Source organism: Paenibacillus sp. J2R1T-4, from assembly GCF_059692235.1.
The window spans coordinates 1-170,924 of sequence record NZ_JCAUBA010000016.1 but is presented as its reverse complement, the minus strand read 5'-3'; the positions used below and the strand labels follow the sequence as shown (position 1 = coordinate 170,924).

121 protein-coding genes and 2 riboswitches are annotated in these 170,924 nt (G+C 48.7%); of the genes, 88 read left to right on the top strand and 33 right to left on the bottom strand.

Features of this window, described 5'->3' with window-relative positions:
- The coding region (locus AC58QD_RS23705; RefSeq protein ID WP_497337486.1) for a hypothetical protein at positions 1–221 on the bottom strand (221 nt) is incomplete at its 3' end.
- A gap of 272 nt (positions 222–493) precedes the next feature.
- Here AC58QD_RS23705 and AC58QD_RS23700 point away from each other — a divergent pair.
- From AC58QD_RS23700 to AC58QD_RS23675, 6 genes are all read left to right on the top strand, one after another.
- Positions 494–1,423, top strand: a complete 930-nt coding sequence (locus AC58QD_RS23700) for a carbohydrate ABC transporter permease (protein WP_497337485.1) — start codon at positions 494–496, stop codon at positions 1,421–1,423.
- 17 nt (positions 1,424–1,440) lie between these two features.
- Positions 1,441–2,274 (top strand): carbohydrate ABC transporter permease, encoded by an 834-nt coding sequence (locus tag AC58QD_RS23695; RefSeq protein ID WP_497337484.1) that lies wholly within the window; start codon positions 1,441–1,443, stop codon positions 2,272–2,274.
- 204 nt (positions 2,275–2,478) lie between these two features.
- Positions 2,479–3,849, top strand: coding sequence for an ABC transporter substrate-binding protein (locus AC58QD_RS23690; RefSeq protein WP_497337483.1), 1,371 nt, complete (start codon positions 2,479–2,481; stop codon positions 3,847–3,849).
- A gap of 412 nt (positions 3,850–4,261) precedes the next feature.
- Entirely contained in the window at positions 4,262–6,067 is a 1,806-nt protein-coding gene (locus tag AC58QD_RS23685) for a cache domain-containing sensor histidine kinase (protein WP_497337482.1), read from the top strand.
- Positions 6,060–7,670 (top strand): helix-turn-helix domain-containing protein, encoded by a 1,611-nt coding sequence (locus AC58QD_RS23680; RefSeq protein WP_497337481.1) that lies wholly within the window; start codon positions 6,060–6,062, stop codon positions 7,668–7,670. Before AC58QD_RS23685 ends, AC58QD_RS23680 begins: the two co-directional genes overlap by 8 nt.
- Before the next feature lie 32 nt (positions 7,671–7,702).
- Positions 7,703–8,002, top strand: a complete 300-nt coding sequence (locus tag AC58QD_RS23675) for a hypothetical protein (protein ID WP_497337480.1) — start codon at positions 7,703–7,705, stop codon at positions 8,000–8,002.
- Positions 8,003–8,077: 75 nt separating this feature from the next.
- Here the strand turns inward: AC58QD_RS23675 and AC58QD_RS23670 are convergent, their stop codons facing one another.
- A complete protein-coding gene (locus AC58QD_RS23670) occupies positions 8,078–8,323 on the bottom strand; it encodes a hypothetical protein (protein WP_497337479.1) in 246 nt (81 codons plus the stop codon).
- 461 nt (positions 8,324–8,784) lie between these two features.
- Here AC58QD_RS23670 and AC58QD_RS23665 point away from each other — a divergent pair, with 461 nt between their 5' ends.
- Genes AC58QD_RS23665 through AC58QD_RS23655 form a run of 3 tightly spaced genes read left to right on the top strand, consistent with a single transcriptional unit; the run spans position 8,785 to position 12,831 of the window.
- Positions 8,785–11,112, top strand: coding sequence for an ATP-binding protein (locus AC58QD_RS23665; RefSeq protein WP_497337478.1), 2,328 nt, complete (start codon positions 8,785–8,787; stop codon positions 11,110–11,112).
- Positions 11,109–11,735, top strand: a complete 627-nt coding sequence (locus AC58QD_RS23660) for a response regulator transcription factor (protein WP_497337477.1) — start codon at positions 11,109–11,111, stop codon at positions 11,733–11,735. The genes AC58QD_RS23665 and AC58QD_RS23660 overlap by 4 nt, the downstream gene beginning before the upstream one ends.
- Positions 11,736–11,769: 34 nt before the next feature.
- A complete protein-coding gene (locus tag AC58QD_RS23655) occupies positions 11,770–12,831 on the top strand; it encodes a zinc-binding metallopeptidase family protein (protein WP_497337476.1) in 1,062 nt (353 codons plus the stop codon).
- Between the two features lie 76 nt (positions 12,832–12,907).
- On the opposite strand, the gene AC58QD_RS23650 is transcribed toward AC58QD_RS23655, so the two are convergent.
- Complete coding sequence (locus tag AC58QD_RS23650; protein WP_497337475.1) at positions 12,908–13,603, bottom strand: C40 family peptidase; 696 nt, start codon at positions 13,601–13,603, stop codon at positions 12,908–12,910.
- Between the two features lie 235 nt (positions 13,604–13,838).
- On the opposite strand from AC58QD_RS23650, the gene AC58QD_RS23645 reads away from it, so the two are divergent.
- The 9 genes from AC58QD_RS23645 to AC58QD_RS23605 all read left to right on the top strand — a co-directional run bounded on the left by AC58QD_RS23645 (position 13,839) and on the right by AC58QD_RS23605 (position 23,078).
- Entirely contained in the window at positions 13,839–15,038 is a 1,200-nt protein-coding gene (locus AC58QD_RS23645; protein ID WP_497337474.1) for a serine hydrolase domain-containing protein, read from the top strand.
- 77 nt (positions 15,039–15,115) lie between these two features.
- Entirely contained in the window at positions 15,116–16,132 is a 1,017-nt protein-coding gene (locus tag AC58QD_RS23640) for an NAD-dependent epimerase/dehydratase family protein (RefSeq protein WP_497337473.1), read from the top strand.
- 3 nt (positions 16,133–16,135) lie between these two features.
- Entirely contained in the window at positions 16,136–17,200 is a 1,065-nt protein-coding gene (locus tag AC58QD_RS23635; protein ID WP_497337472.1) for a dihydrodipicolinate synthase family protein, read from the top strand.
- A 115-nt stretch (positions 17,201–17,315) separates the two neighbouring features.
- Positions 17,316–17,996 carry an L-serine ammonia-lyase, iron-sulfur-dependent subunit beta gene (gene sdaAB, locus AC58QD_RS23630; protein WP_497337471.1) on the top strand — a complete coding sequence of 227 codons (681 nt, stop codon included), beginning with the start codon at positions 17,316–17,318 and terminating at the stop codon, positions 17,994–17,996.
- On the top strand, positions 17,993–18,913 hold the full coding sequence (gene sdaAA / locus AC58QD_RS23625; protein ID WP_497337470.1) for an L-serine ammonia-lyase, iron-sulfur-dependent, subunit alpha: 921 nt from the start codon (positions 17,993–17,995) through the stop codon (positions 18,911–18,913). The genes sdaAB and sdaAA overlap by 4 nt, the downstream gene beginning before the upstream one ends.
- Before the next feature lie 42 nt (positions 18,914–18,955).
- Positions 18,956–20,158: a M20 metallopeptidase family protein gene (locus AC58QD_RS23620; protein WP_497337469.1), complete on the top strand. Its 1,203-nt coding sequence runs from the start codon at positions 18,956–18,958 to the stop codon at positions 20,156–20,158.
- 36 nt (positions 20,159–20,194) lie between these two features.
- The gene (locus AC58QD_RS23615) at positions 20,195–21,544 is read left to right on the top strand and encodes a hypothetical protein (protein WP_497337468.1); all 1,350 of its coding nucleotides are present in this window, start codon (positions 20,195–20,197) and stop codon (positions 21,542–21,544) included.
- An 18-nt stretch (positions 21,545–21,562) separates the two neighbouring features.
- Positions 21,563–22,468 carry a Gfo/Idh/MocA family protein gene (locus AC58QD_RS23610; protein WP_497337467.1) on the top strand — a complete coding sequence of 302 codons (906 nt, stop codon included), beginning with the start codon at positions 21,563–21,565 and terminating at the stop codon, positions 22,466–22,468.
- 64 nt (positions 22,469–22,532) lie between these two features.
- Positions 22,533–23,078, top strand: a complete 546-nt coding sequence (locus tag AC58QD_RS23605) for a GNAT family N-acetyltransferase (protein WP_497337466.1) — start codon at positions 22,533–22,535, stop codon at positions 23,076–23,078.
- Positions 23,079–23,159: 81 nt separating this feature from the next.
- On the opposite strand, the gene AC58QD_RS23600 is transcribed toward AC58QD_RS23605, so the two are convergent.
- Positions 23,160–24,260, bottom strand: a complete 1,101-nt coding sequence (locus AC58QD_RS23600; protein WP_497337465.1) for a PRK06851 family protein — start codon at positions 24,258–24,260, stop codon at positions 23,160–23,162.
- Between the two features lie 146 nt (positions 24,261–24,406).
- Positions 24,407–25,744, bottom strand: coding sequence for an ABC transporter substrate-binding protein (locus AC58QD_RS23595; RefSeq protein WP_497337464.1), 1,338 nt, complete (start codon positions 25,742–25,744; stop codon positions 24,407–24,409).
- 326 nt (positions 25,745–26,070) lie between these two features.
- Between AC58QD_RS23595 and AC58QD_RS23590 the strand changes: the two genes are divergently transcribed.
- From AC58QD_RS23590 to AC58QD_RS23580, 3 genes are all read left to right on the top strand, one after another.
- Positions 26,071–27,165, top strand: coding sequence for a sugar ABC transporter substrate-binding protein (locus AC58QD_RS23590; protein WP_497337463.1), 1,095 nt, complete (start codon positions 26,071–26,073; stop codon positions 27,163–27,165).
- An 80-nt stretch (positions 27,166–27,245) separates the two neighbouring features.
- The gene (locus AC58QD_RS23585) at positions 27,246–28,751 is read left to right on the top strand and encodes a sugar ABC transporter ATP-binding protein (protein ID WP_497337462.1); all 1,506 of its coding nucleotides are present in this window, start codon (positions 27,246–27,248) and stop codon (positions 28,749–28,751) included.
- Positions 28,752–28,756: 5 nt separating this feature from the next.
- Entirely contained in the window at positions 28,757–29,743 is a 987-nt protein-coding gene (locus tag AC58QD_RS23580; protein ID WP_497337461.1) for an ABC transporter permease, read from the top strand.
- 73 nt (positions 29,744–29,816) lie between these two features.
- Here AC58QD_RS23580 and acsA read toward each other — a convergent pair whose 3' ends face one another.
- Positions 29,817–31,541: an acetate--CoA ligase gene (acsA, locus tag AC58QD_RS23575; protein ID WP_497337460.1), complete on the bottom strand. Its 1,725-nt coding sequence runs from the start codon at positions 31,539–31,541 to the stop codon at positions 29,817–29,819.
- Positions 31,542–31,809: 268 nt separating this feature from the next.
- Here acsA and AC58QD_RS23570 point away from each other — a divergent pair, with 268 nt between their 5' ends.
- The 5 genes from AC58QD_RS23570 to AC58QD_RS23550 all read left to right on the top strand — a co-directional run bounded on the left by AC58QD_RS23570 (position 31,810) and on the right by AC58QD_RS23550 (position 38,489).
- Entirely contained in the window at positions 31,810–32,874 is a 1,065-nt protein-coding gene (locus AC58QD_RS23570; RefSeq protein WP_497337459.1) for an SIS domain-containing protein, read from the top strand.
- A 54-nt stretch (positions 32,875–32,928) separates the two neighbouring features.
- Complete coding sequence (locus tag AC58QD_RS23565; RefSeq protein ID WP_497337458.1) at positions 32,929–33,714, top strand: DeoR/GlpR family DNA-binding transcription regulator; 786 nt, start codon at positions 32,929–32,931, stop codon at positions 33,712–33,714.
- A gap of 648 nt (positions 33,715–34,362) precedes the next feature.
- Positions 34,363–35,352 (top strand): ROK family protein, encoded by a 990-nt coding sequence (locus AC58QD_RS23560; RefSeq protein WP_497337457.1) that lies wholly within the window; start codon positions 34,363–34,365, stop codon positions 35,350–35,352.
- Positions 35,353–35,708: 356 nt separating this feature from the next.
- The gene (locus AC58QD_RS23555) at positions 35,709–36,908 is read left to right on the top strand and encodes a DegT/DnrJ/EryC1/StrS family aminotransferase (protein ID WP_497337456.1); all 1,200 of its coding nucleotides are present in this window, start codon (positions 35,709–35,711) and stop codon (positions 36,906–36,908) included.
- 159 nt (positions 36,909–37,067) lie between these two features.
- A complete protein-coding gene (locus tag AC58QD_RS23550) occupies positions 37,068–38,489 on the top strand; it encodes an extracellular solute-binding protein (RefSeq protein WP_497337455.1) in 1,422 nt (473 codons plus the stop codon).
- 68 nt (positions 38,490–38,557) lie between these two features.
- Here the strand turns inward: AC58QD_RS23550 and AC58QD_RS23545 are convergent, their stop codons facing one another.
- Positions 38,558–40,234: an FAD-dependent oxidoreductase gene (locus tag AC58QD_RS23545; protein ID WP_497337454.1), complete on the bottom strand. Its 1,677-nt coding sequence runs from the start codon at positions 40,232–40,234 to the stop codon at positions 38,558–38,560.
- A gap of 209 nt (positions 40,235–40,443) precedes the next feature.
- Here AC58QD_RS23545 and AC58QD_RS23540 point away from each other — a divergent pair, with 209 nt between their 5' ends.
- A complete protein-coding gene (locus tag AC58QD_RS23540) occupies positions 40,444–41,748 on the top strand; it encodes an S-layer homology domain-containing protein (protein ID WP_497337453.1) in 1,305 nt (434 codons plus the stop codon).
- A gap of 96 nt (positions 41,749–41,844) precedes the next feature.
- On the opposite strand, the gene AC58QD_RS23535 is transcribed toward AC58QD_RS23540, so the two are convergent.
- Together AC58QD_RS23535 and AC58QD_RS23530 are read right to left on the bottom strand one after the other, a co-directional pair.
- Entirely contained in the window at positions 41,845–42,609 is a 765-nt protein-coding gene (locus AC58QD_RS23535; RefSeq protein WP_497337452.1) for a DUF6081 family protein, read from the bottom strand.
- A gap of 25 nt (positions 42,610–42,634) precedes the next feature.
- On the bottom strand, positions 42,635–43,552 hold the full coding sequence (locus AC58QD_RS23530; RefSeq protein ID WP_497337451.1) for a prenyltransferase: 918 nt from the start codon (positions 43,550–43,552) through the stop codon (positions 42,635–42,637).
- Positions 43,553–43,792: 240 nt separating this feature from the next.
- On the opposite strand from AC58QD_RS23530, the gene AC58QD_RS23525 reads away from it, so the two are divergent.
- On the top strand, positions 43,793–46,879 hold the full coding sequence (locus tag AC58QD_RS23525; protein WP_497337450.1) for a phospholipid carrier-dependent glycosyltransferase: 3,087 nt from the start codon (positions 43,793–43,795) through the stop codon (positions 46,877–46,879).
- 107 nt (positions 46,880–46,986) lie between these two features.
- Here the strand turns inward: AC58QD_RS23525 and AC58QD_RS23520 are convergent, their stop codons facing one another.
- Positions 46,987–48,297 carry an aminotransferase class I/II-fold pyridoxal phosphate-dependent enzyme gene (locus AC58QD_RS23520; RefSeq protein ID WP_497337449.1) on the bottom strand — a complete coding sequence of 437 codons (1,311 nt, stop codon included), beginning with the start codon at positions 48,295–48,297 and terminating at the stop codon, positions 46,987–46,989.
- A gap of 244 nt (positions 48,298–48,541) precedes the next feature.
- Between AC58QD_RS23520 and AC58QD_RS23515 the strand changes: the two genes are divergently transcribed.
- On the top strand, positions 48,542–49,021 hold the full coding sequence (locus AC58QD_RS23515) for an NUDIX hydrolase (RefSeq protein ID WP_497337448.1): 480 nt from the start codon (positions 48,542–48,544) through the stop codon (positions 49,019–49,021).
- Positions 49,022–49,092: 71 nt separating this feature from the next.
- Here AC58QD_RS23515 and AC58QD_RS23510 read toward each other — a convergent pair whose 3' ends face one another.
- The 3 genes from AC58QD_RS23510 to AC58QD_RS23500 form a co-directional block, all read right to left on the bottom strand.
- Positions 49,093–50,415 (bottom strand): mannosyltransferase family protein, encoded by a 1,323-nt coding sequence (locus tag AC58QD_RS23510; protein WP_497337447.1) that lies wholly within the window; start codon positions 50,413–50,415, stop codon positions 49,093–49,095.
- 167 nt (positions 50,416–50,582) lie between these two features.
- Positions 50,583–51,371 (bottom strand): archaetidylserine decarboxylase, encoded by a 789-nt coding sequence (gene asd, locus AC58QD_RS23505; protein WP_497337446.1) that lies wholly within the window; start codon positions 51,369–51,371, stop codon positions 50,583–50,585.
- Between the two features lie 123 nt (positions 51,372–51,494).
- The gene (locus AC58QD_RS23500; RefSeq protein WP_497337444.1) at positions 51,495–51,743 is read right to left on the bottom strand and encodes a hypothetical protein; all 249 of its coding nucleotides are present in this window, start codon (positions 51,741–51,743) and stop codon (positions 51,495–51,497) included.
- Between the two features lie 67 nt (positions 51,744–51,810).
- Positions 51,811–51,918: riboswitch (cyclic di-GMP riboswitch) on the bottom strand.
- A gap of 115 nt (positions 51,919–52,033) precedes the next feature.
- A riboswitch (TPP riboswitch) is annotated at positions 52,034–52,140 on the top strand.
- A gap of 94 nt (positions 52,141–52,234) precedes the next feature.
- Here AC58QD_RS23500 and AC58QD_RS23495 point away from each other — a divergent pair.
- From AC58QD_RS23495 to AC58QD_RS23475, 5 genes are read left to right on the top strand one after another with little or no spacing between them, the layout of a single operon-like run.
- Positions 52,235–52,819 carry an ECF transporter S component gene (locus tag AC58QD_RS23495; RefSeq protein ID WP_497337443.1) on the top strand — a complete coding sequence of 195 codons (585 nt, stop codon included), beginning with the start codon at positions 52,235–52,237 and terminating at the stop codon, positions 52,817–52,819.
- Between the two features lie 53 nt (positions 52,820–52,872).
- Positions 52,873–54,318 (top strand): ABC transporter ATP-binding protein, encoded by a 1,446-nt coding sequence (locus AC58QD_RS23490; protein ID WP_497337442.1) that lies wholly within the window; start codon positions 52,873–52,875, stop codon positions 54,316–54,318.
- Complete coding sequence (locus AC58QD_RS23485; RefSeq protein ID WP_497337441.1) at positions 54,309–55,112, top strand: energy-coupling factor transporter transmembrane component T family protein; 804 nt, start codon at positions 54,309–54,311, stop codon at positions 55,110–55,112. The genes AC58QD_RS23490 and AC58QD_RS23485 overlap by 10 nt, the downstream gene beginning before the upstream one ends.
- 29 nt (positions 55,113–55,141) lie before the next feature.
- Positions 55,142–55,804 (top strand): thiaminase II, encoded by a 663-nt coding sequence (gene tenA, locus AC58QD_RS23480; protein ID WP_497337440.1) that lies wholly within the window; start codon positions 55,142–55,144, stop codon positions 55,802–55,804.
- A 54-nt stretch (positions 55,805–55,858) separates the two neighbouring features.
- Positions 55,859–56,158: a hypothetical protein gene (locus AC58QD_RS23475; RefSeq protein ID WP_497337439.1), complete on the top strand. Its 300-nt coding sequence runs from the start codon at positions 55,859–55,861 to the stop codon at positions 56,156–56,158.
- A 66-nt stretch (positions 56,159–56,224) separates the two neighbouring features.
- Here the strand turns inward: AC58QD_RS23475 and AC58QD_RS23470 are convergent, their stop codons facing one another.
- Together AC58QD_RS23470 and AC58QD_RS23465 are read right to left on the bottom strand one after the other, a co-directional pair.
- A complete protein-coding gene (locus AC58QD_RS23470) occupies positions 56,225–56,884 on the bottom strand; it encodes a hypothetical protein (protein WP_497337438.1) in 660 nt (219 codons plus the stop codon).
- A gap of 32 nt (positions 56,885–56,916) precedes the next feature.
- Complete coding sequence (locus AC58QD_RS23465) at positions 56,917–57,078, bottom strand: hypothetical protein (RefSeq protein ID WP_497337437.1); 162 nt, start codon at positions 57,076–57,078, stop codon at positions 56,917–56,919.
- A gap of 150 nt (positions 57,079–57,228) precedes the next feature.
- Here AC58QD_RS23465 and AC58QD_RS23460 point away from each other — a divergent pair, with 150 nt between their 5' ends.
- A complete protein-coding gene (locus tag AC58QD_RS23460) occupies positions 57,229–57,597 on the top strand; it encodes a helix-turn-helix domain-containing protein (protein WP_497337436.1) in 369 nt (122 codons plus the stop codon).
- Positions 57,598–57,750: 153 nt separating this feature from the next.
- Here AC58QD_RS23460 and AC58QD_RS23455 read toward each other — a convergent pair whose 3' ends face one another.
- Together AC58QD_RS23455 and AC58QD_RS23450 are read right to left on the bottom strand one after the other, a co-directional pair.
- A complete protein-coding gene (locus AC58QD_RS23455; RefSeq protein ID WP_497337435.1) occupies positions 57,751–58,968 on the bottom strand; it encodes a Gfo/Idh/MocA family protein in 1,218 nt (405 codons plus the stop codon).
- Between the two features lie 416 nt (positions 58,969–59,384).
- Complete coding sequence (locus AC58QD_RS23450; RefSeq protein WP_497337434.1) at positions 59,385–59,639, bottom strand: ribbon-helix-helix domain-containing protein; 255 nt, start codon at positions 59,637–59,639, stop codon at positions 59,385–59,387.
- A gap of 175 nt (positions 59,640–59,814) precedes the next feature.
- Between AC58QD_RS23450 and AC58QD_RS23445 the strand changes: the two genes are divergently transcribed.
- Positions 59,815–60,522 (top strand): DNA alkylation repair protein, encoded by a 708-nt coding sequence (locus AC58QD_RS23445; protein WP_497337433.1) that lies wholly within the window; start codon positions 59,815–59,817, stop codon positions 60,520–60,522.
- Positions 60,523–60,569: 47 nt separating this feature from the next.
- Here AC58QD_RS23445 and AC58QD_RS23440 read toward each other — a convergent pair whose 3' ends face one another.
- Positions 60,570–60,785, bottom strand: coding sequence for a hypothetical protein (locus tag AC58QD_RS23440; RefSeq protein ID WP_497337432.1), 216 nt, complete (start codon positions 60,783–60,785; stop codon positions 60,570–60,572).
- A gap of 140 nt (positions 60,786–60,925) precedes the next feature.
- Between AC58QD_RS23440 and AC58QD_RS23435 the strand changes: the two genes are divergently transcribed.
- Positions 60,926–62,425 carry a UDP-N-acetylmuramoyl-L-alanyl-D-glutamate--2,6-diaminopimelate ligase gene (locus AC58QD_RS23435; protein ID WP_497337431.1) on the top strand — a complete coding sequence of 500 codons (1,500 nt, stop codon included), beginning with the start codon at positions 60,926–60,928 and terminating at the stop codon, positions 62,423–62,425.
- A gap of 55 nt (positions 62,426–62,480) precedes the next feature.
- Here AC58QD_RS23435 and AC58QD_RS23430 read toward each other — a convergent pair whose 3' ends face one another.
- On the bottom strand, positions 62,481–63,218 hold the full coding sequence (locus AC58QD_RS23430) for an NAD-dependent protein deacylase (protein ID WP_497337430.1): 738 nt from the start codon (positions 63,216–63,218) through the stop codon (positions 62,481–62,483).
- Positions 63,219–63,295: 77 nt separating this feature from the next.
- Between AC58QD_RS23430 and AC58QD_RS23425 the strand changes: the two genes are divergently transcribed.
- Positions 63,296–64,513, top strand: a complete 1,218-nt coding sequence (locus AC58QD_RS23425) for an MFS transporter (protein WP_497337429.1) — start codon at positions 63,296–63,298, stop codon at positions 64,511–64,513.
- On the opposite strand, the gene AC58QD_RS23420 is transcribed toward AC58QD_RS23425, so the two are convergent.
- Positions 64,498–64,941 carry a hypothetical protein gene (locus tag AC58QD_RS23420; protein WP_497337428.1) on the bottom strand — a complete coding sequence of 148 codons (444 nt, stop codon included), beginning with the start codon at positions 64,939–64,941 and terminating at the stop codon, positions 64,498–64,500. The two genes, AC58QD_RS23425 and AC58QD_RS23420, sit on opposite strands and share 16 nt — an antisense overlap.
- Between AC58QD_RS23420 and AC58QD_RS23415 the strand changes: the two genes are divergently transcribed.
- The 3 genes from AC58QD_RS23415 to AC58QD_RS23405 all read left to right on the top strand — a co-directional run bounded on the left by AC58QD_RS23415 (position 64,940) and on the right by AC58QD_RS23405 (position 66,939).
- A complete protein-coding gene (locus tag AC58QD_RS23415; protein ID WP_497337427.1) occupies positions 64,940–65,305 on the top strand; it encodes a hypothetical protein in 366 nt (121 codons plus the stop codon). The two genes, AC58QD_RS23420 and AC58QD_RS23415, sit on opposite strands and share 2 nt — an antisense overlap.
- A 167-nt stretch (positions 65,306–65,472) precedes the next feature.
- On the top strand, positions 65,473–66,006 hold the full coding sequence (locus tag AC58QD_RS23410) for a YceI family protein (RefSeq protein WP_497337426.1): 534 nt from the start codon (positions 65,473–65,475) through the stop codon (positions 66,004–66,006).
- Between the two features lie 75 nt (positions 66,007–66,081).
- Complete coding sequence (locus AC58QD_RS23405; protein ID WP_497337425.1) at positions 66,082–66,939, top strand: pirin family protein; 858 nt, start codon at positions 66,082–66,084, stop codon at positions 66,937–66,939.
- A gap of 175 nt (positions 66,940–67,114) precedes the next feature.
- On the opposite strand, the gene murA is transcribed toward AC58QD_RS23405, so the two are convergent.
- A complete protein-coding gene (gene murA, locus AC58QD_RS23400; protein ID WP_497337424.1) occupies positions 67,115–68,407 on the bottom strand; it encodes a UDP-N-acetylglucosamine 1-carboxyvinyltransferase in 1,293 nt (430 codons plus the stop codon).
- Between the two features lie 161 nt (positions 68,408–68,568).
- Here murA and AC58QD_RS23395 point away from each other — a divergent pair, with 161 nt between their 5' ends.
- The 3 genes from AC58QD_RS23395 to AC58QD_RS23385 all read left to right on the top strand — a co-directional run bounded on the left by AC58QD_RS23395 (position 68,569) and on the right by AC58QD_RS23385 (position 71,322).
- Positions 68,569–69,360, top strand: a complete 792-nt coding sequence (locus AC58QD_RS23395; RefSeq protein WP_497337423.1) for a helix-turn-helix domain-containing protein — start codon at positions 68,569–68,571, stop codon at positions 69,358–69,360.
- Positions 69,361–69,478: 118 nt separating this feature from the next.
- Positions 69,479–70,444: a Gfo/Idh/MocA family protein gene (locus AC58QD_RS23390; protein WP_497337422.1), complete on the top strand. Its 966-nt coding sequence runs from the start codon at positions 69,479–69,481 to the stop codon at positions 70,442–70,444.
- Between the two features lie 44 nt (positions 70,445–70,488).
- Entirely contained in the window at positions 70,489–71,322 is an 834-nt protein-coding gene (locus AC58QD_RS23385; protein ID WP_497337421.1) for a sugar phosphate isomerase/epimerase family protein, read from the top strand.
- A gap of 86 nt (positions 71,323–71,408) precedes the next feature.
- Here the strand turns inward: AC58QD_RS23385 and AC58QD_RS23380 are convergent, their stop codons facing one another.
- Positions 71,409–71,795 carry an ankyrin repeat domain-containing protein gene (locus tag AC58QD_RS23380; RefSeq protein ID WP_497337420.1) on the bottom strand — a complete coding sequence of 129 codons (387 nt, stop codon included), beginning with the start codon at positions 71,793–71,795 and terminating at the stop codon, positions 71,409–71,411.
- 18 nt (positions 71,796–71,813) lie between these two features.
- A complete protein-coding gene (locus AC58QD_RS23375) occupies positions 71,814–72,671 on the bottom strand; it encodes an ankyrin repeat domain-containing protein (protein WP_497337419.1) in 858 nt (285 codons plus the stop codon).
- Positions 72,672–72,831: 160 nt separating this feature from the next.
- On the opposite strand from AC58QD_RS23375, the gene AC58QD_RS23370 reads away from it, so the two are divergent.
- The 7 genes from AC58QD_RS23370 (at position 72,832) to hisC (ending at position 107,158) form a co-directional block, all read left to right on the top strand.
- On the top strand, positions 72,832–75,951 hold the full coding sequence (locus AC58QD_RS23370; RefSeq protein ID WP_497337418.1) for a hybrid sensor histidine kinase/response regulator: 3,120 nt from the start codon (positions 72,832–72,834) through the stop codon (positions 75,949–75,951).
- The gene (locus AC58QD_RS23365) at positions 75,944–77,056 is read left to right on the top strand and encodes a response regulator (RefSeq protein WP_497337417.1); all 1,113 of its coding nucleotides are present in this window, start codon (positions 75,944–75,946) and stop codon (positions 77,054–77,056) included. The genes AC58QD_RS23370 and AC58QD_RS23365 overlap by 8 nt, the downstream gene beginning before the upstream one ends.
- Before the next feature lie 175 nt (positions 77,057–77,231).
- Entirely contained in the window at positions 77,232–77,918 is a 687-nt protein-coding gene (locus tag AC58QD_RS23360; RefSeq protein WP_497337416.1) for a S1 family peptidase, read from the top strand.
- 47 nt (positions 77,919–77,965) lie between these two features.
- On the top strand, positions 77,966–83,371 hold the full coding sequence (locus AC58QD_RS23355; protein ID WP_497337415.1) for an Ig-like domain repeat protein: 5,406 nt from the start codon (positions 77,966–77,968) through the stop codon (positions 83,369–83,371).
- A 91-nt stretch (positions 83,372–83,462) separates the two neighbouring features.
- Entirely contained in the window at positions 83,463–92,504 is a 9,042-nt protein-coding gene (locus AC58QD_RS23350) for an S-layer homology domain-containing protein (RefSeq protein WP_497337414.1), read from the top strand.
- A 36-nt stretch (positions 92,505–92,540) separates the two neighbouring features.
- Entirely contained in the window at positions 92,541–105,818 is a 13,278-nt protein-coding gene (locus AC58QD_RS23345; RefSeq protein WP_497337413.1) for an S-layer homology domain-containing protein, read from the top strand.
- A 218-nt stretch (positions 105,819–106,036) separates the two neighbouring features.
- The gene (hisC, locus tag AC58QD_RS23340) at positions 106,037–107,158 is read left to right on the top strand and encodes a histidinol-phosphate transaminase (protein ID WP_497337412.1); all 1,122 of its coding nucleotides are present in this window, start codon (positions 106,037–106,039) and stop codon (positions 107,156–107,158) included.
- 296 nt (positions 107,159–107,454) lie between these two features.
- Here hisC and dgoD read toward each other — a convergent pair whose 3' ends face one another.
- From dgoD to AC58QD_RS23310, 6 genes are all read right to left on the bottom strand, one after another.
- Positions 107,455–108,603: a galactonate dehydratase gene (gene dgoD / locus AC58QD_RS23335; RefSeq protein WP_497337411.1), complete on the bottom strand. Its 1,149-nt coding sequence runs from the start codon at positions 108,601–108,603 to the stop codon at positions 107,455–107,457.
- Between the two features lie 89 nt (positions 108,604–108,692).
- Positions 108,693–110,309 carry a response regulator gene (locus tag AC58QD_RS23330; protein ID WP_497337410.1) on the bottom strand — a complete coding sequence of 539 codons (1,617 nt, stop codon included), beginning with the start codon at positions 110,307–110,309 and terminating at the stop codon, positions 108,693–108,695.
- Entirely contained in the window at positions 110,306–112,069 is a 1,764-nt protein-coding gene (locus AC58QD_RS23325; protein ID WP_497337409.1) for a sensor histidine kinase, read from the bottom strand. The genes AC58QD_RS23330 and AC58QD_RS23325 overlap by 4 nt, the downstream gene beginning before the upstream one ends.
- Positions 112,070–112,105: 36 nt before the next feature.
- Positions 112,106–112,918: a carbohydrate ABC transporter permease gene (locus AC58QD_RS23320; protein WP_497337408.1), complete on the bottom strand. Its 813-nt coding sequence runs from the start codon at positions 112,916–112,918 to the stop codon at positions 112,106–112,108.
- 3 nt (positions 112,919–112,921) lie between these two features.
- Positions 112,922–113,800, bottom strand: coding sequence for a carbohydrate ABC transporter permease (locus tag AC58QD_RS23315; protein WP_497337407.1), 879 nt, complete (start codon positions 113,798–113,800; stop codon positions 112,922–112,924).
- A 109-nt stretch (positions 113,801–113,909) separates the two neighbouring features.
- Entirely contained in the window at positions 113,910–115,244 is a 1,335-nt protein-coding gene (locus AC58QD_RS23310; RefSeq protein WP_497337406.1) for an ABC transporter substrate-binding protein, read from the bottom strand.
- A 264-nt stretch (positions 115,245–115,508) separates the two neighbouring features.
- Between AC58QD_RS23310 and AC58QD_RS23305 the strand changes: the two genes are divergently transcribed.
- The 27 genes from AC58QD_RS23305 (at position 115,509) to AC58QD_RS23175 (ending at position 144,880) form a co-directional block, all read left to right on the top strand.
- Positions 115,509–116,516 carry a hydroxyacid dehydrogenase gene (locus AC58QD_RS23305; RefSeq protein ID WP_497337405.1) on the top strand — a complete coding sequence of 336 codons (1,008 nt, stop codon included), beginning with the start codon at positions 115,509–115,511 and terminating at the stop codon, positions 116,514–116,516.
- Positions 116,517–116,526: 10 nt separating this feature from the next.
- Positions 116,527–116,799 carry a DUF1294 domain-containing protein gene (locus AC58QD_RS23300; RefSeq protein WP_497337404.1) on the top strand — a complete coding sequence of 91 codons (273 nt, stop codon included), beginning with the start codon at positions 116,527–116,529 and terminating at the stop codon, positions 116,797–116,799.
- Positions 116,800–116,911: 112 nt separating this feature from the next.
- Positions 116,912–118,855, top strand: coding sequence for an ATP-dependent DNA helicase (locus AC58QD_RS23295; RefSeq protein ID WP_497337403.1), 1,944 nt, complete (start codon positions 116,912–116,914; stop codon positions 118,853–118,855).
- 195 nt (positions 118,856–119,050) lie between these two features.
- Positions 119,051–119,626 (top strand): bifunctional transcriptional activator/DNA repair enzyme AdaA, encoded by a 576-nt coding sequence (locus tag AC58QD_RS23290; RefSeq protein WP_497337402.1) that lies wholly within the window; start codon positions 119,051–119,053, stop codon positions 119,624–119,626.
- 34 nt (positions 119,627–119,660) lie between these two features.
- Positions 119,661–120,197: a methylated-DNA--[protein]-cysteine S-methyltransferase gene (locus AC58QD_RS23285; protein ID WP_497337401.1), complete on the top strand. Its 537-nt coding sequence runs from the start codon at positions 119,661–119,663 to the stop codon at positions 120,195–120,197.
- Between the two features lie 98 nt (positions 120,198–120,295).
- Positions 120,296–120,943 carry a DapH/DapD/GlmU-related protein gene (locus AC58QD_RS23280; RefSeq protein ID WP_497337400.1) on the top strand — a complete coding sequence of 216 codons (648 nt, stop codon included), beginning with the start codon at positions 120,296–120,298 and terminating at the stop codon, positions 120,941–120,943.
- Positions 120,944–121,098: 155 nt separating this feature from the next.
- A complete protein-coding gene (locus AC58QD_RS23275; protein ID WP_497337399.1) occupies positions 121,099–121,836 on the top strand; it encodes a GntR family transcriptional regulator in 738 nt (245 codons plus the stop codon).
- A gap of 22 nt (positions 121,837–121,858) precedes the next feature.
- Positions 121,859–122,842, top strand: coding sequence for a phosphate/phosphite/phosphonate ABC transporter substrate-binding protein (gene phnD, locus AC58QD_RS23270; protein ID WP_497337398.1), 984 nt, complete (start codon positions 121,859–121,861; stop codon positions 122,840–122,842).
- Positions 122,843–122,867: 25 nt separating this feature from the next.
- Positions 122,868–123,611, top strand: coding sequence for a phosphonate ABC transporter ATP-binding protein (gene phnC, locus AC58QD_RS23265; protein WP_497337397.1), 744 nt, complete (start codon positions 122,868–122,870; stop codon positions 123,609–123,611).
- A 23-nt stretch (positions 123,612–123,634) separates the two neighbouring features.
- Complete coding sequence (gene phnE, locus AC58QD_RS23260) at positions 123,635–124,423, top strand: phosphonate ABC transporter, permease protein PhnE (protein WP_497337396.1); 789 nt, start codon at positions 123,635–123,637, stop codon at positions 124,421–124,423.
- Positions 124,420–125,259 (top strand): phosphonate ABC transporter, permease protein PhnE, encoded by an 840-nt coding sequence (phnE, locus tag AC58QD_RS23255; protein WP_497337395.1) that lies wholly within the window; start codon positions 124,420–124,422, stop codon positions 125,257–125,259. Before phnE (AC58QD_RS23260) ends, phnE (AC58QD_RS23255) begins: the two co-directional genes overlap by 4 nt.
- Position 125,260: 1 nt before the next feature.
- Positions 125,261–125,713, top strand: coding sequence for a phosphonate C-P lyase system protein PhnG (gene phnG, locus AC58QD_RS23250; RefSeq protein ID WP_497337394.1), 453 nt, complete (start codon positions 125,261–125,263; stop codon positions 125,711–125,713).
- A complete protein-coding gene (gene phnH / locus AC58QD_RS23245; RefSeq protein ID WP_497337393.1) occupies positions 125,700–126,326 on the top strand; it encodes a phosphonate C-P lyase system protein PhnH in 627 nt (208 codons plus the stop codon). Before phnG ends, phnH begins: the two co-directional genes overlap by 14 nt.
- A gap of 1 nt (position 126,327) precedes the next feature.
- On the top strand, positions 126,328–127,521 hold the full coding sequence (locus AC58QD_RS23240; RefSeq protein ID WP_497337392.1) for a carbon-phosphorus lyase complex subunit PhnI: 1,194 nt from the start codon (positions 126,328–126,330) through the stop codon (positions 127,519–127,521).
- Positions 127,466–128,344, top strand: coding sequence for an alpha-D-ribose 1-methylphosphonate 5-phosphate C-P-lyase PhnJ (locus AC58QD_RS23235; protein ID WP_497337488.1), 879 nt, complete (start codon positions 127,466–127,468; stop codon positions 128,342–128,344). Before AC58QD_RS23240 ends, AC58QD_RS23235 begins: the two co-directional genes overlap by 56 nt.
- A 9-nt stretch (positions 128,345–128,353) precedes the next feature.
- The gene (locus AC58QD_RS23230; protein ID WP_497337487.1) at positions 128,354–129,244 is read left to right on the top strand and encodes an ATP-binding cassette domain-containing protein; all 891 of its coding nucleotides are present in this window, start codon (positions 128,354–128,356) and stop codon (positions 129,242–129,244) included.
- A 17-nt stretch (positions 129,245–129,261) separates the two neighbouring features.
- Positions 129,262–129,981 (top strand): phosphonate C-P lyase system protein PhnL, encoded by a 720-nt coding sequence (gene phnL, locus AC58QD_RS23225; protein ID WP_497337391.1) that lies wholly within the window; start codon positions 129,262–129,264, stop codon positions 129,979–129,981.
- 22 nt (positions 129,982–130,003) lie between these two features.
- Positions 130,004–131,218 carry a phosphonate metabolism protein PhnM gene (gene phnM, locus AC58QD_RS23220; RefSeq protein WP_497337390.1) on the top strand — a complete coding sequence of 405 codons (1,215 nt, stop codon included), beginning with the start codon at positions 130,004–130,006 and terminating at the stop codon, positions 131,216–131,218.
- Complete coding sequence (locus tag AC58QD_RS23215) at positions 131,208–132,158, top strand: sugar phosphate isomerase/epimerase family protein (RefSeq protein WP_497337389.1); 951 nt, start codon at positions 131,208–131,210, stop codon at positions 132,156–132,158. The genes phnM and AC58QD_RS23215 overlap by 11 nt, the downstream gene beginning before the upstream one ends.
- On the top strand, positions 132,158–133,024 hold the full coding sequence (locus tag AC58QD_RS23210) for a PHP domain-containing protein (RefSeq protein WP_497337388.1): 867 nt from the start codon (positions 132,158–132,160) through the stop codon (positions 133,022–133,024). The genes AC58QD_RS23215 and AC58QD_RS23210 overlap by 1 nt, the downstream gene beginning before the upstream one ends.
- 221 nt (positions 133,025–133,245) lie before the next feature.
- Positions 133,246–134,844, top strand: a complete 1,599-nt coding sequence (locus AC58QD_RS23205) for a stalk domain-containing protein (protein WP_497337387.1) — start codon at positions 133,246–133,248, stop codon at positions 134,842–134,844.
- 30 nt (positions 134,845–134,874) lie between these two features.
- The gene (locus tag AC58QD_RS23200; protein WP_497337386.1) at positions 134,875–136,482 is read left to right on the top strand and encodes a stalk domain-containing protein; all 1,608 of its coding nucleotides are present in this window, start codon (positions 134,875–134,877) and stop codon (positions 136,480–136,482) included.
- 300 nt (positions 136,483–136,782) lie between these two features.
- A complete protein-coding gene (locus AC58QD_RS23195) occupies positions 136,783–140,037 on the top strand; it encodes a CheR family methyltransferase (protein WP_497337385.1) in 3,255 nt (1,084 codons plus the stop codon).
- Positions 140,038–140,194: 157 nt separating this feature from the next.
- Complete coding sequence (locus AC58QD_RS23190) at positions 140,195–141,172, top strand: aldo/keto reductase (protein ID WP_497337384.1); 978 nt, start codon at positions 140,195–140,197, stop codon at positions 141,170–141,172.
- Positions 141,173–141,391: 219 nt separating this feature from the next.
- Positions 141,392–141,850 (top strand): NUDIX hydrolase, encoded by a 459-nt coding sequence (locus tag AC58QD_RS23185; RefSeq protein ID WP_497337383.1) that lies wholly within the window; start codon positions 141,392–141,394, stop codon positions 141,848–141,850.
- Positions 141,828–142,268, top strand: a complete 441-nt coding sequence (locus AC58QD_RS23180; RefSeq protein WP_497337382.1) for an NUDIX hydrolase — start codon at positions 141,828–141,830, stop codon at positions 142,266–142,268. Before AC58QD_RS23185 ends, AC58QD_RS23180 begins: the two co-directional genes overlap by 23 nt.
- A gap of 278 nt (positions 142,269–142,546) precedes the next feature.
- A complete protein-coding gene (locus AC58QD_RS23175) occupies positions 142,547–144,880 on the top strand; it encodes a hypothetical protein (RefSeq protein ID WP_497337381.1) in 2,334 nt (777 codons plus the stop codon).
- 90 nt (positions 144,881–144,970) lie between these two features.
- On the opposite strand, the gene AC58QD_RS23170 is transcribed toward AC58QD_RS23175, so the two are convergent.
- Positions 144,971–146,056, bottom strand: a complete 1,086-nt coding sequence (locus tag AC58QD_RS23170; RefSeq protein WP_497337380.1) for a YheC/YheD family endospore coat-associated protein — start codon at positions 146,054–146,056, stop codon at positions 144,971–144,973.
- A gap of 284 nt (positions 146,057–146,340) precedes the next feature.
- Between AC58QD_RS23170 and AC58QD_RS23165 the strand changes: the two genes are divergently transcribed.
- From AC58QD_RS23165 to AC58QD_RS23140, 6 genes are all read left to right on the top strand, one after another.
- The gene (locus AC58QD_RS23165; protein ID WP_497337379.1) at positions 146,341–146,679 is read left to right on the top strand and encodes a L,D-transpeptidase; all 339 of its coding nucleotides are present in this window, start codon (positions 146,341–146,343) and stop codon (positions 146,677–146,679) included.
- Positions 146,672–147,844: a glycosyltransferase family 4 protein gene (locus AC58QD_RS23160; RefSeq protein WP_497337378.1), complete on the top strand. Its 1,173-nt coding sequence runs from the start codon at positions 146,672–146,674 to the stop codon at positions 147,842–147,844. Before AC58QD_RS23165 ends, AC58QD_RS23160 begins: the two co-directional genes overlap by 8 nt.
- Positions 147,845–147,917: 73 nt before the next feature.
- The gene (locus AC58QD_RS23155) at positions 147,918–154,967 is read left to right on the top strand and encodes a WIAG-tail domain (RefSeq protein WP_497337377.1); all 7,050 of its coding nucleotides are present in this window, start codon (positions 147,918–147,920) and stop codon (positions 154,965–154,967) included.
- A 175-nt stretch (positions 154,968–155,142) separates the two neighbouring features.
- Positions 155,143–156,528, top strand: coding sequence for an ABC transporter substrate-binding protein (locus AC58QD_RS23150; RefSeq protein ID WP_497337376.1), 1,386 nt, complete (start codon positions 155,143–155,145; stop codon positions 156,526–156,528).
- Between the two features lie 478 nt (positions 156,529–157,006).
- Positions 157,007–158,008 carry a zinc-dependent alcohol dehydrogenase gene (locus tag AC58QD_RS23145; RefSeq protein WP_497337375.1) on the top strand — a complete coding sequence of 334 codons (1,002 nt, stop codon included), beginning with the start codon at positions 157,007–157,009 and terminating at the stop codon, positions 158,006–158,008.
- 214 nt (positions 158,009–158,222) lie between these two features.
- Positions 158,223–159,839 (top strand): type 2 periplasmic-binding domain-containing protein, encoded by a 1,617-nt coding sequence (locus tag AC58QD_RS23140; protein WP_497337374.1) that lies wholly within the window; start codon positions 158,223–158,225, stop codon positions 159,837–159,839.
- Positions 159,840–160,590: 751 nt separating this feature from the next.
- Here the strand turns inward: AC58QD_RS23140 and AC58QD_RS23135 are convergent.
- Positions 160,591–161,409, bottom strand: coding sequence for an AraC family transcriptional regulator (locus AC58QD_RS23135; protein ID WP_497337373.1), 819 nt, complete (start codon positions 161,407–161,409; stop codon positions 160,591–160,593).
- Between the two features lie 613 nt (positions 161,410–162,022).
- On the opposite strand from AC58QD_RS23135, the gene AC58QD_RS23130 reads away from it, so the two are divergent.
- Entirely contained in the window at positions 162,023–164,032 is a 2,010-nt protein-coding gene (locus AC58QD_RS23130) for a putative phage tail protein (protein ID WP_497337372.1), read from the top strand.
- 56 nt (positions 164,033–164,088) lie between these two features.
- Entirely contained in the window at positions 164,089–166,485 is a 2,397-nt protein-coding gene (locus AC58QD_RS23125) for a DUF4838 domain-containing protein (protein ID WP_497337371.1), read from the top strand.
- Positions 166,486–166,558: 73 nt separating this feature from the next.
- On the opposite strand, the gene AC58QD_RS23120 is transcribed toward AC58QD_RS23125, so the two are convergent.
- Positions 166,559–166,681: a hypothetical protein gene (locus AC58QD_RS23120; RefSeq protein WP_497337370.1), complete on the bottom strand. Its 123-nt coding sequence runs from the start codon at positions 166,679–166,681 to the stop codon at positions 166,559–166,561.
- A gap of 57 nt (positions 166,682–166,738) precedes the next feature.
- A complete protein-coding gene (locus tag AC58QD_RS23115; protein ID WP_497337369.1) occupies positions 166,739–167,533 on the bottom strand; it encodes a helix-turn-helix domain-containing protein in 795 nt (264 codons plus the stop codon).
- Between the two features lie 545 nt (positions 167,534–168,078).
- Between AC58QD_RS23115 and AC58QD_RS23110 the strand changes: the two genes are divergently transcribed.
- Both AC58QD_RS23110 and AC58QD_RS23105 read left to right on the top strand, forming a co-directional pair.
- Positions 168,079–169,896 carry an FAD-dependent oxidoreductase gene (locus AC58QD_RS23110; protein ID WP_497337368.1) on the top strand — a complete coding sequence of 606 codons (1,818 nt, stop codon included), beginning with the start codon at positions 168,079–168,081 and terminating at the stop codon, positions 169,894–169,896.
- A 44-nt stretch (positions 169,897–169,940) separates the two neighbouring features.
- A complete protein-coding gene (locus tag AC58QD_RS23105; RefSeq protein ID WP_497337367.1) occupies positions 169,941–170,858 on the top strand; it encodes an ABC transporter permease in 918 nt (305 codons plus the stop codon).
- Positions 170,859–170,924 lie beyond the last annotated feature (66 nt).

Here is a 170,924-nt window from a genome sequence, read left to right as displayed (position 1 = left end):
CCTCGTTCCTCCTCGTTCCTCCTCGTTCCTCCTCGTTCCTCCTCGTTCCTCCTCGTTCCTCCTCGTTCCTCCTCGTTCCTCCTCGTTCCTCCTCGTTCCTCCTCGTTCCTCCTCGTTCCTCTCGTTCCTCTCGTTCCTCCTCGTTCCTCTCGTTCCTCTCGTTCCTCCTCGTTCCTCCTCGTTCCTCCTCGTTCCTCCTCGTTCCTCCGTTTACTTCGCACGCTAACCTACCTCCTTGCCCTCAACAATGACCACTTATGTCCACATTGGCTGGATTTGAGTGGTCATTCAGTATTTACGACTTGATTACTGCCAAATCCCAACAAAATGCACATTCTCCCTGTAACTCCTCCCGCTAATCCCCCACATCCATTTTGCACAATGAAAAGTCAAGATTGTTATGTAATTGGGCAATATACCGTTAAAGAATCTCGACCACTGTCCTCTATAATGAAGAAAGTTAATTCATTATCGTGAAAAAGAGGTGGTCACAATGGATAAGAACACGGCTATTCCGTCCGTTACCAAGCGCCGCAAGTTCAGCTCCATTCAATCCCGCGAAACCTTGGCCGGTTTTTTGTTCGTAAGCCCCATGCTGATCGGGGTAACTATACTTACGCTATTGCCTATTTTGGCTACGATTGCTCTTTCGTTCGGAGATTGGAACTTTGTTGCTGGCCTGAATGGTTTCAAATGGGTCGGAATGAAAAACTTCGCCAGACTTTTCGATGACGACACGTTCATCCGTTCCTTGCGCAATAACGCTATTTTCCTGCTCGTGGTACCGATCTACCTGGCAATCTCTATGTTTCTCGCCATTGTGATTGATAAATTCGTTTACTTCAAAAGCTTTTTCAAGGTAGCTTACTTCATGCCTTACATCTCCAGTGTTGTTGCGGTTGCAGTTGTGTGGCAGGTGTTGTTCCACCCTTCATTCGGTCCGATTAACCAATTCCTTATGGCCCTCGGCATCGAGAATCCACCCAAGTGGATTGCCGATCCATCCTTTGCCTTGGCATCGGTTATGACGATCTCCATCTGGGTGTCCATTGGCTTTAACATGATTGTCTATATTGCTGGCTTGCAAGCGATTCCTAAGGATTTGTACGAAGCAGCAGAAATTGATGGGGCGAACAAATGGGTCCAGTTCAAAAGCATTACGTTCCCGATGCTATCCTCTACTTCCTTCTTCTTATTAATTACAGGTATCATATCCAGCTTCAAAGTGTTCGACCTCATTGCTGTTTTGACACAGGGAGGGCCAGCAGGATCAACTTCGATGATTGTGTGGTACTTATATGAAACGGCATTCGTCAACTTGAAAATTGGGTATGCATCCTCCATGGCGATCGTGCTCTTCCTATGCGTTTTCATCATTACAATCCTGCAATGGATCGGGCAGAAGAAATGGGTTAATTATTAAGAAGGGAGTGAGCCATCATGCGACAGGGCATTGATATAAAGAAAACGGTTGTAACCATCCTGATGTTAGCCGGGAGTTTATTGTTCCTGCTTCCTTTCTTCTGGATGTTATCGGCATCCTTCAAGCTGGAAGGCGAAGTGTTCAGCTATCCGATTCAATGGATTCCTAGACACTGGAACGGTTACGAGAATTATAAGGAAGTATGGTTCGGGCAGTTTCCTTTTTACAAATATTATTGGAACTCGATCAAGGTCAGTGTAGGCACAACGGTGATCTCAGCACTAGTGAGCGCAATGGCAGCCTACGGATTTTCCAAAATCCAATTTAACGCCAGCAAATATTTATTCATCATCGTCCTTGCGACTTATATGATTCCATCTCAGGCCATCCTGATTCCTCAGTTCATCTTGTACCGTTACATTGGATTGTTTGACAATCATATAGGCCTTATCCTTCTAAGCAGCTTTAGTGTATTGGGCACTTTTATGCTTCGACAGTTCTTCATGGGGGTTCATAACGAATTCATTGAATCCGCCAAAATCGATGGAGCCGGTCACTGGAAGATATTCACCAGAATCTGTTTGCCGCTTGTTAAACCAGCCATCGCTACCTATGCAATCCTGAGATTCATCTGGACTTGGAACGACTACCAGAACCCGTTAATTTTCTTGCGGACCGATAAGCTGTATACGATTCAGCTAGCGATGCAGAAGTTCACATCTATTAACGGTTCGTTCTATTCCTTGATTATGACAGCTGCTGTCTCAGCTATTGTCCCGCTCCTGATCGTATTCATTATCGGACAAAAGAGCGTGATTGAAGGAATTGCAACGGGAGGTGTCAAGGGGTAACGCAATAAGAAGTAGTGTCAAAAAAGTGATATAACAAGTCAAGATTGATGCATCGCACGAACGTTTTGGGTTGATACAATGAAGATGTTCCTGATGAAAGCGTTTATTAAAATATCAGACGTATAAGCTTTAATCCTTTTCTGATATTTTCTGCGTCAAAACAAAACAGAACAGTAGCTTTACACTTAGGGAGGGGTTCCTGATATGAGCAAATGGAAATGGACTAAAGTTGCAAGCACGGCAGCAATCGTAAGTATGATAACCGCAGCATGCGGTACGGCATCGGATTCGAATAACGCAGCTGGTGACACGGGCTCCAAAGACCCGGTTACACTGAAGCTGTATACGTTCGGTAATGAAGTTGGTTATAACTGGACTGGTACAATCCCGGCATTCGAACAAGCGAATCCTGGCATCAAAGTAGATGTAGTGATCTTGAGTGAAAAAGGAGATACTCAGGAATCCTTGAAAAAGCTCGATCTTGCAGCTGCTTCCGGTGACGCAATGGACGTCTTGATGTTCAGTGACCCTGCCTCTTACGCTCAGCGTGTATCCCTTGGTATGGCAGAACCGCTTGACAGCTTCATCGCCAAAGAAGGCTATAAAGTAACCGACGAATATAAAGTAGATACGTCCTTGAATGGCAAAGTATATGCACTCCCAGGTAAATTCAACCCTTGGTATGTTTTGCTCAATAAGAATAAATTAGACGAAGCTGGCCTTACGGTTCCAAAAGATTGGACTTGGGACGAGTTCATGACCTACTCTAAGAAATTGACCAAAGGCGACGGTCCTACCAAGCAATACGGAGTATACTTCCATGGTCCTCAAAGCGGCGGTTGGATGGAATTCATGAAGCTGGCTATGGGCAATCAACCGGATAATACAGAATTCCTTAAAGCAGATGGAACTTCCAATTTGGATAACCCGCTGTTCAAGAAAACATTAGAAATGCGCGTGAAGATGGAAAAAGAAGACAAGTCCTCTACTCCGTACACGGATATTATTTCGCAAAAGCTTGCGTACCGGGCGCAATTCTTCAATCAGAATGCCGCCATGCTTTTAATCGGCAGCTGGATGAATACGGAGATCGGCGGAACAGAACAGTTCCCGTTGAACTTCAATGTAGCCGTCGCTCCATATCCGAAAAACGCACCTAGCGATCCAAGCGGTCTGACTCCAGTTACTACCGACTATGTTTCGGTTGCAGCAAGCTCGAAGAACAAGGAAGCTGCCTACAAGTTCGTTCGTTGGTATACGACAGAAGGTCAGCTAGTACAAGGCAAAAATATTCCTTCCTGGAGCAAAGTGAAGTCCGAAGATATGAGCAAAATTATCGATACGATTCTAGCTAAGACGAAGAATCCGGAGAAGGTTGACAAAGCTTCCTTGAACTCTGTGTTAGCGATGTCCAAGGCTTCGAAGATCATTCCTCCTGCTGCTTATCAATCCGAAGTTTTCAAAGTGGTTAACGAGGAATATGAGCTCCTGATCTTAGGTAAGCAAGATATCGATACTTCGATTAAAAAAATGAAAGAACGTACACAAAAAATAGTTGACAGCAACAAAAAGTAAGCCTGCTCAGAGTTAGATTGGAAAAAATGGTATACTAGAAGGGTGCCGGATGTTAATCCGCACCCTTCTTTTTGAAATCTCAGCAAGCCAAATCAGAATTTAGAGAAATAGCATTATTGGATATAAGTTGGACAGAAAAGGGCAGGAAGATGGAGTGGAAAAGCGTCAGCGGTCGCATTTGAACATCGTATTCTCACAACTGAAAATAAATTCAAAGAATACGATTTCAAGAGCGATTGGAGTCCATCTTTTTGCCCTCCCACGCGCCTAACTGAACTCAATCAACAAGGACATCTGGAGTAACCTGCTCCAGAGGTTTTTCTTACCATTCAAAGCGATGTCTCCATAATGGCTCCAGAAGGAGCTGTTTTTTTCAATAAGTTTATTTGCAGCACGACTGGAGTGATTTCGTATGAAACGTCTATTCTCGTTCTCCTCATTACGCTCCAAGATTATGCTTGCATCCGTTCTATGCATTCTGTTGCCTGTCTATATATCTTTGATTGTCTATAACTCCATGACCCGAGTGGCCGTGCAGGAGCAAGCCATGTCCAACGCTCAGGAGTCACTCCGGTTAGTAGAGGGATATGTCAGTAAGTCCCTCAAGTCGATGCTTGACGCTGCGAACTTCATTCAATTGGATTCGGAGATGAATGTGCTGCTTAAGGAAGCGGCATCGGAAGAGGGCATGGGCAGTAGAAGTGAATACGAGCAGTTCGATATATGGAATCGAATCTCGACCCGCATGGACAGCCTGTCTGTTGTAGGCGGGGACAAGCTGTTTATCTCCATCGTTCTTACGAATGGGGAAGCGTTCGCGAATTATCCAACTTACGAGTATGATCCCAAGAAGCTGTACGAGGAATCCTGGTCTCCCGAATGGAGTCAACTGATCGGATATCAATCATATTGGATCAGAGCTACCCCTACCGTCTTCTTCACAGAAAAAGCGCGCAATCCTTATCAAATCTCAGTTGCCAGAACGCTGAGGACCGGCTCGGGCGGGGTTTACGGGTATGCAATCGTGACCTTACTGGAGAATCAGATCAATCCGTTGTTCGAGAAGATGGCGGCTGGACAAGAAATAATGATTCTGGACAAGGATCGCAGAATAATTTCACATGCGAACAGCAATAAGATAGGCACTTTGTTTGAATATGCCCAACCCGCACAGGCCGAGCCATCCTCCAATATCGTGAATATGGAGGATCGGGATTATTTGGTCACCTCCATTCCTTTGCCTTTCGCAGGATGGGATCTGGTCTCGCTAAGGCCTTACGCGGAAGCGGCACACAAAATTAATTCGATTTTTAGCCAAGTATTTACGTTTCAACTATTGTTTATTGCCTTGTTCCTGATTCTACTCTTGTCTTTGCTTGGCAAATTCACCAGCCCGCTCGTTCGTTTGGGTCAAGTTGTGAAAAAGGTGGAGATGGGGAACCTGGAAATCCGTTCGAATATCCGAGGGGTCGACGAAGTAGGACGTCTGGGTCGTTCCTTCGATCAGATGCTGGAGAGAATAAAAGAAATGATCGCAGAAATATCGATTACCCAGAATCGCAAGCGGGAAGCGGAGATGGCCATGCTGCAGGCACAGATCAACCCGCATTTTCTGTTCAATGTGCTGAATTCGATTCGGATGAAAATATTGCGTAACGGAGACAAGCAGAGCGCAGCTATGCTCACCTCATTATCACGATTGCTCCGAATAACCATAGACCCTAAGAAAGAGAATATCTCGTTCTTTGATGAAGTAGAGATTGTAACGGATTACGTGCAATTAATGAACATGAGACAAAGAGAACGGGCCGAACTGGATTTTGAACTGGAAGGGCCGCCGTTCAAAGCGGTCGTTCCTCGATTCTTTCTGCAGCCTATCATTGAGAATGCAATGATTCATGGTCTCAATCAACGTTCTGGGTTGATCCGCATCAGAGCGGTGAGGAAAGGCAGCTTCTACGTTGTGAGTGTGTCAGACGATGGCGTAGGAATGGAGAAGGAACAGCTGCAGGAGCTTCGACAGAAGCTGATTAGCGGCGGAAACTCCTCTCACGGCAAGGCCAATGGATTTTCCAGCATAGGGTTGACTAACGTAAATGAGCGGATGAAGATGCAGTTCGGTCGAGATTTTGATATGCAAATCCAGAGCGAGCTTGGGGAAGGGACCGTGGTCACGATGTACATTCCTTACCGTGAGGAGGAACAACCCAATGTATGAGGTCATGATGGTGGACGATGATTATCCGGTGCTCGAGCTGCTGTCCGAGACGATCCCATGGGAACAGCTCGGTCTGCGATTGAACGGCTTGTACGACAATGGCGCTAACGCTTATGAGGGCGCGCTTCAAGCGATGCCAGATATTCTTATTACCGATATCGGCATGCCCAAGATGGATGGACTTGAGTTGATTAAGCGCTTGAAGGAGTTGAAGCCTGATCTTCGAGTTGTCATCTTATCGTGCCACAGCGAGTTTCATTTTGCGCAGCAAGCGATCAAGCTGAATGTGCAGGATTATGTAGTGAAAGAGACGCTCGATCCGCAAATGCTCACTTCGTTGCTCGGCCAATTCAGGGACAGCATGGAGCAAGAGCTGCGTGTGAGTCATAAGCAAAGTCAATTAGAGCTCAGAGTGAACCGCAGCCTCGAAGCGGTGAAGGAGAAGTTCATTCGCAGCACGATCCATCAGCCTATTCTGGACTCTGTTCAATGGCGCAGAGAAGCGGAGAACGTCGGTCTTCGACTGGATGAGAAGTCGTGTATGACGATGATGGCTTATATCGAAAGATACCGCCAAGTGAAAAAGCGCTTTGTATCCGATGAGACGCTGCGATTCGCTGTGTCCAATGTTATAGGAGAGGTAGCGGCTGCTCATTCGCCTGATGCGATCCACTTCACCTACAGCTCTAAGGAATCGTTTCTATTAATGCCGCACAAGTCAAGCTTGAAGCTTAATCCTTTTCAAGAAGCGACGGAGTTGGCACAAGCCATCCAGAATTCTGTCCGCAGAACGTTAAAGATCAGCATGTCCTTTGTATTGGGACGAATCGGACAAACTCCAGAGGAGATTAAGTCTGAATTGAATCGTCTTCTGGATTTCAAGAGACAACGGTTTTATTTGCCCTACGAGACGATCACGAAGCAGGAGCAGCTATCATTCAGCGCAGAGGATATTTTTTCCAAATACGAACAAATGAATGAGAGCTTCAGGACAATCCTCCTCGGGAAACAAATCGATCGTCTGGAGCCAGCTGTTCAAGAGCTCACGGGGTTCTTGAGAGACAAGAGGTTCCCGCCTGAACAAGTTCGAGACTGGATTCTGAAGCTGCTGCTCGATCTGAGAATTAAGCTGCAGTCCTTGCAATATTTTCGCCCTGCTTACACGGTTGATATTCTGCACGACGAGATTCTTGAGATGGATTCGCTGGATGAACTGCAGGAATGGTTGATCCATTATTTGCAGTCTGCCATGACGTCTACCGATGAATGGAGCGGGAATGTCCGCCGAAGTGAGGTGGTCGAGGCAATGGAATATGTTTCTCTTCATTTGGATAAGCGAATCGGGCTGGAGGAGATGGCCGAGCATCTGCATCTGAACAATAGCTATTTCAGCAGATTGTTCAAGAAAGAGACCGGACGCACCTTTATTGACTATGTGACGCATATGAAGCTGACGAGGGCAAAGGAGCTGTTGGATCAGACGAATCATTCCGTAGGCAAAATATCGGAAGCGCTCGGCTATGATAATCAGAGCTATTTTATCAAGCTGTTCAAAGCGAATACGGGAGTTACACCAGTCGAATATAGGGGACATAAAGGGTAATATCAACACCAACAAGAAAGAGGTGTTTAGACTTGGCGATGGTGATGAGCCGGGGCGAAATATTAGCTGCTCTGGCGAATGGCAGTCAGGGGGAGCAGACCCGGCAATATTTGTTCACGGGAAAGACTGCAGAAGAGAAGCGCAAGGAGATTAATGAACAGGACACTTACGCGACGCTTGTCCGAGAAATTCGTGAGAATGTGGGTGAGCTGCTGCGCAAGCCTATTCCGGACTTAACCTATTCATTATTTCGATTGTTCGAAGAGACCGGGACGAGATTAGAGTATGAGCAGCCCTCGATGAAGGCGGGCTTTGAGTTTACATTCGTGTAGGGAATCGGTAATAACAATAGAGGCTGACTCCTAAGGTCTGATTGGACCTGAGAGACAGCCTCGTTCGCTTCATCTTTACTCATCGCTTTGCAACATTTCCTCCGTCAGGATAACGTTGTTCGATATTTCCTTCATATTCTGCATTCTATAAGTTATCTTCTCAGAAATTTCCTTGACGAAATCATGATTGTTGTTGAAATCCATAAGCAGATGGATCCGATTGTGATTCAGCTGCAATTCGGTTCGAATAGCGATCGAGAGTATATTCTCGTCCTCAAGCTTAGACAAATCTATCTTTTTCGTATGGCTTGAAGGCAGCATTCCGACTCCCCGCTTTCCGATCCTATTCTCAACAGTCCTTAACCAAGAACATATCTTTAATCATCATAGTATGGATTAGCGCCGCTTGCAACATATTGCATGTATTTAATGCAAAAAAAAAGAAACCGGTATATAAGGAGTGACCAATCCCTAATATACAATCTCTTTTTTTGTTGATAAAATATTAGGCATACTAGTTCCAGGGAATTTCAGGTTCACCTGGATCATTCATGGATTTGCGGAGGAGTATGGATTGGACGGCTTGCTGCTCGATGGGGGACAATAAAGAAATATCGGTTTCGTTTAGGTTACCATTTTCAGACCCGCTTGGAAGGACTAAGCTTCGCACAATCTTTTGTAAGTGTGGGGACCATGTTACTGCAGCGACCATATAGTATCACCTCTTTTCTATTTGATTTAATTTTATAGCAATCTAGCAATGAAAGGAAGAGTTGAAAAGTGTGAATAGTAAAAATATTATGAAAATTGTAATCGCTGCCTTTGTTGTAATCCAAATTTGGTTTATACATATTTTGTTCAGCTACCCGTCCATGGGTATTCATGTCATGAACAATGGAGTGAAGGAATGGAGAATTACTCATTTTGAATCAAGGAACATTGCTGCGGAGATTGGGATTCAGATTGGAGACCGGGTACTGAAGGTCGATGGCAAAGCCCCAAGCGATTATTCTACTATTCGCAAATGGAGAATGATCGAACAGGCGGATACAATCTTGATATCACGCGATGGACAAGAGCAGCTATTATCCACGAGTGCTGTTAAGCATTATTCACTCTACGATATTGCGTCCTTGATCGGGGAGATTTTAAGTTTTGTACTGGCTTTTATTCTTTACCGAAAGATGAAGCGTTCCAAGTCTGCTGTTTACCTGGCGTTCTTTTTCTCCATAATCGGAGCCATCTTCATGTCTCTTGTCGCCTCACTCCGCGGGGATGAGCTGGGCAAATTTATGATCGGGACATTACTGGTTTTATTGCCTGTGATGTTCATGAGCTTCCTGGTCAATTTCTTGCAAGAGAAGAGCAAAATTCGTCTCTATACGAAATCGATCAAATATATGTACAGCTTCGTTGTGATGTGGATGTTGGCTAGTGCCACCTATTTCATCCCGTTTCCTTATATCTACGAGATCAATTACTACGGAACGCTGTTGATTGTGACGTTTTTTATCGTAGGGCTGCTGCTTAATTTCTTCCTGTTGCTTCGATTGTTCTTGAAATACCGCAAGGAGAAGTCATTTGCCTCAACCATAATCAAAACGATCTGGGCATCCATCTTTATTTCCTTTGCCCCTGTTGTATGTTTCTCCCTTCTTCCTCTTGTTTTATTCCAAACGATGTGGGCAGACCCCTTATATATGGGGGCTTTTATTCTGATTTTTCCACTAACCTTCGCTTATTTAATTATTTCTCGTAAGCTGTATGATATCGATTTGATCCTGCGAAGACTGGTGTTCACAATACTTATATCATTACTGCCCAGTGCGGGTATGGTGCTTCTGACCAAGATGCTTGCCCCGAATGATCTGACAGCCGGGAAGATGGTTGTAGAATTCATCCTGTTTGTTCTTATTCTCAGTCTTATCTTGTATTCACTTGAATATTTCACAACCATGCTAGAGTCTACGATATTCCCGCGCAAGCATCAGCTTCAAGTCGCCTTGAGAAAAATAGCCAAGAATCTAGGCAGTATATCCAGCTTCAGGCAGCTGAAAGAAATCTTTTTAATGGATATTGTCAATTCGCTTCAGGTTGTAGGCGGAGCAATCGTATTCAAGTACAAAGATACTACAGAGTTCATAAGTGAAGGACGCATAGATCAGCGGGAAGTGGAGCAAATCATTGATAGCGGCCAGTTGGAGCACAATGAATATACCTTGTTTGAGATCAATCGACATGAGGAGTTCACAAGTTATTTGATCATGACCCGTAAAAAGACGAATACTATGCTAGGCTTGGAAGAGACGCAATGGCTGCAGCTGATCATTACTTATTTGTCCGTGTGCTTGGAGAACATTCACCTGGTGCGTAAGTTGACTAAGAAATTGCAGCATTTGGCTGCCCAAATTCCGAACGAACAAGCGTCTAATGATTTCATGTGGTTCCGTAAGCTGACGTTTGAATTGCAGGAGAGGGAACGGGTTCGTATCGCTACTGATCTCCATGACACCACTATGCAGGATTTGTTCTTCCTTAAGGATCGGTTACATACGTTGCTCGAGAAATATGCGTTCAGGGAAGAAGATCAATTGCAAATGAAGAGTATGGTTGACTATATTGATGTTATCAATTCGAACTTAAGGCAAAGCTGCTTCGAGCTTCACCCTTATTTACTCAAAGAAATTGGGCTCATTCCTACAATGGAGAAGCTTGTACGTTTTGAGAAGGCGATCAGTGACTTTAACATTGAATTTTACTCCGTCCAGGCGCCGATTATTGAGAAAACGGATCTGGAAACAAAACGCCATCTTTTCCGCATAGCACAAGAGTTAATTAATAACGCCAAGAAGCATTCTCATGCCAAGACGGTCCGCCTTTACCTAAAAGCTAGTCATACTCATATTGTCTTCGACTACGAGGATGATGGAATTGGTTATGAGAAGAGGGAGGGAGCCGTGTCGGGTGAAATTGGCTCTCCTGGAATAGGGGTGGAGCAGATGAAGAGCCGTGTTTTATCCTTGAGCGGCCATTTCGAACTGGAAACCAGCCCCGGGAACGGATATAAATTCAGGGCGACATTTCCTTTGAAAGAAGGGCTGACAGCATGAGTAAGACGATAACTGTTATTGTCGTTGATGACCACCCGCTGATGGCAGAAGCTACGAAATCCGTGTTAGAGCAAATTGAGAATATACAAGTATTAGACATTGCGCCTAATGGCCAGAAATGCATGGAGCTGATGGAGTCTCACAAACCGGATATGGTATTCCTCGATTATCAATTGCCGGATCAGGTTGGTACGGATATTGCCAAGAAGATCAAGAGTACTTACCCGGACACCCATGTCGTCATATTCACGGGGGTGGATGTTACCGACATGATTAATAATTTCCTGGAGCTTCAAGTTAGCGCCATTATTTCAAAGGGAACGACACGCGGGGCCATTAAGAATATGATTGGCTGTGTACTGGAGAATCATATTGTTATCCCCCGCTCGGCATTGCATAAGTTAAGGCTGACAGCGATGAACGAAGACCCCATGTTAACGGAAGATGAAGTAACCATTTTGAGTATGATCATAAAAGGGGCAACCCTGGAGCAAATTAGTGAACGAATCCATATCAGCAAACGGTCGATCGATAATTATCAACGTAGAATCTATGACAAGCTCGGAGTAGAAACACGGTCGGAAGCGATTGAAAAGTTTATCAAAAGTCCGTACTACAAATAAAGCTGACACTGCAATTAGAAAGGAACTTATTCATATGGACACACAAGCCAAGCAATTTCTTCTTGAGCTGCTGAGCACCCCGTCACCATCGGGTCAGGAGTGGATGCTGCAACGAAAATGGATGGAATATGTCAAGCCGCACGCCGACGAAGTTCGAACGGATCTGGCAGGTAATGCGATCGGAATTATTAATCCCGATGCTCCTTTCAAGGTGCTGCTTGCTGGCCATTGCGATGAGATTGGACTCATTGTGAGCCGAATCGATGACAAAGGCTTCGTGTATGTGGAAGCGTTGGGCGGGATTAGTCAGAAGCTGGCAGTTGGGATGAAGGTAAATATACTCGGGTACGGCGGGGACATCACGGGAGTAATCGGTGCAAATGCTCAGCACCATGGAGGTCTGAAAGAGAACTTCGAGTTCTCAGACATCTTCATTGACTGCGGAGCCAAGAGCAAGGAAGAGCTCACTAGCCTCGTGCAAGTAGGCGACCTCGCTGTATACAAGCGAGAGCCTGAGCAGCTGCTTAATGATCGTATCAGCGGGCGTGGACTCGACAATCGGACAGGTGCATTCATTGCGGCGGAGACATTGCGGCGGGTGGCACAGAGAGGGGCCAATGTCGGACTATACGCGGTGAGCACGGTGAACGAAGAGACGAATATGGGTGGAGCCTATTTCGCCGCCGCCGGATTATCCCCTAATATGGCTATTGCCATTGATGTAACGTTCGCAACCGATTATCCGGGAGCTTCCACCAAGAACGAAATCGTCCGGTTAGACGGAGGGCCAGTTCTTGCGAAAGGGGCTCCGATCAACAGGAAAATTAATCAATTACTTGAGATTAGTGCGAAACGGGTCAACATTCCTCTTCAGTATGAGCTCACCCCGCGCCATACGGGAACCGATGCGGATAAGATGCGCACAACAGGTCAAGGTGTGCCCATATCGCTCGTGTCGCTGCCGCTTCGTTATATGCACGCGCCGGTGGAAACAGCCAGCTTGCGCGATATAGAGCTGGAGATTGAGCTGCTGACTGACATGATCGTTCACCTGTCCGGGAATGAGAATTTGAACCCGATCGATGATGAGTTATAGTCATAGTTAACATATAGGCATTGCTTTGACAGAAAGAATAACCTCTCGAGAAATTCTCGAGAGGTTATATTCTGTTTTACAACACTCTTCTGGCTTTGAGATAATGGTCTTTCCAGTAGCCTGTTTCCAGTGAATTGATCGCTACACCATTACTGGATGGCTTGTTATGTATAAATTGCCCATTCCCGATATAGATACCTACATGATTGACAGTGCCGCTGCTCGTTGTGGTGAAGAAGACAAGATCTCCTTTGCGAAGGTTGCTCTTACTCACCGCGACGCCTTCATGCTGCTGCTGGCTTGTCCCCCATTTCAAGCTGACTCCCTGTTGTTCAAACACATACTCTGTGAAAGAGGAGCAGTCGAAAATTAATCGGGATGGATTTCGCGTTCCGAAATCGTAGGTTACTTTACCCATAAGGCTCTTGGCGTGGTTAATAATGCGATCTGCAACTGGGTTTGAGGGGCCTGAGCCGCTGTCCGCTCCGCCGCTAGAGCCGCCTGAGCTTCCTTTAAAGTCCGTATATTTGGAATCGGCTGAAATGAAACCTTCCGTACCGTCCTGAACCTTGATTTTTAACCAGTAGCTGTTGACCTTCTCAATGACATGGATGTCTTCGCCTTTTGGAATCATTCTGAATATGTATGCGTTGGTGCTCGGAGCGGATCGGAAGTTCACACCTCTCTCAATCTCCGTCTCATAAGTGGCGGCTTGTACGGCTGTTGGCGCAAATAAGGATATCGCCAGTCCCAATAGTAATGCTTTCTTCAAAAGTTAATTCCTCCTTTGATGTAAGTATAAATATGAAGACTATCTATATAGTAACCAATGGAGTAAGGGGTCGTCATTGACAAAAAGTTACCATTTTTCGGCCGCTGATGATATATATACCAAGAATGGCCCAAGTTATCATGGAGCGGATAAATATGCTAGATTAGGAGTGACAAAGTATGGCGTTACAATCTACCATTACAGGTATGGATCCCTCAATGATAGGAGAAAAAATATGAACTCAAATGGTATAACACATGGCCTGGAAAATGCAGAGCAAATGGGACTAAATCCGCACAAACTGTTGAAGGCTTTCCAAATCATTGACAGAGAGGTGGACGCACAGGTCATTCCAGGAGGGGTAGCTGTCATCGGTCGCCAGGGACAAGAGATTATATATGCTGTAGGCAATGCAGCGGCATCAGATGCCCCTCACCGCTCCGTGCAATCAGACACCGTCTACGATTGTGCATCTCTTACCAAAGTGGTTGTTACTTTGCCGCTTGTGTTGAAGCTGCTCGAGGACGGACGAGTGAGGTTGGATGATCCAATCGCGCTGTACATACCCGAGTTTGAATCAGAGACCAAGTCCTCCATAACGATCCGTCAACTGCTTACGCACACAGCCGGGCTTAAGCCTTTTGCGAAGCTGCATTCGCAAGGCTGGACGCGCGAAGAGATCGTCGCGCACGTATTCGCTCTGCCGCTCCAGCACGAGCCAGGGACCCAAGTCGTCTATAGCGACTTGGGCTTCATCGTGCTGGGCGAGCTTGCAGCGAGGCTGCTCGCCGAGCCGCTCGAGCAGGCTGCCCGCACGCATGTGCTGCAGCCGCTCGGCATGCTCGGCAGCGGCTATCGCCCGCTGCCGCAGGCTGCCGCTGCCCCCGAGTCGCCGGGCAGCGCAGCAATCGCGCCCACCGAGTGGGACGAGGCAGGGCAAGCCTATCGCATCGGCACCGTGCACGATGAGAATGCATCCGCCATGGGCGGCGTGAGCGGCCATGCCGGCTTGTTCTCGACGGCGCGGGACTTGTCCCGCTATGCGTCGATGTGGTTGAACGAGGGCGTCACCGCTGAAGGGACACGATTCCTGTCCATTCCAACGGTGCGCGCCGCCCTCCGCAGTCATACAGGAGCCTTGTCCACGGGTCATCGCGGTCTTGGTTGGGTGTTGAAGGGGGATTCTTTCGACGCATCGGGTGATTTGTTGTCGGAGCGGAGTTACGGCCATACCGGATTTACGGGAACCAGTCTATATGTGGATCCTGAGTACGGGCTAACCATTACATTACTTACGAACCGAGTCCATTACGGACGTTCCAAGTCCGTTGCAAGCTTACGTGCACGCTTTCACAATGCAATTGCGGCCAGTTTATGCGGCAAGCATTTAAAGACTTTTTATAGACTTTTATCCCTATATATTTGGACCATTTAAAGACTTGTCTCTAAATTAAGCTATCGTTTAAGATAGGATTAGGAATAAGAAAATCTCACGTTTTGAAAGGAGCATTTATGAAAACGATTAGCGAACTGGAAGCCAAACTGGCGGAGCCCTCAGAGGCGCTCGTACGTGACATTGCTGCAATTGACGGCGACATTATGTTGCTCGGAATTGGCGGTAAGATGGGGCCGAGCTTGGCGCGTCTTGCACAAAATGCATTAAAGCAAGCGGGGGTAAGCAAAAAGATTTACGGTGCATCCCGCTTTTCTGATAAAGAATTGAAGGCAGAATTGGAAGCCGACGGAATTGAGACGATCTCGGTTGATTTGCTTAATGACAACCAGCTTCAACAGCTTCCGGATGTTAAGAATGTAATCTACATGGCCGGTAACAAATTCGGAACTACTGGTAACGAGCACTTCACTTGGGCTATGAATTCCTACTTGCCAGGCCGTGTTGCTGAGAAATATCGGAATTCCCGCATCGTCGTATTCTCTACTGGTAATGTTTACCCTTTAACTCCGGTTTATTCAGGCGGTGCAACAGAAAAAACGCCTCCAGGTGCAAATGGAGAATACGGGATGTCGTGTCTCGGCCGTGAACGCGTATTCGAAAGCTTTTCTCATAAATACGATATTCCAATGGCGATTTACCGCTTGAACTATGCGATCGACTTGCGTTATGGCGTCCTTCTGGAGATGGCCAAATCGGTTAAGGCCGGTGAGCCGATTGATGTAACGATGGGCCATGCGAATGTAGTATGGCAAGGTGATGCTAACGAGTGGGCGATTCGTTGCTTGAACGTGTGCAGCACACCTCCAGCGGTATTCAATATGTCAGGTCCAGAGACCGTATCCTTGCGTTGGGTAGCTCAAGAGTTCGCCAAGCGTCTGGGTGTACAGCCTAACATCGTTGGACAAGAAGCAGATACAGCTCTTCTGAGCAACAGCTCAAAAGCACATGCGACCTTCGGTTATCCGCGTGTTAGTTTATTGCAAATGATCGACTGGATTGCGGAATGGGTATTGGCAGACGGTAAAACTTGGAACAAGCCAACTCACTTCCAAGAAAGAGAGGGGAAATACTAAGCCATGGCACGTAAACCGTTAAGTACCGAGCAAGTCAAGGCGCTGCACGACGGTCTCGTCATTCCGGCTCAACCGTTAGCGATAACGGAAGACCGCAAGCTGGACGAAAAGCACCAACGTGCGCTTACACGTTATTATATAGCTGCTGGAGCAGGCGGAGTTGCTGTAGGCGTTCACTCCACACAGTTCGAAATCCGCGAGCCTCAATGGAACTTGTACGAGCCTGTATTGAAGCTTGCTGCTGAAGAAGTGGACAATGCTAACTTGGATCGTCCTTTTATCAAGGTTGCAGGCGTCTGCGGTCCAACCGCGCAAGCTCTTAATGAAGCTTCTATTGCGGTGAGACTCGGCTATGATGCTGCGCTTGTAAGCATGGGCGGTCTTAAAGACTGGAGCGAGGAAGAGCATCTGGAGCGTCTTCGCGCCGTAGCTGAGATCATTCCTGTTATCGGGTTCTACTTGCAGCCTTCTGTTGGCGGCCGTATATTCAGCTTCAACTTCTGGCGGCAGCTAGCCGACATTGAAGGGGTAGTAGCGATCAAGATGGCTCCTTTTAACCGTTATCAGACTATCGACGTTGTGCGCGCGGTTTGTTATTCCAATCGCCGTGATGAAATTGCCCTTTACACAGGAAATGACGACAACATCGTTACGGATTTGCTAACTACTTATCGTTTCAATGTGGATGGACAAACAGTTGAGAAGAAGATCGTCGGAGGTCTGCTTGGACACTGGTGCGTCTGGACTAAAAAAGCGGTAGAGTTGTTAGAAGAAGTGAAACAAGTTCGCAACGATGCAACCTTGTCTGCGGATTGGCTGACTCGTAATATCGATGTAACGGAAACGAATGCAGCGTTCTTCGATCCTGCTAACAATTTTGCAGGCTGCATTCCGGGGATTCATGAGGTGCTTCGCCGTCAAGGATTGTTGCAAGGAGTTTGGTGCTTGAACCCGCATGAAGTATTGTCCCCTGGGCAATCGGAAGAGATCGATCGGATGTATCGCGATTACCCGCATCTGAACGATGATGATTTTGTAAAAGCAAATTTAAGCGACTGGCTGAAGTAGTCGGACATTGGACGGACAGTCATAGTACTGTCCGTTTTTATCCATTCATGCACAATCCGCATAGAATAGGATAAGAATAAGCTTAATGTGTGAAATAGAGATGAGGGGATTGCGGATGCGATTTAAAGATGTGTTTTCGATTATAGGCCCAGCCATGGTGGGTCCATCCAGTTCTCATACAGCAGGCGCTGTGCGCATCGGGCGAGTAGCGCGCCATGTATTGGGAGAGCTTCCTGAGCAAGCTGAAATTATTTTTTACGGTTCTTTTGCCGATACGTATCAAGGACATGGGACAGATCTGGCTATTGTTGGCGGTTTATTAGATTTTGACACAGATGATTATCGCATCCCAACTTCAATTTCTATTGCAGAGCAATTAGGCGTCACGATACAATTTCGTCCCGGCAATGGGCACTTTCCCCATCCGAATACAGCTAAGCTGGTTGTTCGCGCAGGAGAGCGGGAAGTTACGGTTGTAGGTGCATCCATTGGCGGCGGTAATATTGAAATGCTTAGCATTAACGATTTTGATGTCAAATTTACCGCTATGTATCCAACTCTTGTAGTCTTTCATGAAGATCGGCCTGGGATGATTGCTGAGGTGACTCGTCTGCTGAGCCGCGACAACGTGAACATCGGCCATATGTCCGTGGATCGAAGAGGCAGAAGCGGGGAAGCTATAACAGTAATCGATGTCGATGGTGCTATATCAGACGAATTAATAAGAGAGATTGAGCAGCTTTCTACCGTACGGGAAGTGAAAAAAGTTGATCTCACGGAAAGGAGCCAACCATGAGATTCCGCACCTTGAAGCAACTGGTACAGCTATGTGAGCAAGAAGGCAAATCTATTGGACAATTAATGCTCGAAGAGCAAGCTTTGGAATCGGGCCGATCGGCAGAGCATGAATATAGCAAGATGGCCGCTTATTATCAGATTATGAAAGAAGCGGTTCGCAAAGGCTTAACAGAGGACACAACCTCACGCAGCGGATTGACGGGTCGTGATGCACAACGTGTCATGCAGTACATGGATGCAGGGGATGCCTGTGTCGGAGATATTGCTTGTGAAGCTATGGCTAACGCGCTTGCGGTCTCGGAAGTGAATGCATCCATGGGCCGCATCATCGCAACGCCAACAGCCGGCTCATGCGGTATCATTCCAGGTGTATTTGTCAGCAGCCAGAAACGATTCGGATGGGATGACGATCGACTTGTGATGGGATTGTTCGCTGCCGGTGCTATCGGCTACGTAATCGCTAACAATTCCTTTGTATCGGGTGCCGAAGGCGGCTGTCAAGCTGAAGTCGGTTCTGCTATCGGGATGGCGGCCGGTGCAATGGTTGAATTGCGTGAGGGTACACCAGGACAAGCCGCTCATGCTGTCGGTCTCGCGCTTAAGAACACATTAGGGCTCATCTGCGATCCGGTTGGCGGACTTGTAGAAATTCCGTGTATCGTGCGCAACGGATTTGGCGCCGTTAATGCGCTTGCTGCTGCCGATATGGCATTAGCAGGTGTGCGAAGTGTAATTCCTTCGGATGAAGTGATTCAAGTTATGCTTGAGGTAGGGAGCGCCATGCCGGAAGCCCATCGTGAAACCGCTAAGGGCGGACTGGCGCAGACCCCTACCGGCAAAGAAATCATGAATCAGCTGTATCGCAAAGGAAAAACAAAAACAAAAGAGGGGCAGGAACAGGAGCCCTCCAGTTAGAATTTATTAGTGAAGAAGAACGAGATAGGTAGGTGAATCACAGTGTCAGCAGCAAGTTCATCAGACGTGCTAGAGCAATTGCTTGGAGCTGGTAAGCAGCTAGAGGAAGGGCTTGTGGAGTTTCGCCGCGATCTGCATCGCAATCCGGAGCTTAGCTTGCAAGAATCGGATACTGCCGCGAAAGTAGCAGCAGAGCTTAGAATGTTGGGCTACGAGATTCGGACAGGCGTTGGTGCACATGGAATTATCGCCGATCTGCAGGGAGCCTACCCAGGTCCTACCGTAGCGCTTCGCGCTGATATGGATGCGCTGCCGATTCAAGAGGAGACAGATCTGCCGTTCGCTTCGGAGCGCAGTGGAGTCATGCATGCCTGCGGCCACGATGCGCATACGACGATGCTGTTAGGAGCAGCGCGTCTGTTAATGCAGCAGCGGGACAAGCTGCATGGGCGTGTCCGTTTCCTTTTCCAATCGGCCGAAGAGATTAATCAGGGTGCAAGACTGATGGTGGAGCAAGGTGCATTAGAAGGAGTAGACGAAATCTACGGCTTGCACAACCTTCCTACACTTGCTGCTGGGAAAGTAGCTACACGGTACGGATCATTAATGGGATCTGTAGATCGCCTCGAGATTTCCTTGCAAGGTAAGGGCGGCCATGGCGCTATCCCTGATCAGAGCATCGATCCGGTTGTAGCGGGTTCAGCAATCGTGATGGGTCTTCAGACTGCAGTGAGTCGTGAGATATCCCCGTTTGCTCCGGTTGTGGTGACGGTAGGGAAGCTTCATGCAGGGGATTCCTACAATGTTATTCCCCATCGAGCAGAGATGACCGGGACGATTCGAACGTTCTCGGCAGAGGTTCAGAGCACAATGAAGGAAAGAATTGAACGGATCACGGGATCCATAGCGGAAGCCTATCGCTGTAAAGCAACCGTTAATTATGTGGATTTGACTCCTGTTCTAGTCAGTACCGATTCTTGTGTAGCGCATGTGGAGCAAGTGACGGACGCCTTAATCGGCAGAGAGAACCGAGTTGAAGCAGCACCAACGCTTGCGGGTGAGGACTTCTCGATCTATTTGCAGCATGTGCCAGGCTGCTTTTTCTGGCTAGGGTCCGGACCGCAAGAAGGTGCTGAGCAAGCGTATGGTCTGCACCATCCGAAGTTTACTTTACATGAGGAATGTTTGCCGCTTGGCGCGTCTCTGCTCGCAGCGGTGGCGTTAAATCGGTTAAGCGCAACATAAGAAGAAAGGCGTCACACTATTTACTGGAGGCTTACCATGCCGGAATCAAGCAACGAAGAAACGAAAGGGATTGCGATAGGAATCATAGGTCCCGAGGTTTTAGTGGAAAAAATGAATCATTGCCTCAAGGGATTCCCATCTTTTGATGCGGTTTCGAGAGTATATCGACACGAAGAAGAAGCTCCTGAGCTTGCCAGGGAGCTAGTTGAACAGGGGCAAGTAGAAGTGCTCCTCTTCTCAGGTCCGCTACCTTACCGACTCGCGATCGAGAATGTGAATTTCAAGATTCCGGTTCATTATGTACCACTTACCGGTTCAGGGTTGTTCCGGGCGCTTTTCCGTATGGAGAAGAGGTATGGTCTTCAAAATATTTCGGTTGACACCTTAAGCAGACAAGTCGTGGAACGAGCTTATAAAGAGTTAGGCGAAACTCCGGGAATATTGGAATATTCCAACGGAGCAGAGTTTGTCAGCAAGGAAGCGGTTGTCTCCTTCCATGTAGAGCAATTCCGAAGCGGACGAGCCCAAGCGGTGTTAACCGGTATAGGCTCCGTAGCAGATGAATTGACGGAGCTAGGGATACCGAATGAGTGGATGCAGCCAACCGAGCAGGACATCATCGTCAACTTGGAGCGTTCCTTATTATCGACCGAAACACGCCGGAGCAAAGAATCACAGATTGTAGTAGGCTTTATCCATGTGGATGATTTTGAGCGGATCGCCAATAAACGGTCATCTGAGCACGAAGTGCAGCGCTTGAAGCTGGATATTCACAGGATGCTGCTTGGTTATGTAGAGTCACTAGACGGTCATTTGACACATATGGGCGGCAATGAATATTTGTTTATTACGACCCGTGGTATTTTTGAACGTGAAACCTATGGGTACAAATCGATTCCACTCGCTCGTATTGCCGAGAAGTATTATGGCTTGAGCCTGAGCATCGGGATCGGATTCGGCCGCTCCGCCAACGAAGCAGGCACGCATGCCCGGCTAGCGCTGCGCAATTCGAAGGAAACTGGCGGAGATATTTGCTTCATCGTTCGCGAAGACAAGAGTGTGATCGGGCCTCTTGAGATGACCCATCCGCATGAGTATGATTTGTCTCTGATTGATGCTAATCTGCTGAAACGAGCGGAGGAGGCAGGACTTACATCGGGTTATATGAGTAAACTTGTTGCCCATGTGACGCGATTCGGCAAAACAGACTATACAGCGCAGGATTTAGCCTCAGTGCTTGGGGTTACAGTACGCAGTACGCACCGATTTCTATTGGCGTGGCTGGATTGCGGACTCATTGAGATTATTGGCGAAGAAAAAGGGAAGTCCAAGGGCAGACCTAAGCAGATTTACAGATTGTCTTTCTTGAATGAATTGGTTCGATAATCAGAGGAGGAATGTAAAATGTCAGCACCCTTAAAAATCGGAATTATTGGATTGGATACATCCCACGTTACTGCCTTTACTCAACTGTTGAATGATTCTAGTCATGCTTATCATGTGCCGGGAGGTAAAGTAGTCGCTGCTTTCCCGGGCGGTTCTCCTGATTTTGAACTCAGTATCTCACGGGTACAAGGCTTCACGGATACTCTTCGTGACACGTACGGCCTTCAGATCGTAGATTCCGTCGAGGCGCTCGCTGAGCTATCCGATGCGATTCTCCTGGAATCCGTAGATGGTCGTGTGCATTTGGAGCAGTTCAGTAAAATCGCACCACTTGGCAAGCCGGTTTATATCGACAAGCCGCTGGCCGTTACTTCAGAAGATGCTAAGCAAATTGCTGCTCTGGCCAAACAGTACAACATCCCTGTGATGAGTACATCCGCCCTGCGCTATGCCGAAGGATTCGTGGAGACCCTTAAGGATACAGACAATGGCGCGATTATTGGTGTCGACACATTTGGTCCGATGGCGATCCAACCGACTCAGCCTGGTTTTTATTGGTACGGCATTCATTCGGTCGAAATGCTCTATGCGGCATTCGGCACAGGATGCGAGAGTGTAACGGTTACTACTAATGATGATCATGATATCATTGTAGGACGTTGGTCTGACGGCAGAGTGGGAACTGTTCGCGGGAACCGCAAAGGCAACAATAAATTCGGCGCTACTATTCATAGAGAGAAAACCTCTCAATTCGTAGATATTTACTCCAATCCAAAGCCTTATTATGCTAGCTTGCTAGAGCAGATCATGCCGATGTTCCAGGGCAATGCTCCAGCGATTGATTTCACTGAAACCTTGGAAGTGATTCGTTTCATCGAAGCGGCGAATGAGAGCCGTGAAAGCGGATTGACCGTTAAGCTCTAGATCCGATGCGATATGTTAGAGGCTGTTAGGTGACTGCTTGTGATCAAGAGGAGGCCTGATTAGCATGAAATATGTGGAACTGTTCATGGCTCTGGAACATCTGAATGAAATTCCTCAAGCAGCATTGCCGGAAGGGTATTCATTAAGATTGTTCCAGGAAGGGGACGAGCTGGTGTGGGCTGAGATCGAGACGCTTGCCGGAGAGTTTCCTCATGTAGAAGCTGCTCTAGCTCGGTTCGAACGAGAGTTCAGGCCGCATTTTGATGAGATGAAGCTGCGCTGCTGGTTCCTCGTCAATTCCGAGGGTCGATTAGTAGGAACTACGAATGCTTGGCGTGGCGATACACTAGGGCAGCTGCAAGGACGCATCCATTGGGTGGCCGTCATCCCTGAGGAACAGGGCAAGAAGCTGGCTAAACCGCTGTTATCCCGAGCACTGCTAACGTTAGTTGAATTAGGCCATCAAAGCGCCTACTTAACTACCCAGACAACCAGCTGGACTGCGGTCAATATGTATTTGAAGGCTGGCTTCCAGCCCGTGATGCACACCGAGAAGTGTGCAGAAGGGTGGGCATTGATCGAGCAGCAGCTTGGCCGGAACGTTATTTAGATCTTGTGGGACGAATTAGGGACGATCCAAAGGCCGTGAGGTTCACTTTGGATCGTCCCTTTTTTTTGCGGAGGCACGTTCTCAAACGCTGTTAGCAGCCTGGCTGGTGAGAGCCTGCTGAATCTTATCCTTGACCTGATCGACATATTGAGAGTCCATAGCCTGAATGTAGATTTGAGCTAGTTGGTCATTAAGAGATTTGACGATGGACAGGTGCTGGATCGATTCTTTCATTTTGGCAGAGTAACGTTCCTTGATCTCGCTAATCGAACTCGCGTGCGCTTCATCCGTACCCGGATTAATGCAGTGCTCATACATATCCACGATCTCATCGGAGGAACGGTCAGGGAAATATTCATGCGGGGCGGTGCTGTCAAAAATCGCGAATCCCAACTCCCGTACTATGACCATATCCAAACTGTTCGGGTCAAAGCCGCAGTGGTAAATCTCAACATCGAAGCCTAGTTCGACTCCAGCGGCAGCGATTTTCTTCAACATTGTGGATTTTCCGGATCCCGCGCGACCTTTCACTAGATACCGTTTTAAGCCCTCGGTCAGATTCGGCACATGATCCACCGCGCCCCTTGGTGTGGCGGCTCCCAGGAACCGGTGGTCCACTCTGCTCTGCTTCTCACACTTTTGATCCCCGTACAGGATTTGGTGGATATAACGGTTGGTCAGTTCATCAGCAGCCAGAAAATTCATATTTGCAATGTAAATCGTTTCCCATTCGTCATGTATGCGAAGCGCTTCGGCGAATCCGGAATAAGCGCGTTCATATGCTTGAGCGATATCGATATTCAAGCTGTCGATAGTAGATTGCTGATCAACCAGTTGACCCGGATCCAATGCAGCATCCAAATGGATGTACTGCACTTTTTCTGCGGATAGCTGGTGATTAATCTCACGAGGGGCTGTTCCATCGATAACCCCTGCCTTCAGATCGGGAACAATCACTCCATCCAACTCGCCATTGTCCGAGGCACAGTGAATTAACCAGATATCATAGCCGATGCGGGCCATATGATCGCTAATTGCTCGAATGATATTTGTCTTTCCTGTTCCAGGCCCCCCATTTAGAATATACAGCCGCTCAAGTCCTTGTACAGACGAATCGAACTGGTTGGCAAAGCCGCGAGCTGTATTACCGCTTGCATAAAAATTTATGATGCTCCCAGTCATAACCGCCACACCTTTCTAGACTAGTGTCATGATGCATAATTCATCGTATTAATTCAAAAAAGAAATGGTGAGTCTAAACAATAAAAAAACCACGCATCCGCATTTCGGATAACGTGGAATTCGGCATGACTGCGATTCAACCAAAGCTAAGGATTTGTGATCTGACGATCATGCTCCGTTCTCGAGCGCTGCAGCTCTTTATCCAGCTTTAGAGCAAGCTGATGCAGCTTTTCAGGGATATCTGCATGATCGGTCATCAGCAGGCTTTGAAATTCAGTGAGCAGGTCTCTATTCCATGCAAGGGTTAAGAACGGATTATGGTACTCCAACGGTTTTACAGCATAGTCTATTTCTTTTACAAAAATGCTCTTAACTGGATCCGTATCTTGATGAAACACTTCAGACATGGACTTGCTTGTAGTCAAGTAGTGATCAGCGAATTCGACTGCCTTCTCATTCTCAGTCAGGGTAAGATATTCGAGAAATTTCCATGCAGCCTGAGGATGCTTGCTATGGCGGGCAATCCCGAATCCTCCAAACGCAATTGCATTGACACGTTTCCCGTTTTCGAATCGGGGCAAAGGGGCAACACCCAAATGATCCCCCAATCTAGTTTTATAAAATTTATAACCATTCAGATCGCTGATAATCATCCCGGTCCGAGAATTGTTAAATTGGATACCCGCATCTGTAAAGCTCATGGGGTTTGTCTTAGTTAAATCATCCCGATAATAGTCATTGAGCCAACGCAGTGTTCGGACGGCCTCCGGGCTATCCAGATATCCGACCGATGTATCGCCGCTCGGCGACAGCAATCTGGTCCCGCTGCTTGCAAGAAGGCTGTCAAAAATGAAAGGCATGTAAGGCAACACAGAGCCATTGATTGGTGTAAGAGCATTGGCGGGTGTTATTTTTCTTGAAATATCTCTGAATTGTTCCCATGTCCAGTTGCTTTGCGGATAGGGTACTTGATTCTTATCAAAAAACTGCTTATTATATAGTACTGCATAGGGGTATATGGAGTTAGGCAGCGCAAGCATCTCACCATTAATGGTGACGGAATCCAGAATTACTTTATCGATATCGATTTCCTTGGTCCCCGCAGCACGATGCAAAGCCCGCAGATCCAACAATGCTCCTTGTTCAGAGACAAGCTTGAGTGCACTGATATCAAGCGGCATAATGTCAGGAGCAACGTTACTTGTGAGTCGCTTTATTGTCTCTTCGGTAGTAAATTGCGTCGCGGGAATGCGATCAATGGTCACTTTGATGTTGGGATTTAATTTGTGAAAGCTCTCGGCCGTATCGGAGTATAATTTGTCTATTGTGACAGAGCCTGGATTAGTGTTGATGTTGGGCTCGGGAAGGAGAATATGAACCGTGACAGGGTCTGTTATCACCTTCGTTTCTTTACAAGCAGCTGCGGTGAAAGCAATTAAGAGTATCGTAATCATTTTGAGTGCTGTATTCATCGTCAACTTCATCTTCATTCATCCTCTACCGCTTTTAAGAAAAGCATAGTCTATATGCGGGAGGAATTATAGTTACCTTTTTGTTAGATATGGTGCCGATTTGTTGGTAGAGTTAAGAACCCTCATGCGGAGGTATAGTTACTATTTCAAAATATCAGAAAGTATAAAATTCATCCTCTTCTGATATTTCTTCGCCAAGCGGACGCCGCCTTATAGGACGGCAAAGCCGTTTATGCTTGCATATTGACTGAATGTTAAAAATCATGTTAAAGTATATTAACCTAGTAGTTCAATAGGAATTATAGGATATAATTGCCGCATAGGAGAGGATTAACACCATGTCACACTTTAGAAAAAGCACTCTGATCTTGTTCGTATTCATCATGTCGATTGCATTAATCGCTTGCGGTACGAAATCTCAGGATCAATCAGCGGATAACACCCAATCTGGTGGCCAGCAAGCAGCAGCTAACCCGTTGGCAGGCAAAAAAATCGCACTCATCATGCAGATCAACCTCGGCACGTTCTCGGCTCAATATATCGAAGGCGTAAAAGACCAGGTCACAAAGCTTGGAGGTACGGTAACAGTTACTCCAGCTGACGGCGATCTCGCCAAAATGGCGTCCAATCTGGATGCGGCCATTAATCAAAAAGTTGACGGTATCCTGATCGACCACGGTACAGCGGAAGCGCTGGAAGCCGGAGTTAAGAGAGCTCTTGAAAAGAAAATTCCGGTTGTCGCTTTTGACGCGGCTTTAACTGTTCCTGGTGTAACTGTGTTAGAGCAGGGTGACCAGAAAATGGCCGAGCAAACACTCGACCAGCTAGCAAAGGATATCGGCGGTAAAGGCAATATCGTGAAAATCTGGGTAGCCGGATTCGCGCCTATGGAACGTCGTCAAATCGCATACAAAGCGTTCCAAGACAAGAATAAAGACATTAAAGAAATTGCTGCTTTCGGTGCGGCATCTCAGAACACTGCACTTGACACTCAAGCACAGATGGAAGCGATCCTGAAGAAGTATCCGAAAGGCGAGATCACTGCTGTTTGGGCAGCTTGGGATGAATTCGCCAAAGGGGCATCCCGCGCGATTCAGCAAGCCGGTCGCGATGAGATCAAAGTATACGGGATCGACATGAGTGACGAGGACCTGCAAATGATTCAAGATCCGAAGAGTCCTTGGATTGCCTCAGCTGCAGTAGATCCTAAAGATATCGGCCGTATCCAAGTTCGTTACTTGTACCAGAAAATTCACGGCGATCAAACACCGGAAAAAGTAGTGCTGGACCCTGTGTTTGTAACCCGCAGCGCGCTTCCAAAAGAACAAATTTCTACAGCTGATCTCAGCAAGCACGTGAACGGTTGGGGTGGAAGTCAGCAAGGCTACACGGAATATTTGAAACAAGCCGAAGCCGCAGCAGTGAAAAAATAAGGATCTCTTTAAATAGCATGATCCCATCGGACGTTCTTGCTGTCCGGTGGGTTTTTCCATTGAAGGAGCGTGAAATCGCGATGCCAACATCCACTAATTTGCTCGAAATGAAAGGGATTACGAAATCATTCCCCGGCGTCCGCGCGTTACAACAAGTAGATTTTGATGTGCGGAGCGGCGAAATCCATGCGCTCCTTGGAGCAAATGGGGCTGGCAAAAGCACATTGATGAAAATATTGTCTGGTGCGTACACCTCAGACGAAGGGTTGATCCGAATCGACGGACAAGCACTGGTCATTCGAAGACCGCTCGACGCCATCCAATACGGAATCCAATGTGTATATCAAGAGGTCGATACAGCCCTCATGCCTAAGATGACGGTAGCAGAGAATATAATGCTGGATCGTATCGTATCGGGTCAACGCTGGATCGATTGGAGGAAGCTGCAGCAAGAAGCGAGCCGTCTGCTTGAGGCGATCGGTTTGAAGCACATCGATGTGAAGCGTCAAGCAGGCGAATTGTCGATTGCCCAGAAGCAGCTTGTGCTGATCGCAAGGGCCCTGGCTCAGCAAGCCAAGTTTATTATTTTCGATGAGCCTACAGCCCCGCTAAGCAGTCAAGAAGCCGATCAGCTGTTCTCGATTATGAATCGTCTGAAGTCGGACGGAGTCGGCCTCATCTTCATCTCGCATCGATTGGCTGAAGTGTTCCGTATAAGTGATCGCGTAACCGTCATGCGGGATGGTAAGCACATTTCTACGAAACCGGCAGGGGAGACGAACACGCAGAGTGTTATCGAGGAAATGCTCGGCAAGAAGTTCGAGGAGGAATTTCCGAAGCTGCCTGCCGCAATAGGTGAGACGCTGCTGGAAGCGAGTGGACTCGTCTCCGGTACGAAGGTGCGCAAGGTGGATCTGACTGTTCGCCGGGGTGAGATTGTCGGTGTTGTCGGCCTCGTCGGTGCCGGTAAAACCGAACTATCGCGTGTGCTGTTCGGCGCGGATCCGCTCGATGCAGGCGTAGTGAAGCTGAATGGTCAAGCCATAAGGCTTAGCAAGCCTGCGGACGCCGTAAAGGCCGGACTTGCCCTCGTACCCGAGGAACGCCGTAAGCAGGGCGTGCTCGTTGAGTTACCGATTATGGCTAACTTGGCGCTCCCGATTCTGAAGCCGCTCAGTCGGCTCGGGTTCGTCAATCGCTTGAAGGAATCCGCCAACGCCGAAGCTCGAATTGCTGAGCTAGGGATCCAACCTTCGAAGAAGGAACTCCTGGTCGGAAATTTGAGTGGAGGTAATCAACAGAAGGTCGCCATAGGGAAATGGTTGCCGACGAATGCCGACATTTACTTATTTGACGAGCCCACCAAAGGGGTCGATGTGGGCGCGAAAAGCGATATATTCCGATTGATCGGCAAGCTTGCTCAAGGCGGCAAGGGCATCGTCTACTTCTCCAGTGAAATTTCGGAAATTCTCGGGATTGCCGACCGCATTCTTGTCATGAGCTACGGACGCATCGTGAAGGAACTGTCCCGCGAAGAAGCAACGCAGGAGCAAATATTGTACTACGCTAGCAGCGGGGAGGCATAATGGAAGTGAAGGAGAAATTTCTCGACTATTCCTATAAATATGGAGCATTGCTCGTCATTGCTCTTGTTATCGCGGTGTTCTCGTTTCTCAATGAAAATTTCTTGTCTTACGATAATATGGCCGATATTTTGAGATCGATCTCGATCGTGACGTTTGTAGCTATCGGGGTGACATTTTCGCAAATCGTGGACGGCTTTGACCTGTCGGTGGGCTCTACCGTATCTTTGACTACAGTTGTGGTCGCTACAATGATGGTATGGTTCCAGATGCCGTTGATCGTCGTGCTTATCGTACCGCTCGTGATCGGAATTGCAGTTGGCTTACTCAATGCTCTGCTTATAGTTAAAGTAAGAATCCCCGATCTGTTAGCTACATTGGCGATCATGTACATCATCGGTGGTGTGCACAAAACGTATACAAAAGGCTTCTCCATTTATAACAACATGCAAATGACCGACGGCACCAAAGCGCCAGGCAAATTCGATCCTGACTTTCTATGGATCGGACAAGGCAAGCTGCTTGGTGTACCGGTTCCTGTAATAATCATGCTTGTAGCCGTTATTCTCGTTCATCTATTCTTAACATACACACGCTGGGGGCGCCAAATGTATGTTACCGGCGGGAATCAGGAGGCGGCACGGCTATCCGGTATTTCGGTCAATCGTGTCAAGACGTTCGCTTATGTGCTTTCCGGTATTTTCGCAGCCATCGGCGGTATCTTATTCGCAGCGCGCGTCGGCTCCGGCCAAATCGATGCTGGTGCCCCGCTGCTGATGGAAGCCGTAGCCGCTGTATTCGTCGGCTATTCCGTCCTGGGCGCGGGTAAGCCTAACGTGATCGGGACGTTCTTCGGCGCCGTATTGATCGGGGTGCTGCTGAACGGGTTAACCATGCTGAACCTGCCTTACTATGCATTCGATATTATAAAAGGCGCTGTACTGGTGTTCGCGTTGGCGATCACGTTCATTCATTTGAACCGCCGCAGAGTGTGAACCTATACAAAAACGGTTAGAGTGCAGCACACTCTAACCGTTTTTGTTAATTGTACAGCCTGACTATTCAGGATTAGTCTTCAATCGTTGACAAGTCGCCAGTTGGCAGGCCAAGCTCCCACGCCTTCAACACGCGGCGCATGATCTTACCGCTTCGAGTCTTCGGCAGCTTATCCTTGAACTCGATCTCGCGAGGCGCAGCATGGGCAGACAGCCCTTCCTTGACGAACTTGGAGATCTCAGCCTTCAGTTCATCCGATGGCGTGAAGCCCTCACGCAGCGAGATGAACGCCTTGATTACTTCACCGCGAAGCGGATCTGGCTTGCCGATTACACCCGCCTCAGCAACGGCTGGATGCTCGACGAGCTTGCTCTCGACTTCGAACGGTCCTACTCGCTCACCGGCGGTGTTGATCACATCGTCAACGCGGCCTTGGAACCAGAAGTATCCGTCTTCGTCTACATACGCTGAATCTCCGGATACGTACCAGCCCTCGAGCTGGAAGTATTCCGCATACTTCGAAGGGTTATTCCAGACCTTGCGCATCATCGAAGGCCATGGCGTCTTGATCGCCAGGTTGCCCATTCGATAAGGAGGCAGCACATTGCCGCTGTCATCGACAATCGCCGCGTCTACTCCAGGAATCGGACGGCCCATTGAGCCTGGTTTGATCGCCATCGACGGATAGTTGCAAATCAACTGGCCGCCTGTCTCTGTCATCCACCAAGTATCGTGGATCCGTTGGTTGTATACTTTCATCCCCCATCGAACTACTTCAGGGTTAAGCGGCTCGCCTACGCTCAGAACGTGACGAACCGAAGAAAGATCATACTGAGCCACTACATCGTCGCCCGCGCCCATCAGCATGCGGAATGCCGTTGGAGCACTGTACCAGACGGTGACTCCGTAGCGTTGCAGCGTGCTGTACCAGTCCTGCGGACTGAAACGTCCGCCGCGGATGACGTTCGTCGCCCCGTTCAACCATGGTGCGAAGATCCCGTAAGAGGTCCCCGTTACCCAGCCCGGGTCTGCGGTACACCAGTACACATCGTTCTCCTGCAAGTCGAGTACGACGCGACCTGTATAATAATGCTGAATCATCGCATTCTGCACATGGTATACGCCTTTAGGCTTGCCCGTGGAGCCGGACGTATAGTGAAGGATAAGTCCATCCTCACGATCCAGCCATTCGATATCGAGCGATTCCGAAGCTTCACTCATTTCTTGTTGAAAGTTGACTTGACCTGGAGTAGAAGCATCCACATCGGAGCCGACTAGGATCACATGTTTTAAGTTAGGTAATTCACTAACCGGTACGCGGGACAACTGCGACGGTGTAGTGATGATGGCTACTGCCTCGCTATCGGCCAGACGGTCGCGAACGGCGGTTTCCATGAATGCTTCGAACAGCGGTCCAACGATAGCGCCTACTTTGAGCGATCCGAGCAAAGCGAAATATAATTCCGGTGTGCGTGGCATGAAGATGAAGATACGATCCCCTTTGCCGATTCCTAGCTTGCGAAGAACATTACCAAATTTATTGGAATTAGCTTTCATCTGTGAGAAAGTATACTGCTCATCGCGGTTCGCATCGCTGTAATACAGCGCTACCTTATCACGGCGATCCGATTCCGCATGGCGGTCAATCGCCTCATAGGCCATGTTCACTTTGCCTGTTGTGTACCAAGAGAACTGCTTCTCCACTTCTTCCCAATTGAAATTGGCACGCTCGTCTTCGTAGCTGGTTAAGTTCGGATTGATTGCGGTTGCATGCACAATATCTTCTTGATTGTCCATCCTCGTCATTTCCTCCTAGAATCCTATGGTAGTTACAGGAGCTGTCTTCGCCCTTTCTTGAAGAAGCGATTCAGTTGTACTTGTCCTGTATCTTTTTTTCAACCTTAACAGTGTAACATAGGATGGGAGCTATTTGAATCTCGATAAATTGTCCATTAATAAAATGATTGTATAAATCAAAATTATGATTGAATAAATCAATTAAGAAGAGTATACTGGTAAAAGCAAGCAATGATCATAATATATCTGATGAAGGAGTGGATTCAATATGCAATCTCAACCATTCGGAATTTTAACTTATCCAGAAATAGGCGCACAAGCTGAAGCATTGGCAGCAGCCGTACATCATTTGGAATCTGCACAAAAGGATTGGGTATCCCGCTATATCGGTAACACGGAATATGAAGAAGTTATTTTTATCGGATCAGGCTCTTCCTACTATCAAGCTCAGACAATGGCCGCTACATTCCGCAAATGGTTAGGTCGAAGCGCTTCCGCTCAACCTTCCTCCGAGATCTTTTTATTCCGCGACACAGCTGCTGTAACGAACCGTAAAACTTTGTTGGTTGGAGTATCCCGCTCGGGTGAATCCACTGAAGTCATCCTGGCGCTGGAGTCGGTCCAATCGCTTGAGAACTGGACAACCTGCGGCATTACCTGTTATGAGGACAGCAAGCTGGCGCAAATCTCGGATTGCCTTGTATCCCCGCTAGGGAAAGAGAAAAGCACTGTAATGACCAAATCACTCAGCAGTATGACCCTTCAAATGCAAGCGGCGATCGCTTTAGCCTCTGGACAAGATCAGTTGTGGGCTGAGATCGCTCAAGTAACGGCTGCTGATGCTGAGGTTGTGAAATCGGCGGATGCATTTGCAAAGCCATTTGTGGCTGAGAATGATCTGAATAAGTTCGTATATCTCGGCATGGGTGCATACTTTGGCTTAGCCCAAGAAGCATGCTTGAAAATCAAAGAAATGTCCTACGTATGGACGGAGAGCTTTGGCACATTGGAATTCAGACACGGTCCGAAATCGATCGTAGAGCCGGGTACGCTTGTTTGTCTTCTTTTATCCGAATCCGCGCGGTCTTATGAAGTAAAAGTGGCCGAAGAAATGAAGGCGTATGGGGCAACGGTGTTGATCGTAACGGCAGAAAAGGGCTCCGACACTGATTTCGCAGACGCTGTGTTCGAAGTGGGCGGACGTTCATTAACGGACGAAGCGCGCAGTGTGCTTTACTTACCAGTCTTGCAATACATTGGATACTACACGGCGCTTAAGAACAATGTGGATCCCGACCACCCGCGCAACTTGACACAAGTCGTTAAAATCTAGGTTGCGCACCCCTCTGCAAGGAATAGGCAGTAAGAGCCGAATGGAGGAATGGAAATGAGCGGTCAATCGCTTTCCAAGGGAGATCAACGACGAGAAACGATTGTAATGATGCTCAAGCAACATGGACGTATCTCGGTCCAGGATATTGTCGATCAGCTGCAATGCTCGGAGGCTACGGCGCGAAGGGATCTGGATGTGCTGGAGAAATCCGAGTCGATTATTCGTACGATAGGCGGAGCGATATTCGATGGCCACAACCCGGCGCGCGAAGTTTCATTCCAAGAGAAGACGTCATTGTCGTGGTTGGAGAAAGAGCGAATTGCAGCCAAGGCCGCTTCATTGATAGATGAAGGCGACATCATCGGACTGTCCGGAGGGACAACTACGTATCATATCGCCCGTGCGATCAAGAGCATGAAGGGAATTACGGTCGTTACGAACGCGATTAATATAGCGATGGAGCTGGCGGATAGCGATGATATTCAAGTTGTCGTAGCCGGCGGGGTTCTTCGTCATAAGAGTTTCGAGCTATGCGGACCGCTGGCAGAGAAGGTGATCGAGAGCTTGAATATCGGCAAAATGTTTCTCGGGATTGACGGAGTAGCTTTATCGCAAGGGATGACCACTTACTCGGAATCCGAAGCGCATATCGCCAAGATGCTAATCAAGCGATCCGAGCAGACTTTTGCTGTTTTCGATCGCACGAAGGTGGGGCGGGTCTCGTTGTTCTCCATTGCTCCGCTATCGGCGGCACAAGCTTGCATTACGGATGCTCCGCTCGATCCCGTCTTCCAGGAGGAGCTTGAGCGACAGCGAATCCGTGTGCATGTGGCGGATTGAGCATTATGCGGAAGAATTAGTGGCTTGATAGAGCACTAATTCTTTCGATTTTGGTGCGTGTGGTGAAACCGAGTACCGTCGTAGCTCGCGATATTGGGTTTATTAAGGCCATTTAGTTGCTTGGGAAGCAACTAAATGAGTGTGATGGGCCGAGTGGGGCCATTTAGTTGTGTTAACAGCAATTAATTTGCTTGATTGTTCGATATTTGGGGCAATGGAGTCAATTAGTTGCTTTTTCTGTAACTAATATAGATGGCTCTTCGAGAACGAGGCATTAGCTGCCCGGGAAGCAACTAATTAGAATTTGTAATTAGACTTTTGGAGTGCGCGAGTTGCTTTGAGCTTTCTTAGCTGGAATTGGAAAGTTGCTTTGAGGAGGCTAGATTTAGTTGCAGAAAAGCAATTAATGAGGTCTACTCCCTAATTGGTTGTCATTTAGGTGCGTAATAGCAACTAAGTGGCTTGGAAGTAAGGTAATTAGGGCTTTTTAGGGTGATTAGTTGCAATTATGCACCTAAATGGACTAGTTTCACGAAGTGTGCCGGGATTAGCTGCTTTCTCGCAACTAATTTAGCGACACCCTATCCACCTAGCGGAGGTCTAGAGAGGTTTCATTCGAGTTTATGAGGAAAAAGGAGAGTGCCTGCAATGCGTTATGTGATCGGTGTAGACATTGGTGGGACTAATATTGTTTGTGGTTTGCTGAGTGAAGATTTGCAGCTACTTCGGAAGAATAAGCGGCCTACAGGTGCTGCTAACGGAGTTGACTATGTTCTGAACAACATTGCGGATATGATTGATACGCTGCTGCAGGAAGAGGGGGCTGGTCGAGAGCAGCTCCAGGCTGTGGGGATGGGGAATCCGGGGTTCGTTAATCCTGAAGAAGGTATAGCGATATTCGCGGGTAACCTGAAGTGGCATAACGTTCCGGTCTGCGCCAAGCTAAGTGAGCGCTTAAGCGGTATTCCGGTATTCATCGATAATGACGTGAAGATGTATACGTATGGCGAAGCTGTTCGCGGTGCTGGACGCGGTTATGCCCACATAATGGGCATAACGCTCGGGACAGGTATTGCCGCCGCGATGATTAACAATGGCCGCCAATATTATGGAGGCGGCTTCATGGCTGGCGAGATCGGCCACATCGTGATGGAGGGCGAGAGCTCCCCCTGCGGCTGCGGGATGAGCGGCTGCCTGGAGACCATCGCGTCAGCGACGGGCATAGCCCGCATCGCGCGCGAGCGAATTGAGGCCGGAGAGCCGAGCCTGCTGGGCGACTGGTACCCAGACGCCGAGCAGCGCGCGGCCATCACGGCCGCAGACATCTCCCGCGCATACGACGCGGGGGACAAGCTCGCCGCCGACGTCATGGACTTCGTCGGCGCCATGCTTGCCAAGGGGCTCTCCTACGCGATTCCGCTGTGGAGCCCCGACGTGATCGTGATTGGCGGCGGCGCCGCCAATGCAGGAGAGCGCCTGCTGGCGCCGCTGCGTCGCGGCTTGCAGGCACAAGTCCATCCGATGTATCTTGATCGGATGGAGATCCGCTTGGCCGAGATGAATGACGACGCGGGCGTCGTCGGGAGCGCGGCCTACGCGCAAGCCCGTGCGCAAGGCAACCTCGCACAGCTCGCCTAAGGTTCGTACGGTTCGTCACACTGCCGAACTTGCCATTCATGACGCACACGTAGTCGGTATTGTGCGTGGCTGTAAGAGCAGTTTCTCAACCATTAGCCATAATTCAAGCCGATTGGTTATGACGCCTACCGCAGTCATATTGTGCCCAAAATGGTAAAAAACTCAGCATATAAGCATAAATAGACCGCCTCTAGCAGGGGGTCTATTTGGTGTGCCAACAACAACCGCCGGTTATCCCGTTAAGTACAGAATGACCCACCAAACCCATCAACTAAAAGTTTAGGGTGGTCAAAACACATGTTTACAATTATAATACAAGTATGATACCACTAATAAAGTTTTAGGAGCGTGTTACCATGACGATTTTGGATAAACTAGCGATTGACGGCGGAACACCAATCCGTACAAAGCCTTTTCCCGCTTGGCCTGTGTTTGATGAGCTTGAAGAGCAGCTATTGCTTGAGGTCGTCCGTTCAGGTAAATGGGGCGGAACCGGACGTGTAATGCTGCCTGAAATAGAAGAGAAGTTTGCTGCAGCACATGATGCCAAATACGCGGTATCCATCGTTAACGGAACCGTAGCCATTACCATTGCTTTGCAAGCAGCAGGTGTACAACCTGGCGATGAAGTCATTATGCCTCCATATACTTTTATTGCAACAGCCAGCTCAGCCTTGTTGTTCGGTGCAATACCGGTCTTCGTCGATGTAGAAGCGGATACTTTATTGCTAGATCCGGACAAGGTTGAAGCGGCCATTACATCAAAAACCAAAGCAATCATTGCAGTACACATCGGTGGAGCGCCGGCGAATCTTACCAAGCTCAAAGCGATTGCAGCCAAGCACAACCTGCGTCTGATCGAGGATTCTGCACAAGCTGTTGGAGCTAAGTGGAACGGTACTGGTGTAGGTGCACAAGGCGATTTGGGAACATTCAGCTTCCAGTCCAGCAAGAACATTAACGCGGGTGAAGGCGGTATGATTCTTACGAATGACGAAGCATTGGCGGATATGGCCTGGTCGTTAGCCAACGTGGGCCGGATTCGTAACGGCGGCTGGTACCAGCATGAGCATATCGGTTGGAACCTGCGGATGACAGAGTTTCAAGCAGCAATCCTGGTCGCCCAGATGACTCGACTTGAAGAGCAGATGGCTGCACGCGAAAGGAATGCCAAGGTGTTGACTGAACTGCTGAGCGGGATTGACGGCGTTCAAGTTCTACGACGCGACCCAGCCGTTACTCGTCACGCTTACCATCTGTATATGTTTAAGCTTGAGGCTGCTTTGGCGGACCGTATCGATAAGAATGACGTGATCAAGAAGTTGGTCGCCGAAGGAATTCCGGCCTCTTCTGGTTATGTGTCCTTGAATCAGAATAAAGCGGTCATTTACGAAACGAAGAAATGGACGGGCGAGGAGCGCATTTACAGCTGTCCGATCAGTGAACGTCTATGTGATAAAGAAGTATTGTGGCTGCATCAGAATATGCTGCTCGGCGATGAGTCCGACATGAACGATATTGCTAAAGCAATTCGTAAAGTATTGACTTCCTATTGATCTTTAGCTCAGACACAATCTCTAGCACAAATCAAACCCTATCCAGATACACGGATAGGGTTGATTGGCGTTCGAGAATATTCGCTAGAGCCTATTTTACAAAACAGCTTCATGTAAGGTAATATAGGAAGAAAGTACTTATATTGGGGCGGACTAACCTTGTTAAGAAGAAGGAATTTATTTCAGGAACGGTATAATACCTTTCTAACAGAATTAAGAAATGAAATATTAAGCGGTTCTATTAAGCCGGGAGAGTTTATTCTGCCCGAAAATACGCTTAGCGAGAAATATAAGATCAGCAGGGTTTCAGTCCGAAAGGTTTTAGCGCTATTGGTTGAGGAAGGGCTTATAGAGAAGATTGCAGGTAAAGGCAATCGAATCAAGCTGCCTGAGAAAGAAATTCCTCGTCAAACACTTAAGCTAACGTGGTTTTCGGGTTCCTATGAGACCGATATAGTACGGATGATTATTAAACGTTATGAGGAAATACACCCTTACGTGCGCGTTGAGTTAATCATTCTTCCTAGTGAATACTACGTTCAACGTGTAACCGAGATGATGGAAGAGGGATCAGGTCCTGATATCTGCTTTGTGTCGGATGCGCATTTCCGCGATTTCGTAAAAATGGACAAATTGAATTTACTAGAACCGTATGACCCAGTGGGAATTGATGCCGAGAAAGATAGCTACCCGGTTGTATTCGATATGTTCAGACATCAGGAGCAATTGTTAGCTGTACCGGTACATTTCTCACCTGTTGTGATTTGTTATAACAAAGAAGCCCTCGCCAAGGCGGGCATTCACAATGTGGATAACAACACGATTCGGGATTGGAACGATCTGGTTCGCGTTGCCAAGCAAACGACATCCGAAGCAGGTGATGATGGAATGATGGAGCAGTACGGCTTCTGTTTCTCTTCCTCACCGAATCGTTGGCCTGCTTTTATATTGCAGAACGGGGGCCGATTTATTTCGGAGAACGGTCAAGAGGCTGTATTTGCTGACAAGCGCAATGTGGAATCGTTGCAATTTTGTCTGGATTTGATGTACAAGCATCAGATCTCACCTATCTACTCACACGCGAGCAGCTACTTGGCGGAGAACTTATTTAGGCGATCACGGGTTGCAATGATTATGTCCACTTATTATTTCATGAACGAGTTCCGTGGCTCTGATGTCCAATGGGATGTGCTTCCGCTGCCAGGGAATTCAGACCGAGGGACGATCTTGCTCGGAGGAGCGCTCGGTATTAATAAATCAAGCGACAAAATTAAAGTAGCGCAAAGCTTACTCGAATTTATGATCGGAGAAGAAGCGCAGTCATTGCTCAAACGTAACGGCTGCACCATCCCGGTACAGCGTACTATTGCTGAGGACGACGAGCTGCTGAATCCGGCAATTCATCCTATGCATTACAATTCGTTTGTTGAAATGATGCCGTATGCGAACTCCCTGCAGGGGCTCAATCTTTCTGCCGAGCAAGTAGGGATTCTGCATAGTGAGCTTCATGTGCTGTGGGCGAATATGGAAACCCCTGAATCCGCTTGCAGACGAATTAATTTATTGTTTTCTCAAACTTGAGATACAGATCTTAGCGTATAGAAAAAAGCCTTCAAACCACCCTGCGTGAGTTTGAAGGCTTTTTGGCATTACTTTGGTGCTTTGCGAGTCTGTATGTATGCAGGATACACAATCTCGCCCGTATCTAGCTTGGCAATCTCATCTTTGGTCCAGCCTGCGATTTTATTATTCCCTTTGAAGCCAGTCAACTTGATCTGATATTTGCTCTCCAAGTAGGCATGCAGAGTTTTCATATCCTCTTCTTTGACCTCGCGAAGTTTCTTCTTTCCTTGGATCTGACCAAGAATGACACCTATCGATTCTGCAGCAAGTCCAGTATTAGGTTGGATCCGTGCACTTCCGTATGCGATTGCGGAGGAACCTACATTTTTACCTGCCATGATGACATTATCGTAATCTCGAAGCAGGAAGCTGCGGAGCGGCATCCCATATTTGTCGGGACGTCCCATCTCGATGCCCCATTTGCTGATGCTGATGCCCTGCAGATCAAGCGGATATCCCGCAATACTTACATTGTCCCAGAACGTGTTAGCGCCTAACATATCGGAAGGCTTCAGTACATAATCGGTCTCATAATGGTCATATTCGCGAATGTACAAGTAATTCGGGAAGCCGTTCAATTCCGCTTTCTCCCAACCGACCATCGTTTTGCGGAAATGATCAAGGATAAGAGGCATTTCTTTCTTGCCCATCTCGAGCCCTTCAGCTACCGATTTGGGATCGGACGGATCAATGGTATAGAGGAGCAGGGCATTGATAAGCACCTCGCCGTCTCTCTGATTGACCGCGTTCAAGCCGCGTAAGAAGATGCGGTCGTGGGTCGGCTTGTGCCCGTTCGTAATGCCGGTCAAACCGATGGCAAAGCTCTCGTTAACGTAACCTCCGCCATACACCTTACTTCTGTCAGCCGCGCTTAGGGAGTTAAAGTGTGTATTGAATTTACTCCAATCTACCCCTTTGAACTTCATCATAAAGCCTGCACTCATATATTCGATGCTATCTTTGCCGTAAAAAGCTTCAAGTCCAGGCAAACGTTTCACTTTGAGCTTGCTAGTCATAGCGGCGTTATCGGTGTTCTCGACCCAATATTGGGCTTCAACGACTTTGTGCTGCTTTTCTCGCGTTGTATACGAGATGGATTGAACCGCATGCTGGGTCAGCTTGCCTGGCAAGGCATTCACGCTGTTCAACGTGATACCGGACTCGATTGGAATGTCTTTGGTTAATTTCTGAAAATACTGGACATATTCATCTTTTTTGCGAATCTTACCGTTTTTGAACCCGTCGAACAATTGTTTCATTCGTCCCTGAACGAGCGAACGGCCCTGTTCATCTTTCGTCTCATCCAGGAATAACATCTCCGCGGCAATTAATTGACCGCCTGTTTCTTGCATGGGATCGAGTATCATAACCTTTAATCCTTCATCAGCTGCCGCTCGGGCCAAATACATGCCCTCCATCTCGCTTCCAATTATCACAATATCTGCTTTTTCCACTATCGGTGCAGGAGTCGGCGACGGGGTAGAGGTTGGGGCAGGCGTGCTGCTACTTTTTGGAACGGAAGTGGATAACTTGTCTTCCGTTGGTGAAATTTGGGTCTTTTGTCCTGTTTGTTCTTCAGATGATAAGGAATTCGTATCCTTAGTAGGGCTAAGGAAGAAAGCGGTTACTCCAATAATGATGATAATGGCAATTGCAATAAGCCAAAATACAGGGTTTTTCACAATTGTTTTTCTAGTAGACATGTACGGGTAGCTCCTTCTTGATCTAGTTCCTATGTGCTATTCTAGTCTATCATGTTGTTCCCACCCCCTCAATTGTTTTTAGCAGGTCGAACCTTTGTATCGTAACCGGGAACACCGCGCGAAGGTTCACGGACGAATAAGCAACAGGACTAGAAAAGAATTGAAATCTCGAAATCTACTATTATGGACAAAAGAGAGGGAGAACTTTTATGAAAAAAGTGTTCAAGCAAGCAGTCGTTACAGGATTGACTTTAGCAATGGTAGTTGGGGGTTCGACCGCAGTATTCGCCGACAATGACAAAGGCAGAGGGAACGACAACGACCGTTATGAGAAAAGCTGGAACGGCAACAATAATGGCAAAGACAAGGGCGGTAACAAATTCGTAAACAACGGGAATATCAACATCGTCATCAACTTCAACGATATGGTAGGCGGCGATGTCGAGTGGGCGATCAAGAATATTGCCAGCTTATCGGCAAAACGCATCTTCCAAGGCTATGAGGATGGCTCTTTCAAACCTAGAAATACGATCTCCCGAGTAGAAGCGATCACGGCAGCGGTACGTCTGCTGGGCCTTGAAGCGCAAGCGGAATCGGAAGTGGAAAAGAGCACTAAACTGAACTTCAAAGATGCGGATAAAATTCCTTCATGGGCTGTAGGCTATGTGGCTGTGGCATTGGAAAACGATCTGTTCGGTGAATCCGAGACGAGTGTGCAGCCTGATAAACCGGCTGACCGTCTGTGGGCTACAACGCTGCTTGTAAAAGCGCTTAAGCTTGACGCCGAAGCAAAAGCGAAAATGAACACGCAGCTCCAGTTCAAGGACGCCAAAGAAATTCCTGCCGGTTCCGTAGGCTATGTAGCGGTTGCAGTAGAAAAAGGCTTGATCGACGGTTTCGAGAACAATACGTTCCGTCCGAATATTCCAGTAACACGCGCGCAAATGGCGGCTTTGGTTGACCGCGCGGATCAGCAAACTCCTGACTTCGAGAAGGATGCCGTTAAAGGTACCATTTCTTCAGTAAACGGCAATGTCCTGATCATCACCAAGAAAGACGGTACGACTACGCCAGTGCAACTGGATGCGGATACGTGGGTTTTCAGTAACGGCTTGAGAGTGCAGCCGGCTGAAGTGACACCAGGAGATGAAGTAACCGTGAAGCTGGCAGCCAATACGAATATCGCATTCTACGTGGACATCACCAAATCCGGAACAACTGCACCGGTTGAAACGAATTTCACGGTTGATGGCAAACTATTAAATGTGGAATATAATGCAGCAAGAACTGCTATCACCAAAATCAGCGTAGTAGCAAACGTTTATGGATCTGAAGGTCCGTACAGAGAATTTGCCGTTGATCCGGGCTACAGAATCGAAGGTAACCCCGTCGATCTTGTTCCTTTGGTTAATCGTGACGTACAAGTGAGAGGTGTCAACCGGGTCGTTGCTGGAAGCACAACTCCTACGCCGATTGTTACTGTCATCGTAGCTAAGCCTGCTCCACAACAATAATCAAAAAGAAAGCGCCCCGCTCCTTACGAAGCGGGGCGCTTATTTTCGTGAGAAAGTCGGCCTCTCCCCGCTTTTCGTTAATTGCCAGAATATAGCCTACTCCTTCACCACAATCCTCACAGGAGACCATTCTCCGATAACAGTCTGGCCGTGAACAGAGACACTTCCTTGTGGAGACAAATCTTTCTCCGTCATAATCCCAAGCGCTACAGTAAATGTATTTAACTTGATCGGCACGCCTTGCTCCCTGCGAACCTCCTTACCATTGAGGTAGAAGACGATTTCATCAGTACTGCGATTATAGGAGATCCGGTAGTTGTTGAACTCTCTTGCTTCGAACTCCTGATTCTCTTTGAAAATGCAAAAGTACCGGGTCTTGTCCGTCTCAGGAACTTTTACGCCTGGGAACGGAAGAACACCGTAGACGGTAGCGTAAGTGTCATTACCTACGAAGAAATCAAGGGCAGCACCCGTCGTGAAATCCAGCAAATTAAACGAAACGTAACCGTCATACAAATCATTGGGAGCCGTGTTCTGACTGCGGGCACGAATATTCAACTCGAAGCTGATCTCTCCGGATTCGGGAACGTCAACAGGCTGTGCCGAGTAATACATATGCTTGGCATTGTCTAATATTTGCACATGGTCATGCTTGCGGCTGAGCGGGGCTCGAACATACAGAATCCCATTGCGAACGATGACTACAGCATCCGGTTCTTTGTACTTCCAGAACGATCCGTCTTGCAGCGGAAATCCGCCGAATTTCCAAACTTCCCCTTCAGACAGAATGGTGTGGAAATCCCCGAGCACAGTTGTTTTAACCGCATCATTGCTTGTCTCAGCTTTTGTTTGTGAGTCCATCCAGCGTCGCCTCCAACCTGTATTTTTATAAAACACCTTGTATTAACAAACATATGGTAATGATGAGACCGCAGCGAACCGCAGCTTTAAGTGAAGCGCCCATAAGCGGCAGATACGCTTGCGAGCTGTTCTTGTCCTTTAAGGAGCCATAAACTTTTTGAAAGGGAAGCATAGTGAGAAGTGCGATTAACGCATAATAAGGAAGTGCTTGGAACACAACTCCAACGATTAAAGAAACGTAGGCTAACACTAGCAGCAGCTTGGAGAATTGAATAGCTTTGCGCTCTCCCCATACTACAACCAATGTGTTCTTACCGGTAGCCTTGTCTGATTCCCAGTGCAGGAAATGATGGTTGAACAGGATGAGCGTAGTCAGCAGTCCTATAGGCAATGATGCGAGAAAAGGACGAATGTCGATTGCCGATGTCTGCACATAATAGCTGCCCATAACTGGAAGCACACCGAAGGCGATTAGAATCGCGAACTCACTGTACCCTTTGCCTAGGTAACCGAATCGAATCGGCGGAGCCACATAATAGTAAGCGATCAATCCGCCTAATCCTGCAAAAAGTAGAACCTGATACCCGCTTGTCCAGGCAAGGATTACACCGGATATTGCAGCGACCCCGAACAAGCCCCACGTCATAGCAGCGAACTTCTGCTCCGAGATCGTCCCGCTCGCCAGAAATCCTGAATTGGTAGAGATCGTAGTAGCCGTTTCTCGAGCGGCAATATCAACTCCGCTGCGAAAATCCCAAAGATCATTAATCATATTGGAGAACAAGTGAGCGGCACCTGCCCCAATCAATGTAAGTATAAACAATAGCCAGTTGAATTGATCATCCCAAGCGTATGCGCCAACTGATCCGATTGCTACCGGAATAATCATGACTGGAATTACTTGAAATCTGGAAGCACGCCTGAACACGCTTAGTCTCCCCATATTGGCTTACTTCCTTTCATCCTGGCATAAATGTATAATTTGACGAATAAGAATCGGTCCATGCCATTATATGCCCGTGCTGGATTCTTGTAAATATATAAAACCTTCTAGCTCCTCCGTGTATTGGATAACTATAGCATAGCGTGTATCCATATGATGTTCATAACCAGAAGAAGGAATGTGCTGAACATTTGGGGAACTATTTAAGGATAGGAATTTTACAGTGGGGGTATGCGAAGTATGATGAAGTTGTTACGGCGGATTCCATTACTCATTTGGGCATTGCTGTTCGCGGCTTTGCTCATAAGAATGGGGCTGGCGGTTTCGATCGTGGGACATCCGACGGATATGAATACATTCAAAGCATGGGCTATTTATGCAGCAGAACATGGACTTACTAAGTTTTATTCCGGGGCGATCTTTGCTGATTATCCTCCAGGCTACATATATGTACTTTTTCTAATAGGTAAAATCCGACTTTGGTTAAATCTGGATCACTCGGGAAGCGGATTCCTGCTCCTGGTCAAATTGCCTGCGATCTTAGCCGATCTCATCGCATCTTTTCTAATCTACTGGGCTGCGGCCAAACGATGGAATTTAACTGTGGCTGCCAGTCTAATGGCTGCTTATGCCTTGAATCCCGCAATCTTCGTGAATTCCGCTATGTGGGGTCAGGTAGATTCTATCTTCACCTTGTTTGTCGTTGTGTTTGTTCTACTAGCTATCCGGGGCAAGCTCCCTTATGCCGCTATTGTATTTGCACTGGCTCTATTAATCAAACCGCAGACGCTTATTTTTACACCAGTCTTATTATTTGCTCTGTACAGGAATCGCAGTTGGAAAACTTTTGCATGGAGTGCCTTTTACGGGTTGGCTACATTTGTTGCGCTTATTCTTCCTTTTGGAACAGGCAAAGATTGGTTCTGGATTATTGAGCTGTATAGTAAGACGCTGGCCTCCTACCCCTATGCATCATTGAATGCATTTAACGTGATTGCCCTGACAGGCGGTAATTGGTTGGCGGTTTCCACACGGTTGCTATTTTCCTATCAGGTGTGGGGTGTTCTGTTTATTCTCGCTACGGTAGCCTATAGTGTGTACTTGTTTGCTAGATACAGACAGCATTCGTGGGTATTTATCATAATAAGCGTTGCGATCATAACCCTGGTATTCGTATTTACGGCCAAAATGCATGAAAGATACTTGTTCCCGGCCCTACTGCTTACACTGTTCAGCTATATTAAATTACAAGATCGAAGGCTGCTCTACCTTTATATAGGACTTAGTATCACACACTTTATTAATGTGGCTTATGTGTTCTCTTATAACATCCAGGAGATCTATCACTTGGCGCGATTCGATAAGGTTCTTCTCATAACCTCGGCGGCGAACTTATTGCTTATCCTGTATATGATTGTGGTGATGAATAGATTGGAGCGGCCAGTTGTTGGAAATGTAGAAACGGCCCCAGGATCGCATGAACGTATCATGGATCGTCTGCCTGAAAGCCTAGAAGTACAGAAGCCGGTAATCGAGGCGAGTCTCAGCAGAAGAGATTGGATCATCATTGGTGTGATTACTCTGATCTATGCCTTAGTAGCGTTCTATAAGCTTGGAGATTATAAGGCACCCGAGACGTATTGGAAGCCAGTTATGGATGATAGTGTCATACTGGATCTGGGCTCGACGTTCCCTCTGCAGAAAATAAACATGTATACGGGTGTAGGCGGCGGCAAGTTCAAGATGGAAGCTTCTACGGACTCTAAGCAATGGACGCCGTTGAACGTAACAGAAGCTCAATATACAAGTGTGTTCACGTGGAATACTTTAACGGAAATACCGGATAGTCGATTTATCAAAGTTACTTCGGACAGCTCGAATATTCGCTTGCATGAGCTTGGTGTGTTTGTAAAAGGAGAAGAAAAGCCTGCTCAGATTCATTCCATACTGCCTGGAGTAACAGGAGGTGCACTGCAAGGCCATGCTGAGCGGCTCGTGGATGAGCAGGATCTTGTGCCTTATACACCATCTTTCATGAATAGCATGTATTTCGACGAAATCTATCATGGACGAACTGCATATGAGCATATCCATTTGATCGAGCCATACGAGACGACGCATCCGCCTCTTGGAAAAGATCTTATTGCGTTAGGTGTACTTGTATTCGGCATGGATCCATTTGGATGGCGCGTGATTGGAACTATATTCGGGGTCATGATGATTCCGCTCATGTATATATTCGCATTTCGATTATTTCAGCGTACGGTGTACGCTACGTGGGCCGCTTTGCTGATGGCTTTTGATTTTATGCATTTTGTCCAGACTAGAATCTCGACGGTTGATGTTTACTTGGTTTTCTTTGTTATGCTGACGTTCTATTACATGCATCGATATAGCCGCATAGATGTTTACAAGAAAGGATTGGCCCAATCGTTACTTCCTCTATTCCTATCCGGTCTGTGTTTCGGAATGGCGGCTGCCACCAAATGGAGTGCGATGTATGGAGGAGTGGGCTTGGCTGGCATTTTTGCTTATTGTTTGGCTGTTAGACATCTGCAGTACAGGAGAGCGGTTCGAATCATTGCTGCCGGCGGCAGCGACATTGTTGCATCTAGTGAAGTCGAGAATAGCGCCGCATCGGCCGAACGTATAGTGAAGCAATATCCGCTTTATACGATTAAGACCATAGTGTACACAGGCTTGTTCTTCACTGTTATTCCAATCCTGGTTTATGTGTTGTCCTATATTCCGTTTCTTATGGTGCCAGGCCCTGGGCATGGGCTGCAGGATGTAGTGAAATTCCAGAAGTTCATGTATGACTATCACAGCAAGCTGGTAGCCACCCATTCCTTTGCCTCTCCTTGGTGGCAGTGGCCTGTCATGGTGAAGCCTGTCTGGTATTATTCCGGGCCGCAGCTTCCGGCAGGCAAAGTCGCAAGCATTGTAGCGCTGGGGAATCCGCTAATATGGTGGGCTGGTATCGCTGCATTCGGATACACAATATACAGCATGTTCAGGAAGAAGAGCGCATGGATCATGTTGGTTCCAGTGGTGGCCTATGTATCGCTTTACTTGCCTTGGACACTTGTACCGCGGTTAACGTTTCTGTATCATTACTTTCCGATGGTGCCGTTTCTTATATTGTTCCTTGTGTACTCGTTGAGAACGATCAGCGAAAGGTTCAAATACGGCCATGAAGTAAGTACAGCATACTTGATTGTAGCTGGAGTGCTGTTCGCCTTGTTCTATCCGGTCATGTCCGGTTTGATCGTGGACAAGAATTTCGTGAACTACGGGTTGCGATGGTTTCAGAGTTGGATATTCTAATAGATCTCGTGCGAAGAAAAAGGCATGAATTTTGCTGTAACTCAGCTTAAACGCCAAGGACCTGACCGATTAATTTCCGGTCAGGTCCTTGTGATTTTTCAATAATATTACTTGCTCGCCGCCTGCTGCTCCAGATCAAGTACACCCTTATGAATCAGGTTGAATAGATCTTCCAGGTGTTCGGCCTCGATACAAGAGAAGGCTACGCGCAAGTCAGTAGCACCAAGAGCGATGGTGCCGATGCCGTACTCATTCAGCAAGTGAACACGCAGTGTTTCGGCATCAACTGTGCTCAGCTTCAGACACATGAAGTAGCCCGAGTTGAAGGGATAGTACGTCCATGCACCTTCGAATTTGCCGCTGTCGAGCAGTTGCTTCACACGGTTGGCACGGTCCTTCATAATATTGAACTTCTCGAGCTTTTGCTGGTCGAAGTCAGGGGACTGAAGCGCGCGCAGCACGAAGGTCTGGGACGGGTGAGGTCCGCTGGATATCGTCGCGCGGATAATGCCGGTCGTTTTTTGCTCCAATGCGCTAAGCAGGGATTCACTTTCTGCTGCGTATGTGATGAAACCAACACGGAAGCCCCACACATACTCTTCCTTAGTAGCTCCGTCGACCTTGATCGGGAGTATACGCGGATGAAGGTTAGCCAGTTGGCCGAAGAGGGACTCGGTCACGGAATCTTCGAAGAACAGACTGAAGTATGCGTCGTCTGTAACAGCTACGATGTTAATACCCGCTTCAGCACCGGCTAACAAGGCAGCAACGATTTCTTTGCCCTCAGCAGGAGTAGGTGTGTAGCCGGTCGGGTTGTTCGGGAAATTGAGGATGACAATCGCTTTGCCTTTGCTGCTTTGAGCAAGAATGGCTTCGCGAAGCGCATCAGCATTGAATGTATTCTGGTCATTATATAGAGGGAAGTTAACGATTTCAGCGCCTCGGCGTACGCCGAAGGTCAGTTCGTAGTTCTCCCAGTTCTTATCAGGGAATATAACAGCATCGCCCACATCCGCGAACAAGTCCGCTACAATGCTGAGGCCATGAGTAAGGGCATTCGTAACGACTGGATTGCCGAATCCTTTGCCTTGCACGGAAGGGTTCTCCACGATCATCTTATCGCGCCATGCCTTGCGGAGCTCAGGCTTCCCAGCGGGAGGGGCGTATTCGTACAAATCTTTGGGTGCATAGGCGCTGAGTGTATCTTGAATAGCCTTGAGGTGCATAGGTTGGCCGTCCTCGAGAGCGATTCCGATGGTAGCGTTGTAAGCTTTTGCTTTTACCTTAGCTTCAGCGGATTGACTTAAGATGCCTTCTTTGGGAAAGTAAATCGCTTTGCCAAGCCCGGACAGCATGTCAAATACATGTGTGTTTTCTTGTTGAATCGTCTGGTTCAATTGTTTCACAAGTGGGTTCATTATTTTAAACATCCTCCAGTAGGTTTCAATCGACTTCAGTCGTTATTATACCATTAGTAATGGGAGGCGTCACCACTAAGCACAGGCAGCTTGTAAGGTATAGAAGGCATTAAACTTACCAATACAGATCATTATAGGGAACAAACAAGAATTTCTTTCCGTGCGATGGTAATGTACAATAGAGGAATAGGAATACTCGACTAGGAGAGAACTCGTCCTTTTAGTCCGAAAGGAGCTTGCTACTATGAATCCGAAACTTAGAGCGGCGGGCATAATGATCCGACAGGGGCAATCGACACATGATCGGGCAGGAGAACGGGAAGTGCTTGTACAATGCGACGAGGATGAATCGTTCTATCGGTTTGCAGGGGGTACTGTGGAATATGGCGAGACAGCTTCTGAAGCGATTATCCGTGAATTTATGGAGGAGTATGACCTGGAGGTTGTGGTAGGCGCATTGTTGGTTGTGAACGAGCATTTTTTCCAATATTACGGCAAAGAGCATCATCAAGTTACTTTGATTCACCGCTGTGAGCTCCTTGTGACCAATGATATTCCAGAGCCGCTATGGCATAAGGAGCATTCCTCCGTCAAGCTGGTATGGCGTTCGTTATCTCAGTTGAAGAAACGGCCCGTCTATCCGGAAGGGATCTTCGCCATGTTAGAGCAAGAGGTCCCGAGCATCACCCATTTGGTGACGGGGAGAGCTTATAAGAACTCGTAATTCCAGACACCAAACGCTATATGGTTATAATGAACAGCCCCCGACTGCTTGATGTCGGGGGCTGCTCTTATTCAGAAAACATGGTTCAAACCGAACACGATGGTGAAGAACAAAACGAAGAACAACAGGATCCAATCGATATACGAGCGTTGGTTCGAATTGGCTTTGTGGAACAAATACGCCAGGAACAAATAAATCGTAAACATCCCGCTCACGTAACGGGCTCCGCTCAGTAGGGCGCTAGCTGAGTATGAAATAATCAGGTAGGAGAAGGAATAAAGGGCATAAGAGAGTCTTATTTTGTTAGTCATATAGATCAACAGCCCGAACGATATGAAGAACAGGATGATTTGCGGTAAGTATACCCCGACGTTGAACAGGGGCTTGTTGTAGGTAAGGGCTCTGCGCATATGCTCCGCCAGATTCTCAGCAAAAAAGCCGAAAGTCTGTCCCCAATGGTCTTCTTGATGAAACAGGAATCGGAACCAATCCCCGCTGACGATCTTATTAATCAGCAAATAGATGAAAATACCGACCGCAGGAAGGATTGCACCGATAAGGCCCGGGAACAGACCGCGCAGCCAAATACGAATGCGTCCTTCCTTTAATAAGGCTATCCAATTCTGCTGCACGGCCATCTCTATTACGATAGGAATTGCCAACAGCACACCCTGGTTTCTTGTTAACGCCGCCAGCATGCCGAATGCCCCGGCCAATAGCCATCGAGACTTGCGCATGGAGTAGAAGCTCAGAATGCAGAGTGTTACAAAGACGGATTCCGTATAGATGATGCTGAAGAAGAACGAGAACGGGAACAGCAAGAAATATTTGGCAGTAGACGAAGCTAGCTCTGAATCCCTCCACTCCAACTCCACCAACCGAACCAAGTAATACAACCCGATTAATAGGAACAGGTTAGAAACTGCAATAGCAGCCAGATAATAACTCGGAATGATGAAGTGAAACAGTTTAATCAGAAAAGGATAAAGAGGATAAAACACAATGAGGTTCTGATCTTGTCCGGTCGATTGATAACCGTTCATTGCAATATTGATGTAGTGGTAGGAATCATATTCGAACCACCACCCGCCCAGAATCCAAAGGATATCTTCGCCCGACGCTGTAGCAGCTGCATAGCTGACAGAGGCGCCGATTATGAGTAACCGGGTAACAATGAACAGGCCGGCGATTCGTTTCCATATGTGCAGCGGACTAAGCGGTTGAAATGCCGTTACTGGATGCTGCTTGTAAACAAGCTTACTGAGCCAACTTCCCGATTTCACAATTCGGCCGTACATTCCTAATTCTCCTGCCGCTTTGCCCAATAGGAAGACAAAACTGACAATAACGATGAGTATAGCTGATATTTTCACGAGTACAGGCAATAATTCCATGTTTGTTTGACCCTTTTTCTATATATGTATTGGATGAGTTCACCCGTTATAAGACGTTGATTATACTGGAAAAGTTTCACTTGAAAAAAAAGGTGCCAGCCTTATAGAGTAAGGGGCACCGTTCGCTATTTGTACATTCCAAAAAGCGCCATCAGGAATACTCGAGCTTATTTGACGTGTAACGTTCCGAGCTCTTCGCCCATACTAACCTTGGAACCGACCTGCAGGTCCTGGCGAGGAGTCATAATACCTGACTCTGTCAAGAGCACTACTGTTGATCCGAACTCGAAGTAGGCCAAGTCGCCTCCACGTTCTAGCTGATCCGTCAGGTCTTCGGTATATCGGATACTGCTCACATTCATAGCGCCTACTTTTACCACCGCTAACTCGCCATACTCATGCTCGATATAGGTAATTAAACGTTCATTGCGGCTAAGTACACGCTTCATCTGCGTCAGACCGAAATCGTTGACGGGATACACTTTGCCTGGGACATGCTCCTTCTCCACGATAACTCCAGCTGCAGGAGAATGGATGCGGTGATAGTCGGTCGGGCTCAAATACAACACAAAGTAATAGCCATTCTTATAATTGACTTGACGAGGAGAGCGATTGAGCAGCTCATCAATGGTATAGTCCTGCCCTTTCACGTTAAGCAATTGGCCAGAATCAATACGTCCCATCCCCGTAATAAGTGCATCAACAGGGCTGACAAGTGAATCGGGGTGCTCGTGAATCGGGCGTAGCCCGGGTTTAAGCTTCCTTGTGAAAAATTCATTAAGCGATCTGTATTCATGTACTGCTTTTTCCGCATCTTCTGTTCGAATACCATATAGTTTGGCGAAGCGGGGGATGAAGACGCGGCTTGCACTCGATTGTGCAAAAGCACCCGTAATACTGGAGATCCATTTTCGTGAGGAAAGCTCAGTTAACAATCGGAAAAAGGGTCGATTCATGAAAAGGGGTCACCTGACTCTTTCGTAATCGGTAAACTGCGTCAGCCTAATATTGACACAGAAAGCAGTCTAAATCAATAGATAGCAACATGAAAAGCGACCTTGACTGGGCCGCTTGAATGATTAGTGTTCCGTATCTGGATTGGAATCGAGCTGTAACTGAAACAGACGTTCCGTCTTTTTGTATTCTTGACAGGAGAGGCAGGTTGCAGCGTTAATGCTGATAGGAGTGGAGCAGCCTGCGTACTTGATGCACTGGATAGGTGTTTTGTCATCGGGATCGGGGAACACTTCTACACAGTAACGGCAATTGGATATAAGATCCTTGGTTACCAATAACATCAATCGTTTTAAACGAGTTAATTCTTCCATCAAGTCGCTCCTCACAAACAGGCATGATCATAAATACAATCGCTGCCGGGGGCAACGACTGACGCCTATGAGCAGCCCGGCTATCGTGGAGCAAGGTGTCGAGTAGACGACCTTCTGCCCTGTAGATCCGTGGATTTGCGTCACCGCCTTTCGGCCGGTTTTGCCATTTATCAATATTCACGAAACGTTAGAATTATAGTACCATATGAAAAGTCAATTTGTCACTAATTGACAATTAGGACGAATGCAAAGTGTTGTAATTGACAAAATGGAAATGCATGTTAAGATAAATGTGTCACTAGGGGAGCCTGATAAGGCTGAGACTGGATGCTTGCATCCTAGACCCTTTGAACCTGATCTGGTTTGTACCAGCGTAGGGAAGTGGGACGTACTCATTCGAATGAATATCGAATAGTCATCCACCCTCTGCGAGGGTGGATTTTTTGTGTTCCACCCCAATAATCTAATGGAAGAAGAAGGAGTGAGAGTTCATGTTCAAATCTTTGAAGCTGACTGATATTCTGGTCACGGTGGTCATTGCGGTTGTATTCGCGATTGTGTACAAATTGTGGTCCCCTCTGTACTATGCTGTGAAGCCGTGGGGGTTCCAGTTGGATCAGCTCATCTACCCGATGTGGTTCATGGCGGCAACTGTAGCATTTCTTATTATTCGGAAGCCTGGTGTTGCACTTATTGCTGAGCTTGCTGCTGCATCCGGTGAATTCGTAACGGGTTCGGAGTGGGGCGTGTCCGTTTTTATGGCAGGAATTCTGCAAGGACTTTTCGCAGAACTTGTATTTGCTGCTTTTCGGTATAAGAAACATTCGCTTGCTGTTGCTTCGTTAGCTGGTGTGGGAGCATCGGTCGGATCTCTGCTGATGGATTTGTACTACAATTATATTGACGATCTATCGCTCTGGAATGTAACGATTCTTCTGGGTTCTCGTATGATAGGTTCGGTCATCATATGTGGTGTATTCGCCTACTACTTAGTAAAAGCATTGGAAGCAACAGGTGTGACGAATCTGGTTCGCCCGCCAAGCAAAGCGGATTATGATCTGCTTAACCGGCCATGAGTGAAGCCGCGGCAGTCGCGAAGCTGAGACTTGCTTTTCCTGGAGGGCAATCATTGTTATTCCGTGATCTCGATTTGTCCGTCCGTTGCGGGGAGAAAGTATTGCTTCTTGGTCCTAGCGGCTGCGGGAAATCAACGTTACTCCAGGTGTTGACAGGAATTATTCCGAATTCAGTTGAGATGCCCATCAAGAGTGAACGGCAACTGATTCCGCAGTCGTGGGGTTTTGTATTTCAAGATCCTGATACCCAATTTTGTATGCCTTATGTGGACGAAGAGCTAGCTTTTGTCTTGGAAAATCTGCAAGTGCCGCGAGAGAAGATGGCATCCAGGATTGCAGAGCTTCTATCTCGAGTCGGATTGAGTCTGGAATCCATTCATACCCCGATCCAAGAGCTGTCCCAGGGAATGAAGCAGAGGTTGGCGATCGCTTGTGTGTTGGCATTGGAGCCAGAAGTATGGTTCGTGGATGAACCGACGGCTTTGCTCGATGATGTCGGCACGAAGCAGGTGTGGGATACGCTGAAGGAAGCAACGATCGGGAAGACTTTGATTATCGTCGAACATAAAATTGATGAGATAGCCGAATTCGTAGACAGGGTCGTCGTGCTGGATGCTCAAGCGACAATAGTTGCGGATGGCCCAACACAAGATGTCTTCTCCGAGATGAGGAATCGATTAACTGCAGAAGGAATCTGGATTCCTGGTATATGGAAGGATTACCTTCAGGGCGAACGTTACCGACAGCTAATGGAGGGCAAGAAGGTTGAATCGGCTTCTCCCGAGCATGAATTGCTGACGCTCAGCAATTGGACCGTTCTGCGCGGTAAGCGGGAAAAGCTGTTCGTACAAGACGTGCAAGTGCATGCTGGCGAGTGGATCTCTATCATCGGGGCGAACGGAGCGGGGAAGAGCACGATGTTATTAGCGCTGCTGCAGCTGCTGCGCACGACTGGTCATTACACTTTGCTCGGACAGCCCGTTACACGCCGCTCAGACAGCCCGGCTCGTGAACTTGCGCTAGTGTTCCAGAATCCGGAATACCAGTTCGTCACGAACTCGGTGCAAGCTGAGATTGCATATACCCTTCAGATGGCTTCTATGGATCAGCAGGATATTGAGCGGTATGTGGAGCAGTCGCTTGAAGAGTTCGAGCTGACTGGACGGAAGAATAATCACCCTTATCAGCTATCTATGGGGCAGAAGAGAAGACTCAGTGTTGCGGCCGCTGCTGTTAAGCATCATCGTGCGCTGCTATTGGACGAGCCGACATTCGGTCAGGATGCACGTAATACGTTCGCCATTCTGGAGAAATTGGAGCGGCATCGTCAAGGTGGGACAACGATTCTCATGGTTACCCACGATCCTTATATTGTAACGAATTTTTCCACAAGGGTCTGGACCATCCGTGAAGGCCGTCTTGCTCAAGATATGAAGGTTGAAGCTTATAACGAGCAGTATAATGAACAAGAAGCAGGAGGTCCTGTCCTATGCATATAAAATGGACCAACCGCGAAACCTGGCTGCATCGTGTTAATCCTTCTTTGAAGCTGTTCGTCGCTGTAGTTATCTTCTTGTTTGTATTGATGCAGCATAATCTGAATGTATTGATGTATGGTGCGGTCGTTCCCTTGCTGCTGTTTATCGGGTATACGGGACAATCCTGGCGAAGGCTGCTGCTGTTCAGTATCCCAACTGCCATTTTGGTGGTGTCTTCGATGTCTTCAATGATGTTTTATGGACTGGGCGACAATACATGGTTCCAGTGGGGGCTGATCCGTATATCGGAGGAGAGTTTTTACCGAGGCTTGCATATCGGGTTCAAATCTCTTCATTTTGCCCTGATCGGTCTGTTATTCGCTTTAACGACCAAGCCCGTCTCCTTGTTTTATTCGCTTATGCAGCAGCTCAGGCTACCTCCCAGATATGCGTATAGCTTCATGGCTGCCCTGAGACTGCTGCCCATGATGGCGGAAGAGTTCCAGACTCTGCGCCATGCCCTGATTGTTCGCGGTGTGCCGCCTCACAGCAGCTGGAGGGCTCCGTACGCGACGATCAAGGCATACGCAGTGCCTATGCTTGCACAAAGTATTCGGCGGGCACAACGGATTGCTATCGCCATGGAGGCCAAGCGATTCACGCAGTCAAGAGAACGCACCTATTATTATCGGATTGGCTTCTCATTCGCAGATCTAGCATTCGTGCTTTACTGGCTTCTGTTAGGGGCAGCAGCGATCCGGCTTGGATGGCAGCACCCTTTTGTTCCCATTACAGATGTACGTTATAACGGATAATGCCGTTCGAAGAGAGGACTTGACACTTAATGAAATTTACAGATCAAATAAGGCTTGCTTCAAAAGACAGCTGGGAGGCTAGCTTCCGTCATCCCTTCGTATTGGGAATTGCGGACGGAACTCTTCCGCTCGATTGCTTTCGTTATTACATTCTGAATGACTCCTATTACTTATCCGTATTCGCCCAGGTTCAGGGATTGGGAGCCGCGAAAGCTCATGATCTGCATACATCTGGACGAATGGCAGCTCATATTCAGGGGACTTACACAACGGAATTGGCTATGCATGAGAAATTCTCTCGATTGTTGAACATTACGCCGGAAGAGAAACAATCCTTCATCCCTTCTCCTACCGCATACGCTTATACATCCCACTTGCTGCGTGCCGCGTATACCGGCCACATTGGCGATATTGTTGCGGTTATGCTGCCGTGCTACTGGCTGTATCTGGAGATTGGCGATCGTCTTAAAGGGGCAGAGCCCGAGGAACCTATTTATCGAGAATGGATTGGAACATATGGTTCGGAGCGATTCAGAGAAACGGTTCAGGAGCAGATCGATCGTCTAGACATGATCGCGGAGCAAGTTCATCCGAATGAACGGGCACGAATGAATCAGCATTTTGTAATTAGCAGCAAGTATGAATACCACTTCTGGGAGATGGCGTACCGTCAAGAAAAGTGGTCTGTATAGCAAGGCTGTATTAAGAACGGACTTTCTGTCTATGCTTGTGATGAGGTGATAGACATGAAGGTCCTAATCGCGATAGGCACTCTTACAGTTCCGCTTCTTTTCATCGTACTTCAGTGGGTGTCCATCAAAATCAAGAGAGTGTTAGATCTATTGGTGATTATCTGTGCATTTGTTGTCTCAATCACAATTGCTTTCGCAGTACAACAGTCGGTTTCGAATGATACAGTATTTACGACAGATGTCCATAAAGTACTTCACAACAACTTGTTTCTGTGGGCTTCCGCCTATGTTGGTTTGTATGGATTGTACCGATTATTGTTAGGTTTGTTGAGAGAATATAGGAAGGGCGGCTAACCAGGCATAAAGACCAGTAAGATGGTCTTTTATGACTGGAGCCGCCCTTGTTTGTTGTTGTCACGCCTATGTATGACACGAATGAGCCGTGTAAGTAAGCCACCAGATGGAGTCGCCTACATGGATCCGAAGCTCCTGTGTATAGGGTCCGAAATATAACAACAATTGGTCTTCCAAATAATAATCAGTTAACATTTCGAATTTGGTGCCGCTGCATAAGGTTCGAAACTTATAGGAGCTCTGCCCCCCAGGATGTTGTATCAATTCGCCTCCAGTATGTTGGGAATACACATTGTCTGAAATAAAAACGACTGCGCCATGACCAATTCTCGTGTGAAACTGATTCAGAAAGCTCGGAATATGTTGTATTGGAATTTGGGAGAGCCAGAAGTTCGCCATACCCGCATTAAAAATTCCTGGAACTTTGCTCCACTCATAAGTGTCACCCTTGTCTGAAACCGTAGAATCCGTCAGAAGAGAGGCAGAAAGAGCAGAATGCTGCATGCTGCTTGAGATCTCGATTGCTGTAATGCGGTTCACTGCAGGTGTGGCACGTTGTGTCCAATAACGGGATCCGCTGGTGATTTCTAGAACATCCCTCGAATGAAGAGCTGTTCGCATCGCTTCCTCTAGGTCTAATAGTTCTCCTCGCCTGTTAGGATTATTCTGATCATAGAATTGTTCGTACTGCTGCGCCTGACTATCATTGTTGTAGTGCTGCTGCATGTCACTCCTCCTGCAAGGTTGTGCTAAAGCAATTAAGGCTCATGCCGATCATGTTGCTGTTGTTCGGGCAGAAGTGCTTGCTGCTTTTGCTTGCGGCGATAACGGATTTCAAGCACAATGCACAGGGTAAACGTAACAGCACCCAACAATAGAAACCATTTGAACATAGGGTCGTTCACAGTCATTAATAACATCTCAACTCTCCTTTTTTGATGGAAACTATCAATAATTCCCATATAATCCTAGCATATACTTCAAATTATAAACCAACAATAGAATAATCGGCAACATTATTTTGAAGAAATTTCAAATGTTTTATACTGAGGGGCAGAGGTGAGACTATCATGACGTTCGGTGCCCGCTTGAAACGAGCTAGAAACAGCAAAAGGTTGACCCAACATGAGGTGTCCAAACTCCTTGGATTGAATTTTACAACGATCTCCAAATATGAGAACGATAAGTCTCAGCCGGATAATGATACGTTAATGAAGATTTGTCAGTTATACGATGTATCGCTGGACTGGCTAGTGCTTGGTGAGATTAAGCCAATATCGGACGAGCCCTATGCCAAGCCTATGGTATACATCGATGGTGAGATGGAAGAATTAACAGCAGATGAGGCGCGTCATCTGAAGGATAGTCTGGAGATGTTCCGATTGCTGAAGGAAAAGCGTGAGAAGTACGACAGCGGCAGCTCGAAGATGAAGCGATAAGGGGAAAAGTTTCAGTTCTAGAAAGATATACGAGACCTCTAAAAGTGGTCAAACAGGGAAGAGCGTCACCAGTGTCTGAATGCACTGTGTGACGCTCTTCTTTGCGTACAATGTTTTTTTAATGATAAACCAGCTATTACAAATTATAGTTGGTTAAGTTCTAACCAACAAATCCTGTATGCGGATCGGACGGTGTTCGGCGATCGATTGATTGGCTGCTGCCCCGATTAGCAAGGACATAGCTCCGGCACGCGAGCCTGCTTGTTGACCTAATGGGTCGGCGATGTCGCGAGCGAACAGCATTCGGCGCAGTCGCTTGTCACCTCCGCCATGATCATGGATGGAGCGTTCTACTTGTACAGTAGTTTGCTCCCCCTTCTGATTATAGATTTGAATGGCCCGGAAGGGATCATGCACATGGGCTCCGCTATGGTAATCCTGTGCTTCAATTCTTCCTCGAGTCCCTACAAAGGTCGTCTTCCAACCTTCATATGGACTGTACGCGTTCAATGAATAGGTGAGAAGAGTGCCTCTGTGATACTTGACGTTAAGTGACATCGTGTCATAAATATCTATATCTTCACCGAATACGCATTGATCACGGTAGTAACCATCATGCTGTTCCGCTTCTTGGTAGTACGTTCTTGTGAAGTCACTGGAGCCAATGTCGAAGTAATGATCACATTCACTCGCGTGTGCGCAAGACGAGCACCGTTCGCCGTTGGTCTCACCATTGGAACCGTAATATAGAAGAGCACCGTTCGCATACACAGACTCCGGCTCATCATCCAACCACCAATTCACCATATCGAAGTGGTGAGTTGATTTGTGGACCAACAGTCCCCCGCTGTTCTTCATCTGTCTGTGCCATCTTCTGAAGTAGTCCGCTCCATGAACTCGGTCAAGCGTCCATTCAAGAGTAACACTTTGAATAGGCCCGATTGTTCCTTCTGCGATCAGTTCCCGGATGCGGGCAACGTAAGGTATGAATCGGCAGTTGAACGTAACGATAACCTGTTGCCCTGTCCGCTCCTCAGCTTCGAGGATCGCTCTGCACTTGGCTGCATCGATCGTCATCGGCTTCTCGGATATGGCATCGCAGCCTGCTTCGAGCGCACGTATGATGTACTCATCATGGAGGCTGTCCGGCGTTGTGATGATGAGTGCATCCGGTTTGCCGGCGGCGATCATGTCGTCGAAGTCCTTGTAGGTCGGCACTCCCCCGCAAGTCTCGCTCATGATTCGCGCCCGTACTGGATTGGGGTCACAGATCCCGATCAGCTTGGCATGCTCCTTCAGCTCAGTGGCAATCGGTTGGGCGAACATTTGAAGCGCCCTGCCTCCTGCCCCGACAATAGCGTAAGTTTTCATCTAACACTCTCCTCAATAGTAATCGATTACTATGAGTTTAACATCTGTTTAAAATTTTGCCAATACAATAAAATCGCCTTTATAAAATAAGATTCAAACGGTTATTATCCCGATTGATAGTTATGGATGTTACCGAATTGGTGTCTCACAATGATTCCTTCACCTGCAAGCAGACTGGCTCGTTCTAAGGCATGTAACAATAAGGCAGAGTCAAGGATAACTTCCGTCCTATAAGTACGAGGAATGATCTTGTCCATTGATGGGAAAGAACCCACGGATTATCGTTCTCAACTGGCTGTTGGGGATAACGAATTTGTGATCGAAATGGTCGGATCTCGGCATGGCCGGAAATTCTTCACCATCAACGCCTGCTAGATGAAATACAGTCGAATCAGAGCGTATATCAGTTAGTTCACCTATCTTTCATCATGCACAGAAGTGAAATGCTGTTCAATTAACTTGCGAATGAAATCAGACTTGGTAGTTTGGTTGGAAGCAATTATGTGCTCAATCTGTTCCCACACATCCTTGGATAAGGTTAGAGACACTTTTTTTGTAATTCCAATGCGCTTTCTGCCGGCACCAGCCCGAGGACCGCCTTTAGTCAGAAGAAGGCTGAGTTGTCCTTCCGTATTCGGGATGAATAATTTGTTGTTCGGTTCTGAGTCCATGCTTGTTGAATCACCCTTTCATTAATATATTGAATAAGGTCACCTAAATCAATCGATATTCTAATTATACTTTAACAAAATGATGCCAATCTTGCAATACTTAAACAGCGCTATCAACTGAGTATGGTCTATATGCTACAATGGTATTAAAACTCCTCGAAATGAGTGTTAACATATGATATTGGTAGAAGTGATGAGTGAATTGGAATTGCTAGGTTCGGAGCAGACCAAGAAAACTTTTTTTCGCCATGGGGTGAAGGAGCCTTTATATGGAGTTAAAGTAGGGGATTTGAAAAAGCTCGTAAAGCTCGTGAAAAAGGATCAGCCTCTAGCGTTGTCTTTATACAATACTGGAAATCATGATGCGATGTACTTGGCAGGATTGACGGTAGATCCGAAGACGATGAGTAAATCGCAGCTTCAGGACTGGGTAGGAAAAGCTTACTGGTACATGTTGGCTGAATATACGGTAGCTAATGTCGCCGCAGAAAGTGCTTATGGTCGTGAGCTGGCGCTTGAGTGGATTGACTCTGAGGAAGAGATGGTTGCCACATGCGGTTGGAGCACATACAGCAGTTACGTAATGATTACACCAGACGAAGCGCTGGATCTGGAGGAGATTCACGGTCTGTTGAAAAGAGTGCAGGGTAACGTTCACAAAGAGAAGAATCGCGTTCGATATACGATGAACAGCTTTGTAATTGCAGTCGGCTCTTCCGTCTCTGCTCTCCATGACGAGGCGATTCAAGTGGCGAACAAGATTGGTGCTGTCCATGTTGATGTTGGGCAAACTGCATGCAAGGTGCCACTCGCCGAGGAATACATTGCAAAAGTAGAAGCAATGGGCAAGCTCGGCGTCAAACGGAAAACTTGTATTTGTTGATGGACGCTCCTTGATCGAAATGTAGATCAGAGGGTGGAGGGCGGGTCCTATCGTTTCTTCATTTCATAAAATTCGCAAGCGTTTCTTTCTCGATAGCTCAAGTCACTAACACCGGCTTGTGTCACAATAAGACTATCGCTGAAACGAGTAATGATTACCCCCGAATCAATCATTTGATCATTTAGAAATATTCGAATAGGCGTTTGTTTCTCTACCGCTTCTTGAAAATCCAAATCGGTAAGCAGTTGACGGTTATGGGCCATTATAAATCTCCTTCTCGGTAAATCCGGATCTAATCATACATAGTATTGTAACAAAGGAGCAGTCAAAACAATAGTCCAGCACAAGCGTAACATTTCCCCATACCAGAAGTAGGTTCCCAATCAGGAGGAGGATTGAACAAGTGAAGTTACAAGAGCTTCTGAACCATTTACCTATCTCGCGTTTGGAAGGAATCCTAGATGTTGAGGTTACTGGGATTAAACAAAATTCGCAGGATGTGATGCCTGGCGATATATTCGTGTGTATACCGGGTATTCCCGGGTTTCAAGTGGATCGCCATCCTTATGCAGAGGATGCAGTCCGGGCGGGTGCGGTCGCAATTGTTGTAGAGCGGGCAGTAAATGTGAAGGATGTGCCAACGATCCAAGTGCCAGATGCGCGTCATGCTATGGCGGTTATGGCTTCGCATCTATATGGATACCCTAGCCGTGATCTGAAGCTGATCGGTGTGACGGGAACGAACGGTAAAACCACTACGTGTCATATGATCGAAGCCATTCTAGCTTATGCAGGATTCACTACAGGACTGATGGGCAATATCGGCACGAAGATCGGGGAGACGTTGTTCGAGACGGATATTAATACGCAGCAGCCCCCAAAATTACAGTCCAATTTGCGTAGAATGGTCGATGCAGGCACGCACTATGCCGTTATGGAAGTGACCTCTCAAGGGCTGCATATGGGCCGGGTATTGGGCTGTGAATATCGTACTGCTGTATTCACTAATCTAACACAGGATCATTTGGACTATCATGGAACCATGGATGCGTATTTAGCGGCAAAAGGGTTGTTGTTCTCGGGATTAGGAAATGCATTCTCACCAGACCCTGACGAGCGTAAATATGCCATTCTTAATGCAGATGAAGAAGCATCCTCAATGCTTCGTTCCGTAACGGCTGCACATGTTGTTACTTATGGATTAGGGGAGGCTGCTCTTGTAAGAGCAGTTGAAATTAAGCTTACTGCGCAAGGTACACATTTCCGATTAGTTAGTTGGGCTGGAGAGATACCTGTTAAGCTGCGGATGGTTGGGACTTTTAACTTGTATAATGCGCTTGCTGCAATTACGGTAGGCTTGACGGAAGGAATCCCGCTTAAGGTCATTCAAGAGGGCTTGGAGACGCTCACTGGTGTACCCGGACGGATGGAGGTAGTAGATGAAGGACAAGATTACCTTGTGCTAATCGATTATGCGCATACACCGGATGGATTGGACAAAGCGCTCTCTGCTATAAAAGAATTTGCGGAGGGCAGAATCATCACTGTATTTGGTTGCGGTGGAGATCGGGATCGCGGAAAGCGGCCTATTATGGGCAGTATCGCCGCCCAATATAGCGATTATGTAATTGTAACTTCAGACAATCCGCGTAAGGAAGATCCCTTTCGGATTATGGCTGATATTGAGGGTGGGTTATGCGTTCCTGAAGCCGTGCAGCTGAGTGTTCAGTATGAGCTCATCGCCGATCGGGAGAGTGCCATCAATAGGGCGATCAAGCTTGCAGAGCCTGGCGATATCGTTATAATTGCCGGCAAAGGACATGAGACCTATCAAATTCTGCATGACGGTACTGTTTCTTTCGATGATCGAGAGGCAGCGCGGGACGCTATAAGGGAAAAGTAGTCGAAACTTATACCAGATTAGAGAACCGCCAGGCTAGCCTGACGGTTTCTCTTGTTCATTCATCAGCTTCTATTAAACTAGACAGTACTTTGCCAATAGAGTCATGAATGACGTAATTCGCATAGCCATCATAACGAGTCGTTGATTTATTAATAAGCAATAGATGATTTCCTTTATAGTGATCAACCAGACCTGCAGCAGGATATACAGATAATGAGGTTCCTGCAACGATCAGCACCTCAGCCTTAGCAATCCTGGCTGCAGCATCTGCAAAGAGCTCCTCGTCCAAGCCTTCCTGATAGAGCACCACATCAGGTTTGATGATACCTTTACATCTAGAACAATGGGGGATAACGCCTTCGGTTTCCATGACATAATCCAGTGTGTAGAACGTTCCGCATCCCAAGCATGAATTGCGGTGAATCGATCCATGAAGCTCGAGGACGGTCTTGCTGCCAGCTTGTTGATGCAGCCCGTCAATATTCTGCGTAATGACCGCTCTTAGGGAACCCTTCGCTTCGAGGGCCGCAAGTGTAAGGTGTGCAGCATTCGGTATGGCAAGCGGGTGAATCATTTTCTCTTTGTAGAACCGGTAGAATTCCCCGGTATGTTCCGTGAAGAAGGTATGACTTAATATTTGTTCCGGAGGATGCTCAGTCCCGTGCTTCGTCTGGAATAATCCATTCTGAGAGCGGAAGTCCGGTATGCCGCTCTCCGTAGAAGTTCCTGCTCCTCCGAAGAATACGATATTATCGCTGTTCTGGACGATGGATTTAAGCTCGCTTATGTTCATCAGCAGGTCCTCCCTTGTATGATCCGTTTCCCTTCCTATATTTTATAGAAAATTGGTATGCAAAGAAAGGAGAGCCTATGAATGCTCTAAGCTCTTATCACAGAATTTACTTCATAGCGCTCATAACCGCGATCTGTTTGTTGGCGGACTCCATGCTCTATGTGGTGCTGCCGATTTATTGGAGAGAAGCTGGACTGACGTCGCTGTATGAGGTCGGTATTATTCTTTCCGTCAATCGCTTCATACGCCTGCCTCTCAATCCCATCGTCTCCTGGATCTATACAAGAATAAGCATCAAAACAGGGTTGATGCTGGCTGTATTATTCACAGGAGTCGTTACTTTTCTGTACGCGGAAGCGCAAGGATTCTGGTTCTGGTTCGTGTTGCGATGTTTGTGGGGTGTGATATGGACTTTTCTGAGGTTAGGGGCATTTTATGCTTTATTGGATTTATCCACCGATCAGAACCGCGGCTTTCTTATGGGCAAATATAACGGCATTTATCGATTGGGAAGTTTGTTCGGCATGTTGATCGGAGGATGTTTCGTTGGACTTGCCGGCATGGATACGATCTTCATGTTGTTCGCAGGTCTTACAATCGCAGCCTTGTACTTAGTCCACAAATACATAACCACTTCAAGTCCCCACAGTACGAATACAAGAGCAAGAACAGGATGGAAAGGAGCTATCCAAACAACCGCCGGTTATCTCAAAATCAAGCAAGTATGGTTAGTGCTTGCATCCGGTCTTGTGATCTCCTTCATCATCCAAGGGATGTTCAACTCGACGTTAAGCTATATTCTCGAAAAACAACTAATTGTATATGGCGGCGGCTTTCTTGTTAGCGCGACCGTTCTATCTGGGTTGATTCAAGCTTTGAGATGGACTTGGGAGCCTTGGTTGGCTCCGTGGATCGGAAGAAAGTCCGATCAATCCCGTACTAGGGTTCCGATACTGATGCTCACATTAGTGGCTTGCGCCGTCATGTTCGTCTTGGTTCCCCTGCCTATCCCTATGATAGCATGGTTCAGTGTTCTCCTAATCATTCAGATTGCGGCTACACTGTTGACTACTATTATGGATACGATCGCTTCCGATCTTTCTACTCAGTTCACGGATCGCGCAGCGGTAATCACGATCTATTCGATGATGCTTGATTTAGGATCAGCCATAGGCCCTGTGCTTGGATACATGTTCGAGATCCCGGTCATGTATACGGCTGCTGCTATCCTGTTCGTTATGGTTGCGGGATGTTGGATGCTAGTTCCGAGATCTAAGAATCATATGGTCCATTGATCATGCACAATTCCGACCAGATACCATTCGTTGTTACTGTTCTCGAACACCAGCTTCAAGCTGGCCCAATCCATACCTTCGAATTTTTTGTCAAAGCTGCTGAAATGATACTCCACAATTATAGCTAAAGGATATACTGTGCGTGTGTTATTGATTGTATTGCCTTTTCCGATTGGATCGTTGTAGCTTAGCTTCTCCGGCTTGGCAAAGTCATGGTTATAGATGAATTTGGTGTAGTAGTCAGCGAACTTAAGGTTGATTGGATCCCCTGAGCCATCATAGCTTCCCCAATTATGAACGGTCGTATCGGTAAGCAGATTTGGAATTTGCGAAGCTTTGAACATTAGATTGGCCTTTTTATCGACAAAAGTGTAAGGGGAGAAGCGAACACCGAGCTCAGGATGGACAAAGGTTGCGAGTTTCTTCATGTCTTTTTCCTTGAGAGCGGTAATTACTGCTGCAGAGCGATCGGCAATCATTTTTTTGGCTTGCTCTGAGGGAACATTGCCGCTGATGGGAGAAGCCGACGGACTCGGAGTGGGGTTTAGTTTGGGTGACGAGGTCGGACTTGCACTTGGACTTATACTTGGACGGATTGAAGGTTGTTGTGTTGAATTTGCGGATGCGCTCGGTGACGGTGATGATTCATTTGCATGGTTAGAAGCACAGCCTGCCATTAGTATACATACACACGAAAAGATGCATATTACTAGAAAGTTTCGATTCGGATTCATGAATAAAACACCCTTTCTTGATCTATGTCTATTTTTATTGACGCGGATTTATTGGTAAAAGTTGCTTAATAAGCTTGAAATCAGCGGGGCTGTCAGTACTAAAAATGGATCAAGAAAAACAATTGACAATTATGATAAGCCCTTATAGAATAGTAACAGGGTAATAAAAAGTAAGTACGGAATTAATAGTAATCTAATAACTTAAATCATTGGAGGCAATACAAAATGGCAAATTCAAAATGGGTAGTAGACGCATCGCACAGCAGCATCGATTTCTCCGTAAGACATATGATGATTGCAAAAGTAAAAGGGACTTTCCACACTTTCGAAGCGCAAATTAATGCAGATTCAAACGATCTCACTACGGCTTCAATTAAAGTTGAAATTGATGTGAACAGTATCGACACACGTAACAACGATCGTGACAATCACCTTCGCTCCGCAGATTTCTTCGATGTCGAGAACAACCCTAAGATGACCTTCGAGTCTACAACAATTGCTAAGACAGGTGAAGGTGAGTATGATGTAGCTGGTAAGCTTACCATTCGCGGTGTTACTCGTTTTGAGACGCTTGCGGTAACCTTCGAGGGAGCGGGTAAAGATCCTTGGGGTAATGAAAAGGTTGGTTTCAGCGGAACCGGCGCTATTAAGAGAAGTGATTACGGGTTGACTTATAACGCAGCTTTGGAAACAGGCGGCGTGCTCATCGGAGATGAAATAAAAATTTCAATTGAAATCGAAGCTGCTAGTCAGGCTTAATTAGATGTAAGGGAACGGCTATCAAGGAGCAATCCTGATGCCGTTCTTTATTTTATTCAGAATGGGGTAATAGTGATGGACCATAAATCGATTATTAGCAGAGGGATTAGCCGTAAATGGGGAGTAACGACCAAGGCGGGGAATGGGCCGCATCTGCGTGTCGGACAAGTGTTGAAGCCTGGGCTGTGGAAAGAATATGATCCCTTCCTGTTCATGGCGGAGGATTGGTTCCAGCAAGGCACATTTGACTTCCATCCGCACCGCGGGATAGAGACGGTTACTTATGTAATAGAAGGCAAGCTGAAGCATGAGGACAACTACGGGGGCTACGGGGTGTTAGAGCCAGGAGATGTGCAGTGGATGACCGCAGGCCGTGGGATTATTCATTCTGAAGATCCTTTGCCTGGTGAGACCGTGCATAGTCTGCAATTGTGGGTTAATCTGCCTCGCACGGATAAGATGGCGGAGCCCCGCTATCAAGATATAAAAGCGGCGAATGCGCCTGTACGTAAGGAAGAGGGAGCCATTGTCCGAGTATTCTCAGGTGAATCGGGTGGTGTTCAGGCGGTGACGTCGAACCACATACCTGTTACTTATGTGGAGATAGTTGTACAAGCAGGGGCTTCTGTGAGTCAGGACCTGCCTGGCAGCTACAATGGATTCATTTATATTCTGGAAGGAAAAGGCCGATTCGGAGTAGATGAAGTATCTGGCAGTGAACGAGAAGTGTTGTGGTTAGGTGCGGCAGAGGGTGCTGAGACGAGCGAAATAACCGTTCATGCTGATGAAGCATTGAGACTGATCTTGGTGGCGGGGCAGCCGATCCATGAACCTGTGGTCGCTTATGGCCCATTCGTCATGAATACAGACGAGGAAATCAAACAGGCGTTCGAGGACTATCGATCGGGTAAGTTCGGTCCCATTCCGAACTGAATTCCATAACAAAAGTAGGCTCACGCTGCCGTTCGCTTGATATTAGCGACCTGAGGTTGCTAATATCGGCGAATCAGCGGACGGAGAATACAATAAGGGCACTAACGTCCCTTATTGTTCTTCCGAGAGCCTATTGCAATGCCAATCTCCGAATTCAAGCATAACGCACTTTTACCTATAGGCCCGTCATTGCCACTTTTTCACTATTGTCGTCGGAATCTTGCATACTAATGTTGGCTCCAATGGAGGCGAATGCTTCCACGACATTCTCATAACCCCGTTCGATATGTTGTACTCCAGTAATCGATGTTGGACCTTCCGCAGCAAGACCAGCAAGAATCAGACAAATCCCTGCTCTAATATCGGAAGCATGAACCAGTGCTCCCTTTAGAGGCTGGCCCCCTTTAAGAACGGCAACCCCAGAGCGCACTTGAATATCTGCGCCCATCCGCTTCAATTGATAGGCGTGGTTGAAACGATCGGGATATACCCGCTCGCTTATAATGCTTTTCCCAGGCGCTTGTGTCAGAAGTGCAGTTATTGGTTGCTGCAGATCCGTAGGGAATCCTGGATACATAGCGGTTCTTACCCGTGTCGCCTTCAAAATGCCGGTTGAGTGAGCGGTGATAGAACTATCGGTGGTCTCGATATGTAATCCGATCTCAGTAAGCTTAGCGATACAAGTCTGCAGGTGTTCCGGTATCACATCCTGGACGGTGATGCTCCCGCCTGTAACGCCGGCAGCGATAAGAAACGCACCTGCAATGAGCCGATCGGGTATTACCGTGTATGTACAACCCTTCAAGTGAGTAACGCCCTCAATTCGAATCGTGTCTGTGCCTGCGCCAGTAATCTTAGCGCCCATCTGATTAAGCAAATTAGCGGTATCTGTTACTTCCGGATCTCTTGCGGCATTCTGCAGTACAGTTGTCCCTTTGGCGCGCACCGCTGCGAGCATCGTGTTCATCGTTGCTCCGGATGTGATCGTGTCGAAGAAGATTGTGGCGCCTTTGAGCTCTGCAGCTTCGACTTCGTAATAATCATTATGGAAGGTAAACTTGGCGCCCATTGCCTTGAAAGCTTTGATGTGTTGATCAATGGGGCGGTTCACGAAGTTATCTCCGCCAGGGTACCCGACCGTAACTTTACCGTGCTTAGCCAATAGAGAGCCTACGAAATAATAAGCTGTTCGAAAAGAAGAGGACTTCTTAGGGTCAAAGCAAGTGCTGTGGATGAAGCGAGGATCGATGCAAACGGCACCCGACCATTCCCTTTCTACCTTTAACCCAATTTCCAGACCAAGCTGACATACAACCCGAAAGTCCGCGATATCTGGAATACCGAGCAAATGGACGGGTTCATCGGCTAAGCAAGCCGCGGCGAGAAGGGATAGGGAGCTGTTCTTGGAGCCATATATTTTGACGTTTCCGTTAAGTTTATTCGTATGTTCGACTTGCAACCATTTCATTATCAATGTTACCTCCGAGTGATTGTTGCCCATAGGAAATTTATCCAACTTTGAGGGCATGCCATCATTATACATAAACGCTCTAGAAGATGGAAATCATTTGTGCTACCCTGAGTACAATAAGATGTAAATGTTTCGAAATGTAGCGGGGGATAGCCGATATGCGGACGGATTTGAAAGCTCGGAGTTTCATTGGAACGAAATATATAGATTGGCAGGACCCCGGCTATCACCAACATCCGTCATTGGAGATTAGTATCTTAATGGAGGGAAAAGGGGTCTTTCAATGGAAAGACAAGCTTGAAATGCTGGAGGCGGGCAATGTGGTGATCGTTCCTGCTTTTTTGGAGCATCGATTCGAGGGCATTGGGCAAAATCGCTACGGTGTTACTCATCTGGAGAATATTCCGGGCAAGCTTGCTGAGATGTTAAAAGGGCTCGTGCGTGACGAGAAGCCAACGGTATTCGCCTTATCCCCATTGGATAAAGAACGCTATGAACGCTTGTTCCGCGAATGGTTGCGGATTATGTCATCCCCGCTCAAAGAAAAGGTATGGACCGATACGGCATGGTCGGAAGTACTCGTCTTATTCTTATTGGAGCATTCCCAGACGGATCGGGCGGCGCTGTCGATTGCCAAGGCAGGGGATTGGATTCGCGAGAACTTGCAGCATGGTGTGCAAATATCGGAGCTTGCGGAGTTGGCCGGAATGACGGAGTCGGGATTCCGCAGATTGTTCGAGCAAATTTATAAGCTTAGTCCGAAGCAATACCAACAGCAATGCCGGATGGCGGAGGCCAAATGGCAGCTCAGCTCCTCGGAGAAGGATATGCTGGAAATTGCCGATTTAATCGGATTCTCCCGGCAGCATTCATTCTCGCTGTGGTTCAAAAAGCTCGAAGGGGTAGCTCCGTCGGAGTGGCGAAGATTGCAGCGAATGAACTTTGGTTAGTCTTTTTTGTGTATATAGTGTGGCGATTTCAATAAATACATTTAGGCCGAAACGTACTATTCTTGGGTGGAGTGGAAGAAGGTTAACCCAGAATATTTACGCAGGAGGCGTGGTTGGAATGACGGTAAGGGTTGGTTTTATCGGAGTCGGAGGAATGGCTGAGGAGCATATTAAAAGATTGCAAGCGTTAGAGGATGTTTCGATTACAGCCTTGTTCGATCTCAATCAGGCAAGGTCCCTAGAGGCTGCTGCCAGATTTAACGCCGTGTCTTATGAGAGCAGCGAGCAATTACTAGAGTCGGGCAGCGTGGATGCTTTATTCATATGCACTCCCCCTTTTGCAAGAGCAGGGATAGAAGCAGCAGCAGCCCGCAAAGGCATACATATACTAGCAGAGAAACCAGTCGGTCTGGACATGAAAGAAGTATGGGAGAATGAGAGGATCATTCGTGAGTCAGGAATCATACATTCCACCGGATATTGTTTGCGTTATATGGATATCGTTGCCAAGGCAAAAGCTTATCTCGCGGACAAGCAAATCGGGCTGGTCATGGCTTACAGGTTCGGCGATATGCCAGGCGTCCGATGGTGGAGAATGCAAGAGCAATCCGGTGGGCAGCTTGTCGAACAATCCACCCATCAGTTGGATTTGATTCGGTACCTGGCCGGTGATTTCAAAGAGGTTTCAGCGATTCACGAGCAGAGATATATGCGGCAATTCGATGATGAGGCGACTGCCTACGATGTAGGAACAGTCAATTTCGTCCTGCAATCCGGAGCGGTAGGCAATATTACTAGCACTTGCTTAGGGAAATATGTGGGTCGTAGCGCAGTAGAATTCTACGGGCATAATTTCTTCTTGTCGATCGATGGGACGACTCTCCGAATTGCAGATGACACCCAGGATATAATCGAGAAGTGCAAGCTGCAGTTTTACCATGAGCAGGACAAAGCATTTATCGAGGCTGTTCGCACAGGGAACCAGCAATTAGTGCTTGCCGATTACACGGAAGCAGCAAGAACACTAGAAGTAACCCTAGCAGCCAATGAATCGGCCGCTACTCGGAAGACGGTCATTTTGTAAGCTAGAGGATAGCAAGAATTAGATGCGATAAAGGAGCGATAGCCATGTTAAAAGGATTGAATCAATGGTGTTTCCCAGCGGATACACCCCTGGACAAAGTGTTGTCCGTCAGCAGTGATGCAGGTTACGCTGCAGTTGAACTGAATTTGTATCCTTCCGGCGGAATCGGGTTCACGATGGATACAACGGCTGCAGAAGCAGAGGCAATTGCCAAACAAGCTCGCGATTATGGGCTCCAGCTCCGCAGTCTGTCAACCGGCTTAATGGGAAAGACGCCGCTCTCTTCCCCCGACGCTTCAGTGCGCGAGCAAGGTCGTAATGTTGTATCGAAGCAATTGCAAATCGCGGAGCTGCTCGGCATTGATACGATATTACTGGTCCCAGGGAATGTGAATGCGGAAACCTCCTACGATCAGTGTTATGAGCGCAGTCAGCGAGAGCTGCTTGTGGTAGCTGAAGAAGCCGAGAAGCGGGGCGTTACAATCGGGGTGGAGAACGTGTGGAACAAATTCCTGTTGTCACCTCTGGAGATGGCCCGCTATGTCGACGAGATTGGCTCTTCAAAAGTAGGCGCATACTTCGATGTAGGCAATGTGCTGCTGTTCGGCTTTCCAGAGCATTGGATCCGTATCCTGGGCAAGCGTATTGTCAAGGTTCACGTCAAGGATTTCAAAACCTCTGTCGGCAACTACGGTGGATTTGTACCGCTGCTAGCTGGTGATGTGAATTGGAAAGCGGTTCGGGAAGCGCTGCAAGAAATCGGGTATACCGATACCTTGACGGCTGAGTTAACAGCTTACGCGGTTGATCCGTATCAGATGGTGTATGATACTTCACGTCATCTGGATGTAATAATCGGCGGTCCGCAGCATTCGTAGGGAATAAGTGGATCACGAAAGCCTGACCTGGGTGAAGAACACGGGGTCAGGCTTTCTTGTGTGATCGCAGAAGATTCTTCTCTTTGTTATTGCAACAGCTCTACAATTTGTTCAGCTTCAGCCCCGCCTGCTTTGGCATGCTGCAGTAGCGGAATGCCATGGGGTCCAATCGCCTGCTTAAGTGCAGGGTTATCAGTGAGCATCGCTTGGACGAGCTCAGTTCTCCCTAACATCGCGGCGGAGAAAATGTCAATTCGAGCACCTTGCTCCAATAGAAATAAAGCAATATCACGTCTTCCCATATGAGCCGCAGCGCCTAGCGCAGTTTCCCAGTCTCCGCCCCCCCAATCCCATGCTGCATGGAGGAGTCCTGGCTCTTGCTTCAATAACTCTTGTACACGTTCCAGATCACCGTGAGCTTTTCCTACAAATTCCTTGACCAGATCCGCCTGAATAGCTCCTTTGTTCTCCATCGCTCATCTCTCCCTTTGTTATTGTAATAGATTAGCAGACTCCTGATGGCCTCTTGGTATGGCAACCTCATATGGAGTTTCGCCTTTATCATTGATTGCCGTCTTGTCGGCAGAGTGCTTCAGCAGCAGCCTGATGATCGACACCCGGCCAAAATATCCTGCTACGTGGAGCGGGGCCCAGCCCATTCGCCATTTTCCTTTACATCGGGCATTTACGTCCGCGCCGTTCTGAATAAGCATGTCAGCGACACGCTCATGATTGCCAGCGATTGCAGCATGTAACGCCATATTATTCAAGTTCCCGTCTTTACTTCTGGCATTGACCTCAGCACCCTGATCCAGTAAAAGCTTCACCGTCTCTTCATTGCCGAAATGCGAGGCTAGTCCTAGTGGTGTAAATCCATCTGTGTTATAGCTCGCGATTAAGGAGGGAGCCTTATGCAGCAGTTCGCGCACTCTTGCAGTGTCCCCAACAGCCGTTGCTTCAAAAATGTTCAGCTCTGCGCCATTGTTAAGCAATAGCTCTTTGATCTCATGGGCGCGGTAATAGGCAGCCATCAAGACGGCCGTTTCACCATTAGGATTGCTAGAGTTCACAAGCGACGCGTCTCTGTTAATGAGCTCTGCGACCTTATCCACATTGTTGATCTTCACTGCTTCGATCATTTCTTTACGCAGTTCATGTACGTTGTCTGCAAGCAACTTCGCTTTCTCCAATAAGTCTGTAGACGCCTGGATCCCAAGGCTGACGAAATGGGAGACAGCCCTGGAGCGATTCGTTTCAATACCTGATTCGACAAGCAAGTCGACAGCTTGCATCGATAGCTCATCTAGTCGAATCGAGAGGACTACGCTTTGTTTTTTCTTAGCGGGCATAGGCTATCACCTTTTTTGTAATTTTGTAATTAATATTACAATATCACATCAAAGGGTAATGGGCAATATGCGTTTACCCGAACAGATTTTCCTATTGTGAGTTTTTTGTGAGTTTGGAATGATAGGATGGTAGAAGTGGCAGGTGGAAGGGGAAAAGATTATGAAAGGATTAAAATATCGTAAACTGATCGGGATTGGACTGATCTTTTCGCTTTCCGTCGCTCTATTTGTCGGCATGTATGCGCACACGGTACCGGGCGGAAACGCTCCGAAAGCGACGAGAGGCATGCTCGACTTGTCGGAGTGGAATTTTCGAACCCTGGGCTTGGTCAACCTCGACGGCGAATGGGAATTTTATGAAGGACAATTGCTGGAGCCTGATGATTTCCGTGAAGGTGTTCTTCCTAACGCTTCCTACATGCAAGTTCCCGGAACGTGGAAAGGAAAACAGGCGGATAAGGGAATGAGCCGCAAAGGCATGGGGACGTACCGGCTGAAAGTGCTTGTGCAGGATCCAGACGAAATATACGGTTTAAAAGTGAAAAGCATCCGCATGTCCCACCGGCTGTTCATCGAGGGAAAGCTCAAAGGGGAGAGCGGGCAACCCGCTGCGGATAAGCCATCCCACGAGCCCGGTAATACGCCTTACAGCACATACATTCATGCGGAAGGCCGGCAAATCGAAATCGTCATTCAGGTCGCGAATTTCGTGTATCTTAGCGGAGGAATCGCAAACTCGCTTCCTTTTGGACTGAACGGTGACATGACGAATCTTGATGGCATTCAGATCGGTACCGATATCGCTATCATACTTATATTGGCTATGTTCGGAGCGTATCATCTCAGCTTATATTATTTGCGGAGAAAGGAAAAAATTTATTTGTTCAGCGGGTTGTATTCCTTAGCTCTGCTGTGCAGCCAATTGGTGTACGGCGAGAAAATACTGCTGAAGCTGATGCCGGGCATTCCATTCGAAGTTTCTTACAAGCTGCTTGATCTGAGTTGGTTTCTCAGCTCTATCGTCATCATCATGTTCTTCGGTTCGATCCATGAACGGCTCATGTCTACCCGTGTCATGGCTTGGACGGTAGCGCCGGCTTTCATTTATTGTGCGGCGGTCGTGACGCTTCCTTATCATGTACATACTGAGTTTAAAACTATTTTTTACCTCTATTTGGGTGTCGTTTCATTGTGCATAAACGGCAGAATGATATATTTGTTTGCCAGAGACCAGCGCTACGCATCGGACCGAAGGGAATTGGTGCTGTTCATCGGCGCGAGCCTGTCGTTGCTTGTTTATTTGGTCAACGGCACGCTGTATTCGGAAAACGTCTTTTCCACCGATATTCCAGGGAAGCTGGGTATCGTCTGCTTTATTACTTTCTTAAACATTCTACTCGCCATCCGGTTTACGAAAGCCTATGAAAAAACGGAGATGCTATCGCATCGGCTGGCGGTTTCGAACCAGCTGAAGGACGAATTTCTGACGCAAACGTCCCATGAAATCAAGACGCCTTTGCATGGCATTTTGAATATGACCTCTTATTTACTCGACGACGAGGAAAACAATCTGCTGCCGAAGCAAAAGCAGCACCTTTGGCTCATTAAGGACACGTCGACCAAGCTGTCGATGCTGATCCAGGATCTCATCGACGTCACCAGTCTGAAGCACGGGGAGCTGCGTCTGCAACAGACCGTCGTTGATATGAGGGTCGTCGTGAAAATTGTGTTTGACGTGCTGCAGTTCGAGCTCTCAGGCAAAACGGTCAAGCTGGACAATCGAGTCGGTCCCGATCTGTGGGTACTGGCGGACGAGAACCGGCTGCGCCAGGTACTGTACAATTTGGTGCATAACGCGATCAAAAACACGGCACAAGGCTCGATCACCGTAACGGCATCGAAGGCTGAAGGCATGGTCGTCGTATTCGTCGAGGATACGGGAAGAGGCATTGCCAAAGACAGGCAAGCGATAATTTTCGAGTATTTCGAGCAACAGGACAAGCCTTTTCCGCAGGACGAGTATACGGGAATGGGCGTCGGACTGTATGTAAGCAAAAAACTGGTGGAGCGAATGGGCGGAACGATTGGCGTCCATTGGTCGGAGCCAGGTCAAGGGACGCGCATGACGTTCACGCTTCCTGGAGTCGAGCGGATACCCGCATACCGGGAAGCGGCTGCCGCCTCCGAAGAGGCGCAGCGGATTACCGGAGAAGCATATCCGCTAGATTCTCATGAGAATCATGACTATACCGTTATGATCGTCGACGACGAGGCCTCCAATATACATACGCTGTTAAATATATTGAAGCGGCACCGGTACAATGTCATTTCGGCATTCTCGGCCAAGGAGGCGCTTGACAAATTAACGAAGCACCGCAATGTCGATCTCGTCATCATTGATGTGATGATGCCGGATATTTCGGGCATCGAACTCTGCAGGTTGCTGCGAAGCCATTATTCCATTCTCGATTTGCCCGTTCTATTCGCTACGGTGAAAGATTCTCCACAGGACATAGAAGCAGGCTTTCGGGCAGGAGCTAACGATTATGTAACGAAGCCGTTCTATGGTGAAACGCTCATCGCGAGAATACAGACGCTTATTGCCATGAAAACGTCGATTCAGGAAGCGATACGCAACGAGCAAGCTTTTCATCAGGCGCAGATCAAGCCCCATTTTCTGTACAATGCGCTGAGCAGCGTCATTTCTTTTTGCTATATGGACGGAGAGAAAGCGGCCTATTTATTGACCATGCTCAGCCAATATTTGCGGTATATTCTGGAGATGGACCGTTCCACGCTGTTCGTCCCCCTGTTCCGCGAGTTGGAGCTTATCGAGGCGTATGTCGAAATCGAGAAAGCGCGCTTCGGCGAACGATTTGATTTCGATTGTCAGTATGATGCAACTACTTTGGATATGGAAATCCCGTCTCTCAGTATCCAGCCCTTCATCGAAAATGCGATCAGGCACGGGTTGTTCGAAAAAGAAGGGCATGGCACAGTCAGCCTGAGGGTTCTCCAAGGAGACCGATATATCCAAGTCATGATCGAGGACGACGGCGTCGGCATACCGGATGATATTCTCTACCAACTGACCACGGGTGAAATGCAGATGGGCGGCATCGGCATTCCGAACATTCGAAAACGGCTCGATTCGATCCCCGGTGCGGCGTTGAACATTCATTCGGAGCTGGGTTCCGGCACCAAAGTTACGATTTATTTGCCGTTGCCTTACAAGGAAACGACCGATCCGGTTCAAGAAAGGAGAGACGGGCATGTTTAGCGTCGTTATCGTGGAAGACGAAAAACCTATTCTGGAATTGATGAAGGTCGTCATCGGCCGAAACCCGAATTATTCAATCACAGGCGCGTTCACGAGTCCGCTTGAGGCGCTGTCGCGTTTCGCCGAGCTCCAGCCGGATGTCGCGTTTCTGGATGTAGAAATGCCGAAAATGAACGGACTCGAGCTCGCGCATAAAATTAACGAGCTGTCGGAGCGGACGAAAATCGTGTTTACGACAGCGTATAAGCAATATGCTTTGGACGCTTTTCATGTGTACGCATTCGATTATATTTTGAAGCCTGTAACACTTGCGGCAATCGATCGTGTGACCAACCGTCTGATCAAGGAGCGACAGCACGCCGTTCCTGTCAAAAAGGCAGTGCGAGCTCCCACGTTAAAATGCTTCGGAGGACTAGAGGTGCGAAATCCGGACGGCGAGCTTGTCCGGTGGCCGACCCGCAAAACGGAGGAGCTATTCGCCTATCTCCTATGCCATCCGGGCAGAGATATCGGCAAGTGGCAGCTTGCCTATATGCTGTGGCCGGATATGGACGAGGAGCGGGGATCGCATAATTTGCACAATACGGTGTATAGGCTCAAAAAAATACTCAAAGAGCAAGAAATCGGCATGAATGTGCAGAAGACGAATGACGGATATATTTTGGAAACGTCCGATCTGGAGTACGATGTGCTCACATTTCAATCGTACGCTCTAACGCCGGAAGGAAAGGAAAGAGATGCGGCGGAGGCGGAAAGGCTCTGCTCTCTATACCGGGGGCCATTATTGGAAAGAAAGGACTATCTTTGGAAGGCTGCGCTAGAAGAAAGCTGCAGCAAGCTATATGCTTCCCTGGTAGACGCTCTTGTCCGACGGGATCTGACACAGCTGTATTGGAACCAAGCGGAGCAAAGGCTCGACGCTTATTTGGCTCTATACCCTTTGGACGAGGAGATGAATCAGCTTTTGCTTGACGTTTATGCGCAAAGCGGGGGCATTGATAAAATGACAAGGCATTTTGCCCGGTTTGAGGCGTCTTACCGCATGGAAATGGGGCTGGATCCGCCGCAGGCGATGAAAGAGCGGGTAATATCCTATTTGAAATAATCGGGACGGGCGTTCGCGGCTCACATATTGGCAAGGCAGGAGGCTGGTTCTCTCTGCCTTTTTTTGTTGCGCTCGGGTTTTGGGAGAATTTTGTGAGACTGTGTTGCTACAATTTCCTTGCGCTCCTTAATTGCTGTTCAGCAGCGCTAGATTGACGCTAAGGAGGTGAGCGCTATTGAAGCGAAAAAGTAAAAATGTGTTGCTTTTAATTGCGGCAATGTATTTGTTTTTCAATCTTTTTTCTATTTCTGAGGCAGATCCTCTACAAGTGTACGATGCAGAGGGAATATATGGATTTGCTCAAAAGTCAACCTTTTATGTCCGGGCTTTTAGAGCCGATGGAACATTGAAAGATGTAGGTACGGGTTTTATGGTCAGCCAGGAAGGCATGGCGCTTACCGCTTACCACGTAGTAAAAGATGCGGATCGGATAACCTGCGTTCTCGATGACGGAACGGTTATTGATCCCTGCAAAGTTGTGGCCGAAGATCTAACAGCGGATACGGCGGTGCTGCAACTGTCGCCTGCTCCGGGCGGCTCCGGGCAAGAACGCAGCTACGATCATTTGACACTGAGGGCGAGCAAAGCGAATCACGGGGAGAACGTATTCGCCATCGGCTATCCGATGAAAGAAACCAAAATCATTACGGAGGGAATCGTCAATAGTCCAAAAGCCGAGATAAACGGCAGAGACCGAATTCTGGTATCCTCGCAAATTGTGAGCGGAATGTCAGGAGGACCGATTTTGGACAAGTATGGTGCTGTTATTGGGCTCATCTCCGGCTCCCTCCGCACAATGAACAATATCCATCTCGTCGTCGGCGCGGAGGACTTAGTCAGAGTCATGGCAAGAGGGGAATGACGAATCGTGAACGCAAGACAACCCCACCAAAAACAGGAGGACTAGACATGAAGCAATGGATAAAGCGTCAAGCATCGATCTTTCTGGCTGTCTGCATACTGATGACGGGCTTCTCCCAGGCATCGACCGATAGGGTTGAAGCGTCCGTCAGCACGAATACCGATTATAAAGATATTTTCGTGCACGGCGCGAGAATTTTGAACTACAAGGATATGCAATCCTGGAATATGGGTTATAGGAATGACAGCCTGAACGCTTTTTCCGCTTTCTATAGGAAAGCGTACGGAGGGGCGCCGTTATCCGGTGTGTACGTCTCGACCATCGGCGACGATATCGATCCCGGAGGGAGCAAGGAATTCACCGATACAGACATTCATGGCATAGACGGCCACTTCATTGGAAAATTCCGCGTTTCGGAGATAGACGAGCTAAGGCAGCTGGCTGAAAGCGGTACAGCAAAATTCATGGTCAGGGTCGCCAAACTCGACAGCACAAGTGACAACGGAGCGTGGATCTGGGCCTATACGGATAAGCAGGATCGCTCCGGCGATGTGAACGGCGAGCATGATGGCACGGCTAAAGAAGGGTGGGATAGAAGTCCTTCCAAGTGGAAAGACGGTTCCAGCAGTGAAGACCCTGACAAATACAACATCAATTCGGGATGGCTGGACTTCAAGTCGGACGACTACATCATCATTGAGACGGAGACGAACAACGCGGGAACGCAAGTGCTCGGTATTGAATTATATTTCGCGGATATCGACCGCCCAGCGTTTAAGGACTATACGTTCACGTCGGACGGAACCGAGCGTGACAATACGAAGATCGATCAGAAGGAACTGTTCCTGAAGAAGGATCAAAGCATCCGTCTGACCTATAACCTGAGCGAGCCCGTAAAGGCGGGGGCACCTATCAACAATATGTTAAGCCATCAGTTGTTCATGAACCCTGCGGGAACGGGGCTGCCGGGAGCTGGGGGATTTCCCGGTCCGGGCTTGACACTGACGCCGGGCTCTGCGAACGGATATACGAAGGCTCTTCCCTATGTGTATACGGCATCGGATTACGAGCATACCGGCAATTTGCCGATTGCGAACGGCGGGGAGTTGACCGAGAAGGCGGCGGACAACCGGGATACGTTATGGACGAAAATCGACGAGGCCGATTTCCACGATGCCGCGGGCAATCCGCTGCAGATGGACAACTTCGGCAAGACAGCAAGCGCTTCGAGCAGTGAGTATTTGAAAGGCAAGAACGTCAATCCATTCGAATACGGAACGGATCTAGGGTATCGCCTCATTGTGGACGCCGTTCCGCCGAAATATTCGCTAGTCGCGAACGGCATTCAGCCGGACATTCTTACGGGAAGCACCTTGAATAAAGGAGACTTCATCGACTTCAAAGTCCAGTTGACGGAGGACACGATTGTCAAGGAAGAATGGCCGAGAGAAGGGCTGTTCCTGCTGTTGAACAATAGTATGAAAGCTTACTATGTGGGCGGTTCCAATACCAGCTTGTGGACGTTCAGGGCAACTGTTCAGGACAACGACTTGGACGTTTCCCTGCTCAAGGCGATTGCCTTGTCGCACGACTTGAAGGGGGACAACTCCGACAAGGGAGTCATCCAGGATTACGCGGGCAATCTTTTGATGGATGCGGCGAATGCGGACCGGACGGAAAGCACGGATCCCGCCCAAGCGGTGCCGTATACGAAGATCGATTGGGCGAAGCTGTCCATCGACAATACGAAGCCGGTTATCGGCTACCGATACGAGGCGGGAGGCGCCACGGACATCGGTTACATGAAAACTGGAAAGGTGACGATCGACGCCAACGATCCGGGCATCATTGGACCGCCGCTTGAGCCGGACTTAAGCGAACGAGGGGTCGAACGGCCGAGCAAGGGCATTTACCGCCCGCAGAACATGACCGGCTCCCCATCAGACAGCTCGCCGGGAGTGGGGCTCGTTTACTACTATTGGAGCAATAGCGGTCAAAATCCACTCGCAGATAAAGAAGGTGACCATTTCGCAGCCGTCAAACGGTATTCGCTTACGGGTAAGCAACCTAGAGAGGGATTGTACCCGGGCGAATTGGCCGACTTCGACCTGATGGTCGTCAACAACAAAACGAATGCGCTGTTGCCTCCGCAGGAGGCGTTTGCCGCCGAAAGCGGCGGCATGTGGTACCTGCACACATGGACGGCCGATATGACCTGGGATACGGCCAGAGAGCTGATGCAGTACAACAAAATGAAAGCTTTCAAAACCGCTAGACCGGATCAGTACCAGGCATGGATCGACGAGTACAAGCAAAACAACCAGCCGAATCCGTCTGATGCCGATGCTGTCGTATATGCCGACCGCAAAGCACTTCAGACGGTAGGAGCTTACAACGATCTTTCCGTATGGACCCCCGCAGACTTCAAGTATGAAGATTCCAACTGGGTCTACGCAAGCGCGCCGCTGGCTTTGGACAATAAGAAGCCTTCCGTGACGATCGGGACCGCGAACGGAGATCATACGGCCGAGGTGACAGTGGCGGTTCAGCTTGCGGATGAACATAGCGGAATCGATCCCGACCATGCGAAGTTCCAATGGGTAATGGTCGGCAGTGAGCCTGATCCGGAAGACGGCTGGGCGAAAATCCCGGACACCGGGGTGGTGACCACGCTGAATCACGTCATCGAAGACGGCGAATACGAGTTGCATATAACCGCAGCCGACAAGGCCGGCAACCGGACGTCGCTCAAGCGAGACGGAACCATTGTCGTCGACTCGACGCTCAACATTCAAACGTCGTTCACCCCAGAAGCAAGCGTCGATGGCTATGTACAAAGCCATGATATTGTATTCGGCATTTCGGGGCTGGCCACGGACAATGTGGAATATGCATTCAGCCCTTCTCCGGCGCGGTCCGAGTCGCTCGTGTATAAGTCGGTTACGTCCGCGGTATACGGCAGCAGCGTCGCCTCAGCCGTGTACGGCGTCAGCGTGACGGCTTCCGTCTACAGCAGCGTCACTTCCTCCGTTTACGGAACCTTTACCGTACCGAAGGACGCCACGCTGAACGGCGTCCAACACCTGCACATAAAAGTGAAGGAGAAGGACAAAGACCGGTACTACTATTATTACAAAGCTTATTCTTTCGACAATGCCGCACCGGAGGTCGGCTTCAGCCTGACGGGTGTTGCGTATCCGAAGGCGGCGCATCGCGTGGTTGTAACGGTCTCGGACCTGTACAATTCGGTCGGAATGACGGTGAAGTACCAGTGGGTCAAGTCTTCGGATGCTGCCCCTGATAAAGCTTCCGCCGGCTGGTTGGCTTTGCCAGGCGATGATACGGCTGTTATTGACAATACGGGGCTGGCTATCGGAGAATACGCCGATTACGTTCTGTACATGTACGCAACAGACGGAGCAGGCAACGACGCGCTCACCCATACGGATGCCTTCAAGGTGAGTAAGGAAACGAACGCCCCGATCGAAATCACGCAATCCGATCTGCTCTATGTGGATGGCGATGCGATCGATGGATACGAGGCTATCGTCAAGCTCGATCTTAAAAATGCAAATAAAGAAGGCTTCGAATATTCGATTTCTCCGGACGGCGGAACGACGTGGAATGCCTGGATGCCATACAGCAATTTCGTGAAGGCCAGCGTGGCAAGCAACAACGCCAACCAATTAAAGCTGAAGGTCAAATTCAGATCGGGTTCCGGCCAAGCAAGCGATATTGTCAGCTTGAATACTAATCTGTATTCCCCTGTCGAGCCGCTTCACGGGATTGCCGTTCACAGTACGCTGCGGCCTGTAGGAGCAGGCGGCACAGTATCGCTAATCATAACGGTTCCTGCCGGAATCAAGGTCGTGCCGTCGCCGATATCGGTCAATCCGATGGTGCCGGTCCGCATAGCGGGCAATACGTTCGAAGTTACGATGAACGGGCTGTACACCTTTGAAATGACAGATGTGGTCAACAGCGCGAGAACGGACAGACTGCTCGTCGTCGTGAAAAATTTCGACACTACGGCACCGGTAGGCAGCATCGAGTACAAGGTGACCCGGCAAACGGCTTCCGACGTATTGGTCAAGCTGGACACTTCCGAAGACGTCCGTATTTTGAATAACGACGGGAAATCGAGCTTTACGTTTACGGATAACGGCACGTTCACGTTCCTGTTTGAGGACGAAGCGGGAAATGCCGGTTCCGCGACCGCAACCGTCACCAATATCGACAGAACGCCGCCTAGCGTTCATATCGTCAAATCGTATGCGTACGGGGAGAACGGAAGCAAGACGTTCAAGACAGTTGCCGACGCATCGGGCCAAGTCGTGCTCGCCCAAGGGGTGACGCTGGCAGTCGAGGAAACGAGACCTAGCGGTAAAGAGTTTAATTCGATTCGCGGAAACAGGCAGGTCACTCTGTACGATAACGGCACGGCCGCATTCACCGTTCAGGACAAGCTGGGCAATACATCGGTGCTGGAGGAGAGTGTAACCAACATCGTATCGAGCATGCCCGATCCTTCCGAGTTGACGTACGAGTTCACGGACGAGAACGGTAATCCGCTGCCGGAGCAAGCAATTGTGATGATAGGCGGCATGAGGTACGCCAAAGGCAAAGTGAAAGCGACCGTCCGCGGCACAGTGGAGGCGCCGAATCAAGTGTTTGCCGGAACCGTCCCATTGGCTGAAGGAGCTGGCTACGCCAACCTGATCAGCGATACCTCCGGCAACTATTCATACTCAAAGCTGTATGCAGCCAACGGAGAGAAGCGGGTTGTCATTAGCGATCTTCTCGGCAACGTCAGCAAACCGGTATTCGAAGTGGAAGGGCTGGACAATACGGCACCGACGATCGCGTTGAACACAGCGTATGTGGCGGTATCGCAGTTCAAGCAAGACTTCGATGCAACTGTCGATTTGGGCGGCTACAACGTTTCCGACAATGTGTCGGAAAGTAGCAAGGTGACGGTGACCGTGACCGGCCTGGATCTTTCGATGCTGGGTACGCAAACCGTAACCTATGTCGCGATAGACGAAGTAGGCAACACTGCCAGCGTAACGCAAAAGGTTGTCGTCCTGTCGAACGCCGGACTTCTGATCGTCGGCAACGATCAAATCGTTTCGTCGGCTTTGAGTGAGAGCATTCTGTACGACCGGAACGACATTACCTTCAACATTTCCCGCTACAACGTGATGGAAATCGAAGGAGAAAGCATGGTCAATGAGCTCGGAACGTACGACATCTTCTACTTCAACGGTCTCTATCGCGAGGGCCAGATGAAATATATCGCCCGGCAAATCACGATGGATCAGCTAGTGAACAATGCCTTTACCGTCGAGTTCCCGGAAACAGGCTGGTATACGATTATCGTAAGAACCCAAGAGAGGGAGCGGGAATTTGCAAGCTTCTTCATCGGAAAAATGAACAAGAAGGCCGGCAACTGACGCTAGCCGAGCATGAAGCATACCGAAGCGCGAGGACAAGCAGCCTTGCACCTCGGTATGTGATTGTATTTAACAGAAGGAGTAGTGGCGGATGAGAGCAATCAGGAAGTACTTGGCTATTCTACTATTTGTATCGCTAGTTATGAATTTCCCTATGGCCGCTCTGGCCAACGAGGTCGGCAAGGACAAGGTCACGGTGCTCGGCAACGATTACATTAAGGTTACGGTGGACAATTATACGGGCCGGTTCGCGATTCGAACGGTCGACGGACAGCCGATACGTAAAAACGACCAGCATGTGGACATGATGTTCAGGGGCGATGATCCTGAATCTTCTTTTACTACCTTTCGTATCGACGGAACCGACTATATTTTCGGAAATCCATATAAATTCGCTCCTTCGTTTTTCTCGGAAATTACTATGCCCCAAATTGTTGAAAACCCCAATGGAACGAAGCAGATTGAAACCGTATGGAGAATAAAAGGGGTAGAAATCAAGCAAATTTTGATGCTGTATTTCGACGTCAAGGACAAAGTTAATTCAGGGAACGTAAATGTGAGGTACGAGGTGATCAACCATAACGGCGCCGATGTACAGGTGGGCTCCCGAATTTTGCTCGATACGATGGTCGGCGCAAGCGACGGGCCTGCCTTCCAGGTGGGTACCGCGTACAAGGCGCCATTGCAGGTCGAACGGAAGCTTATCCATAATCCGGAGGATGACAGCAGCATTTCGGAAGAGGAGAGAGCTCTCTATAAGCTGCCGGCCTATTGGGTCATGAAGGATAAGCTGGACAAAGCGAATCCGCTGGCGACGAATGTGATCGCGTACGGCTTCAACAACTTCTCGGAAGCGGATATCCATATCGTCGACGAAATGGTCGTCGGCCACTGGAATCGGATGGCTAATACGAAGTGGGAGTATCAAGTCAATCCGAATCTCGATTTTACGACCGATACGAACGATTACGGCACCGCCGATTCGGCTGTCGCCTTCTACTGGAATCCTAAGACGATCGCAAGCGGGAACAGCCGAAGCTTTGAGACGGTTTACGGCATCGGCGAGATCGTGGAGCCGGACAAAGTGTTTTCAATCCGCTATATCGATCCGGTCAATCAGCTAGCCACGTTGGAAGACGGCAGCGCCTATGCAAGCGAAGGCGTGTTCGATATCGTGGCCGAAGTCGAAAATCTTGCTGCCTTTAACATGGAGCATTCCAGTATCAACGTAGAGCTGACGCTAAATAATGGCCTCAATTTCGTGAAGCTGGACAATATAGGCAATATCGTCCGCGATACTCAGGGCAACATCATGACCTTGACTACGCGTACCGCGTCCTTGCCCTACCAGAAGGAAGCGACGCCTGAGGAGGCGGAGGCGGGCATCATTCCCAAATACAAGCCGGGAGAAACGATTACGGCGTCGTTCAAAGTCGTGGCCAAAGGCAAAGCGTGGCCGACAACCAAACAATATTTGCTCACCGTCAAGAGTCCCGAAACAGAGGCGAAGCTGGAGAACATGAAGGATGACTCCATCAAGGCGCAATATGCGTCTAGCAAGTCCAACTTCGTATTTCTGCCTGCCGTAGGGGAGGGAACGCCTACCTTCGTGTATGCCATTTCGCCTGAAGAAGCTTACAGCTCAGACGTCAAATATATTACGCTCAACTTATCCAATATTGAAGCGTATAACGCGGGTAATGCGACGACCGATCCGAACTTCGACTTGTACTTCAGAGAAGTCATGTCAGGCAAGCGCTATAAAGTGCCTGTCCGCGATTCCGTTCTTATCCAGCCTGCCAACGAAGGCGTGACCGGGGATATGCGGATCACGTACCGGACCGGTGATCTGGTCGACGAGAAAGGCGATGTAGTCAAGGACGGCAATGGGAAGCCGATGAGGGATCTCGGGCCGGAGCTGCCGCTTGGCGAGTACGTCGCCGAGATCGATTTCAAGGGGCAAGCGGGGGACGACCCGGAAGCGGCCCAGTTGTACGACGTTACGACACAGCAGCGGTTCAAGGTAAGCAATAATGATGAGGCAAGATTGCGCAAAGCGAATATTCTGGCTGTCGTGAAGAAAATGGTTGACCTGAAAACGACGTATACGCATGAAACAAAGGAGGCGATTGAGGAAGCTTTTCCGGGATATACGGTCCGGAACAGCGATCAGTTGACGGCGGATGTCGCGGCGTTCTCATCCATAAAGATGGCGCTGAAAACGGCCGGCAAGCTGGTTGACCCCGAGTACGATATGGAGTCGGCCCTATCGGTCGACGAAGTGCCAGCGTACCGGTTGGAAGCTTTCGAAAGCGAGGAAGAGCTGGAGGCGTTCAAGGAGGAAGCTGAGGAGAGCGGAAACGAAGTGCTGGTTGAAATCACCGGAATGATCAACCAGATCGGGTCGGGCGACGAGGCGGAATATGTAGTAGACACAAAGACGGAGCCTGCCATCATCAACGATAGCGTTGCGTATCGCGGCAAGGATATGGTTTTTGCCAAAGGGGAGCTCGATATATTCGGCATTAAGGCGAATGTGGGCGGCATTCCGTTTTTCAACACCCTGAATGTCAAGGGAGACGGTACCCTTAGTGTGGCTAGCAGTGGGTTCGTGTTCCATAAAGGAGAATGGACGCTCGATTTCTACAACGGCTTCGACAAGGCTCTGTCCAAGGACGACGAGGAAGAGGAAGAGGAGCCCAAAGAGGAAGAAGAAGAAGCGGGCGGCGAGGACGATTCGCTCAACGGCTCCTTGCAGTGGGCGGTTGGAGGGTTGGGAGACCGGTTGAATCCGCTTCGCCAGCTGATGATCGAGGATGTTTATTTCAATCGGCATAGCTTGTTTGCCGCGCCCAGCTTCTCGATCAACGGGTTCGGGCTGAAATTCAACGATTTCATTATACGGGAAGGCGGCATTTCCTTCGGGGGCGCCATCTCGCTCAAGATCGTCGATTCCGAAATCAAAAATGTCATTTTCAACGATAAAGGGTTCGTCGGGATTGACGCGGATCTGAAGTTCAGACTGCCGAAGAGCATCGGGCTGATCGACGCTCCCGACGAGGATGCGGCATCAGGTGAGATCAACATTGTCCACTACGTGCAAGAGGTAGAGGATGTAGAAAATACGTACGGGCTCAAATTCGAAGCCGACCTTCGCGGCATTACGACGATCGGCGTCGAAATCGAATTCAAACAGGTAGCCGACAAGCGCATTCTTCCGAATGTCATCGGTTTCTCTGCAGGATTGGGAGACCCCGGCGTCATGATTGCGGGCGGCACTTATTTGACCGCTATCCGCGGAGCGATTCGTGAGCTTGCGGATACGATAGCCGGAGGCTCCGGCGATTTTCCGCTGACGGTCGAAGCGGGAGCGGACATTTCGTTCGGTATGGCGCCCGCTACATTTTATGGAAGCATCGATTTGACGCTCAAGAGATCCGGCATCAAATTGGTAGGCAAGCTGGACTACAGCCCGAGTGCCAATTCCGAGCGGCTCGTCATGCTGAAGAAGGCAACCGTCGCCGCGCAGTGGATGACGCCTTGGTTCGTAAGCGCGTCCGCTGAAATCGACGTTCTCGGCTGGGATGTCATTATCGGGAAAGCGTCCATCTTTCTCGGCCAGAATCTGATCAAGAACAGAATCGACTTCGAGGGCTTCATCGGGGCGAAGGTGCAAGTGCCTTCCGACGTTCCGGTCTTGGGCGGGATGGCGCTGGGCGGCATTTCGCTCGGGGTCAACAACGACAAGATGTGGGGCAGCGTAACGATCCTGTTTCTCAGTCTCGGCATCACGTACTATTTCGACGGCGGCGTCGAGTTCGGTACCTCAGGAGAAGGGAATCCGGAAGGACTGCTCTACTTGCAGGTTCAGGACCCGGAAACCGGGCCGAAGCTGATCGTGCTAGGTCAAGGCATCGAGACGCTTGCGACCTCGTGGGTGTCGAAGGAAGAAGAGATCCATCCGATCATCTACCGCAGCGTTGCGGACGGCGTCACCATGCTCGACGACGGTTCGCTGAACGTCGGCATCGGCGGCGTACAAGTGACGAATGGGGGAAAAACGCATGTCGTTCCGATGGATAAAGTGACCGGAAATGCGCTGCTTGAAGTGGAATATTTCGGCAACCGGAAGCCCGAGCTCGTTCTGAAAGACAACACGGGAACGGACTATCGACTCATTTATGACGAAACGAAGAAAAATCCGCAAGCGAATGCTTTTACGCAGCACATTGCGGCTGAGCGTTCGACTGACGGGACAGACAGCAGAAAAGTATATATTGCGGTTCCGAAAGAAAGGCTTAACGGCGGCAAGTGGACGCTGTACGCCGATCAGCGAGTGGAGTCGAAACTGTTGAACATCCCGCAGGTTGCCAAGCTTGAAGAAATCAAGCTGGATGCGGACCCGGCGGATGCCAACATATTTACCGCCGCTTGGAAAGCGAGTCATGCGAAGCCCGGTGACACGGTAAGCCTGTACTTGACGAAGGACCCCGTGAACGGCGAAACGACGACGGTCAGCGGCGAGGATGTGCTGAATCCGGGAGATACGGGGCTCTTGATCGCCAAAGATTTGAATGTTGCGAGCAACGGCGGCACGGTCGGCGACGTGACGACAGGCAACACGGCAATCGACGTATCGCGCGTATCGCTGCTCGGGGATACGGAGGATATTCGCGGCATGCTTTCGCAGGGAGAGTATTACTTGCGGGCGGAGCTGAAGTCGTCAAGCAATTTCCAGACCCGGACGACGACGAACACATTCGAGATCATCGATCCGCTGGCACCGTCCGCGGTCAGCGATGTGCAGGTTGAACCTGTTGGCAACGGCTATTTCGAACTGTCCTTTAAGCCGGCAGCCAAAAAACCGGCTCAGGCTGGTTACGAGCACAGCTACTCGATCGACGTGCTGCAGCAAAAAGACGGGCAACTGGAGCTGTATCCGAACTTTGGTTCCCTTCTGCTGAATGAAGAAGAGCTCAAGCCGTATTGGAATCCGCAAAGCGGGAAGTACGAACATATTCGGCTCGGCGGCTGGACGGCGACCTCTAATTCGAACGAGGTGGACCATTCCAGCCTGGAGGGGAAGCCGTTCGCCGAGAAACTTAAATATACCGGTCTCGAAGTCGGACAGCATTATGTCGTGGGTGTATCCGGAGCTGTCAAGCCGCCGAAAACGGCCGACAAGCATGGAAATTTGCATTTCTCAGGCCGGATCGATACGGAAAGCACGCTGCTGCCTGAACCGAGCAAGCCCAAGTTGTTCGTACAAGCGATGGATGCGAAGCTGCTGAGCGCCGTGCCGAGCGCCTACACGGAGCTGATGGTCAATACGACGAATCAGAGTATCGCACTCTCATCGGATCAGACAAACGTCGAGGTCGAGGCCATCTATGCGGAAAGCTCATTGGGCAAAATCGATCTTGCTCATAACGCAAGCGGCAGTGTGGGATCGTTCGATTTCACAAACTTCACGACAGACGGCACCTATGCCGTCGAGCTGAGAGCGAAGAACAAGCAAACCGGCGATTACTCGGTCATCATGCTCTACTTGACTGTGGATACGATCGCGCCGGTCATCTATATCGATAAGCCGCTCACCGGCGACCGGACACATGACGCGAACATAACCGTGTCCGGAACAACGAGCAACGATGCGATTCTGATGGTGAACGGAACGGCCATTCCGGTTCAGCCGAACGGTAAGTTCATTGGTGTGGTGCCAGTGACAGGCAGCGATCCGACAGTCAAGTTGAAGCTTACAGCCACCGATAAAGCGGGCAACCGAAATGAGGCGTCGGTCATGGTGACCAACGATGCGTACAAGGTCCCGGTTGCGTTGGTGCTTCGCAAACTGCCGATATTGCAGCCGGATCAATCCGGCCGCGTGGAAGCGCTCCTGAGGATGCCGGACGGCAAAGACGCTGCCGGCAAGCCGAAATTCAAGGAAGTGGCCATACCGGATGAAAATCTGGGCAAGCTTAACTTCTCCAGCTATCTCGGAGATGCGATAGAGGTAAACGGCAATGGCGCCGTCAAAGGGGTGAAGGAAGGTGCGGGCATCATCAGCGCTTCCTACAAGGTATCTGACGACATGTCGCTGGAATCGATGACCATCGTGACCGTCGCTTCGTCGGACGGCATGGAGCCGATCTCAGCTTACACCGCTCCAGTTGCCGGAGACGATAAGAAAACGAGGATTACGGTGGAAGCGGCGGGCGATATGGCGGGTACCGAGCTTGCTTACCGCAAGTATGCGAAGTCGGAGAGCGCAACGGTTCCGAACTATCTGGAAGATGTAGGCGGTTGGAGCTTGCTTCCTACGGACGGAATCGTTCAGGCGGCCGCCGGCGATGTGATCGTGGTTGTCAAGCGCAGGATGACAGGCAATCTCGCGCTAGGCGCCTCTCAGCGAATGGCCGCTTTGGTCTGGACAACAGGGACGCTTACGGCCTATGCGGAAAAGGTGTCGAGCGTTTACGACCAGACGAAGCTGGTCATCGCAAGCGAGGGCGATATGACATCCGATTCGGAGCTTGCGTATCGCGTATTCACGAATACGCCGACAATTCCGGCGGCAGGAACGGTTATCGCTGAGTATGCGACGTTCCCGGTAGGAGGCATGATCCCTGCTTATCAAGGAAACAAAATTTTGCTTGCCAAACGGTCGAAGGCAACGAAAAGACTGATCGAAGTAACACAGCCGATCACGGCGCTGACGGATACATTCGGAATGATCGCTTTGACAACCCGGAAGCTGGATAACGTATTCGATCAAACCCGGTTGGTTGTTGGTGAAGAGCCGATAGGCGCCGACCATGAGTATGTATATAAAGTATGGAATAACGGGGATGCGGCGCAGCTGCCTGCTCTGTATGACGATTTGAGCGGTTGGAGCGCGGTTCCCGATAACCGGATGGTCCCGGCGAAAGCGGAGCAATTCATAGTCGCGGCCAAGCGGATCAAAACGAGCAAGCTGGCGGTGGCGGCCTCCGCAAAAGCCGTGGCGTCCGTCGAGAGCTTCGGCAGCTTGACAGCTGCGGCCAGACCGGTGAATAACGCGCATACAAAAACGCAGATTGCCGTTGCCGGAGCAGGTTACATGGACGGATTCGAGCTCGTTTACAACGTATTTGCCAAAGGTACGGCCAGCACGCTGCCGGTACTTTACCAAGATATGTCCGGATGGGCGGTATTGCCTGTGGATGGAGTAGTAACGGCAGGTGCGGAGGACAAGGTCATCGTAGCGAAACGGACGCAAGCGGGTAAATTTGCGGTTGCGACCTCCTTGAAGGTAAATGCGGTCGTCGAAACGTTCGGGGCCATCAACGCGTATTCCGAAGCAATTGGCAACGAGTATGAGAAAACCCGCATCGTCGTTGCCGATCCCGGCGACTTGTCGAGCGCCGATCTCGTGTACCAAATTGTTAGCGACGATGAGTCTGCGCCTGTCAAAGGAACGGATCTCGGCGGCTTCCGCAAGCTTCCAGCGGATGGCATCATCGAAGCGAGAGCCGGCCAAACCGTCGTTGTGGCCAAGCGGGACAAGTCTTCGAACAAATGCGTAGCTGTATCGCAAAAAGTGACCGTTGCGACTGAGGCGTTCGGCAGCTTGAAGGCGGAATCCAATCAGATTGCATCGATAAGCAAGCAAACCGCCATAAAGGTGAATGATGCGGAGAATAGGAACGGTTACGAAATAGTATACAACGTGTTCAGCGGACAAGCTGCTTTGCCTAAGCTGTATGATGATTTGAGCAAATGGCCGGCGCTTCCGGAGTCGGGTCAAATTGCTGCCGATTCCGGAAATACCGTCATCGTAGCGGAACGGACGGCTGCCGGCAAATATGCGGTAGCGGCCGGCAAAGTCACCGCAAACGTATGGAGCGCTTCTATTGGAGGAGGCGGAGGCATTCCAGGAGGAGGCATTCCAGGAGGAGGCGGTACGCCGGGGGGGACGCCTTCGGGCATCCCGGATGTGCTGGTGAACGGCCAAAAAGCTTCGGTGCAGAAAAAAGACGACAGCATCCTTGTCGCGATTACTGATGCGGGCGCAGTGGGCGCGGATCAAACAAAGCTTACGATTGTATCGCAGGACAAGTCGGTAAACGGGTACGAATTCCAGCTAAGCAAATTGGTGTGGGAGCAAGCGGCCGCCCGCAATCAAACGATCAGCGTGGAATTGCCCATCGGAGGACTTGCATTCCCTGCGAGCGCAGCTTCTGGGCTTGGCGGCAATCTGAATGTCGGGATCGCCAGGAACGGCGCAGCGGAGCGAAGCGCATTCGAACGAATCGCGCGCGATTTGCAAGCGAATGTGCTAGGAGAGGGCGAAGGCGTGACGTTCGATATGCAAGTGGTGGACGCATACCGGAATCGGCAGGTAACGGCAAAGGTTGTGTTGTCGGAAGGCATAGACGCAAGCGATATTACAGCAGTCGTACTGAAAGACGCCAATGGGAATTGGACGACGGTTCCTTGGACGCTCGGCCATGATGGAGATCAAGCCTTCGTTCATGTAGGGCTTACAGGAAGCGGAAGCATCGCCTTCATCAGCAACCGCAAAAACTTTGCTGACGTGGAACAATCGAATTGGGCGAAGCAGAACATCGACGACGCGGCAAGCAAGCTGTTCATGCTCGGTAGAACGGACGATCGCTTCGAGCCGGACAGCCAGATTACGAGAGCAGAATATCCCACGGTCCTACTTCGCGTGCTTGGTCTTATGAACCAGAACTCGAACGAGCGCTTCGAGGATGTCGATCCATCCGATTGGTTCGCCAGAAGCGTGGCTATCGCGGCCGACAATGGCATCGTCGACGGCTTTACCGACGGCACCTTCAGACCGGAAGGAAAGCTTAGCCGCATCGAAGCCATGGTCATGGCAGGAAGAAGCTTGAAGCTGTTAGGAGCAGAAAGCACAATCACGGAAAGTGAAATCGACAGCACGCTTGAGGCCTTCAAAGACCAAGCATCCGTCCCGGAATGGGCTAGAGCGGCAACAGCGTTGTGCATCAAGTATGGCATTATTTCCGGCGAAGATCAGTCGATCAATCCGAATGCTGCCCTTACAAGAGCACAAGCTGCGGCGATTGCCGTCAGACTCAGCCAGATGATGACGATCAGCAATCCTTAATTCGTCGAAGTACACATTAGAGCAGGATGGTGTAAGATGCGGTTGACAAAAAAAACGATAAGCTTGATTTTGTTCGCTGGGTTCTTTCTCTCGGTATCGATTGCGGCCGTAATCGTAAGTGCCACCAATGATACCTGGGAAAATAGCGCAGAAACGGCTTGGTACGATCCGAATTACACAACATTCACCATAGATAGTCCGGAGAAGCTTGCAGGTGTCGCAAAGCTGGTCAACAGTGGCGTGACCGATTTTGACCAAAGGGTGCTCGAAGTAAGTACGGATATTAACTTATCCGCGCACAAATGGGTACCGATCGGCGGCGGGCTTCATTCGTTCCGGGGGACCTTGGTCGGAAAGGGCGGACAGACGTTCAGTCTTTCCGGCCTGAACATCGACGGCGATTATCCGCATACAGGCCTTTTCGGATATATAGAGGGAGCGACCGTAGGTGGCTTCAATCTGTCGGGCACCATTGCGGTATCCGCCAACCACGCTGTCTGGGTCGGTGCCGTCGCCGGCCAAATGGAACGCAACAGCATCATCTATAATATAACGAACAACGTCTCTATTCAGGCGAACACGGCAACCGACGCCTACGTCGGCGGTATTATCGGCAACGGTTCGGGCATCGTATCGAATGTCTTGAATAACGGAGCGCTCGTCTTGAACGTATCGGGCAAAGCGGTTGCCGGCGGCATTACGGCGGCTGCTTACGGCGCAGACGGCTTGACGATGAAGAAAGCCGCGAACAAGGGCGCGATTACGGTAACTGGCAGCGTGTACGAAGCTTACGCGGGCGGACTTGTCGGCTTGGCCGACACCAAGCTGAACATGGCGGAAGAAGACACTGTTATCCACAATAGCGGTACGCTGACGGCCAACAACAACAAGAGCACGTACAGCGGCGGCATTCTGGGAAGAGCGACGGCTGCGGCTCAGGTAACGTTCTCCAATCAAACCACGAATGCCGGAAGCATCCAGGTTTCCGCTCCGGGCGCGAGCGGCTCGTTCGCAGGCGGCCTTGCCGGCTCCTTCGAGCAATCGCTTGTGGTGAACATTCCGTTCACCCATAGCGGCACGATCGTCAATCATGCCGGCTCGTCCACGTATACCGGCGGCGTTGCCGGCAATGTGGGTGGCGATTTCGGCTTGGGACAAAGCTTCATGAACGGCGGCGTCATAAACGCCAGCGGAGCGGAAGACATTTATACGGGCGGGGTTATCGGAAAAGTGTTGGGAACGGTCACGTTCAACGGCGCTGCGAAAAACACGGCTTCCCTGCAGGTGGCCAGTACGGCCGACCGCGTCTATACGGGCGGGCTTGTTGGATTCGCTGGAAACCGGTTCGTATTGGGCAGTACGGCAAACAACGCCTATGTCAACAGTGGAGCCATTACGGTAGCGGGCGTGGCGGATGTGTACACAGGCGGCATCATTTCGAACAAAGCCTATGCCAAAGCAGCGAATAATGTGCAGAGCAAAGGCGATATTGCCGTAAGCGGAACGCAGAGGCTTTATACGGGTGGGTACGTTGGCAACGTTTCGGGCAGCGACGCCGATTTCGCGGGCGAGCTTTTCGCCAACACGATTACGGTCACAGCCACAGCATCCGGTGACGACAGTCAAGTGTACACGGGCGGTATTGTTGGCTATTATCCGGGCAGCGGCACGATAGCGGGTCCGGTCTTTAATGGCACGATTGCCGTAGCGGGCGGAGCCGGTGCCTACACCGGCGGGGTTGCCGGCTATGTCGGCGGCGGCACGATAGCGGGAGCGGCAGTGGGCAATACCGGCAGCAGCTTTGCAACCATTTCCTCGGATGGAAATGTCGGCGGGGTTGCCGGTTATCTGGGCGGTCAAGCGACTGGGGCCACGGTGAAGTATGTCACGCTTGATGCCAAGGGAGCGAACGGCTTCGTGGGCGGAATTGTGGGTCAAGCAAAGGGCGAAATTTCCCGTGCGGCAGTCGGTGACGCAGCCTTCGCGGGCAATAGTCTCACCTTCACAGTCCGTTCCGGCAATACTGCTGCAGGCGGCATCGTAGGAGCGGACGACGGGGCGCTGCTGATCAGTTCCAGCACGGTTCACAAAATTGCGATGACTTCTGAAGCGGGGGCAAGTGGCGTCCGAATCGGCGGTTTGGCAGGCAGTGCGTCCGCGAATGTCACCTTGGGTACGGCTTCCGCACCCGTGAAGGCTCAACAGGTGACGGTGCTTGCGAAGGGAGCGGATACCCAAGCGGGAGGCGTGGCGGGCTATAGCGGTGCAAGCTTGACTGGAGACGCGCTGCTTCCTGTATCGGAAGTGTCGATTATGTCGGAAGGTGAGAATTCCTTGATCGGAGGTATAGTCGGTGACAATAGAGCGGCTATGTCCGACCTGCTCGCCGATACGATTACGATCACTTCCAGCGGTCCCGCAAGCAAAATTGGTGGATTGGCCGGGAATAATACGGCAATCATCACAGGTGGCGAGACGAAACTGGTCCATATTACTTCGAACGGCGCAAACGCATATGCAGGCGGCCTGGCTGGGTATACGCAAGCGGATTTGATCAATCCGAAGGTGTACGCCGGGGAAGGGGCAAATTCGCAGCTGACGGTCAAAGGGAAAGATTCGGCTGTCGGAGGCATTGCAGGTTATGCCGAGAATAGCGCTATAAAAGGAAACGGTACGGATGTGAATGTCAAACACATCCTTATTACGACGACGGCCGAAGCAAGCAGCGCCAAAGTCGGTGGCGTTGTCGGGGACAGCAACAAGGCGCCGATTGAAAACGCAGTGGTGGAAAGCCCGACGTTGACGGTCGGCGGAGCGGGTTCGGACGTCGGCGGGGTTGTCGGCCGCATGCAGGATGCCGCCATCATACAACCGAAGCTGTATGCACAGCAGCCGGACTACGCTGTATTGTCGGTCAATGGCGCCGATTCCAGCGCAGGCGGTATCGCAGGTCGGGCCGAGCGTATTACAATAAACGGCGATGCCGTCCGTTTCAACGTCGACAGCCTGACACTGTCCGCCGCCAATACGGCAACCGGCTTGTATGCAGGCGGTATGGTCGGAATAAATGTTGAAGGTAAGCTCGAGAAGCTGTTTGCTCAAAACGTGAGTCTCGCGATAAGCGGAAGCAATTCGGTAGCAGGCGGTATAACGGGCTATAACAAAGGGACCGAAACGGCTATCATTACGCAAAATTATATCGAATCCTTGAATATGATCGTCCTGGGCTCGGCATCGTCGTCAACGATCGGCGGTATGATCGGCATAAACGATGCAAGAGACGGACAAGCGGATGCGGCAGCAATCGAATCTGCGGTCAGCACTGTTCAGAACAGCCGCATCGTCGGCAAAATTACCACACATGCTTCGTCTTCCGTGACAGGCGGCATGATCGGTATAAACAAATCGATCCTGGCAAACATCAGCATCGCGGACAAGGTACCCGTCATATCGCATGGTAACGAGGGTATCGTCGGTGGTCTGACAGGCAAAAACACGGGGACGATTTATTACACGTATTCGAATGCGATCCTTACGATCGGCGGGGAAGCGACAGTAGCCGGAGGGATTGTCGGCGAAAATAAGGGGAACATTATCGCATCCTATCTAGAAACCGACCTGAACGGATCCGCTTTCGGAGCAAGCGGGAAATACGCCCTGCTTGGCGGCTTGGTCGGCAAAAACAGCGGCACCGTAGCCAATAGCTTCACTGCAGCCAAAGTAACGGCAAACGGAGCTTACACCTACGTCGGCGGCTTGATCGCCGATCACTCCGGGACCTTGGGCAACGCTTACGCGGCCAAAGGTGTTGCGGCAGACGGCGAGCATACCTATGCCGGAGGGTTGATTGGCCGTCTGACGACCGGTACGGTAGCGGACAGCTACTCCGCTGGCGAAGTAACGGGCGGCAACGGCGCTTTGGCAGGCGGTTTTGCGGGCTATTACGACAACGCCGATAAAGAGCTGATTTCCCGTACGTACTATGTGAAAGATGAGAGCAAAGCGATCAACAGCGGCTTGCTCGATTTCGGCGGCGGCACGTATTACGAGCTTAACTTGTACTGGCGGCTTAGTCCGATTCTCGCGGAATCGTTGGCAGACCGCGATATGTTCCAGGCGCTGTCCGGCTGGACCTTCAGCGACACCGCATGGAAATACGGTTCACCCAATGCGGCCTATACGTATCCGGAGCTTAACATGAGCGCCAATACCGGTGGCAATCCGGGAGGCGGCGGCAGCGATGTGAGCATGAACATAATGTGGTACACGAAGGATCGCTCGGCCATCCGCTTCGTGATTAAGACTGAAGCCGAGTTGGCGGGGCTTGCGGGTCTCGTCAACGGGACGGTGATTGGGGTCGACCGGTTCGATTTCAAGGGCCGAACTCTTGAAGTCGTCGCACCTATTCATATGCAATCCACGCAGTGGGTGCCGATCGGCAATAAGGAAGAGCAAGCTTTTGAAGGGACATTTATCGGAAATGATCATCTGATCAGCGGACTCAAAGTAACGGCAAGTCCTTACGCAGGATTATTCGGCGTAATCGGTGAGAGAGCGACGATAAGTCAAGTCAACCTGGAGCCGGTAACGGTAGCCGGAAGCCAGCTTGCAGGTTCTCTAGCCGGATGGAACAAAGGGAACGTATTCCTTGTAAAAGTAACGCTGCAAGGCGGCGCCAAAGTATCCGGCGGCACGCTGGTCGGTGGTATTGCAGGCAAGAACACAGGACAGGTGAGGGAGTTGTCCTTGACTTCCCAAGGGGGCGGCAAAATCGTTAGTGCCGCCAACAATGCTATCGTTGGCGGCCTGATTGGAGACAATATCTCCGATATCAGCAGCGCTACCGCAACGCTGATTAAGGGAAGCGTCGAGGCTGCGGGCGAACAGGCGATTGCTGGCGGCTTGATCGGCAGACAGGCAGGCAATGCCTCAACGCTCTCCGCAACCATACAAGCGGAAGGTACCGTGAAAACGACGGGCGCAAGCAGCATCGTCGGCGGTATTGTAGGCTCCTATATATCAGGAGCAGCGGACGGCCTGACGGTTACATTTACGGACGGCAGCATAAAAGCTACCGGACAGCAATCCTTGACGGGCGGAATCATAGGCAAATCGGCCGTGGGCCAAACCGTCAAAAACAGCAGCGTTGAAGCGTTCAATGTGTCCGGGTCCGTCAATATCCAAGGCTTCGGCATCGTCGGGGGCATCATCGGCGAGAAAACGGGCAAGGGCGTGAACGAGTTCGACGTCGACGGGGTTGCCGTCAAGAACGCGGTTCTGTCAACAAACGACAGCGGTGTCCTTGGGGGTATAGCGGGCAAGCTCGCGAATGCAGCCCTCGCCCATGCCAAATTCGGAGGGGTGGCGAACGTAGCCGCGAATGATGTGAAGGTAGGCGGAATAGCCGGCTACAGCTTCAATTCCGTCATTTACAGTACGGAGGTCGTACCGGCGATTACCGTAGTTACGACGTCGGGTGAAAGCTCGGTTGGCGGTGTAGCTGGTGTTGCAGAGTCGTCGAATCCCGATGCTTCGTTGGATTTCGGCTATTTCATCCCGTTTTATCCTGGCATTTACAATGCGTTCGTTCAAGATAAGCGGATCGTAGTCGCAGGCACGGGCAATGCGGCCGACATTTACGCAGGAACAATCGCCGGAAAGCTCAAATCGGCTTCGATTTACAATTCGACGACGTCGGCAGCCTTGCGCGTAACCGGGGTCAAGACGGCTGCGATCGGCGGAATCGCCGGCACAAGCAACGGCATCATCGTTAATACGAGCGCAGAAAGCGACATACAAGCCGATACGAGTGTCATTTACCATGCGGGCGGTATTGTGGGACAAGCAACGGGTGGCAAAATGGCTTACACCCGGGCGAAGTCGACGAACAACGGAAAAATATCGATCGGCAGTGCAGCAACCAAAGCGGGGGTTACGTCCTCCACGCATGTCGGCGGCTTTGCCGGTACAGCCGATGCAACGGAAATCCTGCAATCGTCCGCGTCCGTACTGATCGAGGTCAATTGCATCAATCCGTACAACACGATTTATGCAGGCGGATTTGCAGGCTTGCTGGGCGACAGCGCAGCAGGGCTTATCAAACAGGCTTATGCAGACGGAGCGCTGAAAGTTGCCGGGAAAGCAGGCGCTTATGCAGGCGGGTTTGCCGGAACGGTCAACAGGTACACAATCAAGGAAGCATACGCATCAGGCGATGTGTCGAACACGGCGTTCGATGCACGAGGCGGCGGGTTTGCGGCTGTAGTCAACAACGGAGGCATCGTCGAAGACGCCTATGCGGCGCAAGATACTGTTAGCGTAATCGGAGCGCACAGCGCCACCCGCTCCTATGCGGGCGGCTTTGCCGGTTATAACAACGGCAGCCTGAATCGCGTTTACGAAAGTGTATCCGACGTGCTGGCCAAAGCGAACGGCGCGAACTCCTACATGGGCGCCCTGATCGGCTATAACTTTCAGGACGGAATAATTACGGACTCCTATTACACGGGTGTTCTGGCGCCGATCAATTATGACAAAACCAGCGGGCAAACGGTCAAAAAATCAGACTTTACGAGCCGGAGCAAGCTGGACAACTGGGATTTCTCGACAAACGCTTCCTTGTGGAGCTATGCGGATGGCGTGAACCACAATGAGCCGGTTCTCGTTCATGTGACGAACTGGGCTTTTGCGCCCGACCTTTCGTACGTGAAGCATCATACAAAAGCGGATTCCGCATTTACAGCGGGAAGTGCAGAACAACTGGCGGGAATCGCGCTTCTTTACAACGATCTGGACTTCTATCGGTTATTCGACCGGACATCGACAGTGAAGCCGCCGGTCGGCAAAATCACGCTTACCGAGAGCATCGGTTTATATGGTAAATTATGGACGACGATTGCCGTTTTTACGGGCGAATTTGATGGCGTTGGTCATACGATTTCGGGACTTGCTTATTTTGCCGATCAGTATAATAAGTACGGCTTTATTTCCGAAAATCGCGGGGTCGTAGCCCATGTGAAGTTTGCAGATGCACGTGTGACTGGCGGGACTTACACCGGTATTGTGGCGGGCGTCAATCGGCCTGGAGCAGTGTTGAATCAGGTAGACATCGTGAATGGGAAGGTGCAAGGTTTCGCGGCGTACACGGGAGGCTTAACGGGAAGCAATGAAGGTACGATCGTTAAAGTGGGTATTGAAGGCGTGGAAGTAACGGGAACGAGCCTGGCCGGAGGCTTGGCTGGCCATAGCGCGACCGATTTGTCAGACATTGCCTCGGCTGGAACTATTCTCGTAACCGGAACGGGAGATTATATCGGGGGCATTGCAGGCGATGTCTCCGGAGCCGTTGCACTGGTGAAAACTGGCACCATCCGTGTATCGTCGCCTACGGGCAATTATGTGGCGGCGATCGCGGGTAGAGCGACAGGCGCGACGATTGCTGTGCAGGACGGTGGCGATTGGGAAGTGACGGGCAATCGGCATGTTGGCGGTATAGCCGGCTATACGGAAAGCGTGTTTACGGCCGTTAAGACCGGGAACGTGACGATCACGGCGGCGGACGACTTTGCAGGCGGCATCGCTGGTGAGATGACGATGGATGCCGAAAACATCACGGTAGGCCAAGTAGTTGTAATGGGCAAACGATATGTTGCAGGAATTGCCGGCAAAGCGGCTAATGTCACCAACGTAACGGCGGGAAGCATCAAGGTGACGGCGGTGGAATTCGCCGGCGGCTTGGCGGGCGAAACTGCAAGCGTGACTAAGGCGACAGTTGCAGCCGTCACTCTGATCGGCGACACCAACATCGGCGGTATCGCAGGCATCGCCACTGGCGACCTGACGGACATTGCCGTAACCGGCCCGATATCAGTGACCGGATCGGGCAATGCAGCAGGCGGAATGGCGTCGGAGGCGGCGTCCGTATCGCAGGTGTCACTGCAGGACGTAACCGTGAAGGCGGGAGATCAAGCAGGCGGCATCGTCGGGAAGACGAACGGTATCGTCAGCGGCGTGAAGGTAAGAAACGTATCCATCGAAGGCATCAACAAAGTTGCGGGCATTGCGGGCGAGACCACTGCGGTCATCCGCAACGTCGAGCTTGGTTTCGTTACGGTCAATGGCGCCGAATACGTCGGCGGCGTAGCTGGAACGACCACGGACAGCATCGAGGACGCGAAGATGACCGGGAAAACGGTTATCGCGGCAACTGGCGACCACGTAGGCGGAGTAGCTGGACATGCGGCGATGGATGTTGTCCGCGCAGCCCTCGGAGATGTCGAAGTCACGGGCAAAAAGCACGTTGGTGGCGTTGCCGGCCAAGCGGTGAACATTGCTGACGTAACGGCGGGAAGCATCAAGATAATAGCGACGGAATTCGCTGGAGGCTTGGTTGGCGAAACCGCGAGCGTGACCAAGGCGACGGTAGCAGCCGTCACACTGAACGGCGACACCAACATCGGCGGTATCGCAGGCATCGCCATGGGCGACCTGACGGACATCGCTGTGAACGGCCCGGTATCGGTGACCGGAACGGGCGATGCGGTAGGTGGACTTGCGTCGGAAGCAGCATCCGTATCGCAAGCGTCGCTGCAGGATGTAACCGTTAAGGCGACCGATCATGCAGGCGGCATCGTTGGGAGAACGAACGGCACCATCAGCAGCGTAAAGGCAAGGAATGTCACGGTTGAAGGAAACAATAAAGCAGCTGGCATCGCTGGGAAAACAATTGCGGCCATCCGAAACATTGAGCTCGCTTCTGTTACGGTCAAGGGCGCCGAATATGTGGGCGGCATGGCCGGAACTACCACGGAAGGCATCGAGGACGTGAAGGTGACCGGGAAGACGATAATCGCGGCAACCGGCGACTTCGCAGGAGGCATCTCGGGGCAGGCGGCGAAGGATATCGTCCGCGCAGCTCTTGGAGATGTCGAAGTTACAGGTAAAAAGTATGCAGCGGGCGTTGCTGGACAAGCGGCGAACATTGCTGACGTAACGGCGGGAAGCATCAAGGTAACGGCGACGGAAATCGTCGGCGGCTTGGCCGGCGAAACCGTGAGCGTGACCAAGACGACGGTCGCAGCCGTTACGGTGAACGGCGTTACCAAAATCGGTGGGATTGCTGGCATCGCTATGGGCGACCTGATGGACATCGCCGTAACTGGCCCGGTATCGGTAACCGGAACGGGCGATGCGGTAGGTGGACTTGCCTCGGAAGCGGCATCCGTATCGCAAGCGTCGCTGCAGGATGTGACTGTGAAGGCGGCCGATTATGCAGGCGGCATCGTCGGGAAAACGAACGGTACCGTCAGCGGCGTGAAGGCAAGGAACGTCACCGTCGAAGGTAACAAGAAAGCGGCCGGCATCGCAGGGGAAACCGCAGCGGTTATTCGGCACATCGAGCTTGCTTCTGCCACGGTCAAAGGCACCGAATATGTGGGTGGTATAGCTGGAATGACCTTAGAGGGCATCGAGGATGTGAAGGTAATCGGGAGAACGGCAATCGCGGCAACAGGAGACTTTGCAGGTGGAGTAGCGGGCCAATCGACGAAAGACATCCTTCGCGCAGTCATCGGAGACGTCGAAGTCACGGGCAAGAAGCACGTGGGTGGAGTTAGCGGCCAATCAGCGAACATTGCCGACGTTACGGTGGGAATTATCAAGGTAACGGCGAATGAATTCGCCGGCGGCTTGACGGGTGAAACCGAGAATGTATCCAGAGTGGCGATTGAGGCCGTTACGGTAAACGGCGTCACAGTTATCGGCGGGGTTGTCGGCATCGCCACGGGCGAGTTGACGGAAGTCACAGTAACCGGCCCAGTATCAGTCACCGCAACGGGCGATGCGGCGGGCGGACTGGCGGCGGAAGCAGCAACCGTATCGCAGGCGTCGCTGCAGGATGTGACCGTAAAGGCGGTCGATCACGCAGGCGGCATCGTCGGGAAAACGAGCGGCGTGATCAATGGCGTAGAGGCAAGGAACGTCATCGTCGAAGGCAACAATAAAGCAGCCGGAATCGCAGGGGAAACCGCTGCGGCTATCCGGAATATCGAGCTCGCTTCCGTCACGGTCAAGGGCGCCGAATATGTCGGCGGCCTGGCCGGAAAGACTTCGGATGGCATCGAAGAAGTGAAGGTGACCGGAAAAACGGTAATCGAGGCAACAGGCGACTACGCTGGCGGAGTAGCAGGCCAAGCGGCGAAGGACGTCGTCCGCGCAGCCCTTGGAGACGTCGAAGTCACAGGCAAAAAGTACGCGGGTGGTGTTGCCGGCCAAGCGGCTAACATCGCCGAGGCGACAGCGGGCAGCATCAAGGTGACGGCGACGGAATTCGCCGGCGGCCTGGTTGGCGAAACCTCGAGTGTGACCAAGGCGACAATCGTTGCCGTTACGATGAACGGCGATAACCATATTGGCGGTATCGTCGGGTTCGGCAACGGGGATCTCAAAGAAATCTCAATTACCGCCTCGGTTAACGTAACCGGAACGGGCAACCACATCGGCGGTATCGCCGGCGTTGCCAAGGGCGGCATCGAAGCGGACAAAGTCGGCGAAGTGACGGTAACGTCGCTTATCGGGAACTATGTCGGCGGGCTCGCAGGCAAATCGACAGGGACGTCCATTTCATTGAAAGAGGGCGGCGCAATCACGGTTAAAGGCAACAATTATGTAGGCGGCATTGCCGGAGACAACAGCGCCGATATCGCCTTCGCATCGCTAGCCAAGGTCGAGGCAACCGGGATCCGTTATGTGGGTGGCGCGGCAGGCACGAACAGCGGGGCGATGGACGGCGTATCTGTCATGTCGCTCACGTTGTCGGCCAAAGATCTTGTCGGCGGTATAAGCGGGTACAATGAAGGTGTGATCCGCAACTCGGCGGTTAAAGGCTCGATTGCGGGAGACGGGGCCGTTGTCGGTGGTATTGCAGGGATCAATGCCGGGCAAATCGTCAAGTCCTTCAGCAAAGTCACTATCAGCGCTTCCAATCCGTCGATCGGCATTACGGCGGGCGGCATAGCGGGCAAAAATGCTGCGGGCGCATCGATTGAACAAAGCTTCTCGTATTCGGACGTAACAATCGCTTCCGAGGAGTCCAACGTCGGCGGTCTGGCGGGAGAGAATAACGGCGCCATTGCGAACAGCTACCACTCGGGAACCGTAGCTGCGGACGGCAAGGAGTTGGCAAGGGCAGGCGGCATCGCCGGATATGCGCCAGGAGGCTCCATCCGCAATACCGTGAGCACCGGACAGCTTGCAGCCGGCATCGATGGAATACTCGTCAAAGGAAAATCGTTCGTTGGCGGTATTGCAGGGCAGGTTGGCCCAGACACGACGCTCCGGGACAACGTGTTCGATCTTCAAATGCTGCAGCGAAATACGGCCTACTATAACGAGGGCGGCGACCGCGTGAAGCGCGATGCGTCCGGAGCGGAAGGAATGAAGACGGATGCGTTGGTGAGTGGCGTATTACCGACAGGACTCGATGCGTCGGTCTGGAACGCGTCGAGAGGCTTTTATCCTCAGTTGGCTCACTTCGCCGGAACGCTTGATGGCGTGCTGTCTGCCTCGGCGGTAGTATTAAGTGCCGATGATACCGCTTATCGAGTAACGGAACCCTATACGAAGACCGACGATGCGTCCATCGGCTGGTCGACTAAAGAGATAAATGGCGAAACTGTCGTTACGGCAACGAAAGCTGGCGAAATCCGCAGTATCGCGATCGGCAGGAAACCGGTCTTGTACGCGGATACGGCTGCGAAGCCGGCTAGTTCCACCGCTTTGGAGTTCACGAAGGACACTGCAGTTACGCTTCAGACAGCCGAAGACGAAGGGATAATCTACTATACCCTCGACGGCAAAGAGCCAACAGAGAATGCGCTCTTGTATACGAATCCGATTGCGGTTAGCGAAACGACTACTGTCAAAGCGATCACGGTCTTAGAGGGTAAAAATGACAGTGAGCCTTTCAAAGCTACGTACAAGAAAGTACTGCCTTCCGGCGGCGGTGGTTTCGTTCCGGTTCCTGTTCCGGGAGGACCGATCGCACCGAAGCCTGATAGCGACGCCAACGCGGAAGTGCTGATCAATGGCAAAGCGGAGAAGGCGGGAACGGAGACGTCCGTGACACAAGGAGGCACTTCGACGACCACGATCGCCGTAAACGAGCCGATCATGAAGAAGCTGATGGAGCAGCAAAACGGTAAAGCGGAAGTTACGATCCTGTTCAAATCCGCATCCGATGTATCGGTAGGGGAGCTCAGCGGAGAGCTTGTGAAGGAAATGGAAGCCAAAAACGCCGTCCTCATCGTGAAGACTCTTACGGCGGCCTATACGATTCCGGCCGAGCAGATTGATGTGGATGCGATATCCGTACAGCTAGGAAAACAGGTAGCGCTGAAGGATATCAAGGTACGGATCGAAATGCAATCGGCCGGGCTCGAAGCAGCAGACGCTCTTGCCGAAGCGGCAAGAAATGGCGGCTTCACGGTTCTGACGCAGTCGGCAAGCTTTAAAGCTTTCTACGCTTACGGCGAGAAGACGGGCGAGCTCGACAATTTCGATTCCTATGTGGAAAGAATGGTCGCTGTACCAGAAGGCTTGCCCGTGTCCGACATAACGACCGCTGTTGTCGTTAGAGAAGACGGAACCATAAGCCACGTGCCCACGAAGATCAAGTATGCGGACGGCAAGCCGTACGCCGTAATCAGCAGCTTTGAGAGCAAGGGTACGTATGCGCTTGTGCACCAGTCGACAAGATTCAAAGATGTCGCAACCCACTGGGCGAAAGACACGGTGAACGACATGGGCTCCCGTATGGTAGTCGGTGGCGTGGGCGGCGGATTGTTCGAGCCTGACCGCGACATTACCCGCGCAGAGTTCGCGGCCATCGTAGTGAAAGCCTTGGGATTGCTGGTGGAGTTGGGCGGAAATCCTTTCTCGGACGTAAAAAATACCGACTGGTACTCGCCGTACATCAAGGCGGCATACGAGCTTGGTATGATTGCCGGATATGAGAACGGAAGCTTCGGCGCGGCGGACAAGCTAACCCGCGAGCAGGCTATGACCATCATGGCGAGAGCAATGAAGCTTACGGGATTGGATGCAGCGTTGTCGGCAGGCGAGTCGGACCGCATGCTGGCCGGCTTCGCGGACGCAGGCCTCGTGTCGGATTATGCCAAAGTGGGCATTGCGGCCAGTCTGAAGGCAGGGCTCGTATCCGGCAGGAGCGGGAGTGAGATCGCGCCTGGGGACAACATGACCCGGGCGGAAGTAGCGGTCATCGTGCAACGTTTATTGCAACAATCAGGCTTGATTTAATATTGGTCGACGTTAGGTAAACACAAAGATGCCACACTGACTCCCTGAGGGAGTTAGGTTGGCATCTTTTTTCTTGCTACTTATATTAGTGAAAGAGCAAGAACGACTATGAATAATGTTCACAGCTAACAAATAAAAATACTTTACTACAGCAATGCGTTATTGTATTATTGTATTGAAGTGAAATGCGATTTCTTTCCTAGGAGGCACTACCATCCATGTCCAAACCAATTGAGATCCAAGCAAGAAGTGCATTACAACAAATTGAACCCTACTCTCCTGGGAAACCGATCTGGGAGGTACAGCGGGAATTGGGGTTGACTGAGGTGATCAAGCTGGCCTCTAACGAGAATCCGCTTGGCCCATCTCCTAAAGCTATTGAAGCAATGGCGTCCTCATTAAAAGACTTACATCGTTATCCGGATGCCCAATCGTATGAGCTCAAGAATGCCATAGCGCTTAAACTGGCCTTAACACCAGAGCAAATTATTGTAACCAATGGCGGGGATGAGTTAATCACACTCGTATCTGAGGCTTATTTGGAGTCGGGCGATGAGGTAGTCGTACCCGATCCAAGCTTCACGGAATACCAGTTTGGGGCTCTCTTGATGGGGGCCATTGTTAGGGGAGTACAGCTTGAGGATGGCTTCCAATATAACTGGAGGGCTATTGCGGATGCAGTTACAGAGAGGACTAAGATCGTCTATCTTTGTTCACCTAACAACCCGACTGGCACTTATTTATCGAAATCGGATCTGCAGCTGCTTCTTGATACACTTCCCAAGCGTGTGTTAGTAGTGATGGATGCAGCCTATTGTCACTATGCTGATGCGAGCGACTATACGAATGGTCTGGAATTCGTAAAGGCAGGATATCCGGTGTTGGTGCTGCAAACCTTTTCCAAAATATACGGACTGGCTGGGATTAGAGTAGGATATGGAGTTGCGGATTCCACAATCATCCAGAGCATTATGCAGGTGAAGGAGCCTTTCAATGCGAATGCGTTGGCCCAGACAGCAGCGGTCGCAGCGCTTGGGGATGATGAGCATGTGCGGAGATCGCAAGAATTGGTGGTCGGAGAGCGTCAGCGATTATATGCTGCTTTTGGCAGACTCGGACTGACTTACATGGAGAGCATGAGTAACTTCATCCTTGTGGAGCTTGGAGACGAAGCATTTACTCTGTATGAGCGGTTGATGCAGGGAGGCGTTATTGTCCGTTATGGAAAGGGGTGGGGGTTACCTCGCTGTATCCGTGTAACAGTGGGGACGCGTGAAGAGAATGATAAGCTGCTTGAAGTGCTGGAGAATGTACTGTGGAATTCTGTAGGATCCAGATAAGCTGTAAATAACTGCTGCCCTGTTGAAGAGACCGAAGCGAAAGGCCGAGGCTGCTGACCGAAATAGTTGCTGAAAAAGCAGTTAATCGTGAAGCGTACCGATTTTTGCCCAAATAACTGCTGAAAAAGCAACTAATCTTGATGTCTACTTGCAATTAAACTGTAAGAGCCAATTTAATTGCTTTTCGGGCAACTAAATTGGCTCAACGGCTGAAGACACACATTTAATTGTATCTGAAGCAACTAAAGTTATTTACACACAGGCTCACGTCTTCACATTCATCCTCAGTTACACAATCACCACTCTGCAACTGTGCCATCCTCTTGACGCCAGACGGGATTTTTCCAGTTGTGTCCGATGCGAGCCATCTCGCGCACCTTCTCTTCATTCACCTCGATACCAAGGCCAGCGCCAGTCAGATTCGTCACAAAACCATCCTTATAATTAAATACGGAAGGGTCGACCAAATAATCCAGCAGGTCACTGCCCTGATTATAGTGGATGCCTAGACTTTGCTCTTGAATGAAAGCATTCGGTGAGCACGTGTCCACTTGTAGACAAGCTGCAAGTGCTATTGGGCCAAGCGGGCAGTGCGGGGCAAGAGCAACATCGTAGGCTTCGGCCATAGCGGCGATTTTACGGGTCTCCATTATGCCCCCGGCATGCGATACATCGGGCTGGATAATATCCACGTAGCCTTGCGCCAGCACTTCCTTGAAGCCCCATCTTGTATACATCCGTTCACCAGTAGCAATGGGACATGATGTATAACGGGCAATCTCGCGCAGCGCTTCATTGTTCTCCGGCAGCACCGGCTCCTCGATAAACATAGGGCGGTAGGGCTCGAGTTCCTTGACGATTATTTTGGCCATCGACTTGTGAACCCGCCCGTGGAAATCTATGCCGATACCGACATCCTTACCGACAGCCTCGCGTACAGCAGCGATCCGCGCAATAGCCTCGTCCACTTTGCTCAACGAATCGATATAATGCATTTCTTCAGTCGCGTTCATCTTGACTGCGGTGAAGCCTGCAGCTACTTGTTGCCTGGCCGCTTCGCCAACATCGCTTGGCCGATCTCCGCCGATCCAGCAATACACCCGTGTGCGATCACGGCAAGCTCCGCCAAGCAGATCATAGATAGGCGCGTTGTAGAACTTGCCTTTGATATCCCACAAGGCTTGTTCGATTCCAGAGATAGCGCTTGACAATATTGGCCCTCCACGGTAGAAGCCCGCCCGGTACAACACTTGGAACAAATCCTCAATTCGCATAGGATCTTGGCCGATGAGGTACTCGCTCATCTCCATTACAGCAGCTCTAACGGTCTCTGCCTTTCCCTCGACAATGGGTTCTCCCCAACCTGAAATCCCCTCATCTGTCTCTATTTTGAGAAACAGCCATCTCGGTGGAACCTTGAATAATTCAAGCTTTGTGATTTTCATTCTGATTTGCTCCCTTCTACTGGTCGTACTTTTTCTGGCTGTTTAACTCCGTCAGATGTCCTTTTAATTATTACATCATTTATGTTGAATTAGGAATATAAATCTCTGTATTCTTGAGGGGTCATCCCGCAATATTTCTTGAAGGCGTGATTGAATGAATGAGGTCGCTGATACCCGAGGTGGGCTGCGATTTCATATATTTTATCCTGACTATGCTTAAGTAAGTACTCTGCTTTGTTCATCCGCGTGCTCAGCACATATTCGCTAAGATTTATACCGGTCTCCAGCTTATAGATCTTAGAAACATAGACTGGGTGGAGGTAGACATGATCCGCAATCGACTGCAGGGAAACATCATCTGAGATATGGCGCTCAACAAAAGAACGGATCTCATTAATAAGCGAACGGCGGGAGTTCTTGGTCTCCTGGTCCATGTCTTCTCTCAAAATCTTCAGCGCACGCAGCGACCAGTCTCTCAATTGACTAACGGAACGAAAAGGGCCGCCTTCTATCATTCTGTCGTACTCCGCTCCAATCAATTCATACAATTGACGACCATTCTTATGTGCAATATAGGTAAAAGACGATGCGATTGTAAAATAAGCTTCAAGCAGATGCTCTTGCGATTCATTATGCTTGGCCTCGATTTCATCAAAAATAGCATGAAGCTTGACTTCAATATCTGCCCAACGAGTAGCCTCGAGAAGATGATGTAGGGTGGGAGGCTCATACAGACTTTGCAAAGAAGGAACAGCAGTCGGCTCTTCCCCCTCTTCCAGACGCATGAAAAGCTCGTGCTCGCTTCCAATGCGGTTACGGAACGCTTTTACCGACTTGTTATACAGCGCTGTCAGATCATTCGGGAATTGGCCCCAATTGCTGATCAGGATGGAAATACTCCCCTTCAAAACATTCTTCACGGCTAACTGCAGTTGAGAGGCGGTACGCTCAAATTCGGAAGTAGCTTCAGGAATCGGTGCATCTTGTTTGAGCTTCATAACGAAGATTAAATAATCATGCACATCCTTTGTATGCCAGCTGTCGAATTTATGAGCGAACAGCTCTTCAACCATGTTGCTGATCGCATATTCCAATAAGGACAAGCTGTACGGATCGAAATCCAGGAAATTTGCTTCGAGCCGAATTACCATAACAACAGCAGATTGGCTTATGAAATCTGGAAGCCCCATCATCTGCATTTTTTCCCGGAGGGAAGCTTCCTGGAATTGGCGTCCCTGGAGCAAATCGTTCAGTAAGTTTCCGCGGAGCAAGGGAAGATTCTCCTTGAACGTATATAGAAGGCGCTGCTTGGAAACGACCTCGTTCCATTCTTCAGTAAGCTTATCGATGATCCGCTGAATGGTTGTAAGTAGATCATGCTCCGTTACCGGCTTTAGCAAATAATCTTCCGTCTTCTGTAGAATGGCTTCCTTCGCGTAATTGAAATCCGAGAAACCGGAAAGCAAGACACATTTCGTTTTTGGCCACCGCCGATTGATTTCACTAATGAGCTCAATCCCTGACATCTCGGGCATGCGAATATCTGTAAGGACGATATCGATGGACGTTTTTTCCAGGATGTTCAGCGCCTCAATACCTGAATAAGCGCTATATACTTGTTCAATACCGACTTGTTGCCAGTTAATCGTAGAGGAGAGACGTTCGACTACATGAACCTCATCATCCACAATCAAAAGTTGAATCATCGTGATTCACCTCCTTGGATGGATTGTGACGCCTGTGCAGAGTGACGGTTCCAAGTCAACACAGCTTTCAGTCCTCCATCAGGGACGTTCTCGAAGGTAAGGCCAGAATGTTCTCCGAATTGGAATAGCAGCCTATGATGTACATTCCAAGTACCGCAGCCAATCTCATCGGTCATAGCGCTCGCCAATTGGGAGCGAAGCTGTCGGAGTCCTTCATCAGTCAGGCCTGCTCCGTTATCTTGAACAATAATCCGATTGGACCATGCGTCTTGTTCGCCCTTAATGGTGATGCGTCCATCACCTCTGCGGTGTTCAATGCCGTGGATAATCGCATTCTCCACTAGAGGTTGTATGATCAGTCGAGGGACCTGCTCGTCGAGCATCTCATCGGGAACCGAAATCTCATATTCCAATCGATGCATTCGAAGGTTCTGGATGTTCAAATAATGCCTGACAAATTCCAACTCTTCTTTGAGCGGTACGGTCTGTTTCTCCACTCGTGTTGTGTAGCGGTAATATTCAGCCAGGTTTTGAGCCATAGCCGCAACGGATTCATTATCCTCGAGCATAGAAGAGTTAATGATGAAAAACAAAGAGTTATACAGGAAATGGGGATTGATTTGAGATTGCAATTGTTTCACAGTTGCTTCTCTAGAGCGAATTTTCTCGACATACACATCTTCGACAAGCACCTGTATTCGTTCCGCCATTTCATTAAACCGCAGAATCAAATAGTCGAATTCATTCTTGGAGCGATACTCAATCCGAGCCGAAAGATCTCCCCTTTCCATTCGATGAATGCTGCGTATCATCTTAAGAATCGGGATTTGCACATTTCGATAGAGCAGGAAGGAAGCAATAACACTCATCAACAACAGCATCAGGGTAGAAACGTAGAATAAATTGCTGGTCGTGGTGATGGGCGCCATTATTTTCTGAACTGGCACATAATCAACCAGATACCAGCCTAACTGCTCAGACTTGATGTAGCTGATCAAATAATCCTGCTTGTCGATCCTTACTTTCTCCTGTCCTGCTTCCTCCATAGGGGTACTTCTGGCGCGAAGGCTGCTAATGATCGGTAATGCAGCATCTTCGAGAGAGGTGTTCCCTCGGATCGGCGCCCATTGATCATGATATAAAAAAGGATCGCTCTGTTTGTCCTGCTTATAGACATCAAGCAGATCCTTAATATTCTGTACGGGAAAGTTTACTTGAAAAACCGTATGCGCCTGATCAAACTGAGTTGCAACTGCCGGCTCGCTGATCTCCCTGACAAATCGGGGAGTTTGGTTTGCCGCTGCTGACTCTTCGAATGTCCATATTTTTCGAATTCTACTCGCCCATGGCCAACTGGTTGCACCATTCACATAAATGCTGGAAGACAGTACTTTCTTTTCTCTAGGCATGATCAAAGTAAGCTCATTCGACCATCCGCTGGATACGCTCTGTAGACTAAGCTTCTCGGTTATGCGGGATTCCGCTTTTAGCCGGTCGGTTGGATAGATGTCTAATTGATCAATAAATTCTCGAATATGAGGATCATTCCCGAGAATGACTGGAAACATAGACAAACGTTCCATTTCGGAATCCAATTGATGCATAAAGAAAGTAAGTTGATTTAGATTGGAGGTCTGAATTTGATCCTGAACAACATTCTTCGTGATGAAGTTGGAATAACTGTACAACAGGAGAATCGGAATAAGCAGAAGGATCACCAGGATCAGAATTCTGCTGAATATATTCAATTTGAACGTCATCGTCCGATCACCTTTCATCTAAACAAGCACAGATGCTTATCCTTTGACAGCGCCCGCCGAGAGTCCGCTTACTACATACCTTTGAGCTAACAAGGCAATGATCAGCACGGGAAGTGTAATAATACATGCCGCCGCCATGAGTGCACCCCAGTTGATTTCGGAGTAAGACATGAAGTTGAATACCGCGATTGGCAGTGTCTTTGTTTTGTCGCCAGCCAGAATAACGGAGAACATGAAGTTGTTCCAGGAAAAGATGAACGACAGCAATGACGAGGTTATGACGCCAGGTCCGGAAATCGGCATAATGACCCGCAAGAACACTTGATGATGGGTACAGCCATCAATTAATCCAGCTTCTTCGATTTCTTTTGGAAGCGCCTCGAAGAAAGAGATCATGATCCAGATAATGAAGGGCAGCCCTACAAGCATATGGCTCAGAATTAACGCTGTGTATGTGTCCACCAATTGAATCTTGGAGAACAGGATGAACCAGGGGATCAGAAATGTAATCCCGGGAATAATTCTGGCTACGAGAATAACTAGTCCCAGCTTGTGCAAGCCATGTCTGGCGATTGCGTATGCAGCAGGAAGTCCAAGCAGCAAGGAGAATACCGTCGAACCAAAAGCAACGAGAAAGCTGTTCCAGATGTACTTCATGAACTCATATTCCTGGAATACACTCGTATAGTTATGTGTCGTCGGTTTGAAAGTAAAGAACTGGCCCGTAGACATAATCTGCGACTGGGTTTTGAATGATGCCAGCAGCATCCATATGAATGGAAAAGCAAATGCCAAGAGGACGACTAACGTGACAAGAGCCATTATCCATCGAGATCTATTTTTTTTCATCGGTTAAGCCGCCTCCAATCGTTTGCGCATCCAAATCATAAATAACGTCAGAGCCATCACAAGAAGAAAGAACAGCACTAGCAGGGAAGAGGCCATGCCCAGCTTGAAATACTGGAACCCAAGCACATACCCGTACAAATTGAGTGTTTCGGAGGCGAAGTTAGGTCCGCCTTGCGTAGTGGCATAAATAATGTCGAACGTTTTGAGAACGTCTATAAGCCTTAGCATAGCTGCTACCAGAATAGTTGGACGCAGCAGAGGCAGAGTAATGGAGACGAATTTCCGCCAGGCGCTTGCGCCATCCACATCAGCCGCCTCATAGGGGTCAGAGGGCAGTGTGGCCATACCAGCCATAACGATTAGAGCGATCATAGGGGTCCATTCCCATACGTCGATAATGATTAAGGAAGGAATAACTTGATTCTCCGAAGCAAGCCAGAGCAAAGGTTTGAACCCGAGCGCGTTAAGAAACTGATTGGCGACACCGATCGTAGGCTCATAAATCAACATCCATACGAGACCCATGGCCACAGGAGTTGCTACCATAGGAAGCAGGAATATCGTCTTTACAAAGTTTTTGCCGCGAAAGTTCCGTGACAGTAACACGGCAATGGCAACCCCAAGGACAACTTCGACCACCAGTGCTGCCCCTGTAAAATAAAAGGTCGATCCCACCGCATGCCAGAAGCGGGTGTCATTGAAGAGTGCGATATAATTCGCAAGCCCCACAAACAAAGGAGGTGTCGTTGCAGACATGCTCCATTCATAGAAGCTGATTCTAACTGTGTATATGATCGGAAAAACCATCATGAGCAGCACGAACAAAACGGCAGGAAGCGTGTAGATCCATTTCAGATTTCGGTCAAACCAGCTAAATTGCAAGGAGACTCACCTTCCCATTATGATGTGTAGTTCTGGATGATCGTCAAAAGGGCCATTTGAATGGCCCTTTTGACGGAGATAAGCCAGAAGTTATTCGAGAGAGCTGTTCTTATTTACCTTTATCTTTGTCCATAATCGCCTGCAGTGCGGCATTGGCCTTATCAGCAACCCCTTGGATGTTTGGATCGCCGGACATTACCTTTTGCACGATCTCACCGACCGCGTCACGAGCTTCACCAACACTGATGACTACCGGGCGATCATGGTCAACACCGATTTTGGAGCTTTCTTTAATAACCGGGACAAGCTCTGCAGGGAAGCCTTGCGTGCCTTCCGGTGTATCCCATGCTGAAGCGCGAGCTCCCGGGTTTCCTTTAGCTTGTGTTTTCAACACGATTTCTTTACTCGAAGCCCATTTGATAAATTCCCATGCCGCGTCTTTGTTTGCCGCTTTGGAGTTCATTGCGAGACCCCAAGATGTGATACTGTAAGGCTTGGAGCCCGATTTGCCGCTAGGGAATACAGCGAATCCAACTTGATCGGACACTTTGGATTTGGTCGGATCCGTCACGTTACCGTAGAGCGAGTTAGCATCAGTTAAGAAGGCGATTTTCCCTTGAGCGAAAATACCGAAAGCTTGTGGCCAGGACATGTTCAGTACTCCTGGAGGACCGTAGTCTTTAAGCAATGTACCGTAAGTTGTAAAAGCTTTGACGGCTTCCGGCGTATTGATCATCGCCTTGTCTCCTTGGGTGAAGTCTGCGCCTTCCGAGTAAAGGAACGAAGAGACTTGGGTGACGAGCGGCGAACGCTGGCCTCTGGCTACGAATCCATACATCTCATTAGTAGGATCATGCAGTTTCTTTACAGCTGCGACTAGTTCGTCTAACGTCTTCGGTACGGCTATGTTTGCTTTTTGCAGCAGATCTTTACGGTAATACAAGATTTCCTGCTCGGTAATAATCGGAATGCCTGCCAATTTGCCGTCTACAGTCGTAGAACCTATAGCGGATTTGGAGAAGTCGTTGAAATCATATTTGGCATCTTTGGTGGAATACGCATCAAGAGGCGCTACCCAGCCGTTCTTAAAGAATAGCTTTCCTTCCTGCAAAGGACGGTACATGAATACGTCTGGCGTTGCTGATCCGGAAGTGAATTGCACGGTCAGCTTTTGCGTCAGTTGATCTTCGAAGAAGCTCTCAACCTTGACCTTTATCCCTGTAGCGGCTTCAAATTCGGGCAGCAAAGGCTTGATGGCCTCTCCCCAAGGATGGTTAGCGGTTACTAAAGAGATGGTTTTCCCTTCAAACGGTTTCGCGGCAGCGCCTGCACCTGCGCCCTGATTGGTGTCCGGCGTTGTTTTTGTAGCACAGCCAGCGACCATAGTAGCGGCCAATAGAACGGACATACCTGCCCCCAACCATCTTTTGGATATCTTTTTCATTGTGGACCTCCCTGGAAAACGAATAGTTATTGTGTACTTCATTCAGATTACTTGAAGTTATATTTCCCTGAAATAACTAAAAATAAAGATCACTAACCTTAACTGAAGCATTTTTTGTATGATTAAAGAATGCAATTGCAACGTTCCGACGTCATGTTGTACAAGCAGCAGGGAAAATGGACGACATGGTTGACGCGAGCTGAGCACCGTCTGTATGCTTAAATCAGCTTAGACTAGAGGCAACTTAAAGGAGGAAATAGAGTCATGCGCACCTTGATTACTGTTGCAAATCGGGATTTCCGCCGAACTTTATTCAGCGAAGAAGCATTAAATAAGCTTGCCTCTGTATCCGATGTTGATTGGGTACCCGAAGGGGAAGCGTTCACCTCAGAGATGTTGACCGAGCAGATTGCTCGATATGATGCCGTTATAACCACATGGGGCTCGCCGAAGCTTACAGAGAAAGTGCTTGCCAGAGCTTCCAGACTGAAGTATGTAGGACATGCAGCAGGAACCGTCGTGCCGATTGTAGAACCTAATATATTCGACCGTGAACCAGTAATTATGGTGACGAACGCTAATTATGCGCTTGCGCGCTCTACTGCTGAGCTAACCATGATGTTGATGATGGCGGGAGCATGGAACCTGAGAACTTATACAGATCAGCTGCAGCGCGGACATTGGAGGAATAACTCGGAAGAGACCGTCCTAGGCTTATATGGCCAAACGATTGGATTAATCGGGTATGGAGAAATATCCAAGGAATTGATCCGCCTGTTGAAGCCCTTCAACGTTACGGTGCTGATGTATTCCCGCAACTGTCCGGACGATGAAGCAGAACAACTTGGAATAGAGAAATGCGGGTTGGATGAATTGCTGCGGAGAAGCTCGATTGTATCGCTGCACAATACGTTAACGGCCCAGACGCGGGGCATGATTGGGCGGGAACAGCTCAAGCTGATGCGTGACGGAGCATTACTCGTCAATACTGCGAGAGGACCGATCGTGCAGGAGCAAGCTCTGTTGGAGGAATTGCAATCAGGACGTATATTCGCAGCGCTGGACGTCTTCGATACGGAGCCCGTACCTGCCGATCATCCGCTGCTTCAGCTGCCAAATGCATTGTGTTCCCCTCATATTGGAGCCTTGTCCGGCTATTGGAAATCCAAATTGGGCGAGACGGTCATTGATGATCTCATTCGGATGCTTCGCGGGGAACCGCTGGAAGGCAGGATCACGAAGGAAAAGTTCGCCATATTAACACCGAAGTGAGTGATGCGTAATGGAATTTATTATTGTGTACTTATTGATACTTAACTTTGCCGGGTTTGCCGTGATGGGCGTTGATAAGAACTTGGCCAAACAGAGAGAACGACGAATACCGGAGAGACGCCTTTTTCTAACCGCCCTTGCGGGAGGTGCAGCCGGCATCTGGATCGGGATGCGATTATGGCGTCATAAAACCATGCACAATTCCTTCACGGTGGGGATTCCATTGTTATTTGTTTTAAATGTTGTTGTGGTTATTTTTCTTTTGACCTACCCCTTTTCTTAAAGGGGTCTTTTTTGTTGGGGTGGCTGTTAGTTAGGGCTGGTCAAACATTGTGTTTTTGCTAGAACAATGGGATAATAAATAGTTATACTATGATTGTATGGAGGCAGCTTATTTGGAGCGTTATCCTTTTTCCTATCTACCCTCTCAACCTTTCACCCAACAGCTTGGTGAGTGGATCGCTGACGTGTTTTACGACATTTTGCCAGAGCATGGGTTCGAAGTACGTGATGAGCAGATTTTCATGGCGTTTCAGCTGGAACGGGCGTTTGCCGAGAAACAGACGATCTTCGCAGAAGCAGGTGTGGGAACCGGGAAGACTTTAGTTTATTTGTTATATGCGATTTGTTATGCCAGATATACGAGGAAGCCGGCAGTGATTGCTTGTGCGGATGAGTCACTGATCGAGCAGTTAGTTAAACCTGAGGGTGATATTGCCAAGCTTATTCGTCATTTGGAGCTATCGATCGATGCGAGATTGGGTAAGTCGCAAGACAACTACCTTTGCCTTGTGAAGCTGGATGATGCCAGAGGCCGAGGGGATGAAGAGCAGTTTGACGATATTTATGAAGGATTACCTAAGTTCGTGCGTACCCCTGAAGCGCTGCAGTCCTTCCATGCGTACGGTGATCGTAAACAGTATCCGGATCTGAATGATTCGCAGTGGAATCAGATCAGTTGGGACAGCTTTCAGGACTGTTTTGTATGCGACAAGCGCCATCGCTGCGGCCAAACCTTATCGCGTGATCATTATCGGAAGTCGAGTGAGCTGATTATTTGTTCGCATGACTTTTATATGGAGCATGTATGGACATATGAAGGACGGAAACGTGAGGGGCAGCTGCCGTTGTTGCCAGACCATTGCGCAGTTATTTTCGATGAGGGGCACCTACTCGAGCCAGCTGCTCAAAAGGCGTTAACGTATAAGCTGAAGCATGCTGCTTTTGAAACGATTATCGTTCGACTGCTGCAAGGGCAGATTCGAGAATCTTTGGCAGTTCTTATAGATGAAGCGATCGATCAAAGTGAAGCGATGTTCCAGGTGTTGGAGCATCAGTGTGAAGCAATCCCAGGATCGGAGCGGAAGCAGATTACTTTGAACGATTCCCTGCTCAAGGAGGTTCGCCGCTTCCGTTCCATTCTTACGGCAATAGAAGAAGAACTGGTATTCGAAAGTGAGCTATATACATTAAACGATTATCAGCTGCGCATTGTAGAAGAGCATATCGAGATGCTGCAGAAATCGCTTAGCCTGTTCGATCAGCCGAATCGGTTAATCTGCTGGGCGACGGAAAGCGAGGAAGGACTTACTCTAGCGATTATGCCTAGAACCGTAAAGGAAGTCTTGAAGGAGCGGGTGTTTTCTTTGCGAATGCCGATCGTGTTCTCCTCAGCTACACTTTCTGTAGAGGGGTCCTTCGATTATGTGGCAGACAGTCTGGGGATTGACAAGTACTTGTCGTTCTCCGTTGAGTCTCCTTACGATTACGAAACGCAGATGAAAGCTTTGGCACCTGAATGGTTGAATGCTGTTTCCTTCGAGGAGAAAATGAAAGCTGCAGTTGGGCTGCTCCAACGATCTGAAGGAAGAGCGCTGCTGCTGTTCCCGTCAAAAGAAGAGCTGCTGCAATTCAAACAGGAAATTGTGAAGGTTAAGGAATGCTCATGGATGCGGTTCTTATACGAAGGCGATCGGGAGATTAGCCGCTTGATCTCGGATTTCCAACAGGATGAGCAGAGCGTGTTGTGTGCGGTTAGCCTGTGGGAAGGGTTGGACGTTCCAGGTCCATCCTTGTCCAATGTTATTGTGTGGTCCTTACCTTATCCGCCGCGCGATCCAGTGTTTATGTCCAAACGCAAAGATACTTCCGAACCTTTTGAAGAGGTGGATCTGCCTTATATGCTGCTGCGTCTGAGGCAAGGGATGGGACGGTTAATCCGTTCCCGCGAGGATAGCGGTATGGTAGCGATCTTGAGTGAAGAGCTGCGGGATGGACATCCGGTGCGTAAGCATGTAGACGCAGTGCTTCCGAAGGGCGTTAAGCTTGAAGGGATTTAATTAGGTTGTGAGAGGGCACTGCCTATAGAGGTAGTGTTCTTTTTTTATAAGTAAAACTGGCTAACTGATCTCCACAGTACCTGAGCAGTAACAGACAAGCAAACGAACTGGACCCTTTCGTAATCTTGCTCTCCCATTCCTGACACTTTCCCCCTCCGGCGTTATATGGGTATACTGAATTTGGAGGTGGTTCCAATGCCTACTAGCATCAAAATGACCGATGAACTGTGGCAAGCTATTATTCGCAACGATTCAGCCTATGATGGACGATTTTACTATGGGGTAAGGACGACTGGAATCTTTTGCAGACCCTCGTGCAAATCGAAAAATCCCAATATAGAACATGTGAATTTGTTCGAGAATGCGGAGCAGGCACTGGCGGATAGCTTCCGTCCATGCAAGCGGTGCAAGCCGGACAACATGCGGTTACCTGATGAGGAATGGGTGCAGCAGTTGATCCAGTTTATAGAAGAGCGGTATGGGGAGCCTCTAACACTGCAAGTGCTTGCCGATGCGATTCATGCAAGTCCGTACCATTTGCACCGCATGTTCAAGCGGATTCAAGGAGAGACCCCGTTAGAATATATTCAGAAGATTCGTCTAAGGGAAGCCAGAAGAATACTTTCGGAGTCGAGCCACCTAACCGTCTCAGAAATAGCCAAGAGGGTAGGCTTTCCTAATTCAGCTTACTTCGCGACTTTGTTCCACAAAAAGACGGGGATGACGCCTAGTGATTACCGGAATAACACGCTTAAAGCAGCCGATGTGTGAATAGAAGCGGAGAATAATAAGGAGGTTTGAGATCATGAGCAGCACCATCCAAACTGTGCAAGAACAGGAACAAATAAGCTGGACGCAGTTCAAGTGGAGCCAGTGGCAAATGTATATAGCAGCAACTAGCCGCGGCCTTTGTTATGTGAACACACCTGATGCTTCTTTCGATATCATGAGCAGTTGGCTGCAGCGTCATTATCCCAAGCATCGCATGGTGCAAAATGATGACGGCTTAACCCCGTATGTCCAGCAGCTCACGCAATATTTTGAAGGCAAACGAAAGGAATTCGAGCTTACTCTGGACTTGAGCAGCGGCACAGAATTCCAGCAATCGGTGTGGGCAGAGCTAGGCAAGCTCCCGCACGGCTCAACACATACGTACTCGGATCTCGCTAATTCGATTGGAAGACCGACTGCTTCTCGTGCAGTAGGGGCAGCTATAGGCGCCAATCCATTGTTGATCGTCGTTCCCTGTCATCGGGTCATTGGGAAGAGCGGCGCGCTAACGGGTTATCGCGGCGGAATGCCTGTCAAGACGAAGCTTCTTCAACTCGAGGGCAGTTTGTAAACTTTACACAATCTTATCCAGATCTTAACTCCGTCAACATATCGACAAGTTATACTGGAATCATCCTGACGACTCGACTCAAAAGGAGATGATTCCAAGTGGCCTTCACATATATTCATATGGAGACCAAGAAGAAGTCTTTAACAATCGAACCGAGCATACATGATACAGCAACCCTGCACAAAACGTACATGGGCGAGTGGACCGCAATTGGAGCGAGGAGCCGATTGAATGAAGTCACGTTTGGCGACTACAGCTACTGTGTGGATGAGGTTCAGATCAATTATACCGAGATCGGCAAGTTCTGCTCGATTGCTTCCCATGTATGCATCAATCCGGGGAATCATCCGATGTGGAGAGTGACGCAACATCATGCAACGTATCGCAGAGCCTCCTATCAGTTCGATGAGTCTGATGATACGGAATTCTTCGAATGGAGAAGATCCCACAAGGTTTCGATTGGCAACGATGTATGGATCGGCCATGGAGCAACCATCATGCCTGGTGTCACGATTGGTACAGGAGCTGTGGTCGGCTCAGGGGCAGTAGTGACCAAGGATGTGGAGCCTTACATGGTTGTAGCAGGCGTGCCAGCCAAGCCGATCAAAGAAAGATTTACCCGCGAAGTCGCCCGTCAATTAATGGATATTGCTTGGTGGGATTGGTCACGAGAAATGTTGAATGCTAGATTCGGAGAATTAAACGAGTTAGATACGTTTCTCACGCAGAGACACCATAATGTATGACCCTTAACACTTTTCTACGAGAGTAGAGAAGTGTTTTTTCTTGCAATTATGAATTTTCTTAATATTTTCTACACTTCTCGTTAACACTGCCCTGATGTCGACAAGTTACTTTGAAATCAAGCGAGAAATAGACTTAAGCCTTGGAGGTGATAAGTATGATGAGGGAGTCAGACATACAGAAAGCTACTCCCCGTTACCTGGAAATTGCAGATACACTTCAAACCGAAATTGGAAACGGAACTTACAAAAGAGATGAACGTCTTCCTTCAGAAGCGCAGTTGTGCAATCGTTTTCGAGAGAATCGTTATACGATCAGACAAGCTTTGGATATTCTTCTGCACACAGGTGTCATTCGATCCCATCAGGGAAAAGGTCATTATGTTTGTGAGAAACCGCTTGATCTTCAATATACGATTACGCCAAGCATGAGGTATTCCAATGTAATAGCTTTGCTCGGGTGCACACCTATGTCGAAGCTGTTAAGACAAGAAAAGCTGATTCCACCTATAGTTATTGCCGCCGGACTCCAGCTTAATCCGGATGAAGAAGCCTTCCGATTAGAAATATTGCGTTACGCCGACAGTATACCGCTAACGTGGAACATCACATGGCTTCCTGTCAAATACTTTCCAGAGCTGCTGACGAATACCCACTCATTAGGCTCGCTTTACGAGATGCTTGAAGGTGTGTACGATGTGCAGCTGCACCGAATATGGTCGACCTTTCAGGCTACTTATCCAACAGCAGAGGAAGCGCGGTATTTGCAAATCTCTCCGAATACGAATTTGCTGCACATTGAGAGTGTGATGAGAGATGGCGATATGCGGCTAGTCGAGTATACATCAGCCAAGTATCGAGGAGATCTGTGCCGAGTATCAATCCAATTCGAATAATAAAAAGGTGGAGGAATTGAAAATGATCAGCAAGCCAGGATTGACATTGCCCGTCTGGAAAAAAAGCGTTGCCGTTCTAATGATAGCTGGATTAGCTGTACTCGCGTCAGGCTGCGGTGGAAGCGGACAAACAACAAAAGCAGTTGGCGCAGGCCCTAATCCATCCGCTCAAGCAACCGAAGCCCCGAAGATGCCTGAGGTTCTGCGTGTAGGTGTACTGCCAGGTGAAGAAGAAGGCAAGCTATCCCGCGGAAATAAGAAGTTTGTTGAGGACTTAGGAAAAGCAACGGGGTTGAAGACAGAGCTATTCGTAGGAGATGACTACACAGCCGTTATTGAAGCCATGCGCACGAAGAAGATTGATATTGCTTCATTCGGACCTTTCTCCTATATCATCGCGGCTGAACGAAGCGGCGCCATTCCCTTTGCTGTCAAAGCAACAAGCCTCGAAGCAGCTTTCTATCACAGTCTGATAGTAGTTCCAGCGGATTCCAAGGCACAGAAGCTGGAAGATTTGAAAGGGAAAACGTTTCTTTTCGCAGACCCTGCCTCTACCTCCGGTCATTTGTTCCCGCGTGCCATATTTATCAATAAGCTAGGCATCAAGACAGAGGATGTTGAGACTTATTTCTCTAATCTGTCGTTCTCGGGCGGGCATGACAAGTCGATTCTCGCGGTTGCCAAGAAAACAGCAGATGGCGCTGGAGTGTGTGACACATGTATTAAGAAAGTTATCGATGCAGGCTTGGTAAAAGAGTCCGACTTCCGGATTATTGCGAAATCCGATCCGATCCCCACTAGCCCTTTCACGTATCGGAATGATCTGCCTGCAGAATTAGTAGAGAAGATCAAAGCCTTCATGTTCGATTACCATAATCAAGGCGCAGAGCCAGGATTCTTCGCAAATGGAACACAACGGTTCTTCCCGATTCAAGACAAAGACTATCAAGTAGTCAAAGATACGGCCAAGGCGCTTAATATGAGCCCCGAGCAATTGCTGAAATAGTAGAGAAGGTAGGGTGAATGCTGGAATGGCTGCTTTATTGGAAATCCGTAATCTAAGAAAAGTATATAGTGACGGCACAACTGCCTTGCAAAAGGTGGATTTCAAAGTAGATCGCGGAGAATTCGTAGTTGTGATCGGTTCGAGCGGAGCGGGGAAAAGCACATTGCTGCGCTGTATCAATCGCTTGGTTCAGCCCTCGGACGGTTCAATCCTGTTCAATAACCTCGATGCGACCAAGGCGAATAACCGGGAAGTCAGGAAGCTGCGCCGTGAAGTAGGCATGATCTTCCAAAGCTTCAATCTAATAGAGCGTGTATCCGTCCTCAAAAATGTGCTGCACGGACGTCTTGGTTACATGAATCCTCTAACCGGAACGCTTGGCATATATTCCAAGCATGATATCGAAGAGGCTAAGAAAATATTAAGCCGTCTAGGCTTGAATCAACAAATCTATAAGCGTGCAGATGAGCTCAGCGGCGGTCAACAGCAGCGCGTAGGGATCGCGCGAGCACTTTCCCAGAAGCCCCAATTAATTCTGGCGGATGAACCGATTGCTAGTCTGGACCCTGTGACTTCGGAGACCATCATGACGCATCTTCACACGATATGTCAGGAAGACGGAATTACTTGTGTGGTCAATCTGCATCAGGTGGAAGTAGCTAAGAAATATGCAACTCGTATTATCGGGATTCATAAGGGAACAGTGGCATTCGACGGCAAGCCTGCTGAGCTGTCAGACGAAGCGATTCATCAAATATACCAGAAATAATCCAAGAGGAGCTGCGCGGAATCATGGAAGATCGGTTGAAGGAATTGCAACGGCAGAAGAAGCTGCAGTCCTGGCTGCTTGTAGCAGCAATCGTAGCCATCTCGGTATGGTCGGCAATGGAAACGGGTTTCTCGTTAATCGAGCTTTCTATAGGGGGAGCCGAGATATTCCGATTTATTGTGTTCGATTTCCTGCCTCCAGACTTCACCAAGATCGGCAAGCTGATCGGACCGGCGCTAGATACGATCTATATCAGCTTTGTCGCTATGGTTGTAGGTGCTGTGTTGTCCATGATATTAGCCTTTTTCGCGGCAACGACAACGGCTCCTAGCAAATGGATCCAAGTCGGAGTAAGAGCGATATGTTCGGTTATGCGCAATATCCCTACACTGATCTGGGCTATCCTGCTTGTGTTTGCCTATGGACTAGGGACTACCGTTGGCTGTATTGCGCTGATCCTGACCTCAATCGGGACATTAACGAGGGCTTACGCGGAAGTGCTGGAAGAAATCGATATGGGTCAGGTTGAAGCGGTAAGAGCTACAGGCGCCTCCTATGGTCAGGTGCTCGGGCAAGCGGTTATGCCGCAGTTCATGCCTGGCTTCGTTGGCTGGTCCCTGTATAAGCTGGAGCTGAATATTCGAGCCTCCACGATTATCGGGATGGTCGGCGGAGGCGGACTTGGGTTCGCCATTCAAAAAGGGATCAAGCTGTTTCAATACCAGGAGGTCAGCCTGGCCATCATCATGGTCATCTTGATCGTAATCATGACAGAATGGACGACTAGTAAAATAAGGGAGCGAATTCTATGAGTACAGAATGGACTCAAACCGCAGGCAAGCTTGCGGACATCCATCGACCGGGATTAGGCGATTTTCCTCGTAAGCCAAGAAGAGATCCACTATTAGTAGGCGCGGCCATTTTTGGAGCGATTTTCTTTATCTTTTGCCTGGTGAAGCTGAACTTTGATTACTACAAAATTTTTCAAGGGACGTTGACGTTTATAGGTTCGTTCACCAAAATGTTCCCTCCGAATGTATCGGATTGGAAAGAAATACTGTCAGCAGGAGTCGTTACTCTGCAAGTAGCCATTGTAGGAACAGTGATGGCTGTTGTGATCGCATTCTTTCTATCGTTTCTGGCAGCAGAGAATGTGTCTCCGAAGACATCTTATACCGTCAAGGCAATCGCTTCCTTTCTCCGAGCGGTTCCTACGCTGGTGTGGGCTTTAATTTTTATCGTTGCGGTGGGGCTTGGGCCTTTTCCCGGTATTCTGGCCATTGGAGTCCATGCAGTTGGGATGTTGGTCAAAGTATTCTCGCAATCGATTGAAGAAGTGGATGACGGCGTGTTGGAGGCGATGCGGGCTACAGGAGCCGGTTGGCTGCAAATTATGGCGCAAGGTGTGCTTCCCAGTGTGTTTACTTCTTTCTTGGCCTGGAGCGTGTTCCGTCTGGAAATTGATATCGGGGAGTCGGTCATTCTTGGGGCTGTCGGCGCTGGTGGGATCGGATGGGAAATCTCCAATGCGATGAGAGCTTACGAGTTCGATACCGTAGGATTCGTGGCTCTGATCATTTTCGTGATGGTATTCAGCGTTGAGTATGTCAGCAATCGGTTAAAAACGAAAATCCGCAGGAGGGCCTGATATGGGTGCAGTCATAATGAAAAAATCGCAAATTTCGCGGATTCTGATAGAAGGTAATCCTGATTTGCTGCAGCGGTTATGTGAGCAGATCGAACAGCGCTATGAAGTAACAGAAGTGAAGCCGCCTGAGAAAAGTCTCGTTATGACCAAAGCAAAGGACTCGGTATCCGGGCAGCCTTTCTACTTGGGTGAGGTGTTGGTTACGGAATGCACCATTTCGATTGATGGAGTGTATGGATTCGGTGCTCTGATGGGAGAACATCCCGAGAAAGCTTACCAGTTAGCTGTTGTAGATGCGGCTTTTCATGCCAAGCTGCCCGAAACAGAGTCCTGGTATGTGGAGCTTCAGGCGGAAGAGGAACAGATCACGGCCCGTCATAGGCTCGAGTATTCGCAAGCCATGAGAACGAAAGTTAACTTTGACACCATGGAGGAGTACAATGCCAAACGTTAAAGAACGGCCATTCGATCGTGTACATGATACGCAATTCATCTATCGACAGCTGTTGGATGCCATGTCCAGGCCTGGTCAGATAAGCAGCATCCATGCAGTAAGCGCCCGAGCTGCCGACACTTCTCCCTTGCAAGCGATGATTGCTTGTTATGCGTTCACATTGCTGGATGGGGAGGTAAGCTTCTCCGTTGAGATGGAAGACCGTTCAAATCTGGAAGCTTATATCCGTATGCTGACCTTTAGCCGTGTTCAAACAGCAGCTGAGGCGGACTACATTTTTGCGGATGGTCAAAGAAATGAAGATGAGATTGTAGACTTGTTCGCAAAAGTGAACAAAGGCACGTTGATCCGTCCAGAAGGCGGCGCAACAATATTCATTTTGGTTGATACACTTGAAGCTGCGGGAAACGAGGAAGGCTGCTGGACACTCACAGGCCCGGGGATCAAAGATAGCTGCACGTTATGTGTGCAAGGACTGTCGAAGGCTTGGGTGGATGAACGTGCTAAGGTAAATGCCGAATACCCTATGGGCGTAGACATAGTGCTGTTCACAGAGAACGGGAACATGACGGCATTGCCTAGAACTACGATCATGAAGGAGGCGTGTCTCTAAGATGGCATACGTAGCGGTTACCGGCGGTCAAGAAGCGATCGCAGAAGCGAATAGTCTGGTCCAATATTATCGAGTAAAGGGATCGACACAAAGTATCGATATTGAGCTGATCGAGAACCAGCTTCGCTTGTTAGTCGATCGGGTTATGGGGGAAGGCGGGATCTATGCCCCCGAGTATGCAGCGATTGCATTAAAGCAAGCAGAAGGCGATCCGGCAGAGGCGGCTTTCTTGTTACGAGCCTACCGTTCGACATTGCCAAGGAATCATTATTCCTTAACGGTAGAGCCTGCTGATATGCGTGTTATTCGCCGAATCTCTTCCTCCTTCCGGGATGTTCCTGGAGGCCAGATCCTTGGACCGACTTATGATTATACACATCGCATGTTGAACTTTTCCCTGCGTCATGAGGGGGATGAAGAGATGGTTGCTTTTGCCAACCAATTTACAGAAGAGGCCGTTCCCCAAGATGGCAGCCTTACATTGAAGAAAGTAGCCGATTTGTTAAGAGATCAAGGACTTATGGCAAAGATTACGAATTCGCAAGCAACGGGACAAGAAGAGCCCTTTGATATTACGAGGCAGAAGATGACGATTCCCTCTACAAGAGCGGCGCGCTTGCAGACTCTGGCTCGCGGTGAAACGGGGGCCATGACGGCACTCGCTTACAGCAGTATGCGCGGTTACGGTGTCGTGCACCCGACAGTGGGCGAGCTTCGCGTAGGATACTCAGCGGTCCATATCCCACATCCTTATAGTCAGGATGGAGAAGATGACCCAATCTATATCGGGGAAATGATGCTGACTGAAGTAGAAACGATTAATTCCTTCAAGCAGGATACGAAGTCTGGAGATGTGCAGTTCTTGCTAGGGTACGGACTTTGCTTCGGTCAGAACGAGGTGAAAGGAATTTCCATGGCTATTCTCGAGCGCAGCTTGGAGACAGAAGGCACAGCGCCGGCACAGGATGAAGAGTTCGTGCTGACGCATATCGATTCCGTTGAATCCAACGGATTCGTCTCCCATTTGAAACTACCTCATTATATTACATTCCAATCGTCGCTCGATCAGATCCGCAAAGTCCAAGTGAATCAACAGGAGAAAGCGAAGAACAAGAAGGAGGAAGAGCAGCATGCAGCAGATGGAACTAACCGTGAAGAAGCCGAATCAAAGGACCTTCAGCACAACGGCGTATAACTTCGCTTTTCTGGACGAGGGCTCGAAGCGGGAAATTCGCCGCAAATCATTGAAGGCTGTTGCTATTCCAGGATACCAGGTCGCATTCGCATCCAGAGAGATGCCAATCGGAAGAGGCTGGGGAACCGGCGGCTTGCAGCTCACGCTATCTCTCCTGGGCCAGCAAGATGTTCTGAAAGTCATTGACCAAGGCAACGACGATAGCGTCAACGCCGTCAGTATCCGCAGATTGGTTGAAGAGACTAGCGGAATTACAACTACGGAGCAGACTGCAGAAGCTACAATCATCCAATCCCGTCATCGGATACCTGAAGAGAAGCTGCTTCCTAATCAGATCCTGGTGCTGCAAGTTCCGCAACCAGAACCATTACGCAAGGTCGAGCCTCGCGAAGAGATGACGAGAATACGTCATGCCGAGATGGACTATAGCGCGATGTGGTTAACGTTGTACGAAAGTATAGTGAAATGGGGCAGCATCACACTGGGGGCAGACTATCCGGTTATGGTTCATGATCGATATATTATGGCGCCAAGTCCGATCCCTCGTTGGGATACGGAGAAGCTGCATCAAAGTGATCATCTCTCATTATTCGGGGCTGGCCGCGAGAAGAAGCTATATGCGATCCCGCCCTATACGAATGTAACTCCGCTCCAATTCGAGGATTATCCATTCACAGTCGAGACCTTCAAAGGAAAATGCTGCCGTCATTGCCTCAATGCCGATACGTTCCTCGATGAGGTTACGGAAGAAGCATCAGGAGTTACCGTATATCAATGCTCCGATACAGCTTATTGCAAAGAACAGCAGAAGAGGAGGGGGTAACCCATGTCGATGTCCACTCTTACTACAGCTTCAAGTGATCGGAATCAGGAGCCTTTGCTCTGGAACGATTCTCCTCTGCTCCAGGTTAAAGGGCTGAGCAAACGATTCGGACCGGGCTGTCCTCATTGCGAGCATCCTTCTACGGATGAGCAAATCAGCAGCCGTTGCCAGTTATGCGGCAGCATCTGGGCTTGCCGCAGCTTGAGCTTCGATCTGCACCCAGGGGAGATTCTTGGGGTTGTCGGAGAAAGCGGATCAGGCAAGAGCACGCTTGTGAAGTGTTTGTACTTCGACGAAGAAACGACCTCCGGCAAGATGAGCATCTCGAATTTCGAAGAAGGAGAGTCGAATCTGTTCGAGAAATCCGCTCAGCAGAAACGCTATGTCCGCAACCATCTAATGGGGATGGTTTACCAGAACCCGTATCTGGGACTTCGGATGAATTTCTCCAGTAGCGGCAACATTGCCGAGAAGCTGTTCGCGGCAGACCAGTATCATGTGGGCAGCATTCGTGAGCGTGCTTCGCAATTGCTTCAGCAGGTAGAAATTCCGCTGCCCCGCATGGATGAGCCGCCTAAGAACTTCAGCGGCGGCATGCAGCAAAGAGTGCAAATCTCTAAGGCGCTAGCGAATAATCCCCCACTATTATTGCTCGATGAAGTGACCACTGGTCTTGACCTATCCGTTCAGGCTAAAGTATTGGATCTCATCCGCAGCATTCAAAGGGAACTGCAAGTGGCCATGATCGTCGTGTCTCACGATCTGGGCGTGATCCGAATGCTGTCTGATCGAACCATGGTGCTTCGGCAGGGGCTAATTGTCGAGCAAGGATTGACAGATCAGATTCTGGAGGATCCTCAGCATCCTTACACGCAGCTGCTGGTGCATTCCTTACTATAGAAAGAGGTGATTTGCTCATGCTTAAGGTAATCGGATTAGGTAAACGTTTCGAGCTTTCCATCTCGCATGATATGATCGTTAATCCCTTCGAGAATCTTTCCTTTGAGATTGCAGAAGGTCGATTTATGGGTATAGCTGGTCCAAGCGGAATCGGGAAGTCGTCCATTCTGAAGTGTGTATACCGCACGTACTTACCGTCCTCTGGCGAGGTGTGGTACAACTCTTCTTTGTATGGGCCTATCGATTTGGCCAGAGCGAGCGAACGTCAAATCTCGCATCTGCGCATTCACGAGATCAGTTATGTATCCCAGTTTCTGAAAGTCATTCCGCGTATATCCGCTTTGGACGTTGTTGCGGAACGATTGCTTCCGATGGGGTACTCCCTGCAGCAGGCCAGAGTGATAGCGGAACGGCTATTGCAAAGATTGAATATTCCTGAACCCTTATGGCAAGCTTACCCGGCTACATTCAGCGGCGGCGAGCAGCAGCGTGTGAACTTGGCAAGAGCTTTTATCGTGCGTCCCCGACTGCTTATTCTGGATGAGCCTACCGCTTCCCTCGACAATGATACGAAACAAAACGTGCTGGCCATTCTAAGAGAGATGAAGCAAGAGGGCACAACAATGATCGGAGTGTTCCATGATTGGGATGTGATGGGCAAGGTGGCCGATCAGATCCTCGATATGCGTACTATCCAAGCGGGTAAGGGACAACAGCAAATGGCGGGCGTGGAGTAAATTCCTTCGAAGGAGAATGACTATGAAACGGAATCTGACGATACATGGCGGCAACATTGTAACGCCTCATGGCATTATTGAGAATGGAACAATCGTATTGGAAGACGGCCTGATTGTGGATATTCGTCCTTCCACTGCAGCTACCAAAGCTTTGGCCGATTACGATGCAACGGGTCGCTGGATTTTGCCGGGAATGATCGATACGCACAGCGATGCAATAGAGCACGAGATGCAGCCGCGACCGACGAGTCGGTTCGCTCTCGAGTTCTCCTACTACGAGCTCGAACGCAAGCTGGTTAGCCAAGGGGTAACGACCATCTATCATTCCTTGAGCATGTGGGGCGAGAATACGACCAATGACTTCCGCAAGAATAACAGCGTAAAAGAGATTGTGAACAGTATCAGTGAAATGCGCAAAAAGGAGCACTTGATTCACCACCGCGTTCATATTCGTATCGAGGTGACGAATGAAAGTGTCGTCCCATTTGTGGAGCAGTTTATCGAAGATGGCGTGGTAGATCAAATTTCTTTTATGGATCATACACCTGGTCAAGGGCAATACCGCAACAACGAAGTACAAAAGAAATTCATCATGGAGCGCCAGAAAAAAAACGAAGAGGAAGTCATAGCGATTCTGGAAGAGCGTAAGCATCGTCCCAAAATTGCTGAAGAGGAGCTGCAGAAGCTGGCAGATCTGGCCTTTCAACGTGAGATTCCATTAGCTTCTCATGATGATGATACAATCGACAAGCTGGATGCAGTCCAGAAGTGGAGAGGGACAATCAGTGAGTTTCCGGTCGATATAGAGGTTGCTATCGAGGCCAAACGCCGTGGTCTGCATGTTGTGATGGGGGCTCCTAATGTTATGTTAGGACGTTCGCATAGCAACAATCTATCTGCCCGGGATGCGGTGCAAGCAGGAGTGGTCGATATACTGTGCTCTGACTACTACCCTCCAGCTATGCTGCGAGCTGTTTTTCTCCTGCATGAGCAGGGGCTCGGATTAGTTGAAGCGGTCAATATGGTGTCCTTGAATCCAGCTAAGGCTCTCAGAATCGATGCTCGCACGGGCTCTCTGGAAGTGGGGAAGGAAGCAGACTTATTGATTGTGAAAGGGGATCCTCAAGGTCCTATTATCGAGAAAGTGTTGGTTCGCGGTCAAGTGGTATGTCAGATGGACTATATCACCGGTTTAACTTCAGCGGCATTGAGGGGAGTAGAACCCATTGAAGCTTAGAGGCGTAGGGGTTAGCTTGATGTCGTACGAGGCGGTCAGTCAGCTGGAGCGATTGAAGGCCAAGCTGATCAAAGTGCAGGAAGCAGGCTTCAACGTAGTTGAGCTCCCAATTCAAGGGATGAGAGTGATCTTGAACGGAGTGATTGATTATGAGCGGTTAGACGCTTATATCAAGCTCCTAGACAGCTTCCCTCTCCACTATACGATGCATGCGCCGTTTGATCTGAACTTGTTCCGTCGGGATGACCTTGCTTTTGAACAAAAGCTGTTGATGGCTTCTCTGGAAGTAACAGGAGCAGTCGGATCAGAGGTTCTCGTCTATCATGTTGGACGTTTTGTAGGGGAAGAGCAGTTCATTCATCCTCATACTTGGAACAAGTATACAGCAGCTGAGAAGCAGCAATTCATGCAGCAGGAACAGGAAATTATGCGGATTGCTGGAGAGCGCGCGGAACAACTGAATATTCGAATTGGCATGGAAAATGTACGCCCGTATTTGGATTGCACGGATTATTGTTATTCGACTATCCCGCAGGCACTCGCTCAGCAGGTTGCAGCTGTCAACCATCCTTCCGTCGGAATTACTGTGGATATAGGTCATTTATATTTATCCGCCCAGATGTATGGACTTAACCTGCAACATGAGCTGAAAGCTATGCTTCCTTACGCGGTGCACCTTCATGTGCATGATAATTTCGGGAAGCCATGCTTCTCTACTGAAAAGAACCAATTCGAGCTTCTTCCGCTAGGCCGCGGGGATATGCATATGCCGATCGGGCAAGGCTGTGTTCCAATGTTAGACATTGTAAAGCAGTTGGAGACCTCGGCTTACGATGGGTACTTGATCCATGAGATTCGAGAGCAGTATGAATCTCATTGGTCTGAACTGTCATACAAGTATAACGACCTCCTGGTCTCAGGCAGAGGGAGGGCGGTCTGATGATGGCGAAGCTCGGAAAAGTCGATCTGCACTGTCATACGAAGGCATCCGATAATACACTCTCCATCAGAGAGGTCATTCTAGCAGCCAAGGCCGCGGGGATCAGTCACCTGGCGATCACGGATCATGATACGACGCTTGGTGTGGAAGAAGCGATGGTACTTGGTCTTCAGCATCATGTTCACATTATTCCAGGGATTGAGATCTCTGCGTATGATTACAAACGGGATCGAAGGGCGCATATTCTAGGTTATTTCATCACTCCCGATCATCCAGCTCTAGCGGAGCTTTGTAATCCGATTGTCGATCAGCGTCATCAGGCTTCGGTGCAAATGGTGCAGAAATTGAACGAAGCAGGCTATAAGGTCGCTTGGGAGCAAGTATTGCGCTACGTTGAAGGCGGATCTGCAGTGTACAAGCAGCATATTATGCATGCTCTGATGGATAGCGGTTATTGCGAGGAGCTGTTCGGTACCTTATACCGGAAGCTGTTCTCACGTAATGGTGAAGGCGACCAGCCCGGTCTAGCCTATATCCCGTTGGTGTATGCTGATGCTGTTGCTGCTATCCGAGCGATCCGCGAAGCGGGAGGAGTCGCAGTGCTTGCTCACCCTGGACAGCTGCACAATTATGAAGCGATTGCCGAATGGGTAGAAGCAGGATTAGAAGGCATTGAGGTGCATCACCCGTCGCATGACGGAGCAGAAGTAGAGAAAGCAAGGTCCTATGCAGAGCGATATCATCTAGTGATGACCGGAGGTTCTGACTTCCACGGAGGATACGGGAACCCGGCTTATCCATTAGGCAGTATAGACGTTGGCAGGATTAACTTGCAGGCTTTGATGGAGATAAAAGGTAGACGGTAGCTGCTGCTGGAATACTAGTGTTAGAAAAGATAGCCCGACTAAAGAGCTGCCGAGTGGCATGCTGGAGTCGGGCTATTGACTGTTCAGATTTGACATAACGCATGCTTTAAGGGAAATTGTGGATAGGAATCCGCGATTAGCAGGAAAGCACAAATCGACCACGAATATACCATTGATGGTAAAATGTACCTACTCTTATAGGTGATAATTGGAGGAAAAATGTGAAAAAGTACCTAGTTATTCTTATGGCAGCCGCAATGTTATTAGGTTCGAGTACCGCAATTGCAGCAGAGAGCAATCCGACAGCATCATTGGAGCAAAGCATTCAAGTTTATAAGGACGGGGAACGAATCTTTTTCAACGAATTACCTTTGATTGAGGACGGGACCACCCTTGTGCAATTCAGGCCGATCTTCGAGAAGCTGGGTCTGCGCATTGAATGGGACGGTACAAGCCGGACGATTACGGGAACGAAAGGAACATTCAAGATCACCCTGCAAATCGATAACCCTATCGCCAAGATTAATGGAGAAGACAAGGCATTAGCCTTGGCCCCGCGACTCATTAATAGTCATACTTTCGTGCCGTTGCGATTTATTGGGGAGGCCACGGATAGCAAGGTTATCTGGAACGGCGATACAAGGACGATTGATATTAACTCTACTCTTTTGTCCCAAATCCAGGATGTTGTGTATGCAGATGAAGCTAAGCTTCGGTATGAAGGGGATAAAAAGGATTCTAAGAAGGATGGGACTGGGAAGCTTTATTATCAAGGTAACCTTTGGTACGAGGGGCAATTCTCTCAGAACAATCTGGAGGGAATAGGAAAGCTTTATGATTCGACGGGGAAAGTAGTACTTTATGAGGGTCAATTTAAGAGTAATAAAATGAGTGGGCGGGGTATTTTGTTCGCAAGCAATGAGAAGAAAATATTCGAAGGAATTTGGGAAAACGGATTAAGGACGGGCCAGGGGATTAGTTATTCGGGCGCGGGCAACCTTCTCTATGAGGGGCAGTTCCTGAATGATTTATTTGAGGGCGAAGGAAAGCTGTACCATTCGAATACAGGTTTAGTTTCCTACCAGGGAAAGTTCAAAGAAGGTAAACAGGATGGCATAGGCAAGCTCTATGATTCTGCAGGTTACTTACGTTACGAAGGAGAGTTTGCTGCAGGTAAGAAGCATGGAAAGGGCAAGTCTTATGCTGCTGCCACAAGGTTGTTGAGCTATGAAGGAGAGTATAAAGACGATCTCAGGGATGGCTATGGGACTATGTACTTCTCAGGCGGATCCAAGTATATCGGCGGGTTTAAGAACGGAAAGTTTGAAGGCCAGGGCAAGTATTACAGACAAGATGGAAAGCTGGAGCTGGATGAGGAGTTCAAAGAAGGCTTCACAGCAGCAACAAAACGTCAAATCAGTGTTTATTCCTTCCTGAATGGGACCGCCTTAATAACGAATTACTCTTCGGGCATCTCCTATCAGGATTTAATTAATGGAAAAACCAATGTATCAAGGGTAACATCGGCTGATTATTTCGGATTCAATTATTTTGAGCGGAACAGCTCGCGTGAATATGTTTTTGACGAAAGATTATTTACGTTACACATTATGAGTCGAGACGAGTATGAAAAAGATAAGAAAGAGTACAAGTGGCTCACCGAAAAGGAAGGGAAAGTATACGTATATACTTTGGGGACCAACCCATTCCTAAATGAAGGATCCAGCAAGAAAAACTATGAGGAGTATAATTCATTAATGGTTCTGATAGACAAAGTAATAGCTAGCTTTAAGGTTCTGGATATGGATGCAGATTATTAACAGTGTGGGAGAATAGGAGCTGGGGCGGGCATGAGGAAATGTTGTTATCTAATCCTATTGTTGATCGGGGTAACTGCTTCTGGAAGTGCCTTTGCTGAAGAGGCAGAGCATTCCTTTGTCATTGAAAGTGAGCAAGAAGTGAAGGTTTATCGTGACGGCGAGCCGATCTTTTTCAACGAATCCCCTCTTATTGAGGATGGAACAACACTAGTACAATTCAGACCTGTTTTTGAGAAGCTGGGTCTCCGAATCGAATGGGACGAAGCTTCCAAGACCGTGACTGGGATTAAAGGAACATCGACAATTGTATTACAGATTGATAACCCGATTGCGCGGATCAATGGTATAGACAAAGAGTTGGCATTAGCCCCGCGCCTAGTAAATGGATATACATTCGTGCCTTTAAGATTCGTCGCGGAAGCTACTGAAAGAAGCGTTGTGTGGAATGGCGAGGATAAGAGAATAGATATCGGCTCTACATTGTTATCTGAGATTCAGGATGTAATGTATGCTGAGAATGTTATGCTCCGATATGAGGGAGAAAAGAAAGACTCCAACAAACATGGGAATGGCAAGCTCTACTATAAGGAAAAGTTGTGGTATGAAGGGGAATTCTATCAGGGTAAGCTGGATGGAAAAGGAAAGCTGTATGACAGCAGCAGGGAGCAAGTCCTGTATGAGGGTCAATTCAGGGATAACAGGATGAATGGGCAAGGAGTTCTGTATTCGGGCAACGGGAAGAAGTTGTTCGAAGGCTTATGGGATAACGGGTTACGGAGCGGGTCAGGGATCAGTTATACGAATAGCGGAGCGATTGTGTATGAAGGCAGGTTTAGTGATGATCTTTATGACGGTGAAGGAAAGTTGTATAATCCTGAGTCGCGATTGATCTCTTACCAAGGTATGTTTAGAAAAGGAATGCCGGAAGGTATGGGCAAGCTGTATGATTCTTCAGGCAACTTGCGTTATGCAGGTGAGTTCAAGGAAGGGAAGAAGCATGGGAAGGGAAGATCGTATACAACTTCAGGTCTGGTAAGCTACGAGGGAGAGTATAAGGAGGATAAGAGAGACGGAACTGGAACCCTGTATCTTCCTGGGGGCTCCAAGTATGTTGGAGGTTTTAAGACAGGGCAGTTTCATGGGGAGGGCATACAATATAGTCCAAGCAATGATACGATCCAGTTGCAGGGAGAATTTATAGCAGGCTTTACCAAAGATTTCAGCACCCCGATTGTTGGGTTTATTAGTGAGGCCCGAGGAACTAAGCATTTCAATTTCTCAGCGGGTTATTCCTATCGAACGAATTATACGGGTGCATTGAGCTATAAATTCAGTATGCGTTTTTCTGTGAACCATTTGTCATTCATTTACAAACATTCAACCAGTGGAGTCCCAGGCACGTATAATCCTACTTTAGTGACGGTTAGTATCCTTTCCCCCGAGGAATATGATAAGAGCCCGCTAAATTACATCAAAATATCTGAAACGGACGGAAAAGTGTACGCTTATGTTGTAGAAAACAATCCCTTTGTTAGTGATGGTGCTAATACAGCACAGTATGATGAGTTTAATTCCTTGCAGATTGAGATGATAAAAGCTGCAGAGAGCATCGAGCCATTTAACTTATCCAATTACTAGTTCAGAGTTGAACCCTGGATTTATGTATGATCCAAATATGAGATAAGAGAGAGAGAAGACTGCATTGTGGCATGTCTTTTCTCTTTTTTGTGTGTCTGACTTTATTCGTCCCAGGCAGGAATTTCCAAAGAACTTGTCGAAAAGTATAGTAGGAAGCAACTGCAGTTAAGTTTCGTACATTTCCCCTCATCCCCTACCTTTAATTTTGCACTATGACACTATCTTCCTGAAACATCCCCTATTTCAAACCACTTTCAACTTGTCTCATAGATAAAAGGGAAAGGAAAATGATTATGTAGTATGGATACGATATTGAACTATAAGAACAATCCGGCCAATGATAGAATCAAAGAATTTAGTGTTGTTGGCATTGCAGCTTCACCGGAAAAGTTGGAAGGGTTAGAGCAATTTCTGGGGCATTTAGATGTCGTCCATGGACTGACCTTCATCATTGCCCAGCATGCTTCAACCAAATCGGAACTATTTCCAATAGAACGGCTCTCTAAGCATACCAATATGAAGTTTTTTCATGCAGTAGATCAAATGGAGATTCGTTCGGATTGTATTTATTTGCTGCCCCCCCATCATGATATTAGCTTCGGATCAAGAAAAATATGGTTAACCGACTATTCCGCTGATAAAGGCAACGATTTACCCGCTGATAGATTTATGTATTCACTTATCGAGAGCTTTGGGAGCAATGCGATAGCTATTCTTTTTTCAGGTGAGGACAAGGACGGTACACTTGGAATAGACCGGGTTTCAAAAGCAAATGGATTAGTAATGGTTGAGGAAAAGGATACAACAAAGCCTGTTCGTTTGACCGGGAGCGATATCGAAGTTGATCGGACCGATTATTTTCTTGCTCCTGATGAAATGCCGCAACACATTATTGAATACATTGAATTCTATATGAATCAGACTAAACAATCGATTGAAGAAGAATTAAGTACATTATTTTCGATCGTGAAGCAAGCTTCTGGTGTAGATTTCTCTGTTTATAAGCAGGCCAGCATTATGCGTCGTATTCAGAGGCGGATAGGTATGCAACAATTTCAATACCTCAAGGAATACAATCACTATCTATACAATCATTCCAATGAGGTTACCGCCCTGCAAAAAGATTTATTAATTGGTGTGACGCAATTTTTCCGGGATCCGGCCGCGTTTGAAATTCTTGCAGATAAAGTACTGCCTACTATCTTCGAGCAACGTGGAGTGGAGAAACTAATTCGGGTCTGGGTTGCAGGGTGTTCTACTGGAGAAGAAGTCTACTCCTTAGCTATACTGATTAGAAAATATATGGAGGAAATAGAAGAAACATTTGACATGAAAATATTCGCCACCGATTTGGACAAGGAGTCAATTCAATTCGCCAGTAAAGGGATATATCCCGAAGGGATTTCCCAGAACGTGCCACCGGAGCACTTAAATGCTTACTTCACTCGTCAAGGAAATGAATATAAAGTGAATAAAGAAATTAGGCAGATGGTCATTTTTTCCCAGCACAATCTGATCAGTGATCCGCCTTTTACCCAAATCGATCTGGTTTTATGCCGTAATCTGTTAATTTATTTACAGGTAGAAATGCAGAGAAAAGTGATCTCGTTGTTTCATTTTTCATTAAAATCAGATGCTTTCCTCTTTCTGGGTCCAAGCGAAACATTGGGGAAACTAACCACTCTATTCATGCCTCTAGATAATAGGTGGAATATATACCATCACAAGGCAAGTAATTCGTTATTGGCAACGGGTTCCTTAGGTGATACCGAAAATGTAAATGAGAAAAAACTGAATCATAAGAATAAAGTGATTGTAAGATTAAAGGAAGCAGAACGCGTTCTTAAATTGGAAACGATTTATACAAAGCTGATCGAAGAATATGTAACTGCATGCATTATACTCGATAAGAACAACGATATTGTCCATATCAATGGGAATGCCAATCAATATTTAGTGTTCCCTAAGGGCAAACCAACCCTCAATTTGTTTAAGCTGGTTCCGGAATATTTGGGGGTTGTTATCGGGACTGTACTTCATAAAGCGAGAAAAGAACTCAAGGAGATCATTTGTCGGGATGTAGAGATTAAGGATAGCCATAAGGGACATTCTATTCATTTGAGAGTGAAGCCATTTCAACTCGGCTCGAGAGATGACAAGATGATGATCCTGTTCTTTGAAGATGTTGCTGAACAGATAGAAGCTCCTGCCAATGATGTAATAGATGAAGACCTGCTTCAGATTCATCGCTATTCAGAGAAGGATATCAAGCAGCACATCCAAGACTTGGATCAAGAATTGGTTCATGCGAGGGAATTACTACAATCTGCTAATAGTAAATTAGAGGTTTACAACGAAGAGTTAGAAACCTCTAACGAAGAGTTGGGAATGGCCAATGAGGAATTGATTGTTTCCAATGAAGAGCTGCAAAGCACGAATGAAGAGCTACAATCGGGAAACGAAGAATTATTGGCCGTGAATCATGAATATCAATTTAAAATTCAGGAATTAACCGATTCGAATAACGATATGTCCAATTTCTTCAACAGCACCAATATTGCGACTATTTTTCTGGATTCAAAGTTGAATATACGCAAATTTACACCTGCGTTTAGCAAAGAAATTAACTTGCTAGACTCGGATATAGGGCGTTCAATTGGCGAGATCAAACACAGTTTAGAATATGACCAATTGATGGCTGATGCAATGAAAGTGCTTATTACGGGAGAATCTGTCAAGAAAGAAATCCGGAATTCAAATGGTAAATGGTTCAATATCAAATTATTTCCTTATCTAGCATATGATTCTGTGTATCAAGGAATTGTTGTTACATTAATTGATATTACTGAATTAAAGCAAGTGAGAATGTCTGAAGACTCTACGGAGCAAAAAAACAAGCAGGAATTGCTCTCGGTCGTAGGCCTTTTGGCAGCTGGAATCGCACAGGAGATTCGTAATCCATTAACCACATTAAAGGGATTCACGAAAATTATTGCACCTAGTACAGAAAAAAATGATTATATTGATATCATGACTACGGAATTGGGGCAGATCGAAGCTATAACTGATGAATTGCTAATCCTGGCTCGGCCGCAGAAGCAGCGTTTTGAGCAAAACGATGTAGTATTGATTTTGCAGGAAGTAATCTCTATGTTTGAACCGCTGGCTACTGTCTTCAATGTGGACATGATTACGAAATTTGCAGATCCGGTGCCTTTTGTCAATTGTGTTCCCAATCAACTCAAAATCGTATTTAGCAACATTATCAGGAATAGTATTGAGGCGATGCCAACGGGGGGCAATTTGTTTATTAAGGTGAAGGTTGGTGCTGAGGAATCGGTAATCATTAGCTTTAGCGACAATGGGCCAGGTATTCCTGAGGACAAGCTAACCAAGCTAGGAGATACCTTCTATACGACAAAACAAGATTGCATTGGGTTAGGCTTAATGGTCAGCTACAAAATTATCGAGAGCCATCAGGGTACGATATCAGTTACAAGTAAGTGGGGTAAGGGGACTTTTGTAGAGATTATCTTGAAACAAACCAATAAGTGAGAGCTCAGCCGTATTAATCGGCCCCGAGCTTTTTTTGTTAGAGCTGGCTAGTATGATGGTTAGGATAACGAGCATAAGGGTAATAAGTTAAGATCCATATCAAATAAATGGTTATTGTCTATATTTTGGAAAAATATGAAATAGAGGCGGCACAAAAATGAAATATGTGAATTTGGGACGTACGGGATTGAGAGTAAGTCGGCTCTGCCTAGGTACGATGAATTTCGGCCAAAATACGGAAGAAAAAGAAGCGTATCGTATCATGGATGCGGCACTGGACGCAGGAGTAAACTTTTTTGATACAGCTAATGGATACGGCGGCCAGAAACGCGGCTTTACGGAAGAAATCATAGGCCGATGGTTCGCTCAGGGGGGCAGCAGGCGTGAACGCGTCGTTCTGGCCACCAAAGTATACGGCAACATGGAAGACCCTAACGATGGACCGAATACGGAGAGCGGACTATCTGCCTACAAAATACGTCGGCATCTTAAGGGCTCATTAAAAAGGCTGCAGACTGATCATATCGAGCTGTACCAAATGCATCATATCGAACGCAACGCTACCTGGGAGGAGCTGTGGGAAGTGTTTCAATCGTTGGTTCAACAAGGAACCGTCGATTATATCGGCTCCAGTAACTTTGCGGGGTGGCACCTTGCTCTGGCACAAGCCGAAGCTAAAGCAAGGCACATGCTCGGACTGGTATCCGAGCAGCATAAATACAGCTTATTATGCAGAGAACCGGAGCTGGAAGTATTGCCGTCAGCCCAATATCACGGGATCGGGGTTGTGGCATGGAGCCCGCTTGCCGGAGGCTTGCTAGGTGGGAATGCACTTAACCCGCAGAAAGGTTCCAGATCCTCTCATGAGAGGAATGCTATAGAGGCTAAACGGGCGCAATTGGAGCGTTTCGCAGCACTTTGTTCGGAACTGGGAGAAAGCGAGTCGAATGTTGGCTTGTCCTGGATCTTGGCAAATCCGGCATTGACTGCGCCGATCATTGGCCCAAGAACCCAGGAGCAGTTTGAAAATGCCCTTAGGGCTGTGGATATAGTATTGACAGAGGACACAATGGTCGAATTAAATCATATTTTTCCCGGCCCCGGCAAGCCTGCACCTGAAGCCTATGCGTGGTGAATAGGGTTAACTTAGGAATTCGTGGCTGTTTGTTATAGACTTATATTTCGCTAATAAAAAGGAGTCTTATACGACATGTCGTGTAGACTCTGTTTTTATATGGCTTTTCTATGATAGCTTGTCACAATAATTACATCTAGATCACCCCACACGAATCCTTATTGGCAATATAATACTAATATGGAGCTTTATAAAGATAGAAGCTGGGAGTGAATCGACATGGATATGTGGCATGGTGCAGCTGGTGTATGTGTAAATACCAACAAACAAATGCTTATGATTCTGCAAGGAAAACCGGAGGAAGAGAAGGCTTGGTCCGTGCCCTCCGGATGTCGTGAACAGGGAGAATCGTTAGAGCAGTGCTGCATCCGAGAAGTGCTGGAGGAGACGGGGTATGAGGTCAGAGTAGTTCGGCTTCTGCATGAAAAACGAGGCTGTCACGCTCAGATTGATTTCCAGATTACTTATTTTGAGGTAGAGGTAGTAGGTGGAGAAGCAACCATACAGGATCCGGATCAACTGATTCATGAGATAGCTTGGAAATCGTATGGTGAGGTAGAAGAACTGTTATTTTGTTTTGAGGAAGACAGACAGGTTCTGTTGGATTATATGAAGAGGAAAGAACTTAGTATGGCAGCCCCGGGAGTGAGTGGAATTGAAAAGAGTCGACGTAGCTAGCGTAATTATTATTAACCCAACAGATCAGAGTCTGTTAATCGTCCAGAATAAGAAAGGCGATTCCACGTATTGGAGCCCTCCGGGCGGTGCTGTTGAATCAGGAGAAACTCTGGAGCAAGCGGCGATTCGCGAGACCAAAGAGGAGACCGGATATGATGTGGAAATAATAAGTCTCCATTCAGTAAGGGAAGCTTTCTATGTTGCAAGAGGGCATCATGCGATCATCTTCACATTCATGGCGCGTGTCGTAGGGGGAGAAATGAACATAATGGACCCCGACAACGATATTGTCGATGTTAGGTGGGTCGATTTGCCTACTGCTTTGCAGCTGAATCCGAAGATGGAGAGACTTCAATTATCGCCTGACACTATGCATGGAGCGGGTTTTTACTCCTTTGAAGGTGACGTCAGCGGCTAAGGCGGGAAGATTAGATGTAGAATCGATTGATTCAAATAAACCTTCTAACGGACACGGTAGTGTTGTTGGGAAGGTTTTTTGCCGTTAATTAAGCATTTTGAAAAGTATCGTTGACAGCGTTTCCAATTGATGATTATAATAAGAGAAACAAACCAGAAACAAATCAGAATAATGAGTTTTTAAGTTTACTAAATGGGTAATCATGGTATTTTTAAATCAGAATTAAATCAGTAAAAAGGTTGGCGATTTAATTAAGATACGAAAAGGAGCTGGTATCGATGAAAGAAGAGAACAATGGCAAACCGGGCACTACAGAAAATGGGAAAAATGAAACGATGAGCCGGAGAAAGGTGCTAATGACCTTGGGAATTGGCGGTGCCATTCTAGCCGGTAATGCCTTAGCATCCAAGGTAGCACTAGCGAGCGATGAAGATTTGGATAAAAAAGATAAGGAAAAGGGAAATACCGTACTGCAGGTTGCAACTGTGCAACAATTACTCTCGCTTTCTTCCAAAACCCTGATTGATGGGTTATATGTACATGTTGGCGGCTATTACCAGAATGGAGACGGCGGTGCCAAGCTTGTTCAATGGAAACCTGGCAGTACTAAGGCTGATAATGGCGGGACTGTGCACAGCAACGGAGGTCAGAATGGCCGTTTCGAGGTAGTGCATAACGGTGTTGCTGATTTTCGCTGGTTTGGAATCTTTGATCCAACCAAGAATGCAGATGCAGCGTTGGATGCAATGGTTAATGATCTATCTATCCATCGGGTTGAAGCGCATTCAGACCTGAACTTTATTGTTCGACATGTATATCATCGCAGTAATATTGAAGTCGACTTTCATAATCATACGGTTACAACGGTAGGGATGCAGTTGAACACGATCGACAATCCATTTGGTGCCGTCTTATTTTTTCAAGGGACTGGGCTAGGGGTGAGTCAGACGGTAACGCTCGCAGCAGATGTTCTGGAGTACTCTGACATATTCGAGGTTGCGGACTCCGCTCCATTCGAGGTTGGGAGCTGGTGGCATGCGCAGATCAAGAACAACACGGGAGGCGGGGCACAGCGGGAGCTTGATTACTTGGTTAAAGTTACGGAAGTATTCAGCTCTACTCACGTTAGATTTAATTACAAATCCGGATGGCAGCTCGCTGCAGGCCGACAAATTACGTATAAGAAAATTAACCCTGCTGTACGATGTCATGTACGAAATATGAATTTCATAGGGATCCCCGTTCCAGTCAATGGAACCAGCCTGAGACCGACTCCGGATTGGGATATGATCGGTTCTAATCCTGTAGCTTACGAGTTCGCAGTAGAATGTGATGCTACCGGTATAAATGCGACCAAGGTGTTCTGGCCTGTCGTTATGCGTCGATACAACACTCATTTCTTAACAGAACGCTGTCAATTAATGAATCCGGAGGAGCGCGATTGGGGCGGTACCGGATATTTAACCCAACAAATTAATGTGTTATACGGACATGTGAAAGATTGTAATACCAGCAACAGCCGTCACTTGAACGATTTCACGAATGCTGCGTATTGCATGGTAGAGAATTGCCACGGCGATGGCGATGAGTACGGCCCATTTGTAACACACGGACAATATGAGCATGATTTAACGTTCATTGGAAACTCTGGTTTACTATCGTTCGCGAACAGCGGAACATTCTGGGGAGATAGCGCCAAGCGGATTACGGTCAAGAAACACATAGCATCACGTATCGTAGCTCACAAGCGGTTAACGGACTTGACGCTAGAAGACTGTCATGCTGTGGTCACATATACCAAACCAGGTGTAAAGATGGCGAACTCGGGTTCGATCTGGGTCAATATGGACGGTTTACAGATGAGAGGCTGTACAGCCCAGGAAATGATAACGATTAACAAAGGCTCTTCCCGAGCCAAACGGAAGAACATCATCGATAGCTGCTCGTTCGGTATGTTGAATGGGTATGAGATTGCCCGTCCTATTCGCTCAGGTACAACACAAGTGGGATTCACCCCCAGCAACGGAGAATTGACCATTCTCAATAGTGAGTTCTATAACGTGGAAGAAGTTACGCTTGGCAGCATTAATAAATTAACTTTAATCAATACGTGGTTCAAGGGTGCTTCAGCTGCAACAGGTAAGATCAAAGTTGGGACCCGTGAGATTATTATGCAAGGTGGAGGGCTAATTAATTGCGGGTTCGTGTTCACGGGTGCCTGGGATAAAAGAGGTGATGTGAACAATCCCGCGAATACTCCAGATCAATCCATCACAGTAGATGGTGGAGCAGTGTTCAGCGGAACAAATGGCGAGAAAGCATTCTTGAAAAGTGTAGATCCTGCAAACATTATTACTTGGAGTTTTGGAGATTGTGTCAGCACGGCAGGCGACACGAATACAGCTCATTTTCACATTGAAGGTGGCAGCCATAAGTTAAAGGCTATAGGATCACGGTTTATTGGGGGTACTTACTCGGTAACTAACGGAGGTTTTGGCGGCAGCAATTATCTGTTTATGAATGCAATAATCGAAGAAGGGGTCACTCGCTCTTCACTTCCAACGGAGACAGACACGATTCAACACAGTAAGAATAATATAACAATAGCTTAGAGCTTAAATAGAACAGCAGGCAAGCGGATCTTAACGGCTTGCCTGCTGTTTTTTCCGCTTTCTCAATAATCTGGGCGATTCCCCAATCCATTACCTGGTATGATCTAACAAATATTTGGCATATCCAATCGGACTGCTGTAAGTTTGTTGGAACTCTTCGAGCTGCTTGCCTTCTTGAAAGCAGATGCGCAGATCTCTGCCGTTGCTCTCAATAAACAGAGGTTTTCCATTGCTGTCAATCCCGACATCAAGTCCAATATCCGCGAGATGCGGCAAATGCCCGCTCAATCGTTCGGCAACAGCAAGCGATAGCTGTTCTACTTGATTCCTTGTATGAGCTGGTTCCAAGTGAGGATATTCCCTTAGCACGTCCTCGAAAGAATGAACCTGACCCCCTTGTGCGATATTGGTCAGAAAGACATTGGCTTTGGCAACCTTAACCGCGATACCGGACACTCGCCATGAACCAGACTCGTTACGTTGGACTGACACGCGCATATCGAACGGCCGACCGCGGTACGTGGCAAGCGGCCAACATTGCTGGACCAGGTAGGAGCAGGCGTGAATTCTTCGCAATAAGACGGAAGGAAGTCTTGAACGAAAAGCTATCGTTCTACGAATTCTACTCTTCCGTGTAATCGCATAATCGAGGATCCATCGATCACCGTGTCGGGCTAGTTTCATAATACCACGCCCAATGCTGCTGTTGTCTGGCTTCACAATTAACGAGTCAAAGGAAGCCATCATTTGTCTTATGCTTTGAGCGGTCGCGGCTACTGTCACAGGAAGATGGCTGCTTACAGTTGGGTCTTGTTTCAGGAGCTCATGAATGGCTTTTTTACCATACCGATTCCAAACATTAAAAATCTGTTTTCCGCTTTTAACAAGACGTTCGATCCTGCCTCGGGCGTTGGAATTGAAGTATAAGCCGCGATTATGAATGACTTTTGGAGCAGGAACAATCTTTTTGACGTAGTTGCCTCGATCCGATAATACAAAAGCCTGTATATAAGGAGAATCAGGCTCTATATCTTGTAAACGGAAGTAACAGGGCGTAATGCCATGCTGTCGCCCTGCTTGCTCGTAACACGGTAATGACTCGTGTCCACCTCTGCCGGTCGGGATACGCCTATACAGAGAATCGTTGACCATGATGCCTACATAGCGGTTGACCATTACAGTTCGCTCACCTCCATTTTTACAGTATGAAAGTAGACGGGAGAACGTATGGACGGGTGTTAGGGGGGAAGTGACCATATTGTCCAGAAGGCAAATCAATATGGAATGTTAATCGATGTGGAGCAATGAGGAGCAATGAAAGGAATCGTTCCGACAAAGCTGACAGCAAGTTAGGTTGTAATAAAAAATGAAGAAATACAAGGGGCACCTTTCCTATTTGGTGTCCCTTTTGGCAGGCTCTCCACATACGATATCAAAATAAAGCAGAGGAGAATGTGAAGATGCCTGCCTATCGCATAATAGTAGATTTGTCTGATCGTAAACTGCACTTGTTGGATGGTAATCAAGTCGTAAGGTCTTTCCCGGTCGGGATAGGTCGGATGGTAACCCCCACTCCTGCGGGACAATACACAATCGTGAATAAAGCAGTCAATCCGGGGGGGCCTTTCGGTGTTCTTTGGATGGGACTTTCGAAGCCGCATTATGGGATTCACGGAACGAACGATCCTAGCTCTATTGGCAAGTTAGTGTCCCATGGCTGTATTCGAATGCACAACAAAGATGTGTTAGAGCTATCCAAGCTGGTCTCCATCGGAACGAAGGTAATGATACGTGCTTAGCCTGCGTCCTGCTCGACCGATCGCTGTCGTTACTCCAGGGACATTCCCTATCCCATCAGGCCGCAGCAGTTCCGTTGAGCTAGTGGCGATGAACGTTGGGGAACGGCTTCGTCTCACATTCCAGATGCCTCTTCATGTCTTGGGTGTGAAGACGAGGAGATTGCCTTCCCAGCAAATAATAGACGGAGTAGTGTATGTCCGCTGCCCGAAACGCGCCTACATTAGTCACGTTTATGCGAGATTGAAGCGTTTGAAGCCAACGCTAGTTCAAGTTGAGAATCGTCCTCGTTATGCCCGCTACCTCAAACGTATGTTAGGCAGCAAATACCCAGTCGTACTTTCTCTGCATTCCATGACATTCCTCTCTAGACCGCATATTTCATATGCCAAGCTGATTCCATGTTTGCGAAGTGTAGATGCCATTCTAGTCAATAGTTACTTTCTGAAGGAAGAATTGATTAAGCTTGACTTCCGGTTGTCGAACAAAATTGTTGTTAATCACTTAGGGGTTGATCCCGAGCGCTTCCCTTCCCGTTGGTCCGAAGAGTACCAAGCCGCGCGTCAGCAGTCTCTGCAATCACTTGGCTGGGCAAATTGTAAAATCATTTTATTCGTAGGGCGGTTAATACCGATCAAAGGGATTCACCATCTTCTTAAAGCCATGCCAAAGGTATTGGAACAACAGCCTGATGCGCGATTGCTGATTGTAGGAGGCGCGTTTTATGGCAGTAACAGAACTACCCCTTACGTAACGCATTTGCGAAGGCTGGCAATACCACTAGGGAATGCTGTTCAATTTATTCCGTATGTCCCGCATGAGCGTATAGCAGAGTGGTTCCGGTTAGCTGACACTTTAGTAGTTCCTTCCTCAGAACGTGAAGCGTTCGGTTTGGTTAATGTGGAGGCGATGGCGTCAGCCGTACCGGTAGTAGCTACTCGAGCAGGAGGAATGAGTGAAGTGATTGAACACGGCCGGACCGGATTGCTCGTGCCGCTGAACGAGATCGATCAAGAGCTTCCGAACAGCATTGTTGCTTTGCTGCAGAACGCAGAATATGCCCGATTGTTAGGGGAACAGGGACGCCAGAGGGTGCTCGAGCAATTCACTTGGCAGCATACAGCAGAACGATTAGTCAAACTGTATCAATCCCTGCAAAACCAGTGACCATGATCTGGGTGTTTGCATATGTTACAAATGACTACCTATGACTATTTATGCAATAGAAAGGAGTACCGCAGTGAAAAAGAAACCCGGTGATCAAAAACGAAAAAGAAATTCCGGAACGCAAATATTCAATCCCAGTTTGAATGAACTCAGCTATGTGGATGATGACAAATACGGTGCAGCAAAACGCAAAAAGGCGGAAGACGCGAAGAATCATGACGTTGACAAATCGAACACTTCCATTAATGAAGTTGCGATGATCAATCATCTAGCGGTTGCAGAACCGACGGATCAAGTGTCAGATTCCGTGCAGGATGACATTTCGAATGAGCAGGAAGAAGCAGGCTTCTCACCAGAAGCAGACTCCGTTCCCCAAGAAGATCAGGAGGCTGGGAAAGAACCGGCCCTATTTGCTGACTCTGATGCCATTTCTCCTGTGCTTCTGTTATTTGAACGAGCTCAGCAAGAGAATGTAGCAGTAGTCTATACGGACGATCTTGTAGATGAGGCCGTAACCAATGAGAAAATTGCTAATCGCTCTATCGACGGCACCAAGATCAGGCCAGGCAGCATTGGCCGTGAATCTTTATCCGATTATGCAATTGATAATGCAAAAATAGCGGATAACAGTGTGACGGCATCCAAAATATGCCCGGCCACCATCGATGACAAACATATTGTACAAGGTGCCATTTCCGGAAGAAAGATCAAGAATAAGTCCATTCCTGGAGAGAAACTCTTAGATAACAGCATTACATCTGAAAAGCTTGCCGATAAGACGATCGACTCTATGAAGATTGCTGAAGGCTCAATCGAAACGAAACATATGCATACCCAATCGATAACGACTGAACTAATCCAAGACCACGCGATCATTAGTGAGAAAATTAAAAGCGGAGCGATTCAATCCAATTCGTTGGCAAACGGTGCCGTTAATTCTGCCAAAATAGCGGATGGCGCTGTATTGTCTGAGAAGCTGAGAGATGGTGCTGTTACCAGCGAGAAGCTTGCTGAGGAAAGCGTGGATTCACCGCACATAAGACCAGCCTCTATTCTGAAGCACCATATTGCCGAGAATACGATAAATGGAACGCACTTGGTCGCTTGGAGCGTGCAGGAGCTTCATTTGGCGCAAGAATCGGTTTCAACGCTTCAGTTGAAATCAAAGAGCATTACTTCAGATAAGTTGAGTCTTGAGTCGGTTGGTCCGCAGCATTTGCAAGCGCAATCGATTCGTCCCGCTCATTTGGCGGATGGTGTAATTCTGACGGAGCATCTGCAGGATGATTCCATTACATCTGTAAAGCTCGCGCCCCAGGCAGTCATCACGGAAAACCTGCAGAACTTGGCCGTGACAACGGAGAAGCTGGGGGATCACAGCATTACATCACAGAAGCTGCAGAAGGAAACTATCAAGAATATTCACTTGGCCCAGGGGAGTATTACTCGAGACAAAATAGCGGATCAATCGATATTGACTCAGCATTTGACCGACCACGCCGTGATGGAAGCTCATTTGCAGACCCGATCCGTAACAACGTCCAAAATCGCCCCTCTGTCTATATTGCGCGATCATTTGACGGATGGTATCATCGGGACCAATCAGCTCGACGACGACTCCGTAGACCGCAGCAAGCTGGCCGCGAACAGCGTGGCGACCGAGCAAATCATCGACAGCTCTATTACGACCTCCAAGCTCGCGGGCGCTTCCGTCCAATCCGACAAGCTGGCCCGATTCTCGGTAGGAACCGACCACATCAGCGAAGGATCGATAACGCCTTCGAAGCTGGCGGGCGAAGCAGTAGGAGCCAAACATATCGCGAAGCAAGCCATAGGAAACGATCATTTACAGAAAAACGCAATCAGTTCCGACACGATCCAAGATCAAGCCGTAACTTGGAGCAAAATCGCACTGGGCTCCGTAACACGCAATCATCTCGTTCAAAGCAGCGTCTACACTCATCACCTGATGGATCACGCCGTTACAACCGCGAAGATCGCACCGGAATCCATATCTACCGATAAAATGACAGATCTTTCTGTTACCAGCTCGAAGCTGGCAGAAGGGTCGGTAAGCAAGAATAAGATTGCGCCTGGAGCCGTTGGTTCTTCACAATTGGGGCAAAATGCAATTTATTCCGGCCATATCGCCGAGCAAGCGATCCAATCCAACCATCTTGGGATTGAATCGGTGCTTGCTGGACATATAGCAGCTGGAGAAGTAAAGGCTGAGCATCTGAGTGAGGGTATTGTTGGAGAAGCTAATCTGATCGCTGGTTCAGTGACTGCAAGCCGAATAGCGGAGCAAAGCGTTGACGGCAGTAAACTGCGAGCAGGCGCAGTTGGAGAGGCGCACATAGCGAACGGCGCGGTGACGGCGGCGAAGCTTGCGGCTGCCAGCGTTGAGCGCGAGCATCTTGCGCAGGGCGCCGTCAGCCGCGAAGCGCTCGCTGACGCAAGCGTGGCCGGCGCCCAGCTGGCGCCGGGTGCCGTGAGCGGCGAGCACCTCGCCGCAGGAGCGGTTGCGGCGGCGCATCTCGCCGCTGAGAGCGTGCGCGAGGCGCAGCTCACCGCTGGCGCGGTGACGGCTGCGAAGCTCGCGCCGCAAGCGGTGCAGCGCGAGCATCTCGCGCTGGGCGCAGTCAGCGGCGAAGCGCTCGCTGACGCAAGCGTGGCCGGCGCCCAGCTGGCGCCGGGTGCCGTGAGCGGCGAGCATATCGCCGCAGGAGCGGTTGCGGCGGCGCATCTCGCCGCCGAAGCGGTCGGCGAGGAGCACCTCGCCGCAGGAGCTGTGACCGCGGCGAAGCTCGCGGGCGCAAGCGTCGAGCGCGGGCACATCGCGCTCGGGGCCGTCAGCGGCGAAGCGCTCGCTGACGCAGCCATAGTCGGCGCGAAGCTGGCCGACGCCGCAATCGAAAGCCGCCATCTATCGGGCGGCTCCGTAACCGCTGCGCATCTGACGGCGCAAGCGGTACAAGGGCAGCACCTGGCGAACCAGTCGGTCGGGACGGATAAGCTGATGCCTCAGTCCGTTAGTGTAGATCAACTTGCGACGGGTAGTGTAACGGGCGACAAGATCGCTCCGGAGGTAATCACGAGCAAGCATCTGCGTCATGAATCCGTTCAGGGGTACCATGTCAAAGCGGGTACGATCAAGGGATACCACCTGGAACCAGGTATTTTTTCCGCAGAGCATATTTTGAATGGTGTCATTGAACGTTGTAAATTGAAACCCGCAGCGATTGGAACGGAGCAACTGGATGAGGCTTCCGTCACGTCGTCGAAGCTCGCCGATGGAGTTATTACACCCGATCATTTATCAGAAGAATTAATTCAAGCGCGTCATCTGGCTTCAGGCGTTATCAGCCAATGGCATATTCGTGACGGGAGCATAGGCGCTACACAGCTTCAGGATGAAGCTATCAACGAACAGAAGCTAGCGAATCACTCCGTTACAAGCGCGAAGATTGTTCCTGAGAGCGTGACCGGAGAACATCTGCGCCCAGAGTCGATTTTTGGTTACCATTTGCAGCCGGGAGTCATCAAAGCTTACCATCTCGAGAATGATCTGCTCACAGGGAATTATTTAGTTGAGGGAAGTATCATTGGCGATAAATTGGCACCTTTGACGTTGACTGGCGATCATTTGAAGAATGAAGCGATTGAATCCCGGCACATGTCGGAGGGATCGATTCTAGCAGGCCACCTCGCTGCAAGCTCCATTAACCAATGGCACATCCTGGAAGGAAGCATTGGATCGTCCCAGCTTCAGGATTCATCGGTAACGGAGCAGAAGCTGACGGATCAATCGGTGACCAGTGAAAAGCTTGCTCTTGATAGCGTGAGCGGCGAACATCTGCGGTCAGAGTCGATATTCGGCCATCATCTGCAGCCTGGCGTAATCAAAGCTTCTCATTTGGATAACGACCTTCTTCAAGCGAATCACCTATTGGAAGGAAGTATTACTGGCGATAAGCTGGCATCTTCAACGCTGACAGGCGACCATTTGAAGGATAATGCGATTGAATCCCGACACATGTCGGAGGAATTGATTCAGGCACATCACCTTGCCTCTGGCTCTGTTAGTCAATCCCATATCAGCGAAGGAAGCATCGGGTCATCTCAGCTTCAGGATTTGTCAGTAACGGGACAAAAGATAGCGGATCAAGCGGTAACCAGCGACAAGCTTGCTCCTGATAGCGTAAGCGCCGAACATCTGCGTTCAGAATCGATATCCGACTATCATCTGCAACCAGGCATTATAAAAGCCTTTCATTTGGAAAGCGATCTTCTTAAAGCGGAACATCTGTTGGATGGGAGCATTACCGGCGATAAACTGGCACCTTCGACGCTGACAGGCAATCATTTGGAGAATGAGGCGATTGCATCCCGACACTTGTCGGAGGGGTTAATTCAAGCCAATCACCTTGCCTCCGGGTCTATTAGTCAATCCCATGTCAGCGAGGGGAGCATCGGGGCAGCTCAACTTCAGGATGAATCTATAACCGAACGGAAGTTAGCCAATCATTCCGTTACAGGTGCGAAGCTGGTTCCTGAGAGCGTGAGTGGAGAACATTTGCGTCCTGAGTCGATATTTGGGTACCATTTGCAGCCTGGTGTTATTAAAGCTTACCATCTAGAGAGTGATCTTCACCATGCCGATCACCTGGTGGATGGGAGCATTACCGGCGATAAGCTGGCACGCTTAACACTGACAGGCGATCATTTGAACAACGAAGCGATTGCATCCCGGCACTTGTCGGAGGGATTGATTCAAGCGCAACACCTGGCCGGCGGCTCTATTGATCAATCCCATATCAGGGAGGGAAGCATCGGGGCAACTCAACTTCAGGATGAATCTATAACCGTAATGAAGTTAGCCAATCATTCGGTTACAAGTGAGAAACTGGTCCCTGAGAGCGTGAGTGAAGAGCATCTGCGTCCAGAGTCCATTAATGCTTACCATTTGCAGCCCGGCGTTATTAAAGCCTACCATCTGGATAACGACCTTCTCCAAGCGAATCACCTATTGGATGGAAGCATTACCGGCGATAAGTTGGCACCTTTAACGCTGACAGGCGACCATTTGAAGGATGAAGCGATTGAATCCCGGCACATGTCGGAGGAATTGATTCAGGCACATCACCTTGCCTCTGGCTCCGTTAGTCAATCCCATATCCGCGAAGGAAGCATTGGGTCATCTCAGCTTCAGGATTTGTCAGTAACGGGACAAAAGATGGCGGATCATGCGGTAACCAGCGACAAGCTTGCTCTTGATAGCGTAAGCGGCGAACATCTGCGTTCAGAATCGATATCCGACTATCATCTGCAACCCGGCATTATAAAAGGCCATCATTTGGAAAGCGATCTTTTTAAAGCGGAACATCTGTTGGATGGGAGCATTACCGGTGAAAAGCTGGCACCTTTAACGCTGACAAGCGATCATTTGAAGAATGAGGCGATTGCAACCCGGCACTTGTCGGAGGGATTGATTCAAGCGCAACACCTGGCCGGCGGCTCTATTGATCAATCCCATATCAGGGAGGGAAGCATTGGGGCAACTCGACTTCAGGATGAATCTATAACCGCAATGAAGTTAGCCAATCATTCGGTTACAAGTGAGAAACTTGTTCCTGAGAGCGTGAGTGAAGAGCACCTGCGTCCAGAGTCCATTCATGCTTATCATTTGCAGCCCGGCCTTATTAAAGCCTACCATCTAGATAGCGATCTTCTCCAAGCCGATCACTTGTTGGATGGGAGCATTACCGGCGATAAGCTGGCGCTCTTATCGTTGACTGGAGATCATCTCGAGAATGAAACGATTGAATCCCGGCACATCTCGGATCAGGCGATTGCTGAAGAGCATATTCAGGAAAATGCAATAACGTCTTTAATGATTCAGGAGGAAGCGATCACTTCCGAGAAACTAGCGGCTAACAGTGTAACGAGCGATAAACTGGCAAATGAAATTATTGGTAGCGTGCATATCCAATCAGGCTCAATCCAGTCGCATCATTTGCAGTTCTCGATTACGCAACTCATAGAAGAGCACGCGGCCAACAATCCTCCAGCTCCTGTCGAGGATGTGAAGATTGGTGAGAACCAACTGGTTGATGCCAGCGTTACTGCTTCCAAGATAGCGGATCGAGCTGTTTCGAGCTCTCATATCCAGACACAGTCCATCGGTGCCAGCCATCTTGCTTCCGAAGCTGTGACCTCGCAGCATCTGACCGAAGGCTTGATAAGCTTGCGCCATCTCTCTGCTGAAGTATTGGAAGCCCAGCAGCAGTTGGCCGAAGGTAGCGTCACCTCACGTCATCTGTCAGCAGAAGCTGTGACCTCGCAGCATCTGACCGAAGGTTCCGTAAGCTTGCGCCATCTGTCTGCTGAAGTATTGGAAGCTCAGCAGCTGGCCGAAGGCAGTGTCACCTCGCGTCATCTGTCAGCAAAAGCGGTGACCTCGCAGCATTTGACCGAAGGCTCGGTGACTTCGCGTCAACTGGCTGCTGAGTCTGTCACATCCAAGCACCTGACCGAAGGCTCGATAAGCTTGCGTCATTTATCAGAAGAGGTACTGAAGTCCCAGCAGCTAGCTGAAGGCACCGTAACCTCCCAGCATCTGGCTGAAGGTTCAGTGACTTTGCGCCATCTGTCTGCAGAGGTCATCAGGTCCCGGCAAACAGTTGATGGTAATGTGACTTCGCGTGAGCTGCCCGCGGAATCTGTTACTTCTCAGCATCTAGCGGAGGATTCCGTTACGGCCAAAGCAATTGCAGCCCAGACAATTACAGGAGAGCATGTAGCGGATCGTTCTCTTGGTGCAGATAAGCTTAGCATCAACCCTGTTCAGTCGGTTAAATCCAATGTGCCCACTATACAACAATTCGGTATTTCAGCCTTCAACTTCGGCCCGCAGGATGAGAAGGTGGAGCTCAGTATTGTGCTCGATCAACCATTCGCGAGCGCCAACTATGTTGTCGTCGCTATGACGAATCACGAAGCTTATTGCGCTGTGCTTAAAGAACAGACTCCTGAGCTAGCCGTAGTAACCATTCTTAGAACACGATTCTCGCCTCAGCCAAGTGGATTTGTGCACTGGATTGCGATCGGAGAACAAGCATAACCTGCAGTATAACCTCTTGCACTAACTGGTCGTCCCGAAGCACCCCTCTAACCCGTTATTTGATGCGGGATGAGGGGTGTTGTAGTTTTAGATACAAAAAGAGAACAACTCAGATGCATTTTTGTCAAGGGTGTGATATAACTAGGATTATTATGATGAGATAAGGAACGTAGCCATGAGTAGACCCGATCGAGTGACATTCAAGAAGCGACAAGATGACATGTTATCCTCCATAAGAAGTGAAATTGATGCAGGCACACTGCAGGTTGGCGATTTGATCCCCTCTGAACAGGAGCTTGCAAAGCAATTTCAATTAAGCCGTAATTCGGTTCGCGGAGCCTTGGAGATTTTGCAAAATGAGCGAGTCATTGAAAAGATTATGAATGTGGGAAATAAGGTGCTGGAGAAGTCCAAAGAACAAACTATTCAGCTCAAGATGGGTGTTTATAAATCTGCTTATCGAGACATGGCTATAGAAATACTGCTCTCCGACTATCACAAAGCGAATCCTAATGTGCGGATCCAGCCGGTTACCTTGCCAGATGAAGATTCTATTCAGCCGATTGAACGTTATTTGAACGACAATGGGCTGGACCTAATGACAGTCAACTATACTCATTTCAGTCAGATGCAAGAGCGGGGGACCTTAAATGAGGTATTTGAACCGATGGAGGACAAACCGGAAATTTATTCTTTCCTAAGCAATCCTTTCAAAGACCAGTCCAAGCTCTGGTTGCTGCCGATTATTTATTCACCCGTAATCCTTTGCTATAATAAGAAACATTTCCATGAAACCGGGCTTCTGGAACCGGATAGCAGCTGGAACTGGGAGACGTTATCGGAAGCCGCCAAGAAATTAAGCGAAGGACATAATCGTTTTGGGTTCTACTTTTTTCTGTTGTCTGAGAATAGATGGTCCATATTCTTGCTGCAGAACGGGGTTCAGTTCGCAAGGAAATCAGACGGCAAGTTAAATATTCGTCATCCTGGATTTATGAGTATGATAGAGTATTGCCGGGAGCTATTATTCAATCAGGCTGATCGACCCGTGTTCATGCTGGCAAGCGAGAATGATGCGGAGTTGCTGTTCGCACAGGAGAAAGCTTCGATGATTATCACGACTTATTTTAACTTGAATTATTTCAAGGAATGCAAGTTTCCTTTCGATATAGCGCCGCTGCCCACTTCAGGACAATACAAAACATTGTTGCTTAATATAGGGATAGGCATCAACCGTTTCTCGGAATTGAAGGAGGAGGCAGCAAATTTTGCTGAATATTTGACTAGCCATGCGGGGCAATTGGCGATTCGCCAGCATACTTACTCTTTACCAAGTGTAAAGGTGATTGCGGAATCGGATGAGTATCGCAGTAAGAATTTATCAATCCCATCCAGATACATGATGTTTCGAGAGATCTTTCCTACCTTTAATTATTACACCGCCCTGAATGTAACGCCTCATGAATTTGATAGAATACGCAAAGAATTACGCCTGTTCTGGGCAAATCTGGAGACGGTTGAACAATTCTGCGACCGAATGGATGAGATCCTCTCTGAATAAGTGAACAAGAATTGTCTTTGTATTGCTTTACTACTGTGAAATATAAAAATCTCCTGTTTTTCAGTGTCTCTGTCTAGAAATAATAGCTTTGTTGATGGAATGTGGGCTTAAGAATCGAATCGAATATGTGCGTCGGGAAAGACCGGGTACAGATAGTATTAAACCGTAACTCCTAGAAAAAAGAAGCACAAAAAGGGCAGGGAGGTGGAGCGGAGAAACGAAGTGGTTGCCTTTGTGGTTGGGTTCCTACCACTAAACATTATAATCAAGGGAACCCTAGCACAACAGCAATCGTAGCCCACATTCCTGTCCTCCTGCGCGCACAAATGAACTCAACCACCAAGGACCTGGCCAACGGCCGGGTTTTTTTCTGTTGTTCATGAGGTGAGAAAACTTGTTGACAGTTTTTTTGTGAGCAAACTATAATTTATTTGAACAATAAAAGAACAATAATGGATACTAGGGGGATCGCTAACTTATGAAAATGCTCGTAACCCGGAACCAGGACCTGGAATTAATGGATTATCCGGAACATTGTTTAAAACCAGGATATTTGTTAGTTGAAACGAAATATTCGGCCATAAGTCCAGGGACTGAAATGACAATGAAGAGTCGTGACTACAAGGAGCCGGAACCGATCGGTTACAGTGCTTCTGGAATTGTGGTTGCTGTTGGTGAAGGTGTGGACGGTTTCCGGCCGGGTCAACGAGTAGCTTGTTACGGCGGCCCTTATGTGCGGCATGCCGAGCGATTGCTGGTACCCAAACATCTTGCTGTGCCGGTTCCTGATCATGTGGGTCTTAGAGAGGCTGCGTTCGTAGGGCTTGGGGCGATTGGCATTCATGCCCTGCGGCAAGGTGACCTCCGTTTTGGGGAACATGCGGTCATAATTGGACTCGGGATCTTAGGACAGATCACGACACAGATTGCGCACGCAGCTGCAAATCAAGTGACAGGCTGTGATTTGATGCCGTCGCGCTGTAAACAGTTGAACCAATTCGGTATCTTATCGACCGCCACCACGATGGAGGAACTGGAGCAGGTCGTTATGAATGATACGGAAGGCAAAGGAACGGATGCGGTATTCGTGTGCGCAGGAGGGAAGAAGTCTGGACTAATGGACCACAGTCTCAAGCTCATTCGAGATCGCGGGAAAATCGTCATAGTAGGAGATATTTTACCTGATTTCACGAGAGCACTTATGTTCAAGAAAGAAGCGCAAATTATGATTTCTCGAGCTGGCGGTCCAGGTCGATACGACGCGGAGTATGAAGATCAAGGATTCGATTATCCCATTGGTTTCGTACGATGGACGGAAGGACGCAATATGAAAGAATATGTTCGGCTACTGGCGGAAGGTCGCATTCAGGTTACACCTTTGATCACTCATGAGGCTAAGCTTGATCAAGCCAAAGAGCTTTTCCATTCCATATCTGAACATCCGCACAACACTTTAGGTGCTCTAATAAGCTATGACTAAGTGATAGTTACTCATTGAATATTTTTTTATGAATTATATGAACAATCAATAAACAATTGTATTGCTAGAACAATTAGTCATCTGATATAATCGAGCTGAGTTCACATTCTGTACTTATATGCAGATGTAACACAAATCAACCGTGTAGCTTTTTTCAGCAAGTATGAGGTTAGATGGAGCACTTATTTATTATTTGAACCGGGGGGTCAACATTTTGAAAAAAAGATTTAAGCAGTTAAGTGTAGTATCGATAGCTACTGTTCTTGTATTGTCTGCATGCGGCAGTAAAGGTGATGAGAAGTCAGCAGAAACGGCAAACCCATCAAGCACCCCATCATCAAGCACGGCTCCGCAGCGTGAGAAATTGACACTGAACTTCATGACCACTACTCCGACAAACACCTCAAGCTTGCCTTCAGGCGACAAAGATTTTATTAGAAAAACGTTGGAAGAGAAGTTCAATGTTGTAATCAACATGGACTATTCGGTTCTGGGTGAGGAGTTCTCAACCAAGCTGAACTTGAAGCTGACTGCAGGGGATGCACCCGATCTTTTCCATGCTGAAGGCGCCAAAACTACAAAGTACATGTTGGATGGGGCTGTTGCGGATCTAACGAAATTTGTTACACCAGAGAAGATGCCTAACTATTTTAAATGGATTAGCAAAGAAGAATTGAAGCGATACGAGGTACAGAATGCATTCAAGCGGGCGCCTGTTCCTTTTGAGAAGAACCAGTATCATGCTTATTATGTGCGCAAAGATTGGCTGGATAAGCTGAACCTGAAAGTACCTACCAACTACAATGAGATGATTGAAGTGATGAAGCAATTCACGCTGAATGATCCGGACGGCAACGGTAAGAATGATACGTACGGATTTACGACTTTTGGCAGCGGGCAGAATGTGTCCCGTGAGTTTCCAGAGTGGTTTAAGAATGGATTTGGCGCAGGATTGCTTATTGATAAAGATAACAATTTCATCGACACAGGTTCCAATAAACGGACAGGTCTGATTCTGGATGAAATTCGCAAAACCCTTGATTTGAAAGTGGTGGATCCGGACTGGTTCTTGAACAAATCGGGTGAGCATCTGAATAAGGTTCAACAAGGTAAGGTGGGAATTTTCTACTCCGGTTCTCGTGATATTGCCTTCACAAATTCCGGAATAAGCGTACAGAAGAAAACTCAGGAAGTTACGGGCAATCCGAAAGCCGAATTCGCAGCCTTCCATATTGCAGGCGACAGTCCGATTACTTACTCTGCGATTCCAGGTCTGCCATTCCTGATCAATGCTAAGACACCTGAGAATAAAATCACGCGGATCATGGAAATTTTGGATTACCTCGCGTCCCCAGAAGGCTTCACACTTGCTAACTATGGGAAGGAAGGCATCCATCATAAGAAAGAAGGCAACAAGATCACATTGATTCCCGATGCCTTTAAGAAAGATATTATTGATAACGGAAACTTCACGGATGTGTGGGGCAGCGTGTTCAGCTTTGGTGTGAAGGATCCTTCACCGATTGGATTGCAATACACGGATCCGCGTGAGACTGAACATGATCGGGCCATTCTTGAGGTGTTCAAAAAGAACAAATATTACACGTTGGGTACTAACGTAGCTCCTCCAGCAGGTCTTGATCTTGGCGCGTTCCGCAAGCAAATGAATGTATACTTGACCAAAGTTTTGTTCGAAGATAAGGACTCCTCCAACTGGGCTAAATATTCAGAAGAAATATATGGCAAATATCAGGGTAAAGCGATCTTCGACGGATATGCGGAACAAGTTTCTTCTGCTTTGGGCAAAAAGATTCCTTTCAAAATGGATTAATCTCAACAGCTTTCCTAGCCTTTTCAAAAACCTGTATGGTTTTTTGGGAAGGCTTTTCTATTATTAAAAACCGCACGAAGTCTGAGATTTAGGCCATTTTACTACTGGTTATTTTGGCCATCTCGGCACTCATGATACAAATAGCCATTCTTACTATCCCTTATATTCGTGAAAAACCCCCTATTTCTCTGAAACCAGCCCAATACCCAGTAGTAACACTTGCTATCCAAGCATAATCGATCGATTCCGCCCAAATAACCAATACGGGCACCACTGGCGTTACAAATAAACTAACATGATCGTAAATAAACCGAAGAAGAGGGCCGCAAAACTTTAAAACCCCTTATTTAAATATCTATTGAAAAATATTACAGTTTACTTGATCTGCCAATGAGCCAAAAAAGCAGCACTCCAGCGGGAAGGCGATTTATTCCCATATTATTGATTTATTGATGTTTGTTATCTAGTTTTTCTTGTTCTTTCCCTCTTTTCTCGGCTTCATGATTCCTATGGTTGTTCGGAGCTTCGGTAGTTTCTTCACCGAATCGGGCTCCTTCTTTGCTGTTCGACGATTTCGTAAACTTCTGCAAGTGTTATGCGGAGCAAGACGACATTTTGCCCGCGGCGCCGGTGAAGTACAAGAAGCTCATCCGCTTCCTACATGGTTCGGGCGTGCCGGACGGCCATCCGTTTATCGAAACGGCTCAACAGGTGTCCAGGCAAGTGATACCCGGCGGGGTTCCCGCCTCCGCTACAGCTTATTCATTCGGCGGTATTCCGTCGTGTTCATATTCATTTTTATGTAAAACAGGCGGCATAGGTAGTTGCCGTTCTCGAAGCCGCATAAATCAGCAATGGTTTGCAAAGACAGCGTGCTTTCAGCCAGCAGCCGAGCCACCTTGTTCAACCGCAGTTCCATCACGTATGCCATTGGCGCCATGCCGAACGCCCGATTGAATTTTCGGCTGAACTGCACGGGACTGAGTCCGGAATCATGCGATAAACTCTTGACACTGAAGCCGTAGTCAAAGCACGTTTCATTGATCCGCTTCAAGGCGGCGTTCATCACTGGATCTGGGCTCCATTTCGTTCGTGTCGAAGGTTCTCCTTCCTGGCAGCAGAGCAGCCAAATGTCGGAAAGCAGATGGTTCTTTCGCAACACGTCCGATGGAATAGACCGATCGATCAGTTGTTTCAAATAATCGCAGTTGGATTTCAGTCGCTCTTGATTGCGCAAAGTGATGTTCCCGATCGGAATTTCCGACAGAAGAAACGGCTCCGTCACGATTTTTTGCCCCGCAACACTTTTCCACTGAAGGTTGATAAAGTGAAAGGTAAGCGTGTTCACAATTTTTCGCCGGAAAGGCACGGATGGTGGGCAAAGCAACACATCCCCCGCTTGACCGATCCCGTTCCGATCTCCGATTTCATACTCAAAACATCCCCCCTCAGCGATCAACATGATCCAGTTCGAATACGTATCGACTTCCAAATAAAATTGCTCACGGTTCTCCCAAAACCTGTAGTTAAGTAGTTGAGGAAGAATACCATCCACAGCATTAGGATTCATGACAAAACCCTCCTGAGTAAATTTCGAGTTCATTTCCGAGGAAACTTATGATTGACTGTCGAGCTAACGTAAAGTGAGTTTTAGTAAGCGAAAGTGAAAGAAAGTGCTATGCATCATGAAATTCCACACATTTCCATATGAGCGATACAACGGTATTATTCAACTAGAATGTTTTTTGTGCTCATTATGATAGACACCTAAAACATCTAAATCGTTTACAAAAAATTGATATTCGCGACAAGGTGGTGGATATAAGGACAAGCATTCTGGAAATTGCACCTGGTTTCACACAAATGCGGCACTTCATGGCAGGCAACGTAACGAACAAGGAGGGTTCGGCATGCCGGATCAAGGGAAGCGAAGCAAAGCTAAAGCGCAAAAACAGATTTCTGATGATGCCAAAAGCGGTGCATATTCAAGCCAGGAAAATCGTGAGGAGGCAGCAGCAACGAGCGAGAATGCTAGAGCTGGTGAACAGGAAAGAGCGGAACCATCAGTTGAGACGAACGATAAAATCACCCGCCGAAAACTGCTCGCCTCTTTAGGCATGGCCGGCGCGGCAATCGCATTCACCGGGCCAACGGTATGGGGAAAAGCGGCTTCTGGCCCACCCGTGATATCAGCAGTTTATGGGCATCCGAACGACGGCAAATCACTCTCGTTCTGCACTATCACATCCGTCGATTCAGTCGATGCCTTGTTGGCTCAATCGCCGGATGTCCAAAAGACGTATTCCGTCAAAGCATATTTTGACGGTGAACGGGTCGGCGGCGGCGAATTTTACTACAAGCCGGATGAGCCGAAGGCGAACCATAATGGCGGCGACATCATCAGCAACACCGTTCCGTGGGATGGGTCTGCGGCGACACTGGCCGGTTTTCTGAACGGAACGGGCGAGACGAACCCCGCAGGAAACGGTTGTTTCGTTCGCACAGCTTGCGTATTGAACCCGCATATGTTTGGCTGTCTCAACGGAGTGGACAGCACCGCAGGTTTGCAAGCGTTCGCGCTGCGGGCATCGACAGTTAAAGGCGAAATCAACTGGGACATCGACACGATCGTTTCGGACAAAATCGTATTTCGCGGCGGCAGTACAGAACGGCCGTCGACCATCCGCGGCACGCTCAAGCTGCAATCGAATTACGCCTCAGACGACTGGATGCTGGAAATCGACCATTTTCCATACACTCAATTCGACAGCTTTGTATTAATCGGAAAAGGAAATCCGGTACTCGTGTCCAGAACGAATCATCGCGGAGCCAAAATTACGGATGTGAGTGTAAGCGTTTTCCGCAGGATGGAAGTGCGCTATATGAAAGTGCAAGGAATTGAAATCAACTTCAACGCTTATCATGTGCAAATCGAATCAGTGGCGGTGCTCTACTGCGGCTTCGGCATCACGACGGCAATCGGAAAAGTGTTTCAATTCACTGGCCACACCTTGTCCGGATCATTCGGAGGCTCTGCACAATACACCCAATTTACCGGCGTCACCAATATTCCGGACGAAACGCAAGCGGGCGACAGCCTCATCATTGGCAAGAACGAGTACACCATCACCGAAATCAACAGAACATGGGGAACCGTCACCGTCCGGCTATGGGTAACCAATGATGATTTCGCATTCGCAAAAGAGCGGTATTGGTGCGTGGGCTCCGGCTTTAAGGTGGTGGGCAGCACGTCAGGCCCGCTTTCCGTAAGCTCCATGACAACGCTTGGCTGTTCCATCGGATATTTTATCGCCCAGTTGTACCCCGGTTTTATCGGCAAGCTGAGTGGAGAGTCAAACCTGATCACAGCTAAACTGGGCAGCAGCCCTTACAGCGCTCATTTAGGCGGCTATATCGATACCGTTTACGCCGAAGCTGGGCGAATCGCAGTATCCAATAACCATGTGACCGGACAGTACGCCATCGGCAACATGGACCCGATTACTTGCGACCAGCGAATCAGTCAATGCGTCGGGCGTTATCTGATTGATTTTGATCTCAACAAAGGCGCCGTCGAAGCGATCGATCTCGATTACCAGGATCCTTCCGCCGCTACCGCCTATCAAAGATTGGAAGCCCCGGTCGTAGATCCCGCCGTATACGGGCCTGACATTCCCGCGACCGTTGTGACCGGCACGAGTGCAACCCTTTCTTTCGTGCGTGACGATTTTATTTCGTCCGGCATATCCCACAGGCTGCTCGTGTTTCCGCGAACGGGGACCCGAACGGTCACCATCAACGCCGGCGCCGGCACGACAATCGGCAATCCCGCCGCAGCCTCGCAATCGTTCATCCTAAGCGGGCCGAGCTTCCTGTTCGCGGAGTTTTACCGCGCCGGCAAAAACTGGCGAATCAGCCGGTTCGATGCGAGCTCCGTACTTATGGCTTCGACCGTGTACAATGCACCGTTGCTTGCCAGCGGCGACCGCGATCCGGCTCCTCCGACGCTTACCGTAAACGGCGCCGCATTCGGCGATTTCATTGAAGCGTCACTGAACGTAAACACCCAAGGCGTCGAATTGATTCCATACATTTCAGCGCTCAATACAGTCACCGTGGAAGTAGTGAACCGAATGCCGACGGCGATTGATTTGCCAAATGCGACATTGACCGTACGCGTACACAGGCGTTAAACACACACTTTTAACTATTATCGATTCCTTTTTATATGAAATGGAGGACAATCAAAATGAAAAAACGCACATATCCCAAATGGCTTTCTCTTCTTGTTTGCATTGTTTTGGTGTTTACGATACTCCCGTCTATCTACGCTGAGGGGCTGAATGGTCCGGGCCAGTCGAATGAATCGAACGAATCCCGGAATGCCGATCAGCTATATCAACGGAAAAACCCAAACCCGGACCAGCCTCCCGGACAAGTCACAATTGTCGAGAACGGGCAAGCAGACACGGTAATCGTAATTGCCCAAGACGCTACGGCAAAAGAACAACAAATAGCCAAGGAAATCCAAAACTATCTATTTCAAATCTCCGAAGCCGAAATTCCTGTAACGAGCGCGGTGTACGATCAATATCAGACGAAAATTTTCGTCGGAAAAGCGGCGCCGGACTATGCAGCAAGCCAGGCTACCATTCTTGAAGACGGCAGCAACCCTGACGCGTTCCGACTGCTGGCTTACGACAAAACGATTCAGTTAGTCGGTGTGGGCGATAACGGAACGGTATATGCCGGATATGATTTGCTGGAGCAGCTGGGCGTCCGTTGGATCATGCCTGGCGATATCGGCACCGTCATCCCGAAAACCAATACGGTTGTCCTGGAAGAGCAAGACACGATTCAGCATCCAGCCTTCGAACTCCGAATGCAAAAACCGGACATTTACCAGACCCTCCCGTCACAAATTCCCCTTGTGTACGATCGACTGGAAGTGAAGCCGTGGCAGGGCCACATGCGACTGCTTGACTGGAATATCGGTGCGCAGTCGTGGCCGTGTGGCATTACCCGAACAAAGCGGCCTGACCTGTTTCTGAAAGACAAAAACGGCAATGCGACGGGACAGCTGGATGTCAGCATACCGGAAGTGCTCAATTGCATCGTGGACGGATCCATTGCCAAGCTGCGAAAGGATCCGGGCATGAAATTTCTGAGCATGTCGCCGGTGGACGGCGTTCCGGAAGTGCTTGATCCCGATCCCGAATGGGACGCTGAAGACTTCGACGCGCTCAACGGCGTCAACTCAACGACCGACCGTTACATCAAATTCATCAATCAAGTGCTGGATCGCCTGACGGCAGCCGGATATCCGGACGTCAAAATCGTTCTGTTCGCTTATAGCAGCTACATGAAACCGCCGGTAAGGGAAATACCGAATCCGCGCATCGTGCCGATCATCGCTCCGATTACAATCGAACGGTTCCATGCGATGGGCAACGACCTGTCCTGGGAGCGGAACTATTTGAAAGAGCTGATCGAAGATTGGGCGGCGCTCGGTGTGCAGCCGATGATGTACGACTACCGTTTCAACTTGGCCGATCCTGGACTGCCATTCTCGATGATGAATCAGGCTGCCAGCGAACTCAAATTTTACTACGAAACCGGCCTGATCGGTGCGAAAGCGGAAGTGCTCCCGGCATGGGGCTATCACGGACCGTCGCTTTACCTTGACGCCAAGCTGAAATGGAACCCATATCTCGATGTAGACGCACTCATGGACGATTATTTTGAGAAGTTTTTCGGTCCGGCCGCCCAACCGATGCAAGAGCATTTCGACATTCTGGAAAATGCGTTTGCGAAAGCCGATTACTTTGCCGGAAGCATCTATGACTTCCCACATATTTTAACGAAAAAAGTAGTAGAAGACATGGAAAAAACACTCAGCAAAGCGGAAAAAGAAGCAGCGAAAGCGAGCGATCCGGTATACGCCCAAAGGGTGAACATCACCCGCATCGCCTTTGATTTCGGAGACAACTTTCTGAAGATGATGGATGAGCTGAACAAATTTGAATTTGCAAATGCGAAGCAGCATCTCGACAACATCCTCGAACTGCGCTACGAAGCGATTTCGCATTCGCCTGTCGCATTGTCGCCGTGGTCTTCCTATCTGTATACCAACTGGTTCTGGAAAGATATTGTCGAGGACGGCTACAACCGGACACAGAACGGCGGACGCATCGTCGCCGAGCTGCCAGACGAATGGCACGCGATGCTGTTCCCGAACAATCACGGCCACGAGCTCGGCTTATGGAAAAAGGAGCTGGGCACCAAATCATGGATGAAGCTGAAAACGTACTCCGAAACGTGGTCCGACCAAGGGCTGCGCTATTACAAAGGCAACGTCTGGTACCGGACGACGGTCGATCTTAAAAAACAATACGACGACGGCCGTCCCGTACACCTCTGGATGAGCAACGTCGACGAATCGGCTCGCGTCTGGGTGAACGGCATCGAGCTGCCGGTCGTCCAGAAAGGCGCCTCAATGATGAAACCGTGGGTGTTCGATGCCACAGGCGCCGTCGAATTTGGCAAGCCGAACGTCGTCGTCGTCGATACGACGAACCTGTTGCTTGACGAACTGGGCACGGGCGGAATTATGGGACCGGTGATGTTCTACCAGCCTAGGAATTAATTAGCAGTAATCATTTAAGGAGCAAGGCATTTCGCGCTTGCTCCTTTTTTATGCTGCCATGCGCTTACAACGGCTATTCAACGCTCCCCAGCAGCATTTCCATAATCACGCCTATCACCAGCTCGGGTTGATCGTGATGAATATAATGGCTGGAATTTTCGGCAATGATCCGTTTACTGTTCGTCGATAGCTTCAAGTAATCATCCTGCTGGTCCTGCCAATGAATATTCGACTTTTCTTCCTCTCGGGCTTACTAGAACCGGTTTTGTTTTCTAAACGCTGAAGGGCTCGTACCCATAATCTTGCTAAACACTCGACTGAGATAGAAACCATTCTCATACCCGCAATTCTCTGCGATTAGATCCAGCTTCCACTCCGTGGATAATAACAATCGGCAAGCTTTTTTTATCCGGAGCGAAGTTAAGTATTGCAGGGGATTGATTTGATAAATGCTTTTGAATCGGCGAATCAGGGTGACTGGAGTTAATCCAAAGTGATGAGCTACATTTCGGATTTCAATGGTTTCATGAGCATGATTAGCTAAATAAATGGCAACCTCGAGAATCAATTCGTCATCGTTCAAGAAGGGGTTCATTTCCAGATGCTGCATGTTTTGTTGAATGATCATAAGCCACAAATCCAGAAAGTAATGCTGCTTCAATCGCTGATTATTCAAATTATAGTGCATCACTTGATCGGCAACCCTTAAATGATGATAGTTTTCGGATAAGCGTTTAGTTTGCTGTACTGTAATTTTGTGCTCGGGCAATAGGTTAGACAGGGACTGATTCTTGTCATTAGTGAATGTAAACGTTATTGCGTGAAAGCTTATGGGGGACAATGTGTTGCGATAAAATGCTACGTAAGGGGGACATACAACGATATCCCCGAATACGGCTTCGCCATACTCATTCCCGATCTGATACTCGAATCGACCGTCCTCAACGGCAAAGAGCACCCATGTCAAATAAGTATCTGTATCATACAAAAACTTGCCCTTCTTTTCCCAATAGGCGTGGGTTACCATTTCCGGCATCCATTCTGACACGTTCGAGCCCTCATTTACAAATTGTAATTTTGGATATGAAAATGAAATTCTATGAATTCACAGTACAATATGAAAACGTTTAATATGAAATTAAAGATATCATAGATATAAAAGGAGTCAAGGACCATGATGAAAAATTGATGCAAAAAAATTGAATACACAAATCCTGGTTGCCGGGGGGGTGGTCCCACAGGAGTAACTGCAGCAATTGCAGCTGCGCGAAATGGATCCCAAGTCAGGGGACATACGACGATATTCCCGAATACGGCTTCGCCATACTCATTCCCGATCTGATACTCGAATCGACCGTCCTCAACGGCAAAGAGCACCCATGTCAAATAAGTATCTGTATCATACAAAAACTTGCCCTTCTTTTCCCAAAAGGCGTAGGTTACCATTTCCGGCATTCATTCTGACACGTTCGAGCCCTTATTTACAAATTGTAATTTTAGATATGAAAATGAAATTCTATGAATTCACAGTACAATATGAAAACGTTTAATATGAAATTAAAGATATCATAGATATAAAAGGAGTCAAGGACCATGATGAAAATTGATGCTAAAAAATTGAATACACAAATCATGGTTGCCGGTGGAGGTCTCACAGGAGTAACTGCAGCAATTGCAGCTGCGCGAAATGGAGCCCAAGTCATTCTTTGCCAAGATCGTTCTGTTCTCGGTGGCAATGCATCCTCCGAGATTCGCATGAATATATCAGGCTCCTCGACAAGGGGGACGGAATTAGAATCTGAGCGAAGGGAAAGCGGTATCATTGAGGAAATTATGTTGGAATGCTCTATACGCAATCCACAACGCAGTGCAAATATGCTGGACTTAATCCTGTATGAAAAATGCCGAGCCGAGCCCAATTTGACTGTGATGGTAAATACGACAGTGGTCGGAGCCACAATGGAAGGATCACGAATCGTTTCTGCCTATGCCGTAAGGGAGAGTACGGAAGATCATTTCGAGATTCATGCAGAGCTATTCATGGATTGTACGGGTGACGGAAGGCTTGGCTTTGAGGCGGGAGCCCAATTCAATACCGGTCGAGAAGCGGCGCATGAATATAACGAGTCCGGTGCGGTTATAAATCGGGATGCGTACCGCTTGGGATCCACCCTGCTGTTCACTTCGAGAGATATGGGTAAACCGATGCCGTTCATTCCTCCGGTATGGGCTCGCAAGTTTACGGAGGAGGATTTAAAATTCAGAGATCACAGTTCTTGGGAATTCGGCTATTGGTGGGTTGAATTCGGCGGGACGCTGGATACCATCAAGGACAATGAGCATATTCGGGATGAACTGCTTGCTATCATGCTCGGAGTATGGGACCACATTAAGAATAGCGGGAACCACCCGGAATCAGAGAACTGGGCGTTGGATTGGTTTGGCTTCCTGCCTGGAAAAAGAGAGTCTCGGAGATTTATTGGACAGCATGTTTTGAACCAGAACGATATAGAACAAGCGATAGATTTTGAGGATACGGTTGCTTATGGAGGCTGGTCTATGGACACCCATCCGCCTAAAGGTATTGAAGCGAAGGATGAGAAGCCTTGCAACCAACCTTATACTCCATACCTATACAGCATTCCTGTACGGTCGATGATCAGTAAGAATATATCGAACTTAATGTTTGCCGGTCGCAATTTATCGGCAACCCATATTGCTTTTTCAAGTATTCGTGTCATGGCGACTTGTGCTGTGATGGGGGAAGGGGCAGGAACATTCGCAGCTTTCGTTATTAAGCACAAGGTTCCCTTGGAGCAAGCCTGGAGCAATCAGAGTACGATGAAGGCAGTACAACAACAGCTGCTTCGCCAAGGAGTTTTTCTACCGGGACATAAGCTAATAACAAATTATGCCAGACAGGCTCGAGTGACAGCGTCATCGGAACAAGCTCAAGGCCAAGCTATTAATGCCATAGATGGACATACCCGTTCCGTACATGGTGAAAAGGGGGTACGTCCGGATCTAACCGAACCTGGCACACATCGCTGGATGTCGCTGCCAAGTGATGATGATCCTTGGTTACAGCTGGACTGGGAACAGCCTGTTCCGGTAATATCCAACATCGCTATCGTGCTGGACACGGGGCTTCATCGGATGCTGACCTTAATTCACATCGACGGCTTTCAACAACGAATGCAATGGGGACAAGCGCAGGCTGAAACCTTGAAGGAATTCAAGCTGATCGCCAGGGACGAACAAGGCGAAAGGGAAATTGCACACATCACCAACAACCATCAACGTATGATTCATTTACAAGTCAATCTGGTCCATGTCTTATCCTTACGATTGGAGGTTATTGCTACCAATGGATTAGATCACGCAAGAGTAGTGGAAATAGTTTGCGAATAACGCATGCCTTGAAAAGGCATTAATTAGAAAGGAGAATGGGATGGATGAACAATAGCTCAACGGGCGGTAACTGGCGCTATTTCGTAAAAAACAAATGGCTGTATTATTTATTAATCCCTGGATTTCTGTATCTGTTTATTTTTAAATATATTCCCATGCTCGGGATCGTCATAGCTTTCCAGGACTTCAACCTGGTGAAAGGCATATTCGGAAGTGACTGGATTGGCCTGGATAACTTTAAGTATCTTTTCCAATCTGAAGAATTTTTCAATGTTTTGGGAAACTCGTTAATTATTAGCTTCTACCAGATCCTTTTCGGATTTCCGGCTCCCATTATATTTGCTCTTTTGCTTAACGAGGTTCGAAATATGGCGTTCAAGCGAATCTCGCAAACGATCGTTTATTTACCCCATTTTATATCCTGGGTTGTTATATCCGGTATTATTATTAACTTTCTTTCTCCTTCGACAGGCTGGGTCAATCAATTAATCGTCGATTTTGGCGGGAAACCAATCCAGTTCTTGCTCAAGCCGGAATACTTCCGAACGATATTAGTTTCCGCTGAGATATGGAAGGAGCTAGGTTGGGGCACTATTGTTTATTTAGCGGCCTTAACCTCCATTGATCCAAGCTTGTACGAATCGGCAACGATGGATGGGGCGAACCGGCTTCAGAAAATATGGTATATATCCATTCCAGGAATTTCCACAACGATTATTATTATTTTGATTCTGAGAGTCGGCCATATCCTAGACAATGGGTTCGAACAAATCTTCTTATTGTACAACCCTATGACTTATGAGGTCGCTGATGTGTTTGAAACCTACACCTATCGGGTCGGTTTATTGGAAGGACGACTTTCCTTCACAGCCGCAGTTGGATTATTTAAATCGGTAGTCGGTCTGGCTATGATCTTGTTCGCTAATCGAATTGCCCGCATCTTCGGAAAATCTTTGTGGTAGGTGAAAAGGATGAAAACTCTCAAGCGAACCAGTCTATTCGATATGATCAATTACGGAATCATTATA

Coding starts and splice junctions, on each gene's coding strand:
- AC58QD_RS23700 (WP_497337485.1), top strand. CDS start 494: ATGGATAAGAACACGGCTATTCCGTCCGTTACCAAGCGCCGCAAGTTC.
- AC58QD_RS23695 (WP_497337484.1), top strand. CDS start 1,441: ATGCGACAGGGCATTGATATAAAGAAAACGGTTGTAACCATCCTGATG.
- AC58QD_RS23690 (WP_497337483.1), top strand. CDS start 2,479: ATGAGCAAATGGAAATGGACTAAAGTTGCAAGCACGGCAGCAATCGTA.
- AC58QD_RS23685 (WP_497337482.1), top strand. CDS start 4,262: ATGAAACGTCTATTCTCGTTCTCCTCATTACGCTCCAAGATTATGCTT.
- AC58QD_RS23680 (WP_497337481.1), top strand. CDS start 6,060: ATGTATGAGGTCATGATGGTGGACGATGATTATCCGGTGCTCGAGCTG.
- AC58QD_RS23670 (WP_497337479.1), bottom strand. CDS start 8,323: ATGCTGCCTTCAAGCCATACGAAAAAGATAGATTTGTCTAAGCTTGAG.
- AC58QD_RS23660 (WP_497337477.1), top strand. CDS start 11,109: ATGAGTAAGACGATAACTGTTATTGTCGTTGATGACCACCCGCTGATG.
- AC58QD_RS23655 (WP_497337476.1), top strand. CDS start 11,770: ATGGACACACAAGCCAAGCAATTTCTTCTTGAGCTGCTGAGCACCCCG.
- AC58QD_RS23645 (WP_497337474.1), top strand. CDS start 13,839: ATGAACTCAAATGGTATAACACATGGCCTGGAAAATGCAGAGCAAATG.
- AC58QD_RS23640 (WP_497337473.1), top strand. CDS start 15,116: ATGAAAACGATTAGCGAACTGGAAGCCAAACTGGCGGAGCCCTCAGAG.
- AC58QD_RS23635 (WP_497337472.1), top strand. CDS start 16,136: ATGGCACGTAAACCGTTAAGTACCGAGCAAGTCAAGGCGCTGCACGAC.
- sdaAB (WP_497337471.1), top strand. CDS start 17,316: ATGCGATTTAAAGATGTGTTTTCGATTATAGGCCCAGCCATGGTGGGT.
- sdaAA (WP_497337470.1), top strand. CDS start 17,993: ATGAGATTCCGCACCTTGAAGCAACTGGTACAGCTATGTGAGCAAGAA.
- AC58QD_RS23615 (WP_497337468.1), top strand. CDS start 20,195: ATGCCGGAATCAAGCAACGAAGAAACGAAAGGGATTGCGATAGGAATC.
- AC58QD_RS23610 (WP_497337467.1), top strand. CDS start 21,563: ATGTCAGCACCCTTAAAAATCGGAATTATTGGATTGGATACATCCCAC.
- AC58QD_RS23605 (WP_497337466.1), top strand. CDS start 22,533: ATGAAATATGTGGAACTGTTCATGGCTCTGGAACATCTGAATGAAATT.
- AC58QD_RS23600 (WP_497337465.1), bottom strand. CDS start 24,260: ATGACTGGGAGCATCATAAATTTTTATGCAAGCGGTAATACAGCTCGC.
- AC58QD_RS23595 (WP_497337464.1), bottom strand. CDS start 25,744: ATGAAGTTGACGATGAATACAGCACTCAAAATGATTACGATACTCTTA.
- AC58QD_RS23590 (WP_497337463.1), top strand. CDS start 26,071: ATGTCACACTTTAGAAAAAGCACTCTGATCTTGTTCGTATTCATCATG.
- AC58QD_RS23585 (WP_497337462.1), top strand. CDS start 27,246: ATGCCAACATCCACTAATTTGCTCGAAATGAAAGGGATTACGAAATCA.
- acsA (WP_497337460.1), bottom strand. CDS start 31,541: ATGGACAATCAAGAAGATATTGTGCATGCAACCGCAATCAATCCGAAC.
- AC58QD_RS23570 (WP_497337459.1), top strand. CDS start 31,810: ATGCAATCTCAACCATTCGGAATTTTAACTTATCCAGAAATAGGCGCA.
- AC58QD_RS23565 (WP_497337458.1), top strand. CDS start 32,929: ATGAGCGGTCAATCGCTTTCCAAGGGAGATCAACGACGAGAAACGATT.
- AC58QD_RS23560 (WP_497337457.1), top strand. CDS start 34,363: ATGCGTTATGTGATCGGTGTAGACATTGGTGGGACTAATATTGTTTGT.
- AC58QD_RS23555 (WP_497337456.1), top strand. CDS start 35,709: ATGACGATTTTGGATAAACTAGCGATTGACGGCGGAACACCAATCCGT.
- AC58QD_RS23545 (WP_497337454.1), bottom strand. CDS start 40,234: ATGTCTACTAGAAAAACAATTGTGAAAAACCCTGTATTTTGGCTTATT.
- AC58QD_RS23540 (WP_497337453.1), top strand. CDS start 40,444: ATGAAAAAAGTGTTCAAGCAAGCAGTCGTTACAGGATTGACTTTAGCA.
- AC58QD_RS23535 (WP_497337452.1), bottom strand. CDS start 42,609: ATGGACTCACAAACAAAAGCTGAGACAAGCAATGATGCGGTTAAAACA.
- AC58QD_RS23530 (WP_497337451.1), bottom strand. CDS start 43,552: ATGGGGAGACTAAGCGTGTTCAGGCGTGCTTCCAGATTTCAAGTAATT.
- AC58QD_RS23525 (WP_497337450.1), top strand. CDS start 43,793: ATGATGAAGTTGTTACGGCGGATTCCATTACTCATTTGGGCATTGCTG.
- AC58QD_RS23520 (WP_497337449.1), bottom strand. CDS start 48,297: ATGAACCCACTTGTGAAACAATTGAACCAGACGATTCAACAAGAAAAC.
- AC58QD_RS23515 (WP_497337448.1), top strand. CDS start 48,542: ATGAATCCGAAACTTAGAGCGGCGGGCATAATGATCCGACAGGGGCAA.
- AC58QD_RS23510 (WP_497337447.1), bottom strand. CDS start 50,415: ATGGAATTATTGCCTGTACTCGTGAAAATATCAGCTATACTCATCGTT.
- asd (WP_497337446.1), bottom strand. CDS start 51,371: ATGAATCGACCCTTTTTCCGATTGTTAACTGAGCTTTCCTCACGAAAA.
- AC58QD_RS23500 (WP_497337444.1), bottom strand. CDS start 51,743: ATGGAAGAATTAACTCGTTTAAAACGATTGATGTTATTGGTAACCAAG.
- AC58QD_RS23495 (WP_497337443.1), top strand. CDS start 52,235: ATGTTCAAATCTTTGAAGCTGACTGATATTCTGGTCACGGTGGTCATT.
- AC58QD_RS23485 (WP_497337441.1), top strand. CDS start 54,309: ATGCATATAAAATGGACCAACCGCGAAACCTGGCTGCATCGTGTTAAT.
- tenA (WP_497337440.1), top strand. CDS start 55,142: ATGAAATTTACAGATCAAATAAGGCTTGCTTCAAAAGACAGCTGGGAG.
- AC58QD_RS23475 (WP_497337439.1), top strand. CDS start 55,859: ATGAAGGTCCTAATCGCGATAGGCACTCTTACAGTTCCGCTTCTTTTC.
- AC58QD_RS23470 (WP_497337438.1), bottom strand. CDS start 56,884: ATGCAGCAGCACTACAACAATGATAGTCAGGCGCAGCAGTACGAACAA.
- AC58QD_RS23465 (WP_497337437.1), bottom strand. CDS start 57,078: ATGTTATTAATGACTGTGAACGACCCTATGTTCAAATGGTTTCTATTG.
- AC58QD_RS23460 (WP_497337436.1), top strand. CDS start 57,229: ATGACGTTCGGTGCCCGCTTGAAACGAGCTAGAAACAGCAAAAGGTTG.
- AC58QD_RS23455 (WP_497337435.1), bottom strand. CDS start 58,968: ATGAAAACTTACGCTATTGTCGGGGCAGGAGGCAGGGCGCTTCAAATG.
- AC58QD_RS23450 (WP_497337434.1), bottom strand. CDS start 59,639: ATGGACTCAGAACCGAACAACAAATTATTCATCCCGAATACGGAAGGA.
- AC58QD_RS23445 (WP_497337433.1), top strand. CDS start 59,815: ATGATATTGGTAGAAGTGATGAGTGAATTGGAATTGCTAGGTTCGGAG.
- AC58QD_RS23440 (WP_497337432.1), bottom strand. CDS start 60,785: ATGGCCCATAACCGTCAACTGCTTACCGATTTGGATTTTCAAGAAGCG.
- AC58QD_RS23430 (WP_497337430.1), bottom strand. CDS start 63,218: ATGAACATAAGCGAGCTTAAATCCATCGTCCAGAACAGCGATAATATC.
- AC58QD_RS23425 (WP_497337429.1), top strand. CDS start 63,296: ATGAATGCTCTAAGCTCTTATCACAGAATTTACTTCATAGCGCTCATA.
- AC58QD_RS23415 (WP_497337427.1), top strand. CDS start 64,940: ATGTCTTTTTCCTTGAGAGCGGTAATTACTGCTGCAGAGCGATCGGCA.
- AC58QD_RS23420 (WP_497337428.1), bottom strand. CDS start 64,941: ATGAAGAAACTCGCAACCTTTGTCCATCCTGAGCTCGGTGTTCGCTTC.
- AC58QD_RS23410 (WP_497337426.1), top strand. CDS start 65,473: ATGGCAAATTCAAAATGGGTAGTAGACGCATCGCACAGCAGCATCGAT.
- AC58QD_RS23405 (WP_497337425.1), top strand. CDS start 66,082: ATGGACCATAAATCGATTATTAGCAGAGGGATTAGCCGTAAATGGGGA.
- murA (WP_497337424.1), bottom strand. CDS start 68,407: ATGAAATGGTTGCAAGTCGAACATACGAATAAACTTAACGGAAACGTC.
- AC58QD_RS23395 (WP_497337423.1), top strand. CDS start 68,569: ATGCGGACGGATTTGAAAGCTCGGAGTTTCATTGGAACGAAATATATA.
- AC58QD_RS23390 (WP_497337422.1), top strand. CDS start 69,479: ATGACGGTAAGGGTTGGTTTTATCGGAGTCGGAGGAATGGCTGAGGAG.
- AC58QD_RS23385 (WP_497337421.1), top strand. CDS start 70,489: ATGTTAAAAGGATTGAATCAATGGTGTTTCCCAGCGGATACACCCCTG.
- AC58QD_RS23380 (WP_497337420.1), bottom strand. CDS start 71,795: ATGGAGAACAAAGGAGCTATTCAGGCGGATCTGGTCAAGGAATTTGTA.
- AC58QD_RS23375 (WP_497337419.1), bottom strand. CDS start 72,671: ATGCCCGCTAAGAAAAAACAAAGCGTAGTCCTCTCGATTCGACTAGAT.
- AC58QD_RS23370 (WP_497337418.1), top strand. CDS start 72,832: ATGAAAGGATTAAAATATCGTAAACTGATCGGGATTGGACTGATCTTT.
- AC58QD_RS23365 (WP_497337417.1), top strand. CDS start 75,944: ATGTTTAGCGTCGTTATCGTGGAAGACGAAAAACCTATTCTGGAATTG.
- AC58QD_RS23355 (WP_497337415.1), top strand. CDS start 77,966: ATGAAGCAATGGATAAAGCGTCAAGCATCGATCTTTCTGGCTGTCTGC.
- AC58QD_RS23350 (WP_497337414.1), top strand. CDS start 83,463: ATGAGAGCAATCAGGAAGTACTTGGCTATTCTACTATTTGTATCGCTA.
- AC58QD_RS23345 (WP_497337413.1), top strand. CDS start 92,541: ATGCGGTTGACAAAAAAAACGATAAGCTTGATTTTGTTCGCTGGGTTC.
- hisC (WP_497337412.1), top strand. CDS start 106,037: ATGTCCAAACCAATTGAGATCCAAGCAAGAAGTGCATTACAACAAATT.
- dgoD (WP_497337411.1), bottom strand. CDS start 108,603: ATGAAAATCACAAAGCTTGAATTATTCAAGGTTCCACCGAGATGGCTG.
- AC58QD_RS23330 (WP_497337410.1), bottom strand. CDS start 110,309: ATGATTCAACTTTTGATTGTGGATGATGAGGTTCATGTAGTCGAACGT.
- AC58QD_RS23325 (WP_497337409.1), bottom strand. CDS start 112,069: ATGACGTTCAAATTGAATATATTCAGCAGAATTCTGATCCTGGTGATC.
- AC58QD_RS23320 (WP_497337408.1), bottom strand. CDS start 112,918: ATGAAAAAAAATAGATCTCGATGGATAATGGCTCTTGTCACGTTAGTC.
- AC58QD_RS23310 (WP_497337406.1), bottom strand. CDS start 115,244: ATGAAAAAGATATCCAAAAGATGGTTGGGGGCAGGTATGTCCGTTCTA.
- AC58QD_RS23305 (WP_497337405.1), top strand. CDS start 115,509: ATGCGCACCTTGATTACTGTTGCAAATCGGGATTTCCGCCGAACTTTA.
- AC58QD_RS23300 (WP_497337404.1), top strand. CDS start 116,527: ATGGAATTTATTATTGTGTACTTATTGATACTTAACTTTGCCGGGTTT.
- AC58QD_RS23290 (WP_497337402.1), top strand. CDS start 119,051: ATGCCTACTAGCATCAAAATGACCGATGAACTGTGGCAAGCTATTATT.
- AC58QD_RS23285 (WP_497337401.1), top strand. CDS start 119,661: ATGAGCAGCACCATCCAAACTGTGCAAGAACAGGAACAAATAAGCTGG.
- AC58QD_RS23275 (WP_497337399.1), top strand. CDS start 121,099: ATGATGAGGGAGTCAGACATACAGAAAGCTACTCCCCGTTACCTGGAA.
- phnD (WP_497337398.1), top strand. CDS start 121,859: ATGATCAGCAAGCCAGGATTGACATTGCCCGTCTGGAAAAAAAGCGTT.
- phnC (WP_497337397.1), top strand. CDS start 122,868: ATGGCTGCTTTATTGGAAATCCGTAATCTAAGAAAAGTATATAGTGAC.
- phnE (WP_497337396.1), top strand. CDS start 123,635: ATGGAAGATCGGTTGAAGGAATTGCAACGGCAGAAGAAGCTGCAGTCC.
- phnE (WP_497337395.1), top strand. CDS start 124,420: ATGAGTACAGAATGGACTCAAACCGCAGGCAAGCTTGCGGACATCCAT.
- phnG (WP_497337394.1), top strand. CDS start 125,261: ATGGGTGCAGTCATAATGAAAAAATCGCAAATTTCGCGGATTCTGATA.
- phnH (WP_497337393.1), top strand. CDS start 125,700: ATGCCAAACGTTAAAGAACGGCCATTCGATCGTGTACATGATACGCAA.
- AC58QD_RS23240 (WP_497337392.1), top strand. CDS start 126,328: ATGGCATACGTAGCGGTTACCGGCGGTCAAGAAGCGATCGCAGAAGCG.
- AC58QD_RS23235 (WP_497337488.1), top strand. CDS start 127,466: ATGGAACTAACCGTGAAGAAGCCGAATCAAAGGACCTTCAGCACAACG.
- AC58QD_RS23230 (WP_497337487.1), top strand. CDS start 128,354: ATGTCCACTCTTACTACAGCTTCAAGTGATCGGAATCAGGAGCCTTTG.
- phnL (WP_497337391.1), top strand. CDS start 129,262: ATGCTTAAGGTAATCGGATTAGGTAAACGTTTCGAGCTTTCCATCTCG.
- phnM (WP_497337390.1), top strand. CDS start 130,004: ATGAAACGGAATCTGACGATACATGGCGGCAACATTGTAACGCCTCAT.
- AC58QD_RS23210 (WP_497337388.1), top strand. CDS start 132,158: ATGATGGCGAAGCTCGGAAAAGTCGATCTGCACTGTCATACGAAGGCA.
- AC58QD_RS23200 (WP_497337386.1), top strand. CDS start 134,875: ATGAGGAAATGTTGTTATCTAATCCTATTGTTGATCGGGGTAACTGCT.
- AC58QD_RS23195 (WP_497337385.1), top strand. CDS start 136,783: ATGGATACGATATTGAACTATAAGAACAATCCGGCCAATGATAGAATC.
- AC58QD_RS23190 (WP_497337384.1), top strand. CDS start 140,195: ATGAAATATGTGAATTTGGGACGTACGGGATTGAGAGTAAGTCGGCTC.
- AC58QD_RS23185 (WP_497337383.1), top strand. CDS start 141,392: ATGGATATGTGGCATGGTGCAGCTGGTGTATGTGTAAATACCAACAAA.
- AC58QD_RS23175 (WP_497337381.1), top strand. CDS start 142,547: ATGAAAGAAGAGAACAATGGCAAACCGGGCACTACAGAAAATGGGAAA.
- AC58QD_RS23170 (WP_497337380.1), bottom strand. CDS start 146,056: ATGGTCAACCGCTATGTAGGCATCATGGTCAACGATTCTCTGTATAGG.
- AC58QD_RS23165 (WP_497337379.1), top strand. CDS start 146,341: ATGCCTGCCTATCGCATAATAGTAGATTTGTCTGATCGTAAACTGCAC.
- AC58QD_RS23150 (WP_497337376.1), top strand. CDS start 155,143: ATGAGTAGACCCGATCGAGTGACATTCAAGAAGCGACAAGATGACATG.
- AC58QD_RS23145 (WP_497337375.1), top strand. CDS start 157,007: ATGAAAATGCTCGTAACCCGGAACCAGGACCTGGAATTAATGGATTAT.
- AC58QD_RS23135 (WP_497337373.1), bottom strand. CDS start 161,409: ATGAATCCTAATGCTGTGGATGGTATTCTTCCTCAACTACTTAACTAC.
- AC58QD_RS23125 (WP_497337371.1), top strand. CDS start 164,089: ATGAAAAAACGCACATATCCCAAATGGCTTTCTCTTCTTGTTTGCATT.
- AC58QD_RS23110 (WP_497337368.1), top strand. CDS start 168,079: ATGATGAAAATTGATGCTAAAAAATTGAATACACAAATCATGGTTGCC.
- AC58QD_RS23105 (WP_497337367.1), top strand. CDS start 169,941: ATGAACAATAGCTCAACGGGCGGTAACTGGCGCTATTTCGTAAAAAAC.